This is a genomic window from Ramlibacter albus (genome assembly GCF_014297445.1).
Taxonomy (GTDB): Bacteria; Pseudomonadota; Gammaproteobacteria; order Burkholderiales; family Burkholderiaceae_C; genus Ramlibacter; species Ramlibacter albus.
Genome location: NZ_JACORU010000008.1, coordinates 1 through 223690 on the forward strand (window position 1 = coordinate 1; position 223690 = coordinate 223690).

Annotated in this window: 219 protein-coding genes, 1 other RNA gene and 1 pseudogene (1 of these 221 cut by a window edge); 116 read left to right on the forward strand and 105 right to left on the reverse strand. The window is 67.8% G+C overall.

The genetic code is table 11. The features are described 5' to 3' along the window. Nucleotides 1-594: 594 nt before the first annotated feature. Nucleotides 595-1230, reverse strand: coding sequence for a GntR family transcriptional regulator (locus H8R02_RS20085; protein WP_187083273.1), 636 nt, complete (start codon nt 1228-1230; stop codon nt 595-597). 78 nt (nt 1231-1308) lie between these two features. Between H8R02_RS20085 and scpA the strand changes: the two genes are divergently transcribed. From scpA to H8R02_RS20145, 12 genes are all read left to right on the forward strand, one after another. Further along, the gene (gene scpA / locus H8R02_RS20090) at nt 1309-3441 is read left to right on the forward strand and encodes a methylmalonyl-CoA mutase (RefSeq protein WP_255429454.1); all 2133 of its coding nucleotides are present in this window, start codon (nt 1309-1311) and stop codon (nt 3439-3441) included. Then, a complete protein-coding gene (gene meaB / locus H8R02_RS20095) occupies nt 3438-4421 on the forward strand; it encodes a methylmalonyl Co-A mutase-associated GTPase MeaB (RefSeq protein ID WP_187083274.1) in 984 nt (327 codons plus the stop codon). Before scpA ends, meaB begins: the two co-directional genes overlap by 4 nt. A 21-nt stretch (nt 4422-4442) precedes the next feature. Then, a complete protein-coding gene (locus tag H8R02_RS20100) occupies nt 4443-5975 on the forward strand; it encodes an acyl-CoA carboxylase subunit beta (protein ID WP_187083275.1) in 1533 nt (510 codons plus the stop codon). Between the two features lie 12 nt (nt 5976-5987). After that, complete coding sequence (gene accC / locus H8R02_RS20105) at nt 5988-8039, forward strand: acetyl-CoA carboxylase biotin carboxylase subunit (RefSeq protein ID WP_187083276.1); 2052 nt, start codon at nt 5988-5990, stop codon at nt 8037-8039. Further along, nucleotides 8036-8515 (forward strand): VOC family protein, encoded by a 480-nt coding sequence (locus H8R02_RS20110; RefSeq protein WP_187083277.1) that lies wholly within the window; start codon nt 8036-8038, stop codon nt 8513-8515. The genes accC and H8R02_RS20110 overlap by 4 nt, the downstream gene beginning before the upstream one ends. Nucleotides 8516-8584: 69 nt before the next feature. Then, nucleotides 8585-10036, forward strand: coding sequence for a hypothetical protein (locus tag H8R02_RS20115; protein WP_187083278.1), 1452 nt, complete (start codon nt 8585-8587; stop codon nt 10034-10036). 47 nt (nt 10037-10083) lie between these two features. Beyond that, nucleotides 10084-11760 (forward strand): hypothetical protein, encoded by a 1677-nt coding sequence (locus H8R02_RS20120; protein WP_187083279.1) that lies wholly within the window; start codon nt 10084-10086, stop codon nt 11758-11760. 199 nt (nt 11761-11959) lie between these two features. Continuing rightward, nucleotides 11960-14398 (forward strand): hypothetical protein, encoded by a 2439-nt coding sequence (locus H8R02_RS20125; RefSeq protein WP_187083280.1) that lies wholly within the window; start codon nt 11960-11962, stop codon nt 14396-14398. Nucleotides 14399-14504: 106 nt separating this feature from the next. Beyond that, on the forward strand, nt 14505-16334 hold the full coding sequence (locus H8R02_RS20130; protein WP_187083281.1) for an FAD-dependent oxidoreductase: 1830 nt from the start codon (nt 14505-14507) through the stop codon (nt 16332-16334). After that, on the forward strand, nt 16331-18151 hold the full coding sequence (locus H8R02_RS20135; RefSeq protein WP_187083282.1) for a 2-oxoacid:acceptor oxidoreductase subunit alpha: 1821 nt from the start codon (nt 16331-16333) through the stop codon (nt 18149-18151). The genes H8R02_RS20130 and H8R02_RS20135 overlap by 4 nt, the downstream gene beginning before the upstream one ends. Beyond that, complete coding sequence (locus tag H8R02_RS20140) at nt 18148-19203, forward strand: 2-oxoacid:ferredoxin oxidoreductase subunit beta (protein WP_187083283.1); 1056 nt, start codon at nt 18148-18150, stop codon at nt 19201-19203. Before H8R02_RS20135 ends, H8R02_RS20140 begins: the two co-directional genes overlap by 4 nt. Nucleotides 19204-19231: 28 nt before the next feature. Continuing rightward, a complete protein-coding gene (locus tag H8R02_RS20145) occupies nt 19232-19672 on the forward strand; it encodes a CBS domain-containing protein (protein WP_187083284.1) in 441 nt (146 codons plus the stop codon). 3 nt (nt 19673-19675) lie between these two features. On the opposite strand, the gene H8R02_RS30845 is transcribed toward H8R02_RS20145, so the two are convergent. The 4 genes from H8R02_RS30845 to H8R02_RS20165 all read right to left on the reverse strand — a co-directional run bounded on the left by H8R02_RS30845 (nt 19676) and on the right by H8R02_RS20165 (nt 23958). Further along, a complete protein-coding gene (locus tag H8R02_RS30845; RefSeq protein WP_187083285.1) occupies nt 19676-20248 on the reverse strand; it encodes a hypothetical protein in 573 nt (190 codons plus the stop codon). Between the two features lie 40 nt (nt 20249-20288). After that, nucleotides 20289-21953, reverse strand: a complete 1665-nt coding sequence (locus H8R02_RS20155) for a protein kinase domain-containing protein (RefSeq protein ID WP_187083286.1) — start codon at nt 21951-21953, stop codon at nt 20289-20291. A gap of 62 nt (nt 21954-22015) precedes the next feature. Continuing rightward, nucleotides 22016-22660 (reverse strand): electron transport complex subunit RsxB, encoded by a 645-nt coding sequence (rsxB, locus tag H8R02_RS20160; RefSeq protein ID WP_187083287.1) that lies wholly within the window; start codon nt 22658-22660, stop codon nt 22016-22018. Then, nucleotides 22657-23958, reverse strand: coding sequence for a polyhydroxyalkanoate depolymerase (locus H8R02_RS20165; protein ID WP_187083288.1), 1302 nt, complete (start codon nt 23956-23958; stop codon nt 22657-22659). Before H8R02_RS20165 ends, rsxB begins: the two co-directional genes overlap by 4 nt. Before the next feature lie 111 nt (nt 23959-24069). On the opposite strand from H8R02_RS20165, the gene ygiD reads away from it, so the two are divergent. After that, nucleotides 24070-24888, forward strand: coding sequence for a 4,5-DOPA-extradiol-dioxygenase (ygiD, locus tag H8R02_RS20170; RefSeq protein ID WP_187083289.1), 819 nt, complete (start codon nt 24070-24072; stop codon nt 24886-24888). Continuing rightward, nucleotides 24885-25619 carry a dienelactone hydrolase family protein gene (locus tag H8R02_RS20175; protein ID WP_187083290.1) on the forward strand — a complete coding sequence of 245 codons (735 nt, stop codon included), beginning with the start codon at nt 24885-24887 and terminating at the stop codon, nt 25617-25619. The genes ygiD and H8R02_RS20175 overlap by 4 nt, the downstream gene beginning before the upstream one ends. A gap of 12 nt (nt 25620-25631) precedes the next feature. Here H8R02_RS20175 and H8R02_RS20180 read toward each other — a convergent pair whose 3' ends face one another. Beyond that, nucleotides 25632-29366, reverse strand: a complete 3735-nt coding sequence (locus H8R02_RS20180; RefSeq protein ID WP_354004958.1) for a response regulator — start codon at nt 29364-29366, stop codon at nt 25632-25634. Beyond that, entirely contained in the window at nt 29287-30483 is a 1197-nt protein-coding gene (locus H8R02_RS20185; protein WP_187083292.1) for an amino acid aminotransferase, read from the reverse strand. The genes H8R02_RS20180 and H8R02_RS20185 overlap by 80 nt, the downstream gene beginning before the upstream one ends. Before the next feature lie 94 nt (nt 30484-30577). Here H8R02_RS20185 and uvrB point away from each other — a divergent pair, with 94 nt between their 5' ends. The 9 genes from uvrB to fdx all read left to right on the forward strand — a co-directional run bounded on the left by uvrB (nt 30578) and on the right by fdx (nt 38466). Further along, nucleotides 30578-32647: an excinuclease ABC subunit UvrB gene (uvrB, locus tag H8R02_RS20190; protein WP_187083293.1), complete on the forward strand. Its 2070-nt coding sequence runs from the start codon at nt 30578-30580 to the stop codon at nt 32645-32647. Then, on the forward strand, nt 32644-33126 hold the full coding sequence (locus H8R02_RS20195; protein WP_187083294.1) for a low molecular weight protein-tyrosine-phosphatase: 483 nt from the start codon (nt 32644-32646) through the stop codon (nt 33124-33126). The genes uvrB and H8R02_RS20195 overlap by 4 nt, the downstream gene beginning before the upstream one ends. A gap of 107 nt (nt 33127-33233) precedes the next feature. Continuing rightward, the gene (iscR, locus tag H8R02_RS20200; RefSeq protein ID WP_187083295.1) at nt 33234-33770 is read left to right on the forward strand and encodes a Fe-S cluster assembly transcriptional regulator IscR; all 537 of its coding nucleotides are present in this window, start codon (nt 33234-33236) and stop codon (nt 33768-33770) included. 21 nt (nt 33771-33791) lie between these two features. Then, nucleotides 33792-35012 (forward strand): IscS subfamily cysteine desulfurase, encoded by a 1221-nt coding sequence (locus H8R02_RS20205; protein WP_187083296.1) that lies wholly within the window; start codon nt 33792-33794, stop codon nt 35010-35012. Nucleotides 35013-35036: 24 nt separating this feature from the next. Beyond that, nucleotides 35037-35423, forward strand: a complete 387-nt coding sequence (iscU, locus tag H8R02_RS20210; protein ID WP_187083297.1) for a Fe-S cluster assembly scaffold IscU — start codon at nt 35037-35039, stop codon at nt 35421-35423. 2 nt (nt 35424-35425) lie between these two features. Next, the gene (gene iscA, locus H8R02_RS20215; protein ID WP_187083298.1) at nt 35426-35749 is read left to right on the forward strand and encodes an iron-sulfur cluster assembly protein IscA; all 324 of its coding nucleotides are present in this window, start codon (nt 35426-35428) and stop codon (nt 35747-35749) included. Continuing rightward, the gene (hscB, locus tag H8R02_RS20220) at nt 35746-36264 is read left to right on the forward strand and encodes a Fe-S protein assembly co-chaperone HscB (protein WP_187083299.1); all 519 of its coding nucleotides are present in this window, start codon (nt 35746-35748) and stop codon (nt 36262-36264) included. The genes iscA and hscB overlap by 4 nt, the downstream gene beginning before the upstream one ends. Nucleotides 36265-36268: 4 nt before the next feature. Further along, complete coding sequence (gene hscA, locus H8R02_RS20225; protein ID WP_187083300.1) at nt 36269-38125, forward strand: Fe-S protein assembly chaperone HscA; 1857 nt, start codon at nt 36269-36271, stop codon at nt 38123-38125. 2 nt (nt 38126-38127) lie between these two features. Further along, entirely contained in the window at nt 38128-38466 is a 339-nt protein-coding gene (gene fdx, locus H8R02_RS20230) for an ISC system 2Fe-2S type ferredoxin (protein WP_187083301.1), read from the forward strand. 3 nt (nt 38467-38469) lie between these two features. On the opposite strand, the gene H8R02_RS20235 is transcribed toward fdx, so the two are convergent. Then, nucleotides 38470-39447, reverse strand: coding sequence for a GMP reductase (locus H8R02_RS20235; protein WP_187083302.1), 978 nt, complete (start codon nt 39445-39447; stop codon nt 38470-38472). A gap of 183 nt (nt 39448-39630) precedes the next feature. Between H8R02_RS20235 and H8R02_RS20240 the strand changes: the two genes are divergently transcribed. Then, the gene (locus H8R02_RS20240) at nt 39631-40083 is read left to right on the forward strand and encodes a type II toxin-antitoxin system Phd/YefM family antitoxin (protein WP_187083303.1); all 453 of its coding nucleotides are present in this window, start codon (nt 39631-39633) and stop codon (nt 40081-40083) included. Next, entirely contained in the window at nt 40080-40619 is a 540-nt protein-coding gene (locus tag H8R02_RS20245; protein WP_187083304.1) for a DUF6036 family nucleotidyltransferase, read from the forward strand. The genes H8R02_RS20240 and H8R02_RS20245 overlap by 4 nt, the downstream gene beginning before the upstream one ends. A gap of 5 nt (nt 40620-40624) precedes the next feature. On the opposite strand, the gene H8R02_RS20250 is transcribed toward H8R02_RS20245, so the two are convergent. Both H8R02_RS20250 and H8R02_RS20255 read right to left on the reverse strand, forming a co-directional pair. Then, a complete protein-coding gene (locus H8R02_RS20250) occupies nt 40625-43630 on the reverse strand; it encodes a DUF2135 domain-containing protein (protein ID WP_187083305.1) in 3006 nt (1001 codons plus the stop codon). 82 nt (nt 43631-43712) lie between these two features. Continuing rightward, nucleotides 43713-44345 carry a hypothetical protein gene (locus H8R02_RS20255; RefSeq protein ID WP_187083306.1) on the reverse strand — a complete coding sequence of 211 codons (633 nt, stop codon included), beginning with the start codon at nt 44343-44345 and terminating at the stop codon, nt 43713-43715. Nucleotides 44346-44375: 30 nt separating this feature from the next. Between H8R02_RS20255 and H8R02_RS20260 the strand changes: the two genes are divergently transcribed. Beyond that, nucleotides 44376-46739 (forward strand): UvrD-helicase domain-containing protein, encoded by a 2364-nt coding sequence (locus tag H8R02_RS20260; RefSeq protein ID WP_187083307.1) that lies wholly within the window; start codon nt 44376-44378, stop codon nt 46737-46739. Here H8R02_RS20260 and H8R02_RS20265 read toward each other — a convergent pair. After that, nucleotides 46736-47296, reverse strand: a complete 561-nt coding sequence (locus H8R02_RS20265) for a hypothetical protein (RefSeq protein WP_187083308.1) — start codon at nt 47294-47296, stop codon at nt 46736-46738. The genes H8R02_RS20260 and H8R02_RS20265 overlap by 4 nt on opposite strands. A 173-nt stretch (nt 47297-47469) precedes the next feature. Between H8R02_RS20265 and H8R02_RS20270 the strand changes: the two genes are divergently transcribed. After that, nucleotides 47470-47955, forward strand: a complete 486-nt coding sequence (locus H8R02_RS20270) for a tetratricopeptide repeat protein (RefSeq protein ID WP_187083309.1) — start codon at nt 47470-47472, stop codon at nt 47953-47955. A gap of 10 nt (nt 47956-47965) precedes the next feature. Here H8R02_RS20270 and H8R02_RS20275 read toward each other — a convergent pair whose 3' ends face one another. The 3 genes and pseudogenes from H8R02_RS20275 to H8R02_RS20285 form a co-directional block, all read right to left on the reverse strand. Next, the gene (locus tag H8R02_RS20275; protein WP_187083310.1) at nt 47966-49102 is read right to left on the reverse strand and encodes an ABC transporter permease; all 1137 of its coding nucleotides are present in this window, start codon (nt 49100-49102) and stop codon (nt 47966-47968) included. Between the two features lie 86 nt (nt 49103-49188). Continuing rightward, nucleotides 49189-49869 (reverse strand): annotated as a pseudogene (locus tag H8R02_RS20280) (ABC transporter ATP-binding protein); the annotation flags it as partial. Further along, complete coding sequence (locus tag H8R02_RS20285) at nt 49866-50843, reverse strand: HlyD family secretion protein (protein WP_187083312.1); 978 nt, start codon at nt 50841-50843, stop codon at nt 49866-49868. The pseudogene H8R02_RS20280 and the gene H8R02_RS20285, both read right to left, overlap by 4 nt. Before the next feature lie 140 nt (nt 50844-50983). On the opposite strand from H8R02_RS20285, the gene H8R02_RS20290 reads away from it, so the two are divergent. Continuing rightward, a complete protein-coding gene (locus tag H8R02_RS20290) occupies nt 50984-51712 on the forward strand; it encodes a hypothetical protein (RefSeq protein WP_187083313.1) in 729 nt (242 codons plus the stop codon). Between the two features lie 8 nt (nt 51713-51720). Here the strand turns inward: H8R02_RS20290 and H8R02_RS20295 are convergent, their stop codons facing one another. From H8R02_RS20295 to H8R02_RS20310, 4 genes are all read right to left on the reverse strand, one after another. Next, entirely contained in the window at nt 51721-52518 is a 798-nt protein-coding gene (locus H8R02_RS20295; protein WP_187083314.1) for a twin-arginine translocation signal domain-containing protein, read from the reverse strand. Next, the gene (locus H8R02_RS20300) at nt 52511-53287 is read right to left on the reverse strand and encodes a BPSS1780 family membrane protein (protein WP_187083315.1); all 777 of its coding nucleotides are present in this window, start codon (nt 53285-53287) and stop codon (nt 52511-52513) included. The genes H8R02_RS20295 and H8R02_RS20300 overlap by 8 nt, the downstream gene beginning before the upstream one ends. A 70-nt stretch (nt 53288-53357) precedes the next feature. After that, nucleotides 53358-54311 (reverse strand): homoserine kinase, encoded by a 954-nt coding sequence (locus tag H8R02_RS20305; protein WP_187083316.1) that lies wholly within the window; start codon nt 54309-54311, stop codon nt 53358-53360. A 4-nt stretch (nt 54312-54315) separates the two neighbouring features. Next, nucleotides 54316-54588 carry a hypothetical protein gene (locus H8R02_RS20310; protein WP_187083317.1) on the reverse strand — a complete coding sequence of 91 codons (273 nt, stop codon included), beginning with the start codon at nt 54586-54588 and terminating at the stop codon, nt 54316-54318. A 94-nt stretch (nt 54589-54682) separates the two neighbouring features. Between H8R02_RS20310 and H8R02_RS20315 the strand changes: the two genes are divergently transcribed. Together H8R02_RS20315 and polA are read left to right on the forward strand one after the other, a co-directional pair. Further along, on the forward strand, nt 54683-56785 hold the full coding sequence (locus H8R02_RS20315) for a hypothetical protein (protein ID WP_187083318.1): 2103 nt from the start codon (nt 54683-54685) through the stop codon (nt 56783-56785). 38 nt (nt 56786-56823) lie between these two features. Continuing rightward, complete coding sequence (polA, locus tag H8R02_RS20320) at nt 56824-59640, forward strand: DNA polymerase I (RefSeq protein ID WP_187083319.1); 2817 nt, start codon at nt 56824-56826, stop codon at nt 59638-59640. Here polA and H8R02_RS30850 read toward each other — a convergent pair. Next, a complete protein-coding gene (locus H8R02_RS30850) occupies nt 59637-59864 on the reverse strand; it encodes a 4-oxalocrotonate tautomerase (RefSeq protein ID WP_354004951.1) in 228 nt (75 codons plus the stop codon). The genes polA and H8R02_RS30850 overlap by 4 nt on opposite strands. 30 nt (nt 59865-59894) lie before the next feature. Here H8R02_RS30850 and H8R02_RS30090 point away from each other — a divergent pair, with 30 nt between their 5' ends. The 5 genes from H8R02_RS30090 (at nt 59895) to H8R02_RS20350 (ending at nt 64896) form a co-directional block, all read left to right on the forward strand. Then, nucleotides 59895-60788: a dienelactone hydrolase family protein gene (locus tag H8R02_RS30090; protein WP_222622577.1), complete on the forward strand. Its 894-nt coding sequence runs from the start codon at nt 59895-59897 to the stop codon at nt 60786-60788. A gap of 65 nt (nt 60789-60853) precedes the next feature. Next, nucleotides 60854-61606, forward strand: a complete 753-nt coding sequence (locus tag H8R02_RS20335; protein ID WP_187083499.1) for a ZIP family metal transporter — start codon at nt 60854-60856, stop codon at nt 61604-61606. A 111-nt stretch (nt 61607-61717) separates the two neighbouring features. After that, nucleotides 61718-63487 carry a hypothetical protein gene (locus H8R02_RS20340; protein WP_187083322.1) on the forward strand — a complete coding sequence of 590 codons (1770 nt, stop codon included), beginning with the start codon at nt 61718-61720 and terminating at the stop codon, nt 63485-63487. Nucleotides 63488-63557: 70 nt separating this feature from the next. Then, the gene (locus H8R02_RS20345; RefSeq protein WP_187083323.1) at nt 63558-64262 is read left to right on the forward strand and encodes a DUF4142 domain-containing protein; all 705 of its coding nucleotides are present in this window, start codon (nt 63558-63560) and stop codon (nt 64260-64262) included. A 10-nt stretch (nt 64263-64272) separates the two neighbouring features. After that, nucleotides 64273-64896, forward strand: a complete 624-nt coding sequence (locus H8R02_RS20350) for a DUF4142 domain-containing protein (RefSeq protein ID WP_187083324.1) — start codon at nt 64273-64275, stop codon at nt 64894-64896. Between the two features lie 8 nt (nt 64897-64904). On the opposite strand, the gene H8R02_RS20355 is transcribed toward H8R02_RS20350, so the two are convergent. Further along, a complete protein-coding gene (locus H8R02_RS20355) occupies nt 64905-65378 on the reverse strand; it encodes a DUF4019 domain-containing protein (protein WP_187083325.1) in 474 nt (157 codons plus the stop codon). A gap of 13 nt (nt 65379-65391) precedes the next feature. Then, on the reverse strand, nt 65392-66309 hold the full coding sequence (locus tag H8R02_RS20360) for a DUF72 domain-containing protein (RefSeq protein ID WP_187083326.1): 918 nt from the start codon (nt 66307-66309) through the stop codon (nt 65392-65394). Between the two features lie 20 nt (nt 66310-66329). On the opposite strand from H8R02_RS20360, the gene H8R02_RS20365 reads away from it, so the two are divergent. After that, on the forward strand, nt 66330-68378 hold the full coding sequence (locus tag H8R02_RS20365) for an ATP-dependent helicase (RefSeq protein WP_187083327.1): 2049 nt from the start codon (nt 66330-66332) through the stop codon (nt 68376-68378). Nucleotides 68379-68409: 31 nt separating this feature from the next. Here the strand turns inward: H8R02_RS20365 and H8R02_RS20370 are convergent, their stop codons facing one another. Further along, nucleotides 68410-68823, reverse strand: a complete 414-nt coding sequence (locus H8R02_RS20370; protein WP_187083328.1) for a hypothetical protein — start codon at nt 68821-68823, stop codon at nt 68410-68412. Between the two features lie 47 nt (nt 68824-68870). Between H8R02_RS20370 and H8R02_RS20375 the strand changes: the two genes are divergently transcribed. Then, entirely contained in the window at nt 68871-69248 is a 378-nt protein-coding gene (locus H8R02_RS20375; protein WP_187083329.1) for a hypothetical protein, read from the forward strand. Here H8R02_RS20375 and H8R02_RS20380 read toward each other — a convergent pair. Further along, a complete protein-coding gene (locus tag H8R02_RS20380) occupies nt 69245-69520 on the reverse strand; it encodes a type II toxin-antitoxin system RelE/ParE family toxin (RefSeq protein ID WP_187083330.1) in 276 nt (91 codons plus the stop codon). The two genes, H8R02_RS20375 and H8R02_RS20380, sit on opposite strands and share 4 nt — an antisense overlap. Further along, nucleotides 69517-69813, reverse strand: a complete 297-nt coding sequence (locus tag H8R02_RS20385; protein WP_187083331.1) for a type II toxin-antitoxin system Phd/YefM family antitoxin — start codon at nt 69811-69813, stop codon at nt 69517-69519. The genes H8R02_RS20380 and H8R02_RS20385 overlap by 4 nt, the downstream gene beginning before the upstream one ends. A gap of 82 nt (nt 69814-69895) precedes the next feature. Here H8R02_RS20385 and H8R02_RS20390 point away from each other — a divergent pair, with 82 nt between their 5' ends. From H8R02_RS20390 to H8R02_RS20415, 6 genes are all read left to right on the forward strand, one after another. Then, nucleotides 69896-70621, forward strand: a complete 726-nt coding sequence (locus H8R02_RS20390) for a tyrosine-protein phosphatase (protein ID WP_187083332.1) — start codon at nt 69896-69898, stop codon at nt 70619-70621. 130 nt (nt 70622-70751) lie between these two features. Then, on the forward strand, nt 70752-71123 hold the full coding sequence (locus H8R02_RS20395; RefSeq protein WP_187083333.1) for a hypothetical protein: 372 nt from the start codon (nt 70752-70754) through the stop codon (nt 71121-71123). A gap of 25 nt (nt 71124-71148) precedes the next feature. Continuing rightward, nucleotides 71149-71970 carry an alpha/beta hydrolase gene (locus tag H8R02_RS20400; RefSeq protein WP_187083334.1) on the forward strand — a complete coding sequence of 274 codons (822 nt, stop codon included), beginning with the start codon at nt 71149-71151 and terminating at the stop codon, nt 71968-71970. A gap of 39 nt (nt 71971-72009) precedes the next feature. After that, nucleotides 72010-72834 carry an alpha/beta hydrolase gene (locus H8R02_RS20405; RefSeq protein ID WP_187083335.1) on the forward strand — a complete coding sequence of 275 codons (825 nt, stop codon included), beginning with the start codon at nt 72010-72012 and terminating at the stop codon, nt 72832-72834. Nucleotides 72835-72903: 69 nt separating this feature from the next. After that, nucleotides 72904-74256: a cation:proton antiporter gene (locus H8R02_RS20410; protein WP_187083336.1), complete on the forward strand. Its 1353-nt coding sequence runs from the start codon at nt 72904-72906 to the stop codon at nt 74254-74256. Between the two features lie 25 nt (nt 74257-74281). Beyond that, the gene (locus tag H8R02_RS20415) at nt 74282-74497 is read left to right on the forward strand and encodes a hypothetical protein (RefSeq protein ID WP_187083337.1); all 216 of its coding nucleotides are present in this window, start codon (nt 74282-74284) and stop codon (nt 74495-74497) included. A gap of 73 nt (nt 74498-74570) precedes the next feature. On the opposite strand, the gene H8R02_RS20420 is transcribed toward H8R02_RS20415, so the two are convergent. Further along, nucleotides 74571-74972, reverse strand: a complete 402-nt coding sequence (locus H8R02_RS20420) for a hypothetical protein (protein ID WP_187083338.1) — start codon at nt 74970-74972, stop codon at nt 74571-74573. Between H8R02_RS20420 and H8R02_RS20425 the strand changes: the two genes are divergently transcribed. Then, the gene (locus H8R02_RS20425; RefSeq protein WP_187083339.1) at nt 74958-75395 is read left to right on the forward strand and encodes a hypothetical protein; all 438 of its coding nucleotides are present in this window, start codon (nt 74958-74960) and stop codon (nt 75393-75395) included. The two genes, H8R02_RS20420 and H8R02_RS20425, sit on opposite strands and share 15 nt — an antisense overlap. Here the strand turns inward: H8R02_RS20425 and H8R02_RS20430 are convergent. Then, the gene (locus tag H8R02_RS20430) at nt 75392-76282 is read right to left on the reverse strand and encodes a sulfurtransferase (RefSeq protein ID WP_187083340.1); all 891 of its coding nucleotides are present in this window, start codon (nt 76280-76282) and stop codon (nt 75392-75394) included. The two genes, H8R02_RS20425 and H8R02_RS20430, sit on opposite strands and share 4 nt — an antisense overlap. Beyond that, a complete protein-coding gene (locus H8R02_RS20435; RefSeq protein ID WP_187083341.1) occupies nt 76282-77424 on the reverse strand; it encodes an aromatic ring-hydroxylating oxygenase subunit alpha in 1143 nt (380 codons plus the stop codon). The genes H8R02_RS20430 and H8R02_RS20435 overlap by 1 nt, the downstream gene beginning before the upstream one ends. A 132-nt stretch (nt 77425-77556) precedes the next feature. Here H8R02_RS20435 and H8R02_RS20440 point away from each other — a divergent pair, with 132 nt between their 5' ends. From H8R02_RS20440 to H8R02_RS20455, 4 genes are all read left to right on the forward strand, one after another. Next, nucleotides 77557-77784, forward strand: coding sequence for an exodeoxyribonuclease VII small subunit (locus H8R02_RS20440; protein WP_187083342.1), 228 nt, complete (start codon nt 77557-77559; stop codon nt 77782-77784). Beyond that, nucleotides 77781-78665: a polyprenyl synthetase family protein gene (locus H8R02_RS20445; RefSeq protein ID WP_354004952.1), complete on the forward strand. Its 885-nt coding sequence runs from the start codon at nt 77781-77783 to the stop codon at nt 78663-78665. The genes H8R02_RS20440 and H8R02_RS20445 overlap by 4 nt, the downstream gene beginning before the upstream one ends. Before the next feature lie 9 nt (nt 78666-78674). After that, a complete protein-coding gene (dxs, locus tag H8R02_RS20450; protein ID WP_187083343.1) occupies nt 78675-80564 on the forward strand; it encodes a 1-deoxy-D-xylulose-5-phosphate synthase in 1890 nt (629 codons plus the stop codon). 170 nt (nt 80565-80734) lie between these two features. Further along, on the forward strand, nt 80735-81814 hold the full coding sequence (locus H8R02_RS20455; protein ID WP_187083344.1) for a TRAP transporter substrate-binding protein: 1080 nt from the start codon (nt 80735-80737) through the stop codon (nt 81812-81814). Nucleotides 81815-81860: 46 nt separating this feature from the next. Here the strand turns inward: H8R02_RS20455 and trxC are convergent, their stop codons facing one another. Genes trxC through argH form a run of 4 tightly spaced genes read right to left on the reverse strand, consistent with a single transcriptional unit; the run spans nt 81861 to nt 85193 of the window. Next, nucleotides 81861-82319, reverse strand: a complete 459-nt coding sequence (gene trxC, locus H8R02_RS20460; RefSeq protein WP_187083345.1) for a thioredoxin TrxC — start codon at nt 82317-82319, stop codon at nt 81861-81863. Nucleotide 82320: 1 nt separating this feature from the next. Beyond that, a complete protein-coding gene (locus H8R02_RS20465) occupies nt 82321-82641 on the reverse strand; it encodes a hypothetical protein (RefSeq protein ID WP_187083346.1) in 321 nt (106 codons plus the stop codon). A 45-nt stretch (nt 82642-82686) separates the two neighbouring features. Beyond that, nucleotides 82687-83655, reverse strand: a complete 969-nt coding sequence (locus H8R02_RS20470; RefSeq protein WP_354004953.1) for a Bug family tripartite tricarboxylate transporter substrate binding protein — start codon at nt 83653-83655, stop codon at nt 82687-82689. Between the two features lie 29 nt (nt 83656-83684). Further along, nucleotides 83685-85193, reverse strand: a complete 1509-nt coding sequence (gene argH, locus H8R02_RS20475) for an argininosuccinate lyase (RefSeq protein ID WP_187083347.1) — start codon at nt 85191-85193, stop codon at nt 83685-83687. Nucleotides 85194-85264: 71 nt separating this feature from the next. Here argH and H8R02_RS20480 point away from each other — a divergent pair, with 71 nt between their 5' ends. Then, a complete protein-coding gene (locus tag H8R02_RS20480) occupies nt 85265-86146 on the forward strand; it encodes a LysR substrate-binding domain-containing protein (protein WP_187083348.1) in 882 nt (293 codons plus the stop codon). A gap of 12 nt (nt 86147-86158) precedes the next feature. Here H8R02_RS20480 and H8R02_RS20485 read toward each other — a convergent pair whose 3' ends face one another. Next, nucleotides 86159-86560 carry a bactofilin family protein gene (locus H8R02_RS20485; protein ID WP_187083349.1) on the reverse strand — a complete coding sequence of 134 codons (402 nt, stop codon included), beginning with the start codon at nt 86558-86560 and terminating at the stop codon, nt 86159-86161. A 228-nt stretch (nt 86561-86788) separates the two neighbouring features. Between H8R02_RS20485 and H8R02_RS20490 the strand changes: the two genes are divergently transcribed. From H8R02_RS20490 to H8R02_RS20505, 4 genes are all read left to right on the forward strand, one after another. After that, a complete protein-coding gene (locus tag H8R02_RS20490) occupies nt 86789-87868 on the forward strand; it encodes a TRAP transporter substrate-binding protein (RefSeq protein ID WP_187083350.1) in 1080 nt (359 codons plus the stop codon). 121 nt (nt 87869-87989) lie between these two features. Beyond that, entirely contained in the window at nt 87990-89072 is a 1083-nt protein-coding gene (locus tag H8R02_RS20495; protein ID WP_187083351.1) for a TRAP transporter substrate-binding protein, read from the forward strand. A gap of 58 nt (nt 89073-89130) precedes the next feature. Further along, nucleotides 89131-90819 carry a cation:proton antiporter domain-containing protein gene (locus tag H8R02_RS20500; protein ID WP_187083352.1) on the forward strand — a complete coding sequence of 563 codons (1689 nt, stop codon included), beginning with the start codon at nt 89131-89133 and terminating at the stop codon, nt 90817-90819. 47 nt (nt 90820-90866) lie between these two features. Continuing rightward, entirely contained in the window at nt 90867-91121 is a 255-nt protein-coding gene (locus H8R02_RS20505) for an ABC transporter substrate binding protein (RefSeq protein ID WP_187083353.1), read from the forward strand. 4 nt (nt 91122-91125) lie between these two features. Here the strand turns inward: H8R02_RS20505 and H8R02_RS20510 are convergent, their stop codons facing one another. From H8R02_RS20510 to H8R02_RS20520, 3 genes are read right to left on the reverse strand one after another with little or no spacing between them, the layout of a single operon-like run. Next, the gene (locus tag H8R02_RS20510) at nt 91126-91614 is read right to left on the reverse strand and encodes a hypothetical protein (RefSeq protein WP_187083354.1); all 489 of its coding nucleotides are present in this window, start codon (nt 91612-91614) and stop codon (nt 91126-91128) included. Further along, entirely contained in the window at nt 91614-93152 is a 1539-nt protein-coding gene (locus H8R02_RS20515) for a TRAP transporter large permease (RefSeq protein ID WP_187083355.1), read from the reverse strand. The genes H8R02_RS20510 and H8R02_RS20515 overlap by 1 nt, the downstream gene beginning before the upstream one ends. A gap of 39 nt (nt 93153-93191) precedes the next feature. Then, nucleotides 93192-93731, reverse strand: a complete 540-nt coding sequence (locus tag H8R02_RS20520; protein WP_187083356.1) for a TRAP transporter small permease subunit — start codon at nt 93729-93731, stop codon at nt 93192-93194. A 156-nt stretch (nt 93732-93887) separates the two neighbouring features. Between H8R02_RS20520 and H8R02_RS20525 the strand changes: the two genes are divergently transcribed. From H8R02_RS20525 to H8R02_RS20540, 4 genes are read left to right on the forward strand one after another with little or no spacing between them, the layout of a single operon-like run. After that, nucleotides 93888-95147, forward strand: a complete 1260-nt coding sequence (locus H8R02_RS20525; protein WP_187083357.1) for an SUMF1/EgtB/PvdO family nonheme iron enzyme — start codon at nt 93888-93890, stop codon at nt 95145-95147. 56 nt (nt 95148-95203) lie between these two features. Next, complete coding sequence (locus H8R02_RS20530; RefSeq protein ID WP_187083358.1) at nt 95204-95926, forward strand: ABC transporter permease; 723 nt, start codon at nt 95204-95206, stop codon at nt 95924-95926. Between the two features lie 12 nt (nt 95927-95938). Continuing rightward, nucleotides 95939-96637: an ABC transporter ATP-binding protein gene (locus tag H8R02_RS20535; protein ID WP_187083359.1), complete on the forward strand. Its 699-nt coding sequence runs from the start codon at nt 95939-95941 to the stop codon at nt 96635-96637. Between the two features lie 29 nt (nt 96638-96666). Beyond that, nucleotides 96667-97428, forward strand: coding sequence for an ABC transporter substrate-binding protein (locus tag H8R02_RS20540; RefSeq protein WP_187083502.1), 762 nt, complete (start codon nt 96667-96669; stop codon nt 97426-97428). 7 nt (nt 97429-97435) lie between these two features. Here H8R02_RS20540 and modC read toward each other — a convergent pair whose 3' ends face one another. The 4 genes from modC to H8R02_RS20560 form a co-directional block, all read right to left on the reverse strand. Continuing rightward, nucleotides 97436-98509, reverse strand: a complete 1074-nt coding sequence (modC, locus tag H8R02_RS20545) for a molybdenum ABC transporter ATP-binding protein (protein ID WP_187083360.1) — start codon at nt 98507-98509, stop codon at nt 97436-97438. Continuing rightward, on the reverse strand, nt 98506-99198 hold the full coding sequence (gene modB, locus H8R02_RS20550; protein WP_435531292.1) for a molybdate ABC transporter permease subunit: 693 nt from the start codon (nt 99196-99198) through the stop codon (nt 98506-98508). The genes modC and modB overlap by 4 nt, the downstream gene beginning before the upstream one ends. Nucleotides 99199-99226: 28 nt before the next feature. Beyond that, entirely contained in the window at nt 99227-99790 is a 564-nt protein-coding gene (locus tag H8R02_RS20555) for a hypothetical protein (RefSeq protein WP_187083362.1), read from the reverse strand. Between the two features lie 131 nt (nt 99791-99921). Continuing rightward, a complete protein-coding gene (locus H8R02_RS20560) occupies nt 99922-101034 on the reverse strand; it encodes a sigma-54-dependent Fis family transcriptional regulator (protein WP_187083363.1) in 1113 nt (370 codons plus the stop codon). 167 nt (nt 101035-101201) lie between these two features. Between H8R02_RS20560 and H8R02_RS20565 the strand changes: the two genes are divergently transcribed. From H8R02_RS20565 to H8R02_RS20600, 8 genes are all read left to right on the forward strand, one after another. Then, nucleotides 101202-101672 (forward strand): (2Fe-2S)-binding protein, encoded by a 471-nt coding sequence (locus H8R02_RS20565; RefSeq protein WP_187083364.1) that lies wholly within the window; start codon nt 101202-101204, stop codon nt 101670-101672. A 19-nt stretch (nt 101673-101691) separates the two neighbouring features. Next, nucleotides 101692-104064 (forward strand): xanthine dehydrogenase family protein molybdopterin-binding subunit, encoded by a 2373-nt coding sequence (locus H8R02_RS20570; RefSeq protein ID WP_187083365.1) that lies wholly within the window; start codon nt 101692-101694, stop codon nt 104062-104064. Between the two features lie 19 nt (nt 104065-104083). Further along, nucleotides 104084-104878, forward strand: a complete 795-nt coding sequence (locus tag H8R02_RS20575) for an FAD binding domain-containing protein (RefSeq protein ID WP_187083366.1) — start codon at nt 104084-104086, stop codon at nt 104876-104878. 103 nt (nt 104879-104981) lie between these two features. After that, on the forward strand, nt 104982-105875 hold the full coding sequence (locus H8R02_RS20580; protein WP_187083367.1) for an AAA family ATPase: 894 nt from the start codon (nt 104982-104984) through the stop codon (nt 105873-105875). Between the two features lie 5 nt (nt 105876-105880). Then, nucleotides 105881-107062, forward strand: coding sequence for a vWA domain-containing protein (locus H8R02_RS20585; protein WP_187083368.1), 1182 nt, complete (start codon nt 105881-105883; stop codon nt 107060-107062). Between the two features lie 13 nt (nt 107063-107075). Next, the gene (locus H8R02_RS20590) at nt 107076-107666 is read left to right on the forward strand and encodes an SRPBCC family protein (protein ID WP_187083369.1); all 591 of its coding nucleotides are present in this window, start codon (nt 107076-107078) and stop codon (nt 107664-107666) included. Nucleotides 107667-107676: 10 nt separating this feature from the next. Further along, on the forward strand, nt 107677-108726 hold the full coding sequence (locus tag H8R02_RS20595; protein WP_187083370.1) for an XdhC family protein: 1050 nt from the start codon (nt 107677-107679) through the stop codon (nt 108724-108726). Nucleotides 108727-108819: 93 nt separating this feature from the next. Then, nucleotides 108820-109170, forward strand: a complete 351-nt coding sequence (locus H8R02_RS20600; RefSeq protein WP_187083371.1) for a hypothetical protein — start codon at nt 108820-108822, stop codon at nt 109168-109170. Here H8R02_RS20600 and H8R02_RS20605 read toward each other — a convergent pair. Next, entirely contained in the window at nt 109154-109798 is a 645-nt protein-coding gene (locus H8R02_RS20605) for a glutathione S-transferase family protein (protein ID WP_187083372.1), read from the reverse strand. The genes H8R02_RS20600 and H8R02_RS20605 overlap by 17 nt on opposite strands. A 102-nt stretch (nt 109799-109900) precedes the next feature. Here H8R02_RS20605 and H8R02_RS20610 point away from each other — a divergent pair, with 102 nt between their 5' ends. After that, nucleotides 109901-110341, forward strand: coding sequence for a universal stress protein (locus H8R02_RS20610; protein ID WP_187083373.1), 441 nt, complete (start codon nt 109901-109903; stop codon nt 110339-110341). 1 nt (nt 110342) lies between these two features. Here the strand turns inward: H8R02_RS20610 and H8R02_RS20615 are convergent, their stop codons facing one another. The 3 genes from H8R02_RS20615 to H8R02_RS20625 are packed head-to-tail and all read right to left on the reverse strand — an operon-like array spanning nt 110343 to nt 113162. Then, nucleotides 110343-111653 (reverse strand): TRAP transporter large permease, encoded by a 1311-nt coding sequence (locus H8R02_RS20615; protein ID WP_187083374.1) that lies wholly within the window; start codon nt 111651-111653, stop codon nt 110343-110345. Then, entirely contained in the window at nt 111653-112186 is a 534-nt protein-coding gene (locus tag H8R02_RS20620; RefSeq protein ID WP_354004954.1) for a TRAP transporter small permease subunit, read from the reverse strand. Before H8R02_RS20620 ends, H8R02_RS20615 begins: the two co-directional genes overlap by 1 nt. 7 nt (nt 112187-112193) lie before the next feature. Then, complete coding sequence (locus H8R02_RS20625) at nt 112194-113162, reverse strand: TRAP transporter substrate-binding protein (RefSeq protein WP_187083375.1); 969 nt, start codon at nt 113160-113162, stop codon at nt 112194-112196. Nucleotides 113163-113261: 99 nt separating this feature from the next. On the opposite strand from H8R02_RS20625, the gene H8R02_RS20630 reads away from it, so the two are divergent. From H8R02_RS20630 to H8R02_RS20685, 12 genes are all read left to right on the forward strand, one after another. Beyond that, entirely contained in the window at nt 113262-113906 is a 645-nt protein-coding gene (locus H8R02_RS20630) for an aspartate/glutamate racemase family protein (RefSeq protein WP_187083376.1), read from the forward strand. After that, the gene (locus H8R02_RS20635; protein WP_187083377.1) at nt 113903-114781 is read left to right on the forward strand and encodes a LysR family transcriptional regulator; all 879 of its coding nucleotides are present in this window, start codon (nt 113903-113905) and stop codon (nt 114779-114781) included. The genes H8R02_RS20630 and H8R02_RS20635 overlap by 4 nt, the downstream gene beginning before the upstream one ends. Nucleotides 114782-114900: 119 nt before the next feature. Further along, on the forward strand, nt 114901-116148 hold the full coding sequence (locus H8R02_RS20640) for an ABC transporter substrate-binding protein (RefSeq protein WP_187083378.1): 1248 nt from the start codon (nt 114901-114903) through the stop codon (nt 116146-116148). Beyond that, entirely contained in the window at nt 116145-117011 is an 867-nt protein-coding gene (locus tag H8R02_RS20645) for a branched-chain amino acid ABC transporter permease (RefSeq protein WP_187083379.1), read from the forward strand. Before H8R02_RS20640 ends, H8R02_RS20645 begins: the two co-directional genes overlap by 4 nt. Beyond that, nucleotides 117008-118012, forward strand: coding sequence for a branched-chain amino acid ABC transporter permease (locus H8R02_RS20650; RefSeq protein ID WP_187083380.1), 1005 nt, complete (start codon nt 117008-117010; stop codon nt 118010-118012). Before H8R02_RS20645 ends, H8R02_RS20650 begins: the two co-directional genes overlap by 4 nt. Beyond that, nucleotides 118009-118722, forward strand: coding sequence for an ABC transporter ATP-binding protein (locus tag H8R02_RS20655; RefSeq protein WP_187083381.1), 714 nt, complete (start codon nt 118009-118011; stop codon nt 118720-118722). Before H8R02_RS20650 ends, H8R02_RS20655 begins: the two co-directional genes overlap by 4 nt. After that, on the forward strand, nt 118722-119426 hold the full coding sequence (locus H8R02_RS20660) for an ABC transporter ATP-binding protein (RefSeq protein WP_187083382.1): 705 nt from the start codon (nt 118722-118724) through the stop codon (nt 119424-119426). The genes H8R02_RS20655 and H8R02_RS20660 overlap by 1 nt, the downstream gene beginning before the upstream one ends. A gap of 16 nt (nt 119427-119442) precedes the next feature. Then, nucleotides 119443-120204, forward strand: coding sequence for a putative hydro-lyase (locus H8R02_RS20665; RefSeq protein WP_187083383.1), 762 nt, complete (start codon nt 119443-119445; stop codon nt 120202-120204). A gap of 34 nt (nt 120205-120238) precedes the next feature. Next, complete coding sequence (locus tag H8R02_RS20670) at nt 120239-123844, forward strand: hydantoinase B/oxoprolinase family protein (RefSeq protein ID WP_187083384.1); 3606 nt, start codon at nt 120239-120241, stop codon at nt 123842-123844. A gap of 176 nt (nt 123845-124020) precedes the next feature. After that, nucleotides 124021-124881, forward strand: a complete 861-nt coding sequence (locus tag H8R02_RS20675; RefSeq protein WP_187083385.1) for a LysR family transcriptional regulator — start codon at nt 124021-124023, stop codon at nt 124879-124881. A 115-nt stretch (nt 124882-124996) separates the two neighbouring features. After that, nucleotides 124997-126979 carry a S8 family serine peptidase gene (locus tag H8R02_RS20680; protein WP_187083386.1) on the forward strand — a complete coding sequence of 661 codons (1983 nt, stop codon included), beginning with the start codon at nt 124997-124999 and terminating at the stop codon, nt 126977-126979. 36 nt (nt 126980-127015) lie between these two features. Then, nucleotides 127016-127786, forward strand: coding sequence for a hypothetical protein (locus H8R02_RS20685; RefSeq protein ID WP_187083387.1), 771 nt, complete (start codon nt 127016-127018; stop codon nt 127784-127786). A 9-nt stretch (nt 127787-127795) separates the two neighbouring features. Here the strand turns inward: H8R02_RS20685 and H8R02_RS20690 are convergent, their stop codons facing one another. From H8R02_RS20690 to gyrA, 11 genes are all read right to left on the reverse strand, one after another. Next, nucleotides 127796-128263, reverse strand: coding sequence for a ComEA family DNA-binding protein (locus H8R02_RS20690; protein WP_187083388.1), 468 nt, complete (start codon nt 128261-128263; stop codon nt 127796-127798). A 60-nt stretch (nt 128264-128323) separates the two neighbouring features. After that, on the reverse strand, nt 128324-129322 hold the full coding sequence (gene rfaD / locus H8R02_RS20695) for an ADP-glyceromanno-heptose 6-epimerase (protein WP_187083389.1): 999 nt from the start codon (nt 129320-129322) through the stop codon (nt 128324-128326). Continuing rightward, nucleotides 129319-130248, reverse strand: a complete 930-nt coding sequence (gene rfaE1, locus H8R02_RS20700) for a D-glycero-beta-D-manno-heptose-7-phosphate kinase (protein ID WP_187083390.1) — start codon at nt 130246-130248, stop codon at nt 129319-129321. Before rfaE1 ends, rfaD begins: the two co-directional genes overlap by 4 nt. Further along, entirely contained in the window at nt 130245-131378 is a 1134-nt protein-coding gene (gene lapB, locus H8R02_RS20705) for a lipopolysaccharide assembly protein LapB (protein WP_187083391.1), read from the reverse strand. Before lapB ends, rfaE1 begins: the two co-directional genes overlap by 4 nt. Then, the gene (locus H8R02_RS20710) at nt 131368-131634 is read right to left on the reverse strand and encodes a LapA family protein (RefSeq protein ID WP_187083392.1); all 267 of its coding nucleotides are present in this window, start codon (nt 131632-131634) and stop codon (nt 131368-131370) included. Before H8R02_RS20710 ends, lapB begins: the two co-directional genes overlap by 11 nt. Before the next feature lie 34 nt (nt 131635-131668). Then, complete coding sequence (locus tag H8R02_RS20715) at nt 131669-131977, reverse strand: integration host factor subunit beta (protein WP_187083393.1); 309 nt, start codon at nt 131975-131977, stop codon at nt 131669-131671. A 57-nt stretch (nt 131978-132034) separates the two neighbouring features. Then, nucleotides 132035-133720, reverse strand: coding sequence for a 30S ribosomal protein S1 (gene rpsA / locus H8R02_RS20720; RefSeq protein WP_187083394.1), 1686 nt, complete (start codon nt 133718-133720; stop codon nt 132035-132037). A 93-nt stretch (nt 133721-133813) separates the two neighbouring features. After that, nucleotides 133814-135805, reverse strand: coding sequence for a bifunctional 3-phosphoshikimate 1-carboxyvinyltransferase/cytidylate kinase (locus tag H8R02_RS20725; RefSeq protein ID WP_187083395.1), 1992 nt, complete (start codon nt 135803-135805; stop codon nt 133814-133816). A gap of 7 nt (nt 135806-135812) precedes the next feature. Beyond that, a complete protein-coding gene (locus H8R02_RS20730) occupies nt 135813-136682 on the reverse strand; it encodes a prephenate dehydrogenase (protein ID WP_187083396.1) in 870 nt (289 codons plus the stop codon). Then, nucleotides 136683-137765 (reverse strand): prephenate dehydratase, encoded by a 1083-nt coding sequence (gene pheA, locus H8R02_RS20735; RefSeq protein WP_187083397.1) that lies wholly within the window; start codon nt 137763-137765, stop codon nt 136683-136685. It lies immediately after the preceding gene. Next, complete coding sequence (gyrA, locus tag H8R02_RS20740; protein ID WP_187083398.1) at nt 137762-140401, reverse strand: DNA gyrase subunit A; 2640 nt, start codon at nt 140399-140401, stop codon at nt 137762-137764. Before gyrA ends, pheA begins: the two co-directional genes overlap by 4 nt. Before the next feature lie 234 nt (nt 140402-140635). Here gyrA and ompA point away from each other — a divergent pair, with 234 nt between their 5' ends. The 4 genes from ompA (at nt 140636) to ssrA (ending at nt 143190) form a co-directional block, all read left to right on the forward strand. Beyond that, a complete protein-coding gene (gene ompA / locus H8R02_RS20745) occupies nt 140636-141343 on the forward strand; it encodes an outer membrane protein OmpA (protein ID WP_187083399.1) in 708 nt (235 codons plus the stop codon). 81 nt (nt 141344-141424) lie between these two features. Continuing rightward, a complete protein-coding gene (gene ubiG, locus H8R02_RS20750; RefSeq protein WP_187083504.1) occupies nt 141425-142126 on the forward strand; it encodes a bifunctional 2-polyprenyl-6-hydroxyphenol methylase/3-demethylubiquinol 3-O-methyltransferase UbiG in 702 nt (233 codons plus the stop codon). Next, nucleotides 142123-142800 (forward strand): HAD family hydrolase, encoded by a 678-nt coding sequence (locus H8R02_RS20755; protein ID WP_435531293.1) that lies wholly within the window; start codon nt 142123-142125, stop codon nt 142798-142800. The genes ubiG and H8R02_RS20755 overlap by 4 nt, the downstream gene beginning before the upstream one ends. Nucleotides 142801-142815: 15 nt before the next feature. Next, nucleotides 142816-143190: a transfer-messenger RNA gene (gene ssrA / locus H8R02_RS20760) on the forward strand. Between the two features lie 5 nt (nt 143191-143195). Here the strand turns inward: ssrA and H8R02_RS20765 are convergent. Beyond that, complete coding sequence (locus H8R02_RS20765; RefSeq protein WP_187083401.1) at nt 143196-143618, reverse strand: surface-adhesin E family protein; 423 nt, start codon at nt 143616-143618, stop codon at nt 143196-143198. Nucleotides 143619-143668: 50 nt separating this feature from the next. Between H8R02_RS20765 and H8R02_RS20770 the strand changes: the two genes are divergently transcribed. Then, on the forward strand, nt 143669-144400 hold the full coding sequence (locus H8R02_RS20770) for a pseudouridine synthase (RefSeq protein ID WP_187083402.1): 732 nt from the start codon (nt 143669-143671) through the stop codon (nt 144398-144400). Here H8R02_RS20770 and H8R02_RS20775 read toward each other — a convergent pair. Then, the gene (locus H8R02_RS20775) at nt 144375-145145 is read right to left on the reverse strand and encodes an alpha/beta fold hydrolase (RefSeq protein ID WP_187083403.1); all 771 of its coding nucleotides are present in this window, start codon (nt 145143-145145) and stop codon (nt 144375-144377) included. The genes H8R02_RS20770 and H8R02_RS20775 overlap by 26 nt on opposite strands. A 117-nt stretch (nt 145146-145262) precedes the next feature. On the opposite strand from H8R02_RS20775, the gene H8R02_RS20780 reads away from it, so the two are divergent. Genes H8R02_RS20780 through H8R02_RS20790 form a run of 3 tightly spaced genes read left to right on the forward strand, consistent with a single transcriptional unit; the run spans nt 145263 to nt 147953 of the window. After that, nucleotides 145263-146207 carry a YncE family protein gene (locus tag H8R02_RS20780; RefSeq protein ID WP_187083404.1) on the forward strand — a complete coding sequence of 315 codons (945 nt, stop codon included), beginning with the start codon at nt 145263-145265 and terminating at the stop codon, nt 146205-146207. Continuing rightward, nucleotides 146173-146967, forward strand: coding sequence for a polysaccharide deacetylase family protein (locus tag H8R02_RS20785; protein WP_187083405.1), 795 nt, complete (start codon nt 146173-146175; stop codon nt 146965-146967). The genes H8R02_RS20780 and H8R02_RS20785 overlap by 35 nt, the downstream gene beginning before the upstream one ends. After that, complete coding sequence (locus tag H8R02_RS20790; RefSeq protein ID WP_187083406.1) at nt 146967-147953, forward strand: sterol desaturase family protein; 987 nt, start codon at nt 146967-146969, stop codon at nt 147951-147953. Before H8R02_RS20785 ends, H8R02_RS20790 begins: the two co-directional genes overlap by 1 nt. Here the strand turns inward: H8R02_RS20790 and H8R02_RS20795 are convergent. From H8R02_RS20795 to H8R02_RS20880, 18 genes are all read right to left on the reverse strand, one after another. Then, nucleotides 147942-148874 (reverse strand): glycosyltransferase, encoded by a 933-nt coding sequence (locus tag H8R02_RS20795; protein WP_187083407.1) that lies wholly within the window; start codon nt 148872-148874, stop codon nt 147942-147944. The genes H8R02_RS20790 and H8R02_RS20795 overlap by 12 nt on opposite strands. Further along, nucleotides 148871-150082 carry a hypothetical protein gene (locus H8R02_RS20800; RefSeq protein ID WP_187083408.1) on the reverse strand — a complete coding sequence of 404 codons (1212 nt, stop codon included), beginning with the start codon at nt 150080-150082 and terminating at the stop codon, nt 148871-148873. Before H8R02_RS20800 ends, H8R02_RS20795 begins: the two co-directional genes overlap by 4 nt. Before the next feature lie 4 nt (nt 150083-150086). After that, entirely contained in the window at nt 150087-151610 is a 1524-nt protein-coding gene (locus H8R02_RS20805) for a lipopolysaccharide biosynthesis protein (protein WP_222622578.1), read from the reverse strand. A 171-nt stretch (nt 151611-151781) separates the two neighbouring features. Continuing rightward, nucleotides 151782-152750, reverse strand: coding sequence for a methyltransferase domain-containing protein (locus tag H8R02_RS20810; protein WP_187083409.1), 969 nt, complete (start codon nt 152748-152750; stop codon nt 151782-151784). Nucleotides 152751-152814: 64 nt separating this feature from the next. Then, nucleotides 152815-153390: an acyltransferase gene (locus H8R02_RS20815; protein WP_187083410.1), complete on the reverse strand. Its 576-nt coding sequence runs from the start codon at nt 153388-153390 to the stop codon at nt 152815-152817. Nucleotide 153391: 1 nt separating this feature from the next. Continuing rightward, on the reverse strand, nt 153392-154510 hold the full coding sequence (locus H8R02_RS20820; protein WP_187083411.1) for a DegT/DnrJ/EryC1/StrS family aminotransferase: 1119 nt from the start codon (nt 154508-154510) through the stop codon (nt 153392-153394). An 86-nt stretch (nt 154511-154596) separates the two neighbouring features. Beyond that, complete coding sequence (gene wecC / locus H8R02_RS20825) at nt 154597-155844, reverse strand: UDP-N-acetyl-D-mannosamine dehydrogenase (RefSeq protein WP_187083412.1); 1248 nt, start codon at nt 155842-155844, stop codon at nt 154597-154599. A gap of 3 nt (nt 155845-155847) precedes the next feature. Continuing rightward, on the reverse strand, nt 155848-156990 hold the full coding sequence (gene wecB, locus H8R02_RS20830; protein WP_187083413.1) for a non-hydrolyzing UDP-N-acetylglucosamine 2-epimerase: 1143 nt from the start codon (nt 156988-156990) through the stop codon (nt 155848-155850). Further along, nucleotides 156987-158243 carry a glycosyltransferase family 4 protein gene (locus H8R02_RS20835; protein WP_187083414.1) on the reverse strand — a complete coding sequence of 419 codons (1257 nt, stop codon included), beginning with the start codon at nt 158241-158243 and terminating at the stop codon, nt 156987-156989. The genes wecB and H8R02_RS20835 overlap by 4 nt, the downstream gene beginning before the upstream one ends. Next, complete coding sequence (locus tag H8R02_RS20840) at nt 158240-160084, reverse strand: heparinase II/III family protein (protein WP_187083415.1); 1845 nt, start codon at nt 160082-160084, stop codon at nt 158240-158242. The genes H8R02_RS20835 and H8R02_RS20840 overlap by 4 nt, the downstream gene beginning before the upstream one ends. Continuing rightward, the gene (locus H8R02_RS20845) at nt 160081-162210 is read right to left on the reverse strand and encodes a bi-domain-containing oxidoreductase (RefSeq protein WP_255429457.1); all 2130 of its coding nucleotides are present in this window, start codon (nt 162208-162210) and stop codon (nt 160081-160083) included. Before H8R02_RS20845 ends, H8R02_RS20840 begins: the two co-directional genes overlap by 4 nt. 18 nt (nt 162211-162228) lie before the next feature. Then, a complete protein-coding gene (locus tag H8R02_RS20850) occupies nt 162229-162981 on the reverse strand; it encodes an AglZ/HisF2 family acetamidino modification protein (RefSeq protein ID WP_187083417.1) in 753 nt (250 codons plus the stop codon). A gap of 1 nt (nt 162982) precedes the next feature. After that, on the reverse strand, nt 162983-163597 hold the full coding sequence (gene hisH, locus H8R02_RS20855; protein ID WP_187083418.1) for an imidazole glycerol phosphate synthase subunit HisH: 615 nt from the start codon (nt 163595-163597) through the stop codon (nt 162983-162985). Beyond that, nucleotides 163594-164730 carry an N-acetyl sugar amidotransferase gene (locus tag H8R02_RS20860; RefSeq protein WP_187083419.1) on the reverse strand — a complete coding sequence of 379 codons (1137 nt, stop codon included), beginning with the start codon at nt 164728-164730 and terminating at the stop codon, nt 163594-163596. Before H8R02_RS20860 ends, hisH begins: the two co-directional genes overlap by 4 nt. Beyond that, nucleotides 164727-165551, reverse strand: a complete 825-nt coding sequence (locus H8R02_RS20865; RefSeq protein WP_187083420.1) for a glycosyltransferase family 2 protein — start codon at nt 165549-165551, stop codon at nt 164727-164729. Before H8R02_RS20865 ends, H8R02_RS20860 begins: the two co-directional genes overlap by 4 nt. A gap of 177 nt (nt 165552-165728) precedes the next feature. Continuing rightward, nucleotides 165729-166694, reverse strand: a complete 966-nt coding sequence (locus tag H8R02_RS20870) for an NAD-dependent epimerase/dehydratase family protein (protein ID WP_354004960.1) — start codon at nt 166692-166694, stop codon at nt 165729-165731. Nucleotides 166695-166761: 67 nt separating this feature from the next. Further along, nucleotides 166762-167466 carry a sugar transferase gene (locus tag H8R02_RS20875; RefSeq protein ID WP_255429458.1) on the reverse strand — a complete coding sequence of 235 codons (705 nt, stop codon included), beginning with the start codon at nt 167464-167466 and terminating at the stop codon, nt 166762-166764. A gap of 1 nt (nt 167467) precedes the next feature. Further along, on the reverse strand, nt 167468-168628 hold the full coding sequence (locus tag H8R02_RS20880; protein ID WP_187083422.1) for a LegC family aminotransferase: 1161 nt from the start codon (nt 168626-168628) through the stop codon (nt 167468-167470). Between the two features lie 302 nt (nt 168629-168930). Between H8R02_RS20880 and glnA the strand changes: the two genes are divergently transcribed. The 4 genes from glnA to ntrC all read left to right on the forward strand — a co-directional run bounded on the left by glnA (nt 168931) and on the right by ntrC (nt 173589). After that, on the forward strand, nt 168931-170349 hold the full coding sequence (gene glnA / locus H8R02_RS20885) for a type I glutamate--ammonia ligase (protein WP_187083423.1): 1419 nt from the start codon (nt 168931-168933) through the stop codon (nt 170347-170349). 121 nt (nt 170350-170470) lie between these two features. After that, complete coding sequence (locus H8R02_RS20890; RefSeq protein ID WP_187083424.1) at nt 170471-170980, forward strand: hypothetical protein; 510 nt, start codon at nt 170471-170473, stop codon at nt 170978-170980. Nucleotides 170981-170984: 4 nt separating this feature from the next. Beyond that, nucleotides 170985-172055 carry a nitrogen regulation protein NR(II) gene (gene glnL, locus H8R02_RS20895; protein WP_187083425.1) on the forward strand — a complete coding sequence of 357 codons (1071 nt, stop codon included), beginning with the start codon at nt 170985-170987 and terminating at the stop codon, nt 172053-172055. 28 nt (nt 172056-172083) lie between these two features. Then, on the forward strand, nt 172084-173589 hold the full coding sequence (ntrC, locus tag H8R02_RS20900) for a nitrogen regulation protein NR(I) (protein ID WP_187083426.1): 1506 nt from the start codon (nt 172084-172086) through the stop codon (nt 173587-173589). A gap of 10 nt (nt 173590-173599) precedes the next feature. Here ntrC and H8R02_RS20905 read toward each other — a convergent pair whose 3' ends face one another. Next, nucleotides 173600-174466 (reverse strand): phytanoyl-CoA dioxygenase family protein, encoded by an 867-nt coding sequence (locus H8R02_RS20905; protein WP_187083427.1) that lies wholly within the window; start codon nt 174464-174466, stop codon nt 173600-173602. A 48-nt stretch (nt 174467-174514) separates the two neighbouring features. Here H8R02_RS20905 and H8R02_RS20910 point away from each other — a divergent pair, with 48 nt between their 5' ends. Beyond that, nucleotides 174515-175951, forward strand: coding sequence for a mannose-1-phosphate guanylyltransferase/mannose-6-phosphate isomerase (locus H8R02_RS20910; protein ID WP_187083428.1), 1437 nt, complete (start codon nt 174515-174517; stop codon nt 175949-175951). A gap of 12 nt (nt 175952-175963) precedes the next feature. Here H8R02_RS20910 and xth read toward each other — a convergent pair whose 3' ends face one another. Genes xth through H8R02_RS20950 form a run of 8 tightly spaced genes read right to left on the reverse strand, consistent with a single transcriptional unit; the run spans nt 175964 to nt 181083 of the window. Next, complete coding sequence (xth, locus tag H8R02_RS20915) at nt 175964-176740, reverse strand: exodeoxyribonuclease III (RefSeq protein WP_187083429.1); 777 nt, start codon at nt 176738-176740, stop codon at nt 175964-175966. After that, nucleotides 176737-177354: a DUF4337 domain-containing protein gene (locus H8R02_RS20920; RefSeq protein WP_187083430.1), complete on the reverse strand. Its 618-nt coding sequence runs from the start codon at nt 177352-177354 to the stop codon at nt 176737-176739. Before H8R02_RS20920 ends, xth begins: the two co-directional genes overlap by 4 nt. A gap of 20 nt (nt 177355-177374) precedes the next feature. Then, the gene (locus H8R02_RS20925) at nt 177375-177860 is read right to left on the reverse strand and encodes a dihydrofolate reductase (RefSeq protein ID WP_187083431.1); all 486 of its coding nucleotides are present in this window, start codon (nt 177858-177860) and stop codon (nt 177375-177377) included. Nucleotides 177861-177862: 2 nt separating this feature from the next. Continuing rightward, on the reverse strand, nt 177863-178678 hold the full coding sequence (locus H8R02_RS20930) for a thymidylate synthase (protein WP_187083507.1): 816 nt from the start codon (nt 178676-178678) through the stop codon (nt 177863-177865). Between the two features lies 1 nt (nt 178679). Next, the gene (locus H8R02_RS20935; protein WP_187083432.1) at nt 178680-178994 is read right to left on the reverse strand and encodes a CcdB family protein; all 315 of its coding nucleotides are present in this window, start codon (nt 178992-178994) and stop codon (nt 178680-178682) included. 2 nt (nt 178995-178996) lie between these two features. Continuing rightward, nucleotides 178997-179269, reverse strand: coding sequence for a type II toxin-antitoxin system CcdA family antitoxin (locus H8R02_RS20940; protein WP_187083433.1), 273 nt, complete (start codon nt 179267-179269; stop codon nt 178997-178999). Nucleotides 179270-179296: 27 nt separating this feature from the next. Continuing rightward, nucleotides 179297-180709 carry an FAD-binding oxidoreductase gene (locus H8R02_RS20945; protein WP_187083434.1) on the reverse strand — a complete coding sequence of 471 codons (1413 nt, stop codon included), beginning with the start codon at nt 180707-180709 and terminating at the stop codon, nt 179297-179299. After that, nucleotides 180706-181083, reverse strand: a complete 378-nt coding sequence (locus H8R02_RS20950; RefSeq protein WP_255429459.1) for a DUF2069 domain-containing protein — start codon at nt 181081-181083, stop codon at nt 180706-180708. Before H8R02_RS20950 ends, H8R02_RS20945 begins: the two co-directional genes overlap by 4 nt. Before the next feature lie 23 nt (nt 181084-181106). Between H8R02_RS20950 and H8R02_RS20955 the strand changes: the two genes are divergently transcribed. The 4 genes from H8R02_RS20955 to H8R02_RS20970 all read left to right on the forward strand — a co-directional run bounded on the left by H8R02_RS20955 (nt 181107) and on the right by H8R02_RS20970 (nt 183418). Continuing rightward, nucleotides 181107-182309 (forward strand): YihY family inner membrane protein, encoded by a 1203-nt coding sequence (locus H8R02_RS20955; protein WP_187083435.1) that lies wholly within the window; start codon nt 181107-181109, stop codon nt 182307-182309. Nucleotides 182310-182388: 79 nt separating this feature from the next. After that, entirely contained in the window at nt 182389-182682 is a 294-nt protein-coding gene (locus H8R02_RS20960) for a hypothetical protein (protein WP_222622580.1), read from the forward strand. A gap of 54 nt (nt 182683-182736) precedes the next feature. After that, complete coding sequence (locus H8R02_RS20965) at nt 182737-182988, forward strand: type II toxin-antitoxin system Phd/YefM family antitoxin (RefSeq protein WP_187083436.1); 252 nt, start codon at nt 182737-182739, stop codon at nt 182986-182988. Continuing rightward, nucleotides 182978-183418, forward strand: a complete 441-nt coding sequence (locus tag H8R02_RS20970; protein ID WP_187083437.1) for a putative toxin-antitoxin system toxin component, PIN family — start codon at nt 182978-182980, stop codon at nt 183416-183418. The genes H8R02_RS20965 and H8R02_RS20970 overlap by 11 nt, the downstream gene beginning before the upstream one ends. 2 nt (nt 183419-183420) lie before the next feature. Here the strand turns inward: H8R02_RS20970 and H8R02_RS20975 are convergent, their stop codons facing one another. Genes H8R02_RS20975 through H8R02_RS21000 form a run of 6 tightly spaced genes read right to left on the reverse strand, consistent with a single transcriptional unit; the run spans nt 183421 to nt 189801 of the window. Next, nucleotides 183421-183741 carry an Mpo1-like protein gene (locus H8R02_RS20975; protein ID WP_187083438.1) on the reverse strand — a complete coding sequence of 107 codons (321 nt, stop codon included), beginning with the start codon at nt 183739-183741 and terminating at the stop codon, nt 183421-183423. 21 nt (nt 183742-183762) lie between these two features. After that, complete coding sequence (locus tag H8R02_RS20980) at nt 183763-185019, reverse strand: cytochrome P450 (protein WP_187083439.1); 1257 nt, start codon at nt 185017-185019, stop codon at nt 183763-183765. Next, on the reverse strand, nt 185016-186671 hold the full coding sequence (locus H8R02_RS20985) for a GDYXXLXY domain-containing protein (RefSeq protein WP_354004955.1): 1656 nt from the start codon (nt 186669-186671) through the stop codon (nt 185016-185018). The genes H8R02_RS20980 and H8R02_RS20985 overlap by 4 nt, the downstream gene beginning before the upstream one ends. 10 nt (nt 186672-186681) lie before the next feature. Further along, nucleotides 186682-187641 carry a DUF2157 domain-containing protein gene (locus H8R02_RS20990; protein ID WP_187083441.1) on the reverse strand — a complete coding sequence of 320 codons (960 nt, stop codon included), beginning with the start codon at nt 187639-187641 and terminating at the stop codon, nt 186682-186684. 37 nt (nt 187642-187678) lie between these two features. Continuing rightward, the gene (locus tag H8R02_RS20995; protein WP_187083442.1) at nt 187679-188497 is read right to left on the reverse strand and encodes an alpha/beta fold hydrolase; all 819 of its coding nucleotides are present in this window, start codon (nt 188495-188497) and stop codon (nt 187679-187681) included. Nucleotides 188498-188499: 2 nt separating this feature from the next. Then, nucleotides 188500-189801: an O-acetylhomoserine aminocarboxypropyltransferase gene (locus H8R02_RS21000; protein WP_187083443.1), complete on the reverse strand. Its 1302-nt coding sequence runs from the start codon at nt 189799-189801 to the stop codon at nt 188500-188502. 75 nt (nt 189802-189876) lie between these two features. Here H8R02_RS21000 and H8R02_RS21005 point away from each other — a divergent pair, with 75 nt between their 5' ends. The 5 genes from H8R02_RS21005 (at nt 189877) to H8R02_RS21025 (ending at nt 194363) form a co-directional block, all read left to right on the forward strand. Beyond that, on the forward strand, nt 189877-190341 hold the full coding sequence (locus H8R02_RS21005) for a CBS domain-containing protein (protein WP_187083444.1): 465 nt from the start codon (nt 189877-189879) through the stop codon (nt 190339-190341). Between the two features lie 63 nt (nt 190342-190404). Next, a complete protein-coding gene (aroC, locus tag H8R02_RS21010) occupies nt 190405-191502 on the forward strand; it encodes a chorismate synthase (protein ID WP_187083445.1) in 1098 nt (365 codons plus the stop codon). Beyond that, nucleotides 191502-192641: an MFS transporter gene (locus H8R02_RS21015; protein ID WP_187083446.1), complete on the forward strand. Its 1140-nt coding sequence runs from the start codon at nt 191502-191504 to the stop codon at nt 192639-192641. Before aroC ends, H8R02_RS21015 begins: the two co-directional genes overlap by 1 nt. 68 nt (nt 192642-192709) lie before the next feature. Beyond that, nucleotides 192710-193690, forward strand: coding sequence for an SDR family oxidoreductase (locus H8R02_RS21020; protein WP_187083447.1), 981 nt, complete (start codon nt 192710-192712; stop codon nt 193688-193690). Nucleotides 193691-193706: 16 nt separating this feature from the next. Next, a complete protein-coding gene (locus H8R02_RS21025) occupies nt 193707-194363 on the forward strand; it encodes a DsbA family oxidoreductase (RefSeq protein ID WP_187083448.1) in 657 nt (218 codons plus the stop codon). Here H8R02_RS21025 and H8R02_RS21030 read toward each other — a convergent pair. From H8R02_RS21030 to H8R02_RS21045, 4 genes are read right to left on the reverse strand one after another with little or no spacing between them, the layout of a single operon-like run. Further along, the gene (locus H8R02_RS21030) at nt 194360-194806 is read right to left on the reverse strand and encodes a response regulator (RefSeq protein ID WP_187083449.1); all 447 of its coding nucleotides are present in this window, start codon (nt 194804-194806) and stop codon (nt 194360-194362) included. The two genes, H8R02_RS21025 and H8R02_RS21030, sit on opposite strands and share 4 nt — an antisense overlap. Before the next feature lie 40 nt (nt 194807-194846). Beyond that, nucleotides 194847-195203, reverse strand: coding sequence for an Hsp20/alpha crystallin family protein (locus tag H8R02_RS21035; protein WP_187083450.1), 357 nt, complete (start codon nt 195201-195203; stop codon nt 194847-194849). Nucleotides 195204-195216: 13 nt separating this feature from the next. Next, complete coding sequence (locus H8R02_RS21040; RefSeq protein ID WP_187083451.1) at nt 195217-195666, reverse strand: Hsp20/alpha crystallin family protein; 450 nt, start codon at nt 195664-195666, stop codon at nt 195217-195219. A 60-nt stretch (nt 195667-195726) separates the two neighbouring features. After that, nucleotides 195727-196479 (reverse strand): sulfite exporter TauE/SafE family protein, encoded by a 753-nt coding sequence (locus tag H8R02_RS21045; RefSeq protein WP_187083452.1) that lies wholly within the window; start codon nt 196477-196479, stop codon nt 195727-195729. Between the two features lie 124 nt (nt 196480-196603). Here H8R02_RS21045 and H8R02_RS21050 point away from each other — a divergent pair, with 124 nt between their 5' ends. Then, nucleotides 196604-197881: an acyl-CoA dehydrogenase family protein gene (locus H8R02_RS21050; protein ID WP_187083453.1), complete on the forward strand. Its 1278-nt coding sequence runs from the start codon at nt 196604-196606 to the stop codon at nt 197879-197881. On the opposite strand, the gene H8R02_RS21055 is transcribed toward H8R02_RS21050, so the two are convergent. The 6 genes from H8R02_RS21055 to H8R02_RS21080 all read right to left on the reverse strand — a co-directional run bounded on the left by H8R02_RS21055 (nt 197878) and on the right by H8R02_RS21080 (nt 205484). Next, entirely contained in the window at nt 197878-198387 is a 510-nt protein-coding gene (locus H8R02_RS21055; RefSeq protein WP_187083454.1) for a hemerythrin domain-containing protein, read from the reverse strand. The genes H8R02_RS21050 and H8R02_RS21055 overlap by 4 nt on opposite strands. A gap of 7 nt (nt 198388-198394) precedes the next feature. Then, complete coding sequence (locus tag H8R02_RS21060) at nt 198395-199669, reverse strand: NnrS family protein (RefSeq protein ID WP_354004956.1); 1275 nt, start codon at nt 199667-199669, stop codon at nt 198395-198397. Nucleotides 199670-199682: 13 nt separating this feature from the next. Further along, on the reverse strand, nt 199683-203243 hold the full coding sequence (locus tag H8R02_RS21065; protein ID WP_187083455.1) for a ribonucleotide reductase barrel domain-containing protein: 3561 nt from the start codon (nt 203241-203243) through the stop codon (nt 199683-199685). 25 nt (nt 203244-203268) lie between these two features. Continuing rightward, nucleotides 203269-204522: an NAD(P)H-dependent flavin oxidoreductase gene (locus H8R02_RS21070; RefSeq protein ID WP_255429460.1), complete on the reverse strand. Its 1254-nt coding sequence runs from the start codon at nt 204520-204522 to the stop codon at nt 203269-203271. Between the two features lie 87 nt (nt 204523-204609). Further along, on the reverse strand, nt 204610-205053 hold the full coding sequence (locus H8R02_RS21075) for a universal stress protein (protein ID WP_187083456.1): 444 nt from the start codon (nt 205051-205053) through the stop codon (nt 204610-204612). Nucleotides 205054-205067: 14 nt separating this feature from the next. Next, nucleotides 205068-205484 (reverse strand): universal stress protein, encoded by a 417-nt coding sequence (locus H8R02_RS21080; RefSeq protein ID WP_187083457.1) that lies wholly within the window; start codon nt 205482-205484, stop codon nt 205068-205070. Nucleotides 205485-205590: 106 nt separating this feature from the next. Between H8R02_RS21080 and H8R02_RS21085 the strand changes: the two genes are divergently transcribed. The 7 genes from H8R02_RS21085 to ccoP all read left to right on the forward strand — a co-directional run bounded on the left by H8R02_RS21085 (nt 205591) and on the right by ccoP (nt 212110). After that, on the forward strand, nt 205591-206454 hold the full coding sequence (locus H8R02_RS21085; protein WP_255429461.1) for a hypothetical protein: 864 nt from the start codon (nt 205591-205593) through the stop codon (nt 206452-206454). A 59-nt stretch (nt 206455-206513) separates the two neighbouring features. Next, a complete protein-coding gene (locus H8R02_RS21090; RefSeq protein WP_187083458.1) occupies nt 206514-208748 on the forward strand; it encodes a heavy metal translocating P-type ATPase in 2235 nt (744 codons plus the stop codon). Between the two features lie 5 nt (nt 208749-208753). Further along, nucleotides 208754-208891 carry a cbb3-type cytochrome oxidase assembly protein CcoS gene (gene ccoS, locus H8R02_RS21095; protein ID WP_187083459.1) on the forward strand — a complete coding sequence of 46 codons (138 nt, stop codon included), beginning with the start codon at nt 208754-208756 and terminating at the stop codon, nt 208889-208891. 67 nt (nt 208892-208958) lie between these two features. Then, on the forward strand, nt 208959-210398 hold the full coding sequence (gene ccoN / locus H8R02_RS21100; RefSeq protein WP_187083460.1) for a cytochrome-c oxidase, cbb3-type subunit I: 1440 nt from the start codon (nt 208959-208961) through the stop codon (nt 210396-210398). A 13-nt stretch (nt 210399-210411) separates the two neighbouring features. After that, nucleotides 210412-211041: a cytochrome-c oxidase, cbb3-type subunit II gene (ccoO, locus tag H8R02_RS21105; protein ID WP_187083461.1), complete on the forward strand. Its 630-nt coding sequence runs from the start codon at nt 210412-210414 to the stop codon at nt 211039-211041. Continuing rightward, complete coding sequence (locus tag H8R02_RS21110; protein WP_187083462.1) at nt 211038-211181, forward strand: cbb3-type cytochrome oxidase subunit 3; 144 nt, start codon at nt 211038-211040, stop codon at nt 211179-211181. The genes ccoO and H8R02_RS21110 overlap by 4 nt, the downstream gene beginning before the upstream one ends. Nucleotides 211182-211192: 11 nt before the next feature. Then, entirely contained in the window at nt 211193-212110 is a 918-nt protein-coding gene (gene ccoP / locus H8R02_RS21115; RefSeq protein WP_187083463.1) for a cytochrome-c oxidase, cbb3-type subunit III, read from the forward strand. 6 nt (nt 212111-212116) lie between these two features. Here the strand turns inward: ccoP and H8R02_RS21120 are convergent, their stop codons facing one another. Together H8R02_RS21120 and otnK are read right to left on the reverse strand one after the other, a co-directional pair. Then, entirely contained in the window at nt 212117-212788 is a 672-nt protein-coding gene (locus tag H8R02_RS21120; protein WP_187083464.1) for a class II aldolase/adducin family protein, read from the reverse strand. After that, on the reverse strand, nt 212785-214026 hold the full coding sequence (otnK, locus tag H8R02_RS21125; protein WP_187083465.1) for a 3-oxo-tetronate kinase: 1242 nt from the start codon (nt 214024-214026) through the stop codon (nt 212785-212787). The genes H8R02_RS21120 and otnK overlap by 4 nt, the downstream gene beginning before the upstream one ends. 95 nt (nt 214027-214121) lie before the next feature. On the opposite strand from otnK, the gene H8R02_RS21130 reads away from it, so the two are divergent. Further along, on the forward strand, nt 214122-214418 hold the full coding sequence (locus H8R02_RS21130) for an AbrB/MazE/SpoVT family DNA-binding domain-containing protein (RefSeq protein WP_187083466.1): 297 nt from the start codon (nt 214122-214124) through the stop codon (nt 214416-214418). After that, the gene (locus H8R02_RS21135) at nt 214405-214860 is read left to right on the forward strand and encodes a type II toxin-antitoxin system VapC family toxin (RefSeq protein ID WP_222622581.1); all 456 of its coding nucleotides are present in this window, start codon (nt 214405-214407) and stop codon (nt 214858-214860) included. The genes H8R02_RS21130 and H8R02_RS21135 overlap by 14 nt, the downstream gene beginning before the upstream one ends. 10 nt (nt 214861-214870) lie before the next feature. Here H8R02_RS21135 and H8R02_RS21140 read toward each other — a convergent pair whose 3' ends face one another. Both H8R02_RS21140 and H8R02_RS21145 read right to left on the reverse strand, forming a co-directional pair. Next, nucleotides 214871-215116 carry a hypothetical protein gene (locus H8R02_RS21140; protein ID WP_187083467.1) on the reverse strand — a complete coding sequence of 82 codons (246 nt, stop codon included), beginning with the start codon at nt 215114-215116 and terminating at the stop codon, nt 214871-214873. Between the two features lie 74 nt (nt 215117-215190). Then, entirely contained in the window at nt 215191-215682 is a 492-nt protein-coding gene (locus tag H8R02_RS21145; RefSeq protein ID WP_187083468.1) for a helix-turn-helix domain-containing protein, read from the reverse strand. 82 nt (nt 215683-215764) lie between these two features. On the opposite strand from H8R02_RS21145, the gene H8R02_RS21150 reads away from it, so the two are divergent. Beyond that, entirely contained in the window at nt 215765-216493 is a 729-nt protein-coding gene (locus tag H8R02_RS21150) for an ABC transporter substrate-binding protein (protein ID WP_187083469.1), read from the forward strand. Here H8R02_RS21150 and H8R02_RS21155 read toward each other — a convergent pair. Next, a complete protein-coding gene (locus tag H8R02_RS21155) occupies nt 216490-217074 on the reverse strand; it encodes a peptidylprolyl isomerase (protein WP_187083470.1) in 585 nt (194 codons plus the stop codon). The two genes, H8R02_RS21150 and H8R02_RS21155, sit on opposite strands and share 4 nt — an antisense overlap. Nucleotides 217075-217107: 33 nt before the next feature. On the opposite strand from H8R02_RS21155, the gene H8R02_RS21160 reads away from it, so the two are divergent. Further along, nucleotides 217108-218013, forward strand: coding sequence for a LysR family transcriptional regulator (locus H8R02_RS21160; protein ID WP_187083471.1), 906 nt, complete (start codon nt 217108-217110; stop codon nt 218011-218013). Between the two features lie 94 nt (nt 218014-218107). Continuing rightward, complete coding sequence (locus tag H8R02_RS21165; protein ID WP_187083472.1) at nt 218108-218950, forward strand: alpha/beta fold hydrolase; 843 nt, start codon at nt 218108-218110, stop codon at nt 218948-218950. Here the strand turns inward: H8R02_RS21165 and ftsH are convergent, their stop codons facing one another. Next, nucleotides 218951-220951: an ATP-dependent zinc metalloprotease FtsH gene (ftsH, locus tag H8R02_RS21170; RefSeq protein WP_187083473.1), complete on the reverse strand. Its 2001-nt coding sequence runs from the start codon at nt 220949-220951 to the stop codon at nt 218951-218953. Nucleotides 220952-221058: 107 nt separating this feature from the next. Here ftsH and H8R02_RS21175 point away from each other — a divergent pair, with 107 nt between their 5' ends. The 3 genes in view from H8R02_RS21175 to H8R02_RS21185 are tightly spaced (at most 22 nt apart) and all read left to right on the forward strand, a layout consistent with a single transcriptional unit that may run on beyond the window. Then, nucleotides 221059-223026, forward strand: coding sequence for an alkyl/aryl-sulfatase (locus H8R02_RS21175; RefSeq protein WP_187083474.1), 1968 nt, complete (start codon nt 221059-221061; stop codon nt 223024-223026). Between the two features lie 22 nt (nt 223027-223048). Beyond that, on the forward strand, nt 223049-223345 hold the full coding sequence (locus H8R02_RS21180) for a hypothetical protein (RefSeq protein ID WP_187083475.1): 297 nt from the start codon (nt 223049-223051) through the stop codon (nt 223343-223345). A 16-nt stretch (nt 223346-223361) separates the two neighbouring features. Beyond that, nucleotides 223362-223690 carry the 5' portion of a M16 family metallopeptidase gene (locus tag H8R02_RS21185; RefSeq protein WP_187083476.1) on the forward strand. Its footprint extends 2407 nt past the window's final position, so 329 of the gene's 2736 nt are visible here — the first part of the coding sequence; the start codon lies at nt 223362-223364; its stop codon lies beyond the right edge, outside the window.

The following is a 223690-nucleotide window of genomic DNA, read 5'->3' on the forward strand; positions in this document are numbered from 1 at the left end:
GCTCGAAGGCCTGCAGACCCTCTGCGATACTGTGCCGACTCGGCTGCCCGCAGTGGCTCGCTGAGTGACGTGCATCTCAGCCTCTCCGGGCTGCGGACTTACACCACGTCAAGGGACACGACCCTGAGGTGCGTTGCTCTCCCCATCCCTCCCCCCGCCCTCCCTTCCCCTCCGGGAAAGAGAGGGAGCTAAATCGGACAGCCGATTTGGGCTCGTCTGAACGGACAGGGCCGAATCGGGAAACGTCGGGGGGTACGCGAACGCCGTTAGCGCTATCGGCGAGAGACGGGTCCACTGGTTGCTGGGTGCTACCCAGCCTAAGAAGATGATGCGGTGACGTGATGACGATGTCTTAGGCTGCGTAGCACGCAGCAAACCGTCCGCTCGGGTCTTGCCGATAGCGCTAGCAGTGTTCGCCCGCCACCCGACGTCTCCCGATTCGGCCCTCACAGTCCGGACGAGCCCAAATCGGCTGTCCGATTTAGCTCCCTCTTCTCCCCGGAGGGGAGAGGAGGGCGGGGGGAGGAATGGGGAGAACAACGGCCCGACGCCAGTCGAAATAGAGACTACGCTTACGGACGCCGAAGATTCGATTCAGGCCGCAGCCTCCAACCCGTTGCGGAAGTGCTCCTGCATCTTCTTGGTAGCCGCGCTCGCGCTACGCTTCTCCAGCGCCTCCATGATCGCCCGATGCTCGGCGAGCGACTCCACGATACGACCGGACTTCAGCAGCGAGTTGTGCCGATTGAGCTTCATCACCTTGCGCAGGTCCGCCACCATCTGGTTGCGCCAGCGGTTCCCCGCGATCTCCAGCAAACGCATGTGGAAGCGTTCGTTGATCGCGAAGAACTTGTCGCGGTTCTTCGTCGCCGCTTCCAGCTCGCTGTGCAGAGCCTTGAGCTCGCGCAACTCCGCGTCGGTCGCCTTCAGGGCAACGACACCCGCGGCATCGCTCTCGAGCAGTGCAAGCAGGTGATAGACCTCGGAGAGGTCCCGCTCGGACACCTCGGTGACGTAAGCCCCGCGCCGCACCTTCATCGTCACCAGCCCCTCGGCGGCCAGCACCTTCAGCGCCTCGCGCAGCGGCGTGCGGCTGATGCCGTACTCCTGCGCGAGCTTGACCTCGTCGATCCAGCTGCCCGGCTCCAGTTCGCGCCGGAAGATGCGCTGGCGCAAGAGCTCGGCGACTTCCTCGTACAGGGCGCGGGGGGCCAGGGAAACGGCGGACATGAGCGAATCCTAACTGATTCAGAATGCTTTATCAATAATTATGAATGCGGTATGATGTGGGGAGACCGAGGACAAACCATGAGCACCCCTGACGACTGGAAGAAGGCAGCCGCCAAGTCGGCGCCCGGCGGCAATGTCGACGCCCTGAACTGGACCACGCCCGACGGCATCGTCGTGAAGCCGCTGTACACGGCCGAGGACCTGCAGGGCCTGCAACACACCAACACGCTGCCGGGCTTCGCGCCCTACATCCGCGGCCCGCAAGCCACGATGTACGCAGCGCGGCCATGGACCATCCGCCAGTACGCAGGCTTCTCCACCGCCGAGGAGTCGAACGCGTTCTACCGCAAGGGCCTCGCGGCCGGCGGGCAGGGCGTGAGCGTCGCCTTCGACCTTGCAACGCACCGCGGCTACGACAGCGACCACCCGCGCGTGGTGGGCGACGTCGGCAAGGCGGGCGTGGCCATCGACTCCGTCGAGGACATGAAGATCCTCTTCGACGGCATCCCGCTCGACAAGGTGTCGGTGTCCATGACCATGAACGGCGCGGTGCTGCCGGTGCTGGCCGGCTACGTCGTGGCTGCAGAAGAACAAGGTGTGAAACAGGACCAGCTGTCCGGGACCATCCAGAACGACATCCTCAAGGAGTTCATGGTCCGCAACACGTACATCTACCCGCCGGAGCCGTCGATGCGCATCGTCGGCGACATCATCGCGTACACGGCGAAGAACATGCCGAAGTTCAACTCGATCTCGATCTCCGGCTACCACATGCAGGAGGCGGGGGCCAACCAGGCGCTCGAGCTGGCCTTCACTCTGGCCGACGGCAAGGAGTACGTGAAGACGGCCATCGCGAAGGGGCTGGACGTCGACGAGTTCGCGGGCCGCCTGTCGTTCTTCTGGGCGATCGGCATGAACTTCTACCTCGAGATCGCGAAGATGCGCGCGGCCCGCCTGCTGTGGCACCGCATCATGAGCGGCTTCAACGCGAAGAACCCCAAGAGCCTGATGCTGCGCACGCACTGCCAGACCTCGGGCTGGTCACTCACCGAGCAGGACCCGTACAACAACGTCGTGCGCACCACCATCGAGGCGATGGCGGCGGTGTTCGGCGGCACGCAGAGCCTGCACACGAACAGCTTCGACGAAGCCATCGCGCTGCCCAGCGAGTTCAGCGCGCGCATCGCGCGCAACACGCAGCTGATCATCCAGGAAGAGACGCACATCACGAACGTGATCGACCCCTGGGCCGGCAGCTACATGATGGAGAAGCTCACGCAGGAGATGGCCGACGCCGCGTGGAAGATCATCGAGGAAGTCGAGGCCATGGGCGGCATGACCCGCGCGGTCGACTCCGGCTGGGCGAAGCTGAAGATCGAGGCCGCCGCCGCCGAGAAGCAGGCCCGCATCGACTCGGGCAAGGACGTGATCGTCGGGGTCAACAAGTACCGCCTGGCGAAGGAAGACCCGGTCGAGATCCTCGAAGTGGACAACGTGAAGGTGCGCGAGCAGCAGATCGCGCGCCTGAAGCAGATCCGGGACAAGCGCGACGGCCAGAAGGTGCAGGCCGCGCTCGAAGCGCTGACGACGGCGGCGCGCACGGGCAAGGGCAACCTGCTCGACCTGGCCATCCAGGCCATCCGTCTTCGCGCAACCGTCGGTGAAGTGAGCGACGCGCTGGAAAAAGTGTTCGGGCGCCATCGCGCCGATACGCAAAAGGTGACCGGTGTGTATGCAGCCGCTTATGACTCCGCCGAAGGCTGGGAAAAACTCAAGTCCGAGATCGCGCAATTCGCCGAAGAGCAGGGCCGCCGCCCGCGGGTGATGGTGGCCAAGCTCGGCCAGGACGGGCACGACCGTGGCGCGAAGGTCGTCGCGACGGCGTACGCGGACCTGGGCTTCGACGTGGACATGGGGCCGCTCTTCCAGACGCCGGAAGAGTGCGCGCGGCAAGCCATCGAGAACGACGTGCACGCGGTGGGCATCAGCACGCTCGCGGCGGGCCACAAGACGCTGGTGCCCGCGATCATCGCGGAGCTGAAGAAGCAGGGCGCCGACGACATCGTCGTGTTCGTGGGCGGCGTGGTGCCGCAGCAGGACTACGAGTACCTCTACAACGCCGGCGTGAAGGGCATCTACGGCCCGGGCACGCCGATCCCGGCCAGTGCGAAGGACGTGCTGGAGCAGATCCGCAAGGCGGTCGCTGCGTGAGTCTGGCGGACCGCGTGCGGCAGGGCGAGAGGCGCGCGATCGCCAAGGCGATCACGCTGCTGGAGTCCACGCGCGCGGACCATCGGGCCCAGGCCGACGAGTTGCTCACCGCGCTGTTGCCTGGCACCGGCAACGCGTTCCGCCTCGGCATCAGCGGCGTGCCGGGTGTGGGCAAGAGCACGTTCATCGAAGCGCTGGGGCTGTACCTCATCGCGCAAGGTCATCGCGTGGCCGTGCTCGCCGTGGACCCTTCGTCGTCCGTTTCCGGCGGCTCGATCCTCGGCGACAAGACGCGCATGGAGCACCTCTCGGTCAACGACAAGGCCTACATCCGCCCGAGCCCGTCGAGCGGCACGCTTGGCGGCGTGGCGGCCAAGACGCGAGAAGCAATGCTGGTGTGCGAAGCCGCGGGCTACGACATCGTGATCGTCGAGACCGTGGGCGTGGGCCAGAGCGAGATCGCGGTGGCCGGCATGACCGACATGTTCGTGCTGCTGCAGCTGCCCAATGCGGGCGACGACCTGCAGGCGATCAAGAAGGGCGTGATGGAAGTGGCCGACCTCGTGGTGATCAACAAGGCGGACATCGACCCGGACGCTGCCACGCGCGCGCAGGCTCAGATCACGAGCTCGCTGCGCATCCTCACGCAACAGGGGCGGCACAGCGGGCCCTGGCATCCGCAAGTGCTGCAACTGAGCGCGCTGAAGGCGCAGGGCATCGACCGCTTCTGGGCCGCGGTGGCGAAGTACCGCGAGGTGCAAGGGGCTGCGGGGCGCATCGAGGCGCGCCGCAAGCACCAGGCGCTCGACTGGATGTGGGAGCGCATCGAGAGCGGGCTGAAGCAGAGGTTCCGGCAGAGCAGCGGCGTCAGGCAGCTGCTGCCGCAGATGACGAGGGACGTGGAGCTGGGCAGGCTGGCCGCGTCGACGGCGGCGAGGCAGTTGCTCGCCGCGATGGACCCCGGGTCGAGCCCGGGGTGACAACGTTTCGGAGAACGAAAAATGCATGACATCCTGGAGCAACTGGAAAAGAAACGCGACGCGGCCCGGCAAGGCGGCGGCATCAAGCGCATCGACGCGCAGCACAAGAAGGGCAAGCTGACGGCGCGCGAGCGCATCGAGCTGCTGCTCGACGAAGGCACCTTCGAAGAGTGGGACATGTTCGTGGAGCACCGCTGCACGGACTTCGGCATGGAGTCGAACAAGATCCCCGGCGACGGCGTGGTCACCGGCTACGGGATGATCAACGGGCGCCTCGTGTTCGTCTTCAGCCAGGACTTCACCGTCTTCGGCGGTGCGCTCAGCGAGGCGCACGCCGAGAAGATCTGCAAGGTGATGGACCAGGCCATGAAAGTTGGCGCGCCCGTGATCGGCCTGAACGACTCCGGCGGCGCGCGCATCCAGGAAGGCGTGGCATCGCTCGGTGGCTACGCCGACGTATTCCAGCGCAACGTGATGGCCTCGGGCGTGGTGCCGCAGATCAGCATGATCATGGGCCCCTGCGCCGGCGGCGCGGTGTACTCGCCGGCGATGACGGACTTCATCTTCATGGTGAAGGACTCCAGCTACATGTTCGTGACCGGCCCCGAGGTGGTGAAGACGGTGACGCACGAGGAAGTGACGGCCGAGGAGCTGGGCGGTGCGTCCACCCACAGCACGAAGAGCGGCGTGGCCGACCTGGCGTTCGAGAACGACGTCGAGGCCATGATCATGCTGCGGCGCCTGTACAACTACCTGCCGCTGAACAACAAGGAGAAGCCGCCGATCCGCCCGAGCAACGACCCGGCGGACCGCATGGACTTCTCGCTCGACACGCTCGTTCCGGACAACCCGAACAAGCCCTACGACATGAAGGAGCTGATCGCCAAGACGGTGGACGACGGCGACTTCTTCGAGCTGCAGCCCGAGTACGCGAAGAACATCGTCATCGGCTTCGCGCGCATGGAAGGCCAGACGGTGGGGATCGTCGCCAACCAGCCGTTGGTGCTGGCCGGTTGCCTGGACATCAAGAGCTCGATCAAGGCGGCGCGCTTCGTGCGCTTCTGCGACGCGTTCAACATTCCCGTCATCACCTTCGTGGACGTGCCCGGCTTCATGCCCGGCACCAGCCAGGAATACGGCGGCATCATCAAGCACGGGGCCAAGCTGCTCTACGCGTACGCGGAGTGCACCGTGCCGAAGGTCACGGTCATCACGCGCAAGGCCTACGGCGGCGCGTACGACGTGATGAGCTCCAAGCACTTGCGCGGCGACGTCAACTTCGCCTGGCCCAACGCCGAGATCGCGGTGATGGGCGCCAAGGGCGCGGTGGAGATCATCTTCCGCGAGGACAAGGGCGACCCGGCCAAGCTGGCCGCGCGCGAGGCCGAGTACAAGGCGCGCTTCGCCAACCCGTTCGTGGCGGGCGCGCGCGGCTTCATCGACGACGTGATCCTGCCGCACGAGACGCGCAAGCGCATCTGCCGCTCGCTCGTGATGCTGCGCGACAAGAAGCTCGAGAACCCGTGGCGCAAGCACGGGAACATTCCCCTGTAAGAGGACAGCCCCATGTTCACCAAGATCCTCATTGCCAACCGCGGCGAGATCGCCTGCCGCGTCATCAAGACGGCCCGCAAGATGGGCATCAAGACCGTTGCGGTGTTTTCGGAAGCGGACCGCGATGCGCGTCACGTCGCGCTCGCCGACGAAGCGGTCTACATCGGCCCGGCGCCTTCGCGCGAGAGCTACCTCGTCGCCGACAAGATCATCGCCGCGTGCAAGCAGACCGGCGCACAGGCCGTGCACCCCGGCTACGGCTTCCTGTCGGAGAACGAGGAGTTCGCCAAGCGTGTTGAAGACGAGGGCATCACCTTCATCGGCCCCAAGCACTATTCCATCGCGGCCATGGGCGACAAGATCGCTTCCAAGAAGCTGGCGAAGGAAGCGAAGGTCAACACCATCCCCGGCTGGAACGACGCCATCGAATCGGCCGAGCGTGCCGTGTCGATTGCCAAGGACATCGGCTACCCGGTCATGATCAAGGCCAGCGCGGGCGGTGGCGGCAAGGGCCTGCGCGTGGCCTTCAACGACAAGGAAGCGTTCGAAGGCTTCACCTCGTGCCGCAACGAGGCGCGCAACAGCTTCGGCGACGACCGCGTGTTCATCGAGAAATTCGTCGAGGAGCCGCGCCACATCGAGATCCAGGTGCTCGGCGATTCGCACGGCAACGTCATCTACCTGAACGAGCGCGAGTGCTCGATCCAGCGCCGCCACCAGAAGGTGATCGAGGAGGCACCGTCGCCCTTCATCAGCGACGCCACGCGCAAGGCGATGGGCGAGCAGGCGGTGGCTCTGGCAAAAGCCGTGAAGTACCAGAGCGCCGGCACCGTGGAGTTCGTGGTCGGGAAGGACCAGAGCTTCTACTTCCTCGAGATGAACACGCGGCTGCAGGTGGAGCACCCGGTCACCGAGTGCATCACCGGGCTGGACCTCGTGGAGCTGATGATCCGCGTGGCGGCGGGCGAGAAGCTGCCTTTGACGCAGGCCGACGTGAAGCGCAACGGCTGGGCCATCGAGTGCCGCATCAACGCGGAAGATCCCTTCCGCAACTTCCTGCCCTCGACCGGCCGCCTCGTGCGCTTCCAGCCGCCGCGCGAGTCGATGTGGGCCTCCGACACCGAGCACCTGTTCGGCGTACGCGTGGACACCGGCGTGCAGGAGGGCGGCGAGATCCCGATGTTCTACGACTCGATGATCGCCAAGCTCATCGTGCACGGCACCGACCGCAACGACGCCATCGCGAAGATGCGCGAGGCGCTCAACGGCTTCGTCATCCGCGGCATCTCCAGCAACATCCCGTTCCAGGCCGCGCTGCTGGCGCACCCGAAGTTCGTGGCGGGCGATTTCAACACCGGCTTCATCGCCGAACACTACGGCAAGGGCTTCCGCGCCGAGGACGTGCAGCATGCGGACCCGGACTTCCTGGTTGCGCTCGCGGCGTTCGTGAACCGGCGCGCGCTCGAGCGCTCGGCCGGCATCACGGGCCAGCTGCGCGGGCACGAGTTCAAGGTGGGCGACGAGTACGTCGTCGTCAGGCTGGATGCGGCCGGCAACCACCACCGCCAGCCGGTGAAGGTGCGCGACTACCGCATCGACGACGGCCACGCCGTGATCGAGACCAACGGCAAGACGTACGAAGTGCAGAGCCGCTGGCACCTCGGCGGCGCGCGCATCCGCGGCACCGTGAACGGCAAGGCGTTCACGGCGCAGGTCGAGCGCGGCGTCGGGAAGAACCCCATCGCCATCGGCATCTCGCACAACGGCACGCGCATCGACGCGCTCGTGCTCACGCCGCGCACGGCGGAGTTGCACGCGCTGATGCCCTACAAGGCGCCGCCGGACATGAGCAAGTACCTGTTGTCGCCGATGCCCGGCCTGCTGGTCGACGTGGCCGTGCAGCCGGGGCAGAAGGTGCAGGCGGGCGAGCGTCTTGCCGTCATCGAGGCGATGAAGATGGAGAACGTGCTGTTCGCCGCGGCCGACGGCATCGTCGGCAAGGTGCTGGCGACGAAGGGCGAGTCGCTCGTGGTGGACCAGCCGATCGTGGAGTTCGAGAAATGAGCGCAAGGCCTTTCAGGGTGCTGGGCATCCAGCAGATCGCGATCGGCGGGCCGGACAAGAAGCGGCTGTCGAAGCTGTGGGTGGAGATGCTCGGGCTCGAAGTCACCGGCAACTTCGTCAGCGAACGCGAGAACGTGGACGAGGACATCTGTGCGATGGGGACGGGCCCGTTCAAGGTGGAAGTCGACCTGATGCAGCCCCTCGATCCCGAGAAGAAGCCCGCGGTGCACACCACGCCGCTGAACCACGTCGGCCTGTGGATCGACGACCTGCCGAAGGCTGTCGAATGGCTCACCGCGCAAGGCGTGCGGTTTGCGCCCGGCGGCATACGCAAGGGCGCGGCGGGGTTTGATATCTGCTTCCTGCATCCGAAAGGAAACGAGGAGTTCCCGATCGGTGGCGAGGGGGTGCTCGTGGAGCTGGTGCAAGCGCCCCCCGAAGTCGTGGCTGCGTTTTCGGGATTGAACATGGCCTGAGGTTGCCGGGAACTCATTTCCCCTGGTCGTCACCGAGTTTCCGGCTGAGCACAGAGAGCCGAGGAACCCATGGATGTGAAAGTCGCCGCCGGCCCGTGGCTGCCCGCGCGGCCAGGCACCCCCCAACTGCCACCGCCGGCCTGCACCGGGCAAGCCGATGCGGCGCTGTGTTTTGTGCATGACGAGAAGGCGCAATCCAGCGTGCGGCCGGCCCCGCTCCGTGCCTTGCCTGCCATGCGGAAGGTCGACGCACAAGCGCTGTCCGACAAGCTCGCTTCCGCGGTGGCTTGCCCTGGCACGTGGAGCGAGATTCACTGCCGTGCCGAGGCGACCGGCCGCAGCACGATGACCTTGCGCGAGCCTGTGCTCCGGGAGGCCGTCGCGGCGGCGCTGGTGGACGGCGATACGGGCTTCGTTGCCCCTGCGCACTTCCGCATGTCGCCGCGCGAGCACGCCTTTGCCGCGGAGTTCGGTGCAAGGATGCGCGAATACCTCTGTTCGCCGAAGTTCGAACAAGATGCAGCGAGCCTGGCACAGGACCGTCCGGACGTCGGAAATCCGCACGAGGTCTGCGCGTTGCACCACGCACAGCACCTGCTGCTCGCCATAGACGACTGGCGGCTGGACGTCGACTGGACCCTGGTCCGGCCGCGCTGCGGGTCGCCCAAGGTGCCCACCCGCGCAGACCCCGACGAACCGCTCGATCCTTTCGACTCGCCCGCGGACGAGAGACTTCTCGACCAACTTCACCGGCACGTCGAGGGGCAAGTGCAGACGGATGCGTTCTCGCTCGTCGCCGCCGAGATGCGCGCCGCGAACCCCTCGGCGACCGAAGACGAGGTCGACGCGTATTGCCGTGCCCAGTGTGCTGTCGCAGTACTGCCTCAGCTGGACCTATGGATCAACGACAGTTATGAAGGCCAGCACAATCGCGGGTCGCGCCGCTTGAGGTCGCTCGAAGCCACGGCTGTCCTGGTCCAGCTGCGTATCAACCGCGCCATGATCGTGCGAGCGCAGGGCCACGCCGTGGAGGGGTCAGACGCTTGCCCGCCCTTCAGCATGCGGCCCCTGGCGCCGCGTGCCCACGCGCTCGCCCGCGAGCTGGACTTCGATTTCGGCCGAGGCCTCGCAGTCAAGCTGCCTGCCGAAATCCGCTCTGGCGCACTCACCACGGCGGTCACGAATTTGCTTGGCACACGGATTCCGCAGAGCAGGGCAGCGGTGCGCCGTAACGTCATCCTCGCCACCGTCGCGAAACTCGTCGGGTTCGATGCGCAAGGCGCCCAGGAACACGGTATCGATCCGGGCCGGGGGCCGCTCAGTGCCGTCGCCCTGGCGGAGGAAGACTTCACCGACGCAGCCTTCTTCTGCAGCAGGATGCACACCGACCTGACCTCCGCCCGCTTTTCGTTGTTGGTGGAGAAGTACCTCGACGAGTACCCCGGCCAATCACGCGCGGACGCGCACCGGGATTGCGCGATGCATCTCGCGCGGCAGGTGCTGGCGAGCCTGTGGAACTAGAGGTGCACCTGGGCAACTCACGTGGCTGATCCACCTGAGACACCACCATGAGATTCACCGGCGCAGCGGCCCTCTCGAACACCTCCAACATCCACTCACCCACCTCGCCCTCCACCCCGCCGGCCGCCGACAGCGACGGGAAACAGCCGCTGGAGATGGGCGCACCGGTGGAACGGGAAAACGTGCCCACGGCGGTCTTGCACGCGGATGCGCGTGCAGACCCCGCGGACCTTGAGTACGGCCGCTTGCTCGCGGCGAAAATCGCCGGCCCCGAAGGGGTCATCTCGCCCGCGGTCTGGCAGGAGATCGGGCGTCGGTTCACGAGCCCGGAATACGCCGACTCGTGCCGCATGGAGGACCGGAAGAACGTCATCTGGGCCAAGGTCGCCCAGCTCGTCGACGGCGTGGAGGACGAGCTCCCGCCGGACCGGGGGTACGCCATGACCCGGCGGGATCACGCCTATGCGAAGGAGTTCTGCCGCGCGATGACCGAATGGCTCACGTCCGCTGGCTTTTCTCACGAAGTCGATCAGATCTCTTCGAATCACAAGGAGCGCTTCGGTAGCTTCGATCGGGCCGGCGCCCGCCAGGCGAGTGCCTTGCTGCATGCCCTGCACCTCCTGAAGACCATCAACGACCAGACCTTGGAGCTTGGGTTCGACCCACTGCCCCGGGTTCGCCCTGTCGACGCCGGTGTCGAAACGAAGTCGGAAGCGCCATTGCCTCGCCTGACCGATGCACCGGCCGGGGCGAGCAAGACCCTGCCCCGCGTCCTCGCACTGCTGAACGAATTCGTGGGGAAGGACGCCAGGGGCGAAATCGATTGGGCGGAGGAGGCTTTCGCCGACCGCAGGGCAGCGCTGCGGGCGACCAATCCCCTGGCGACCGAGCGCGAAATCGACACTTATTGCCGGGCGCAAGCCGCCGAGGTCTGGCTTTCGGCGTTCGAATCGCAGTTTCTCGAAGGCGGCGATAACCCCGAACTCGCGCGACATGACAGGTACATGATCCTGCGCACGCTCGAAGCATCGGTGCTGGAGGTCATGAAGACGATCGACGCGCAGATGCGGTGGCGCAAGGCAGTCGGTGCCGCCCGGCCGCCGGAACCGCTCGATCCGCCACCGGCCGAACTCCTGTCCGGCAAGCTCGCCTCGAAGGCGAGCACGGTGGCGCGCGAACAGGACGCCAACTTCGCGAGAAGCTTCGCGAGGAAGCTGGCTGCCGAGCTCTCCGGCGGCGCTTACGGTGCGCGGGTCGCTTACTGCGCCGGCCTGCCGGGCGCGCCGTCCAGGCAACGTGTTCGCGAGCTGGTCCTCGAAGCCACGGCCGTCAAGCTTGCGAATGGGACGGTCCAGCCCGAGTACCTCCGTGCGACCACGGCCGGCGAAAAAGCCTACATCGCCAATTCCTTCTGCAGGGCGATGAACCGGGCGGCGCCGCCGGTGCATGACGCGTCCGAGACTGCTGATGACGTCGCAGACGAGGCCGTCGAGGCGGGCGAGGCGGGCGCGGGCGCGGGCGTCGCGGACCTGCGGGAGCGCGACGCTGAATTGGCATCGGTGTTTTGCAGCGAAATGCGTGCTCGCCTGCGAAAGCTCCAATTCACCGACAGGGTCGCCTACACGGTCCAGGTGAGTCCGCGGCCCCGTCAGGGCGCGCAGGAGAATGCCGCCATCGCGTTGGCGTTTGAGGTCGTCGACATGATGCGGAACACGCATCCGTGACTCTCCCTGCAGCCGGCCGCGACAGAACACCGCGGTGCGCACCGGATTCGAGGTCCAAGCTCCTGATGCCGGTTGCGTGCCTGTTGCTACACCCGCATTGACCCTGCCGCGCGACACCAAAGGCAAACCCGCCCCCGGCACCGCTGCGCTCACCCCGCTTCCACCCGGGGACGAATGCGTCCAGGGGTGGAGAACCGCGATGGCCGACGCCAACGCCAACGGGAAACTGCGCGATTACGCCGAACACTTCCTCGCCAACTACCCCTGCGCGACATGGAAGGACGCCGACGGGTTTGCCCAGGCGTGGGCGGGCCTCATCTGGACCAACGCGGCGCGCGCCGACGAACTCGAGAACGCCAGGGACGCCGACAAGCTCGACGAGCTGGACCGCCTCCATGCGACGTTCGAGGGGATCGTCGACAAGTGCAAGTACGAAGCGTCGGGGTGCCCGTTGCCGCAGCGGCGCGAGCGATTCGTGCCGCCGACGGCGGCGAAACGCACGGAAGCCGACTTTGAACTGCCGCACCTGGACCCACCCGTCCCGGACGGGGTCGCCCAGGACCGGCGCTACGCCCTGAAGCTCGCGAAGGACTTGCGAAGCACCCTCCTGTCCGCGAAGCTCTGGGAGAAGATCGGCAACGCCGGCGACGAGCGCCGCCGGCACCTCGGCCGGGCCATCGAGGCCGCCGCGCGCGGCGCCGCGGTCGAGACGGACGCCGAAACGGCGGACGCGAAAGCCCGCGTCTTCGGCAGTCACCTCGGCCAGGCGATGGGCCACTTCCTGGAGTCGGACGAATTCACCCGCGCGGTGGACCAGCGCTTCGAGGCGCAGAAAGGCCGTATCGGGCGCGACGAAGCGCGCATGCAATGCGCGGGCGCCCACGCGCAGGAGCTGTTCGATCGCCTCGTGCCGGCGCCATGGGACGGCAAGGCTGCTGTGGGCCAGCCCGAGCGCGCCGACCGCGACCACACCCTCCTGGAATTGGCGCGCGAAGTCCAGGCCCACGTCGCGTCGAACGCGAAGCAACCCGGGTTCGAAGAAGCGGTGCAAGCGTTCCTTGCCGCGCATCCGCTGGCGACAGTTGACGAAGCCCGGTGTTCGGTCCAGGCGACATGCGCCCTGGACTACCTTGGCCGCCTGAGCCGCGACTATGGCAACGAAATGCAGGCGCAGGACGTGTACCTCGAGCCGATCTTCAGGCAGCTCGAGGCCACGGCGCTGGCGTTCCTCGTGGACATCGACAAGTCGCTCTCGATTCGCGTCCACGCCACACCCAGGGAGCGCGCGGACCCCAAGGACCCCTCGAACAAGCCCTGCCCGGCTTTCGCCATGGTCCCGCCGGCTTCACTCGGGAAGGGCGTCCAGCGCCAGGAGGATTTCGACCATGCGCGCAAGCTGGTGCTGGACAGGCCGTGGTCGTTCGCCGAGGACCCGGCGCTGTGGAAGGAAGTGGACAGGCGTATCAAGGCGTCCGAGCGCAGCTACGCCGATGTCCGCCGCGAGGTGGTGCTGGAGTTCTTCGACGCCGCCAGGGGCACGGCGAAGCCGCACGATCCCATCGCGTTCCTGCTCCTGCCGGACGAGACGCGGGCGTGGGTCGACGGCTTGCAGCACGCCTTGCGCAAGCGCCTGCTGAACTACGGGTTTTCATTCGAGGTCGAGCGCCACATCGGGCACGCCACGGGCTCGCCCCGCAGTGCCGCGCGGGCCGCCGCATGGAGGTCCATCGTCACCGAGTACGTGGGCCACGCGCGGGAAGGCGGCGCCCTGGAAACCAAGGCCGCCGCGGCGCGCAGGCCTGCCCCGACGCCCATTCACGACCGCTATGCGGCGTTCAGGGCATCGCCCGCGTTCAGGCCCGAAGACGCGCAGGCCCTCGAGATGGCGCTGCAGGTCGACTGCTACGTGGCCTCGCTGGCCGGCAAAGCGGACTTCGAAAAGCAGTGCGAGGAAATACGGCGCAAGGAGCCCCGCGCGCCTGAAGCCGTGATCCGCAAGATCGCCGCGGGCACTCTTGCCATCGCCTACGTGGCCAACCCGGACAACCGCACGGCCCGCCGGCACGCGGTTTACGACAGGCTCGAAGCCACGCTCGTGCAGCGCCGGCTGGAGTGCGACAGGGCGCTCAAAGAGCCCGGCGCAGCGGGCAGCGATGCGGAATTCAGCCTGTTACCCCTGGCCACGGCCGAGGCCGGCGAGGGCCGCCGGCGGGACGTCCAATTCGGCAGGCACTTCCAGGAACTGCTCGGCGCGCGCCTGCGCGCCGCCGACACGTGGGGCGAGGTCGAGCGGCGCTGCAAGAACGGCGTTGGGCGCATGCAAGCCTGCCGCGATGTCTTCGAGGCGATCGTCCGCATCGAGATCACCCGGTTGGCTTCGGGCGACCTGGCCGCGCGAAACCTGGCGAAAGAGCTCGGCACCGGCGGCTGGCAAGGCGACAAGGGGTTCGTGATGAAGCGTCAGGACGAGCACCTCGCGGCCCAGTTCGCGAAGGCCCTGGACGAACCCTTCAGGCTGGGTGCGGCCACGTTGCGCATCGAGGCGCACCTGCAGCAGGTGCCCGGGCCCAGGGAGTCCCTGCAGGCGAAAGTTGTCCTGGATCAATTGCACGCCAACGTGCTCCCCGGCATGAAGTGAAAAGTCTGGGTCGGGGAATCCCCCGAGAGCTTTCCGGTTCGGCGGCAGCGTAGACTGGCCCGATGCCCGCTGCACAAGCGGGCGACGGCTAAAGGAGACAAACGCTTTGCAGCCGACGAACATCGCCAACCCGGCGTACTTCCACAAGGTCGTGGATTGCCAGTGGGCCTGCCCCGCGCACACGCCCGTCCCCGAATACATCCGTTTGATCGCGCAGGGCCGCTACACGGACGCGTACATGATCAACTGGGTGTCCAACGTTTTCCCGGGCGTGCTCGGGCGAACGTGCGACAGGCCCTGCGAACCCGCATGCAGGCGGGGGCGCGTCGAAGAGAACAACGGGGAGACGCCCGAGCCGGTGGCCATCTGCCGGCTCAAGCGCGTCACCGCCGACCACAAGGACGCCGACGTCGCCAAGCGCATGCCGCGCAAGACCTCGTCGAACGGCAAGCGCATCGCATGCGTCGGTGCCGGCCCCGCGTCGATGACGGTCGCGCGCGACCTCGCGCCACTGGGCTACGACATCACCGTGTTCGACGGCGAGGCCAAGACCGGCGGCTTCATGCGCACCCAGGTGCCGCGCTTCCGGCTGCCTGAGGAAGTGATCGACGAGGAATGCGGCTACATCCTCGAGATGGGCGTGCGGTTCGTGGGCAACAAGCGCATCGACTCGATGAAGGCGCTGCTGGCCGAAGCCTACGACGCCGTCTTCGTGGGCTGCGGCGCGCCGCGCGGGCGCGACCTCGACATCCCCGGCCGCCAGGAAGCGGCGAAGCACATCCACATCGGCATCGACTGGCTCGCGTCCGTGTCGTTCGGGCACATCACCAAGATCGGCAAGCGCGTCATCGTGCTGGGCGGCGGCAACACGGCCATGGACTGCTGCCGCAGCTCGCGCCGGCTCGGCGGCGACGACGTGAAGGTCATCGTGCGCAGCGGCTTCGAGGAAATGAAGGCGTCCCCCTGGGAGAAGGAGGACGCGATGCACGAGGGCATCCCGATCATCAACTTCCACGTGCCCAAGGCTTTCGTGCACGAGGGCGGGCAGCTCAAGGGCATGACCTTCGAGATCGTCAAGGCCGAGTACGACGCCAAGGGCAACCGCAAGCTCGTCCCCACGGGCGAGCCGGATGCCTTCTTCGAATGCGACGACGTGCTGATCGCGGTGGGGCAGGAGAACGCCTTTCCCTGGATCGAAAGGGACAGCGGCATCGCTTTCGACAAGTGGGGGCTGCCGGTGCTGGATGCGAACACGTTCCAGTCGAGCGTGCCCAACGTCTTCTTCGGCGGCGACGCGGCGTTCGGCCCCAAGAACATCATCACCGCGGTGGCGCATGGCCACGAGGCGGCGGTGTCGATCGACAAGCTGCTCAGCGGCGAGGACATCCGCCAGCGCCCGGCGCCCACCGTGAACCTGATGTCCCAGAAGATGGGCATCCACGAGTGGAGCTACGACAACGAGACGTCCAACGACATCCGCTTCAAGGTGCCGTGGGCCAAGGCCGAGAAGGCGCTCGCGTCGATCAAGGTCGAGGTCGAACTCGGCTTCGACGCCGCGACGGCGTTCAAAGAGGCGCATCGCTGCCTCAACTGCGACGTGCAGACCGTCTTCGCGCAGAACCTGTGCATCGAGTGCGATGCCTGCATGGACATCTGCCCGACCGACTGCATCACCTTCACCGACAACGGCGAGGAGCCCGACGTTCGCAAGCGCCTGAAGGCGCCGGCGCTCAACCTCGCGCAGGAGCTGTACGTGTCCGGCACGCTCAAGACGGGCCGGGTGATGGTGAAGGACGAGGACGTCTGCCTGCACTGCGGTCTGTGCGCCGAGCGGTGCCCGACGGGAGCCTGGGACATGCAGAAATTCCTGCTCAAGACCACGCAGGCGGGGCCCGCCTGCCGCGATGCGAAGAAGCCAGCGGAGGTGGCGGCATGAATGCACGCGTGAACATCCCGCGCATCGAGGCGGTCAACGACTTCGTCGTCAAGTTCGCCAACGTCAACGGCTCGGGCTCGGCGTCCGCCAATGAGCTGTTCGCGAAAGCGATCCTGCGCATGGGCGTGCCGGTGAGCCCGCGCAACATCTTCCCCAGCAACATCCAGGGCCTGCCCACGTGGTACGAAGTGCGCGTGAGCGGCGACGGCTACCTCGGCCGGCGCGGCGGCGTGGACATGATGGTGGCGATGAACCCGCAGACCTGGGACGCCGACGTGCAGGAGATCTCGCCGGGCGGCTACCTCTTCTACGACAGCACGCGGCCGCTGCCGCCGTCGAAGTTCCGCGACGACATCCACGTGATCGGCATGCCGCTGACCGAGATCTGCAATGCGGTGTACAGCGACCCGCGCCAGCGCCAGCTGTTCAAGAACATCGTGTACGTGGGCGCGCTGTCGGTGCTGCTGGAGATCGAGCCGCAGGTCATCGAGAAGCTGTTCGGCGAGCAGTACAAGGGCAAGGAGAAGCTGCTCGCGTCCAACGTGCAGGCGCTGCACCTGGGCCGCGACTTCGCCAAGGAACACCTGCAGCACCCGCTGGGCATCCGCGTGCAGAAGGCCGACCGCGTGGGCGACCGCATCTTCGTCGACGGCAACGCCGCCGCTGCGCTCGGCGCGGTGTACGGCGGCGCGACGGTGTGCGCGTGGTACCCGATCACGCCGTCCTCGTCCTGCGCGGAGGCTTTCCAGAACTATTGCGCGAAGCTGCGCGTGGACCCGGTGGCCAAGCAGAACAAGTTCGCCATCGTGCAGGCCGAGGACGAGATCGCGTCGATCGGCATGGTGGTGGGCGCGGGCTGGAACGGCGCCCGGGCCTTCACCGCCACGTCGGGCCCCGGCATCTCGCTGATGACCGAGTTCATCGGCCTCGCGTATTTCGCGGAGATCCCGGTGACCATCATCGACGTGCAGCGCGGCGGCCCGTCCACCGGCATGCCCACGCGCACGCAGCAGGCGGACATCCTCGCCGCCGCCTACGCTTCGCACGGCGACACCAAGCACGTGCTGCTGCTGCCGGAGGACCCGCACGAGTGCTTCGAGCATGCCGCGCACGCCTTCGACCTCGCGGAGCGCTTGCAGACGCCGGTGTTCGTGATGACCGACCTCGACATCGGCATGAACCAGCGCCTGTGCAAGCCTTTCGAATGGGACGACGCGCAGTCGTTCGACCGCGGCAAGGTGATGACGGCCGAGGAGCTGGAGGCCGGCAAGGACTTCGGCCGCTACAAGGACGTGGACGGCGACGGCATCCCGTGGCGCACGCTGCCGGGCACGCACCCCACCAAGGGCAGCTACTTCACGCGCGGCACCACGCGCGACCCGTACGCGCGCTATTCGGAGCGCGGCCCGGACTACATCTACAACATGGAAAGGCTGCTGCGCAAGTTCAAGACCGCCGCAACGCTGGTGCCGCAGCCGTTGATCCGCATCGCGCAGCAGCCCACGAAGCTGGGCGTCATCTACTACGGCTCCACCAGCCCCGCGATGCAGGAGGCGCTGGACGTGCTGACGAAGCAGGGCGTGCACGTCGACGCCATGCGCCTGCGCGCCTTCCCGTTCCCCGACAGTGTCAACGAGTTCATTCGCGTGCACGACCGCGTGTTCGTCGTCGAGCAGAACCGCGACGCGCAGATGCGCAGCCTGCTCGTCAACGAACTCGAAATCGATCCGGCGAAACTGGTCAAGGTGCTGCATTACGACGGCACGCCGATCACGGCCAGGTTCATCGCCGAAGCCATCAGGGAGAAGCTGGCATGACGTATATCGCGAAGCCCCGCATCCACCACCCGACGCTGGAGAAGAACAACGTCGGCTACACGCGCCGCGACTACGAGGGCAAGATCTCCACGCTGTGCGCCGGCTGCGGGCACGACTCGATCTCCGCCGCGCTGGTGCAGGCGTTCTGGGAGCTGGACATCCAGCCGCACCGGGTGGCCAAGCTCTCGGGCATCGGCTGCAGCTCCAAGACGCCCGACTATTTCCTCGGCGCGTCGCATGGCTTCAATACGGTGCATGGCCGCATGCCTTCGGTGCTGACCGGCGCGAACCTTGCCAACCGCGAGCTGCTCTACCTCGGCATCTCCGGCGACGGCGACTCGGCGTCCATCGGGCTCGGCCAGTTCGCGCACGCGATGCGCCGGGGCGTGCGCATGGCGTACATCGTCGAGAACAATGGGGTGTACGGGCTCACGAAGGGCCAGTTCTCCGCGACGGCGGATGCGGGCTCCAAGAGCAAGAAGGGCGCGATCAACAGCGACTCGCCGGTGGACCTGGCGGCCATGGCGCTGCAGCTGGGCGCCACGTATGTCGGCCGCGGCTTCTCCGGCAACAAGGCGCAGCTCGTGCCGCTGATCAAGGGCGCCATCAGCCACGGCGGCGCGGCCTTCATCGACGTCATCAGCCCCTGCGTGGCGTTCAACAACCACCCCGGCAGCACCAAGAGCTACGACTACATCCGCGAGCACAACGAGGCCGTCAGCCGCATCGACTTCATTTCCTCGCGCGAGGAGATCACCGTGGACGCCAACCCCGGCGAGGTGGTCGACGTGCGCCAGCACGACGGCTCGCTGCTGCGCCTGCGCAGCCTGCACCCGGACTTCGTCGCCACGGACCGCTATGCGGCCATGGCGTACATGCAGGAGCACCAGCAGCGCGGCGAGGTGCTCACGGGCCTGCTGTACGTCGACCCGCTCGCCACGGACCTGCACACCGCGCTGAACACCACCGACAAGCCGTTGAACATGCTGGGCGCACCGGAATTGTGCCCCGGCGCCGCCACGCTGGAGAAGTTGAACGCCGGCCTTCGCTGACACATACTCGTCCCACAGAGGAGGTCCCATGAACGACCGCACCGTCTTCCAGTCCGTCGCGAAGAAGCACGTGCTGAGCCTGCCGCCGCAGGCGAGCGTGCGCGAGGCCGCGCAGGTGATGACGCGCGCCAATGTCGGCAGCGTTCTGGTCATCGAGCCGCCGGACAAGCTGGTCGGCATCCTGACCGAGCGTGACCTCATGAATCGCGTGCTCGCGCGGTCGGTGGACCCCGACAAGACGGCGGTGCGCGAGGTGATGACACCCAACCCCATCTGCGCGCCGCCGGAAACATCGGTGGCCGATGCGGTGCAGACGATGCTGGAGCGGGGCTTCCGCCACCTGCCGATCGTGGCGGCCGGCAACAGGATCCTCGGCGTGTTCTCCATCCGGGACGCGCTGCCGCGCGAGATCGGCGCGGCCATCAGCCAGAGCGAGTTCAACGAGCAGGTGAACGACGCGCTGGGCTGAAGCTCAGGGGAACCCCAGCATCCTCGCGGCCGCACCCGCGCGCTGCAGCATACCCGCGAGCAGCTTGCGCGTGCGCTCGCTGCCCGGCGACGAGTCGGTGGTCCAGAAGGTGAACGCGGCGAGGTAGATCGTCGTCAGCGCCGCTTCCTCGGCCTCGCGCCGCCAGCCGGTGGACTTCAGCCGCGCCGCTTCGCGCAGCGTCTGCACCGTGCGGCTCACGCGCTCGGCGCCCCGGGAGGCGAGGTGCACGTGCTCCGGATGCAGCTTGTACGCCAGCATGCCCGGTACCAGCTTGCGGTGCGGCGCCAGCGCGTCCAGCCAGGCCATCACCAGCTTCTGGATGCGGTCGTTCGGGGCGAGGTGCTCCCAGTCGGCGCGCTGGCTCGCCAGCAGCATCGCGGCGTCGGCCCGGTCGAACAAGCCGCCCGAGATGTCGTCCTTGGTGGGGAACAGCGTCGTGAGCTCCGCCAGCGGCATGCCGGCCGCGCGCGCCACGTCGTGCAGGTGCACGGCGTTCCAGCTGCCGGCCTCGGCGGCCAGGCGCAGGGCGGCGTCGACGATGTGCGGCTTGTCCACGCGGCCATGCTAGCGCCGCGGCCGCGGGAAGGCCAGCGTCTCAGGCCGGCGCCACGGCGGTCAACGGCAGCAGGGGCACCTCGAGCGTGAACGTGGCGCCGCAACCGGGGCCGTCGCTGTGCGCGGAAAGCCGCCCGCCCATCTCCACGGCGGCGTTCGCGCTGCTGTGCAGGCCGAAACCATGGCCGTCGTCGCGCGTGGTGAAACCGTGCGCGAAGATGAGCGTGAGGTTGCCGGGCGGGATCCCCACGCCGTTGTCCGCCACGGTGATGCTCAGTTGCTGGCCCTCCTCGCCGGGCAGCAGCTGGGCGCCCAGCACCAGGCGCCGCGGCTGCGGCACGCCCTCCATGGCCTGCGCGGCATTGGCCACGAGGTTGACGAGCACGTCCAGCAGCCGCTGCCGGTCGATACGGCCGGGGGGCAACTGCCCATACTCGCGCACGACCGTCACGGCGCAGGCCTCGAGGGTCCCGGCGCACATGCGCACCGACTCGTCGAGCACTTCATGGACGAGGGTGGTCTCCAGCACCGTGGACGGCCCGGCGTTCGACTGCTGCGCGGCGACGATCTGCTTGATGTGGTCCACGCTGCGCCGGAGGCGGTCGATGTCGCCGAGCGTGGTCACCCGCTCCGTGCACAGCATCGCGTGAAGCTCGGTCAGGTAGGCGCGCAGGGAAACGCCGCGCGGGTCGCTGCCCATGAAGCGGGGGATGTCGTGTGAATTCGCGTCCAGCAGCGCCACGACGCGCCCGAGCCCTCGCGCGCGCGTGCCGTACACGGCGTGCCGGACCGCGCTGGCACAGACATTGACGCTGTTGAGCACGTTGCCCACGTTGTGCAGCACGTTGTTGGCGATCTCCGCCTTGCCGGCGCGGCGGGCGGTGGCGACGAGTTGCGCCTGCGCCTGCTCCAGCTCGCGCGTGCGCGCCAGCACCCGCTGCTCGAGGCTCTCGTAGCGGTGTTCCGGCGCCTTGGCGAGCAGGCGCAGCACGATGTTCGACAGGCCCGCCGGCGCGCGCGCGTCGACCTGCGACGGCGGCTCGGGCTCGCGCACGAGGTGGCCGTGCACGAGCGCGAGCGCGTCGTCCGCGTCGAAGGGCAGCCGGCCGGTGGCCATCTCGTACAGCGTGGCGCCCAGCGCGTAGAGGTCGGAGCGCTGGTCCACGGCGCGCCCCGTGCGGCCGCTCTGTTCGGGCGCGAGGTAGCCGAGCGTGCCCACCAGGGCGCCCCCGTGCAGGCCGGGCAGCTGCCGGTCGGACGGCACGGCGAGGTCGAAGTCGATCAGCACCACGTCGCCCGTGGCGGCAATGAGGATGTTGTCGGGGTTGATGTCGCGGTGGATGATGCCCGCCCGGTGCACCTCCGCGAGCGTGCGGGCCAGCTGGTGCGCGATGCGCAGGCACTCGGCGACCGGCAGGGGCTGGCCGCGCAGCCTCTGCGCGAGCGGCACGCCGGCGCAGTCCTGCAGGGCGAGGAGGCCCGCGCGCCACGTGCCCGCCGCCGGCTTGACGATGCCCGGCACCCCGGCCAGGCGCCGCAGCATGTCCGTCTCGCGCTCGAGGCGGGGGCCGGCCTCGGTACCCAGCGGCTCCTTGCACACGATGCCGCCCGCTGCCGCGAGGGTGCGGTACACCAGCGTCGTGGGGCTCTCGTAGAGCACTTCGACCGGCTGCTCGCTGCGCGAGCCCGGCAGGGCAACTGTCATCGGCCGCTCCGGCAACGGGGTCCCTGGATGTGTACCAGCTTCCGGGCCGACGTTCCAGCCCTTCAGGCCCCGCGGCGCTCCCGCGCCCGGGCGAGGGCGGCCTCGATGACGGACTTCTTGCGTTCGAGGTCCTCCCCCTTCGTGAGGGCCGGCAGGTCGGCGAGCTTCGCCTTGGCCTTTGCTTCGAGGCGCGCCTCGCGCGCCACGGCTTCGCGCGCCAGGCGTGCCTTGCGCGACTCGTAGCGCTCCAGTGCCTCGGCGGCCTGCGCTTCGGACCACGCCTGCCAGCCCGTGCGCTCGCCGGTGACGTTCTCCAGCGCGATGCAATCCACGGGGCACACCGGCACGCACAGCTCGCAGCCGGTGCAATACGGCTCGATGACGGTGTGCATGCGCTTGTTGCCGCCCAGGATGGCGTCGGTGGGGCACGCGTCGAGGCACAGCGTGCAGCCGATGCACCACGCCTCGTCGATCACGGCGACGGTGCGCGGGCCTTCGGTGCCGTTGGCCGGATTCAGCGCAAGGATGGGTCGCGCGGTGATGGCCGCCAGCCGCCGCACGCCTTCGGCGCCGCCGGGCGGGCACTGGTTGATGTCGCCTTCACCGGACACGATGGCCTCGGCATAGCCCCGGCAATCGGGGTAGCCGCACCGTGTGCACTGGGTCTGCGGCAGCGCGGCGTGGAGGCGCGCTGCAAGCTCGCTCACTTCGCGCGCGCGGCCTTCTTCTTCGCGGCCGGCCCGTCGTTGTGCTGCGCGATGAAGTCGCGCACCTGCGGGTAGACGATCTCGCGCCAGCGGCGGCCGCTGAAGATGCCGTAGTGGCCCGCGCCCTTGACCTCGATGTGCTTCTGGCGCGACTTGGGCACGCCGGTGCACAGGCCGTGCGCGGCCTCGGTCTGGCCGGCGCCGGAGATGTCGTCCAGCTCGCCCTCGATGGTGAGGTGGGCGGTGGTCTTGATGTCCTCGGGGCGCACGCGTTCGAGCTCGCCGCTGTCGGAGATCACGTCCCACGTGCCGTTGACGAGCGCGAACTCCTGGAACACCGTGCGGATCGTCTCGAGGTAGTAGTCGGCGTCCATGTCGAGCACGGCGTTGTACTCGTCGTAGAACTGGCGGTGCGCCTCGGCCGACGTGTCGTCACCGGCGATGAGGTGCTTGAAGTAGTCGTAGTGGCTGGAGAGGTGGCGGTCCGGGTTCATCGCCACGAAGCCCGAGTGCTGCAGGAAGCCGGGGTACACGCGGCGGCCGGCGCCCGGGAAGTTGGTGGGCACGCGGTAGATCACGTTGGCCTCGAACCACTCGTAGCTCTTGTTCATCGCCAGGTTGTTCACGGCCGTGGGCGACTTTCGCGCATCGATGGGACCGCCCATCATGGTCATCGTCAGCGGCGTGGTCTCGCCGCGCGAGGCCATCAGCGACACGGCGGCCAGCACCGGCACGGTGGGCTGGCACACGCTCATGACATGGCAGTTGCCGTACTCCTTCTGCAGGTGGCGGATGAACTCCTCGACGTAGTGCACGTAGTCGTCGAGGTGGAACTCGCCTTTTTCCAGCGGCACGGAGCGCGCGTTCTTCCAGTCGGTGATGTACACCTTGTGGTCGTGCAGCATGGTGCGCACGGTGTCGCGCAGCAGCGTGGCGTAATGGCCCGACAGCGGCGCGACGATCAGGACGGCGGGTTGCGCCTTGAGTTTTTCCAGCGTCTTCGTGTCGTCCGAGAAGCGCTTGAAGCGGCGCAGCTCGCAGAACGGCTTGTCGATCTCCACGCGCTCGTGGATGGCGACCTCGACGCCGTCGACGTCCACCGTCTTGATGCCGAACTCGGGCTTCTCGTAGTCCTTCCACAGCCGGTACATCAGGTCGTAGCCGGCGGAGATGCGCTGCGACAGCGCGTTCTGCGCGAAGGGCGAGAGCGGGTTGCTGTACAACTTGGACGCCGCCTGGGCGAAGTCGGCGAAGGGCTCCATCAGGGAGCGCTGCGTTTCGAAGATCTGGTAAAGCATTCCGTCGGCCCCATTGTCCTGATTGGTTGTGCAGTGCAATATACCAGCCGCACCTTGCAAGTGCAGGACGTGGAACTACTCACCGATACTTAGGCAGAACGGCTTAAACCCATGCTGAATGACTTGAAGACCCTGCCGGCCACGCCGCGCATGCCGGTGCTGTTCCTGGGCCACGGCAGCCCGATGAACGCCATCGAGGACAACGCGTTCAGGCGCTCGTGGCAGGCCCTCGGCCGCGAACTGCCGACGCCGAAGCTGATCCTTTGCATCTCCGCGCATTGGCTGACGCACGGCTGGTGGCTCACGGGCATGGCGCAGCCCAAGACCATCCACGACTTCGGCGGCTTCCCGGCCGAGCTGTTCGCGCAGCAGTACCCGGCGCCGGGCGCGCCCGAAGCCGTCGCCGAAATGAGCGCGGGCTTGCGCGAGCCCGAGGTGGGCATCGACACGGGCGAGTGGGGCCTGGACCACGGCGCATGGTCGGTGCTCAAGCCGATGTTCCCCGACGCGAAGACTCCCGTGGTGCAGCTGAGCATGGACTACGGCCGCCCACCCGCCGAGCATTTCGCCCTCGGCCAGCAGCTGCGTGCCTTGCGCGAGCGCGGCGTGCTCATCGTCGGCAGCGGCAACATCGTGCACAACCTGCGTTCGATGCGTTGGGGTGCACCCGATGGACAAGCGTACGACTGGGCGGTTGAATTCGACTCGGTGACGAAAGGGAAGGTGGAGCAGGGCGACCTGCGCGGGCTCGCGGATTTCCAGCAGCTCGGGCAGGTGGCGCAGCTGGCCCACCCCACCCACGACCACTACCTGCCCCTGCTGCACGCGGCCGGGGCGGCCGAGCCGGGCGAGCCGGTGCGGTTTTTCAACGACACCTTCCAGGGCGCGTCGATCTCGATGCGCTCCATCGTTTGGGGACAGACGCAGTGATCGAAAAACACCTGGACATCAAGACCGCCGAAGGCGCGATGAACACCTTCGTGGTCCATCCGGAGGAGGGCGGCCCGCATCCCGTGGTGCTGTTCTACATGGACGCGCCCGGCAAGCGCGAGGAGCTGCACGACATGGCGCGGCGGCTCGCGTCCGTGGGCTACTACGTGGTGCTGCCCAACCTCTACTACCGCCGCAGCCGCGACTACTGGCTGAAGGAGCGCACCGAGGCCGCCATGGCGGTGATGTTCGAGCACATGAAGAGCCTGACCAACGCGATGGTGGTCGAGGACACGCGCGCGATGCTGGACTTCGTCGACGCGCAGCCCGAGGCGCGCAAGGACCGCATCGGCGCGGTCGGCTACTGCATGAGCGGCCCGTTCGTGATGGCCGTGGCCGCGCAGCTGCCCACGCGCATCCATGCCATCGCCTCGATCCATGGCGCGAACATGGTCACCGACCGGCCCGACTCGCCGCACCTGTACGCGCCGTACATCAAGTGCGAGTCGTACTTCGCCTGCGCCGAGACCGACAAGTGGGCACCGCCCGCGCACATCGCCGCGCTGGAGAAGGCGATGAAGGACGCGGGCATGAACTACCGCATCGAGTGGTACCCCGGCGCGGAGCACGGCTTCGTGTTTCCCTTGCGCGCCGGCATCTACCACCAGCCTTCGGCCGAGCGGCACTGGGAGCGGCTCTTCACGCTGTTCGACCGCAACCTCAGGGCCTAGAGCCCTAGGGCGCTAGAGCGCCGGCTCCGCTTCTTCCAGGTGCGCGCGCAGCGCACCGACCAGCTCGTCCAGCGGCCCCTGCAGCTCCTGCAGGCGGCGCTGCACCTCCGCCGGCGGCTCCATCTGCCGCAGCGCGCTCTCCACGGCGCCCGCGAGGCCCTGCACCACGGTCGCGCCGATGTTGCCCGCGACGCCGCGCATCGTGTGCGCCAGGCGCTCCGCCGTCGGCACGTCGCCGTTGGCGAGGGCTTGCTGGATGTGCGCGGGCACGTCCTTCTGGCTGTCGGCGAAGCGGCGCAGCATCGCGAGGTAGAGCGACTTGCGGCCCATCACGCGGCCGAGGCCCGCGTCGCTGTCGAGGCCCGCGATGCCGGGCACCGGTGCGTCGTCCCGCGGCGCGGCAACCGCGGGGGCGGGCGCGGCGTGCGGCACGTCGGCCCTGACGGCCCAGCGCAGCAGGGCGGTCCAGAGCGCGTCGGGCTCCACCGGCTTGATCACCACGTCGTTCATGCCGGCGTCGATGCACAGCTGGCGATCGCGCTCCATCGCGTTGGCGGTCATCGCGATGATGGGCAGCGACGCAAGCGAGGGGATGCGGCGGATCGCACGCGTGGCCTCCACGCCGTCCATGACGGGCATCTGCATGTCCATCAGGACCACGTCGTACGCGCCCTCCTGCACCTTGCGCAGCGCGATGCTGCCGTCCCCGGCCACGTCGACCGACAGGCCCGCGTCCTGCAGCAGCTCGGTGGCCACCATCTGGTTGATGTCGTTGTCCTCGACCAGCAGCACGCGCAGCCCACGCAGGCACGAGAGGTCTCTTGCCGCCGCATCCGGCTCGCCGGCGGGTGCGGCGTCCACGGTCCGCACGGAGCCGAGCAGGTGCGCAGTGGTCTCCACCAGCACCGCGGGATTCACCGGCTTGACCAGCACGCTGTCGATGCCCACGCCGGCCGCTTCGCGCAGCAGCTCGTCGCGGCCGTAAGCGGACACCATCAGCAGCGCGGGCGGCAACTCGAGGCCGAGCGCGCGGATGCGCCGCGCCGTGTCCACGCCGTTCATGCCCGGCATGCGCCAGTCGAGGTAGACCACGTCGTAGGGCCGGCCGTCGATGGCGGCCTTGCGGATTTCGTCGACGGCCGCGTAGCCCGATGCCGCCTCGCTCGTCTCGCAGCCGATCGCATGCAGCATGCCCGCGATGGCCGTGCGCGCGTCGGCGCTGTCGTCCACCACGAGCGCGCGGCGGCCCGCCAGCTGCGCGGCGGATTGCGGCGCGAGCAGCGGCTGTTCGACCACTTCCAGCGGCACGCTGAACCAGAACGTGCTGCCGGCGCCGAACACGGACTGAACGCCGATCTCGCCGCCCATCAGCTCGACGATGCGCCGGCTGATCGACAGGCCCAGGCCGGTGCCGCCGTACTTGCGGGTGGTGGAGCTGTCGGCCTGCGAGAAGCTGCGGAAGAGCTTGCCCGACTGCTCCTGCGTGAGGCCGATGCCGGTGTCCTGCACGCGCAAGACGAGGCGCGTGCGGCCTTCGCCGGTTTCGATCGCGTTCACCGCGATGACGATGCTGCCGCGCTCGGTGAACTTCACCGCATTGCCCGCGAGGTTGAGCAGCACCTGGCCCAGGCGGAACGAGTCGCCGCGCAGGCGCGCCGGCACGCCGGCGTCCAGCCGCACGACGAGCTCGAGGTTCTTGCGGTGGCACTCCGCGTTGAGCATGTTGCACGTGGTGTCCAGCAGCGACTGCACCTCGAACTCGGACTCCACCAGCTCCAGTATGCCGGCCTCGATCTTGGAGAAGTCGAGGATGTCGTTGATCACGCCCAGCAGGTGCTGGCCCGCCGCGTGCACCTTGCCGATGTAGTCGCGCTGCAGCGGCGGCAGCTCGCCCTTGAGGGCCAGGTGCGACAGGCCGATGATCGCGTTCATCGGCGTGCGGATTTCGTGGCTCATGTTGGCCAGGAAGTCGGACTTCGCCCGGCTCGCCGTCTCGGCCGCGTGGCGGGCCTGCTCCAGCTGGCCGCGGCTGTCGCGCAGCTGCGCGATCATGCGGTTGAAGGCCACCGAGAGCTCGCCGATGTCGTCCTTGCTCGCGACGTTCAGGGTGTAGCTGAAGTCGCCGGCCGCGACGGCCTGCGTGCCCGATGCGAGCGCCGAGAGGGGCCGCGTGAGGCTGCGCACCAGCCACACGATGCCCACCAGGCCGAGCAGCAGCACGAGCAGCGTGGCGGCGCCCAGCTGCCACTTGGCGGCATGCAGCACCGCCTCGCCTTCGAGCGTGGCGAGCCTGGCCTCCTCGAAATGAAGCTGGCGCAACGAGCCGACGTGTTCGTCCGACTGGGCAAACAGGTTGCGCAGGTCCACGTCGTAGATGTGCTGCACCTCGGCCATGCGGCCGGCGGCGCCGAGCGACGACGCACGGGCGACCAGCGCCTGGATTTCCGCGGCGTTGGCGGCGATGGCGTTCGCCGACGTGTGCTGCATCACGGTGAGTTCGTCCAGCTTGCCGTGGCGCTCCAGCAGCATCTTCACGCGCGGAAGCCCCGCGATGTCGCGGTGCGTCCTGTACTCGGCCGCGGCCCGGCCGATGCGGCGCGCGTATTCGGTTGCGGACGCGAACTCGCGCTCGCGCTGGGCGGGCTCCGCGGTCAGGCCCCGCAGCGCGGCCATCTTGACCTCGTGCCGCAGCGCCCGGATCTTCTGCATGTCCTGCAGCGAAGCGAGCGCGTGGGTTTGCAGCGAGTCGAACTGCGCGTCGAGGTATTCGATGTGGTACACCGCCAGCGAACTGAGCGCCGTGACGGAGAGGGCGAGCGTGGCGCCGACCACGAAAGAGATCTTGCCCGCGAGGTTGAGCTTGCCGCGCCGGTAGAGCGAGCTGAAGAGCGCCATCGTGAGCACGAGGGTGGCCAGCAGCGCGATGCCCCAGCCCAGCCAGGACTGGTCCAGGTCTTGCGGCGGCGCGGTGCAGACCGTGCCGATGTCGAACTGCGCCGCCGCCATGCCGGTGTAGTGCATGCCGACGATCGCGCATCCCATCACGACGGCGCTCACGCTGCGCAGGCCGGTGGTGCGGCGCGGCGCGGTGCCGCGCAGCTGCAGGAACAGCCAGAGCGCCGCCCACGAGGCGGCGATGGCCACGCCGACCGAGGCGGCGAACAGGCCCGGGTCGTAGCTCACGCCCGGCGCGATGGCCATGGCGCCCATGCCCACGTAGTGCATCGCGCTGATACCCACGCCCATGGCGGCGCCGCCGGCCAGGATCGTCCTGCGCCCGGGCTGCCCGGTGCTGACCACCAGCAGGGCGAAGCCGGACACCGCTACCGCGATCAGCAGCGACAGCAGGGTCAGGCCGATCTCGAAAGCGATGGGGAACGCGAGCCGGGTGGCCAGCATCCCCACGAAGTGCATCGACCAGATCCCCGCGCCCATGCACAGCCCGCCGCAGGCGACCCACACCGCCCGCGCGCCGCGCGTGGCGGCGGCGTGCACGTTCGCCACGATGTGCAGCGCCACGTACGACGCGAGGATCGCGACGGCGAGGGACGCGAGGACGAGGCGGGGATCGTAGGTCGGTGACATGGATGGACGATAGCCATGCCCCGTGCCCGGGCCGTAGGGAAGCGGTGGGCCCCCCTTACGGAAAATGCTTAAGCCGGCCGGTTCACAGCACCTTGGCGATCGACTGGCAGACGTAGTCGATGTTGCGGCTGTTGAGCGCGGCCACGCAGATGCGGCCGGAATCCACGCCGTACACGCCGAACTCGTTGCGCAGGCGGACCATCTGGTCCTTGGACATGCCCGAGTAGCTGAACATGCCGATCTGGTCCGTGATGAAGCTCATGTCCTCCTTCACGCCCGCGCCCTTGAGCTTCTCCACCAGCGCCACGCGCATCTGCTTGATGCGGGTGCGCATGTCGGCCAGCTCCTTTTCCCACAGCGCCCGCAGCTCGGGCGTGTTCAGCACCGTGGCCACCACCTGCGCGCCGTGGGTGGGCGGGTTGGAGTAGTTGGTGCGGATCGTGATCTTCAGCTGCGACAGCACGCGGTCGGCCTCTTCCTTGCTGCCGCACAGCACGGACAGGGCGCCGACGCGCTCGCCGTAGAGGCTGAAGCTCTTGGAGAAGGAGGTGGCGACGAAGAAGTCCAGGCCGGACTTGACGAACTTGCCGATGACCGCGCCGTCCTCGGCAATGCCGTGGCCGAAGCCCTGGTAGGCCATGTCGAGGAAGGGCACGAGCTTCTTCGACTTCACCGTCTCGATGACCTTGTCCCACTGCTCGGCCGTGATGTCGTAGCCCGTGGGGTTGTGGCAGCAGGCGTGCAGCACGACGATGGAGCCCTCGGCGGCCGTGGCCAGGCCGGTGAGCATGCCGTCGAAGTCGATGCCGCGCTTGGCCGAGTTGTAGTACGGATAGGTTTCAACCGTGAAGCCCGCGCGCGTGAAAAGTGCACGGTGGTTCTCCCAGCTGGGGTCGCTGATCAGCACCTTGGCGTTGGGGTTGCACTGCTTGAGGAAGTCCGCGCCGACCTTCAGGCCCCCGGTGCCGCCCAGGCCCTGTACCGTGGCCACGCGGCCGGCCTTGACCACGTCCGAATCGGCCCCAAATACGAGGGCCTTGACCGCGCTGTCATAGGCGGCGATGCCGTCGATGGGCAGGTAGCCGCGCGGCTTGGGCGCATCCATCATCTGCTTTTCGGCCTTCTGCACGCACTCCAGCAGCGGCAGCTTGCCCGCGTCGTCGTAGTACACGCCCACGCCGAGGTTGACCTTGTTGGGGTTGGTGTCGGCGTTGAACTGTTCGTTGAGGCCCAGGATCGGATCACGAGGGGCCATTTCGACGGCGGTGAACAGAGACATGGCGAGAGTCCTTTGGAAGTGTCAGTAGCAAAGCGCGCCGGTCCTGTTGTACGCTGGCCGGCTTTCCCCGCGATTTTAGTTAGTTAAGTCATCCATGCCCGAAGGAAAGTTCATCACCTACCCCGGCTCGCCGTTCGAGCTGTACCAGCCGTACCCGCCCGCGGGCGACCAGCCGCAGGCCATCGACAAGCTGGTGGAGGGCGTGCAGGACGGCGAAGTGTTCCAGACCCTGCTGGGCGTCACCGGTTCCGGCAAGACCTTCACGATGGCCAACGTGATCGCGCGGCTGGGCCGCCCCGCCATCGTGTTCGCACCCAACAAGACGCTGGCCGCGCAGCTGTACTCGGAGTTCCGGGAGTTCTTCCCGAAGAACGCCATCGAGTACTTCGTGAGCTATTACGACTACTACCAGCCCGAGGCGTACGTCCCGCAGCGCGATTTGTTCATCGAGAAGGACAGCTCGATCAACGAGCACATCGAGCAGATGCGCCTGTCGGCCACCAAGAGCGTGCTGGAGCGCCGGGACACGGTGATCGTGGCCACGGTGTCGGCCATCTACGGCATCGGCGCGCCGGAGGACTACACCCAGATGCGCTTCATCGTGCGGGTGGGCGACAAGATCGGCCAGCGCGACGTGATCGGCCAGCTCATTCGCATGCAGTACCAGCGCAACGAGCAGGATTTTTCGCGCGGCACGTTCCGCGTGCGCGGCGACACCATCGACATCTTCCCGGCCGAACACAGCGAGCTGGCGATCCGGCTGGAGCTGTTCGACGACGAGATCGAGTCGCTGCAGCTGTTCGACCCGCTCACCGGCCGCATCCGCCAGAAGGTGCCGCGCTTCACGGTCTACCCCTCCAGCCACTACGTCACGCCGCGCGAGAAGGTGCTGGGCGCCGTGGAGTCCATCAAGCTGGAGCTGGACGAGCGCCTGAAGTTCTTCGTGGGCGAGGGCAAGCTGGTGGAGGCGCAGCGGCTGGAGCAGCGCACCCGCTTCGACCTGGAAATGCTCAGCGAACTGGGCCACTGCAAGGGCATCGAGAACTACACGCGGCACCTGTCCGGCGCGCCGCCCGGGGCGCCGCCGTCCACGCTGACCGACTACCTGCCCAAGGACGCGCTGATGTTCCTGGACGAGAGCCACCAGATGATGGGGCAGCTCGCGGCCATGTACAACGGCGACAAGGCGCGCAAGACGGTGCTGGTGGAGTACGGCTTCCGCCTGCCTTCGGCGCTGGACAACCGGCCGCTGAAGTTCGAGGAGTTCGAGGCGCGCATGCGGCAGGTGATCTTCGTGTCGGCCACGCCCGCGGACTACGAGAAGACGCACGCCGGCAACGTCGTGGAGCAGCTGGTGCGCCCCACCGGCCTGATCGACCCCGAGGTGGAAGTGCGCCCCGCCACGCACCAGGTGGACGACGTGCTGCAGGAGATCCGCGACCGCGTGGAGAAGAACGAGCGCGTGCTGATCACCACGCTGACCAAGCGCATGGCGGAGCAGCTCACCGACTACCTCGCCGACAACGGCGTGAAGGTGCGCTACCTGCACTCCGACGTGGACACGGTGGAGCGGGTGGAGATCATCCGCGACCTGCGCCTGGGCCAGTTCGACGTGCTGGTGGGCATCAACCTGCTGCGCGAGGGCCTGGACATCCCCGAGGTGTCGCTGGTCGCCATCCTGGACGCCGACAAGGAAGGCTTCCTGCGCGCCGAGCGCTCGCTGATCCAGACCATCGGCCGCGCCGCGCGCAACCTCAACGGCAAGGCCATCCTCTACGCGGACGTGATGACCGAGTCGATGAAGAAGGCCATCGGCGAGACCGAGCGGCGCCGCGCCAAGCAGGTCGCGTACAACGAGGAGCACGGCATCACGCCGCGCTCCATCGTGAAGCAGGTGCGCGACATGATCGACGGCGTGTACAGCGAGAAGGCCAGCAAGGAGCAGGAGAAGCAGGAGCTGCAGCGCGCGATGGTGGAGGAGATGTCGGAGAAGGACATCGCCAAGCGCATCAAGGAGCTGGAAAAGCAGATGCTGGAGCATGCGCGCAACCTCGAGTTCGAGAAGGCGGCGCGCGTGCGCGACCAGCTGGCGTTGCTCAAGGAGCAGGCTTTCGGGGCTGTCGTGCACGACAACGTCGTTCCCATCGCGGCGGGGAAGAAATGAGCGGCAAGTACCGGGTCCTGATGGTTTGCATGGGCAACATCTGCCGCAGCCCGACGGCCGAGGGCGTGTTCCGCCACCTCGTGCGCGAAGCCGGCCTCGAGGACCGCATCGAGATCGACTCGGCCGGCACGCACGACTACCACGTCGGCATGCCGCCCGACCGCCGCAGCACGCACCACGCATCGCTGCGCGGCTACGACCTGTCGGCACTGCGCGCGCGGCAGGTCCACCGCACCGACTTCGAGAAGTTCGACCTCGTCATCGCGATGGACTGGCAGAACTTCGAGCTGCTGGACGAGCAGTGCCCGCCGGCGCTCAAGCCCAGGCTCAGGCGGCTCATGGAGTTCGCGCCCGAGCTCGGCCTCGAAGAGGTGAGCGACCCTTACTACGGCGGCAAGGACGGTTTCGAGGCCGTGCTCGACCACGTGGAGGCCGCCTGCGCAGGCCTGCTGGAACACGTCAAGACCCGAATGGGCTGAGTGCCCGAGCGACGTGAAGGGTTTTCTGGTAAACTTGACGGAATCAGTCAGGAAAGGCCAAGGGTAATCCCCTAGGCTCCTGGCTCGTCAGGCAGAAGGAGCCTCACATGCGTCTCACCACCAAAGGCCGCTTCGCGGTCACCGCCATGATCGACCTCGCGCTGAGGCAGAACAATGGCCCCGTCACGCTGGCGGCGATCAGCCAGCGCCAGCAGATCAGCCTCTCCTACCTCGAGCAGCTCTTCGGCAAACTGCGCCGCCACGAGCTGGTCGAATCCACCCGCGGCCCCGGCGGCGGCTACACGCTCGGCCGCAAGGCCGACGCCATCACCGTCGCCGACATCATCGTGTCGGTGGACGAGCCCATCGATGCCACGCAGTGCGGCGGCAAGGAAAACTGCCAGGGCGACGGCGGCCGCTGCATGACCCACGAGCTGTGGGCCCAGCTGAACCAGCGGATGGTCGAGTTCCTCGACAGCATCACGCTGCAGAAGCTGGTGGACGACCAGCTGGCCAAGGGCATCCAGATCGAGGACAAGCCGTCCCCGAAGCGGGCGATCTCCAGCCAGCCGGTGGTCAAGCCCATCCGCGTGAACGCGCCGAACTCCGTGTTCGCGCTCGGCAACTCTTTCGCCAAGAGCTAAGCAGGCAGGACAAGAACAACGATGGACATGACGCCCCACTTCCCGATCTACATGGACTACGGCGCGACGACGCCTGTGGACCCGCGCGTCGTCGACGCGATGATCCCCTGGCTGCGCGAGCACTTCGGCAACCCGGCATCGCGCAGCCATGCGTGGGGCTGGGAAGCGGAAGAAGCCGTGGAGAAAGCCCGCACGCAGGTGGCCGACCTCATCGGCGCCGACCCGCGCGAGATCGTGTGGACGTCGGGCGCGACCGAGTCGAACAACCTGGCGCTCAAGGGCGCCGCGCACTTCTACAAGAGCCGCGGCAAGCACCTGATCACGGTGAAGACCGAACACAAGGCCGTGCTCGACACCATGCGCGAGCTGGAGCGGCAGGGCTTCGAGGTGACCTACCTCGACGTCGAGGAAAACGGCCTCTTGGATCTCGACAAGTTCAAGGCCGCGCTGCGCCCCGACACCATCGTCGTGAGCGTGATGTTCGTGAACAACGAGATCGGCGTGGTGCAGGACATCCCGGCGATCGGCGCGATCTGCCGCGAGAAGGGCATCATCTTCCACGTGGACGCCGCGCAGGCGACCGGCAAGGTGGAGATCGACACCAAGGCGCTGCCGGTGGACCTGATGTCGCTGGCCTCGCACAAGACCTACGGCCCCAAGGGCATTGGCGCGCTGTACGTGCGCCGCAAGCCGCGCGTACGGCTGGAAGCGCAGATGCACGGCGGCGGCCACGAGCGCGGCATGCGCAGCGGCACGCTGCCCACGCACCAGATCGTCGGCATGGGCGAAGCCTTCCGCATCGCGAAGGAAGAGATGCAAAAGGACCTGGAACACGCCCGCAAGCTGCAGCAGAAGCTGCTCAAGGGCCTGTCGGACGTGGAGCAGGTCTTCATCAACGGCGACCTCGAGCGCCGCGTGCCGCACAACCTGAACATGAGCTTCAACTTCGTCGAAGGCGAGTCGCTGATCATGGGCATCAAGGGCCTGGCCGTGTCGTCGGGCTCGGCCTGCACGTCGGCGTCGCTGGAGCCCAGCTACGTGCTGCGGGCGCTGGGCCGCAGCGACGAACTGGCGCACAGCAGCCTGCGCATGACCATCGGCCGCTTCACGACCGAAGAAGAAATCGACTACGCGATCTCCACGATCAAGCAGAACGTGGAGAAGCTGCGCGAGCTGAGCCCGCTCTGGGAGATGTACCAGGACGGCGTCGACCTCAGCACCATCCAGTGGACCGCCCACTGAGAGAAGAGATCAGGAGTATTTGACATGGCCTATTCGCAAAAAGTCGTCGACCACTACGAGAACCCCCGCAACGTCGGCTCCTTCGACAAGGGCGACGAGTCCGTCGGCACCGGCATGGTGGGCGCGCCCGCCTGCGGCGACGTGATGAAGCTGCAGATCAAGGTGAACCCCGCTACTGGCGTCATCGAGGACGCGCGCTTCAAGACCTACGGCTGCGGCTCCGCCATCGCCTCGAGCTCGCTCGTCACCGAGTGGGTGAAGGGCAAGACGCTGGACGAGGCGGCGTCGATCAAGAACGCGCAGATCGCCGAGGAGCTGGCGCTGCCGCCGGTGAAGATCCACTGCTCGATCCTCGCGGAGGACGCCATCAAGGCGGCCGTGGACGACTACAAGAAGAAGCACAGTAACTGAAGATGGCAGTGACGCTGACCGAAGCCGCCGCGCGCCACGTGAACCGCTACCTCGCGAAGCGGGGCAAGGGCGTGGGCGTGCGGCTGGGCGTGAAGACCACCGGCTGCTCGGGGCTGGCGTACAAGCTCGAGTACGTGGATGAAGTGGCGCCCGAGGACGTGGTGTTCGAGAACCACGGCGTGAAGCTGCTCATCGACCCCAAGAGCCTGGCCTACATCGACGGCACCGAGCTCGACTTCGTGCGCGAGGGCCTCAACGAAGGCTTCAAGTTCAACAACCCGAACGAGCGCGACCGCTGCGGGTGCGGCGAGTCGTTCCGGGTGTGAACCTCCAGTCGAACGACTTCGAGCTCTTCGGCGTTCCTGAGCGTTTCGCGCAGGACCGCGGCGCCATCGACGCGCGCTGGAAGGATTTGCAGCGCGAAGCCCACCCCGACAGGTTCGCGGCGCAGGGCGCGGCCGCGCAGCGCATCGCGCTGCAGTGGTCGGTGCGCATCAACGAGGCGTACCAGCGCCTGAAGGACCCGCTCAAGCGCGCGGCCTACCTGTGCGAGCTGCGCGGTGCCAGCATCGACGCCGAGAAGAACACCGCCATGCCGGCGGCTTTCCTCATGGAGCAGATGCACTGGCGCGAGGAGCTGGAAGAGGCATCGGGCGAGGCCGACCTCGACAAGCTGAATGACGAATTGCAGGCGGCCCGCTCGGCGGCGCTGCGCGCCATCGAGCACCTGCTCGACGAGAAAAACGACGCGCACGCCGCGGCCCAGCAGGTGAGAGCCCTCATGTTCATCGAGCGCTTTGGTCACGACGTCGAAGCGCGCTACGAGCAACTGGGACAATAGGGCCGTGGCTCTTCTCCAAATTTCAGAACCCGGGCAATCCCCCGACCCGCACCAGCGGCGCATCGCGGTGGGCATCGACCTGGGCACCACCCATTCCCTCGTGGCCTCCGTTCGCAATGGCATCGCCGAATGCCTGCCGGACGGCGAAGGCCGCGTGATCCTTCCTTCCGTTGTTCGCTACCTGCCGAATGGCGGCCGCCAGATCGGCTTCGACGCGCAGGCCGCGCAGGCCGAGGATCCCGAGAACACGATCGCGTCCGTCAAGCGGTTCATGGGCCGCGGACTCAAGGACATCGCCAGCAGCGGCAAGCTGCCCTACAGCTTCATCGACAAGCCGGGCATGCTGGCGCTGCTCACGCGGGCAGGCGAGAAGTCGCCGGTCGAAGTGAGCGCGGAAATTCTCGCGACGCTGCGCTATCGCGCGGAGGACACGTTCAACGATGACCTGTATGGCGCCGTGATCACCGTCCCGGCGTATTTCGACGACGCGCAAAGGCAGGCGACCAAGGACGCCGCGCAACTGGCGGGCCTGAACGTGCTGCGCCTCATCAACGAGCCGACCGCCGCCGCCATCGCGTACGGCCTCGACAACGGCAGCGAAGGCGTCTACGCGGTGTACGACCTCGGCGGCGGTACGTTCGACATCTCGATCCTGCGTTTGTCGCGCGGTGTGTTCGAGGTCGTGTCCACCGGGGGCGATTCGGCGCTTGGCGGCGACGACTACGACCGCGCGCTGGCCGACTACGCGTTGCAGAAGGCGAACAAGGACGCCGTGAGCGCTTCCGACAAGGCGGCGATCAAGATGGCGGCGCGGCGCGCCAAGGAACAGCTTTCTTCCGACAACTCGGTCGTCCTTGAAGCGCAGCTTTCCACCGGCCCCGTGAAGGTCGAGGTCTCGCGCGCCGAGTTCGACGCCACGACGAAGGAGCTCACCGCCCGCACGCTCTCCGCCGTCCGCAAGGCGCTGCGCGACGCGAAGCTCGGCAAGGACGAAGTGCAGGGCGTGGTGCTGGTCGGCGGCTCCACGCGCATGCCGCAGGTCCGCACCGCCGTCGCCGAATTCTTCGGCCGCGAGCCCCTGACCAACCTCAACCCGGACGAAGTCGTGGCGCTGGGCGCCGCGATCCAGGCGAACCAGCTCGCCGGCAACAACCCGAACGGCGACCTGCTGCTGCTGGACGTGATCCCTCTGTCGCTCGGCATCGAGACCATGGGCGGCCTCGTCGAGCGCATCGTGCCGCGCAACGAGACCATTCCCACGGCGAAGGCGCAGGACTTCACCACCTTCAAGGACGGCCAGACCGCGATGGCGATCCACGTCGTGCAGGGCGAGCGCGACCTCGTGGCCGATTGCCGCAGCCTCGCGCGCTTCGAGCTGCGCGGCATCCCGCCGATGGCGGCGGGTGCGGCGCGCATCCGCGTCACGTTCACGATCGACGCCGACGGCCTGCTGCACGTGGGCGCGAAGGAGCAGGGCAGCGGCGTCGAAGCGAAGGTGGAGGTGAAGCCTTCCTACGGCCTGTCCGACGAGCAGATCGCGACGATGCTGCAGGAGAGCTTCAACACCGCGCAGCAGGACATCGCCGCCCGCGCGCTGGCCGAGGCGCGCGTCGAGGCCGAGCGGATGATCCTCGCGACGAACAGCGCAATTGCGGCCGACGGCCAGCTGCTGGATTCGAAGGAGCGCGCGCAGATCGATGCGCTCATCGAGAACCTGAAGGTGGTGGCCGCGGGCAACGACGCCGCCGCGATCGAAGCCGCGATCAAGTCGCTGGCGAACGGCACCGAAGCATTCGCAGCGCGCCGCATGAACGAAGGCATCCGCAAGGCTTTGGCCGGCAAGAACCTCGAATCCATCTGAACATGCCGGTCATCAAGATCCTTCCCCATCCCGAATACGCGCCCAACGGCGCCGAGATCCAGGCGCCCGCCGGCACGTCGATCTGCGAGGCCTTGCTGGACAACGACATCGCCATCGAGCATGCGTGCGACATGAGCTGCGCCTGCACCACGTGCCACGTCGTCGTGCGCGAGGGCTTCAACTCGCTCAACGAGATGGAAGAGGACGAGGAAGACCTGCTGGACCGGGCGTGGGGGCTGGAGCCCAACTCGCGTCTGTCATGCCAGGCGATCGTGGCGCAGAAGGACCTGGTGGTCGAGATCCCGAAGTACTCGATCAACCACGCGAAAGAGAAGCACTGAGGCTTACATCAGCAGGTGTTCGCCTGCGTTGTCGCCACCCAGGATCACGTAGTTAACCTTCCGCACGTCCGCCAGCTTCGTGCCGCCCGCGTAGCTGATCGAGCTCTGCAGGTCTTCCTCCATCTCGCGCAGCGTGTCCGCGAGCTTGCCCTTGACCGGCTCGAGGATGCGCTTGCCTTCCACGTGCTTGTACTGGCCCTTGTTGAAGTCGGACGCGCTGCCGTAGTACTCCTTGTACAGGCGGCCATCGACCTCCACCGTCGCGCCGGGCGACTCCTCGTGGCCGGCGAGCATCGAGCCGACCATCACCATGCTCGCGCCGAAGCGGATGCTCTTGGCGATGTCGCCGTGCTCGCGGATGCCGCCGTCGGCGATGATGGGCTTGGTGGCCACGCGCGCGCACCACTTCAGCGCCGACAGCTGCCAGCCGCCCGTGCCGAAGCCGGTCTTCATGCGCGTGATGCACACCTTGCCCGGGCCGATGCCCACCTTGGTGGCGTCCGCGCCCCAGTTCTCCAGGTCGATCACCGCTTCGGGCGTGCCCACGTTGCCGGCGATGATGAAGGCGCCGGGCAGCTTGGCCTTCAGGTGGAAGATCATTTCCTTGACCGTGTCGGCGTGGCCGTGCGCGATGTCGATGGTCACGTACTCGGGGACCAGGCCCTCCGCGGCCAGCTTGTCCACCGCCTCGTAGTCGGCCGGTTTGACGCCGACCGAGATGGACGCGTACGCGCCTGCTTCCTTCATGCGCCGGACGAACCTGACGTTGTCCAGGTCAAAGCGGTGCATGACGTAGAAGTAGCCGTTCTGCGCGAGCCAGAGGCAGATGTTTTCATCCACCACGGTTTTCATGTTGGCCGGCACCACCGGCAGGCGGAACTTGCGGCCGCCGAACTCGATGCCCGCGTCGCATTCCGAGCGGCTTTGCACGCGGCACTTGCGCGGCAAGAGCAGCACGTTGTCGTAATCGAAGATTTCCATACCAGGCTCCAGGTTCTGAGCGCTTGGATCCGGACCCGGCAAGAAAAAACCGGGTCCCAAAATGCTTGGGCCCGGTGATTGATTCTAGGCGTGCCGCGCAGGCGGCGCCATGCCCGGATCTTTATGACCTTCATGGCGCCATGTGGATTTTGTCTAAAAGTGAATTTTTGTCTAAAATGGGTCATGGAACACGTTGAAGCCTCCGAGGTGAAGCAGAACTTCGGCGCCGTGCTGGCGCGAGCGGCGCGCGGGCCGCTTGCCGTGCGCCGGCACCGCAAGGTCGTTGCCGCGCTCGTGCCACCGGACTGGCTGGAGCGTGGGGCGCAGCTCGATGAACGCCGGGCCGCGAGGCTCGCGCAGAAGCAGGTGGAGCAGGAGCGCCTCGTGCGCCACTACCAGGTGAGCGTTACGTTGCTGTCTGCCTCTGCAGCTGCGCAATCGAAGATGCTGCGGGATGCCCGGGCCGAGGTGGATCGGTGGGAAGCGCTTGCGCTCTGCAGCACGGACTACATCGAGCGCTGGCGCGAGTGGCTGGCGCTGCCGGTGAAAGCACTCGTGCAGCAGATGTGTTCGGACGCGGACGGGTGGGGGACGGCCATGCGGCAGAACTCGCCCTTCACGATGTTTGCCGCTTGAATCTCGACGCCATCTTCCACCTGCTGGCTGCCGCTCGCGACGAGTGTGGTCACGCCGACTATGTCGTCATCGGCAGCCTGTCCGTGCTGGGCATGGAGCAGGTCAGCGCAATCCCGACGGGCATGACCTTGTCGATCGACGCCGATTGCTACACGCCTGCGGACCCAGGGCGCATTTATGACCTGAAGCCCGCGCTGGGCGAGGGAAGTCCCTTTCACCGCAAGAACGGGTATTTTCTCGATCCCGTGTCGCCGAAGTTGCCGACGCTGCCGGAGGGCTGGGAGCAGCGCCTGGTGCGTGTGGAGCGCAGCGGTGTCATCGGCTGGTTTCTCGAGCCCAACGACGCGGCCATCTCCAAGTTGGCGCGTGGCGAACCGCGGGACCTGCGATGGGTTCGCGCAGGAGTCGAAGCTGGCCTTGTCTCCTTGCCCCTCGTTCGCCTGCGCGTGCGGGATACGTCCTTTCTCGACGACGACGAAAGAGACGCGACGATCCAGCGGCTCGACGCACTCGGGCCGAAGCGCCGCTCCCGCTAGCCGATTCAGGGCGCCGCCCCCACCAACACGTCGCCGACCCGCACCACCTCCCGCCCCTGCGTCACTCGCAAGGTCAGCCATTCGTCACGCGCCTGCGCCGTGCCGAAGCCGGTGGTCACGCGGACCATGATCGTGGTCCCGGCGGAGAGGAACTGCTGCGTGTGGCCGTAGAACTGGGCCTGCACGGTGTACCTGCCGGGCTTGGCGTGGCGCAGCGCGAACTCCTCGGGGCCATAGCCGCCGGTGGCGTCGGGGCTCATGGCGCCGCCCTGGTAGGTGAGTCGGCGGGCATAGCTCGCGACCTCGCCGTTGGGGTCCGTCACCCACAGGTCGATGTCGGTGTCGTCGGTGTCCCAGGCCATCACCACGCGCAGGTCGAGCGGCAGGTTGCGGCGCAGGCGGGTGTCGACTCGCGAGAGGTCCACCGGCTGCGCGGCTGCGATGGCGTTGAGTTCGGCGAGCGCGATCATGTTCACGCCGGCGAAGCGCGGCCACGGGCGGGCCACCACTTCCCAGAGGGCGTCGACGGCTTTCTGCGGGCGGCCGCTGTCGGCGAACGCGAGGCCGAGGTCGCGCCAGGACTGCGGCTCGTTGGGCGCGAGTTCGGCGACGCGCTCGAACACCGGCACGGCCAGGTCGCTGCGCTTGGCTTGCGTGAGGCGGTAGGCGTAGAGGCGCAGCAACTGGCGGTTCTCCAGGTTCATCTCGGCGAGGTTGGACAAAACGCGCAGCGCGACCGCCTCGTCGCCGCGCTGGAAGAACACGCCGGCGGCATCGATGAAGAACGCGCTGCTCGCTGCGTTCTGCGCGCGCTCGTCGAGGTAGACGCGGTAGGCGTCGGCCGCGGCGGCGGACTGCAGGCGGCGCAGGTAAGGCGCGTCCGGCGTCCAGGGTTGGAGCGCGATGCTGGACGGCGGCGGTTCGGCGGATGCATCGGGCGAGCCGCGGCGCGCGGACGATTGCGCGACCGCGTCGGCGGACTTGCCGGCAGCCTCGCGGCGCAACGCACTGGATTCGCGAGCCTGCGCGGCAGCTGTGCCGGCGTCTGCAGCCGTTGCGGGGGCGGGTCGCACCAGCGGCGCCGCGGCAGGAGCGGCCGGAGCGACGCTCGGCATCGGGATGCCAGCCTTCGCCGATCGCTGTTCGCCGAGCGCAGCCGGAGCGTTGCGGTCCTTCGCGAGTTCGTCGCGGCGCTTCGGCTCATCTTTCGGGAAGTCGCGCTCCCACCAGCGCTGGCGCGCCTCGAACTGCCGCACCATGGCCTCGATGTGCGCCGCGCGCTGCTGCGTGGCCTGCGCGAACTGCACGCCGCGCAAGCGCGCCACCTCATCCGCGAGGTCCGGCGGCGCGGGCAGTTCGTAGCGCGCGTAGTCCGTGGCGAGCTCCAGCACGATCAAGGAGCTGTTGGGCCCCACCACACCATGCTGCGCAGCGATCTCGCGCAGCTGCGCCTGGTGCAGCGTCGCATTCTCGGCGAGCTCGGCGCTGCGCCACTGCGCCCACTGCTGCGCGGGCCAGCGGCCGGCGAGCGCGGGCGCGGCAACTTCGAGCGGCACCACGCGGCGGCGGCCGTCGGCGTGGCGCAGCTGGATCTCGATGCGAGCGGAAGCGTCGCGCAACTCGCCGGCGACGGCGACCAACCCATCGCGGATGTGCAGCCGCGGCGCGACGAGTTGCTCGGCCGAGAAGCTGGCCAGCCGCTCGATGCGCCAGCCTGCGTACTGCATCGCCCGCACCGCATCGCCGGGCGAGAGCTGCGTTGCATCGACAAAGGCGCCACCGGTCCTCTCAGCCAGCCGCGTGAGGCGCGGCACGTCCGCCTGCGCGCTGCCACTGATCGCGAACACGGGCGCGGCGTGGCGGTAGCCGATCAGGCGCTTGCCGTCGGTGGCGAGGCCATCGCTCACGAACAGCGTCGCTTGCGTGCCTTCGGGGATCGGCAGCTCGTCGAAATTGCTGGAGCCGTCGAAGGGCTCGGCACGCAAGGCCGCGTGCAGCTCGTCCCAGTTGCCGTTGGCGACGGTGAACTGGCGCGGCGCTTCGACACGGTTGCGCACGACCAGCAGCGTGACCTGCGCGCTCGAACGAAGGCTGCGGAAGTAGGCGTCCAGCACCGGCAGCACGCGGGCCTGTCCCGCGCCGGAACCGGAGGCGTCCCACACGAGCGCGATGCGCGTGGGGTCCGGTCGGCGCACGAGCTCGTCACGCACCGGCACCTGCGCGCTGAAGTAGCGCTTGCCGGCCGATTCGCCGACGAGCACTTGCGCGCCCTGCGCACCGGCCATCGAGAGATGCAGCCAGCCCGCGGGGCCTTGCGGTGCGGTCCAGCCCTCTCGCTGGAAAGCGATGCTGGTGCCCGGCCCGACGCCGACGAGCGTCGCACCCGGTGGCAATGACAGGGGTTCCACGTCCTTCCGCGCGATGCCATTGAGCCGCACGCGCAACTGCAATTGCCCCACGGAAGACGCGAACACCAGCGGCATGCGCAGGTGAGAGCGCCCGTGCAGCCTTGGCAAGGTCTCCGTCACGGTGAGCTGCACCCGCCGCTCGCCCTGCGGCGGCAATGGAAAGACGCGCAGCTTGTACTGGTTGCCCGCGGTCGCTTCCAGCAGCCCGGGGTCCACGCGCCGGCGGCGGATGTCCTCGAAGATCTCCTGCCCCTTCGCCTTCGGCACCGGCACGGCGTCGCGCAGGCGGCCGTTCACGTCCAGGGCGAAGCCCGTCACCACCTGGCCTTCTAGCAGCGGGAACTGCAGCTCGCCTTCCAGGACGCGCGGGTTGGGGTTGAAAAGCCGCAGCTCGATGCGCGACTGCGCCTGGTTGCCGAGCACGTCGGTGTCGATGGTGACGGCGCGCAGCTGGACCGGCTGCGCGGCCTGCGGGACGACGATCACCGGCGGCCGCCATTGGGGGCGTGGCAGCGGTGGCGGGCTCAGGGCCCAGAGCGAAGTCGTCGCGGCGGCCGCGAGCAGCCCGAAAGTGCGGCGCGAAAGCGCCCCGATGCCGGCCATGAAGCTCTCCTTGTCGTGGTGGTGAGGCTTCTACGGCCGGGGGCGCGAAACGGGGTTAACGGGCTGGCATTGCGGGTGACGGTCAGGGGCAGGCCGATACAGCGGTGGCCGACAGCCGGCCACGCTCATCGAAGAGAAGGCCGACGACGCGCAGCCGCTCGGCCTTCGCGCCTTCCGGGATCTGCATGGACCGAGTCTCCGAAATCGCACCGCGCCTGCGCTCGACGTGCAGGACATTGCGCACCAGGTTGCGCGCGACGGCGCTGCCTTCCGTCCCCGCGGGCAGTTCCTCGACGAGAACCAGCCACGCGCTGCCGGGCTGCTTCGCATCCAGCGACGCGCCGACGTAGTCATTGAAAGCCAGCCCTTGGGCGACGCGCAGGCTTGCGCGCCCGGTGCGCACCGTGCGGACAGAGTCGGCCCTGGCAGGTGCCCCGCGCCGCAAGGCCTCCAGCCGCGCCAGCGCATCGCGCGTGGCCACGGCCGCCAGGGGCGCATCGTCGCCTTTGGCGCCGGGCACGACCCAATCGAGCGCGACCTCGTGATGTCCCGCATGGGGGGCTTTGGGGTCCTGCCAGCAAGACTCGCAATCCGCGCTGATGAACCGCTCCAGCACGGCCACCGGCGCGGGCACGCCGTCGCTGGAACACGAAGATTGCGCGTGGACAGCCGTGGCGGCAAAAAAGGTCAGCAGCGAGAGGGCAAGACGGGCCATTAGAGGGAGCGTGCTTTCTACAATGCCTGTATGTTCCCAGAAGTCGCGGCCGAGTCCCCGCTCTTACAACACCTCAACCCTGAGCAGCGCGCGGCCGTCACGCTGCCCGACGAGCACGCGCTCATCCTGGCCGGCGCCGGCTCGGGCAAGACGCGCGTGCTCACCACGCGCATCGCCTGGCTGCTGTCGCAGGGCCGCATCGGGCCCGGCAACGTCCTCGCGGTCACCTTCACCAACAAGGCCGCCAAGGAAATGATGACGCGCCTGGGGGCGATGCTGCCCGTCAACGTGCGCGGCATGTGGATCGGCACCTTCCACGGCCTGTGCAACCGGTTCCTCCGCGCGCACTGGAAACTCGCCAACCTGCCGTCCACCTTCCAGATCCTCGACACGCAGGACCAGCTGTCCGCCATCAAGCGCGTGATGAAGGCCAACAACGTCGACGACGAGCGCTTCCCCGCCAAGGAACTGCAGTGGTTCATCTCCGGCTGCAAGGAGGACGGCCTGCGCCCCAACATGGTGGAAGTGCGCGGCGAGGAGGACCGCCGCAAGGTCGAGATCTACCAGCTCTACGAGGACCAGTGCCAGCGCGAAGGCGTGGTGGACTTCGGCGAGCTGATGCTGCGCAGCTACGAACTCCTGCGCGACAACGACCCGATCCGCGAGCACTACCGCCGGCGCTTCCGCCACATCCTGATCGACGAGTTCCAGGACACCAACAAGCTGCAGTACGCGTGGATCAAGGTCCTCGCGGGCGAGGGCAACAGCGTCTTCGCGGTGGGCGACGACGACCAGAGCATCTACGCCTTCCGCGGCGCGCGCGTGGGCAACATGGCGGACTTCGTGCGCGAGTTCAACGTTCAGCACCAGATCAAGCTGGAGCAGAACTACCGCAGCTACAGCAACATCCTCGACTCGGCCAACGAGCTCATCAGCCACAACCGCAATCGCCTCGGCAAGAACCTGCGCACGGACCAGGGCGCGGGCGAGCCGGTGCGGGTGTACGAAGCGCCCACCGACATGGCGGAGGCGCAGTGGATGGTGGAAGAAGTGCGCCACCTTGTCCGCGATGACGTGCCCAAGAGCGAGATCGCGGTGCTCTACCGCAGCAACGCGCAAAGCCGCGTGATCGAGACGGGCCTCTTCAACGCCGGTGTGCCGTACCGCGTCTATGGCGGACTGCGCTTCTTCGAGCGGGCCGAGATCAAGCACGCGCTGGCCTACCTGCGCCTGCTGGAGAACCCCAACGACGACACCAGCTTCCTGCGCGTGGTGAACTTCCCGCCGCGTGGCATCGGCGCGCGCAGCGTCGAACAGCTGCAGGACGCCGCGAAGGCCACCGGCTCGTCGCTGCACGACGCCGTGCACAAGACCACCGGCAAGGCGGGCACCAACCTCGCGGCCTTCGTCGCGAAGATCGACCGGATGCGCGAAGAGACGCAGGGCCTCACGCTGCGCGAGATCATCGACGTGATGCTGCAGCAAAGCGGCCTCATCGACCACTACAAGGCCGAGCGCGAGGGCGCGGAGCGGATCGAGAACCTGGAGGAACTGGTCAACGCGGCCGAGAGCTTCGTCACGCAGGAGGGCTTCGGGCGCGACGCAGTGGCGCTGCCCATCGACGAGCATGGTTCGACGATGCTGCGGCAATCGCCCTCGAGCCAGGGCCTCGATCCTTCGCTGCCGGAGATCAACGAGCCCGCGCCCGACTATGTGCCGCCGGACGCCGATACGGGGGAGACCCTGTCGCCGCTGGCCGCCTTCCTCACGCACGCCGCGCTCGAGTCCGGCGACAACCAGGCGCAGGCCGGACAGGAGGCCGTGCAGCTGATGACGGTCCACTCGGCCAAGGGGCTGGAGTTCGACGTGGTGTTCGTCACCGGCCTCGAAGAGGGCCTGTTCCCCAGCGAACGTTCGCTCGCCGACTACGAGGGCCTCGAGGAAGAGCGGCGCCTCATGTACGTGGCGATCACACGCGCGCGCAAGCGCCTGTACCTGTCGCACTCGCAGACGCGCTTGCTGCACGGGCAGACGCGCTACAACGTCAAGAGCCGCTTCTTCGACGAGCTGCCGGAGCACGCGCTCAAGTGGCTCACGCCGAAGAACCAGAGCTTCGGCGGCTCGGCTTTCGGCTTCGGCATGGGCTACCCGACGACGCGCAGCACCAGCTACAAGTCGTCGGAGACCTTCGCGTCACCCGAGGTGCCGCCGCAGAAGGCCGCGCCCGCGCACGGCCTGAAGCCCGGCATGAAGGTGTTCCACACGAAATTCGGCGAGGGTAAGGTGCAGCTGCTCGAAGGCAGCGGCGACGACGCGCGCGCGAAGATCGCGTTCCCGCGCCATGGCGAGAAGTGGCTGGCGCTGTCGGTCGCGAAATTGACGCCGGTCGATTAACCGCGGAACCACGCCTCGCTGGGCATTTCCTTGAGGAATGCGTAGATGTCCGGCAGGCAACCGTGCATCGACGCCCACTCCAGGTGGGCATGGAAGCTCATGCGCTTGGCCGTGACGGGCGTTGCGTCCCACACCTTGCCGGTCAGCGGCGGCGGCGGCAGGCGCGCGCTGCCCTTGCGGTGCTGCGCGAGCAGCACGTACATCTTGGTCCAGTAGCTCTGGTGCAGGCAGACGATGTTCTCGCGGCGGAAGCTCTGGATCATCTCGTCGAGCGAGAGGCCGCTCGCCTTGGCCGGCGCGGGTGCCACGGCGGCCGCTGCGGCCGCCTTGCGCGCTTCCAGCGCGTCGAGCTCCTCGAGCGTCGCCGGCGCCGTCTGTTCGTAGCGCGTATCGCGCCCCAGCTTCATCGGCAACGACTGCGGCGCCGTCGGCGCGTACTTGTGCTCCTGGTCCTCGACGGCCTTGGACCACTCGTCCCACGCAGCGTCCTGCGGCAGCTCCTCGACGAGCGGCTGGGGAATGGTTGCCCCTGCGAACACGTTGACCTTGCGGCTCATCACCTCGCTCCTACTGCTTCGCCACAATTCTCACATCTCTTTACATCCGCGCAAGTCCTTCGGTCCTGTGAACTAGTGCCGCATCCGGCGTGCGGCGCGCCGCGTTTGTGCCTGCGTGTCGGGCGTTGACGGGCCGCGGGCCCGCTCCCACACTCCCATGCGAGGAGAACCCCATGAAACGAATCCTTTTGACTGCGGCTGTCGCGAGCGCGATCCTTTCCACGGGCCTGTCGCGCGCAGCCGACACGCCGGGCAGCAACCCGAGCGTCCGCTCCCCCAGCGTCGCCGAGCGCATCGCCGCCGCCCGCAAGGCGCTGGACGCCAAGGAGCATTCGCGCGCCATGCGCGAGCTGCAGGTTGCCGTGCGCGAGGACCCGCGCAACGCCGACATCCACAACCTGCTCGGCTACACCTACCGCACGCAGCCGCAGCCCAACCTGGTGAAGTCGATCGAGCATTACCAGACCGGCCTGAAGATCGACCCGAAGCACCGCGGCCTGCACGAGTACATCGGCCAGGCGTACCTGATGGACAAGAAGCCCGCCGAAGCCGAGAAACACCTCGTCGAGCTCGAGGCGCTGTGCGGCAACAAGACATGCGAGGAGTACCAGGAGCTGTCGAAGGCGCTGGTCGCCTACCGCGCGAAGAACGGCGGCTGAGCGCGCGTCCTCAGTCGATCGTCTGCCGGTAGCGCATGAGCGCTACCGCGCCGGCCACGCCCATGAACGCCAGCATGGGCCACACGTCGCCCCACAGGTCCGCCGCCTGCGCGCCCTTGAGCATGATGCCGCGCACGATGCGCAGGAAGTGCGTGAGGGGCAGCACCTCGCCCAGCCACTGCGCCCACTGCGGCATGCCGCGGAAGGGGAACATGAAGCCCGAGAGCAGCATGCTGGGCAAAAAGAAGAAGAACGTCATCTGCACCGCCTGCAGCTGGTTGCGCGCGATGGTGGAGAAGGTGAAGCCCACGCCGAGGTTCGCCACGATGAAGATGCCGATCATCCCGAGCAGCAGCAGCACGCTGCCCGTCATCGGCACGTCGAACAGCAGCCACGCGGCGCCGAGGATCACGCCGAGCTGGATGTAGCCGATCACCACGTAGGGCAGGATCTTGCCGGCCATCACTTCGGCCGGCAGCACGGGCGTGGCGAGCAGGTTCTCCATCGTGCCGCGCTCGCGCTCGCGGGTCATGCCCAGGCCGGTGAGCATCACCATCGTCATCGTGAGGATGGTGCCGACGAGGCCGGGGACGATGTTGTAGCGTGAGAGCCCCTCAGGGTTGTAGCGGCGGTGCACGACGACGTCGTATGCGGGCGCTTCGGCGCGCAGCGGTTGCAAGGGGCCATGCAGGTCCGGCTGCAGCGCGCGGGATGCGACGCCCGAGAGCGCGGCGAGTGCGTTGCCCGCAGCCGAAGGGTCCGTCGCATCCACGGCCACCAGCAACTGCGGCTTCTCGCCGCGCACGAGCCGGCGGCCGAACTGCGGCGGGATCACGACGACGAACTGCGCGTCGCCGGTTTCCAGCAGGTGCTCGGCCTCGCGCTCGCTCGTGCCCTGGTGCACGATGCGGAAGTAGCCGGTGTTCTGCAGGCTGGCCGAAATGCTGCGCGCCATCGGGCTGTCGTCGGCGGCGACGAGCGCGGTGGGCAGGCCCTTGGGGTCGGTGTTGATCGCGTAGCCGAAGAGGATCAGCTGCAGCACCGGGATGCCCACCGCCATGGCGAAGGTCAGGCGGTCGCGCAGCATCTGCTGGAACTCCTTGATGAAGACCGCGAGCATGCGGCCGACGGACAGCTTCAGGATCATGGCGTGGCGAAGTTGTCCTGCGCCTGCGCGACCAGGCTCACGAAGGCGGCTTCGAGGTTCGCGTCCGGCGGCAGCCCGGCCTGCTCGATCACCTGCGCTGCCGTGCCTCGTGCGAGCACGCGCCCGTAAGCGATGTAGACCAGTTCGTGGCAGCGCTCGGCTTCGTCCATGTAGTGCGTGGAGACGAGCACCGTGATGCCTTCCTGCGCGAGCCGGTGGATCTCGTCCCAGAAATCGCGCCGCGCCTTCGGGTCCACGCCCGCCGTCGGTTCGTCGAGCAGCAGCAGGCGCGGCTTGTGGATCAGGCATGCGGCGAGCGCGAGCCGCTGCTTCCAGCCGCCCGAAAGCGCGCCGGCGAGCTGCTGCTGCCGCGCGGTGAGGCCGAGGCGCTCGAGCGCTTCATCGACCGCGGCGTGGCGTTGCGGCAGCTGGAACAGGCGCGCGATGAAGTCCAGGTTCTCGCGGATCGACAGGTCCTCGTACAGCCCGAACTTCTGCGTCATGTAGCCGGCCTGCAGCTTGATCGCGCGCGACTCGCGCAGCACGTCGAGGCCGAGGCAGGTGCCTTCGCCCGCATCCGGCTTGAGCAGCCCGCACAGCATGCGGATCGTCGTGGTCTTGCCGCTGCCGTTGGGGCCGAGGAAGCCGCAGATGCGGCCTTGCGCGACCTGCAGGTCCACGTGGTCCACGACGACGCGCTCGCCGAACTTCTTGGTCAGGCCGCGCACGTCGATGGCCAGGGTCGACGTCGGCGGCGAGGCGTTCATGGCTTGCGGGCTTCGAGGGGCTGCACGTCCAAGGGCTGCCCCGGCCTCAACTTCGTGGCGGCTGCAGGTACTGGCTTCGCCTCGACGAGGAACACCAGCTTCGCCCGCTGCGAATTCGAATAGATCACTGGCGGCGTGTACTCGGGCTGCGTCGCGATGCGGCTGATGCGTGCTTCGATGGCACCGCCGCAGCCGTCGCAGCGCAGCTGCACCCTCTGCCCCAGCGCCACCGAAGGCAGCTGCGCCTGCGGCACGTAGAAGCGCGCCTTGATGTTGCCGGGCGGCAGCAGCGCCAGCACGGGCTGTCCGGCCGCGACGAACTCGCCGGGGCGGAAGAAGGTCTCGCTCACTTGCGCGTCGGCGGGCGAGAGCTGCTTTTTCTGCTGCTCGCGCCACTCGGCCTGCCGCAACACCTGCTGCGCGGCGTTCACCTGCGCGTCGGCTGCTGCACGTTCGTCGGGGCGCGCCGGCAGTTTGGCAACCTGCACGGTGGCGGTGAGTTCCGCCACGCGGTCCTGCGCCTGCCGCAGCGCGGTGCGCGCTTCGTCCACCTGCGCCTGCGCGATGAAGCCCTTGGCCGCGAGCTCCTGCTTGCGCACCAGGTCGCGCCGCGAGAGTTCGGCTTGCGCACGTGCCTGGTCCAGCTGCGCAGCGGGTACCGCGACTTCTTCGGGCCGGCGGCCCTTGTCGGTGTTCTGCGCCTGGTAGCGCGCGCTTTCGACGCGCGCTCGCGCTTCGTCGCGCGCGGCCCGTTCGGCTTCGGATTCGAGTTCGAAGAGCGGCTTGCCGCGCGGCACGTTGTCGCCCGGCTGCACATGCAATGCTGTCAAGGTGCCGGCCAACGGCGCGCCCACGTAGATGTAGTCCGCTTCGGCGTAGCCTGACCACGCGCCGTCGTGGCGGTCGCCGCAAGCGGCGGCATGCAGCAGTGTGGCCGCGGTCAGCGCGTACAACACAGGACGAATGCCGAGCATGCGCACATTATGTGTGCGCGCACGTGCTTTGGTCTTGGTCAGGTCGCGTCACGCTGCGGTGGACGGAAGCGATGAAACCAACGAACGCCGACCGTTACCCACTTGTAGGCCGCATTCGGCCGCGAATGGAGGTTCCCGCCATGCTCCCCCCGGTATCACCAGGACAGCGGTCCTGGCAGCCCCAGGCTTCGCAACACGAGTCGAAACAGGCGCTCGACGACCGCGAACACAAGATTGTGCTCGGCGGGCCGGAGCCTGCCCCGCAAGACGGCCTCGAACACAAGGTCCTGCCTCCGCAATACGGGTCAGCCGAGCCGGACGAATTCCGGCTCCCCGACGAACCGCAACCTCCTCCGCCATATGACGAACACGTGCTCGGAATGTCGCCTCGCCTCTCCGGTGGCATGGTGCAGCTTCCCGAACCAGCGCCCGGGTACCACGGGCAAGCCGAATCGAAGCGCGCTGCGGTCGTTCTGGACGCCAAGGGTGTTGTTGCGGGGTTCGTCGAGTTTCCCCCGGCGCTGGCTGGCGAGCAGGGCCTGTTCAATCTCGGTCTGGATGGCGCGCGCCTGGCACAGCTCGTCAGGGTCCCCGAAGACCGCCGCGCTCCCATCCAGCTCACCGGTGCCGGGGGCGTGAGCGTCCGCGCGTGCGTTGTCGCCAAGAACGGCAACGATGTGACCTTGAAATTCGACCTGCAAGACGACGCTGTTCGCCGTGTCTTCGGAACGGACCAAAACCACGGTGAGATCCACAGCACGGTCGATATCGCGCGGTTTCCGCTCGTGTTCGCGATGGACTTCAGCGCACCGGGAATGTTCCAGGCTTACCGTGAAGCAGGCGGCAGGTCGCAATTCCCCGCGGTCTGATCGACGTATTACTGCCGCGGCGCCGACGCAGGCGCCTGCGGCGCCGCGGGCTGGTCGCGCATCAGCGGGTGCATCTGCCCGGGCTGCGGGTCCATGTAGCCGCTGCCGTCCTTGGTGCCCTTCTTGCCCGCGATCTCCCAGGCCGTGCGCTGGCCCACCAGCTTGGCCAGGGCTTCCACTTCCTCGTCGGTGTGGTTGATCGCGCGCGCGGGCGTCAGCAGCTTGCCGTTCACCGGTGCCGGCTCGCCCCAGAAGGACTGGTGGTAGTCCGCCGTGGACACGGTGCGGTCGCCGCCCGCGGACATGTCCACCACGCCGTAGCAGTTGCAGAAGTAGCTGCGGTAGCTGCGCTCGGGGAAGATCTCCGTGTACACGCCCGTGCCGCGGATGCCGGCGGTGAGCGTGGGGGTGATGATCTGCCGCTGCGAGCCCTTGCCCCACACGCTGACGATGGCGCCCGTGAGCATGCGCAGCGCCGCCACCGCGTTGAGCGTCGGGCCACGGTCCACGGTGAAGCGCGAGTTCTGGCGCACCTGGAAGGCGGAGTTGCCCACGACGAAGATCAGGTGCGAGTCGGGCCCGGTCTGCACCTGGTCGCCCGTCTGGATGAATTGCCCCTCGCGCAGGCGCTCGCCGTTCACGGTGGCGTCGCCGCGCAGCTCCACCACGTTGCTGCGCTGCTGCGCCCACGCGGCGGCGAAGCCGCCCATCGCGGTCCATGCGGCCGCCGCCTTGAGGAAGCTGCGGCGCTGGAACCACAGCAGCTCCTCTTCTTTCCTGCCCATCAAAACGTGTCGTTCACTCATCGTTGGTCTCCGGAAGGGGCGGTTCGTCCGCGACGAAGCTGTCGCGGAAGGTGAAATAGATCGAGGCGAAGAACATCGTGCCGGTGATCAGGAACCAGGGCAGCACCAGCGCCGTCGCGAGGAACACCGAGATGGCCTGGGTCACGGACAGCAGCAGCACGCCGGCCAGCGACACGCCGAACCAGCCCAGGCCGTAGACGACGAGCGCGCCGAAGTTGCGCAGCACGGCGACCGTGCTGAAGAAGATGCTCTTCACGGGCGAGATCCCGTGCCAGTGCACGAGCGCGGGCGCGTGCCAGAACGCAAGGTACACCGGCAGCGCCAGCAGGTTCGACAGCAGGAAGCGCGTCTGGAACTCCGGCATGGCCAGCACCACGCGCGCGTCGGCCTTCTCGGGCACGGGCGGCATCGGCACCATCACGTTCACCAGCAGGTTGACCGCGAGCAGCGTCGCCGCGAACACCGAGCCGAGCACAAGCATCGCGCGAAAGCGTTGCTGGCCCGCCCGAAAAGCCGTGAGCAGCACGGTCGGCAGGGGAAAGCGCCCCTCGTTGACCTGCCGGCTCGCAGCCATGAAGCCGAGCGTTGCCGCCGGCACGACCGCCAGCGACACCACCAGGCCGATCACCGGCACGAGGTTGAGCAGCAGCAGCGCCATCAGGTACATGAAGAACAGCCCCGACAAGGCGAGGGGCTGGCGCAGGAAAGTCTGGACTCCGAGCTTGACCCATTGGATGCCGGCGCGAGCCGGGACGATATTGAGCTTCACGGCAGGTACGTGATGGAGTCGTTCGTGGACGCAGCCTGTTGCGCGCGGCGCGCGCGAAAGCGTGCGAAATTTAACGGAGCATAGCGGGATGCGCGATGCGCTCGCGCAGCACCCGCTCGAAATGGGCCGGGTCGTGCGGTTTGAGCAACGATGCCTCGCGTGGCAGGTGGAAGTCCCACAGGCGCGAGATCCAGAAGCGCAGGGCGCCCGCGCGCAGCATCGCCGGCAGCAACTGCCGCTCGGCCGAGGAGAAGGGCCGCACGGCCGTGTAGGCGTGCAGGAAGGCCTGGGCCCGCTCCTCGTCATGCACGCCGGTGGGCAGGTCGATGGCCCAGTCGTTCAGGCACACGGCCACGTCGAACAGCCACGTGTCGACGCCCGCGAAGTAGAAGTCGAAGAAGCCGGTGAGCTTGTGGTCCTCGAACATCACGTTGTCGCGGAAGAGATCGGCGTGGATCGGCCCCTTGGGCAACGCGGCGTACGCGGAGGAGGCCGCCACGTGGTTCTGGTAGGCGAGTTCGCTGGAGATCAACGCGGCCTGCGCCTCGGTGAGGTAGGGCAGCACCACCGGCACCGTCTCGTTCCACCACGGCAGCCCGCGCAGGTTGGGCTGGTGGCGGTTGTAGTCGCGGCCGGCGAGGTGCATTCGCGCGAGGGTTTCGCCGACGAGCGCGCAATGTTCGGTGTTGGGTGCGAGCTCGCTCGCGCCGCGCAGCCGGTTGACCACGGCCGCCGGCTTGCCGCATAGCATGTGCAGGTTGTCACCGGCCTTGTCCACCTGCGGGTCCGGCACCGGGATGCCGCGCGCGGCCAGGTGGTGCATCAGGTGCAGGTAGAAGGGCAGCTGCTCGGACGAGAGGCGCTCGAACAGCGTCAGCACGTACTCGCCGGCCTCGGTGGTGGCGAAGTAGTTGGTGTTCTCGATGCCGCCCTGGATGCCGCGCAGCTCCTTGAGCTCTCCCAGGTTCAGCAGGCGCATCAGGGCGCGCGCCTCCTCCTCGGAGACTTCCGTGAAGACCGCCATGGGATCAGAAGCCCCGCACGGTCCAGAGGCTCTTGCCGTCCTTCGGGCGGACCTCGTAGGCCGGCAGGCGCGACTTGGTCGTCACCGTGATCTGCTGCGTCTCGCCGCCCACGCGCAGCTCGTCGATGCGGGAGCCCGCGTCCTCGTGCCGGATGCGCTCGATCTTCTGGTTCTTGCGGGGGTCGAGCGGTTCGCGCTCCAGCGCCTGCGCGGGGGCGGGCTGCTGTGCGTACGCGGAGGATGCGAGGAGGGCGAGGAGGGCGAGGCCGGGGCGCATGGCGCGATTGTAGGGCTGCCTGCCGTCGAGACCATCAGCGCAGAACCGCAACGCCGTCGTCGTCACCCACCGGGTTGGCGATCGAGGAACCACCATGGACGGCAAGGCAGGCGGTGTACGTGAACCGCGCGGCATTCTCAAGAAACCGGCCTTCGAGCCCCGGACCGGGGACAACAAGGGCGCGACAAGCAAACAGGTCACTCTCCACCTGCCGACGTGTGACGCTCCTCTGTTCCAGCGCCCGTTGCAGGTGGACGAACCCGCGCTCCCCTTGCTGGTGCCCGTGCAGCGGCATGCGGCCATTTCCGAGGCCCTGGAGGGCCGCTGCAGCGTGCCCGACGAAAAGGCTCATGCGCTGCTCGGGCGCGTGCGGCGGTGTTCGCCCGATGACGAGGGGGGCCCGCTGGAGCTGGACCTCACGGCCCTCTCGCGCGACAACGTGCTGGCGGTCCAGGCGCTGCCGGTATGGGCGGAGGCGCAGCTCTGGGGCGAAGCCGGATTCCAGTCGGTCGTCATCGATCGGTCGCTGCGCGGCGATGGTGACGTGGCCGGTGGGTTCGGCAACTTTCCCCGGCTCGAGGAAGTCGACTGGGCCCGCGAGGGCCGCAGCGGACCTGGTGTGCTGAAGGAGTTGCGGCCCGAGTCGCAGGACCGCCAGGCTGCCGACGTGAAACGCGGCCCCGCCGCGGCGCTGGACGCAACCGCCCTTTGCAGGGAAATTCTCGATGCCGCGCAGTCCGGGCGGCCCAAGGTCATGCGCAACAGCGTGCGGGCGTTCGTGGACATGCTGGTTCGATGCCCGCACGATGCCGCGGCGGTGCGCGCCCTGGGCACGCTCAAGGTGCAGGCCGTGCTCGGTAAGCACGCACAGCTGATGACGGCTATCGTCGAGTCGCTCCTGCGTGCCGCTCCCGCGCTTGGCGAGGAGCGCACCGTGGCGCTCTTGCAGGCCAGCGAGCAGGACGGCTTGCCGTTGATGCATTGCATCGCCCTCAAGCAGAAGGGCCGGGACTGGGGTGACGGTGCGTACGACGCGCTGCTGAAGTTCCTGGCGCCGATTTTCGCGTCGCACGTACTGGGCGAGGACGCCAAGCGCGGCATCTGCGCATCCGCTTTCTGCCAGGCCGCCACGGCGCAATCGTGCCCGAGCTACAAACGTGCCCAGAGCGTCATCGAACCGGGGTTCGAGATCTGGGCCAGTGCGGCGGAGACCGCATTGGGCTGCGGCCAGGACTGGGTGGCGTGCGCGATCGCCGACGCTGTCTCGTCGTCCCACGGGCTCACAACGAGCCTGAAGCAGGAATTGCTTCTGTCGGGCCTCGGCGTGCCGTTGCCAAGGATGCTCGGGAACTTCGAGCGGTTCATGCCCGAGCGATGCAAGGCGATCGAGCGCTTCTATGCCGGGATCGCGGCCGAGGTGCGGCAAGCGGCCGAGTCGGAGGATCAATTCAAGTGGGAGTCGCCATCCGACGGGCGACAGCGGGCCGACATCCTCAAGCAGAACAACCAGCCGGCACCGTTCTTCTTCATCAGCCGGGAGATCGAGGCCATCGTCCAGCCCTGGCCCTCCAGGGACGTCGTGCGCTCCTCGTTGCGCGAGATCGTCAGGATCGCCGCGGACCTGCCTGCCGAGGTGCCGGTGGATGGCGTGATGGGCCGCATCCAGCATGACGCCGTGGCGAATGGCAAGTCCTGGGTGATGAAAGAGGTCGTGAGCGCGGTGCTCGGCCCGCCGGGCAAGCCCTGCATCGCCAGGCACTGGAAGGCCATGTTGATGGCGCGGTCGGAGGTCGGGGCGCCGATGCTGGCGGCGCTCGCCGCCAGCGAGCCGCGCTTTCGGGATTGGGAGGACAGCGCCGATGCGATTGCTGCGCACGTGCGGGCGATCCTCGAGAGCCCCGGTGTTTCCGGCAACGACAAGCTCGAAATCTGCCTGTCCGCGCATGCGGTCGACGGCAGGCCGATGTCTGCGGCGGCGATCTCGGCAGCACAGGAGGTGCCGTGGGTTGCGATCGGGGTCCTCACCGGGGTCGCCAGGTCGACGGTGGACAAGGAAACCGCACGCCAATTGCTGGATGCCATGAAAGTCGACGTGCCCGCACTGCTCGACAAAGTGTCCCGCAGCGGGCCCAGCCCCGCGGTACGGCGGCAGTGCGATGCGATCAGGAGTCTCCTCGCCACGCTTGCCGCAACCTGAGCACGCCCCGCTGCGGCGGCGGGGCACAATGCTCCCCGATGAGCGACTCCCCCGAACAACCGAAGAAGACCCTGCTGCTGGTCGACGGCTCCAGCTACCTCTACCGCGCCTTCCACGCCATGCCCGACCTGCGCGCGGTGCCCGGCGACCCCACGAGCCCGGCCACGGGCGCCATCCGCGGCATGATCAACATGATGCAGAAGCTGCGCCGGGACGTGCGCGCGGACTATGCGGCCTGCGTGTTCGACGCGCCCGGCAAGACCTTTCGCGACGAGCTGTACCCCGAGTACAAGGCCACGCGCTCGCCGATGCCGCCTGACTTGCGGGCGCAGATCGACCCGATCCACGAAGTGGTGCGCCTGCTCGGCTGGAAGGTGCTCAATGTGCCGGGCGTGGAGGCCGACGACGTGATCGGCACGCTCTCCTGCTGCGCGACCCAGGCCGGCGTGGAGACGGTGATTTCCAGCGGCGACAAGGACCTCTCGCAGCTCGTGAACGAGCACGTCACCGTGATCGACACGATGAACGACCGCAAGCGCGACATCGCGGGCGTGACGGCGGAGTTCGGCGTGCCGCCTTCGCAGATGCTCGACTACCAGGTGCTGGTGGGCGACTCCGTGGACAACGTGCCGGGCGTCGACAAGGTCGGGCCGAAGACCGCCGTGAAGCTGCTGCAGGAATACGGCTCGGTCGAGAACCTCGTCGCGAACGCCGACAAGGTGAAGGGCGCCGTCGGCGAGAACCTGCGCAAGGCACTCGACTGGCTGCCCAAGGGGCGCGAGCTGCTGAAGATCAAGACCGATTGCGACCTCGCGGAACACATCCCCGGCTTCCCGAAGCTCGAGGACATCGTCATCGGCGGGCAGGACACCGAAGCGCTCAAGGCGTTCTACGAGAAGTACGGCTTCAAGGGGCTCGTCAAGCAGCTGGAGACGCACGACGTGCCGCCGGAGCTGATCGAGGAACAGCGCAGCAAGAAGAAAGTCGGCGCCGGCCCGGGCCCGATGGGGCTGTTCGAGGAGCCGGACCTCTCGGGCCTGTCGAAGGCCACCAACCTGCAGTACGACACGATCTTCACGTGGGAGGCGTTCGACAGGTGGCTCGCGAAGATCGAGTCCGCCGAACTCGTCGCGCTCGACACCGAGACCGATTCGCTCGACGAGATGCGCGCGGGCATCGTGGGGCTGTCGTTCTCCACCGAACCGGGCATCGCGGCCTACATCCCGCTCACGCACGACTACCAGGGCGTGCCCGACCAGCTGCCGCGCGATGAAGTGCTGGCGAAGCTCAGGCCCTGGCTGGAGAACCCCGAGCGCCTGAAGCTCGGTCAGCACATCAAGTACGACCGCCACGTCTTCAAGAACCACGACATCGACGTGCGCGGCTACGTGCACGACACCATGCTGGAAAGCTACGTGCTCGAAGTGCACAAGCCGCACAGCCTGGCGTCGCTGGCCGAGCGGCACCTCGGGCGGCAGGGCATCGACTACGAAACCATTGCCGGCAAGGGCGCCAACCAGATCGGCTTCCACCAGGTGCCGATCGAGAAGGCGGCGGAGTATTCGTGCGAGGACTCGGACCAGACGCTGGATGTGCACCTCGCCCTGTGGCCCAAGCTCGAACGCGACTCGAAGCTGAAGTTCATCTACGAGCTGGAGATGGAGTCGAGCGAAGTGCTGTTCCGCGTCGAGCGCAACGGCGTGCTGGTCGATTCCGAGGAGCTCGGGCGGCAAGGGCACGAGCTGGGCCAGCGCATCATGGCGCTGGAAAAGGAAGCACACGAGCTCGCGGGCCAGCCCTTCAACCTGGGCAGCCCGAAGCAGATCGGCGAGATCCTCTTCACGAAGCAGGGCCTGCCGGTGGTGAAGAAGACGGCGAGCGGAACACCGTCCACCGACGAGGAAGTGCTGGAGAAACTGGCGGAGGACTACCCGCTGCCCGCGAAGATCCTCGAGCACCGGTCGCTCTCGAAGCTGAAGGGCACGTACATCGACAAGCTGCCGCTGATGGTGCACCCCAAGACCGGCCGCGTGCACACGCACTACGCGCAGGCCGTGGCGGTGACGGGGCGCCTGTCGTCGAACGACCCCAACCTGCAGAACATCCCGATCCGCACGCCGGAAGGCCGCCGCATCCGCGAGGCCTTCATCGCGGCGCCGGGCAACCTGATCGCCAGCGCCGATTACAGCCAGATCGAGCTGCGCATCATGGCGCACATCAGCGAGGACGAGGCGCTGCTGCGTGCGTTCCGCGAGAACATGGACGTGCACCGCGCGACCGCTGCGGAAGTGTTCGGCGTGCCGCCCGAACAGGTGTCGAGCGAGCAGCGGCGCTATGCCAAGGTGATCAACTTCGGCCTGATCTACGGCATGTCGAGTTTCGGCCTCGCGCGCAACCTCGGCATCGACAATACGGCGGCCAAGAACTACATCGACCGGTACTTCCAGCGTTACCCGGGCGTGAAGACGTACATGGACGAGACGCGGCTGTCGGCCAAGAGCAAGGGTTACGTCGAGACGGTGTTCGGCCGCAGGCTGTACCTGCCCGAGATCAACTCACCCAACGGGCCGCGCCGCGGCGGCGCCGAACGCGCGGCCATCAATGCGCCGATGCAGGGCACGGCCGCGGACCTGATCAAGATGTCGATGGTGCAGGTGCAGCAGGTGCTGGACCGCGAGAACCGGCGCACGCGCATGATCATGCAGGTGCACGACGAACTGGTCTTCGAGGTGCCGGAAGACGAAGTGGAGTGGCTGCGCACCGAGGTCCCGCGCATCATGGCGGGTGTCGCGGAGCTGCGTGTGCCGCTACTCGCCGAGATCGGCACCGGCCCCAACTGGGACAAGGCGCATTAACCCGACTTCTTCTTCTCGCTCCAGAGTTCGCCGCCGGTGGCCCAGTCGCTCGGCTTGATGTCGTACAGGATCACGTCGACCGACTCCGGCTTGCTGCCAAGCGCCGTCACGCACGCTTGCGTCAGCGCCTTGACGAACTCGCGTTTCTGCTCCGGCGTGCGGCCTTCGAACATGTCGACTCGGATGGTGGGCATGGTGTTTTCTCCTTGCGCCGAAGAATACACTCCCTGCTTCCAACAACGAGGAGTCCAGTGATGTTGCGTGACGATTTGAAGAAGGAATTCGATTCGCTGGTGCCCGGCCCGGGCACCGAGGGCGCGACGCGCCGCACCGCGCTGAAAGCGGCGCTGGGCGTGGGCTATGCAGCGACGGCGGGCGCCGTGGTGGCGCAGACGGCCATCAAGACGCCGTCCGACGGGCTCGTGACGGGCGAGATCACCTACGAGGTGAACGGCTTCAAGGTGCCCGCGTATCGCGCCGCACCGGCGGGCAAGACAGGTCTGCCCGTGGTGCTGGTCGTGCAGGAAATCTTCGGCGTGCACGAATACATCGCCGACACCGCGCGCCGCTTCGCGAAGGCGGGGTACCTCGCGATCGCGCCGGAGCTGTACGCGCGCCAGGGCGACCCCGGCAAGTACGGCGAGATCGGCAAGCTGATGGCCGAGGTGGTGGCCAAGGTGCCCGACGCGCAGGTGATGGCCGACCTCGACGGCGCGCTCAAGTGGGCCGGCGCCAACGGCGGCGACGTGAACAAGGCGGCGGTCACCGGCTTCTGCTGGGGCGGCCGCATCGTGTGGCTGTATGCCGCGCATGCGCCGGTCAAGGCGGGCGTGGCGTGGTACGGCCGGCTCGTGGGGCAGCCGAACGACTTGCAGCCGAAGCATCCAGTGGATGTCGCCGCGCAACTGAAAGCGCCGGTGCTCGGCCTCTACGGCGGCAAGGACCAGGGCATTCCCCTCGACACAGTGGACCGCATGAAGGCGGCGCTCGCGGCCGGCTCGCCCGCCGCGAAGGCGTCGCAATTCGTCGTGTACCCCGATGCGCCGCACGGCTTCCATGCGGACTACCGGCCCAGCTTCGTCCAGGCGTCCGCCGAAGACGGCTGGAAGCGCGCCCTTGACTGGTTCAAGGCGAACGGAGCGGCTTGAGCAGCATCGGCGCCATCCTCCTGTCCACTCTCGCTGCCGGCATCGGCAGCGTGTGGCTCGCGGCCATGCTGCTGCGGCTGGGCTGGCTGCCGCGCAACGACGACCGTGCACGCGCACAGTCGACGCAGCACCTGCTCAGCCTGGCCGCGGGCGCGCTGCTCGCCACGGCGTTCATGAATCTGCTGCCCGAGGCGCTGGAAAGCAAGGCGGACCCCAAGGCCCTGTTCGGCACGCTGCTCGTCGGCTTGGTGTTCTTCTTCCTGCTCGACAAGGCGGAGCTGTGGCACCACGGCCATGAACACCACCATGGCGACGAGCACGGCCACGACGGGCATCACCATCATCACCACGACGCCGGGCCGCGGTCGGGTGGCTGGGCCATCCTCACCGGCGACAGCTTCCACTGTTTCGGCGACGGCGTGCTCATCGCTTCGGCATTCGTCGCGGATTTCCGGCTGGGCCTCGTCGCGGCTTTGGCCGTGCTGGCGCACGAAGTGCCGCACCACATCGGCGACCTCGTCGTCCTACGCAGCACGACCGGCGGCAACCGCAACGCGGCGCTGTTGAAAGTGTCACTCGCGGGCGCCGTCACGCCGCTCGGCGGGCTCGCGGGCTGGTGGCTCGTCGACCGCCTGCACGACTGGCTGCCGTTCTTCCTGGCGGTGGCGAGCAGCAGCTTCATCTACGTCGCGCTGGCGGACCTGATCCCGCAATTGCAGAAGCGCCTCGGCGCGCGCGAAACCATCGCGCAGATCCTCTGGCTGCTCGCCGGCATCGGCATGGTGACCGCGGTCAGCAGCATCGCGCACGGGCATTGAGCTGCGGCCGCGCAGCAGTCCAGCTGTCCTACAAGGCATCGGAGTTTTTCCGACAGGGTGTCGGTGCTGAGCCTCCTATGGTTGTCGGCACACATCCAAAGGAGAACATCGATGGCATCTCGTGACTACGAAGATCCAGGCCGGCAGGGCCGCTACGGCGAGCAGCAGCAGGACCGCGGACAGGGCGTGGGCGGAAGCAGCGCGAGCAGCGGCAACGCGGGTAGCAGCGGCGGCGGCTCCTCCGGCGGTGGTGGCGGCAGCAGCAACTGGGGCGGCGCACAGGGCTCGTCGCAGGGCTCCAATTACGGGCAGCGGTCGGGCAGCGAGTTCGGCTCGCAGCAGTCGGGCGGCTATGGCGGCTACGGCGGCGAGAGCCATGGCTACGGACGTGGACAGTCGGGCTCGGACTATGGGCAAGGCGGCGGCGGCTGGGGCCGCAGCGAGTTCGGCGGCAGCGGCAGCGAGTTCGGCGGCCAGGGCGGCTACGCGCGCAACGCGGCCGGCATGCAGTCCTCCGGCTTCGGCGGCGCGGGCGGCAACTACGGCCAGCACGGCGGCCACGGTGGTGGCCAGGGCGACTGGGGCCGCTATGGGCAGCAAGGCCAGTGGGGCGGCTCGCAAGGGTACGGGCAGGAAGGCCATGGCCAGCAGGGCGGTGGTAGCCAGTACGGGCAAGGCGGTGGCGGCTACGGTGGCCAGGGTGGCGGCAGCTACGGCCAAGGCGGCGGCAGCTACGGCCAGGGTGGCGGCTACGGCGGCCAGGGCGGCTTCGGTGGATCGCAGGCAAGCCAGGGCGGCTCGCAAGGTGGTTACGGCGGCTCGCAGGGCTCGGGCGGCTCGCAGGGCTACGGTGGTTCCCAAGGCGGGTACGGTGGTTCCCAGGGCGGCTACGGTGGCTCGCAAGGCGGCTACGGTGGCTCGCAAGGCTCCGGCGGTTCGCAAGGCTACGGCTCTCCAGGCTACGGCGGCCAAGGCGACACCTACAACCGCGGCAGCTATGGCAGCCAGGGTGGCGGCATGGGCAGCGACATGGGGCGCGGCATGGGCGGCGGCATGGGCTACGGCAGCCAGGGCTACGGCGGCCAGCAAGGCAATAGCTGGGGCTCGCAACAGTACGGCGGCTGGCAAGGCGGCCAGGGCGGCAGCCAGGGCATGTCCGGCGGCGGCCAGGGCGGCTGGGGCTCCAGCTATGGCCAGGGCAACTACGGCGGCCAGATGGGCCAGGGCGGCGGCAGCACGTCCTATGGGCAGTCCGGCAACTACGGCCAAGGCGGCTCGTACGGGCAAGGCAGCTACGGCGGCTCGCAGGGCGGCTACGGCTCCAGCGGCGAAGGGCATGGCAGCTACACCGGCGGCGGCATGAGCGGCGGAGGGCACAGCCACCACGACCCCGACTACCACCAGTGGCGCGAAGAGCAGATCCGCAACCTGGACAACGACTATCACACCTGGCGGCAGGAACGCTACCGCAAGTTCAGCGACGAGTTCAGCAACTGGCGTTCGTCGCGCAGCGGCGGCCAGGGCCAGAACGAAATGGGCGGCACGAGCGGCTCCAGCGGTTCGGGCGGCACGACGTCGAGCGGCATGGGCGTCGGTGGCGGCACGGGCGGGCAGTCGTCGTCGGGCGGCATGGGCTCGAGCGGCATGGGTTCATCGGGCGGCATGGGCAGCTCGGGTGGCATGGGCTCGTCCGGCGGCTCCAGCGGCTCCAGCGGCTCGCACGCGATGGGCAGCAGCACGGGCAGCGCGGGTAGCACCGGCAGCAGCGGCGGCTCCGGCGCCTCCATGAGCGGGGGCACCTCGGGCTCCACCGGCAGCAGCACGAGCTCGGGCTCGGGCAGCAGCGGCTCGTCCACGAGCGGCTCGTCGAAGAGCAAGTAACGCCGGCAGGCACGAAGCGGCGTCGCGCGCGTGGCGCCGCTTTCACCATTCTTCAACAGGGAGCGACACGATGAAAACGACATGGAAGATCAGCGCAACCGCCCTCGTGGCGATGGCGCTCTGCACGGGCATGGCCACGGCGCAGACACCGCCGGGCACCGGCAGCTCCGTCACCGGTGGCGGCGCGGCGCCCGCGGCGCAGCCGGGCGCGGGCACGCAGAACCGCGAATCGAAGAAGGACGACCGGCTCGCGCGCGGCGACCGCAAGTTCGTCGAGAAGGCCGCGGGCAGCGGCATGTTCGAGGTGCAGGTGGCGCAGCTCGCCGCGAGCAAGGCCGCGGAACCGAACGTGAAGAGCTTCGCGAGCATGCTCGTGGACCACCACACGGCCGCGAACAACGAGCTGATCCAGCTGGCCAACATGAAGGGCATCGAGCTGCCCGCGGCGCCGCCGCGCGGCATGCGCAAGGAGGTCGAGCACCTGGGCAAGAAGAGCGGCTCGGACTTCGACAAGGAGTTCGTGAAGAAGGTCGGCATCGACGCGCACAAGAAGGACATCAAGCTCTTCGAGCACGCGAGCAAGGACCTGAAGGACGCGCAGCTCAAGGCCTTCGTCGACAAGACGCTGCCGAAGCTGCGCGAGCACCTCGCCGCGGCTCAGGCGCTGCCGCAGGGCGGCGGCAAGGTGAACGCCGCCGCGATGGGCAACAAGGGCGCGGCCGGCCCCGGCGGCGTGGGCGGCGGCGCGCTCAACCCGGCCGGCAAGGGCAGCTGAGGAGGCGGCCATGCGAGGGCGAAGCGCGAAGGCAGCGGCCGTCGTGGCGGCCGCCCTCATCGTTGCCGGCGCGGCGCAGGCCCAGGTGCCCGCGCCGATGTTCGTGGCGGGCCGCGCCGAGAGCGTGCGCAGCCTCACGAGCGAGCAGAAGCAGGAGCGGCAGTTCCTGCGCGACACGGCCGGCCATCTGCGCCTGATGCACGCGGCGTCGAAGCTCGCGCTGGAGAAATCGGCCAACGGCCGCGTGCGCGAGCTCGCCGCTGCCATGCTGAACCAGGCGAACGTGATGCAGCCCGAGGTGCAGTACCTGCTGCACGCGCGCGGCATGGCGATGCCGATGTGGACCAACGAGCAAAGCCGCGTGCTCAAGGCGCTGAAGCAGTCCGCCGGCACGAAGTTCGACCGGATCTACCTGGACGAGGTGGCGCTGAGGGCGGGCCAGCAGGACGCGGTGCGCTTCGAGCGCATCGCCACCGTCACGCGCGACCCGCAGTTGCAAGGCTGGATCGGCCGGCACCTGCCGACGCTGCGCTACCACGTGATGCTCGCGGGGCGGCAGCCCACGAGCGTGATGGGCGCGAGCCCGGGGATGGTCACGCGCCCGCAGCAGCAGGCGCGGCCACCGAGCATCTAGTCGATGAATTACTGCGCGGAGTAGCCGGTGACGCGCCAGCGGCCGTCCGGCTCGCGCATCGTCGTCACGCGCTCCACCACGTCGGCCTTGCGGTCGAACTTGCTTTCGAAGATGACCGTGACGTATTCGCCGTTGGGGTGGCCCGGCAGCGTGGTCTTGTAGACCGTCTGCACCGGCCGGCGCTCGACGAGCACGCCGAAGGGCTCGCGCACCTTCGGGATCGCGTCCATCCACTTGTCCAGCGGCACGTTGCGGCGGAACAGGTTGCTCGAGTTGTCCCAGGCGACGCCCCAGTCGCGGCGGTCGAGCACGACGAGCCACGCCTGTGCGGTGAGGCGGCCCACGTTTTCCTTTTCGGCGTCCTGCGCGGCGGCGGCGCTGGCGGCCGCGGCAGCCGACGGCGCGGCGGCAGGCTGGGCTTGCAGGGAACAGGTGGCCAGGAGGGCGGCGGCCAGGGCGGCCGGGCGGAGACTCAGCTTCATGAAAACCTTCGATTCAAACCTGCCGCGAGTCTAGCCTGCGCCGGTTTCCGCTCTGTAACAGCTGCCGCATGAGCCTGGCGTTCACCTGGCCCTGGTCCTCGTTGTTGGTGTTGAAGACGACGTGCACTTGCCGCGCCTGCGTGGCGAGGTGTTCGATCTCGGGGACCATCGCTTCGAGTTCGTCCGCGGAGTACCAGTAGTCGAAACGGCTGGACGATGCCTTTGCGTGCGTGATGTTCCACGTCTCGCGGTTGCGGCCGTGCAGGCGCACGAGCGCCAGTTGGGGGTTGGTGACTTCCCAGACGCAGGGCACGCAATTGGCGAAACCCTGCGGGCTGTCGACGACGGTGTGCACGAGGCCGAGATCGCGCTCCATCGCGATCGTGTCTTCGATCGCGTCGCCCTCGAACCAGCTGCGGTGGCGGAACTCCGCGGAGAGCAGGTGCCCTTCCATGCGCTGCACGCAATGCTCCACCCAGCCCTTGTCGCGCATGCGCGGCGAGAACTGGAAGTGCACCGCGCCGAGCTTGCCCGCGGCTTTCAGCGGCGCGAGGGCTTCGATGAAGCGCCGCCACAGTTCGTCCTGCATCTCGCGCGGCAAGTCTTCGAGGTCCATCGAGCGCTTCGTCGATCCCAGTGCAAGCTGCATGTCCTTCGGCAGCACCTGCGGATCGAACGCGTGCCCGGTGAACGCGCGAAACGCTTTCACGTTGAACACGAAGCCCGGCGGCGTGCGCTCCACCCACAGCTGCGAGTTGCTCGCCGAGGGCAGGGCGTAGTAGCTCGAATCCACCTCCACCATCGGAAACTGCGAGGCGTAGTAGCGCAGCCGCGCCTCGGCCGTCTTCGCCTCCTTCGGGTAGAAGCGGCCGCAGGCAATGAGCGTCTTGTCGGTCCACGATGCGCTGCCGGTGAGGATGTTGCCTTCCACTGGATTAATATACAGCCCTGATGCAGTTGCCGGACCCCCTCGCAGAACTGAATGCGCAGCAGCGCGAGGCCGTCACGCACGACGACCAGCGCCCCTTGCTCGTCATCGCCGGTGCGGGCTCGGGCAAGACCAACACGCTCGCGCATCGGGTCGCGCACCTCATCCGCAATGGCGCGGACCCGCAGCGCATGATGCTGCTCACCTTCAGCCGCCGCGCCGCGCAGGAGATGGAGCGGCGCGCGGGCACCGTGCTGCAACGCGCGATGGGGCTGCAGTCCACCACCCCGCCCAACCTGCCGTGGAGCGGCACCTTCCACAGCCTCGGCGCGCGCCTGCTGCGCGAGTACGCGCCGCGCATCGGCCTGGCCGAGAACTTCACCATCCACGACCGCGGCGACTCCGAGGACCTGATGGGCCTGGTGCGGCACGAGATCGGTTTTTCGGAGCAGAAGAAGCGGTTCCCGCTCAAGGGCACATGCCTGGGCATCTACTCACGCGTGCTCAACACTCGCGAACCGCTTGCCGAAGTGCTGCAGTCGGTGTACCCGTGGTGCACGCAGTGGGAAGACGAGCTGAAGAAGCTGTTCGGCGCTTACGTCGAGGCCAAGCAGCAGCAGAACGTGCTCGATTACGACGACCTGCTGGGCTTCTGGGCGGACATGATGAGTGAGCCGGTGCTGGCGCAGGAGGTCGGCGCGCGCTTCGACCACGCGCTGGTCGACGAGTACCAGGACACGAACCGGCTGCAGGCGGAGATCCTGCTGTCGATGAAGCCCACGGGCGAAGGCGTCACCGTCGTCGGCGACGACGCGCAGAGCATCTACTCCTTCCGCGGCGCGACGGTGCGCAACATCCTGGACTTCCCGCACCGCTTCTCGCAGCCCGCGCGCGTGGTGACACTGGAGCGCAATTACCGCAGCACGCAGCCCATCCTCGATGCGAGCAACGCGGTGATCGCGGCCGCTCGCGAGCGCTTCACCAAGAACCTGTACACGGAGAAGGGCGCGGGTGCGAAGGCGCAGATCGTGCTGGTGCCCGACGAGGCGCAGCAGGCGCGCTGGGTGGCCGACGAGGTGCTGCGCCGCCGCGAGGGCGGCGTCACGCTCAAGAGCCAGGCCGTCCTGTTCCGCGCGAGCAACCACAGCGCGCCGCTGGAGCTGGAGCTGGCGCGGCGCAACATCCCCTTCGTCAAGTTCGGCGGGCTCAAGTTTCTCGAAGCCGCGCACGTGAAGGACCTGATGGCGGTGCTGCGGTTCGCGCAGAACCCGCGGGGGCGTATGGCGGGCTTCCGCGTGGTGCAGCTCATCCCCGGCATCGGGCCGGCGAGCGCGACGCGCTTGCTCGATGCAATGGCCGATGCGCCCGAGCCGCTGGTTGCGTTGCAGCAGTTCGAGCCGCCTGCCGCGGCGCGTGAGGAATGGGCCGCCTTCACATCGCTGTACGCGAGCTTGGTGAATACGTCGCTCGCGTTTCCCGCCGACATGGAGCTTGCGCGCTCGTGGTACGTGCCGCACCTCGAGCGCATGCACGACGATGCGCAGGTGCGCAAGCTCGACCTGGAGCAGCTCGCTCGCATGGCGGCTGCGTATCCCACGCGCGAACGCTTCCTCACCGAGCTTACGCTCGACCCGCCGGAAGTCACCAGCGACCAGAGCGGCCCGCCGCTGCTCGACGAGGACTACCTGATCCTCTCCACCATCCACAGCGCCAAGGGCCAGGAGTGGAAGGCCGTGCACGTGCTCAACGTGGTGGACGGCTGCATCCCGAGCGACATGGCCACGGGCACCAGCGAGGAGATCGAGGAGGAGCGCCGGCTGCTTTACGTTGCGATGACGCGCGCGAAGGAGCACCTGCACCTCGTCGTGCCGCAGCGCTTCTACGTGACGCAGCAGTCCGGCGGCGGCGACCGGCACATGTATGCGGGCCGCTCGCGGTTCATCGCCGAGGCGATGATGGGTGCGTTCGAGCAGCTGGCGTGGCCGCAGGCGGACGCGTCATTGGCGCCTTCGCGCGAGGCGCAGGCGCCGGTGATGTCCGTGCGCGATCGCTCGCGCGCCGCGTGGCGCTGATCGCCGCGTGTTGGCACGCCAACAGTCACTCCTACAAGCAGAAGGCGAGTGCGCCGACAGCGGTCCCACGGGACGCTCCTAGATTGACACGAGGGCCCGCGCGACCTTGCGTGGCCCGGCAACCAGTACAAGGAGTACAAGCTATGGCATCTCGCAGTTCGTCGTCTTCCTCGCGGTCGCCGTCGTCGTCCGGCCGCAGCAGCAGCAGCAGCTCGAGCCGCGCGTCGGCCTCCAAGGGTGGCAGCAGCGGCAGCAGCCGGTCCAGCGGCAGCAAGTCGTCCTCGTCGGGCGGCCGCGCCAGCGCCAGCGGGTCGCGCAGCAGCAGCAGCGGTGGCAAGAGCAGCAGCAGCCGCTCGTCCAGCCGCAGCAGCAAGTAACACGCATTGCGCGTCACGAGGTGCCTGGCTCCCGCCGGGCACTTCTGTTTTGGAACGGGAGAACTCATGAACAGCAGCAGCCCCGGCAATGCCGGCAGCCGGGAGAGGTACTGACATGCCCACGCAGACGATGGACGAGGTGCGCAACCCCGCACCGCGCAAGCAGCCGTACACGCTGTACGCCGCGAACGGCCGCGTGTACGCGCGCAACGCCGCGGGGCCGGTGATCGACCTCGGCGCGCTCAGGCGCGAGCAGGGGGCGTACTGCTACCTGCTCGATGGCAACAAGCTGTCGGGGGGCGGCTTCAGCACGGAAAAAGAGGCCTTGCGCGAGATCGCCGCGCGCCTGCACTTCCTCTGGCTCGACGGGCAGTTCACCGCGTTGCCCGACGTGCGGCAGACAGCGGGTGTCGACTTCTCGAGCGCCACACATCTCGATATCGAGCTCGACGAGCTCGGCCCGAACGAGCGGATCGAGGACGCGCGCGTCTAGTACACCGTGTCGTGGTCACCGACGTTGACGGGTGTGATCTCGCCCTCGCCGATGAGCAGTTCGATCGTGATCCGATACGACAGGTTGATCGACACCGAGTGCAGGCCGTCGAGCTTGCCGCGCAGGGCATGCAGTCGCAGGCTCGGGTGGTGCGGGTTGAGCTCCAGCAACTGAAGTGCCTTGAGGTATTGCAGCTGCAGGTGCGGGTGACGCTTCAGGAAGGCTGTGGCGCGGCGGTTGTACTGCTCGGTGAAGACGAGCCGCCAGGTCATGCCTTGCGTTTTTTCGCCGCGACCTTGCGTGGCGCGGGTGCGGGCCTGCTGACGCGCTTGACGTGGTCGGCAGCGGACTCGACCACGAACCTCCCTGCCGCGATGTCCGCGTGCGTCTGCGCGAGTGCCGCCTCCAGCTCGCACTCACGCAGGTAGTGGTACTGCGCAACGTCCATCACCACGTACTTGTCCTTTCCACGCACGGAAATCACCGCCTCAGGCTGGCCGGCGAGGGTTTCCTCGATTGCGGCCACGCCGCGGGTCTTCAGGTCATTGGCGGTCAAGCTGCCCATGTGAGGGCGATCTTAAGTACTCCAAAGAGTACTGTCAACAGTACGACAGAGCATGCGATCCGAGACGTCCGACAATAGGGGGATGCCAGCGCAGTCCCCGTCGTTCCCCTCCGCCGCCAACTTCCGCGACCTGGCCGACCACGTGCCGGAGCGCTTCCGCATGCGCCGGCACACGCTGTTCCGCTCGGACCACCTTGGCGCGCTGAACGAATACGACGCCGGCCAGATCCAGGCGCTGGGCATCCGCCGCGTGCTGGACTTCCGCGGCGTCGACGAACGTACCTCGGCCGCCTGCGTGCTGCCCGACGTGACCTTGCACTCGCTCTCGATCGAACCCACCATCGTGCAGAAGCTGCAGGACGTGCTCGCGGCCGGCAAGGACCTCACCGAGGACGACGTGGTGATGCTGATGCAGGACACCTATCGCGGCTTCGTGCGCACCAGCACGCACCGCTTCGCGGAGTTCTTCGCGCTGCTGCTCGAATCGAACGAGCCCACGGTGTTCCACTGCACCGCCGGCAAGGACCGCACGGGCTTCGCCGCGGCGCTGTTCCTGTATGCCATGGGCGTGCCGCAGGACGTGGTGATGCGCGACTACATGCACACCAACGACCGCCTGCGTCCCCCGCCCGGCACCTTCTTCCCCGAAGTCGTCTCGCGCGTGCTGTATCGCGTGCAGCCCGAGTTCCTCGACGCCGCGTTCGAAGCCATCGAGCAGGACTACGGCTCGATGGACGCCTACCTGCTTGCGGGCCTGCGCCTGCGCCCGGCAGACCGCGCGCGCCTCTCCGACCTTTATCGGGCATGACGAGCGCCTTCCGTCCTACGTAAGCCGCCGGGCGCAGACGACAGGTCGGGCTTGCGCCCGCCGCAACACTTGCTTTCACCAGCCGGCACTTCAGTTTCGAAGCCGGCGGCCGACAGCAAGGGAGAAGGCCATGGCCAACCAGGAACAATCGCCCACCGGGGTGCCGCGCAAGGACAACGACCGTCCGAGCCCGGACGTCAAACCCGACTACCGAGGCGACGGCCCCGCCAAGGTCGGCCTCACCAGCGACGACCAGCCCGACCTCGTGGCGCCCTCCGGCGTGAACGAGCGCGACCACGGCGCCGCCGACGACAAGCCCATGGGCGGCGGCACCGTCAACCTCGACGACGACGACATGGCGCACCCGCGCGGCAAGGTGACCGGCGCGGGCCGCACCTGGGACGAGAAGAACCCCAGCGACGCCGGCGAGCTGAAGTCGCCCAACGTCGGCATGTCCGACCGCAACGGGCCGAGCGATCCCGATGCCAAACGCGATCGCTAGCGCGCCGCCCAAGGGAGCAGCGAACATGGTCTACGCCATCTTCTCCGCCTCGCTCCTGGTGGCCGCGGGTGCGCTCTACGCCGCCGCCATCGGCTGGCTGTGGTGGCGCCAGGAAAAGATGCTGTTCGAGCCCGAGCCGCTCGACATCGACGACCCCATCGCGGGCGACGCGGACACGCGCGAGTTCTTCGTCGAAGTGCCGGGCGCGCGCCTCTCGGTCGCGCACCTGAAGCGCGAGAACCCGCGCGGCGTGTTCTTCTTCCTGCACGGCAACTCGGGCAACCTCAAGAAGTGGTTCGTCGAGCTCGACGCTTTCCGGCAGGCGAACTTCGACGTGGTGATGTTCGACTACCGCGGCTTCGGCAAGTCCAGCGGCTGCATCGAAAGCGAAATGCAGCTGCGCGCGGACGTGCAGGCCGTGTGGGACCACTTCGCCCCCATGTACGAGGGCAAGCGCGTCGTGATTTCAGGGCAGTCGTTGGGAACGGGGCTGGCCGCGGGACTGGCTGCGCACTTGTGCGCCGCCGGCCGCGCGCCTGACCTCACGCTGCTCGTCTCCCCGTACAGCAGCATGCGACTGCTGGCGGCGGAGCTTTACCCGTGGGTGCCGGTGGAGAAGGTGCTGCGCTACCCTCTGCACACGCTGGAGCACGCGGCCAAGCTGATGGGCCCGGTGATGCTGATCCACGGCGAGAAGGACGAACTGATCCCGATCCACCACAGCGAGACGCTGGCCAAGTCGATGCACAAGGCCGAACTGCTGCGGGTGACGGGCGCGGGGCACAGCGACGTGCACCAGTTCCCGAGCGTGCGGCAGGCGCTCGTGTCCGCGCTCGGGCGCTTGTAGGGAGCACCATCTCCGGCCCCGAGCCGTTACGCTCGGGGCATGCTGCGTTCCTTTTCCATTGCCTTGCTGTCCGTGCTGGGTGTCGCGGCGCTGCTCTACGCGGCCGTGCTCGCGCTGCTGTGGTTCGGCCAGGAGCGGCTGCTGTTCTACCCGCAGCCGCTTGCCGCGGATGCCCGCATCGTGGCGGACCCGGACGTCCGCGAGCACTTCGTCGAAGTCCCCGGCGCCCGCGTGTCCGTCCTGCAGCTGAAGTTGCCCAACCCGAAGGGCGTGGTGTTCTTCCTGCACGGCAACGGCGGCAACCTCGCGGGCTGGTTCACCAACACCGAGTTCTACCGCCGCGCGAACTTCGACCTCGTGATGATGGACTACCGCGGCTACGGCAAGAGCACCGGCCGCATCGAGGGCGAAGCGCAGTTGCGCGGCGATGCCATGGCGGTGTGGAACCGCTTCGCCGGCGAGTACGAGGGGCGCAGGCTCGTGGTGTACGGCCGCTCGCTGGGCACCGCGCTGGCCGCGGATCTCTCCGCCGAACTCGCGGCCCAGGGCCGCGTGCCGGACCTCACCGTGCTCGTGTCGCCGTACACCAGCATGGCAGCGCTTGCCGACGAGCACTACCCGTGGGTGCCGCGCTTCGTGCTGCGCTACGGCCTGGACACGCGCCACTACCTGGAAGGCGTGCGTGGCCCGGTGCTGCTGGTGCATGGCGACCGCGACGAGCTGATCAACGCGCACCACAGCGAGCGGCTGGCCAAGGCGCTGCCGCGCGCGAAGCTCGTGGTCGTGAAAGGTGCGGGGCACAACGACCTGCACCAGTTCGAGCCTTATCGCGAGGAGCTGGCGCGCGCGCTGCGCGCCTTGTGAGCGCAGGCGCGGGCCAACAAGCGGCCTTCGCCCACAAGCTGAGCGGTGCCGCCGCTTCAACATCCGGGCATGGAATTCGCCGTCTGGTCGGTGGTCGTCGGGCTGTTGCTGCTGCTCATGGCGCTGAGCTACACCGTGGTGCAGCGCATCCCGGTGTCGACGGCCATGCTCTACCTCGGCGTGGGCTTCGCGATCGGGCCTGCGGGCCTGGGGCTGCTCGACGCCGACACCGACCGCCACACCTTGCTGCTGGAGCGCCTGGCCGAAGTCGTGGTGCTCATCTCGCTGTTCACCGCGGGCCTGAAGCTCAGCGCAGGCTTGCGCGACGCGCGCTGGCGGTTGCCGGTGCGTCTGGCCACCGGTTCGATGGTCGTCACCGTGGCGCTCGTGGCCGGCGCCGCGTGGCTGTTCCTCGACATGCCGGTGGGTGCATGCATCCTGCTCGGAGGCATCCTTGCGCCCACCGACCCGGTGCTCGCGTCCGACGTGCAGGTGAGCGAGCCCACCGACCGCGACAGCCTGCGCTTCGCACTCACCGGTGAAGGCGGCCTCAACGACGGCACGGCGTTCCCGTTCGTGATGCTGGGCCTGGGCTTGCTGGGCCTGCACGAACTCGGCGAGTTCGGCTGGCGCTGGCTCGCGGTGGACGTGCTGTGGGCCGGCGCCGTGGGTCTCGGCGTGGGCGCCGCACTCGGTGCCGCAGTGGGCCGTCTCGTGCTGTACCTGCGGCGCGAGCACAAGGAGGCCGTGGGCCTGGACGACTTCCTCGCGCTGGGCCTCATTGCGCTGTCGTACGGCACCGCGCTGCTGCTGCATGCATACGGCTTCCTCGCGGTGTTCGCGGCAGGCGTCGCGTTGCGGCGGCTGGAGCAGAAGCAGACCGCGGGTCCCGAGACCGTGCAGCAAGTTGCAGCCGCGATGGTGGACCCGGACAAGTCGATGGCCGAGAAGGTGGCCGTGGACCCGCGGCACGCGCCCGCCTTCATGGCGCAGGCCGTGCTCGGGTTCAACGAGCAGATCGAGCGCATCGGCGAAGTGGCCGTGGTGCTGGTGATCGGCGGGCTGCTCGCCAACGTGCACTGGGATGCGTCGGGCTGGTGGCTGGTGCCGCTGCTGCTGCTCGTGGTGCGGCCCCTCGCGGTGATGCTGGGCCTCGTGCGCGCACCGGCTGCCTCGCGCAGCCAGCGCTGGCTGATGGCGTGGTTCGGCATCCGCGGCGTGGGCTCCATCTACTACCTGATGTTCGCCATCAACCACGGCCTGCCGCGCGAGCTGGCGCAGCCGATCGTGTCGATCACGCTCGCAACCGTCGTTGCGTCGATCCTCGTGCACGGCATTTCGGTCACACCGCTCATGTCCGCTTACGAAAGGGTGCACGGCTCAGGCCGATTTCCTACACAGCGGCGGCGGCGCGGGGGTTAGCGTTGGCCGCACCAGGGAGAAACACATGAACCAGCCGAAGCCAACCAGCAACCCGAGCGCCACCGAGCGCGACCGCACGCAGAACACGCCCAGCCCCGACATGCAGGCCGAAGACGCAGGCACCGCCGCGAGCGGCAATGCGCCGCAGCGCACGGGCGCGCAGCGCGCGATGAAACAGACCAGCCAGACCGAAGCCGAACGTGGGGGCAGGGCTCCTACAGGCTCGAACAGTGGGAACTGACACAGCGGCAAACGTGCGCGCCTAAAGTTTCCCCAGGGCCGCAAGGCTCGTTTCCTTCCCTTCTACAAACCGCTCAAAGGAGTGTCCTGATGAACGCAACCCCTCTCGCGCGCTGCGCCGCGATCGCCATCGTCGCCGCCATGTCCCTCGCCGCCTGCGGCGACCGCAAGCACGACACGGCCGCCGATACCTCCACGCCGTCGTCGTCTTCTTCGTCCACGGCCAGCACGCTGCCCTCGACGCCGTCGACGAGCGACACCACGAGCTCCACCGCTTCCACGACCGGCTCGGGCTCCACGACGGGTTCGACCGACACCGCGTCGTCTTCCGGCACGACCGGCAGCGGCACGACCATGGGCGCGTCGGGTTCCACGTCCGGCTCGACCAGCGGCAGCACCGACACGACCACGACGCCCAGCTCGTCGACCAGCGGCAGCACCACGACGACGCGCTGATCGCGATGACGACTCGCCACAAGGCGCACGCGCTCCTCGCCGTGCTTTGCATGGCGGCGCTCGCGGGCGCCTGCAGCAAGGGTGTGGACAGCGGCGCCACCTCCAGTGGCGTCGCGCCGGGCAGCCCGGGCACCGGCAACCCCACGGTGGCCGTGTCGCCCGCGGTGCCCGATGGCCCGCCTGGCGGGCCGTCCGGCATCAAGGGGTCCGCGCCGCACCCGGGTTCGTCGGGCGGAGATGCGCCTCCCGGCACGTCCGGGTCTTCGACGGTGGGCGCGCAGCCTGCGCCCGGCACCGGCTTGAACGGCGGGCTCGGCACGGGTGCGAGCGCCGCCGCGAGCCTGCCTGCCAGTGCGCCGACGACCTCGGCGCCAAGCGGCACTGCGCCGGGCACCGACGGCAGCGCGAATGCGACGACGAAGAGTTCGGTGGGGAACCGCTAGGATTTTTCGACCGGCCGCTTCGGGTCGGAGCACCACTCGCTCCAGCTGCCCGCGTACAGCGCGGTAGGCCCGAAGCCGGCCACTTCCATCGCGATCAGGTTCGGCAGCGCGCTCACGCCGCTGCCGCAGTGATGCACGGCAGTCGACGGATCCCGCCCGGCGAGCACACGCTCGAACTCCTCGCGCAACTGCGCCGCCGGCTTGAACCTGCCGTCGGCACCGAAGTTCTCCACGAACGGGCGATTGAGCGCGCCGGGGATGTGCCCGGCCACCGGATCGAGCGGCTCCACCTCACCGCGATAACGCGGCGCGGCACGCGCATCCACCACCGTCTGCTTCGCGCCCTGCAACCGCGCCTCGACTTCCTTCGTGGTCACGAGCGTGCGCAGCGGCGGCTTCACCTCGAAATTCGACTGGAAGTGCGACGGCTCCACGCGCGCCGTCACTTCGCCGCCGGCCTCCTGCCAGGCCTTGAGCCCGCCGTCGAGCACGGCCACGGCGTCGTGGCCGAGCCACTTGAGCATCCACCACAGCCGCCCGCAGTACGCGCCGCTGCTGCGGTCGTAGACGACGGCCTGCATGTCGTTCGAGAAGCCGACGCGCGACAGCCAGATCGCGAATTTCTCGCGCGCGGGCAACGGGTGGCGGCCGCCTGACGCGGCATCGGGATGCGGCTGCGACTTGCCGTTCGCGTCCGGCGTGCCGTGGTCGCTGAGGTCGCGGTCCAGGTGCGCGTAGACGGCGCCCGGGATGTGCGCGTCGCGATAGCGCTCCTCGCCCGCCGTGACGTCGAACAGGTCGAAGCTGCAGTCGAACACCATCAGCGGCGTGCCGCCGTGGCGCAGCACCTTCAGCTCTTCGGGGGAAATGAGTGTCGTGTAGGGCATCAGAGAACGCGGCTGTCCATGGTGGCACGGTACCACTCGTGGAAGTGCTGCATGCCGTCTTCCATCGGGCTCTGGTAGGGGCCGATCTCGTTGTCGCCGCGCTCGTGCAGGGCCTTGCGGCCGGCGTCCATGCGCAAGGCGATCTCGTCGTCCTCCACGCAGGTCTCCATGTACGCGGCGCGCTCGGCCTCGACGAACTCGCGCTCGAAGGCGGCGATCTCCTCCGGGTAGAAGAACTCCACCACGTTCAGCGTCTTCTGCGGCCCTTTCGGGTACAGCGTGGAGACAACGAGCACGTTCGGGTACCACTCCAGCATGATGTTGGGGTAGACGGTGAGCCAGATCGCGCCGTGCTTGGGCGGCTGGCCGCCCTGGAAGCGCAGCACCTCGTCATGCCACTTGCGGTACACGTCTGAGCCCGGCTTGCCCAGCGCGTTGGCCACGCCGACGGTCTGCACCGAGTACTCCTTGCCGAACTCCCAGCGCAGATCGTCGCACGTGACGAAGTTGCCCAGGCCCGGGTGGAACGGGCCGACGTGGTAGTCCTCGAGGTAGACCTCGATGAAGGTCTTCCAGTTGTAGTCGACCTCGTGCAGCTCCACGTGGTCGAGCACGTAGCCCGAGAAGTCGAAATCCTTCATCGGGCCCAGGCGCGCGAGCTCGCGGCCGATGTCGAAGCCGTTGTCCTCGAACAGCAGGCCGTTCCAGTTGCGCAGCTTGTAGCGGTTGAGGTTCAGGCACGGGTCCGTGGCGAAGTGCGGCGCGCCCAGCAGCGTGCCCGCGGGCGTGCTCGCGTTGCCGCCGCTGTAGGTCCAGCGGTGCAAGGGGCACACGATGTTGCCCCCTCCCTTGCTCGCGGCCGCGATGGAGCCGCGGCCGCGCAGCATCACCGCCTGCCGGTGGCGGCAGACGTTGGAGATGAGGTCGATGCCGGTGGGCGTGCGCGTGAGGACGCGGCCATCGCCTTCCTGCGGCAGTGCGTAGTAGTCCCCGACCTCGGGCACGGCAAGCTCGTGCCCGAGATAGCGGGGACCTTGCTGGAAGATAGCCTCCAGCTCGCGCGAATAGAGCGCCTCGTCGAAGTAGCTTGAAACAGGAAGTTGGCTTGCGGCCTGCTTGAATTGAAGACTTAAATCAGACATTTCACCTGACCTGAGACTCCCCCTATTAAGGGGCAGGGAAGCGCTTTGGAGGCGCGAAGAGAGCGGGGATTCTAACCCCCGGGGAGAGGTGGGGCCAGCGCGCCTAAAATCCAGTGTCGTACCCGAGTATTTATGCCCAAAGACAAAGCCGATCCCCCCGCCAGCTACGAAGCCGCCCTGCAGGAGCTGGAGCAGCTCGTGAGCCGGATCGAGACGGGCCAGCTGCCGCTGGAGCAGCTGCTGGCCGGCTACGAGCGCGGCGCGGAACTGCTCAAGTTCTGCCGCGACAAGCTGCAGGCCGTGGAGGACCAGATCAAGGTGCTGGATGCCGGCACGCTCAAGCCGTGGACGCAAGAGTGACTTTTTCCCTCAAGTCATGGTCCACCGAGCGTCTGGCACGCGTGGAGGACGCGCTCTCCGAATGGGTGCCGCCCGGTGGCCCCGCGGGCCTGGGCGATGCGATGCGCTACGCCGTGCTCGATGGGGGCAAGCGCTTGCGGCCCATGCTGGTGCTGGCCGCCGCCGAAGCGGTGGATGGCCATGAAGACGCGTCGCTGCGCGCCGCATGCGCCGTCGAACTGATCCACGCATACTCGCTCGTGCACGACGACATGCCGTGCATGGACAACGACGTGCTGCGCCGCGGCAAGCCCACGGTGCACGTGAAGTTCGGCCAGGCGCAGGCGCTGCTCGCGGGCGATGCCTTGCAGGCGCTGGCGTTCGAGATCCTCGTGCCCGAAGAGGGCGTGCCCGATGCAACGCAGGCGCGGCTGTGCCGCCTGCTCGCGCACGCCGCGGGTGAACTGGGCATGGCCGGCGGGCAGGCCATCGACCTCGCCGCGGTGGGCCGCATGCTCACCGAGGACGAACTGCGCCGCATGCACCAGCTCAAGACCGGTGCGCTGCTGCATGCGAGCGTGATGATGGGCGCGTCGTGCGGCTCGCCCTCGAAGGCGGCACAGGGCGCGCTGTCGGCTTACGGCGAAGCGATGGGCCTTGCATTCCAGGTCGTGGACGACATCCTCGACGTGACCGCGGACTCCGCCACGCTCGGCAAGACGGCCGGCAAGGACGCGCTGCAGGACAAGCCCACCTACGTTTCCCTTCTTGGCCTGGAGCGCGCGCGTGCGTACGCGCGGGAGCTGCTGGCCCAGGCCCGCACGGCGCTGGAACGCAGCGGGCTGCCCGACACACGCGCGCTGCTGGCGCTGGCCGAAATGGTCGTCAACCGCGACAACTGAATGAATTCGATGACGACGCTCCTGCAGACGATCGACGACCCCGCGCAACTGCGGCAGCTGCCGCGCTCGCAACTGGAGCCGCTGGCCGCCGAACTGCGCGCCTATGTGCTGGACAGCGTGTCCAAGACCGGCGGGCACCTCAGCTCCAACCTGGGCACGGTGGAGCTCACGATCGCGCTGCACTACGTCTTCAACACGCCATACGACCGCATCGTCTGGGACGTGGGCCACCAGACCTACCCGCACAAGATCCTCACCGGCCGGCGCGAGCGCATGCACACGCTGCGGCAGCTGGGCGGGCTCGCGGGCTTCCCGGCGCGCGCCGAGAGCGAGTACGACACCTTCGGCACGGCGCACTCGTCGACCAGCATCTCCGCCGCGCTGGGCATGGCACTGGCGGCCAAGCTGAAGGGCGAGCCGCGCAAGGCCATCGCCGTGATCGGCGACGGCGCGATGACCGCGGGCATGGCCTTCGAAGCGCTGAACAACGCGGGTGTGGCGGACGCCGACCTGCTCGTGATCCTGAACGACAACGACATGTCGATCAGCCCGCCGGTGGGCGCGCTCAACCGCTACCTCGCGCAGCTCATGAGCGGGCGCTTCTACGCGGCCGGCAAGGACATCGCCAAGAAGGTGCTGCACGTCGCGCCGCCGCTCTTCGAGCTGGCCAAGCGGCTCGAGGAACATGCCAAGGGCATGGTCGTGCCCGCGACGCTGTTCGAGAAGTTCGGCTTCAACTACGTCGGGCCCATCGACGGGCACGACCTCGAGTCGCTGATCCCGACGCTCGAGAACATGAAGCAGCTCAAGGGCCCGCAGTTCCTGCACGTCGTGACGAAGAAGGGGCAGGGCTACAAGCTGGCGGAGGCCGACCCTGTCGCGTACCATGGCCCCGGCAAGTTCGATCCCGCAGTCGGCCTGACCAAGCCTGCGACGCCGCCCAAGCCGACGTTCACGCAGGTGTTCGGGCAGTGGCTGTGCGACATGGGTGCGAAGGACGCGCGGCTGGTGGGCATCACGCCCGCGATGCGCGAAGGCTCCGGGCTCGTGGAGTTCGAGAAGCGTTTCCCCGAGCGCTATTACGACGTCGGCATCGCCGAACAGCACGCGGTGACTTTCGCCGCCGGCATGGCCACCGAGGGCCTCAAGCCGGTGGTCGCGATCTACTCCACGTTCCTGCAGCGCGCCTACGACCAGTTGATCCACGACGTCGCGCTGCAGAACCTGCCCGTGGTGTTCGCGCTCGACCGCGCCGGCCTCGTGGGCGCCGACGGGCCCACGCATGCGGGCGCGTACGACATCGCGTACCTGCGTTGCATCCCCAACGTGAGCATCGCGTGCCCCGCGGACGAGAACGAGTGCCGCAAGCTGCTGACCACCGCGTTCGAGGAGAACCACCCGGTGGCCGTGCGCTACCCGCGCGGCTCGGGCGTCGGCGCTGCCATCGAGCCGGGCCTCGCGCCGCTGCCATTCGGCAAGGGCGAAGTGCGTCGTACCGGCAAGCGCGTGGCGGTGCTCGCGTTCGGCACGCTGCTGTATCCCGCGCTTGCCGCAGCCGAGAAGCTGAACTGCACCGTCGCCAACATGCGGTGGGCCAAGCCGTTGGACCTGGAGCTGCTGCTGCAGCTCGCGAAGGAGCACGACGCCATCGTCACGGTGGAAGAGGGCGCCGTGATGGGCGGCGCGGGCAGTGCGGTTGGCGAGGCGCTGCAGGCGCACGGCATCGCGAAGCCGATGCTGCAGCTGGGCCTGCGCGACGAATTCATCCCGCACGGCGACCCGGCGAAGCTGCTCGCGCTGCAGGGCCTCGACGCCGCCGGGATCGAAGCGTCGATCACGGCGCGCTTCGGCGAGCTGACCGAACGTATCGCGCCATCTCTCAAGGTCGTCGGTTCTTAAAGCTGAAGAATTGCTGACGGCGCACCTTCACTCGAAGGTTCGCAGGGTTTCCTCACGGGAAAACCCCTGCATTACACGCAGGGCGCGTTCCTAGAATGGGCGGCGGCATCGCTTGCACTTAAGTTGCAGCGACCGAAACTTTCTCTTCGCACATTCAGGAGCCCTGTCCCATGGACCGTCGATCAGTCATCAAGAACGCAGGCCTGGCCGGCATCCTCGCCGCCGGCGTCGCCCCCGCCGTGCACGCGCAGGCCGCCGTCCGCTGGCGCCTCGCCTCCAGCTTCCCGAAGTCGCTGGACACCATCTTCGGCGCGGCCGAAGTGTTCGGCGAAAAGGTCAAGAAGATGTCGGGCGGCAAGTTCGAGATCTCCATCCATGCCGCCGGCGAGCTGATGCCCGCGTTCGGCGTGGTCGACGGCGTGCAGCAGGGCTCCGTCGAAGCGGCGCACACGGCGCCCTACTACTTCTTCGGCAAGGACGAGTGCTTCGCGCTGGGCTGCGCCATCCCCTTCGGCCTGAACAGCCGCCAGATGACCGCGTGGATGTACGACGGCAACGGCCTGAAGCTGATGCGCGAGTTCTACGCCAAGTACAGCATGATCAGCTTCCCCGGCGGCAACACCGGCGCGCAGATGGGCGGCTGGTACCGCAAGGAGATCAAGTCGGTCAAGGACATCAAGGGCCTGAAGATGCGCATCGGCGGCTTCGCCGGCAAGGTGCTCGAGCGCATGGGCGGCGTGCCGCAGAACATCCCCGGCGGCGAGATCTATCCCGCGCTGGAAAAGGGCACCATCGACGCGGCCGAGTGGGTGGGCCCGTACGACGACCTGAAGCTGGGCTTCAACAAGGTCGCGCCGTACTACTACTACCCCGGCTGGTGGGAAGGCGGCCCGCAGCTGGACTTCTTCGTCAACCAGAAGGCGTTCGACGCGCTGTCGGCCGAGAACAAGGCGATCATCGAGGCCGCCGCTTCCGAGGCCCACGTGGTGATGCAGGCCCGCTACGACGCCCGCAACCCGAACGCGCTGCGCCAGCTGGTGGCCGCGAAGACGCAGCTGCGTCCGTTCCCGCAGGACGTGCTGACCGAGGCGTTCAAGCAGTCGATGGGCCTGTACGAGGAGATCGGCGCCAAGAACGAGAGCTGGAAGAAGATCTACGCGGACTACTCCAAGTTCCGCGGCGACCAGAACCTGTGGTTCCGCTTCACGGAAGCCACGTTCGACCGCTTCATGCAGGCGCAGAAGCTGTAATCGCTTCGCGGTCCTCACGAAAAAGCCGGGCGGTGCCCGGCTTTTTTCATGCTCGCGTCGCGCTGCGCAACGCCGCGTTGGTCCACCGCACGATCCCGGCGGCATCCATCGCGCCCGCCTGCCGCGCCACTTCGCGGCCGTCCACGAACAACGCCAGCGTCGGGATGCTGCGGATGTTGAGGCGGCCACCGAGCGAACGGGCTTCTTCGGTGTTCACCTTGGCCACGCGCACATTCGGCTCCAGTTGCGCGGCGGCCTGCTCGAACGCGGGCGCCATCATGCGGCAGGGGCCGCACCACGGGGCCCAGAAGTCGACGAGCACGGGGACGTCGTTGCGCGTGACGTGCCGCTCGAAGGCAGCTTCATCCAGGTTCGCGGGTTTGCCGGCGAACAGCGCGCCATGGCACTTCCCGCAATCGGGTGCACGCCCGAGGTCTTCCTGCTGCACACGGTTGGTGGTGTGGCAGTGCGGGCAGACCACGTGCAATGCGCCGGCCGTTGGCATCTCAAGCAGTCCTGCTGCGGCGCGCGCTGGCGATCGCGTTGCGCGCCTCGATCTCGCTCTTCAAGGCCGCATCGAGATTCGAGCGGCACAGGCCTGCATGCTCGTAGTTCAGGTTCTCGTAGAGCTCTGCGGTCGAGGGGAAAGAGGCCAGCACCGTTTCGAGCAATGCACCGGACGGCGTGGCGGCAAGCTCCGCCTTCAGCTGTTCGATGACGTCGCGAAACTGGCCGGGCTCGACAGTGTCCCAGCCGCGCTCCCACCGCTCGAGCTGGGTGGCGAGCGCGACCAGGTTCCTGGAACGGGTGACATCGGAGGTAGCCATGCACCGCAGGTGGGATGCGCGGCCGGGATTTCAAGCAGGCGTTCGTCAGTCCGCCTTGATCCCCAGCGTCCGCACCATCCTGCCCCAGCGGTCCATGTCGGCCTGGAACAGCTTGGCGAATTCCTCCGGCGTGGACGGCGCGGGCTCCATGCCGAGCTTCACGATGGACTCGCGCACGGCCGGCTGGTTGACCACCTGGCCGATCTCGGTGGCAAGGCGCTTCACGACCGGCGCGGGCGTGCCGCCGGTGGTGAACACGCCATACCACGTGAGCACGGAATAGTCCGGCAGGCCCGACTCGGCCACCGTCGGGATGTTCGGCAATTGCGGAACGCGCTTCGGGCTGGTCACGGCGATGATGCGCACCTTGCCGCTCGCGGTGGCGGCGATCGCGGCGGGCAGGCCCGCGAAGTTCACGTGGGCGAGACCTGCCATCACGTCCTGCAGCGCGGGCGCGTCGCCCTTGTACGGGATGTGCGTGATGCTCACGCCGGCCATGCTCTTGAAGTACTCGGTGCCCAGGTGCGCGCCGGTGCCGCTGCCACCCGTGCTGTAGTTCAGCTTGCCGGGGTTCTGCTTCGCATAGGCGATCAGCTCCGAGATGTTCTTCACCGGCAGGCCGTCGTGCACCACCACGGCGAGCGCGGAGCGCGAGATCAGCGTGACCGGCTGGATGTCCTTGGCCGGGTCGAACGGCAGCTTGCCGGCGTAGATTGCGGGCGCGATGGTCTGCCCGCCGGTGGAGCCGAGGAGCAGCACCTGCCCGTTGGGCGTGGCGCGCGCCATCTCGCCCGCGGCGACGTTGCTGCCGACGCCGGGCTTGTTCTCCACGACCACGGTGGTCTTCGTCTGGTTTTGCAGCGGCGTGCTGATCAGGCGCGCGATGGCGTCGTTGGCCCCGCCCGGCGCGAAGCCGACCAGCAGGCGGATCGGGCCCGCGGGCATGTCGTCGGCGAGGGCGGTGATGCAGGCACCGGCCAGCGTGGCGATGGCGAGCAGCTTCGAGAACTTCACGGGACTTCCTTTCGGGACAAGCATTGGTTTCAACGTGCAGCCGCGGCCAGCGCGCGCACTTCGGACTTGAGCGTTTCGCGCGCGGCTGCGAGCCCGCTGCGCTGCGTCTGCACATCGTCCTGCACGCGGGCCAGGTGCTGCTGCAATTCCTGCACGCGCGCACGCACGAGGTCCGGCGCGGGGGCGCCACCCTGGCGGCGTTCGGCCGTGGTGAGCGCGGGGTCGAGGCTGCGGCGCACCGTTTCGTCGCCGAGCCCCACGGCGCGGCCGATCTGCTGCACGCACGCTTCGTCCACCATTGCGGACGTGATCTCGTGCGCGGCCAGCTTCGCATCCATCGCGGTGCGCACCACCGCGCCCACCACGTGGTGCGCTTCGCGGAACGAGAGGCCGCTCTCGCGCACCAGCGCATCGGCGAGGTCGGTGGCGGTGCAGAAGTCGTTGCGGGCGCGCTCCAGCATCGCTGCTTCGTTCGGCGTCGCGGTGCGCAGCACGAGCGCGAGCAGCTTGAAGATGCGCAGGGTTTCGTCGGCGGCCTCGAAGAAGCCGCGCATGGTCTCGCGGTTGCCGTCGCCGGTGTGCGTGAAGTTCACGCCCTTCACGGTGGTGAGCGCGCCGGCGAGAAGGCCGGTGAGCTGGCCGGCCTTGCCCTTGAGCGACTCCAGCACGATGGGGTTCTTCTTCTGCGGCATGATGCTCGACGTGCCCGCGACGCTGTCGGGGAAGTCGACGAGCCCGAACTCGTGCGTGCACCACGTGTAGAAGTCCTGCGCCACGCGGCTCGCGCCGACGGCGGCGATCGCGAACGACGACATCAGCGCCAGCGCGTAGTCGCGCGAAGCGACGGCATCGAGCGCGTTGGGGACGCACGACTCGAAGCCGAGCAGCCGGGCGGACTCCTGCGGCAGGATGCCGAACGAAGTGCCGGCCAGCGCGCCCGCGCCCAGCGGACAACGTGCGAGCACGGCCTGCGCCTGCTGAAAGCGTTCGAGGTCGCGCGCCAGCGATTCCGCGACGCCGAGCAGCCAGTAGCCGTACGTGATGGGCTGCGCCGGTTGCAGGTGCGTGTAGCCGGGCATCACGACGTCGGCGTAGCGCTGCGCGTTCGCCAGCGCCGCGGCGCACGCCTCGCGTCCCGCATCGAGCAGGTCGAGCACCTGCAGCCGCGCGCGCATGCGGTCCATCGTGGAGAGGATGTCGTTGCGGCTGCGCGCCACGTGCAGGCAGCCGCCCACGTGCGCCCCGGCCACGCGCATGAGGTGCGCCTCGTAATTGAAGTACGCGTCTTCGATGGCCGGGTCGAGCGGCACGTTCGCGAAACCTTCCTCCTCGATGCGCAGCAACGCGGCAGCGAGCACCGCCCCGTCGGCCGCGGGCAGCAGGCCGGCGCGCCGCAGCATCAGCAGGTGCGCCTGGTTGACGTCGCACAGGTGCGCGAACACCGCCGGGAAGTCGCGGGCGAGGCGCGGCGCGTAGACGTGTTCGCAGACCTCGGGTGCCGTCCCTTCGGACAGGCGTCGGCTGACTTTGGATTCCATCGCCGCCGAGTATGGGAAGCGGCCACAATACCGTCAAATCCGTTGTTTGCCGGGTTGCATGCAGTTTTGATATGGACTTCCGTCAGGTCGAAGCTTTCCGTTCCGTGATGCTCACGAGGTCGATGACGCTGTCGGCCGCGGCGCTGCACACGTCGCAGCCGAACGTCAGCCGCCTGATCGCCCGGCTGCAGGCGGAGGCGGGGTTCCGCTTGTTCCAGCGCGTGGGGCTGCGGCTGGTGCCCACGCCCGAGGCGGAGGCGCTGTACGTCGAGGTGCAGCGTTCTTTCGCAGGGTTGGGCGCCATCGAAGCGGCGGCCGCTGCGATCCGCGAGCAGGGCTCGGGCGGGCTGCGCATCGGCGCGTCGGCCGCGCTGTCGATCGGTGTGCTGCCCGCGGCCATCCGGCTTTTCCGCAAGCGGCGACCGGACGTCGCGATCAAGGTCAACACGAGCGATTCACCGACCGTGTGCAAGTGGGTCGCGGCAGGGCAGTGCGACTTCGGCCTCGTGTCGCTGGCGCCCGACATGCCGGAGCTGTCGATCGAGTTGCTTCATCGCGAACATGGCCTGTGCATCGTGCCGGCTGGGCATCGCCTTGCGAACAAGCGGCGCGTGAAAGCGGCCGACCTGGAAGGCGAAGCGTTCATCTCGCTCGGGCCGGGCGATCTCGCCCGCGCGCAGATCGACGCGGCGTTCAACCCCGACCGCCGCCGCCTGAACCTGGAGACACCCTATGCATCCACCATCTGCACGATGGTCGGCATGGGCCTGGGCGTGAGCGTCGTCAACCCGATGGTGCTGCGCTGGCTGCAACTCCCCGACGTGGTCAGCATCCCCTTCTCGCCGAAGGTGGAGTTCCGCTGCTACCGCGTCCGCGCCGCGCACCGCCTGGAGCAGGCGCTGGCGCGCGAGTTCATGCAGGACGTCGGCGCGGTGTTCGCGCGCGGCAAGTGACTTCCAGCGCCCTCAGGGGTTCGTCGCCGCGAGCCGGATCGGGGCCTTGTCTTCGCTCGACGCGCTTTCCAGCGGGCGCAGTTGCCCGAGGATGGTGGCGCCATGGTGCATCTCCAGCGCCGCGTACTGCACGTCACCGGAGATCTTCGCCTTGGCCTGCAGCTCCAGCACTTCGCGCGCCTCCACGGGTCCGTTGACGGTGCCGTTGATGATCACGCGGTCCGCCTTGACGCCGCCTTCGACCAGCGCGCCCTCGGAGATCACGAGCAGGCTGCCGTCACCGGCATTCGCGCGGATCGCACCGTGGACTTCGCCGTCGACGCGCAGGCCGTCTTCGAACTTCATGTCGCCTTCAATGCACGTGCCATGCGCGATGAGGGTCTTGATGTTGGTGGGGTCTTTCTTTCCGAACATAGGTGGGTGCTCCTCAAGCAATGAAGACATCGTGCGGGAGCGGGATGCGGTGGGAAGTCGGCGGTGATGCAAATCGGCGTCGGACATTTGCTTCGCCAACCCTGACACGCCACTGAATCAAACTTTGTTCCGCGCGGGTTATCCCCGGCTCAGCCAGCCAGTCTCCTGAAAGCCTTGCGCGCGTGTGCAGCGCGATCATCGGCGCGCAAACACAACAGGAGATAAGCAGTGGACCGCCGTTCCCTCATCAAGACCGCCGGCATCGGCGGCATCCTCGCCGCGGGCGCCGCGCCTGCGGTGCACGCGCAGGCCGCCGTGCGCTGGCGCCTCGCGTCGAGCTTCCCGAAATCGCTCGACACCATCTACGGCGCGGCCGAGGTGTTCTCGCAGAAGGTCAGGCAGCTCTCCGGTGGCCGCTTCGAAGTCTCCGTGCACGCGGCGGGTGAGCTGATGCCCGCGTTCGGCGTGGTCGACGGCGTGCAACAGGGCTCCATCGAAGCCGCGCACACGGCGCCTTACTACTTCTTCGGCAAGGACGAGACCTTCGCCATCGGCGGCGCGATCCCGTTCGGCCTCAACAGCCGCCAGATGAGCGCATGGACCTTCGAGGGCAACGGCCTGAAGCTGATGCGCGAGTTCTACGCCAAGTACAACATCGTCAACTTCGCGTGCGGCAACACGGGCGCGCAGATGGGCGGCTGGTTCCGCAAGGAGATCAAGAGCGCGGCCGACCTCAAGGGCCTGAAGTTCCGCATCGGCGGCTTCGCGGGCAAGGTGCTCGAGCGCATGGGTGGCGTGCCGCAGAACATCCCGGGCGGCGACATCTACCCCGCGCTGGAGAAGGGCACCATCGACGCGGCCGAGTGGATCGGCCCGTATGACGACCTCAAGCTGGGCTTCCACAAGGTCGCTCCGTTCTACTACTACCCCGGCTGGTGGGAAGGCGGCCTGCAGCTGGACCTGTACATCAACCAGAAGGCCTACGACGCACTCAGCGCCGAGCAGAAGAGCATCGTCGAGATGGCCAGCGCCTACGCACACGTGGAGACGCAGGCCAAGTACGACGTGAAGAACCCCACCGCGCTCAAGCAGCTCGTGGGCAGCGGCGCCAAGCTGCGCCCCTTCCCGGGGGACGTGATGGCCGCGGCGTTCAAGGAATCGATGAAGCTCTACGACGAGCTGTCGGCGAAGAACGAGAACTGGAAGAAGGTCTACGCGGACTTCTCGAAATTTCGCTCCGACCAGAACCTGTGGTTCCGCTTCACCGAGGCCACGTTCGACCGCTTCATGCAGAGCCAGAAGCTGTAACCCGAAAGCCGCACCCCGTGCGGCTTTTTAATTCCCGTTGCGAAACCGGCGCCAGCTTGGTGCAAGCATTGCGCAAATACGGCGCACATCATCGCGCGTACACATCCCCCAGGAGAACCTCATGGATCGCCGATCCGTACTCAAGAACGCCGGCATCGCCGGCGTGCTGGCGACGGGCATCGCGCCCGCCGTCCATGCCCAGGCCGCCGTGCGCTGGCGCCTCGCCTCCAGCTTCCCGAAGTCGCTGGACACCATCTTCGGCAGCGCGCAGCTGTTCGCCAAGACCGTGTCGCAGCTCTCGGGCGGCAAGTTCGAAGTGTCCGTGCACGCCGCCGGCGAGCTGATGCCCGCCTTCGGCGTGGTGGACGCGCTGCAGCAGGGCTCGCTGGAGATGGCGCAGACCGCGCCGTACTATTTCACCGGCAAGGACCCGATCTTCGCTTTCGGCTGCGCCGTGCCCTTCGGCCTGAACGCGCGCCAGATGGACTCGTGGATGGAGCACGGCAACGGCCGCAAGCTCATGGACGAGTTCTACGCGAAGTACAACATGAAGAGCTTCAGCGCGGGCAACACCGGCACCCAGATGGGCGGCTGGTACCGCAAGGAGATCAAGAGCGTCGCGGACCTCAAGGGCCTGAAGATGCGCATGGGCGGCGGCCTGCTGGGTGAAGCCATGGCCAAGCTCGGTGTCGTCGCGCAGAACATGCCCGCCGGTGACGTGTACTCCGCGCTCGAGAAGGGCACGCTGGACGCCACCGAGTTCGTCGGCCCGTTCGACGACGAGAAACTCGGCTTCAACAAGGTCGCGCCGTACTACTACTACCCCGGCTGGTGGGAAGGCGGCGCGGAGCTGGAGTTCTTCGCGAACACCAAGGCCTACGCCGCGCTGTCCGCCGAGAACAAGGCGATCGTCGACGCCGCGACGGCCGTGGCCGCGCGCGACATGACCGCGAAGTACGACGCGGTGAACCCGCCCGCGCTCAAGCGCCTCGTGGCCGCCAAGACGCAGCTTCGCCCGTTCCCCAAGGACGTGCTGGACGCCGGCTACAAGGCATCGATGGAAGTGTTCGCCGCGCACGAAGCCAAGTCGGCCGACTTCAAGAAGATCCACCAGGACATGCGCGCCTTCCAGCGCGACCAGCTGCTGTGGAGCAAGTTCTCGGAGTACCGGTTCGACAGCTACATGTCGACCCTCAAGGTCTGAAGCTGACGCTTCGTGTCCAGGCCGCCTTCGGGCGGCCTTTTTTTGTTAGAACGGATGCATGGAGCACGACCTACCCCTCATCAGCACCATCGCCGCGGCACTCGGCGTGGCCCTCGTCTTCGGGTTCGTCGCGGCGCGGCTGAAACTCCCCGCGCTGGTGGGCTACCTCGTGGCGGGCGTGCTGATAGGGCCCTTCACACCCGGTTTCGTCGCTGATTCCAAGATCGCGAGCGAATTGGCCGAGATCGGCGTGATGCTGCTGATGTTCGGCGTCGGCCTGCACTTCTCGATCAACGACCTGCTCGCCGTGCGGCGTATCGCGGTGCCGGGTGCGGTGGTGCAGATGGTGGCCGCGACGGCGATGGGTTGGGGCGCCGCGACGTTGTGGGGCTGGTCCGCGCCGGCCGCGCTGGTGTTCGGCATCTCGCTTTCCTGCGCGAGCACCGTGGTGCTGCTGCGCGCGCTGGAAGCGCTGGGCGTCCTGGACAGCTTCAACGGCCGCGTCGCGGTGGGCTGGCTCGTGGTCGAGGACCTCGCGATGGTGCTGGTGCTCGTGCTGCTGCCGGCACTCGCCGGTGCGATGACCGGCGGGGCGGCGTCGATGGGCCCGCAGGCACTCGCGCTGTCCGTGGGCAAGACGCTGCTGCAGGTCGGCGTGTTCGTCGCGCTGATGCTGCTCGTGGGCCGGCGCCTTTTCCCGTGGCTGCTGTGGCAGGTGCAGAAGCTCGGCTCGCGCGAGCTGTTCACGCTGTGCGTCGTGGCAGCGGCGGTGAGCATCGCGTACGTCGCAACGCACGTGTTCGGCGTGTCGTTCGCGCTCGGCGCGTTCTTCGCGGGCATGGTGCTGCGCGAGTCGCAGTTCAGCCACCGCGCCGCCGAAGAGACGCTTCCGCTGCGCGATGCATTCGCGGTGCTCTTCTTCGTGTCGGTGGGCATGCTGTTCGACCCCGCGATCCTCGTGCAGCAGCCGCTGAAGGTGCTCGCGGTCGTTGCGATCATCGTGTTCGGCAAGTCGGTGGCGGCGGCCGTGCTGGTGCTCGTGTTGCGCTATCCGCTGCACACGGCGCTCACCGTGTCGGCCAGCCTCGCGCAGATCGGGGAGTTCTCCTTCATCCTCGTGGGGCTGGGCGCCACGCTGGGCGTGTTGCCGGCCGAAGCGCGCAGCCTGGTGGTCGCGGGCGCACTGATCTCGATCGCGCTCAACCCGTTGCTGTTCGGAATGATCGAACCCGTGCGCGGCTGGCTGCTGCGCCGCTCGGAACTGGCGCGGCGCCTCGCGAGCCGCGACGACCCGCTGGCGGAACTGCCGATGTCGACGGACCCGAAGTACCTGTCGCAGCAGGTCGTGCTGGTCGGCTACGGCCGCGTGGGACGCCGCGTTGCCGACGCGTTGAAGGCGCACCACGTGCCCTTCGTCGTGGCGGACCAGAACCGCGAGATCGTCGAACGCCTGCGGGAGCAGGGCAGTGCCGCCGTCTACGGTGACGCGTCACAGCCCGAGACGCTGATCCAGGCCCACATCGCGCGCGCGCGGCTGCTCGTGATCGCCACGCCCGAGTCCCTCGGCGTGCGCCAGATGAGCGAGAACGCGAAGCTGCTCAACCCGGGCATCCAGGTGGTCGTTCGCAGCCACAACGAGGAGGAGGCACGCCGCTTCGAGGCCGAGGTAATCGGCAAGGTGTTCCTCGGCGAACACGAGCTCGCCGAGGCCATGAGCCGCTACGTGCTGGCGCAGTTCGGTCACTAGCCGGTTTCGGCACGGGCGGCCTTGACGTCGCTGCCGCAACTGGCACGATGGCCCGATGCAACGCGTTCTCCCGCAACTTCGTGGACGTGGGCGGCCTCATGGCGTATGGGGCGAATCCCACGTATACCTATCGGCGCGTCGCCAACTTCGTGGCCAGGGTCCTCGCCGGCGCCAGGCCGGAAACGCTGCCGGCCGAGCAACCCACTTTCTTCGAACTCGCGATCAACCGGTCCACCGCGCAGGCGATCGGTGTCACCGTTCCGCGCGCGCTGCTTTCCCGTGCGGACCACGTCGTGGGCTGAGCACTCAGAAGCGGCGGAACTCGCGCAGTTCGTTCACGAGCCGCTCGCACTCGGCCAGCATCGCGCGGTCGGACACGTAGAACACGGCGAATTTGCCGGTCAGCGTGCGCACGTAGAGCCGCGGGGCGACGAGCCATTCGAGGCCGCGCACGCGAATGAGCTTGCCGAAGGCGAGCTCGCCGATCTCCATGCGCTTTTCCCAGATCCACGACTGGCGCAGCATGCCTTGACCGATCGAGGTGACGCCGCGCATCACGCAGAACCACGTGTAGAGCATCAGCAGCAGGCCGGCGGCGAACCATGCGGTGAGGGTGCCCTGCGACGCGACCTTGCCGGTCCACCACAGGTTCAGGCCCCAGCCGATGCAGCCGAAGACCACCACCGTGATCAGCGCCTTGAAGAACGGCGAAAAAGCAGGCCCCTGCATCGAGGGGCCCTGCGAAGGCTGGAAGCGGAACGGCTCGGGGCCGGCGCCACCGAGCGGCGCGTTCATCACTTCTTGCCGCTGTCCTGCTTGAAGAGATCGTCGATCTTCTTCTGCTCTTCATCGCCCGAAGGCGCAGCCTGCTCGAGCGCCTTCGTGGGGTCGCTCGCCGCCCCCGCGGGCGTGTCGATCGCGGCGGGCGCCTCGATCTTCACCTTGTCGAGGTCGACCTTCTCCTCCTTGTCGAGGAAGACGGTGACGGTCTGCGGCACGAAGATCACCACGGCCACCAGCAGCACCTGCATCAGCACCCAGGGGATGGCGCCGAGGTAGATGTCGTTGGACTTCACCGGCGCGTCGATGCGCTTTTCCTTGTACAGCGTGTCGGCGATGCCGCGCAGGTAGAACAGGGCGAAGCCGAAGGGCGGGTGCATGAACGAGGTCTGCATGTTCACGCACAGCAGCACGCCGAACCACACCAGGTCGATGCCCAGCTTGTCCGCCACCGGGCCCAGCATCGGCAGGATGATGAAGGCGATCTCGAAGAAGTCGAGGAAGAACGCCAGGAAGAAGATGAAGATGTTGACGACGATGAGGAAGCCGATCTGGCCGCCGGGCAGGCCGGACAGCATGTGCTCCACCCACTTGGCGCCGTCGACACCCTGGAAGACCATCGAGAACACGCGCGAGCCGATCAGGATGTAGACCACCATCGCCGTCAGGCGCATGGTGCCCACCATGGCCTGCCAGATCAGGTCCCGCGTCAGGCGCTTGTGCATGGCCGCGAGCACGAGAGCACCCACGCAGCCCATGGCGCCCGCCTCGGTGGGCGTGGCGATCGCCTTTTCCTGCAGCGGCAGCCCGCCCATGGAGCCGAGCACGGCGAAGATCAGCACCGCCGACGGGATGATGCCGCGCAGGCACTTCATCCACAGGTGGAAGCCGTCCATGGTGCGCGCTTCCTTCGGCACGCCAGGCACGTCGCTGGGCTTGATGATGCCGAGCGCGAAGGTGTAGGCCGCGAAGATCAGCACCTGCAGGATCGACGGGCCCCACGCGCCCTTGTACATGTCGCCCACCGAACGGCCCAGCTGGTCGGCCATCACCACCAGCACCAGCGACGGCGGCACCAGCTGGGTGATCGTGCCGGAGGCCGCGAGCACACCCGTGGTGTAGCGCATGTTGTAGCCGTACTTGATCATCACCGGCATGGAGATCAGCGCCATGGCGATCACCTGGCCGGCCACCGTGCCGGTGATGGCCCCGAGGATGAAGCCCACGATGATCACCGAGTAGCCCAGGCCCCCGCGCACCGGGCCGAACAGCTGGCCCATGGAGTCGAGCATGTCCTCCGCCAGGCCGCACTTCTCGAGGATGGCGCCCATGAAGGTGAAGAACGGGATCGCCAGCAGCAGGTCGTTCGAGAGGATGCCGAACACGTTCAGCGGAAGGTTCTGCATGAAGCTGGCGGGGAACCAGCCCATCTCGATGGCGAAGAAGCCGCAGCCCAGGCCCAGCGCCGCCAGCGAGAAGGCGACGGGGAAGCCGATCAGCATGATCAGCACGAGCCCGCCGAACATGATCGGCGCGAAGTTTTCCATGTGCATGATTGAGTCCCGGTGTCGTTGTTGTATGCGGCCGAGGGCTTACTGCACCGGCTTCTCGTAATGCGTGTCCATTTCGTACTTGCCCTGCAGGTAGCAGATGCGCTTGACGATCTCGGACAGCCCCTGCGCCACCATCAGCGCGAAGCCGAGCGGCAGCATCAGCATGGCGGGCCAGCGGATGAGGCCGCCTGCGTTGCTGGACATCTCGTTGGTGATGTACATCTTCACGAGCAGCGGCCACGACAGGTACGCCAGCAGGAACATGACGGGCAACAGGAAGAAGATGAGGCCCAGGAGGTCGATGTACACGGGGCCATGGCCCTTCAGGCGGCCGTAGAAGATGTCCACGCGCACGTGCTCGTTGAGCTTGAGCACGATGGGCGCGCCCAGCATCACGATGCCCGCGAACAGGTACCACTGGATCTCGAGCCAGCCGTTGGACGAGATGTCCAGCACGTAGCGCACGAAGGCGTTGCCGGCGGAGATGAGGGCCGTGAACAGCACCGCCATCGATGCGAGGCGGCCGAGGCGGTCGCTGATCCAGTCGACGCCCAATGCAAGTTTGAGAAGTGCTGACACTGCGTGGCTCCGTGCGTTATGTTGATAGGAAAGACGTGGCCCCGGAGCCGACGTAATCCCTAAATACTAGGCCCCCCGCGCTGAAAAAACCCTGACTGGGGGGTGCCGGGTTTACCCGTACACGGCGGTGGCGCGCGGCGCCGCGAATAATAAGTCATGGCCACTTCCATGAGCATGTCGCCGACGGGCAGCGTGGACGCACCGGCGGTGCGCGCCGCGGGGCGCGACGTGCTGTCGCTCGCGCTGATGGATGCGCGCAACCACACGCTGCACCTGCTCGGCGCGCTGGAAAACGCGCTCGGGCCCGAGCTGGGAGGCTTGCAGGCACCTGAAGGCCTTCCGCCCTTGTGGACGGCAGGCCACATCGCCTGGCTGGCGGAATACTGGATCGGCCGCAACCCGCAGCGTGCGCTGGGGCCGGCGTGCCCGGCGGGCGGTGTGCGCCTGGCGTCCGTGGACCCGCAGGCGGACCGCTGGTTCAACCCCGCGCTGCTGCCGCGAGACGAGCGCGGCGCGGCGGGCCTCACGCTGGAGGCGGTCAAGGCGTACCTGCTCGACACGCTGGAAACCACGCTCGAACTGCTGGACAAGACGCCCGAGGACGATGCCGCACTGCACTTCTTTCGCATGGCGCTGTGGCACGAGGACCTGCGCGGCGAACAATTCGTGGAGGCGGCGCAGGCGCTTGGGGTTGCGCTGCCGCTGGACCTGCCGGCCGGCGTGGCGTCGCGTGAGCCGCTGGGCCTGCCCGCGGTGCGATGGCAATTAGGGAACGCGGATCCCGGTTTCGCGCCGGCGATCGAGCGCGGCACGCGCACGGTGGCCGTGCCGGAATTCGAGATCGATGCGCAACCGGTCGGCTGGGCGCAGTACGTGGAGTTCATCGACGACGGCGGCTACGACCGCGCGGAGTTCTGGCAGCCCGAGGGCTGGCAGTGGCTCGAAGCGCAGGCGCGGCAGGAGGGCCGGCGCGGGCCGCGCCACGTGGAGCAGATCGGCGTGGCGAGCGGGGCGGTGCTGCAGACGGTTTTCGGCAAGGCCACGCGCATGGGCGGCACGCAGAACGTGATGCATGCGTCGTGGTGGGAGGCCGATGCGTATGCACGCTGGGCAGGGCGCCGGCTGCCGACTGAAGTCGAGTGGGAAGTGGCCGCGCATTCGGCCGCGCGGCGCGGCTTCCGCTGGGGCGAGGTGCGTGAGTGGACCGCCGGCACGCTGCAGCCCTTCGAAGGCTACTCGCCCGATGCGTGGGCCGTGGATGCGGAGCTCGACCCGGCGCCGGCCTTCGGCCGCGCGCGGGTGCAGAAGGGCGCGTCGTTCGCGGCGCGCGCGCGCATGAAGCACGTGAAGGCGCGGGCGTGGGCCCTGCCGCACGACGACAGCGCGTTCGTGGGTTTCAGGACCTGCGCGTTGTAGCTCGCGTGCGCGTTGCGGCCGGCGCGCCGCTGTTCCTGCGTTACGATGCCCGAGGAATGAACACGTTCGCCGAGAGTGCGGCCACGGCGCTGCAACTCGTGATGGGGGCCGACCCCACGCTGTACTCGATCGTCGGCCGCTCGCTCGCCGTGAGCGGCCTCGCATGCCTGATTGCGTGCACGGCAGGCCTGGGGCTCGGTGCCTGGGTCGCGACTTCACGGTTCGCGGGGCGTGGCGCGCTGCTGACCGTGCTCAACACGTTGCTCGCGCTGCCTTCCGTGGTCGTCGGGCTGGTCGTCTACCTCTTGCTGTCCCGCTCCGGGCCGCTCGGCTTCCTCGGCTGGCTGTTCTCGTTCAAGGCGATGGTGCTGGCGCAGGCGCTGCTGGTCCTGCCCGTCTGCATGGCGCTCACGCGGCAGGTGGTCGAGGAGACGGAAGCCGCGAACGGCGAACAGCTGGAGTCCCTCGGGGCCCGCTCGCTGCTGCGCAGCCTGCTGCTCGCGTGGGACGAACGCTTCGCGCTGGTGACGGTGCTCATCGCGTGCTTCGGCCGCGCGGTGTCGGAGGTGGGTGCGGTGATGATCGTCGGCGGCAACATCGACGGCTTCACGCGCGTGATGACGACCGCCATCGCGCTGGAGACGAGCAAGGGCGACCTGCCGCTCGCGCTGGCGCTGGGCCTCGTGCTGCTGGCCGTCGTGCTCGCCCTCAACGCCTTGCTGCACCTCGTGCGCAACTTCACTCCGGCTGCATTGCATGTCCGTGTCGATCCAGCCTAGGAACGTGACGGCATGCCGGCGTTGATCGAGCTCGGGAACGTGACGGTGCGCTTCGGGCGTGTCGCCGCGCTTGCGGACGTGAGCCTGCGCATCGCGCCCGGCGAGCGCGTGGCCTTCATCGGCGCCAACGGCAGCGGCAAGAGCACGCTGCTGCGCGTGCTGCACGGGCTGGTGCGGCCCGCGAGCGGCTCGCTGCTGCGCGACACGGCGGCGACGCAGGCCATGGTGTTCCAGCGGCCTTTCATGCTGCGTGCGTCGGCGCGCTTCAACGTGGCGCTGGGGCTATGGCTGCGCGGAAACCGCTGGGGGCATGCGAAGCAAGAGGCCGTGCATGCGCTGCGGCGGGTGGGCCTCGAAGCGGAGGCGGGGCGCAATGCACGCCAGCTCTCCGGCGGGCAGCAGCAGCGGCTCGCACTGGCGCGCGCATGGGCGATGCGGCCCGACGTGCTGCTGCTGGACGAGCCAACCTCCAGCCTCGACCCGCACGGCAAGCGCGAAGTGGAGCGCGTGATCGCGGACTTCGCGGAAGCGGGCACGACGCTGGTGTTCGCCAGCCACAACCTCGGGCAGGTCAAGCGCCTGGCCACGCGCGTGGTCTACCTCGAACATGGCTTCGTGCTCGCCGACCTGCCGGTCGATCATTTCTTCAACGGCCCGCTCGGCGAGGTGTCGCGCGAGGCCGAGTTGTTCGTCAAGGGGGAACTCGGGTGAAACGATGGGCGGGCGCACTCGTGTTGGCGATGGCAACCATGGCGGCGCACGCGCAGTCGATCGTGATGGCCTCGACGACGTCCACCGAGCAGTCGGGCCTGTTCGCCCACCTGCTGCCGGCATTCAAGCGCGCGACCGGCATCGACGTGAAAGTCGTCGCCGTCGGCACCGGGCAGGCCATCGACATGGCGAGGCGCGGCGACGCCGACGTGCTGTTCGTGCACGACACCGCGGCGGAGGAGAGGTTCGTCGCGGAGGGGTTCGCGCCGCAGCGGTACCCGGTCATGTACAACGACTTCGTGCTGGTCGGGCCGCGTGCGGACCCTGCGGGCGCGAGAGGCAAGGACATCGTCGAAGCGCTGAAGAAGGTGGCTGCAGGCGACGCGCCCTTCATCTCGCGCGGCGACAAGAGCGGCACGCATGCGGCGGAGCTGCGCTACTGGTCGGAGGCAGGCGTCGCGAACAAGGGCAAGGGCTACAGGGAATGCGGCTGCGGCATGGGCCCGGCGCTGAACATCGGCTCTTCGTCCAGCGCCTATGTGCTCGCGGATCGCGGCACCTGGCTCACGTTCCGCAACCGCGGCGAGCTCGCGGTGCTGGTGGAAGGCGACCGGCGCCTCTTCAACCAGTACGGCGTGATGATCGTGAGCCCGAAGAAGCATCCGCACGTGAAGGCCGCGCAGGCGCAGAAGTTCGTGGACTGGGTCGTCTCGCCCGCCGGCCAGGCCGCCATCGCGGAGTACAAGGTGAACGGGGAACAGCTGTTCTTCCCGAACGCGAACCCGCGATAACCCTGCGCTAGTCGACCAGCGCCGCCGACTTCACCTGCGCCCACACATGCGCGCCCTCGCGCAGCGCGAGCGCGTCCGCGGCCCGGGCCGTGATGCGCGCGAGCAATGCCGTTTCGCCGCACTGCAGCCGCACGATCGCCTGCGACGGATGCGGCCCCGGTGCGACCTCGCGCACGGTGCAGGGCAGCACGTTCTGGATGCTCGAGTTTTCCGGTGGCGCCAGCGCGAGGCTCACGTCGCGAGCGAGCACGTGGACGCGCACCGCCGTGCCCGGCTCGTGCCCCCGGTCTGCCAGCCACAGCGCGCCGCCCGCGAAACCGAACTTCGTGAGGTGCCAACGCGTGTCGCGCGCCTCGATGCGGCCTTCCAGCACCGCGCCGGCGTCGTCCATCTTCGCGGCCGCGAGGTCCAGCCGCGCCATCGTCGCTGCGAGCGGCCCCGCGGCTTCGACGCGGCCGCCCCGCATCAGCACCAGCGTGCTCGCCAGGCGTGCCGCTTCGTCGGCCGCGTGCGTCACGTAGAGCATCGGGATGCGCAGCTCGTCGCGCAGTGTTTCCAGCCACGGCAGGATCTCGCGCCGGTGCGACACGTCGACCGCGGCGAGAGGCTCGTCGAGCAGCAGCAGGCGCGGCCGCGCCGCCAGGGCGCGCGCGATCGCCACGCGCTGGCGCTCGCCACCGGAAAGCTCGAAGGGCCGGCGGCCGAGGAGCGTGCCGATGCCCAGCAGCTCGGTCGCCTGCGCCACGGACACGCCGGCGCCGCCGTTGCGGGCGCGCCGCTCGGCGTATTGCAGGTTCCCGCGCACGTCGAGGTGGTCGAAGAGGCTCGCTTCCTGGAACACGTAGCCCGCGCCGCGCTGCCACGGCGGCACGAACTCGCCGCGCGCGGTGTGCTGCCAGCATTCGCCGCCGACTTCGATCGCTGCTTCGGGCGCTTGCTCCAGGCCCGCGATGCAGCGCAGCAGCGTCGTCTTGCCGCAGCCCGAAGGCCCGAGGATCGCGGTGACGCCGTTGTCCGGCAACTCCAGGCTCACGTCGAGCACGAAGAGGCCGCGCGGCCAGTGGACGCGGATCGCGTTCATGCGGGCACGCGCGCCATGCGCCGGTTCAGCACGGCCAGCCCGAGCAGCACGGCGAAAGAGAAGAGCACCATGCCGCCCGCGAGCCAGTGCGCCTGCGTGTACTCCAGGGCCTCCACGTGGCCGTAGATCTGCGTCGAGACCACGCGTGTCCTGTCGGGGATGTTGCCGCCGATCATCAGCACGACGCCGAACTCCCCGACCGTGTGCGCGAAGCTCAGGACCGCCGCGCTCGCGAACCCGTTGCGCGCGAGCGGCACGGCAACCGTGAAAAAAGCATCGAGCGGCCGGGCGCCGAGCGTCGCCGCGGCTTCCATCGGCCGCCGCCCGACGGACTCGAACGCGCTTTGCAAGGGTTGTACCGCGAAGGGCAGCGAGTAGAGGATCGAGCCGACGAGCAGCCCGCCGAAGGTGAAGGGCAGCAGGCCCAGCCCGAGAGCCTGGGTGAGCTGGCCGCCCGCGCCATGGGGCCCGAACACGACGATCAGGTAGAAGCCGATCACGGTCGGCGGCAACACCAGTGGCAGCGCAACGACCGCGGCGACCGGCCCGCGCCAGCCTGACGGCGTGCGCGCGAGCCACCATGCCAGGGGTGTTGCGATGAGTAGGAGCAGGAAAGTGGTGCACGCCGCCAGCCGCAGCGTGAGCCAGATGGCGCCCAGGTCTTCGGCGGTGGGAAGGGCGCTGCTCATCATGGCAGCGCAAGTATGCCCGCCGCGCTCAGGGGAGCGCGGGCTCGCTGGGCAGGCTGGCGGCGTCGACGCCGGATTGCGCAGGAAGGGAAGTGACGGTGTACGCGGCGGACGGCTCCGCCACGCCGTGGCCGGGTGGCGCCGCAGGCGGCGGCACGAGGTTCATCAGCAGGTCGCGCAGTTCACCGGAGCCGGGCATGCTGTGCAACTGCTCGGAGGCATGCAGCCACAGGCCGCCGAAGTGGCTGAAGTCCGCCAGCCAGGTGCCGCGGACCGCCTTGCGGACCTTGCTTTCCAGCAGGGGCAGGCCGATCAGCATCCGGAATGCCGACTCGCGCTCCCACTTCGCCAGCCGCACCATGCCGACGAAGACGTCGAAGCCGTCCGGCGCGCGGCCCAGCTGCCGCACTTCCACCGTGACACAACCCGGCTTGATGCCCCAGCGGCGGAACTGGCGCGCGATGAGCGTCTGGTACTCGACCTCCAGCCCGTCGCCGGGCTTGTCGGACGGGTGGTAGTCGCTGTCGGGATCGATCGTCTTGCCGTTGCGCGCGCGGATTTCGCGCACGAACAGCTTCCTCAGGTCGAACATGGGCCTGCCGAACCCCCGCGGGGGTACCTCTTTGTGCTGGTATTACCTGCACGAAAGGGCAGGCGCTTGGAACTTTCGGGCGCGATTGTAGTGGTTTGGACCGCGTGCGCAACCCGGTTTCAGACCCCTGCCTACTTTGGTCTTTGGCCCAGCTTGCGGTAGACCGTGGCGCGGCTGATGCCCAGCGCCTGCGCCGCCCGGGCCACGTTGCCGCGCGCGTCGCTCACCGCCTTGCGGATCAAGGCGATCTCCACGTCGCGTAGCGGCAGTCGCGAGGCGGGTGCGTCCGATCCCGCAGGCTGCACCAGCACCGCGAGCCGCAACCCGGACCACAGCGCGACCTCCTGCGGCGCGGGCGCGCGGCGGCTGCGCGCCGCGTCGAAGAGCGGCTCCCAAGGCTGCGCGAACAGCTCGCTGCAGTGCACCGGCACGCGGCTTGCCGCCAGCTGCGGCAGCATCTGGCGCGCGGCCGTGTTGCTGGCCGTCACCCAGCCATCGCTGTCTACGCCCACCAGCGCATCGCCCTCGTCGCCGAGCAGCCGCCCCGGCCAGTTCAGGCGCAGCACGATGCTGTGCGGCCGCGCCAGCACCAGCGCGTTCTCGATGCTGCGTGCCGCCTGCGCGGCCAGGTGCTTGAGCTCGGGCCGCTCGGCGGCGTCGATGCCGGTGAGGTCGAGCATGCCGACGCACTCGCCCTGCGGGCCGAAGAGCGGCGCGCCCGCGCAGCTGTAGCAGCTGGTGTCCTGGAAGAAATGCTCGCCGCGGTGCAGCCACACCGGCTGCAGCTCCGCGAGGGCGGCGCCGATCGCGCTGGTGCCGACGCTGGGCTCGGACAGGTCGACGCCGACGCGGGTGATCAGCGTCGCCCGCCGGTCGCTCCGGTCGATCGGCCCCTTGGCGTCCACCACCACGCCGTGGCGGTCGGTGAGGATGGCGAAGTAGCGCGTGCTGGCGATGGCGGCGCCCAGGCGCTCCAGCACCGGCTGCGCCGCCACGACGAGTTCGTGGTTGGCCTCCTCGACGCGGCGCAGCGCCTGCGCAGGCACTACGTCGAAGCCGACGCGCTGGTCCGGCCGCCGGCCGGCGGCGAGGCAGCGGCGCCAGGAGCGCTCGATCCAGTTGCGCTCGAACCAGGCGTCCACCATCGTGTCGGTGAGCGAGCGGCCCTCACACATCACCGCCGTGCGCGCCCGCGCGATCTCGTCCAGGCGGGCGGCGGCGGTGGCGAGCGGCGTGGCGGTCATGGGGAGGTGCTGGGCAGTGTGGCTTCGCGCGGCGCTGTGCCGCCGGCGGCCATTGTTCCATTTTGAGAATTTCGTGTCATGCGTCGCGGCAATCAGGGTTTCGCCTAGCAGCCCCGCAGGACCCCGGCCGAAGAATGCTTTTCCCGGCTACCCAAGGAGAAAACGACATGCTCGTATCGATGAAGGTCAACGGCAAGACGGCGCAACTGGACGTGGCGCCGAACACGCTGCTGGTGACGGCGCTGCGGGAGCACCTGCGCCTCACGGGCACGCACGTGGGCTGCGACACCGCGCAGTGCGGCGCCTGCACCGTGCTCGTCAACGGCCGTGCAGTGAAGGCCTGCAACACGCTCGCGCTGCAGCACCCGGGCGCGGAGGTCACCACCATCGAGGGCCTCGCGGCCGCCGACGGCACGCTGCACCCGATGCAGGCGGCCTTCAAGGAGTGCCACGGCCTGCAATGCGGCTTCTGCACGCCGGGGATGGTCATGAGCGCGGTGGACCTGTGCAAGCGCCACCCGGGCGCCAGCGAGCAGCAGATCCGCGAGCAGCTGGACGGCAACATCTGCCGCTGCACCGGCTACCAGAACATCGTGAAGGCCGTCCAGCAGGGTGCTGCGGCGATGGCCAAAGCCTGAACCCGAAAGGAGCACGACCATGGGTGCATCCGATTTCGCGAAGCTGCCGCACATCGGCGAAGCCGTGCGGCGCAAGGAAGACTACCGCTTCCTCACCGGCAGCGGCCAGTACACCGACGACGTGAATCTGCCCAACCAGCGCTGTGCGGTGTTCGTGCGGTCGCCGCACGCGCACGCGATGATCAAGTCGATCGACACCTCGCGCGCCGACGGCATGCCCGGCGTGGCGAAGATCTTCACCGGCAAGGACCTCGACGGCAAGATGGGCGGGCTGCCCTGCGGCTGGCTGATCACCAGCACCGACGGCACGCCGATGAAGGAGCCGCCGCACCCGGTGCTCGCGGTGGGCAAGGTGCGCTATGTCGGTGACCACGTCGCGATGGTCATCGCCGACACGCTGGAGCAGGCGCGCAATGCGGCCGAAGCGGTGAGCGTGGACTACGACGTGCTGCCCGCGGTGGTGGACGTGCGCGACGCCGCCAAGGGCAAGGCGCTGCACGACATCGCGCCGGACAACCACTGCTACAAGTGGGCGATCGGCGACAAGGCGAAGGTGGACGAGGTGTTCGCGCGCGCCGCGCACGTGACGAAGCTGGACCTCACCAACAACCGCCTCGTGCCCAACGCGATGGAGCCGCGCTCGGCGATCGGCTCGTTCAACCGCGCGAGCGACGAGTACACGCTGTACGTTTCCAACCAGAACCCGCACGTCGAGCGGCTGCTGATGACGGCCTTCGTGCTGGGCCTGCCCGAGCACAAGGTGCGCGTGATCGCGCCGGACGTGGGCGGCGGCTTCGGCTCCAAGATCTACCTTTACGCCGAAGACGTGGCGGTGACCTGGGCCGCCAAGCAGCTCAATTGCGCGGTGAAGTGGACCGCCGACCGCAGCGAGGCGTTCCTCTGCGACGCGCACGGCCGCGACCACGTCACGCACTGCGAGCTGGCGCTGGACGCGCAGGGCAAGTTCCTCGGCCTGCGCGTGCACACCGACGCGAACCTCGGCGCCTACCTGTCGACGTTCTCGACCTGCGTGCCGACGATCCTGTACGCCACGCTGCTGGCGGGCCAGTACACGACGCCGCAGATCTACGTCGAAGTGGATGCGTGGTTCACCAACACCGCACCGGTGGATGCGTACCGCGGCGCGGGCCGCCCCGAAGCGACGTACCTGCTGGAGCGCATCGTCACGCGCGCGGCGTGGGAAACGGGGCTGTCGCAGGACGAGATCCGCAAGCGCAACTTCATCACCAGCTTCCCGTACCAGACGCCGGTGGCGCTGCAGTACGACACGGGTGACTACCACGCCGCGATGGACAAGGCGAAGCAGCTGGCCGACGTCGCGGGCTTCGACGCGCGCAGGAAGGCGAGCGAGGCGAAGGGCCTCAAGCGCGGCATCGGCTATTCGAGCTACATCGAGGCCTGCGGCATCGCGCCGTCGAACATCGCGGGTGCGCTCGGCGCGCGCGCGGGCCTGTTCGAATGCGGCGAGATTCGCGTGCACCCGACGGGCAGCGTGACGGTGTTCACCGGCTCGCACTCGCACGGGCAGGGCCACGAGACCACGTTCGCGCAGGTCGTCGCGGCGCGGCTGGGCATCCCGGTCGAGAACGTCGACGTGGTGCACGGCGACACGGGCCGCGTGCCCTTCGGCATGGGCACGTACGGCTCGCGCTCGATCAGCGTGGGCGGCGCGGCCATCATGAAGGCGCTGGACAAGATCGAGGCGAAAGCCAAGAAGATTGCCGCGCACCTGATGGAAGCGGGCGAGGGTGACGTGGAGTTCTCGGGCGGCGAGTTCAAGATCAAGGGCACCGACAAGAAGGTGACCTTCGGTCAGGTGGCGCTGACGGCCTACGTGCCGCACAACTACCCGCTCGACAAGCTGGAGCCCGGCCTGAACGAAACCGCGTTCTACGACCCGACCAACTTCACCTTCCCGGCGGGCACGTACATCACGGAAGTGGAAGTGGACCCCGCCACCGGCGTGGTGCGCCTCGACCGCTTCACCGCGGTAGACGACTTCGGCACCATCATCAACCCGATGATCGTCGAAGGCCAGGTGCACGGCGGGCTGGTGCAGGGCATCGGCCAGGCGCTGCTGGAGAACTGCGTGTACGACAAGGACAGCGGCCAGCTCGTCACCGGCTCCTTCATGGACTACGCCATGCCGCGCGCCGACGACATCCCGATGTTCAAGCTGGACACCGTGTGCACGCCGTGCACGCACAACCCGCTGGGTACCAAGGGCTGCGGCGAGGCGGGCGCGATCGGTTCGCCGCCGGCGGTTATCAACGCCGTGCTGGACGCCGTGCGCGACCTTGGCGTGAAGGAACTCGACATGCCGGCGACACCGGCGCGCGTGTGGGCCGCGATCCAGGCCGCCAAGCACTGAAACAGAAGGAGGACACACCATGTATTCATTTGCTTTCGAACGTCCTTCCAGCGTGGCCGATGCGACAAAGCTTGCCGCCAATGGCAACGCGCGCGTGCTGGCCGGCGGGCAGACGCTGCTGGCGTCGATGAAGCTGCGCCTGGCCAACCCCGAACAGCTCGTGGACCTGGGCGGCATCGCCGAGCTCGCCGGCATCAAGCGCGAGGGCAACGCGGTGGTGATCGGCGCGATGACGCGGCATGCGGATGTCGCGGCGAGCGCCGATGTGAAGGCCGCGATCCCGGCGCTGGCGGAGCTGGCCGGCGGCATCGGCGACCGGCAGGTGCGCGCGATGGGCACGATCGGCGGGTCGGTGGCCAACAACGACCCGGCGGCGTGCTACCCGGCTGCATTGCTCGCGCTGGGCGCTACGGTGACGACCACGCAGCGCAAGATCGCGGCGGACGACTTCTTCCAGGGCATGTTCGCGACGGCGCTGAAGGAAGGCGAGCTGATCACGTCGGTGAGCTTCCCGGTGGCGAAGAAGGCGGCGTACATGAAGTTCAAGCAGCCCGCGTCGCGGTTTGCGTTGATCGGCGTGTTCGTGGCGCAAACGGACAGCGGCGTGCGCGTCGCGGTCACGGGCGGCGGCAACGGCGTGTTCCGCCATGCCGGGCTGGAGCAGGCGCTGGCGAAGTCGTTCACGCCGCAGGCTGCGGCCGGCGTGAAGGTCGATGCGAGCGGATTGTCCAGCGACCTGCATGCGAGTGCCGAGTACCGGGCGAACCTCGTATCGGTGATGGCGCAGCGGGCCGTCGCGAAGGCGCTCGGGTAATCGCGTGTCATGCCGGGCCTGGCCCGGCATCCATCGTTGCGTTGCGACACGCCACCATGGACCCCGGGTCGAGCCCGGGGTGACGTTGACTGACAATGCGCTCATGTTCGCTTCGATCGACGACCTCCAACACGGGCTCGAGGCGGCCGGCTACTACGCCGACCGCCGCCTCGCCACTGCCGTCTTCCTCGCGCTCAAGCTGCAGCGCCCGCTGCTCCTCGAAGGCGAGCCCGGCGTTGGCAAGACCGAGCTGGCGAAAGCACTCGCCGTCGCCATGCAGCGCGAGCTGCTGCGCCTGCAGTGCTACGACGGCCTCGAGCTGCGCGAAGCGCTCTACGAGTGGAACTACACCGCGCAGCTGCTGCACATGCGCGCCGCCGAAGGCAAGGAAAGCACCGAGGAGATCGAGCGCGAGGTCTACGAGCCGCGTTACCTGATCCGCCGCCCGCTGCTGCAGGCGCTGCAGGCACCCGAGCCCGGCGCGGTGCTGCTGATCGACGAAGTGGACCGTGCCGACGAACCCTTCGAAGCCTTCCTGCTCGAATACCTCGGCGAGTACCAGGTGAGCATCCCCGAAATCGGCACGATCAAGGCGCAGTTCACGCCGGTGACCATCCTCACCAGCAACCGCACGCGCGAGCTCAACGATGCGGTCAAGCGCCGCTGCCTCTACCACTGGCTCGATTACCCCGAGCGCGAACGCGAGCTCGCGATCGTGCGCGCGCAGGTGCCGCAGGCAAGCGCCGCGCTGTCGCAGCAGGTGGCCGATTTCGTGGGCCGCTTGCGCAGCCAGCCTTTCGCCAATGCGTTCCAGCGCGCGCCCGGCATCGCGGAGAGCGTGGAGTGGGCGAGGGCGCTCGTCGCGCTGGACACGCTCGCGGTGGACCCCGAAGTCGTGGCCGACACCGCGGGCATCCTGTTCAAGCAGCGCGAGGACGTCGCGGCGCTGACGAAGGAGCTCGCGACCGAGCTGCTCAAGCCCGAGGAAGTGGCTTAGCGCGCATGCTGCTAGGCGACGCCCGCACCGGCAAGCTCGCGGACAACATCGCGGGCTTCGGCCGCACGCTGCGCCGCGCAGGCGTGCGCGTGGACAGCGCGCGGATCGGCCTCGCGCAGCAGGCGGCGCAACTCGTCGGCGTCGGCGACCGCGACGACCTGTGCGCCGCGATGGAAGCCGTGCTCGTCAGCCGCGAGCAGGACCGCATCGTCTTTCGCGAACTCTTCGACGCCTACTTCCGCGACCCCGACGTCGCGCACAAGCTGCTCGCGCAGATGCTGCCCTCCGCCGAAAGCAAGGGGGAGCGCACGAAGCGCCGGCCGCGTGTGAGCGAGGCGCTCTCGCCGCAACAGGCCTTCGGCCAGAGCACACCGCCGAAGAAAGAGCAGGAGATCGAACTCGACGCCGCGATGACCGCGAGCGACATGGACCGCGTGAAGCACGCCGACTTCAACGCGCTCACGGCCAGCGAATACCGCCTCGTCGAACGCCTCGCACGTGAAGTCGCGTTGCCCGTGCCGATGGTCGAAGCGCGCCGCACACGCCCCGGCACACGCGGCACGAAGCTGCATTGGGCCCGTACCTTGCGCCACGCGTCGCGCACCGGCAACGAGCTCGTCGTGCTGCGCCGGCTGCAAAGGCGCGACGAGAAACTGCCGCTGCTGGTGCTGGTCGACGTGTCCGGCTCGATGGAGCGCTACGCGCGCATGCTGCTCGCGTACCTGCACAACGCCACGCGTGGCCAGCGCCGCGACGTGTTCGCGTTCGGCACGCACCTGACGGACCTCACGCCCGCGTTCCGGCTCGCGGACACCGACGACATGCTGGCTGCCGCGAGCGCCGCCATCGACGACTACGCCGGCGGCACACGCCTCGGTGAATCGCTTTCCGCCCTGCGGAAACAACACGCGCGCCGGCTCGTGGGCAGGCGCACACTCGTACTGGTGGTGAGCGACGGCCTGGACACCGGCGAGCCGGAAGACCTCGCGCGCGAGCTCGACTGGCTGGTGCGCCGCTGCCGGAAGTTGCTCTGGCTCAACCCTTTGCTGCGTTTCGACGGCTATGCCCCGCTGGCGCGTGGGGCCGCCGTGCTGCACCGCTACGCTCACGGGATGCTCGCGGTCCACAATCTGGGCAAGCTGCAGGAGCTGGCTGCCAGCCTTGCCGCCGTCATGAAGAAGAACTGAGAGAAAGAGAACCATGGAAATGCAGGGCAGCCGCCACCTGGCGGTGACGCAACAGCAGGCGTGGGACGCGCTGAACGACCCCGAGGTGCTGAAGGCGTGCATCCCCGGTTGCGACAAGGTGGAAGCCACCGGCGACAACCAGTACGCCGTGGCCGTGGCCGTGCGCGTGGGCCCGGTGGCCGCGCGCTTCAACGGCCGCATCACGCTCGCCGACGTGCAGGCGCCCAACAGCTACCGGCTCGCGTTCGAGGGGCAGGGCGGCCCCGCGGGTTTCGGCAAGGGCACGGCGCAGGTGCGGCTGGCGCCTGCGGCCGAAGGCGCGGGCTGCGAGTTGAGCTACGACGTGACCGCGCAGGTCGGCGGCAAGATCGCGCAGGTCGGCCAGCGGCTGGTCGATGGCGTGGCCAGGTCGATGGCCGACGACTTCTTCAAGCGCTTCGACGAGGAAATGCAGCGGCGCTACCCGCAGGCCTACGCGGTCGAGGCGGCAACCGCCGCCGCGGCCGGGCCATCGGCGGCCCCTGCGTCGAAGGGCGTGCCTGTATGGGTCTGGATCGTGGCGGGTGTGCTCGTGCTGGGCGCAATCTACTGGTTGCGCCGCTGAAGGAGGCGGTATGGAAAACCTCGACGTGATGGTGCTGCGGGCGGTGCGCGACTGGCGCGCCGCGGGCAAGCGCGCGCTGCTGGCAACCGTGGTGCGCACCTGGGGCTCGTCGCCGCGGCCGGTGGGCTCGATCATGGCGCTGTGCGAGGACGGGGCGGTGGTCGGCTCGGTTTCCGGCGGCTGCATCGAGGACGACCTGATCTACCGCTACACGCAGGCCTACTCGGGCAAGGAGCCCGGCCATGTCATCCCGACCGGCGCGCCTGCCTTCGTGAAGTACGGCGTGACGGCCGACGAGGCGCACCGCTTCGGGCTGCCCTGCGGCGGCACGCTGGAGCTGCTGCTGGAGTACGACCCCGATGCTGCGGCGCTCTCCGCCCTGGTGGCTGCGCTCGAAACGGGGCGCTTGATGCGGCGGCGCGTGCGGCTCGCCGACGGCCAGGCGACGATGGAGGAAGCGAAGGCGCCGGAGGAGCTGGTGGTGAACGACCGCGAGCTCGTCAACACCTTCGGCCCCGAGTTCCGCATGCTGCTGATCGGCGCCGGCCAGCTCACCGAGTACCTCGCGACGATGGCGCTCTTCTCGGGTTTCGCGGTCACCGTGTGCGACCCGCGCGAGGAATACAGCGGCAGCTGGAACGTGCCGGCCGCGCGGCTGGTCACCGACATGCCCGACGACGTGGTGACGGCCTTCAAGCCCGACCGGCGCAGCTGCGTGATCGCGCTGACGCACGACCCGAAGCTCGACGACCTGGCCTTGCTGGAGGCGCTGAAAACCGATGCGTTCTACGTCGGCGCGATCGGCAGCCGGCGCAACAACGACGCGCGCCATGCCCGCATGAAGGAGCACTTCGGCCAGACCGACGCCGACCTGCAGCGCCTGCGCGGGCCGATCGGCATCTACATCGGCAGCAAGACGCCGCCCGAGATCGCGGTGAGCATCATGGCCGAGGTGCTGGCCGTGAAGAACGGCGTGGCCCTCCCCCGGGGCATGGAAGTCGCGGCGGCCAAGAACCTTCGTAGTATCGCGGCCGACCCGTTGGTCGCCTGCGTCCGCTGAAACTACTACTTAATAGCCAACGAACTGCCGTCCCATGCGCGGATATTCAGGCGTCCGACATCTCCGGGTCGCCTGAGCTGGGAAAATCGGGGCATGAAAGTCGTCCCCATGTCCACCTACCGGCGCGTCGGAGGCCTGCGCCCAGGTGAAGTCTGGCTGGAGCGGGCTTTCCCCGACCGCCAGTGGATCATCTCGGGCGTCCTGCTTTGCGAGGACGGCCAGCGCCGCGTCGTCATCGAGCCCCTCGATGACCGCAACTCCGAAGCCACGTATTCGGAAACCTACTTCCGCCGCCACTTCATCGACCGCCACCAGTGGCTGCGCCGCGAGAACGAGCGCGTGCTGCGCAAAGCCCGCCGCCGCGACACGGTCGAGCTGCTGCACGAGATGGCGCAGATCAACTACCCGGAATCGCCGCCGCCGCGGCTCACCACTTCGGCTTGAGCTGCTCGCCGGGGAGCGCTTCGTACGGGTCGCACCAGCCCGGGACCTGCCGCACCCGCGCGAGCCATGCGCCGATGTTCGGGTACTGGGCCGCCACGTCGTAGCCGCTTTCTTCCGGCGGGAAGAAGAGGTAGCCGCATAGCGACATGTCCGCGATCGTGGGTGAGTCGCCCGCGATGTACGGCTGCGTGGCCAGGTGCTTGTCGACCACGCCGAAGCAGTTGTTGATGCGCGTCTTGAGGAACGCCTCGACGTCCGGCTTCGGCGGCTCGGCGCCGAACGACTTCATGAAGCGCCACGTGGCGAAGTAGCTCGTGAACTTGTGGTTGTCGTAGAGCAGCCAGCGCAGCACCTCGTACTTCTCCTCGGCGTTGCGCCCGCCGAACCGGCCGTGCTTGTCGGCCAGCCACGTCAGGATGGCGCCCGACTGCGACAGGCGCTTGCCATCCGCTTCCAGCACGGGCGCTTCGCCCATCTCGTTGACCGTCTCGCGCCACGCGTTGTCGCGCGTGACGCCGGCCGCCATGTAGTCCACGAACACGGGCTCCCATGGCACGCCGAGCGCGCGCAGCATGAAGGCGACCTTGTAGCTGTTGCCGGACTGGCAGAAGCCGTGCAAGCGGTACATGGCGTACTCCTTTTCACTTGATCTGGATCACGTTAGCAGAAGCGCCGCGCCCTAGAGTGCAGGGCAGGCGGATAGCCGACGTCCGCGAAAGGAATCGACACCATGTACCAGCACATCCTCGTGCCCCTCGACGGCTCGCGCACCGCGAGCCTGGCGCTCGGCAAGGCCGCCGCGCTCGCAAAAGTGTTCAAGAGCAAGGTGACGCTTGCCACCGTGGTGGATACCCATGCCTTCGCGCATGCGGGGGCCGAGCTCACCATCGGCCACCGCGAGTACATCGCGGCCGCCAATGCGAATGCCGACAACATGCTCGCGCAGGCGGCAGCGGACCTGGCGAAGGAGGGTGTCGATGCCGCCACGAAGCGCGTGGACGTGCATGCGCCGCACGAGGGAATCATCACCGCCGCCAACGAGGCGGGGGCCGACCTGATCGTGATGGGGTCGCATGGGCGGCACGGGATGCAGAAGCTGCTGCTGGGGAGTGTGGCGCAGCGGGTGTTGACGCACACCACCTTGCCGGTGCTGGTGGTGCGCGGAGAGTAGGCTACTTCTCCTTCCCCATCACCAGGTCCGGCAGGACAGTCACGATCTGCGGAAACACGGTGATCAACACGATCGCCACCACAAGGCATGCAAAAAACGGGATCGAAGCCTTCGCAATCGTGTTGCTGTCCTTCCCCGTCATGTTCTGCAACACGAACAGGTTGAACCCCACCGGCGGCGTCACCTCCGCAATCTCCACCAGCAGCACGATGAAGATGCCGAACCACACGAGGTCGAAGCCGGCCTTCTGGATCATCGGCAGCACGACCGCGCTCGTGAGCACGATCATGCTGATGCCGTCCAGCGCGGTGCCGAGGATCAGGTAGACCACCGTCAGCACCATGATCAGCATGTAAGGCGACAGGTGCATGGACTCCACCCACAGCGCCAGCTCCCGCGGGATGCCGGTGAACGCCATCGTCTTGGTGAGGAACGAGGCGCCAGCGAGGATGAACATGATCATGCAGCTGGTGCGCGTGGTGCCCATCAGCCCGTCCCAGAACGTCTGCCACGTCAGGGACTTGCTCCACCACGCCAGCGCCAGCGAGCCGACGACGCCGTAGGCCGCGCATTCGGTCGCCGTGGCCCAGCCCGCGATCAGCACCCAGACGATGAAGATGATGAGCACCGTGCAGGGGATCAGGTTGCCCGAAAGGCGGATCTTTTCGGCGAATGTGGTCGGCGGGTCGGGCGGCGGAACCTGGTCGGGATGGCGCAGGCTCCACCAGATGATGTAGCCCGAGAACAGCGCCATCAGCAGGAAGCCGGGCAGGAAGCCCGCGAGGAAGATGCGGATGATCGACGCATCGGCGGCGACGGCGTAGACCACCATCGTGATCGAGGGCGGGATCAGGATGCCCAGCGTGCCCGCGGTCGCCAGGGAGCCGAGCGTGATCTTCTCGCTGTAGCCGCGCTTGAGCAGCTCGGGCAGCGCCACCTTGGAGATCGTCGCGCACGTCGCTGCCGACGAGCCCGACACCGAACCGAAGATGCCGCAGCCGAGGATGGTGGTGTGCATCAGCCGCCCCGGCACGCGATTGAGCCATGGCCGCAGGCCCTCGAACATCTCTTCCGACAGCTTGCTGCGGAACAGGATCTCGCCCATCCAGATGAACAGCGGCAGCGCGGCGAGCTCCCAGCTCGCGTTGCTTTCCCAGAACGACGAGAAGAGGTTGTTGCCCGGCGAGGTGTTGGTGAAGAAGGCCTGGCCGACCCAGCCGCAGATGGCGAGCGTCATCGCGATCCACACGCCGCCCGAGAGCAGCACCATCATGATCACGAGCAGCAGGCCGCCGACGAGAAGGATATCCATCAGACGTCCGAAGAGAAGTCGCCGTGGGCGTGGCGTTCCTCGACCGCGACCACGAATGTCGGCCGCCCGCCGCGCAGCACGATGATCAATTCGTCCACGATGGCGACGAAGAGCAGGATGGAGCCCAAGGCGAAGCTCGCCTGCGGAATCCAGATCGGCAGCGGCAGCAACCCTTGCGCCACTTCGTTGAAGCGCCAGCTGTCGTACGTGAACCGGTTGGCCCAGTACGCGAGGTAGCCCACAGCGACCGCGCCAATGAAGAGGCATGCGATTTCCAGAACGCGCCGCACCTTCGGCGACACCGACTCCAGCAGCAGCGTGACACGCACGAAGTCGCCGTGCTTGAACGCATGCGCCATCGCAAAGAAGGACGCGGCGGCGCAGAACCACGCCACCACGTCGTTCACCGCGCCCGTGCGCACGCCGAGTTCGCGCAGCACGCTCTGGGCGACCATCAGCACGCAGATCAGCGCAACGAAAACGGCGCCGATGGCGCCGCATGCGTAATAGAGCCGGTCGAGGAAGCGGCGCACTACGGCCTTACTTCTTGTTGAACGCGTCGATCAGCGCCTTGCCGTCCGGGCCGGCTTTCTTGAGCCAGTCGGCCTGCATGATCGCGCCCACCTGCTTCATGTCGGCCACGAGCTTGGGCGAGGGCTTCATGATCTTCATGCCCTTGTCGGCCAGCGCCTTCTTGTACCAGTCGTTCTTCTCTTCCGAGATCTTGTTGCCGCGCACCTCGGCGTCCTTGGCGGCCTTGAGCACCGCCTCCTGCGTGGCCTTGTCGAGGGCGTCGAACGCCTTCTGGTTGACGATGATCGCGTTCTTGGGCAGCCAGGCCTGCGTGTCGTACCAGTACTTGATGCTCTCGTAGGTCTTGCTGTCGTAGCCGGTGGAGCCCGAGCTCATGTAGCTGTTGACGACGCCGGTGGCCAGTGCCTGCGTGAGTTCGGCGGCCTGGATGGTGACCGGCACGGCGCCGATCAGCTCGGCGATCTTGGCGGTGGCGGGGCTGTAGGCGCGCCACTTCAGGCCGCGCATGTCGGCCACCGACTGGATCTCCTTGTTCACGTAGATGCCCTGCGGCGGCCATGCGACCGTGTACAGCAGCTTCATGCCTTGCGCAGCGAGCAGCTTGTCCACGAAGGGCTTCTGGGCGGCGGCGAGCTTCTTCGACTCGGCGTAGCTGGTGGCGAGGAACGGGATGCCGTCGGCGCCGTAGATCGGGTTCTCGTTCTCGGCGTTGACCATCAGGAACTCGCCGATGGCGGCCTGCCCGCTTTGCACCGCGCGCTTGATCTCGTTGGCCTTGAACAGCGACGCGTTGGCGTGCACCGTGATCTTGAGCTTGCCGCCGGTGGCCTTGTCCACGTCGTTGGCGAACTGCTGCAGGTTCTCGGTGTGGAAGTTGGTCGCGGGGTAGGCCGCGGGCAGGTCCCACTTGGTCTGTGCGAAAGCGCCCGTGGCAGTGACGGCGGCAAATGCGATGGCGGCTTGTTTGAGATTCATGGCCTCTCCGTGAGAATGCGGCGGATGATGGAGGATTCGAGCATACGTGCAAGTTGCGCGCCCGCGCCACCGGTATTTCCCCCCGGGGCACTCGGGCTCGTGCGGCTCGACACGCGCTTCCCGCGTCCCGCGGGTGACGCGGGCGAGCCGGCCAGCTGGGGCCGGCCGGTGGAACTGCATGTGGTGCAGGGCGCCTTTCCCTCGCGGATCGTGAGCAGTGCGCAGGCGCTGCGTGCCGCCAACGTGCTGCCCGCCTTCGTGGAGGCGGTGCGTGGCCTCGCGGCGCGTGGTGTGGCGGCCGTGACCACGAGCTGCGGCTTCCTCGTGCTGTTGCAGGAGGAATTGCAGGCGGCCGTCGACATCCCGGTGGTCACTTCGAGCCTGTTGCTCTTGCCGGGGCTCCTCGAAGGGGAGGAGTCAATCGGTGTGCTCACGATCTCGGAGGCGAACCTGGGCGACGAGCACCTGCTGGCGGCCGGTGTTGCCCGATCGCGGCTGGCCGACGTCGTCGTGCAGGGCGTGGACCCTTCCAGCGAATTCGCAACGGCCATTCTCGGCAACCGCGAGACGATGGACGTCGCACGGGCCAGGCAGGACGTGGTCCAAGCCGCCCTCGCGTTGAAGGCGCGTGCACCGGGGGTGCGCACACTGGTGCTCGAATGCACCAACATGCCTCCGTATGCCCAAGCCGTGCGCGACGCCACGGGCTGGCGCGTCCTCAGCCTCTTCGACGCGGTGCCATGAACCTGCGCTTCGTCGAAGCCTTCTACTGGGTCGCCACGCTGCAGTCCGTGTCGCGCGCCGCCGAAAAACTGTTCATCACGCAATCGGCGATGTCCGCGCGCATCGCCGCGCTGGAGGACGAACTCGGCACCGTGCTGCTGGACCGGCGCGACAAGCAGTTCCGCCTGACCATGGCCGGCCAGCGCTTCCTCAAGCACGCATCGCGCCTGCTGGAACTGCAGCGCGAGATCAAGCAGGAAATGGGGGGCGAGGCGCCGCCCGAGGTGCAGATGCGCGTGGGCGCCATCGAGTCCGTGCTGCACTCGTGGCTGATCCCGTGGGTGGAGCAGTTGCGCGGCGAATACCCGGCGCTCGAGCTGGAGCTGTCGGTGGAGACCACACCGGTGCTGATCGACCTCGTGCGCCGCGGCGCGATGGACATCGTCTTCACGGCCTCGCCGGCCAATGCCGAGGGCGTGCGCACCAAGGCGCTGCCGCCGATGGAGATGGCCTTCCTCGGCAACGCGAAGATCCACCGCAAGCGCGTGTGGCGCATGGCGGACTTCGCGGACGTGGACGTGATGACCTTCCAGCGCGGCTCGGTGCCGCACCTCGCGCTCGTGGACCAGCTCAAGGCCGCTGGCGTGCAGCCCCGCAAGATCCACGCAATCTCCTCGATCTCGGCCATGGTGCAGCTCGTGCAGGGCGGCTTCGGCGTGGCGACGCTGCCGCTTGCCGCCGCGAAGCGCCTGCCCGACACCTCCGGCCTGAAGATCCTGCGCTGCGAGCAGCCGCTGCCGCCGCTGCCCATCCACGCCAACTACCGGGTCGACCCGTCGTCGGGCAATGCCGAGCTGGTGCTCAAGTCCGCGCTGGCCTTCGTCGCGAACTCGTAGAAACCCTAGGTCTTCGCTCTCGGCAGAAGAAATTTCGATGACGTAATCGAAAAATTTCGCGTTTGAAGGAAAGCCCCGCGCTTCCCAGAATTCGCCCATCTTCGACAAGGAGCTTTTTCATGAAGTTGCTTTTGGGTCTGGTGGGTGCGGCCTTCGCCGTGGCGGCGCACGCGCAGCAGGAAATCAAGGTCGGCGTGATCTACCCGCTCACCGGGTCGGCCGCGTCGGTGGGCGGCGAGTTGCGCAACGCGCTGGAACTCGCCGCGGACATCATCAACAACGGCGCCGCGGGCGTGCCCGACCTGCCGTTCTCGCAAGGCAAGGGCCTGCCCAACCTGAAGGGCGCGAAGATCAAGCTGGTGTTCGCCGACCACCAGGCGAACCCGCAGACGGGCGCCACCGAGGCCGAACGCCTGATCACGCAGGAGAAGGTGGTGGCCATCGTCGGCGCGTACAACAGTGCCGTCACCGCCACCGCGAGCCAGGTGGCCGAGCGCGCGGGCATCCCGTTCCTCAACCCCGAGTCGTCCTCGGCCTCGCTCACGCAGCGCAACTTCAAGTGGTTCTTCCGCACCACGCCGCACGACGACCTGTTCGTGCACAACGCGTTCGAGTTCCTGAGCGAACTGCAGGCGAAGAAGGGCATCAAGCCCGGCCGCATCGTCACGCTCAACGAGAACGGCCTGTGGGGCACCGAGAGCGGCAAGCTGCAGGCCAAGCTGGCGCCGGACTACAAGTACGAACTGGTCAAGCAGGTGTCGTACCCCGCCAAGACCACGCAGCTCACGTCGGAAGTGCAGGCGCTGAAGGCGGCCAACCCGAACCTCGTGCTGCAGTCCTCGTACACGGCCGACGCCATCCTGTCGATGAAGACGTACAAGGAGCTGGGCTTCTCGCCGGACATGATCCTGGCCAACAACGCCGGCTTCACCGACACCGAGTTCATCAAGACGCTGGGCAAGGACGCCGAGTACATCATCACGCGTGAAGTCTTCGCGCTCGACCTCGCCAAGACCAAGCCGCTCATCAAGCAGGTGAACGACCTCTTCAACGCGAAGTACAAGATCAACTTCACGGGCAACAGCTCGCGCACCTTCACGGGCCTGATGGTGCTGGCCGACGCGATCAACCGCGCCGGCTCCACCGAGCCCGAGGCGATCCGCAAGGCACTGGCGGCCACCAACATCGAGGGCAAGAACCTCATCATGCCGTGGAAGGGCGTGAAGTTCGACGCCACGGGCCAGAACACGCTGGGGCAGGGCATCCTGGTGCAGGTGGTGGGCGGGCAGTACAACACCGTGTGGCCGTTCGCCATGGCGTCGCGCGACGTCGTCTGGCCGATGCCCAAGTGGGACCAGCGCAAGTGACCTTCGAGATCCTTGCCCAGACCCTGGCCTCCGGCGTGCTGATCGGGCTGATCTACGCGCTGGTGGCGATCGGGCTGACCATGATCTTCGGCGTGATGGACATCGTGAACTTCGCGCACGGCGAGTTCCTGATGCTCGGCATGTACTCGACCTTCTGGCTGTTCGCCCTCTACGCGCTGGACCCCATGCTCACGCTGCCGCTCACGGTGCTGATGCTCTTCGCGTTCGGCGTGCTGCTGTACAAGCTGCTCATCGTGCGCATCATCAACGCGCCGATGCTCACGCAGATCTTCACCACCTTCGGGCTGATGTACCTGCTGCGCGGCGTGGCACAGTTCCTGTGGAAGCCGGACTTCCGCTCGGTCGAGAACTCCGCGGTGGCGGGCACGGTGAAGGTGCTGGGCCTGCAGCTCGGGCAGCCGCAGCTGGTGGCGGGCGTGGGCGCGGTGCTGGTGACGGCGGTGATCTGGTACTTCCTGAACCACACGCGGCTCGGCGCTGCGCTCGAGGCGACCGCCGCCGACAAGGATGCGGCTCGCCTGATGGGCATCGATTCGCACCGCATGTTCTCGCTGGCGTGGGGCATCGGCGCGGCATGCGCAGGAGCGGCGGGCGTGCTGCTCGCGACCTTCTTCCCGATCTTCCCGGACGTCGGCGCGAACTTCATCCTGCTCGCGTTCGTGGTGGTCAACCTCGGCGGCTTCGGCAGCGTCACCGGCGCGTTCTGGGCCGGCATCCTGGTGGGCGTGATCGAGGTGATGGGCGGGCTGCTGCTCGGGCCGCAGTACAAGCTGGCCGTGGTGCTGGTGCTGTTCCTCGGCGTGCTGATGTTCCGCCCGCAGGGCCTGATGGGGAAAGCATGAAGACGACCGTCATTGCCGCTGCGTGCGCCGTGCTCGCCGTGGGGCTGCCGTTCGCGCTGGACACCTCGCACCTCAACATGGCGATCCTGGTGTTGATGGCCGCGCAACTGGGCGTCGCCTGGAACATCGTGGGCGGCTATGCGGGCCAGGTGTCGCTGGGGCATGCGGCCTTCTACGGGCTGGGCGCGTACACGTCCACCGTGCTGCTGGTGAAGTTCGGCGTGAATCCGTGGATCGGCATCCTCGCCGGTGGCGCGCTCGCCGCGGCTCTGAGCTTCGCGTTCGGCTGGTCGTGCTTCCGCCTGAAGGGCCACTACTTCGCCATGGCGACCATCGCGGTCGCGGAGCTGGTGCAGATCTTCTTCACCGAGTGGGACTTCGCCGGCGCCGCCGTCGGCCTGTACGTGCCGATGAACAAGACGGGCTGGGCCTGGCTGAACTTCGCGACCAAGATGCCGTACTACTGGCTGGCCCTCGGCCTGCTGCTCGTCACGCTCGCCGTCAACTTCTGGATCGAACGCAGCTGGCTCGGCTACTACTTCCGCGCCATCAAGGACGAGCCGGACGCCGCGCGCAGCATCGGCATCGACATCGCGCGCTACAAGCAGGTGGCGCTGGCCATCAGCGCCTTCTTCACGGCCCTGGGCGGCAGCCTCTACGCGCAGAAGGAGCTGTACATCGACCCGCAGTCGGTGCTGTCCACGGCGCTGTCGATCAAGATGGCGCTGGTGGCGATCCTGGGCGGCGTGGGCACGCTGTTCGGGCCGGTCGTGGGGTCGGTGGTGCTCACGAGCATCGAGGAGTTCACGCGCATCCTGTTCGGCGGCAGCGGCAAGGGCACCGACGTCATCATCTACGCGGGGCTGATCATCGTGATCGCGGTGTTCTACCCGACGGGCATCGTCGGCTGGTGGAACAACCAGGTGCGGCGATTTCGCTCGCGGCAAGCCGCCGGAGCGAAGCCCGTGAGCGGCACGCAAGCCGCGGGGGAGCTGTCATGAGCCTGCTGGAAGTCACGGGCGTGAGCAAGCGCTTCGGCGGCCTCACGGCCAACGAGGACGTCACCTTCACCGTCGGCACGGGCCAGATAGTGGGCCTGATCGGCCCCAACGGCGCGGGCAAGACGACGCTGTTCAACTGCGTCGCGGGTTTCTTCGCGCCGAGCGAAGGCACGATCACCCTGGACGGCCAGCGCATCGAGGGCCTGCCGCCCGAGCGCTGCGCCCGCATGGGCGTGGGCCGCACGTTCCAGATCGCGCGCACCTTCACGAGCATGACGGCGTGCGAGAACGTGATGACCGCGTCGATGCTGCACGAGCGCAAGGTGAGCGATGCGCGCGCCGACGCCGAGCGCTGGCTGGGCTTCGCCAACCTCACGCGCCTGGCCGACAAGCCGGCGGGCAGCATGACCATCAGCGAGCAGCGCCGGCTTGCCGTGGCGCGCGCGCTGGCCACGCGACCGCGCCTGCTGCTGATGGACGAGGTGATGGCGGGGCTCAACCCGTCCGAGGTGAAGGAAGCCGTGGACGTGGTGCTGAAGATCCGCGAGCACGGCATCTCCTGCCTCGTCGTGGAGCACGTGCTCGAAGGCATCATGCCCATCGCCGACAAGATCGTGGTGCTGGACCGCGGCCGCAAGATCGCCGAAGGCACGCCTGCCGAAGTGTCGAGCGACGAAGCCGTGATCCACGCCTACCTGGGGGATGCGTGATGCTGGAAGTTCGCAACATCAAGGTCTGCTACGACGAGGTGCTCGCCGTGTCGGACGTCACGCTCACCGTGCCGCCGGGCAAGATCATTGCGCTGGTCGGCGGCAACGGCAACGGCAAGTCCACGACGCTGCGCGCAGTGGCGGGGCTGAACCCGGTGCAGGCCGGCACGATCACCTTCAACGGCGTGCCGGTGCAGGGCGTGCCCGCGCACAAGCGCGTGCCGCTGGGCCTGTCGCTCGTGCCGGAAGGCCGGCGGCTGTTCCCGCGCCTGACCGTCAAGCGCAACCTGGAGCTGGGCGCCTACACGCGCGCCGACCGCCACGAGGTGGCGCGGGGCGTCGAAGAGATGTTCGCGCTCTTTCCCATCCTCAAGGAGCGGCACGCGCAGCTGGCCGGCACCATGAGCGGCGGCGAGCAGCAGATGCTGGCCATCGCGCGCGGCATGATGGCCCGGCCGAAGCTGCTGATGCTGGACGAGCCCTCGTGGGGCATCGCGCCGAAGTTCGTGGCCAAGGTGCTGGAGGTGATCCAGCAGGTCAACGCCACGGGTGTGTCGGTGCTGCTGGTGGAGCAGAACCTGCAGAAGGCGCTGGCCATCGCGCACGAAGGCTACGTCATCCAGACCGGGCGCATCGTCATGCAGGGCAAAGGCGCGGACCTGCTGCACGACGAGCGCATCAAGAAGGCCTACCTCGGCCTGTAAATAGCAAGTGAAACCCATGATCTACGACCAACCCCAGGCGCTGCGCCTGGCCGTGCGCGACGGGAATTTCCGGCAGCCCACTTCGGGCCACGCGGGTGGCTACCTGCAGGCCAACCTGATGATCGTGCCGGAAGCCGACGCCTTCGACTTCCTGCTGTTCTGCCAGCGCAACCCCAAGCCGTGCCCGCTGATCGAAGTGCTGGAGCCGGGCGCCACCGAGCCGCGCTGCGCGCCGGGCGCGAACATCGCCACCGACGTGCCCGGCTACCGCGTCTACCGCCACGGCGATCTCGCCGGCGAGCGCGAGAGCGTCGCCGACCTGTGGCAGAAGGACTTCGTCACCTTCCTCATCGGCTGCAGCTTCTCCTTCGAAGCCGCCGTGCAGCAGGCCGGCGTGCCGCTGCGCCACGTGCGCCAGGGCCGCAACGTCGCGATGTACCGCACGAACATCGCGTGCACGCCGGCGGGCCGGTTCAGCGGCGAGATGGTGGTGAGCATGCGGCCGGTGAAGAGCCGCGACGTGGCCAAGGTGGTGGAGATTTCCGGCCGGTTCGACGTGGCGCACGGCACGCCCGTCCACATCGGCAACCCGGGGGCGATCGGCATCGTCGACATCGCGCGGCCGGACTACGGCGACGCCGTCGACATCGAGGCCGACGAGGTGCCGGTGTTCTGGGCCTGCGGCGTCACGCCGCAATGGGTGGCCCAGAAATGCCGCTTGCCGCTGTGCATCACGCACGCGCCCGGCAAGATGTTCGTGACGGACTTGAGGGGCTGACCCAGCCATGCAAGCTACGACTACCATGGGCTCCATGCAGACCTCTCCGACCCCGAAGCGCTGGCAGTTCTGGATCGACCGCGGCGGCACCTTCACGGACATCGTCGCGCGGCGGCCGGACGGCGGCATCGCCACGCACAAGCTGCTGTCGGAGAACCCCGAGCAGTACAAGGACGCGGCGGTCGCCGGCATCCGCCACCTGCTGGGCCTGCGGCACGGCGAGCCCATCACGCCCGACGTGGTCGATTGCGTGAAGATGGGCACGACGGTGGCGACCAACGCGCTGCTCGAGCGCAAGGGCGAGCCGACGCTGCTGGTGACGACGAAGGGCTTCCGCGACGCGCTGCGCATCGCGTACCAGAACCGGCCGCGATTGTTCGACCGCAACATCGTGCTGCCCGAGCTGCTGTACCGCGAGGTGATCGAGGCGAACGAGCGTGTCGGTGCGCAGGGTGACGTGGTGCAGGCGCTCGACGAAGAGCACCTGCGCGGCGAGCTGAAGGCGGCCTTCAACCGCGGCCTGCGCAGCGTGGCCATCGTGTTCATGCACGGCTACCGCTTCACCGCGCATGAGAAGCGGGCTCAGGCGATCGCGCAGGAGACCGGCTTCGCGCAGATCAGCACGTCGCACGAGACGTCGCCGATGATGAAGTTCGTCAGCCGGGGCGACACGACGGTGGTGGACGCGTATCTCTCGCCGATCCTGCGCCGCTACGTGGAGCAGGTGGCCGGCGAAATGCCGGGCGTGAAGCTGTTCTTCATGCAGTCCTCGGGTGGCTTGACCGACGCGCACGCCTTCCAGGGCAAGGACGCGATCCTGTCCGGCCCGGCCGGCGGCATCGTCGGCATGGCACGCACCGCGGCTTTGGGCGGCCACGACAAGGTGATCGGTTTCGACATGGGCGGCACCTCCACCGACGTATCGCACTTCGCCGGCGAATTCGAGCGGGAGTTCGAGACGCAGGTGGCCGGCGTGCGCATGCGCGCGCCGATGATGAGCATCCACACCGTGGCGGCCGGTGGCGGCTCGATCCTGGAGTTCGACGGCTCGCGCTTTCGCGTGGGGCCGCAAAGCGCCGGCGCGAATCCCGGCCCGGCGAGCTACCGCCGCGGTGGGCCGCTGGCGGTGACGGACGCGAACGTGATGGTCGGCAAGATCCAGCCGCGCTACTTCCCGAAGGTGTTCGGGCCCAGGGGCAACGAGCCCTTGAGCGTGGAGGCTGTGCAGTCGAAGTTCAACGAGCTCGCGGGCAAGACGGGCCGCAGCGCGGAAGTGGTGGCCGAAGGCTTCATCAACATCGCCGTGCAGCAGATGGCCAACGCCATCAAGAAGATCTCCGTGGCGCGCGGCTACGACGTCACGCGCTACACGCTGCAGTGCTTCGGCGGTGCGGGCGGGCAGCACGCATGCCTCGTTGCCGATGCGCTGGGCATGACGCGCGTGTTCGTGCACCCGCTGGCCGGTGTGCTCTCCGCATACGGCATGGGGCTGGCCGACCAGAACGTGATCCGCGAGCAGGCCGTCGAGCTGCGGCTGTCGAAGGAAAGCCTGCCGCAGGTGGTGCAGAAGCTGGATGCACTCTCCGCCTCTGCCCAGGCCGAACTCGAAAAGCAGCAAGTCAGCGGCAACGCGGTGCAGGTGCGCCGCCGCGTGCACGTGCGCTACGAAGGCAGCGACTCGGCGCTCGTCGTGCCGTTCGGAGACCTCGGCACGATCATCGCGGGCTTCGAAGCCGCGTACCGCCAGCGCTTCTCCTTCCTGATGCAGGGCAAGGCGCTGATGGTCGAGGCGGTGTCGGTGGAAGCGGTCGTCTCCGGCGACGCCCCGGCCGAGCCTCGCCACGAGGTGCACCCGCAACGCGACGTGCCGCGGCGCGAGACGGTGCGCATGTACTCGGGCGGCCAGTGGCATGAAGCCGCGCTCGTGGTGCGCGAGGACCTGCGCCCCGGCGACGTCGTCCCCGGCCCCGCGATCATCGCGGAGAAGAACGCAACCACGGTCGTCGAGCCCGGCTGGGAAGCCGCCATCACCGCGCTCGACCACATCGTGCTGGAGCGCCGCGTCGCGCGCGCGGTCAAGTTCGCGGCCGGCACCAAGGTGGACCCGGTTCTGCTGGAGGTGTTCAACAACCTCTTCATGAACATCGCCGAGCAGATGGGCCTGCAGCTGCAGAACACGGCCTACTCGGTGAACATCAAGGAGCGCCTCGACTTCTCCTGCGCGCTGTTCGACGCCGAGGGCAACCTGATCGCGAATGCGCCGCACATGCCGGTGCACCTGGGCTCGATGGGCGAGTCCATCAAGACGGTGATCCGCGAGAACGCGGGCCGCATGTCGCCGGGTGACGTCTACGTGCTCAACGACCCGTACCACGGCGGCACCCACCTGCCGGACGTCACCGTCATCACCCCCGTCTATTTGGGGTCGGATTCCAGTTTCCGCGACAAGCCGCTCTTCTACGTCGGCTCGCGCGGCCACCACGCCGACATCGGCGGCACCAGCCCGGGTTCGATGCCTCCGTTCTCCACGCGCATCGAGGAAGAGGGTGTGGAGATCAACAACTTCAAGCTGGTGGACCGCGGCGTGCTGCGCGAGCGCGAGATGCTCGCGCTGCTGGCCAGCGGCGAGTACCCCAGCCGCAACCCGGAACAGAACCTGGCCGACCTGAAGGCGCAGATCGCCGCCAACGAGAAGGGCGTGCAGGAGCTGCGCAAGATGGTCGACCAGTTCGGGCTGGACGTCGTGCAGGCCTACATGCGCCACGTGCAGGACAACGCCGAGGAGTCGGTGCGCCGCGTCATCACGCGCCTGAAGGATGGCAAGTTCACCCTGCCGCTGGACAACGGCGCGCAGATCCAGGTGGCGATCCGCGTGGACGCGAAGAACCGCAGCGCGGAAATCGACTTCACCGGCACGTCGGCGCAGCAGGTGAACAACTTCAATGCACCGCGCGCGGTGTGCATGGCGGCCGTGCTGTACGTGTTCCGCACGCTGGTGGATGACGACATCCCGCTGAACGCCGGCTGCCTGAAGCCGCTGAAGGTGATCATCCCCGAAGGCTCGATGCTCAACCCCAACCCGCCTGCCTCGGTGGTCGCGGGCAACGTGGAGACCTCCACCTGCATCACGAACACGCTCTACGGCGCGCTCGGCGTGATGTCCGCCGGCCAGTGCACGATGAACAACTTCACCTTCGGCAACCCGCGCTACCAGTACTACGAGACGATCTCGGGCGGCAGCGGCGCGGGCGAGGGCTTCGACGGCACGAGCGTCGTGCAGACGCACATGACCAATTCGCGGCTGACGGACCCCGAGGTGCTGGAGTTCCGCTACCCGGTGAGGCTCGAGAGCTACGAGATCCGCAAAGGGTCGGGCGGCAAGGGCAAGTGGACCGGTGGCAACGGCGGCGTGCGCCGCGTGCGCTTCCTGGAGCAGATGACTGCGAGCATCCTGTCCAACGGCCGCAAGCACGGCGCATTCGGCATGGCCGGCGGGCAGCCGGGGCAGGTGGGCATCAACCGCGTCGTGCGTTCGGGCGGCAAGGTGGAGGAGCTGGGCCATATCGGCCAGGCGGAGATGGCGCCGGGTGACATCTTCGAGATCCATACGCCCGGCGGCGGAGGCTACGGCAAGGCCTGACAGCCGTTTGACAGTTTGCCCGAACATGATCGGGCCGTTTTTTCGAAGCAGTCCGTGACGCCGGTTGCCGCAGGAGGTTGATGCGGCACCCCTTCGCTCACGCGCAGTAGAAGTTCAAGAGCCCGTTGCCGCGGGCATGCCGATGGACCCTGCTGTAGCGAAGGGATGGAGCCACGATGAAGATCAACCACTGCAGGGTGCTGCAGGCGGTCGCCGACGCCGGCACGTTCGGCGGCGCGGCGCTGCTGCTCGAGTGCACCCAGTCGAACGTCAGCTACGCGATCCGCGAGCTCGAGCAGCACGTCGGCTTCCGGCTGCTCACGCGTTCGCGCGCGGGCTGCGAGCTGACCGCCGAGGGGCGCGAGGTGCTGCTGCGCTGCGCGCGCATCCTCGAGATCGCCGACGACCTGAAGTCGCTGGGGTCGGCGCCGTCCGGCATCGTGCGCCTGGTCAGCCTGCAAAGCGCCGGTGAGGCGCTGCTGGCGCGGCTGCTCGAGGAATGCTGGGCGCGTTTTCCCGGCATCCGCATCGACGTCGCCAGCGACACCGAGAGCGAGGACTTCATCGTGCAGGCGCTGCGCCGCAACGAGGCGGACCTGGCGATCACGCAGCCGTTCGAGGACGGCCAGTTCGTCTGCCAGCCGCTCGCCGACGACCCCTACGTGCTCGTGCTGCCTGCGTCCCACGGGCTGCGGCGGGTGGAGTCGTTCGCGCAGCTGGCCGGCCTGCGCTTCCTGCAGCATGAGGGGGCCGGCGCGCGGCACGTGCTGCAGCACCTGGCGAACCATGGCTTCGTGCCCGCGGTTTCGTTTCGTGCCACCAGCGTCCATGCCATCCTGTCGATGGTGAGACGGGGGCAGGGATTCTCCGTGCTCCCCCGCATGGCGCTGCCGGCGGATGACCACGCCGTGTTGCCGCTGCCGGTTCCCCTGCACCGCGCCCTGGTCGTCGCCGCGCGGCCCCATTCGCTGAGGTCGCGCGCCGCGCATGCGGTGGCGCAGGTGCTTCACGCGCTGCGTAACAGCCTCGCGGCCTGAGTTCCGCCGGCGGCTTCGATGCATGCGCTTCACGCATCGAAGCCATCGATTGCCGGCGCCGCGCGCCGCGCCGAAGAATCGGGCCCCTTCCTACTTTCACGAGGCCCGAAGAAACATGAACCTGAAGACGACCCTTGTCCTGGCGGCGACGCTGCTTGCGACTGTGCCCCACGCGCTCGCGCAGCGCGCCGGCGCCGATCCGGAAACCGTGAGCCCGTTCGGCAAGCCCCCGGCCGCACCCGCGCCCGAGGTCGACGGCCTGCCCGCCACGGCGGCCCGCAAGGTGCAGCCGCAGCACCTGCAGGAGATGCAGCGGCTGCTGAGCTTGAGGCCGGTCGACATCCTCGTCGAGTACGAAAGCGCACCGCCCGCCACGGCGTCCACGACGGCCGAACTCGCCAGCCTGCTCAGCACCCGCAAGGCCGACTTCGAGCGGGTCAAGCAACGCGTGGGGGCGGCCCTGGGCGGCAGGAGCTTCCAGGTCCTGCGGGACTACGACGCCATGCCGATGCAGTTCGTACGGGTCTCGAGCTTCTTCGGGCTGCTGCGTGTGCTGTTGCATGCCGACGTGAAGGCAGTCCACCCGAACGCGCTGCACCGGCCCGTCCTGGCCGAGAGCCTGCCGCTCTCGCGCCAGCCCCAGATGGCCGCCAGCGGCATGCATGGCGCCGGCACGACGGTGGCCGTGCTCGACACGGGGGTGAACTACACGCTGCCCGCTTTCGGCAAGTGCACGGCGCCCGGCAAGCCCGCCTCCTGCCGTGTCATTGCCGCCGTCGACATCGCGGCGAACGACAACCTGCTCGACGCGCACGGGCACGGCACGAACGTCGCGGGCATCGTCGCCGGCATGGCTCCGGGTGCCCGGATCGCGTCGGTCGATGTCTTCACGGGCGACGAGGCGAAATCATCGGACATCCTTTCCGGCATCAACTGGGCGATCAACAACAAGGCCGCGTTGAACATCGTCGCCATGAACCTCAGCCTGGGCATAGCGGGGCGCAAGTACACCGCCTCGTGCCCCGCGTCGTTCGCCACGACGGCATTCGCGAACGCGCGCGCCGCGGGCATCCTGCCGGTGGTCTCGGCCGGCAACGACGGCTTCACCGACGGCGTTTCCGAACCGGCCTGCGCGCCCGGGGCCGTGCGCGTCGGCGCCGTCTACGACGCGTACATGGGCGCGAAGTCCTGGGGCGTGTGCACCGACGCGTCCACCGCGCCGGACCGCGTGACGTGCTTCTCCAATGGCGGCAACCTGCTGACCTTGCTCGCGCCGGGGTCGTCGATCGCCGCCGCCGGCCTGGAGTTCAGCGGCACGTCGCAGGCCGCACCGCACGTCGCCGGGGCGATCGCCGTCCTGCGGTCGTCCAATGCCGCCCCGAACGACACGCTCGACCAGACCGTGGCGCGCCTCGTCGCCAGCGGCAAGCCCGTCATCGATGCGAGGAGCGGTATCCAGAAGCCGAGGGTCGACCTGACCGCGGCACTCGCCCCGTTGGTGCCGAGTTCATGGCACGGCGTGGTGGAGCAACTCTACGTCGCATACCTCGGCCGGCCGGCAGACCCCGCGGGCCTGAACTTCTGGGCGGCCGCGCTGCGCGCCGGCAATGCGCCGACGGCCGCAACGCCGCTGCACGCCGCGTACGGCACCAACGCGGTGGTCAAGAGCGTGGTCGACGGTTTCGCGAACAGCGCCGAGTCGGCCGCGCTTTACCCCGCCACGGTGACGACGGCCGATTTCGTGAACAGGGTGTACGTCAACGTGTTCGGCCGCAGCGCCGAGCCCGGCGGCCTGTCGTTCTGGGCCGGCGCCATCGACAACGGCAGCGTGACGCGCGGGCAAGCCGTGCTGGCGATCATGTCCGGCGCTCTGGTGAACAACGGGGTCGACGCCCAGGCCGTGCTGAAGAAGTCATCGGTCGCCGGCAACTTCACGGCCATCGTCGACACGTCCGCCGAGGTGGCGGCGTTCTCCGGCGCCACCGCGCTTTCGAAGGCGCGGCAGATGCTGTCCATGGTGAACGCGTCGACCGACGTCAACGGGTTCCAGGCGACAGTGAATGCCACGTTGGCGGCCATCGTTGCGAGCCAGCCTTGAAGCAGCGGCGCCGGACCGGACTAACATCGCAGCCCGATGCTGTTGTTCAAGCTCGGTCTCGTCGCCCTGTCGGTCATGCTTTCGACGCTGGCCGCGCGGCGCTTCGGGCATCGCGTGGGCGGTGCGCTGGCCGGCATGCCCATGATCGCGGCGCCCATCATGGCGATCCTGCTCATCGACCAGGGCGTGGCGCAGGTCAGGGCGATCGCGCTGGCGACGCTGGCGTGCCTGCCGGCGACGATCCTGCACATCGTGACGTTCGCCAAGGCGGCGGCGCGGTTCACGTGGCCGGTGTGCCTCGCGCTCGCGCTCGGCGGCTTCCTGGTCGCCGGGGTTGCGCTGGCCGCCGTGCAAATGCCGCCCTGGGCCGTGTGCCTGGTGGCGGTGGCCTCGCCGGCGGCAGGCCTCTGGCATGCGGCGCATCACTCGGGGCCGCCGGCGCGTGCCGGGGTGCCGCGAATCGAGTTCGGGCTGCGGATCGCCGCCGCTGTCGGCATGGCCGCCGCCATCATCCTCGGGGCCGATGCCTTCCCGCCGGCGGTGAGCGGGCTGCTGCTGGCCGTGCCGATCACGGGCACGGTGCTGCCTTGCTTCACGCTGCCGCGCTACGGGGCGGCGGCGACGGCTTCATTGATGACGGGGTTCCTGCAAGGCCTGCATGGATTCGCGGCCTTCTTCGTCGCGCTGTACTGGGGCCTTGCGGCGATGCACCCGGCGGCCGCGTTCTGCGTGGCGCTGGCCGCGGCTCTCGGCGTCGCCCTGGCGATGCAGGCCGGCGTGCGCCTTGCGCAGCGCCCGCCTGCCTGAAGCTCGGCGTTACTTCTTGGCGCTGGCTGCCGGCTTCGCGTCGGACGCCTTCTTGTCGTCCTTCTTCGCGTCCTTGGCCATCGCGGTTTCCTTCTTCTCGTCTTTCTTCTCGTCCTTCTTCGCCTCGGCCTTCTTCTCTTCCTTCTTCTCGGCCTTGGCTTCCTTCTTGTCCTTCTTGTCCTTCTTGTCGTCCTTCTTCGTGGCGGCGGCGCCCTTGTAGGCCTGGCCGTTCACGGTGAGGCCCGCTTCGGACAGGTGCGCGGCGCGCTTGTCGCCCACACCCTTGACGCGCTCGATGAAGTCCTCCCAGCTCTTGAATTCGCCCTTCTTGCGCTCGTCCACGATGGCCTTGGACGTGCCCGGGCCGATCCCCTTGACGCTGTCCAGCTCGGCCGCGGTGCCCTTGTTCACGTCCACGGCCGCCATGGCGGCAAAGGCGTACAGCATGGCCAGCACGGCCAGGATCTTCTTCAGCATCGTTCGCTCCTTGCGAGGGTTGAAATGATCCCTCAACGGCGCCGCGCGAAGCCCGGTTGACTACTTCGGGTTAGCGAGCACAGCCATGTACTTCGCCACACCCGTCGCCACGTCGGCGAACTGGTGGTCGCAGCCCACGGCGCGCAGGTTCGTCAGGTCCGCCTGCGTGTAGCACTGGTACTTGCCGCGCAAGGCATCGGGGAACGGCACGTACTCGATGAGCCCCGCCGACTCGGCCGTGGCCGTGTCCATGGGCTTGAGCCCCGACAGCGCATTCACCACGGCCGTCGCCACATCGTTGAACGGCTGGGCGCGCCCGGTGCCCAGGTTGAAGATGCCCGACTTGCCCGGCCGGTCGAAGAACCACAGGTTCACCGCGACGACGTCGTCGACGTGGATGAAGTCGCGCATCTGCTCGCCCGGCCCGTAGCCGCCGTACTCGCCGAAGAGCTTGACCTTGCCCTCCTTGCGGAACTCGTTGAACTCGTGGAAGGCGACGCTCGCCATGCGGCCCTTGTGCTGCTCGCGCGGCCCGTAGACGTTGAAGTAGCGGAAGCCTGCCACCTGGCTCTGGTTGCGCTTGAAGTCCGCGCCGCATTCGCGCCGCATGCGCTGGTCGAAGAGGAGCTTGCTGTAGCCGTACACGTTGAGCGGCCGCTCGAACTCGGGCGTCTCGCGGAACGTGGCGCTGCCGCCGTAGGTGGCGGCGGACGACGCGTAGAGCAACCGCGTGCCGCGCTCGCGGCAGGCTTCGAAGAGCGCCATGGACACACCGTAGTTGTTGTCCATCATGTACTTGCCGTCGCTCTCCATCGTGTCGCTGCACGCGCCTTCGTGGAACACGGCTTCGACCGGGCCGAACGCACCTTCGCCGAACGCGGCGTAGAACTCGTCGGCGTCGACGTAGTCGGCGATCTGCAGGTCGGCGAGGTTGCGGAACTTGTCGCCGTGCGTGAGGTCGTCGACGGCGATGATGTCGTCGATGCCGCGCTCGTTGAGGCCCTTGACGATGTTGGAACCGATGAAGCCGGCGGCGCCGGTGACCACGACGCGTGTCATTGGAAGAGTTCCTCGTAAGAGACGGTGGCGGTGCCGAACTTGCCCACCACGATGCCGCCCGCCTTGTTCGCGATCGGCATGGCTTCGCGCGCGCTCAGGCCGGCAGCCATCATGGCGGCGAGCGTCGCGATGACGGTGTCGCCCGCCCCGGTGACGTCGAACACCTCGCGCGCCTGGGCCTTCACGTGCAGCTCGCCTTGCGCGTCGAAGAGCGACATGCCTTCCTCGCTGCGGGTGACGAGCACGGCGCCCAGCTGGAGCTGCTCGCGCAGGTTCTGCGCCTTCGTGCGCAGCTCGTCCTCGGTCTGCCAGCTGCCGACCACTTGCTGCAGCTCGGCGCGGTTGGGGGTGATGACCGAGGCGCCGCGATAGCGCGAGTAGTCGGAGCCCTTGGGGTCGATCAGCACGGACTTGTTCGCCGCGCGCGAGCGCTCGATCATCTGCGCGATGTGGGTGAGGCCGCCCTTGCCGTAGTCGGAGAACAGCACGGCTTCGTGGCGCGCGAGCAGGGCGTCGAACGCCTCGTTCTGCGCCGACAGCACCTCGTGGTCCGGCTCGTTCTCGAAGTCCATGCGCAGCAGCTGCTGCTGCCGCCCGATGACACGCAGCTTGACCGTGGTGCGCAGGCCCGTGTCGCGCTTCAGGTGCGTCTGGATGCCGCTGGTGGTCAGCAGCTTCTCGAGGCGGTGGCCGGGCTCGTCGTCGCCGATCACGCCGAGGAAACTCGCGCGCGCGCCGAGCGTCACGACGTTGTAGGCCACGTTGGCCGCCGCACCGATGCGCTCCTCTTCGCGCGTGACCTTCACCACCGGCACCGGCGCCTCGGGCGAGATGCGCTCCACGGTGCCGTGCCAGTAGCGGTCGAGCATCGCATCGCCCACGACCAGCACGCGCGCCTTCGCCAGTTGCTCTTTCGTCGGATTCATAGTTCTTCGACCCTCCGCGCAGGATAGCTGTCCCACGCCTGGCAGCCCGGGCATTGCCAGAAATGCTGCTTGGCCTCGAAGCCGCAGGCGGCGCAGCGGTAGCGCGTGAGCGGCTTGACCGCATGCTCCAGCGCGCGCTGCACGTCGGGGTGGAACTGCTCGTGTTCGAGCTTCTCGTTGGCCAGCCAACGGCTGGCGGCGACGAGCGAAGGCTCGCGTGCGAGGTGCTTGACGTACCACTCGCGCGCCGCCTCGGGGTTGGGCTCGAGCGTGACGATCGCCTCGAGCACGTCGAGCGAGGGCGCGAGCTCGTAGCTGCCATGCAGGATGTCCAGCGCCTCTGCCTTCTTGCCGCAGGCCGCGGCGGCATCCGCCATCGGCCGCGCAAGCAGCGGGATCGAGGCCGGCGCCGAGTTCGCCAGCTCGGCGAGCGTGGCGAAGGCCGATTGCGCGTCGCCGGAGCGCCGCTGGAGCGCGGCGAGGTCCATGCCGGGCCGCGGCGTCGTCGGCGTGAGCGCAACCGCTTCGCGCAGCAACCGCGCCGCTTCATCGGGCGTGGCCGCCGCCGCCATCTCGCAAAGGTAGTGCGCACGCCGGTTCGCAAAGCTCCCCTGGCCCGAAGCCTCGAGCTTGGCCGCGATCTCCGCGGCCTGCGGCCAGTCGCGCGAGCGCTCGTAGATCGCTAGCAGTGCCAGCAGTGCCTGCCCCTCGTAGGCGGTGCCCTCCAGCTTGCGCAGCGCCTCCTCGGCGCGATCGAGCAGGCCCGCCTTCAGGAAATCGAGTGCCAGCGCATGCTGCGCGCGATGCCGGTCGGCACGCGACAGGTCGCCGCGCGAGAGCAGGTGCTCGTGCACGCGCACGGCGCGCTCGTACTCGCCGCGCCGGCGGAAGAGGTTGCCGAGGGCGAAGTGCAGCTCGGACGTGTCCGGGTCGCCCTGCACGGCCTCGATGAAGGCGTCGATGGCTTGGTCCTGCTGCTCGTTCAGCAGGAAATTCAGGCCGCGGAAATAGGCCTTGGGCGCTTGCCGGTTCTCGATGCGCAGCTGCCGCAGGTCCAGCCGCGACGCGACCCAACCCAGCACGAAGGCGATCGGCAGGCCCCACAGGACCCAGCTGAGGTCAAAGTCCATGCGTCGTCGTGGGGGCGACGCCGGGGTCTCGGCGCGCGCGCAGCGCTTCGGCGCGGTGCTTCCACCAGCGCGGCACCATGCCCAGCGCGCCGACCAGCAGGCCGATGGCGAATGCCGCCAGGACCACCAGCACGAGCGGCGCGCCCCAGGCGGTACCGAAGAAGAAGTGCACCGTCACCTCGTGCTGGTTGTTCAGCGCGAAGGCGAAGAGGGTAAAAAAAATGGCTGCCTTGAGCAGCCATGCGAGGTATTTCATCAGCGTGGCCCGTCGACGCGAGCCATTGTAGGCACTACTTCTGCCCCGCCTCGATTTCGGCGGTGCGCTGGTCCACCGCCTCGCGCAGGGCCTTGCCCGGCTTGAAGTGGGGGACGCGCTTTTCGGGGATGTGCACGCTTTCGCCGGAACGGGGGTTGCGCCCCATGCGCGGCGGCCGGCGGTTGATGGAGAAGCTGCCGAAGCCGCGGATCTCGATGCGGTGGCCGCGCACGAGTGCGTCGCCCATCGCGTCAAGAATGGTCTTGACCGCGTACTCGGCGTCGCGGTGCGTCAGCTGGCTGAACCGCGAGGCCAACTCCTCGACCAGGTCGCTTCTTGTCATGGTCCCCTCGAGGCGGAGTGCACCCCGGGTCAAGCCCGGGGTGACGGCTTCGCCTTTTTACTTCTCGGAATTGTCCAGCTTAGCACGCAGCAACGCGCCCAGGCTCGTCGTGCCCGCGTTCTCGCGCGCCGACTGCTGGTTCAGCTGCTGCATCGCGCCTTGCTCGTCGATCATGTCCTTCTGGCGGATCGACAGCTGGATGTTGCGCGTCTTGCGGTCGATGTTGACGACCACGGCTGTCACTTCGTCGCCTTCCTTCAGCACGTTGCGCGCGTCTTCCACGCGGTCGCGGCTGATTTCCGAAGCACGCAGGTAACCGGTGATGTCGTTGCCCAGGTCGATCTCGGCGCCCTTGGGGTCGACGGTCTTGACCTTGCCGGTCACCGAGGAGCCCTTGTCGTGCACCGAGGTGAACGTGGCGAACGGGTCGCCGTCGAGCTGCTTGATGCCCAGGCTGATGCGCTCGCGGTCCACGTCCACGCCCAGCACGATGGCTTCGACTTCCTGGCCCTTCTTGTAGTTGCGCACGGCGGCTTCGCCGGGCTCGTTCCACGAGAGGTCGGACAGGTGCACCAGGCCGTCGATGCCGGCAGCCAGGCCCACGAACACGCCGAAGTCGGTGATCGACTTGATCGGGCCCTTCACGCGGTCGCCGCGCTTGGTGTTCTGCGCGAACTCCTGCCACGGGTTGGCCTTGCACTGCTTCATGCCCAGGCTGATGCGGCGCTTGTCCTCGTCGATCTCCAGGACCATGACTTCGACTTCGTCACCCAGCGACACGACCTTGGCGGGCGCGACGTTCTTGTTGGTCCAGTCCATCTCGGACACGTGCACCAGGCCCTCGATGCCGGGCTCGAGTTCGACGAACGCGCCGTAGTCGGCGATGTTCGTGACCTTGCCGAACATGCGGGTGCCCGGGGGGTAGCGGCGCGAGACGCCCAGCCACGGGTCGTCGCCCATCTGCTTGAGGCCCAGCGAGACGCGGTTCTTCTCGGTGTCGAACTTGAGGATCTTGGCGGTGATCTCCTGGCCGGCCTGCACCACCTCGGACGGGTGGCGGACACGGCGCCAGGCCATGTCGGTGATGTGCAGCAGGCCGTCGATGCCGCCGAGGTCCACGAACGCACCGTACTCGGTGATGTTCTTGACCACGCCGCGGACGATGGAGCCTTCCTTCAGGGTTTCCATCAGCTTGGCGCGCTCTTCGCCCATGGAGGCTTCGACGACGGCGCGGCGCGACAGCACCACGTTGTTGCGCTTGCGATCGAGCTTGATGACCTTGAACTCCATCGTCTTGTTCTCGTAGGGAGACAAGTCCTTGATGGGGCGCGTGTCGATCAGCGAGCCGGGCAGGAAGGCGCGGATGCCGTTGACGAGGACGGTGAGGCCGCCCTTGACCTTGCCGGTGGTGGTGCCGGAGACGAACTCGCCGGACTCGAGGGCCTTTTCCAGGCTCATCCACGAGGCCAGGCGCTTGGCCTTGTCGCGCGACAGGATGGTGTCGCCGTAGCCGTTTTCGATGGCGTCGATGGCCACGGAGACGAAATCGCCTTCCTGGACTTCGACCTGGCCCTGGTCGTTCTTGAACTCGTCGATCGGGATGTAGGCCTCGGACTTGAGGCCGGCATTGACAACCACGTGGTTGTGCTCGACACGGACGACTTCAGCGGTGATCACCTCGCCGGCGCGCATTTCGGAGCGCTTGAGGGATTCCTCGAACAGGGCGGCAAAAGATTCAGACATTTAGGAGCTTTGCTGTGGCCCTTGCGGGACACGGGTTAGGTTGATGATCCAACCGGCCGGTGCGCTGCTGCGCAGGAGGGAGCCGGGTGGGCCTCAGTCGGGGAAGTGGTGCTTCCCCTCCCACCACTGGAGCACCTGTGCAACCGATTCTTCGATCGTCTGCGACGAGTTATCCAGCAGGAGGGCGTCTTCGGCGGGTTTGAGAGGGGCGACGGCACGGGAGGAATCCCGGTGGTCGCGCGCTTCCAAGTCTGCGCGAAGGGTATCGATTGTAGTCGAAATCCCTTTTGAAATCAATTGCTTATGCCGCCGCTGCGCGCGCTGGGCAGCGCTGGCCGTGAGGTACACCTTCATCGGCGCGTCCGGGAAGATCACCGTGCCCATGTCGCGGCCATCGGCGACGAGGCCCGGGAGCTTGCGGAAGCTCTGCTGCAAGGCGACGAGCGCGGTGCGCACCGCGGGCAGGGCCGACACCCTGGAAGCGTTCATGCCGGCTTCCTCGGTGCGGATCGCATCGGTGATGTCGTCGTCGCCGAGGAACACGCGGCCGCCCGCGAAGCGCACCGGCAGCGTCTCGGCCATCTTCGCGATGGTGTGCTCATGCGCCACGTCCAGCGCGAGGCCGGCGCGGACGGCGGCCAGGGCGGTGATGCGGTAGAGCGCGCCCGAGTCGAGGTAGTGGTAGCCGAGGCGGCGCGCCACTTCGGACGCGAGCGTGCCCTTGCCGGACGCCGTGGGCCCGTCGACGGTGATGACCGGCACGTGCTGCGTCATCGTCCTCGCCACCGAGAACAAGGCCTCGAAGTAGTCGGGGAAGGTCTTGCCCACGCACTTGGGGTCGAGGATGCGCACCGGCACGCCCTGCGGGTTGAAAGCGGCCAGCGAGAAGCACATCGCGACGCGGTGGTCGTCGTAGGTGTGGATCGCCGCCGGCTTCCACTGGCGCGGCGGGTCGATGCGGATGAAGTCCGGGCCTTCCTCGACGAGCGCGCCCAGCTTGCGCAGCTCGGTGGCCATCGCCGCGATGCGGTCGGTCTCCTTCACGCGCCAGCTCGCGATGTTGCGCAGCGTGGTCGTGCCCTCGGCGTAGAGCGCCATCACGGCCAGCGTCATCGCCGCGTCGGGGATGTGGTTGCAGTCCAGGTCCACCGGGTGCAGCGGCCAGTGGCCGCGCGACACTTCGAGCCAGTTGGGGCCGCTTTCGACGTGCGCGCCCATGGCTCGTGCGGCATCGACGAAGCGGATGTCGCCCTGGATCGACGCGGCGCCGACACCCTCGATGCGCACCGAAGTGCCCTTGGCCGCGCCGATGGCGCCGAGCGCGATGAAGTAGCTGGCCGACGAGGCATCGGCTTCGACGTGGATCTCGCCCGGCGAGCGGTAATGGCTGCCCGCGGGGATGATGAAGCGCTGCCAGCCCTCGCGCCGCACGCCGATCCCGAAGCGCTGCAGCATGTTCAGCGTGATCTCGATGTACGGCTTGGAGATGAGCTCGCCCACCACCTCGATGGTGATGTTGTGGTCCGCCACGAGCGGCAGCGCCATCAGCAGCGCGGTGAGGAACTGGCTGGAGACGTCGCCGCGCACCTGGATCGGCGCGTCGAGCTTGAGCGCCTTCGCGGGGTGGACCTTCAGCGGCGGGTAGCCTTCGACGCCGAGGTAATCGATGCGGCAGCCCAGCTGGCGCAGCGCGTCCACGAGGTCGCCGATGGGCCGCTCGTGCATGCGCGCCACGCCACTGAGCTCGAATTCGCCGCCGATGAGGGCGAGCGCCGCCGTCAGCGGCCGCATCGCCGTGCCGGCGTTGCCGAGGAAGAGGCGGGCCGCGGGAAACGAGCGCTTGCCGCCGAGGCCGGTGAGCTCCAGCGATGCACCCTTGTGCACGACGCTGCAGCCCAGCGCCCGCAGCGCGTCGAGCATCACGCGCGTGTCGTCGGAATCCAGCAAGTCGTGGACAACCGTCGTGCCTTCGCACAGGGCCGCGAGCAGCAGCACGCGGTTGGAGATGCTCTTGGAGCCCGGCAGGGTGACCGTGCCGCCTGCGCTGTCCAGCGGCGGCAGGTCCAGGAAGGCCGTATCAAACATCGAGGGCTTACTTCTTCTGGACCATCTTCCAGTTCGCGCGCGCCTGGCTGGCGCTGTCGATCAGCTTTTCCAGCGCCTCGAGGTTGCCGGTGAGCATGGCCTGCTCGAACTGGCCCATGGCCTGCTGGAACACCTTGGCCTGGTCCAGCAGCTCGTGGCGGTTGGCCAGCAGGACGTCGCGCCACATCTTGGGGTCGCTGGCGGCGATGCGCGTGAAGTCGCGAAACCCCGGCCCGGCCAGCGACAGGAAGTCCTTCCCATTGGCCTGCCCGGTGATGCCGTTCATGAGCGCGAACGCGATCAGGTGCGGCAGGTGGCTCACGGCCGCGAACGCCGCGTCGTGCGACTCCGGCGACATCTGCGTCACCTTGCAGCCCAATGCCTCCCACAGCGCGGTGGCGCTCTTGAGGTGGTTGACCTGCGTTCGCTCGATGGGCGTGAGGATGACCTGCTTGCCGGTGTACAGGTCCGGGTCCGAGTGCTCCACCCCGGACACTTCCTTGCCCGCGATCGGGTGGCAGGGCACGAACGAACCGAGGTGGTCGCGCAGCACGCGCCGCGCCGCGTCCACCACGTCGCGCTTGGTCGAGCCCACGTCCATGATCAGCATGCTGCCGGTGATCAGGTGGCGGATGGCCTTGAGCGAGGCCTCGGTGGCCGACACCGGCACGGCGAGCAGCACGATGTCGGCGCCCGAGACGGCGAGCAGCGCGGAGGGCGCCTCGACGTCGATCACGCCCATGGCGCGGGCGCGCTCCGTGGTGGAGGGCGACTTGCTGTAGCCCACGACGCGCTTGACGAGCCCGGCGCGCTTGAGCGCCAGCGCGAACGAGCCGCCCATCAGGCCGCATCCGATCAGACCGAGTTGTTCGAACATTTAATCGCCGACAGGATACGTGCCCAGGACCTTGTAGAACGCGCAGAGGGACTGCAGGTCCGCCAGCGCCGCGGCGACGTGCGGCTGGGACGGGTGGCCCTGCACGTCGATGTAGAAATAGTATTCCCATTGGCCCGATCGCGCGGGCCGACTTTCGAATCGGGTCATGGACACGCCGTGCTGTTTCAGCGGCACGAGGATGTCGTGCACGGCGCCGGGGCGATTGGGCACCGAGACGATCAGGCTCACGCAGTCCTTGCCCGAAGGGCCGGGCGCGGGCAGGGTCTGGGGCAGGCAGACCACGGCGAAGCGGGTGCGGTTGTACGCGTCGTCCTGGATGGCGCGCGCCGCGATGTGCAGGCCGAACTCGGACCCCGCGCGCTCGCCGGCGATGCCGGCCCACTTCTCGTTCTGCGCCGCCAGCCGCGCACCTTCCGCGTTGCTGGACGCCGCCCGCCGCTCGGCATGGGGCAGGTGCGTGGTGAGCCACGCCTGGCACTGCGCCAGCGCCTGCGGGTGCGCCAGCACGACCTCGATGCCTTCCAGCGAATTCACCTTGCGCAGCAGGTTGTGGCGCACCAGCAAACTGGTCTCGCCGACGATGTGCAGCGGCGTCGTGAGGAACAGGTCCAGCGAGCGTGCGACGACGCCTTCGGTGGAGTTCTCCACCGGCACCACGCCGAAATCCGCGGTACCCGCGGCCGCGCAACGGAACACCTCGTCGAAGCTCACGCAGGGCACGTGCTCGATGCTCGCACCGAAGAACTGCACCGCGGCTTCTTCGCTGAACGTGCCCTTGGGGCCGAGGTAGGCCACGCGGTGCGGCTCTTCCAGCGAGCGGCAGGCGGACATGATCTCGCGCCAGATGTGGGCGACGTTCTCCGCCTTCAGCGGGCCCGGGTTGGCGGACTGCAGGCCGTTGATGACTTGCGCCTCGCGCTCCGGGCGGAACACCGGCGAGCCTTCGGCGCGCTTGAGTTCGCCCACCTCGTTGGCCAGGGCCGCGCGGCGGTTCAGCGCCGCCAGCAGCTCCTTGTCGACCGAGTCGATCGCAACGCGCAGTTCGGCGAGCGTCCTCGTCATTCGGCGGTCTCTTCGCCGTTGCCGTTGCCGTTGGTCTCGTCGGCGTCGGTGCCCGCGTCGTTCTCCACGATGCGCTGCAGCCCGGAGAGCTTGGAGCCTTCGTCGAGGCCGATGAGCGTGACCCCCTGGGTGGCGCGGCCCATCTCGCGGATCTCGCTCACGCGGGTGCGCACGAGCACGCCGCGGTCGGTGATGAGCATGATCTCGTCGTCGGCATGCACCAGCGTGGCGGCCACGACCTTGCCGTTACGCTCGCTCTGCTGGATGGCGATCATGCCCTTGGTGCCGCGGCCGTGGCGCGTGTACTCGGTGATGGACGTGCGCTTGCCGAAGCCGTTCTCGGTGGCGGTGAGCACCGATTGCTGCTCGTCCTCGGCCACCAGCATCGCGATGACGCCTTGCCCGTCGTCGAGCATCATGCCGCGCACGCCGCGCGCGTTGCGGCCCATGGGGCGCACGTCGTTCTCGTCGAAGCGCACCGCCTTGCCGCCGTCGGAGAACAGCATCACGTCGTGCTTGCCGTCGGTGAGGGCGGCGCCGATCAGGTAATCGCCCGGGTCCAGGTCCACGGCGATGATGCCGGCCTTGCGCGGGTTGTTGAATTCGTCCAGCGCCGTCTTCTTCACCGTGCCCATGCTCGTGGCCATGAACACGTAGTGGTCCGCCGGGAAGCTGCGGAACTCGCCCGTGAGGGGCAGCACCACGTTGATCTTCTCGCCTTCCTGCAGCGGGAACATGTTGACGATGGGCTTGCCGCGCGAACCGCGCGAGCCGGCGGGCACTTCCCAGACCTTGAGCCAGTAGAGGCGGCCACGGTTGGAGAAGGCGAGCAGCCAGTCGTGCGTGTTGGCGATGAAGAGCTGGTCGATCCAGTCGTCTTCCTTGGTCTGCGTGGCCTGCTTGCCGCGGCCGCCGCGCTTCTGCGCGCGGTATTCGGAGAGCGGCTGGCTCTTGATGTAGCCGGCGTGCGAGAGCGTCACCACCATGTCGGTGGGCGTGATGAGGTCCTCGGTGGCGAGGTCCTGCGCGTTGTGCTCGATCACGCTGCGGCGCGCGCCAACCTTGGTCTGGCCGAACTCCTGCTTCAGCGCGGTGAGTTCCTCGCCGATGATCGTGGACACCCGAGCCGGCTTGGCCAGGATGTCGAGCAGGTCCTCGATCTCCGCCATCACTTCCTTGTACTCGGCGACGATCTTGTCCTGCTCCAGGCCCGTGAGGCGCTGCAGGCGCATCTGCAGGATTTCGCCGGCCTGCGTTTCGGACAGGCGGTAGAGGCCGTCGCTGCCCAGGCCGTACTGCTTTTCCAGGCCTTCGGGGCGGTAGTCGTCGGCGTTGATCACCGAGCCGTCCTCACGCGCCCGCGTGAGCATCTCGCGCACCAGTGACGAATCCCACGGCCGGTTCATCAACTCGGTCTTGGCCACCGGAGGCGTGGGCGACTCGCGGATGATGCGGATGAACTCGTCGATGTTGGCCAGCGCCACCGCCAGGCCTTCGAGCACGTGCCCGCGCTCGCGGGCCTTGCGCAGGTTGAACACCGTCCTGCGCGTGACCACCTCGCGGCGATGCTGCAGGAAGATGCAGACCAGGTCCTTCAGGTTGCACAGCTTGGGCTGCCCGTCGATCAGGGCCACCATGTTCATGCCGAAGGTGTCCTGCAGCTGCGTGAGCTTGTACAGGTTGTTGAGCACCACCTCGGGCACTTCGCCGCGCTTGAGCTCGATCACGAGCCGCATGCCGGACTTGTCGCTCTCGTCCTGGATGTGGCTGATGCCCTCGATCTTCTTCTCGTTGACCAGCTCCGCCATGCGCTCCTGGAGCGTCTTCTTGTTCACCTGGTACGGCAGCTCGTCGACGATGATGGCCTGGCGCTGGCCGCGGTCGATGTCCTCGAAGTGGCACTTCGCGCGCATCACGATGCGCCCGCGGCCCGTGCGGTAGCCTTCCTTGACGCCCGAGACGCCGTAGATGATGCCCGCCGTGGGGAAGTCCGGCGCGGGCACGATCTCCATCAGCTCGTCGATGGAGGCCTCGGGGTTCTTCAGCAGGTGCAGGCAGGCGTCGACGACCTCGTTGAGGTTGTGCGGCGGGATGTTGGTGGCCATGCCGACCGCGATGCCGCCCGAGCCGTTGACCAGCAGGTTGGGCAGCTTGCTGGGCAGCACCAGCGGCTCTTTCTCGCTGCCGTCGTAGTTGGGCCCGAAGTCGACCGTTTCCTTGTCGATGTCGGCCAGCATCTCGTGCGCGATCTTGGCCAGCCGGATTTCCGTGTACCGCATGGCCGCCGCGTTGTCGCCGTCGACCGAGCCGAAGTTTCCTTGACCGTCGACAAGCATGTGGCGCATGGAGAAGTCCTGCGCGAGCCGCACGATGGTGTCGTAGACCGACTGGTCGCCGTGCGGGTGGTATTTACCGATGACGTCGCCGACGATGCGCGCGGACTTCTTGTACGGGCGGTTCCAGTCGTTGTTGAGCTCGTGCATCGCGTAGAGCACGCGGCGATGGACGGGCTTCAAGCCGTCGCGCGCATCGGGCAGCGCCCGCCCGACGATCACGCTCATGGCGTAATCGAGGTAACTGCGCCGCATCTCCTCTTCGAGGCTGACGGGCAGGGTTTCCTTGGCGAATTGGGTCATGCAGGGGGATTTCAGAGGGGCGCGAAGCCGAAGATTTTACGTCTCACACGCCATGTCGCTGCCGCGCAACACAAAGCAGGGCTTGCGGTTTTGTCCTACGTGCCCCAGCAGTTGCGTGCGTTGCGTGTGAAAGTGTGTATGGCACAATAGTTTGGACGTATAGGGGTGAATTGGTCGCCCCGGCGTGTTTTTTACGCAGCGCGGCTGCGGCTTTTTCCCCCCAAGAGGAGAACCATGAAGAAACTGAACAAAGTGGCGCTGCTGTTTGCTTCCACGGCGCTGCTGGGCGGCTGCTCGATGATGCCGGTCTCCACGGCACCGGCGGGCACGCGCGTCGCAGCCGCTGACGGTGGCAACCGCATCGACAACTGGCAGAACGGAACGGGCGAGTACGTGTGGAAGAACGGCAGCAACGAGCTGTGCTGGCGCGATTCCAACTGGACGCCCGCCACGGCCGCGGTTGGCTGCGACGGCGCCCTGGTTCGTGCTGCTGCTCCTGCACCCGCGCCGGTTGCCGCGCCCCCGGCTGCCGCTCCGCGTCCCCCGGCGCCCGCCCCGGCACCGGCCGCACCGGCCGTCGCCGCCACCAAGGTGACGTACGCCGCCGACGCGTTCTTCGACTTCGACAAGGCTGTCCTCAAGCCCGAAGGCCGCGCCAAGCTGGATGACCTGGTCTCCAAGATCAAGGACATCAACCTCGAGGTGATCATCGCCGTCGGCCACACCGACAGCGTCGGCACCGACGCCTACAACCAGCGCCTGTCGGTGCGCCGCGCCGAAGCCGTCAAGGCCTACCTGGTGAGCAAGGGCATCGAGAAGAACCGCGTGTACACCGAAGGCAAGGGCGAGAAGCAGCCCGTCGCCGACAACAAGACCGCCGAAGGCCGCGCGAAGAACCGCCGCGTGGAGATCGAAGTGGTCGGCACCCGCGCCAACCGCTAAGCAGCCAACTGCTTACGAAAAAAGCCCCGCAGCGCGGGGCTTTTTGCTTTGCGAGGGGCCACAATCTCGGCCGTGAGCGAAATGACCGTCAACGCCGACCCGGCCGAACTGGCCAAGTTCTCCGAGCTGGCCCACCGCTGGTGGGACCCCGAGAGCGAGTTCCGCCCGCTGCACGAGATCAACCCGCTGCGGCTGGAATGGATCCAGGGCATGGCGCCGCTGGCGGGGCTGCGTGTGGCCGATGTGGGCTGCGGTGGCGGCATCCTCGCCGACTCGATGGCGCGCAAGGGCGCGCAGGTGGTCGGCATCGACCTGTCCACCAAGGCGCTGAAGGTGGCCATGCTGCACGCGCTGGAAGCTGGCACGCCCAACGTGGAGTACCGCGAGGTGAGTGCCGAAGCGCTGGCCGCGGAGCAGCCGGGCAGCTTCGACGTGGTGACGTGCATGGAGATGCTGGAGCACGTGCCGGACCCCGCGTCGGTGGTGCGCGCGTGCGCGGACATGGTCAAGCCGGGCGGCTGGGTGTTCTTTTCGACGATCAACCGCAACCCCAAGGCGTTCCTCTTCGCGATCGTGGGGGCGGAGTACGTGCTGAACATGCTGCCGCGGGGCACCCACGAATACCTCAAGTTCATCCGCCCGAGCGAGCTGGCCGCCCATTGCCGCGCCGCGGGGCTGGCCCAGCAGCAGGTGCGCGGGCTGGAATACAACCCGCTGACCCGGCGCTACAGCCTGTCGTCGGACCCGAGCGTCAACTACCTGGTGGCCACGCGCAAGACATGATGGATTTCGAAGTCCGCGCCGTCCTCTTCGACCTGGACGGCACCCTCATCGACAGCGCACCCGACCTCGGCGCGGCCGCCGACCGCATGCGCACGAACCGTGGCATGCCCTCGCTGCCGCTCGAGCTGTACCGCCCGATGGCCGGCGCCGGGGCACGCGGCATGCTCGGCATTGCATTCGGCATGGCGCCCGACCACCCGGACTACGGGCCCATGCGCGAAGAGTTCTTCACCACCTACGAGAGCTGCATGACCGAGCGCACGCATGCGTTCGACGGCGTGCCGCAGCTCATCGAGGCGCTGGTCGGGCGCGGCATGCCCTGGGGCGTGGTGACGAACAAGTCGATGCGCTTCACGGGGCCGCTGACGAAGCAGATGCCGCTGTTCCGCAGCGCAGGCGCCGTGGTGGGCGGCGACAGCACGCCTTACCCGAAGCCGCACCCGGCGCCGCTGTACGAGGCCGCGCGATTGCTGGGTTTGCCGCCCGAAGGCTGCATCTACGTCGGCGACGACGAGCGCGACATCAAGGCGGGCAAGGCCGCGGGCATGTTCACCGTGGCGGCGCATTACGGCTACCTCGGCAATGACCGCGCCGTGGCCGAGTGGGGCGCGGATGCCCACATCCACAACCCGCTTGAATTGCTCGCGCTCTTGAACGTGCGCCAATTGGCCTAAACTACGCCTTACCCTGGGGCTGTACTGGTTTCGACGTGGGTTCGGAATCGCTGTGGGGCATGCCGAGGATTCAGGTCACCTCGTAAATCCATCTGAAAAAAACCAACTGCGAACGACTCTTCGTACGCTCTCGCGGCTTAATCCCCGCGGACCTCACACCAGCTCGCCGATGGGCTGGGCCGATGGCGCAAGCCTGAAGCAGTGAGGTAATCCACATCGGCTGGCCCCGGTCCGTGCACCTTGGATCAGGGCGAGACAATAGGGTGCTGGCTTCCTGGGTAGCGTGCGGCTGCGCGATCCAGGCGGCGAGACACAAAACAGACCGCTAAGCATGTAGAACTGCTCGGTAAAGGCTTGCGGACGCGGGTTCAATTCCCGCCAGCTCCACCACTCACCTACGGCGTGCCCCCGGGGCACGCCGCTTTCAGAAGCGCGTGGCGCGCCTGCGCCGGTATGCGCTCGGCGATCACGCCCGGCATGCCCCTGCTGCGGCCGCTGCTGTCGGCCCCCACCCTCGGCCCGTTGCCGGCAGGCTGCGCGAAGTACGCCGCGCTTTCGAGCGCGATCGTGCGGTGCACGCAATCGATGGCCGCTGTGGCCACGAACGAGCGGTAGCCGAACCCCGAAGGATGCGCGTTGAGCACGTCGTGCGTGACGCGCACGACGGCGTCGGCGGCCGATTCGCGCCGGTGCACGGTCTCGAGGTCGACTTCGACCACGGTCGCGCCGGGCGCGGTGCCCGGCCCCGAGAGAGAGAACCACTGCTGGGCCTGGACCTGCGCAGCCAGCAGCAGCACGGCAAGCGCGGTGTACCTCATCCGGCCATTGTGTCACCGGCCAGGCGCCGCAAGGGGCGATACTTCGCGCGATGGAATTGCAGCAGATGCTGTTCACGCAGGGGTTCGGCACGCGGCGCTTGTGCGCCGGGTTGGTGCAGCGCGGCCTTGTTGCCGTCGAGGGGCGCGTGTGCACCGATGCCCACGAGGAGATCGACGTGCGCGAAGGCTTGCCCTTCACCGTCGATGGGCAGGCCTGGGAGTACCACGACAAGGCCTACCTGATGATGCACAAGCCCGCCGGCTACGAGTGCTCGCAAAAGCCGGGCGCCTGGCCGAGCGTGTACACCTTGCTGCCGGGGCCGCTGCGGCAACGGCCGAACCCCGGCAAGGTGCAGGGCGTGCAGGCCATCGGGCGGCTGGACCAGGACACGACGGGGCTGCTGCTTTTCAGCGACGACGGTGCTTTCATCCATCGGATGGCATCGCCGAAGCACCACGTCCCGAAGGTTTACCGCGTGCGCTGTGCCGAGCCGGTGGAGGACGCGCACGTGCAAGCGTTGCTCGAAGGCGTGGTGCTCAACGACGACCCGAGGCCGGTTCGGGCGGCGGCTTGCGACATCCATGCGCCGTACGACCTGGACTTGACGCTGACGGAGGGCAAGTACCACCAGGTGAAGCGAATGGTGGCGGCGGCAGGCAATTCGGTGGCGGCGCTGCACCGGTGGCGGATCGGGCAATTGGAGCTGCCGGCGGCGTTGAAGCCCGGCGAATGGCGCTGGCTGATCGCAGCGGAGGTCAGCGAGCTGCGAGGAAGTTCTTGATGGCCGCGATGGTGGTCTCGGGCTGGTCCCGATGCGGCGAATGGCCGCATTTGGGCAGCACCACGCGCTCGATCGGCCCGCGCGTGGGCCCGATCTCCTCGATCTGCCGCAGCGTGCCGTAGGGGTCGTCCTCGCCCTGGATGGCCAGCACGGGCGCAGCGATTTCGCGCGTTGCCGCGCGGATGTCGAACGACCGGAATGCCCGGTCCAGCCAGATGTCGTTCCATTGCCAGAACGCGTTGTCCACGTCCGCGTGATAGCGGCCCAGCCTCTCGCGCAGGCCGTTTTCGAGGTAGGCCGTGCGCGCCTGCTCGATCGATGCGATCGAAACGTCTTCGACGATGACGTGCGGCGCCATCACGATGCAAGCCTCGACCGGATGCGACGCCGAGTGGAGCAGGGCGATGGTGCCGCCGTCCGAGTGGCCCAGCAGTACGGGCCGCTCGATCCGAAGCTCGCGCAGCAGCGCGGGAAGCATTTCGTATGCTTCGATGTGCATGTAGTCCGGACGGTGCCGGCCGCTGCCACGCACGTCCGCGATGGGCTCGGAGCCGCCATACCCGCGCCGCGAATAGACCAGCCCCCCGCGGCCGGTGGCCGCGCACACCTGCGCCGGCCAGTCGCGCCACATCGCGACCGAGCCGAGGCCCTCGTGGAGGAAAACGATCGGCGCCCGCGGTCCACCCGCAGGGGCCGCGATGCGTTGAATCTCCAGCCGCACGCCGTCGACTTGCGCGAATTCCATGCGCCCGATGGTAGCTGCCGCGCTCGGCATGCGCCCTGCGGCGGCTAAACTCCCGGATTGGCTGCCGGATCCCCTGTTTTGTTGAAAACCTTGCTTCGTCGTCTTGCTTTACTTCCGGTGATCGCCTGTGCGCTCGCCGCTGCCGCGGCCCATGCCGCGCCGCCCATCTTCGTCCTGAATTCGCTCGACGCGAGCGTGAGCGTGGTCGACCCCGCCACTTGGAAGGAAACGAAGCGCATCGCCACCGGCAAGGAGCCGCACCACCTGTACATGACCCCCGACGAGAAGTCGGTGATCGTGGCCAACGCGTTCTCCGACACGCTGACCTTCATCGACCCGAAAACGGCCGAGGTGCAGCGCGTCGTGCGCGGCATCCTCGACCCGTACCACCTGCGCTTCTCGCCGGACATGAAGTGGTTCGTGACCGCCGCGAACCGCCTGAACCACGTCGACATCTACAAGTGGGACGGCAAGGACCTGCTGCTGGCAAAGCGCGTGCCCACGGGCAAGACGCCCAGCCACGTGTGGATCGACAGCAAGAGCACGACAGCGTACGTGACGATGCAGGACAGCGACGAACTCGTCGCGATCGACCTCGCGTCGCAAAGCCTGAAGTGGCGCATCAAGACCGGCCCGATGCCGGCCGACCTGACGATGACGCCCGACGAGAAGCAGATCCTCGTTGGCCTGACGGGTGGGGACAGCGTGGAGGTGTTCGACATCGCCGGCGACTACCCGAAGGCCGTGCGCCGCATCAGGACCGGCGACGGCGCGCATGCGTTCCGCTCGGCCGGCGACAAGCGCCACGTGTACCTGAGCAACCGCGTCGCCAACACGATCAGCAAGATCGACCTGGTGACGCTGCAGGTGGTGGACACGTACGCGGCGCCGGGCGGCCCGGACTGCATGGACGTGGTGGGCGGCGGCAAGCTGCTGCTGACGACGTCGCGCTGGGCCAAGAAATTGACGGTGATCGACCTGCAGACCAAGAAGGTGGTCAAGCAGGTGCAGGTAGGGAAGTCGCCCCATGGGGTCTGGACGCTGGATCACGCGCCGCGCTAGCGCGGCGGCATGGCTGCTGGCGGCCGGCGCGGCCGCCGCGCAGCCTGCCTGCGACAAGCCCGTCTACCTGACCCTTGACACGGGGCACATGGGCGTGGCGCCCTTGATCGCCGACGTGCTCAAGCGCAACGACGTGAAGGTCACCTTCTTTGCCGCGCAGGAGCGCACGAAGGAGGGCGACGGCTCGCTCGGCGACCACTGGGCGGGCTGGTGGCGCGCCCGCGCGGGCGAGGGGCATGAATTCGCGTCGCACACGTGGGACCACACGTACTGGCGCGCCGACCTTCCCGATGGCCGCATCCGCGTGCGCCCTTCCTCCGGGCCCGACGCCGGCGTCGACAAGGTGTGGACCGCCGCGCAGTACTGCGCCGAGATCGGCAAGGCGGCGCAAAGGCTCGAGCAGGTGACAGGCAGGAAGCCGCTGCCGCTGTTCCGCGCGCCCGGCGGCAAGACGTCACCGCGCTTCCTGGCGGCGATGGAGGCTTGCGGCTACAAGCACGTGGGCTGGGCGCCTGCGGGTTTCCTGGGTGACGAATTGCCCAGCGAAAGCGTGAGCAACGCGGCGCTGCTGGCGAAGGCATTGCGCGACGTCCGCGCGGGGGATATCTTGGTGGCGCACCTGGGCATCTGGAGCCGCAAGGACCCGTGGGCGCCGGCCGTACTGGAGCCGCTGGTGAAGGGATTGAAGGCGAAGGGGTTCTGCTTCGCCACGTTGCGCGAGCACCCGGCTTACCGGGACTGGATCGCGCGGAGCCGGTGATGTTCGACTGGATCGTGGAGACGTTTGGAAGCGCGCAGCAGTGGCTGTACGAGACGGTGTTCCAGCCCGTGATGTTCCACGCGGGCCTGGGGCAGTTCCTCGAGGACGGCTACAACGCGGCGGGGTGGTTGCTGGTGGGGCTGATCCAGATCGCGGTGATGCTGGCTGTGATTGGGCCGCTGGAGAAGTGGCGGCCTGTGGAGCCGGTCACCGACAGGCAGGCGGTGCGGGTGGATGTGCTGTACACGTTGATCCACCGGTTGGGGTTGTTTCGCGTCGCGCTGTTCTTCACGGTCGACCCGCTGTTTGACGAGCTGTTCGGGTGGTTGCGGGTGCACGGGGTGGGGACGTTCCACCTGGACCAGGTGTGGGCCGGTGTGTCCGACGTGGCCTGGGTGAGCTTTCTGCTGTACCTGGTGGTGTTCGATTTCGTGGACTACTGGATCCACCGGGGGCAGCATCACTTCGAGTGGTGGTGGGCGCTGCACTCGCTGCACCACTCGCAAAGGCAGATGACGATGTGGACGGATAACCGGAACCACCTGCTGGATGATTTGATTCGGGATTCGATATTGGTGGTGGTGGGGCAGGTGATTGGGGTGGGGCCGGGGCAGTTTGTGGGGATCGTGGCTGTCACTCAATTGAGCGAGAGTTTGCAGCACGCGAACCTGCGGGTGGGGTTCGGCGCCGTCGGTGAGCGGCTGTGGGTTTCACCGAGGTTTCACCGCCTGCACCACAGCATCGGGCTTGGGCACGAGAGCGCGGGCAAGGGGACGCTCGGTGGGCATAACTTCGGCGTGTTGCTGCCGTGGTGGGACCTCGTATTCCGGACAGCGAGTTACGAGCTGCGCTACGACGCAACAGGCGTGCGCGACCAAGTCGAACACGGCCGTGAATATGGGCGCGGCTTCTGGGCGCAGCAGGCGCTTGGGTTGCGCCGGGTGTTCAGCAGGCTCCAGGTGATGGGCCGCAGATCATCGGTGTGACAGTTTTCGGCTACACATCCGAATGAAGTGCGTGCCATACAAACCGAGATTGCGCGGAAAGGTCGCAAACGACAGGAGGAACGAAACGGCCATGTAATACACCCGTTGGACCCATGTCGCCCGTTGACAAAGTCCGATCGTGGCGAAAACGTAGGATCGATACTGCTGAGCCGGGAACGTGGGCTCGATCGACTTCAGGTAGTCGATGCTGCTGAGATCCAGCCGCAGTTGTTCCACAGTCACGTTGGAGGACATCCCTCCACCATGAAGTCGATAGACACACATCGTTTCTTCGCTGTAGTGGATCTTGCCGGCGAACGTGATGCAAAGATTCAACAGGCGGTCGCACGACAAGACAAGAGGCGCACCGCAGAAGAGTTCGACAGCCTCACGCCGGAACAGCACTGACGCAGTATGGAACAGCCGACCTGCAATCAAGTCCTTGGTCAGGATCGTTTCAGGGACGCCCAACTTGAACTTGCGCGCGACCCGATCCCCGATCAGGACGTCGGACTGGTGAGTAGCACCGGCGTAGTCAGGATGCGATTCGAGGAAGGAAACTTGAATGGCAAGTTTCGAGGGGGCAACCCAGTAATCGTCGCCTTCGCACACGGCAATGTATTTTCCCGTGCATGCTTGCAAGGTCCGACTGAAGTTCGGCATCACCCCGAGGTTTCTTTCACGTGAAAGCAACTTGACCCGAGGATCCTTGCGGGCGTAGGCCTCACAGATGTCGAAGGTGTTGTCCGTGCTGCAGTCGTCACCGATGACGAGTTCGATGGGAAAGTCGACTTCCTGGGACAGGATGCTTTCGATTGCCTGGGCAATGAACTTTCCATGGTTATAGGAAATCATGCAGACGCTGACGGTCGGTTGCACAGCTTCGGACTCGATTGGGAACGGATGGATTGCCTGGTTCACAACCGGATCCCCCGATTCACGACCTGAAGAAGACCGAGTGCAACGACGACGAACCAGAAATAGGCAGCTTCCAATGGACTCACCATCATTCCCATCATCCACGCCGAGGCCAGCATGAAAAACAGCGCCCCGTGCTTCCACGACATGTGGCTACGGTAACGTGCGTAGGTTGCGGCGGCGCCGTAGAGGAAACCCCCGAGGGCGATGCCGACAAGGTTGAAGTCCCGATAGAGCGTGAAGACGATCGTGCCGAAGGCATTTCGGAACATGTAGTCGCTGTCACCGATGTCGATCGGCGTATCGAGGTACTGCGCATTCTCGGAGCTGGCCGCCTGGAATCCAAGCGAGAAAGGCTTCAGGAGGTTTTCCAGCACCAGTTCCAGGAAACCCAGTGAGGATCGGCCAAAACTGTGCAGGTGCAAGATACTGTTGTGATCCTGAAATTGCTGGTCATAAAGCGAAAAGCCGATCAGGTGATAGTCGATCAAGTAATGCTGGATGGCGCCAATGATGTCGCCCCCGAACCGATTGGCAGACGATGCGATCAGGCCGACCGTGATGATGCCCCCCGTGGCCAGGATCCTTCCATCGACTCGGCCCCGGCTGTGCGCGGTGACCAAGGTGTAGAACACCATGATCCAGAACAGGTGGAGTATTGGATAGTTGACCTGCCAAAGGTAGGAAAAGCACACGAAGCTGGCGATGCAGGCAACGAGTACCATGCGCATGCCGGCCACCTCCACGGCAAGGACTGACACGAGAATCGTGTAAGCGACCGGAAACGCGAGAATCTTCGTGAGGATGTCCAGCACGTGAATGCCGGTCGCACTCCCTTCTTCGAGACCGCCTTGAAGTCGCAGCCTCGTGTAGTACTCGAAGAACCCCGTATCAAGGGCGCCTGCCAACTTCAGGCTCAGCAGCAACATCACCAGGGTGCCAAACGCCGCGATTGCCAGAATCCAGCGAACTCGTACTGCCGCTAGCCGCAAGCCTCTCACTCCAGCGAAAGCACGCCCAGCGTCATGCGGCCGCAAGCGCTTCATGGTCATGTGGCCAGCCGCAAAAGCGGCGATGAGCAGCAGGTAGTGAGCGAGCGACTCCGCGGATGGCAATTTGAACGCGTTGAAGGAGCAGGAGACGGCGATCCAGAACAACCACCAGTAACCCATCAGGTGGATGGGAAAATCGAGTGATTTCAGATAAGCCAAGCGATCATCCCCTCAGGAACCGAGTCCCGGGCAAGTGGCGCCGGATTTCGGTGGAGGCAACACAAGCGGTAGCGATACAGGCAGTCGAGACCAGGGCGAAGTCTACCAAGGCAGTCCAGCGGCTCAGAAATTCACCATGGTGCAGGACCGCAACCACGAGGCCGACCAGGGAAGTCGGGACCATGATCGTGAGTACGTTGCGCTGAATCCATTCGACATGCAGTCCCGGCTCCAGTCGGCCATGCACGAAGGCAACCCATCCGAAAAGGTAAACCACGTTCATGCCCATCCAGACCCAGCCCACACCGACGCCGCCGAAGCGCAGGGCGGCGAACACGATGCCGGGAATCAGCAGCGCGATGAGGCCCACATTGCCGATCAGGTGGTAACGCAGATTGCCGCGCGCGTACTGCATGTAGAACGGGAAGGCGCTCATCGCCAGCAGGCCATTGCCGATCGCATAAAGGCGAAGGACGGGCGCGGCGACGCGTGAGAGCTCACGGTCGCCAGTCCACGCGAACAGCAGCGACTCGGGACAGCTCGCGAGCGTTACCATCAGTGAGCCGGCAACGACACTGACCAGTTGCGCAAAGCGATGATAAATCCGCAGGATTTCGCCGTGATTGCCTTCTGCGTGCAGCCGCGCCAGCCGCGGCAGCAAGGCTGAGCCGATGGGGCCGGTCGCGGTCGTGATGCCACCGGCAACCAGCACGGCCACCATGAAGAATCCGTACTCCGCCAAGGGCAGCAAGCCGGAAAGGATGAGTTTGTCGATCTGGGTGACAAAGATCCAGACCGCGGACGTGAACGCAATCGTCAGTGAGAATCGCAGCCGCATTGCGACCGGTGCGAATGACCAACCGATCGGAGGGTCGCTCGCTGCCGGCCGGGGCACAAGGCGCCTGGCCATTGCGTACAAGATACCGAGCTCCAGTGCGGCAACGGCCATCTGGTGCAGGAAGAAGACCTTGGGCGTATAGCCCCAAAGTGCCATCGACGCAAACACGGCTGCAAAGCGCAGCGTGGCGACCAGGGCATTGAAGCCACCGAGCCACACGAACCGCTCCGCGCCGGTGGCAACGCCCCGATACAGGCCTCCCATCCAGCGCATGGCCACGCAAGCGCCCATGATCTGCAACGCTACAACGATGTCTTGGATCGGCAATTGCTGCAGATTCAGCCAGCGTTGCGCAATGATCGGCGCCAAGGCGACAAGTGCACCGCCACCAATGAGTGCAACCATCACGAAAAACAGGCTGAGCACGCGGTACAGGTGCCTGTAGTCCCGTGGCGCCAACGCCCCGCCGAAGTATCGAGCGGACTCGCGAGCGATCGTCAGGGTCAGTCCCAGATCCAGGACGATGAACCAGGATTGCAGCATCGAAAAGAAGGCAATCAGGCCGTATGCCTCCGCTCCCATCCATTTCAGGTACAGAGGAATGAGCAGTATGCCGATCAGCGTCGCGTAAAGCTGGCTGGCATAGTTGGCGGCGACGTTCAGTCTGAGCGAGATGGGCTTGTGCGACATCGATTTTCATTCTCGGGGAGGGCTGCACGGGCTCGAGCAAGTGGGTGTCGACACTTGCAAACCCGGGCGTGCTAACCGGCCCTTGTGCACCGCCGCGGGAAGTACTGCCGGTCTTTCAGCGTGTCGAGCAGCGTGTCGCCGCCCGCCGATGCAGCACACCGTGCAAAGTGATCAATTGACGCTGGCTGCCGCTACTTGCATCACCGGGACGCCATTTCGTATCGGGTAGGTTCGATTGCACTTCGTGCAATGGATGTGCGCACGCTCGGGCACCAACTCGTCGCTCCCGCAAGCCGGGCAGCGTAACAACGCGTGCAGGTCGATCTGCCGCCGCCGTCCGCGACCCATTGCCTGCAACAGGTTGAGAACAGCTTTTTGCAGGCGATGACGCAAACTTGTCCCCAGGAGACTGGTCGCGAACGCGGGGGCCTCTGTTTCCTGCGCGAACCAGGCGGCATCGACCTGCGGGTTCAGCACCACGAAGTCGATTTTTCCGCGCCAGTAGTAGCGAACATGAAAAGCAAACGGATGCTCCACGAACAGCTCGCCTGTCATATGGCGCTTGGCCCGATCCTCGTACAAGTCGACGAGGTCGCGATCCACGACAGGCGACGGCTTCTTGCGGATCAGGAGCCGGCCTTCGCGTTGCGTGATCTCGAGATGATGATCGAGTAGCGGGTTGATGCGCTCGAAAAAAGCATCCGGCACCTCGATGTATCCAGCCTTGGCCACCCGCTGCAGCTCTGCAAGGAATTGCTCGGGATCCCCTGAATGCTCAAGAACATGCGAGGCGATGACGAAATCGAACGCCTTGTCGCGGAAGGGCAATTGCTCCACAAAGCCAAGCACGGTCGGCCGATCCGACTTCAGAGGTGCCCAATTTCGTTCCCGGGTGTTTTCATAGGCATCCAGCAAGACATTGGCGCGCGGATACGGGTTACCGCCGGAACCGACTTCCAATACGAGTGCGTCCTTTGGAACCGGGCAATGAAGTCGCCGCAACGACCAGGCCACGCGCTCAAACCCAAGTACCCGACACACGCGCATTGCGAGAGACTCCGGGCGCAAGAAAGTGCTGCGGTTTCCAGTCCGCTCGATCCCGCCGGTAGCGCTCGCCCCGGTTGGCTGTTCAGTACTCATCGGGTTCTCTTCTCGAAAAAAAGCTCACGTAGTCGATGTGACCAATAGATTGCGCGACCTGCAGTCACGCGCCTGCGACGTGCTCGAGCCGGAAACGCTGTTCAACATCGAGAAGGTCGCGGCTGCGCTCGCGGATGCGGCGCGCGGGGACCCCGGCGTAGATACCGAACGCCGGACAGCGACCCCGCATCATGCTCAGTGCCCCGACTGCCACGCCGTCTTCCAGGATGGCACCCGGCAATACGACGGACCCGCTGCCGATGACGACGTGCCGGCCGATGTACACGTCTCTGTGATCGACGTTCTTGTAGTTCTCGGGCACGGTCGGATTGGTCATCGTTGCGCCGGAGTAGTCGTCGCTGCTCGAGTAGATCGAGACGCGCGAGGAGATGTTGGAGAAGTCGCCGAGCGTGATGCTGCCTGCCCCGAGCATGCACGAATAAACCGCGACGTGGATATGACTGCCCAGGCGAATACCGCCCTTGCCGGCGGAAAGGACACAGAAGTCGTCGATGCGAACGTTGTCGCCCAGGTGAATACGTGAGGGGCCGTGGAACGAGGCCCGGTCGGACACCCTGACGCCACGCCCGACCGATGCGAAGCCCATGGCGGCGAGCTCTTGTTCGTTCAGTATGGCCACGTCAGTCTCCTCTGACGAGATCGATGACGCGCTGCTGGTCGGCAGCGGCCAGCGCCGGGTAGATCGGCAGGCACAGCACGCGATCCGCCGCGTGCGCCGCAACCGGCAAGTTGGCGCGGCTGGCCGACGGCAGGCCGCGGTACATCGGGAAATCCGAAATGAGCGGATAGAAATAGCGCCGCGAAAAGACGTTGTTATCCCTGAGTTTCTGGTACAGCGCGTCGCGGCTGGCCCCATACTCGGCGCTCACCAGCACCGGGAAGTAGGAACAATTGGAGTTGTAGCCCTCGGGTTTGGACGATGCAGGCTCGAGGCAGTGAATGCCCGGAACGCCGGCCAGTTGATCCCGGTAGACTCGGTCGATCTCGCTGCGACGGGCCAGGGCGCGGTCCACGTATTTGAGCTGCAAGAGCCCGAACGCGGAATTGATTTCGCTCATCTTTCCATTGATCCCGGGGGCCACCACGGTGACTTCGTCGGTGAAGCCGAAGTTCTTCAAGCGGTCGATGTGAGTCTTCGTCTTGGCGTCCGGGCATATGATCGCGCCGCCTTCGAATGTGTTGAAGACCTTGGTGGCGTGGAAGCTCAGCACCGACAGATCGCCGTGGCGCAGGACACTGCCTTGCGCGTTACTCACCCCGAAGGCATGCGCAGCGTCGTAGATGACACGCAGGTTGAAGCGGTCGGCGATGTCATGGATGGCCTTCACGTCGCACGGGTGACCGTAGCAATGAACCGCAAGGATTGCCGTGGTACGTGGCGTGATGGCGGCCTCGATCTTCGCGGGATCGAGGTTGAGCGTTTTCGGGTCGATGTCGACGAAGACCGGTGTGATGCCGTTCCACAGCAGTGAATGAGCCGTGGCGACGAACGAGTAGGGCGTGGTGATGACTTCACCGGAAATGCGAAGCGCCTGAAGCGCCGTGACCAGGCCGATGGTGGCGTTGGTGACGAGGGCCAGGTGGTCGACGGCCAGATACTCGCACAGAGCCTGTTCCAGCTGCTGGTGGAACGGCCCCCCGTTGGTCAGTATCTTGTTTTCCCATATCTGCTTGAGGTACGGCGTGAACTCGTCCAGCGGGGGCAAAGCCGGTTGGGTCACGTAGATGTTATTGCTCATGGGGGCACTCTTGATCAACGCGATCTTCCGCGGCCTGCAATTTGCGGGCTCGGGCGAAAGGCTGGATCGTCAGGGACGTCATGTCGCTACGTTCCTGACCGCGGGTTTGTCGATGAGCCGGATCCCAGCGCGCCGCAGAAGTCGAGGACGCCGGAGCGCTGGAAGACACCGGTGGCGCGAGCGTCGACAAACTGCCGGTGCTTCACGAGTACCGCCACGACGTCGGCCATCGCCAATGCCTCCTCGAGCTTGTACAGCGGGAGCTCGTGCGCCTCGACATTCGGCTCGACCGCGAGAACATCATAACCCCCGGCGTGTAGCTGCTGCGCCACGGACAGCGCGGGCGACTCTCGCAGGTCGTCGATGTCGGGCTTGAACGCCAGCCCGAGGCACGCGACGCGCGCCTTGCGCCGCGGGCCGCCGCGTGCGTCTGCGGCGGCCTTGATCCGCTCGACGACCCACGCGGTCTTGTCGTTGTTCACCTCGCGCGCGGTGCGGATCAGGCGAGCATTCTCCGGGTCGCGCGCGACGATGAACCACGGGTCGACCGCGATGCAATGCCCGCCGACGCCCGCGCCCGGCTGCAGGATATTGACCCGCGGATGACGGTTCGCCAGCCGGATCAGCTCCCACACGTCGATGCCTTCCTTCTCGCAGATCACGGACAGCTCGTTGGCGAAGGCGATGTTGACGTCGCGAAAGCTGTTCTCTGTCAGCTTGCACATCTCCGCCGTTCGCGCCTCGGTCTGCAGCACGTTGCCGCGCACGAATGTGCGGTAGAAATTGCCGACGACCTCGGTCGCGGCTGGCGTGAGGCCGCCCACCACCCGGTCGTTGTCGAGCAGCTCCGTCATGATCTTGCCGGGCAGTACTCGCTCGGGGCAGTACGCCACGTGCACGCGCGAGACGTCCGCGCCGCCGTCGGCGAGCGCCCGGGCCACTTCCTCCGTCGTGCCGACCGGGGAGGTCGATTCGAGAATGACAAGGTCGCCTGCCTTGACCAGGCCGGCGATCGATCGCGTGGCCGCGAGCACGTAGTCGATGTTCGGCTTCGGGACCGCGCCGCCTTCAGTGAAGGGGGTCGGCACGCAGATGATGTACACATCGCCCGCCTGGGGCGTCGTGTAGGCCTTGAGCCGGCCGGCGGACACCGCGGAGCGCACGAAGGCGTCGAGGTCAGGCTCGACGATGTGGATGCGTCCCGCGTTGATTGTTTCCACGGCATGCGCATTGAGGTCGACGCCGACCACGTCGTAGCCGTGGCTCGCGAGCAGGGCGGCGGTCGGCAGGCCGATGTAGCCGAGGCCGATGACGCAGATCTTCTTGTCTTGCATGGTTCAGAGCGACTCGAGTTTGCGCACGATGCGGGACGCGGCGAGCCCGTCCCCGTACGGGTTGTGGGCGCGCGACATGCGGCGGTAGGCGTCGGCGTCGTCGACCAGCGCGGAAACACTCGCGCTGATGCGCTCGGCGGATGAGCCGACCAGCTGCACCGTGCCGGCCGCCACGGCCTCTGGCCTTTCCGTCACGTTGCGCATCACCAGGACCGGCTTGCCCAGGCTGGGCGCCTCCTCCTGGATGCCGCCGCTGTCGGTCAGCACGAGGTGGCAGTGCTTGAGCAGGAGCACGAACGGGGCGTACGCCAGCGGCGGGATGAGGTGCACGTTGGGCAGGCCGCTGAGCACCTCGCGCACGGGTTGCTGCACATTCGGGTTGAGGTGAACCGGGTACACGAAGTGAACGTCCGGGTGGCGGCGCGAAAGCGACTCGATCGCCGAGACGATGGCGCGGAAGCCGGCCCCGAAGTTCTCGCGGCGATGGCCCGTGATCAGCACGTAACGCCGGCTGCGCCAGTCGAAAGGCAGCAATGCGCCGAGTTCCGCGCCGAGTTGCCCGGCCAGCTCCGGCGTGGCTTCGATGCGCTGCAGCGTGAGCAGCAGCGCATCGATGACCGTGTTGCCGGTGACCTCGATGGCGGCCGGCGCGACGCCCTCGGCGAGCAGGTTGTCGCGCGCCTCGCTCGTCGGCGCGAAGTGCCAGGAGCTGATGCGCGAGGTGGCCTGCCGGTTGAACTCCTCGGGGAACGGCGCGCGCACGTCGTGCGTGCGCAGGCCCGCCTCGACGTGGCCGATGGGGATGCCGGCGTAGAACGCGGCCATCGAGGCCGCCAGCGTGGTGGTCGTGTCGCCGTGCACCAGCACGATGTCGGGACGCCGTGCACGCAGCACATCGCGCATGCCCAGCAGCACGGCCGACGTGACGTCGTAGAGGTCCTGGCCCTCCCGCATCACGTTCAGGTCGACGTCGGGGCTCATGGCGAAGAGGTCCAGCACCTGGTCGAGCATCTGGCGGTGCTGCGACGTGGTGCACAGCACGGTTTCGATGGTGTCCGTGCGTTCACGCAGCGCGAGGTAGACCGGCGCCATCTTGATGGCCTCCGGGCGCGTCCCGAAGGCAAGGAGGATCTTCCTGCGGCTCATCGGCTCTCGGGGCTCTCCGTGGTGGCTTGCGCGTGCGGTGCCGCGACGCCGAGCACCGCCGCGGTCCAGCGCGCCGCAAGCACCCGGCGGCTGAACTGCGTGCGCGCGAGCGTGCGGGCATTCGCGCCCATCACCGGCAGGCGCTCGCGGTGGCGGGCGGCCTCCTCCAGCGCGTCGGCGAATGCCTCGGGGTTGCGCGCAGGCACGCCCCAGCCGCAATCATGCTGCTGCACGAGGTCGGCGACCCAGCCGGGGTAGTTCGTCAGCACCGGCAGGCCGGCCGCGAGGTAGTCGAAGAACTTGTTGGGCGAAGTGCCGTAATAGAAGGCCGGCACGTCCGCAAGGACCTGCAGGCCGATATCGGTGCCCGCCAGCAGGCCGGCGAGCCGAGCCTTGTTGACCGGGGCGAGGAAAACCACGTTGTCCAGGCGCTCCTGCGCGGCGCGGCGCACCAGCGCCGGCTTGAGCTTGCCGTCGCCGACCAGCACGAGCTTGATGTCGGCGCGGCCGCGGCCCTGCAGCACCGCCGCGGCGTCCAGCACGCTGTCCAGCCCGTTCGCGATGCCGTGCGTGCCGGCGAAGACGCACATCAGGTCGCCGGACGCCACCCCCTCGGGGCGCCACGGCTCGGTCTCGGCTGCGAAGATGTCGAGGTCGCAGCCGTTCGGCACCATGTGGATGCGCCCCGGGGGTGTGCCGCGCCTGGCGATCCCTTCGACGATGCCGGGCGACAGGCCCACCAGCGCCGACGCCGACCGGTAGCCGGCGTATTCGAGGACGCCCATCGCGCCGAGCACGACGGGGTTGCGGATGACGCCCATCGCCCGCGGCAATTCCGGCCACAGGTCGCGCACCTCGAAGACGAAGGGCTTGCCGCGCAGCCAGCGGGCGGCAATGCCGGGGAGGGCGGCAGTCAGCGGGGTGCTCGTGGCGAACACCAGGTCGCACGGCTCGCGCAGGGCGAGCAGGATGCTGCGCAGCGCGAAGCGGATGAAGGTCCACGAGCGCTTCGCGAACCCGTCGCTGTTGGAATAGGCCAGGTCGAGTTCGATGACGCGGATGCCGTCGACCATGCCCTGGCGCATGCCGCGCGTGAACGGGCCGTCCAGGCCGGTCGTCGCACCCTTGGCGCTGCCGCACACCATCGTCACCGAATGCCCGTGTTCGACCAGGTGGCGCGCCATCATGTACGAGCGCACCGCGCCGGGCCCCTTGGGCGTGACGAAGTGCTGGTGGAAATAGAGGACCTTCACGCGCGATCCCAGATCAGGCAGCTGTTCACCGTGCCGGGGCGCCCCAGCTCGATCTCCAGCACGGGCAGCGGTGTGTGCTGCAGGTACAGGCGGGACTCGCGGCCTTCGACGATGCGGCAGCCGGCCAGGGCCTCGCCGCAGTCGAACGTGGCGCGAAGGCCCGGCGCCTCGAGGGCGATATGCCCGTCGCGGCGGTCGAGTCGCCACGCGGACGGCTCCAGCCTCCAGCGCAGCACCGCCTTGCGTTCGAATCCTCCGAAATCGTCCTCCACTTGCAGCTTGTCCTCCTGGAGATGCACGCGACGCCGGTGCCATGCACCCTTCGCATCATGGTACCCGGCAATCAGCGACACCCCGTCGCCGTCATCGCTGAATTCGCACTTGCCGTCGCAGCGCAGCCAGTCCCCGAACAGGAAGCGGCCCAGGCGCGGCATCTGGTCGCGGCCGTCGAACTGCACCGTATTATGGCTTTCGGTGCCGGGGAAGTAGCGGTCCCATGGGGCGGGCGCGCTGTAGCTGCAGGTGCCCGCGTCGCGCAGGATGTTGCGGGCGCCGACCCACAGGTCCACGTGCAGGACGTCGGCCTGGCTCGGTCGGAACCGGAACCGCGGATACCGCACGAGCGCCAGGGCAGCGCCGCTGCGAAGCATCGCGAAGCCGCCATCGCGCGCGTCGAGGCTGCCCGGCCCGGCCGGCGTGCCCTGCGCGGGCGGCACCCTCAGCCACAGCAGGACGGCGTCATGTCGCGATCCGTCGTAGGCGCGCGTGCCGCTGAAGAGCGCCGTCGCAGCCTGCACCGAGGGCCGGAAGTCGCGGTCGCAGCCATCGAACAGGGGCCACAGGCATGCGCCGTCGTTCGCGCCCACGTTGGGCGCATCGCCGCTGCCCGGCTCCACGGCACTCGCCGCCCAGCGCGCAGCGCTGGCGGCGCGTTGCGCGAAGGCCGGCGAGAACGCGGCGCAGCCCAGCGCGCGGCGCCAGGCTTCGGCGAGGCAGAGCGTGTCGAGCAGCACGCGATGGTAGGTGACGGAGTACTGGCTGAAGGTCCCCTGCTCACCCACGAGCCGTGCGACGCGCTCTTCGAGCAGCCGGCGGCCGGTGCGTGCGAAGTCGCCGGCGCGCGCGTCGCCGGCCGCTTCGAGCCAGGTGCCGCCGACGAAGAGCGCGCAGGCTTCGGACGTGCCGTGGTTGTTGTCCTGCGCGCGCGCGTAGGCCACCGTCGGCAGGATGCGCCGCAGGTGCATGACGACGAAGTCCGCCGCGCCGGGGGAAAGCTCGTTCGGGGTGCCCAGGACCAGGGCGGCGCCCGCGAGCCGCATGACACGGATGGAGGCTTCCTGCCCGCACTTCCAGTTCGGGCCCGTGTAGGGCGGGTTGTCGCGGCACCAGTCGGCCAGCCATGCGTTCAGGCGATCCAGCATGCCCGCCTCGCCGAGAGCGGCGCGCTGCGCGAATGCCAGCACCCAGTCCATGCGCGAGCATTCCCACACCAGTTTCACGTCACCCGCGGCGGGGTCGAAGTCCGGGATCTCCCACCACGGCCGGTCGGCGCGCGGCCAGCGCACGCCCGTGACGGGATGGGAGCGCCATTGCGGAAGGCGGTGGGCGATCTCGAGGTGCCCGAACAGGACAGTGTGCTCGACCCAGTTGCGTCCCGGCGGCGGGCAACCCGGCAAGGCAGGGTGCGCCCGGGTGAAGAAGGGACCCTGCGGCACCGGGGCGCGGACTCGCTGCACGGGGTGCAGGCCGCTGCGCAGGCCGGCGCGGTACAGCGCGACGCGCAGCACGTTCGCCGGCCCGAGCGCGAAAAGGGTCCGCGCGCGCGTTGCGAACCGCGTCATTGCTGCCGCAGGATCCGCGCGGCTTCGAGCGTGACCCGCGCAACCTCCAGGATCTCGCCGGCGGGGATGGCCGGCCCGCCCTCGCGCAGCCCCGCGATGAACGCGGCAACGCACGCGGCCTGGCCCTTGTCCTGCCGCCAGAGGTTCATCTTGCCGAACCCGGGCCAGCCATAGCCGCGCAGCGACCTGAAGTTGTCAAGCTGCAGCACGCGCTGGGCGGCGAACACCTCGATGCGCTCCTTCGGGAACCGGTTCGAGCCGTTGGCCAGGTAATGGATGGTTCCGAACGAGCCGTCCTCGAAACCGAGGGTGATGGCGGCCTTGTCCTCCGTCACCGGCACAGCCGGCGTGTCCCCCATGCGCCGTGCCTGGACCGAGACGATCGGCGAGCCGGCGAGGTAGCGCATGAGGTCGATGTGGTGGCAGGCCTCGCCCACGATGCGGCCGCCGCCGGCGTCGGCATCCTGGGTCCAGTGGCTCTGCGCGATCGCGCCGGCGTTCATCAGCATCATGAAGCACTTGGGCTCGGCCAGCGGCTCCAGCAGCTCCTTCATCCTGCGCACGTGCGGCGAGAAGCGCCGATTGAAGCCCACCATCAACTGGGGCGCGCCGCCGGCGGCCGCCGCGCACTCGCGCAGCGCCCCCTCGACGAGCGCCAGGCCTTCCTCGTCGACGGCCAATGGCTTCTCCACGAAGACGTGCTTGCCGGCCCGCAACGCACGGGCGACCAGCTGCGCATGGCTGTCGTGGCGGGTGGCGACCACGACGGTCTCGCAGGCGGCGCCCTCAAAGACGCTCGCGAGGTCGGTCGTGGCTTGCTCGAAGCCCGACTTGCCGGCTTCGACCGCTGCGCTTACGCCGGTGTTGCTGGCGATCGTGTGCAGCCGCGCGCCGGCCGCACGGAAGGCCGGGATGAGGACGCGGGTGCCATAGTTGCCCGCGCCGACGAAAGCGAACGAAGGCGCCCCCGAAGGCGGCGTCGCCGTCCTGGCCGGCAGCGCGACCGTCGTCTCCAGCCGGCCTTCGTCCGGGTGGGCATAGCGCATGACGATGCCCAGCACGCCGGGGTCGTCGGTCAGCGCGGCGTACGCCTCGGTCGCGGCCTCGAAGTCGAACCGGTGCGTCACGAGCGAGCTCGGGTCGAGCTGGCCCGCGGCCATCAGGTCGAGCACGGCTTCGAAGTTGCGCTGCTCGGTCCAGCGCACGAAGCCCACGGGGTAGTCCCGCCCCTGTTCCTCGTAAGCCGGGTCATAGCGGCCGGGCCCATAAGAGCAGGACACCTGGAACGTGAGTTCCTTCTCGTAGAAATCCGCGCGGTTCAGCTCGAGGCCCGTGACGCCGACCAGCACGATGCGCCCGCGCTTGCGGCACATGCGCGCGGCCTGGGTGACAGGGTCGGACGACCTGGTGCTGGCGGCGACGATCACGCCGTCGACGCCGCGGCCGCGGCTGAAGGCGAGCGCGGCGGCCATGGGGTCTTCGCCGCCTCGCAGGCTGCGCGTCTCGGCGCCGAACGCGGCGGCCCGCGCCAGCTTCGCTTCGTCGTAATCGAGCGCCAGCACGCGGCAGCCGTGGGCCCGCAGCAATTGGACGGTCAGCAGGCCGATCAGTCCCACCCCGCTGACGACGAAGGCCTCGCCGGCGGTGGGCTGGGCCAGCCGCAGGCTCTGCAGCCCGATGCTCGCGACGACGGTGAATGCCGCCGACTCGTCCGGCACGCCGTCGGGGATGCGCGCGCACAGGTTCGCCGCGACCGTCACGACGTCTGCGTGCGAGCCGTTGGAGACGACACGGTCACCCGGGCGAAAGCCGGTGACGCCGGCGCCGACGGCGGCGACGATGCCCACGTTGCTGTAGCCCAGCGGAATCGGCTGCGCCAGCTTGGAGCGAACCGACTCGAGGGTGGACACCAGCCCGTCGGTGCGCACTTTGTCGAGGACCTGGCGGACCTTCTCGGGCTGCTGCCGCGCCTTCTCGAGCAGGTTGGAGCGGCCGAACTCGACCAGCATGCGCTCGGTGCCGGCGGAGATCAGGCTCGCTCGCGTGAGCACCTGCACCTGGCCGGGCTTGGGCCGCGGCGCGGGCGCGTGCACGAGCTGCGTCTCGCCGTTGCCCAGGTTCTGCATCAGTTGTCTCATCGGGATTCAGGCGAGCCGCGCGGGCCGGTCGTAGCTGATCAGTACGGCCCGGAAGGGCCCCTTGAACACGAACATGCTGCCGGCGGCGGCACCCACGACGCCGACGGCGTCGATCAGCTCCTGCATGTGCTGCACGTTGCCCGCGCCGCCGACGAAGGTCAGCGGGATCGAGACGGCGGCACGGACCTGCCGCGCGAGATCGAGGTCGTAGCCGGCCATCTCGCCGTCGCGGTCGATCGAATTGATCACCAGCTCGCCGGCGCCGAGGTCCTCGGCCTGGCGGCAGAACTCGAGCAGCGGCGTGCGGTGCTTCTCGCGGCCGTTGAGCGAATGGATCGTGTAACCCGCAAGCAGCCGGTTGCGCCTCACGTCGATCGTGACCACCACGCTCTGCGTGCCCACGGCCTGCGCCATTTCGCGCACGAGGGCCGGCCGCGCCAGCGCCGCGGCGCTGACCGACACCTTCTCGAAGCCCGAGGAGATGATCTTCACGGCCTCGTCCGCATGGGTCACCCCGCCGCCGTAGCAAAGCGGCATGCGCGACTCGATGGCCAGGCTGCGCAGGCGCTTGAAGTCGGGCGGGCGCCGCTTCGCCGAGGCGTCGATGTCGAGGAACATCAGCTCGTCGACCTGTTTCTCGTTGAAGATCTTGACCGCGTTGAGCGGGTCGCCCACGTACTTCGGCGCGCCGAACCCGCGGGTCTTCACCAGGCCGCCGTCCTGCATCAGCAGGCAAGGGACGATGCGCGATCGCAGCATGCTAGAGCTTCGCGAAATTGAGGAAGACCCGCACGCCGTTCGCGTGGCTCTTCTCGGGATGGAACTGGATGCCGTACACGTTGCCCTGCGCGACCACGCAATGCAGCGGCTCGCCGTACTGCGCCGTCGCGAGGCTGCGGCCGGGCGCGTCGACGTGAAAGCAGAAACTGTGCAGGAAATAGAAGCCGCGTTGCGTGTCGACGCCTTCCAGCAACGGGGAAGCCTCGCGCACGTCGAGCGAATTCCAGCCCATGTGCGGCAGCAGGGGCGGGCGCGTGAGCCGGGACGTGTCGATGCGCTTGACCATGCCCTGGACCCAGCCGAGGCCGGCACGCTCGCCTTCCTCGCTGCCGGCGGCAAGCACCTGCATGCCCACGCAGATGCCCAGCAGGGGCTTGCCGCGGCCTTGCACCTGCTCGCGCAGCGTGTCGAGGAAGCCGGATTCCTCGATCAGGCGCATGGTGGTGTCGAACGCGCCGACGCCGGGCAGAATGTAGCGGTCGGACTGCGCGAGTTCCGCGGGGTCGCGCGTGATCCGGTGCGGGACGTTCAGCGCCTTGTAGATGTCGGCGATCGCATGGATGTTCCCGGAGCCGTAATCGATGATGCCGATCACCGCTTCACCGCCTTCTCCACGCCGAGCAGCTTGAGGACCTTCGCGCCGAGCTCGAAGATGTACCGCTGGTTGCGGTAGTCGCGGAACGTCTTCTTCGGCATCTCGTGGTAGTGGCGCAGCTCCTCGGGGGTGATGCCCAGCTTGGTCGCGATGTACTCGAAGTCGGCAGCGATGGTTTCGGGGTCGTAGGCGGGCGACTCCAGCCTTGCGAGGGCGTCCTCGCGCTTCATCTGCCCGGTGAGGATCAGGCTGGAGAACTGCACGCGGCGCGTGTCGTAGCCGAAGCGGGTGGGCAGCCAGTAGCCCTCGTAGAAGCGCGTGAAGCGCGACTCGAAGTGCTTCTGGGGGTAGGCCTTCCAGCCGTACACCGCGGAAAGCGTCTCGACGGCCTTCTCCTTGGTGTAGGGCAGGTAGTTCAGCGGCTTGATGACCTGGATGCCGCGCACGTAGCGCAGGTAGATCTTGTGGAAGAAGATGCTGCTGAACGGGTAGGTGGTCAGCGGCCGCGTGCCGAAGCGGCCGTGGATGTCGCGCAGCTGCGCCATGTCCGTGCCGTAATAGAGCCACTCCAGCGGGTTGCGCACGCACTCGGTCGCGAAGTTGCCGCCGTTGAGGATGTACTTGATCCTGTGCTTGTGCGCGAAGTGGTACAGCGTGGCCACGAAGGCGTGGTCCTGCGGGATGTCCAGGTGCGGCACGCCGGCCTTGAAGAAGGCGAGCTGGAAGTCCCGCATCTCCTCCCAGTTGATCACCTCCGTGTACAGGTCCAGCCCGAGCTTGTCCACCAGCACGTGGATGTTGTTGACGGCGATCTCGGAGTTCCAGCCGCCGTCGACATGGAACACGAGCGGGCGCATCCCGAATTCGGTGACCGCCAGGTGCAGCAGGTACGAGCTGTCGAGCCCGCCGCTCAGGCCGATGATCGAATCGAACTGGGCGCCCTTGCCGGCCTTGCGGATCTGCTGGATCTGCTCCTGGAACATCCGCTGGCCCGTCTCGTCCGGGTGCCAATGAGGCGCGACGTCGTTGCGAAAGGTCAGGCAATGGTCGCATACGCCCTGGGCGTCGAACACGATCGAGCTGTCGCTCGTGTCCATCACGCAGTTCGTGCAGATCTGGTACGGGCGGCTCATCCCAACACCCGTACGTACTTGCGATATTCCTTGTGCGAGGCTTTCGCCAAGGCCCACCATGTTCGGCTTGGCAGCTGGCTCAGTGTGGAATGCCATCGGTGCGTGACTCTCAGTGCCGGAGTGTACAAGAGCTTTTCGCCCGCCTCGGACAGCTGCAGGCTGAGGAAGTACTCCTCGTAGACGAGGAACGTGCGGGCGGGCAGCTCCGTGAAAAGGCGGAAATAGCGCGGCGTGAGCAGGTAGCAGGAGCCGTGGCCCTGGTAGATCGTCTGCTCCACGCGCCACTGCAGTTCATCGGGACGGTCCACGAGGCTGCGCAGCAGGCGCGCGGCCAGCAGGACGAGCCGGCCGACGTAGTAGTTGGAGTAATACACGTCGTACATGAACTCGCGGAACCGCCCGATGCCCGAGATGACGTGCGGGTTCTGGTGCTCGCCGTCCTCCGTCACGATGTCCGGGGAGATCACCGGGTAGGCGCCGAGCGCGGCCGAGTGCTGCTCCACGCGGTCGCAGAAGTCGGCGTCGAAGAGCAGGTCGTTGTTGCCGACGACCATCCACTCGATCCCGGGGTCGAGGGCCCGCAGCGCGCGCAACCCGGTGTTCAGCCCCGCGAAGTAGCCGAGGTTCTCCTCGTTGAAGATCAACGTCACTTCCGGCACGCCGCAAAGCGCGTCGCGCAGCAGGTCGCGCGCAGGCTGCTGCGACGCGTTGTCGACGACCGCGATGCGAATCTCGTGGCCGCGGTTGGCTAGCAGCGTCTTCACGGCGTCCACCGTCACCGCCGAGTTGTTGTAGTTGGTGCAGACGTAGCCGAGCTTCATGGAGGGTCTCTGGATACCAACAGTCCGGGGTTGATGTCGATATCTTCTTGTGGCTTGAAATCGGCAGGCCCGCCAGCCCGGCGCGTTCCCGGCAATCTCGGCGAACCTGCGCCGGAGCTGGCAGGCAGCGGGGATCGCCGCCGGCCGCGCAGGCGGCCGGCTGACGGCGGCGCCCGTTCAAACGTTCCTGAACCGCTCCGAGTAAGGGTCGGCGATGATGCCGCTGCGCATCAGCCGCGTGATTTCCCGCACACCGTCCGGCACGCGGCGCGTGATCGAGAAGCCGAGCACGCTGCGGATCTTGTCGCAGTTCACGCGGTAGTCGCGGGGGTCTTCGGTGCGTTCGACGTAGATCGCCTCGGCGCCGGGGACTTCCTTCTGGATGACTTCCATGAGCATTCTCTTGGTGTAGTTCTCCGACGTGTCGCCGACGTTGAACACCTCCGAGCGCACCTTCTCCTGTGGCGCCTCGAGCGTCGCGATCACGGAGCGCGCGAGGTCGTTCACGTGGCAGTAGGGCCGGTTGAACTGCGGGCCCCAGATTTCCTGCTTGCCCGTCATGCACACGTTGCGCGCGAACTCGTTGACGGTCAGGTCGAAGCGGATGCGCGGGGAGAAGCCGTACACCGTCGAGAAGCGCAGCGGCGTGGCGCAGACTGCGCTGCCCTTGCGGTCCTCCAGCAGGAACTTCTCGAACTTCACCTTCAGTTCGGCGTAGAGCGAGACGGGCCGCAGCTCGGACTGCTCGTCCACGTAGGCGTCAGGATCCGCCATCTTGCCGTAGTTGCTGCAGGTCGAGGCGAAGACGAAGCGGCCCACGCGCGCCTTCTCGGCCTCATCGAACAGCTGCACGGCCGCGCCCCAGTTCACCTCGCGCGCTTCGTCCGGGAACTTCGAGCAGGCCGGGTCGCCGACGATCGCCGCGAGGTGCGCGACGGCGTCCACGCCGTCCAGCGCCTTGCGCACGTCGGCGGCCTCGCGCACGTCACCTTTCATGAACTGGAAGGACGGGTCCTGCGCCACCTCGTACAAGGCCTCGCCGCCGAACTTGAGCGAGTCGAGCACTCGCACGCGATAGCCGCCGGCGAGCAGCAGCCGCACGAGCACGGAACCGATATAGCCGGCACCGCCGGTCACAAGCACAGTTTTCAAGGTTTCTCCTGTATCGAACCGGAAATGTAGACGAGTTTGAACCCCGCGAGCGGCCGCGTCACGTGCCAAGCAGCACATCCCGCAGTTCGGGCGGCGGCTCGGGCAGGTCCTTGAAGACGCGGAACACCAGCCCGGTATCGGGCCGCACGACGAGGATGGCGGTGACCACGATCACCTTGATGTAGACGGCCAGGGAGGCGTTCTCGTAGTACCAGCGCTCCAGCTGTCCCTTGTAGGGGCCGACCACGCGGTAGTAGAACGCGAGCGGGTCCTGTGAGCCGTGGAGGATTTCCTCCTCGTTGCGGAACACCATGGAGCCCAGGCCGCTCAGGCCCGGGCGCAGCCGCTTGATGATTTCCTGCGTCTGCGGGTCGTACGTCTCGAACGCCTTGCGCACGAGCGGCCGCGGGCCGACGACGCTCATGTCGCCGAAAAGGATGTTGAGCAGCTGCGGCAGCTCGTTGATCTTCGTCTTGCGCAGGAAACCGCCCACCGGGAGGATGCGCGGGTCGTCGCGCACCGTGACCGTGCCGGCGCCGATGTTCGGGCTGTCCTTGAGCATCGTGGCGAACTTCAGGACGCCGAATTCGCGTCCACCCATTCCCACCCGGGGCTGCACGTAGAAGACCTCGCCTTCGCCGGTGAGCCGCAGCAGCAGCGCCACCGGCAGCAGCAGCGGCGAGAGGACGAGCAGTGCGGCGGCGGAGAGCACGATGTCCGCCAACCGCTGCAGTGCACGCGCGGCACGACGCATCGAAGCCATGTCAGCGCGGGTCGGGAACGCTCGAGGAGATGTTCACGACCCTCTGTTCGAGCTCGAGCGAGTTCACGAGGTCGTCACGCTGGCACGCACTGAACATCGGCAGGTGGTTCATCAGCGTCCAGATCGGGCGCGTCATCACGCCTTGGTCGTTGGTGTAGCGCAGGAACTCGTCACGCTCCGCTTTCGACTCCAGGAGGATCGCATTGAGCCAGTGGTTCGAGCGGGTGCCCGCACGCGCCTGGAGGAACGGGATGCCGAGGCCCGAGAAGAAGGCTGCATAGCGCCTGGCGATGCCCTGCTTGGTTTCAAGGAAGCCAGGCAGCTGTTCCATCTGTGCGCAGCCCAACGCCGCATTGAGGTTCGGCATGCGGTAGTTGTAGCCCACCTCGTCGTGGAAGAACTCATAAGGGTGCGGCCTCTTGGCCGTCGTGGTGAGGTGCTTCGCGCGCTTGGCGATCTCCTCGTCGTTCGTGATGATCGCGCCCCCGCCGCCGGTGGTGATGACCTTGTTGCCGTTGAAGCTGAGGGTCCCGATCGCGCCGATCGTGCCCGTGTGACGCTCGCCCACGTAGCTGCCGAGCGACTCGGCCGCGTCTTCGATCACCGGGATGCCGAACTCCGAACACACCTTCACGATCTCGTCGATGCGGCAAGGTAGCCCGAAAGTGTGCATCGGCACGCAGGCTGCAACGCGGCGTCCGGTCGTGCGGTTCACGGCCTTGCCGTCGCGCACGACCACATTCGCCTCGAGGAAGCGCGCGACGGCGGTCGGGCTCATCCCGAGCGTGTCTTTGTCGACGTCCACAAAGACCGGGTGGGCATGGCAATAACTCAGCGCGTTGCAGGTGGCGACGAACGTCAGCGGCTGGGTCATTACCTCGTCGTCCGGGCGCACGCCGGCGAGTACCAGCGCGATGTGGAGCGCGGCGGTGCCGTTCACCGCCGCGATCGCGAAACGCGCACCGGTGAAGGATGCAAGTTGCTGTTCCAGGTCATTCACCCGCTGGCCGACCGACGAGACGAAGTTCGAGTCGATGCATTCCGCCAGGTACTTCTTCTCGTTGCCGGCGAAGACGGGGCGGTGCAGGGGGATGAAGTCGGGCCCATAGATGCCGCGGACGAACTCGACGATTCGTTCTTTGTGGTGGAGCGCGCTGTTCATGATTCGTTGCTCATCATACATTGCCGACATCGGCGTCAACTTGCCGCACCAATTCAGGGCCTATCTACGGATCTGCGCATCCAGTCAGTGAACTAATATGGTGCGCACTCTGCATAAGCACCAAAACCGGGAGTCGCAAGGTTCGCCCCTGCAAGTGAGCCACATGGCAACGGTGAAACGGTCGCTAAATCAACGACAATCCCCCCGCTCAGCCGCAGCCGCCATGCACCAGCTTTGGCACAGAACCTGCATCCACAGCCGCGCACAATCCAATCAACAACCCCCATCCCTGGAGAAACCTGATGGCAGCCAAGACCGTCGCAGACGTGATGAAGATGGTGAAGGAGAACGAGGTCAAGTTCGTTGACTTCCGCTTCACCGACACTCGCGGCAAGGAGCAGCACGTGACCGTGCCGATCTCCGCTTTCGACGAAGACAAGTTCCAGTCCGGCCACGCTTTCGACGGCTCGTCGATCGCGGGCTGGAAGGGCATCGAGGCATCCGACATGCTGCTCATGCCCGACCCCAACACGGCCAACATCGACCCGTTCTACGAAGAGACCACGCTGTTCCTCTCGTGCGACGTGCTGGAGCCGGGCGACGGCAAGGCCTACGAGCGCGACCCGCGCTCGCTCGCGCGCCGCGCCGAGGCGTACCTCAAGGCCTCCGGTCTGGGCGACACGGCCTTCTTCGGCCCGGAGCCCGAGTTCTTCATCTTCGACGACGTGCGCTGGGGCGCGGGCCCCGAGGGCTCCTTCGTGGAGATCGACGAGTACGAAGCCCCCTGGAACACCGGCAAGAAGATCGAAGGCGGCAACCGTGGCCACCGTCCCACCGTCAAGGGCGGCTACTTCCCCGTGCCCCCGGTCGACAGCACGCAGGACATGCGCGCCGAGATGTCCCTGATCCTCGAGTCGCTGGGCATCCCGGTCGAGGTGTTCCACCACGAAGTGGCGGGCGCCGGCCAGAACGAGATCGGCACCAAGTTCAGCACGCTGGTGCAGCGCGCCGACTGGACGATGCTGCTCAAGTACGTCGTGCACAACGTCGCCAACGCCTACGGCAAGACGGCCACGTTCATGCCGAAGCCCGTCGTGGGCGACAACGGCTCGGGCATGCACGTGCACCAGTCCGTGTGGAAGGACGGCAAGAACCTGTTCGCCGGCGAAGGCTATGCCGGCCTGTCGGAGTTCGCGCTGTACTACATCGGCGGCATCATCAAGCACGCCCGCGCGCTCAACGCCATCACCAACCCCGGCACCAACAGCTACAAGCGCCTGGTGCCCGGCTTCGAAGCCCCGGTGAAGCTGGCGTACTCCGCCCGCAACCGCTCTGCGTCCATCCGCATCCCGTACGTGGCGAACCCGAAGGGCCGCCGTATCGAAGTGCGCTTCCCGGACCCCACCTGCAACCCGTACTTCGCGTTCTCCGCGATGCTGATGGCGGGCCTGGACGGCGTGGAGAACAAGATTCACCCGGGCGAGGCCGCAACCAAGGACCTGTACCACCTGCCGCCGGAAGAGGACGCGAAGATCCCGACCGTGTGCCACAGCCTGGACCAGGCCCTCGAGTGCCTCGACAACGACCGCGCCTTCCTCACCAAGGGCGGCGTGTTCACCGACGGCCTGATCGATGCGTACATCGAGCTGAAGATGCAGGAAGTCACGCGTTTCCGCATGACGACCCATCCCATCGAGTTCGACATGTACTACTCGCTGTAAAGCGCAGGCACCGTTGCAAAAAGCCCGCTTCGGCGGGCTTTTTCCTTTACAGGTCAAGAACTTATGGAACTTTTTTGATTTTGGTTCATACTCATAGACCGTCCTCTGCAAGGGGTAGGTCATGAAATCGATAGTTGTCCCCGTCGCCACGTTCGTCCTCGCCGCCGCAGCCCACGCCCAGTCCGCGCCCAAGCCCGACAGCACCATCTGGCGCTGCGGCAACAGCTACACCAACGACGCCGCCGAGGCGAAGACCAAGGGCTGCAAGCCTGTCGAAGGCGGCAACGTCACCATCGTGCAGGGCACGCGTGTCAACACCAACGGCGTGAAGGTCGCCACCGCCCCGCAGGCCCGCTCGGGGGCCAGCGAGGACCAGAAGGCGCGCGACGCCGATTCGCGGGCCATCCTCGAAGCCGAACTGAAGAAGGCCGAAGCCAAGCGCGAAGAGCTGGTCAAGGAATACAACAACGGCGAACCCGAGAAGCTGGGCCCCGAGCATCGCAACCACGCCAAGTACATCGAGCGCGTCGCCAACCTCAAGGACAGCATCGCGCGCACCGAGAACGACATCGCGGGCATCCGCCGCGAGCTCGCCCGCGTGGGCGGCGGCACGGTTCCTGCAAAGCAATGAGGCCTTGACGCCTCCCTACGCCAGCACTCCCCGTTTCCAGGCCTTCGACCTGCTGGCCACACTGGTGGCCGTGGTCCGCGGCGACGGCCGCATCGTCTTCGCCAACTCCGCTCTGGAGGACGCCCTCGGCTCCTCGCGGCGCACGATCGAAGGCTCCTCGTTCCCCAACTTCTTCACGCGCCCCGACGTCCTGCGCGTCGCGCTCGACGGCGCCAGCCGCAACGAGTACGCCGCCCTTCGCTACGACGCGCAGTTGGCCCGCGCCAGCGGCGAGCCGTTGCCCGTGCATGTGGTGCTGGCGCAGACCGAAGTGGGCGACGACGAGTTCGTCGTCGAGCTGCTGCCGCTCGAGGCGCAGTCCAAGCAGGAGCGCGAGGAGCGCATGATCGACCAGGCCGAGGCGAACAAGGAGCTCATTCGCAACCTTGCGCACGAGATCAAGAACCCGCTGGGCGGCATCCGCGGCGCGGCGCAGCTGCTGGAGATGGAGGTCGACGGCGGCCTGAAGGACTACACCAAGGTCATCATCCACGAGGCGGACCGGCTGCAGACACTGGTCGATCGCCTGCTCGCGCCGCATCGCAAGCCGCACGTCGTGGGCGACGTCAACATCCACGAGGTGTGCGAGCGCGTCCGCTCGCTCGTGCTGGCCGAGTTCCCCAAGGGCCTCGCGGTCGTTCGCGACTACGACGCGTCGATCCCCGAGTTCCGCGGCGACCGCGAGCAGTTGATCCAGGCCGTGCTGAACATCGCGCACAACGCCTGCCAGGCGCTGGCCGAGCGCATCGCCGCCGGCGACGCGGAGCTCGTGTTCCGCACGCGCATCGCGCGGCAGGTCACTTTCGGCAAGCAGCGCTATCGCTTGGCACTGGAATTGCATGTCATCGACAACGGGCCCGGCGTGCCCGAATCGATCAAGGACCGCATCTTCTACCCGCTGGTTTCGGGGCGCGACGGCGGTTCGGGGCTCGGGTTGACGCTTGCACAGACGTTCGTGCAGCAGCACCATGGCCTCATCGAATGCGACAGCGTGCCGGGGAGGACGGATTTCACGGTGTTGATACCGTTGCCGTAAACAAGGACTCGAGGAAACAAAGGCCAGCATGAAGCCGATCTGGATCGTTGACGATGACCAATCCATCCGCTTCGTGCTGGAAAAAGCGCTGATGCGCGAGGACCTTCCCACGCGCAGCTTCACCAATGCGCGCGAGGTGCTCGCGGCCCTGGACACCGCCAACGACGACGACGGCCCCCAGATCCTGGTGAGCGACATCCGCATGCCGGGCGGCAACGGGCTGGACCTGCTCACGAAGGTGAAGGAGCGGCACCCGGGGCTGCCCGTCATCATCATGACCGCGTTCTCGGACCTCGACAGCGCGGTGTCCGCCTTCCAGGGCGGCGCGTTCGAGTACCTGCCCAAGCCCTTCGACCTGCCCAAGGCCATCGAGCTGATCCGCCGCGCGGTGGAGGAAAGCCAGCGCGAAGAGGTCGCCGAGGAGCGCATGGCCGGCACACCCGAGATGCTGGGCCAGGCACCGGCGATGCAGGACGTGTTCCGTGCGATCGGGCGGCTGTCGCAAAGCAACGTCACGGTGATGATCACCGGCGAGTCGGGCTCGGGCAAGGAGCTGGTCGCTCGCGCGCTGCACAAGCATTCGCCGCGTGCCGGCGGGCCCTTCGTGGCCATCAACACCGCGGCCATTCCCAAGGATCTCCTGGAGTCCGAGCTCTTCGGACACGAGCGCGGCGCCTTCACCGGCGCGCAGACCATGCGCCGCGGCCGCTTCGAGCAGGCCGAAGGCGGCACGCTCTTCCTGGACGAGATCGGCGACATGCCATTCGACCTGCAGACGCGCCTCTTGCGTGTGCTGAGCGACGGGCACTTCTACCGCGTGGGCGGGCACAACGCCATCAAGGCCAACGTGCGCGTGATTGCCGCGACGCACCAGGACCTGGAGCAGCGCGTCAAGGAGGGCAACTTCCGCGAGGACCTGTTCCACCGCCTCAACGTCATCCGCCTGCGCCTGCCTGCGCTGCGCGAGCGGCGCGAGGACATCCCGATGCTGGCGCGGCATTTCCTGCAGCAAAGCGCCAAGCAACTCGGGGTGGAGCCCAAGCGCATTTCCGATGCGGCCATCGCCAAGCTCACCTCGTTCGCTTTCCCCGGCAACGTGCGGCAGCTGGAGAACATCTGCCACTGGCTCACGGTGATGGCGCCGGCGCAGCTGATCGAGGCGAAGGACTTGCCGCCGGAGGTGGGGGGTGTCCCCGAAAGTGCGCCTCAGGTCGTGGCGAAGCCCGCGCAGGCCGAGGCTGCCGTGCACGCGGACGAGGGTGCCGCGCCGGCTCCAGCTGTCGCTGCTGCTGCGCCGGTGGCAGCCGCGTCCGGCTCGCACGACTGGGAGTCGGCCCTCGAAGCCGAAGCCATGGAAATGCTGCTCGCCGGGCGCCACGACGTCTGGGACGCGCTCACGCGCCGGTTCGAGTCGCGCCTGATCCACACCGCGCTCGCCAACACCCGCGGCCGGCGCATCGAGGCCGCGCAGAAACTCGGCATTGGCCGCAACACCATCACGCGCAAGATCCAGGAGCTCGGGCTGGAGGAGTGAACGGCCCGGATCAACGCGTCAGGATCCTCGCAAGCATCTGCATCTGCGGCGAGAGGGGGTACATGTGCGTGTACTGCAGCAGCTGCTTGCCGATGAGCCGCACCCGCAAGTCGAAGCCCGGTATCTCGTAGGGGTTCGTCAGCGGCTCGTTGAAGGGCGGCACACCGCCCGCCTGGAACTCGAAGGCAACGGACACGCGCGCGCCGCTCGCGCGCCCGCAGGAGCGCGACCCCCAGTGCAGCAAGGCCTGGTTCCAGCACAGGATGCTGCCGGCACTTGCCGGCAGTGCCCGGATGTCCTGGTAACGGAAGGTGCGTTCGCCATCGCGCGGCGTGCCGTATACCGGGTCGCGGTCGGCGGGCACGACGTACATGCAACCATTGAGGGGGGTGGCGTCGGTGAGCGGCAGCCAGATCGTGATCGACTGCGGCGAGCCGTCGGGGAACAGCGACCTGGAGCCCTTGTCACGGTGTGGGGCCCAGCCGCTCTCCTCTGTCTCGGGATTGACCAGCCAGGCCCAGAAGTCGGGGAGGCGCTGGAAACCGGGCCCGAGTACAGCCTCGATCAACTTGTTCAAGCGGAAGTACAGGCACCAGAACTCGTCGTACACGAAGCTGAAGGGCAGCGGCACGTCGGTGGTCGAAAGGCGCTGCACCGCTTCAGCCAGTCCGGCGATCGGCAGTTGCCAACGCTCCGGCGGCAGCTGGAAATAGCCCTCCTTGAGGATCGCCGCGCGAAGTGACTCGGCCGTGGCCGGGTCGACCTCGGCGACGGCTTGGCCAGCGAGAAAGTCCGCGTCCTCGACGTGCAATGAGGGTGCGAATTCCCGCCACCACCCGGGCGAGGAGAATCGCTGGAGATCGTTCAGGATCGGCATGGTCACCTCCGCACTATCTTACGCACAACCCTCGGGTACCATCCCGCCATGATCCAGCCGGTGATCCTCTGCGGCGGCTCCGGCACCCGCCTGTGGCCGCTCTCGCGCAAGGCGTTTCCAAAACAATTCGTGCCCCTGATCGGCGGGCGCAGCCTGATCGAGCTGACGCTCGAGCGCGTGCGTCCGCTGGCTTCGCCCGCTGAAGGCGTCATCTGCGTCGGCTCCGAAACGCACCGGTTCATGGTGGTGGAAGCCATGTCGTCCGCGGGCGTCACCGGCAGCATCCTGCTCGAGCCGGTGGCGCGCAACACGGCAGCGGCAATGGCACTCGCCGCATTGCAAGCTGCCGGCGCGGACCAGTTGCTGCTTTTCTGCCCGTCGGATCACCACATCCCCGATGTGGAGGGCTTTGCCGCGATGGTCCGCGCGGCCGCACCCTGCGCGAACGAAGGGCAGGTCGTGACCTTCGGCGTCGTGCCCACCTTCCCGAGCACCGCCTACGGCTACATCGAGCGCGGCGCCGCGCGCGCGGACGGCGGCCATGCCGTCGCCCGCTTCATCGAGAAGCCGGATGCGCAAAGAGCGCAGCAACTCCTCTTCTCGGGCGGCGTGCTTTGGAACGCCGGCATTTTCCTTTGCAAGGCCGGTACGCTGCTCGCAGCCCTGGAGCAGCACGCCCCAGACATCCTCGCGCAGTGCCGCCTCGCGATGGCGGGCGCAAAGGCGGACGGCATCTTCATCCGTCCCGCGCAAGCGCCGCTGCAGGCGTGCCGCTCCGAGAGCATCGACTATGCGGTGATGGAGCGCCATGGGGCGGTGTCGGTTTTTCCGTTCGGCGGCCAGTGGAGCGACGTCGGCAGCTGGAACGCGGTGGCCGACATGTGGCCGGCCGATGCCGACGGCAACCGGATCGACGGCAAGGGCATCGCCATCGACGCCCGCAACAACTTCGTCCACGCACCCACGCGGACGGTCGTGGTGCTGGGCACCGAGAACCTGCTGGTCATCGACACCGCCGACGCCGTGCTCGTCGCCGACCGCTCGAAGGCGGAGCAGGTGAAGAACGTCGTCGCCGAGCTCGAAAAGCGCGGCAGCCCCGAAGCCGTCAACCACCGGCGCGTCGCGCGCCCCTGGGGCACCTATGACGCGATCGAGCAGGGCGACCGCTTCCAGGTCAAGCGCATCGTGGTGAACCCGGGCGCCTCGCTCAGCCTGCAGAAGCACTACCACCGCTCCGAGCACTGGGTCGTCGTGCGCGGCACCGCGGAAGTCACGCGTGGCAAGGAAACCTTCCTGCTCTCGGAGAACCAGTCGACGTACATCCCGCTCGGCGAGGTGCACCGCCTGCACAACCCGGGCAAGACGCCGCTGGAGATGATCGAGGTGCAGTCCGGCAGCTACCTCGGCGAGGACGACATCGTGCGCCTCGACGACAACTACGGGCGCGTGGTGCCCATCGCGGACGCGACGAAGAAGCAGGCCTGAGCGCCCGCGCCCCTAGAGATCCACCGTCACCGGCGCATGGTCGCTCGGCTGCTTCCACTTGCGCGGCGTGCGGTCGATCGCGCAACCCTTCACGGAGGGCTTCAACGCCTCGCTCACCAGCACGTGGTCGATGCGCAGCCCGCGGTTCTTCTGGTAGCCGAGCATCCGGTAGTCCCACCAGCTGTAGCTTTTTTCCGGCTGCTCGAAGAGGCGGAAGCTGTCCACCAGCCCCAGTTCCAGCAGCTTGCGGAAGTGGTCGCGCTCCTCGGTGGTGTGGTGGATCGTCTCGCGCAGCCCCTCTGGGTCGAACGAGTCGCGGTCCTCCGGCGCGATGTTGAAATCACCCAGCAGCACGAGGCGAGGGTGGTGCTCCAGCTCGCTGCGGATGTAGTCGCGCAGGCCGCGCAGCCACGACATCTTGTAGTCGAACTTCTCGGTGCCGGGCGCCTGCCCATTCACGAAATACCCGTTGACCACGCGGATCGCGCCTTCGGGCGTGTCGAGAGTCGCCGAGATCACGCGCGAGTTGTCGTCCTCGAAGCCGACGATGTTCTTCACGACGTCGCGCACCGGGTGGCGGCTCATGATCGCCACGCCGTTGTACGTCTTCTGCCCGAACACCGCGCAGTGCGGGTAGCCGTGCTCGCGGATCGCGTCGAGGGGGAACTTGTCGTCGGTGAGCTTCAGTTCCTGGAGGCACAGCACGTCCACCGGGTTGGCGGCCGTCCAGTCCAGGACGTGCTGCAGCCGCGCGGTGAGCGAGTTGACGTTCCAGGTCGTGATCTTCATACGTGGGCAACCGCCAGGCCGCCGATGACGAGGCCGATGGCCCCGACACCGAACATGCCCCACTCCAGCCATTTCTTCTTCGTCAGCAGCGCGATGGCGGCCAGCGCGATCGACACCTGCAGCGCCGTCGTCGCCTGGGCCCAGCGGTGGTGCAGGTGCATCTGGTCGTCGCTCTTCTTGTCCCAGTCGGTGGCTTCGGCCTCCAGCTTGTCGGCGGCGAGCTTGATCTCGGCCTTTTCGGCCTTGTAGCGCTCGATCTCCTTCTTGTACTGCTCCTGCTTCTCAGCCGGCAGCAGCTGCATCGTGACCTCGTACAGGTTCTGCTTGCTGCTCTTGGCCTGGTAGTAGTTCCACTGGTTGGACGCCTCGGTCTTCTTGATCGCGGCGTTGTTCTTGTACAGGCCCGCGTTGGCCTGCGTGGCGCCGCCCATGTACGCGAAGATCGCGCCGACCGTGGCGATGACCGCGGTGAACAGCGCGATCTGGTTGGTCATGCTCTGGCCGCCGATGCCGTGGTGGGCATGCTCGCCGCCATGGTCGCCGGCAGCATGCTGCTGCGCGTGCTCCAGCTCGTGGTCGTGCGGGCCGTGGACGTGGAAACCGCCTCCGGACATGGTGTTCTCCTCTCGAGGTATCAGCGCTTGCTGTAGGTGACGAAACTGTAGGGCAGGCCCGTGGCCGAAACGTGACGCTCGCGCGCGGTCTCCTGCCACTCGTCGCCCAAGGTGGGGGCGAAGGCGTCGCCTTCAAAGTCCTGGTCGATCTCGGTGACGACCGCAAAGTCGGCCAAGGGCACCGAGAGGTTGTAGATCTCGCTGCCACCGATGATCCAGGCGAGCGGTGCGTCCGCGCAAAGCTCGATCGCCTCTTCCACCGAACCGACCCGCTCGGCGCCTTCGGCCTGCCAGCCTGCCTGCCGCGTGACGACGATATTGCGCCGCCCGCTCAGCGGCCGGAACTTCGGCGGGATCGAGTCCCAGGTCTTGCGCCCCATGATGACCGGGCAGCCCATCGTCTTGCCCTTCAGGTGCGCCATGTCTTCCGGCAGGCGCCACGGCATCGTGCCGTCCTTGCCGATCACGCCGCCGCGCGAGCGCGCATAGATCAAACCAAGCTTCATGTTCAGACCGCGACGGGTGCCTTGATCGGCGGATGCGGGTCGTAGCCCTCGAACGCGAAGTCCTCGAATTCGTAGTCGAAGATCGAGGCCGGCTTGCGCTTGATGGCGAGCGTGGGGTAGGGCCGCGGCTCGCGCGAGAGCTGCAGCTCCACCTGCTCGTGGTGGTTGCTGTAGATGTGGCAGTCGCCGCCGGTCCACACGAAGTCGCCCACTTGCAGGTCGCACTGCTGCGCCATCATGTGCGTGAGCAGCGCGTAGCTCGCGATGTTGAACGGCACGCCGAGGAAGATGTCGGCGCTGCGCTGGTACAGCTGGCACGAGAGCTTGCCGTCGGCCACGTAGAACTGGAAGAAGGCGTGGCACGGCGCCAGCGCCATCTTCGGGATGTCGGCCACGTTCCAGGCGCTCACGATGATGCGGCGCGAATCCGGGTTCTTGCGGATGGTGTCGATGGCCTGCTGGATCTGGTCGATGTGCCTGCCGTCCGGTGTCGGCCAGCTGCGCCACTGCACGCCGTAGATCGGGCCGAGGTCGCCGTCCTCGCGCGCCCATTCGTCCCAGATCGTCACGCCGCGCTCGCGCAGCCAGTTGTTGTCGCTGGACCCTTTGAGGAACCACAGCAGCTCCACGATGATGGACTTCAGGTGGACCTTCTTGGTCGTCACCAGCGGGAAGCCTTCGTTCAGGTCGAAGCGCATCTGGTAGCCGAACACGCTGCGCGTGCCGGTGCCCGTGCGGTCGGTCTTGGGCGTGCCATGCGTGTACACATGGCGCATGAAGTCTTCGTACTGGTGGCGGACGGGGCGCGGGTCGTTCATTTCAGTAGCCACCGAGGAGAGTGTCGAGCGCGTCCTGGATCTCGAGCTGCTGCGAAGCGAGGTTGTCGACGGGCCGGCGCAGGTCGGCCATCGGGACCGCGCCGATGGCGGCCGGGTCCATCACGACCTTCTTGCCGTCCACGGACAATTCCGGGTTCAGGCCGCGCAACCTGCGGTGCAGCGCCGCGGGGCTCCACAGCGGCACGACCACGCGCGTGTCCATCCCTTCGAGGAAGTCGTTCTGGACGTCGAGGTAGAACGGGACGAACTTGCGTTCCGCTGTGTCCGGGTTTGCATACACGTCGTAGCGAGCCAAGTTCAGTCCTTCTTCCTGCCGTCGCCGAGGCTGCGGCCGAACGTACGGTACTTCGCGAGCGGCAGCCCGAACTTGGCGATACGCTCGTTGTACGCCTGGATCGCTTCCTTGTTCTCCTCCTGCCACTTCTCCCAGTACCGGCGCTTCACTTCCTCGGCCAGGAGCGTGTCCACAGTCTGCGAAATGTTCATTCCAAGTTCCTTCGCCATCTCCAGCACCTTGCTGTTGAGTGACAGGTTGGTGGGCTTCTTGGGTGCACCGTCGAACTTCAACATGACTGGGCTCCATGAACTATGCGCATATTATAGGCGCACGACCCTTCCGGGATTCAATGTTCCCCTGGGGTCCAGCGCGCGCTTGACCGCACGCATCATCTCCACCGCCACCGGCGACTTGTAGTTCGGCACCTTGTCGACCTTGATCGAGCCCACACCGTGCTCGGCGGAGATCGAGCCGCCGTGCTTGTGCACCTGGTCGTAGACGATCGTGTTGACGCGCTCCTCGTAGTCGCGAAGGAACTGGGCCGCATCGCCACCCACCGGCGCCTGCACGTTGTAGTGCAGGTTGCCGTCGCCGAGGTGGCCGAAGTTGACCATGCGGACGCCGGGGATCTCCTGCGCCAGCAGCGCATCGGTTTCGCGGCAGTACTGCGGGATGCGCGACACGGCCACCGAGATGTCGTGCTTGATGTTCAGGCCTTCCTCGGCCTGCGCGAGCGGGATCGACTCGCGGATGTGCCACAACTGGTGGGCCTGCGCCAGGTTCTCGGCGACCACGGCATCCGTTACGCAGCCTTCCTCCAGCGCCGTCTCCAGCAGGCGCTCGAACTGCGTGCGCGCGTGCAGCTCGCTCTCGGAGTCGGCGTTCTCCAGCAGCACGCAATACGGCACATCCTTGTACAGCGGGATGCGCATCTGCGTGAAATGCTTTGCGACGAGGCTGAGCGCGAATTGCCCCATCACCTCGAAGCCCGTGAGCGAGGAGGCGAGGTGCTTCTGCGCCAGCCCGAGCAGTTTCACGGCGTCTTCCAGCGAAGGCACCGCAGCCCATGCGGTAAGCGTCGCCGCCGGCAGCGGGTAGAGCTTCATGGTGGCCGCTGTGATGATGCCCAGCGTGCCTTCGCTGCCGATGAAGAGGTCGCGCAGGTCGTAGCCGGTGTTGTCCTTGCGCAGGCCGGACAGGCCTTCCCAGATTTCGCCTTGCGCCGTCACCACTTCGAGGCCAAGGCAAAGGTCACGTGTATTGCCGTAGCGCAGCACCTGCGTGCCACCGGCGTTCGTGGACAAATTGCCGCCGATGGTGCAGCTGCCCTCGGCTGCAAGGCTCAGGGGGAACAGGAAGCCCGCTTCCTGCGCCGTGTCCTGCAGCGACTGCAGCACGCAGCCGGCTTCGACGGTGATGGTGAGGTTGGCCGGGTCGATGTTGCGCACGGTGTTCATGCGCGTGAGGCTGAGCAGCACCTGCGTGCCGCTCTCGTCGGGGACGGACCCGCCCACGAGGCCGGTGTTGCCGCCCTGCGGGACGATGCTGGTTCCGGCCGCAGCACAGGCACGGACCACATCGGCGACTTCCTGCGTCGTGCGCGGCCGCACCACCGCCAGCGCCTTGCCGCGCGAGCGCTTGCGCCAGTCCTGCTCCCAGGCGGTGAGGTCACCCTCGGCCAGTACGTGGGCGTCGCCCACGATGTCTTTCAAGGTTTTCAGCAAATCGGTCATGGGGACTTCTTCAGCCGCAGGCGCACGTGCAGCGCGCAGGCGGCAAACAACACGAGGGTCAGCACGATCTCGAGTACGGCCAGTTGCGCGCTCGCGCCGCGGTCGCTGGTGGCGCGCACCACGCCCTCGAAGAAATAGAGCCACACCAGCAGGCTGGTCCAGCGGTAGGTGTACATGCGACGGCGCAGCAGGCCGGCGAGCGGCAGGCACAGCGGCAGGGCCTTCAGCGCGAGCCATGAGCCGCCGGGACGCAACGGCGCCCACCAGAGCTCCCATGCGAGGCACAGCGTGATGAGCGCGAGCAATGCACCCACGGCGGCCCAGCGCGTGGCTTCGACGGCAAGGGGTGCGGCAACTGCGGGGGCGGTATCCATCTGCGATGGCATCATAGCGGCCGATGCGCATTCCCCTCCTGCTGGCCGACCTCTCGCGCTTCCCGTGGAAGTCCACCGCGCTCACCTTGCGCGAGCGCTTCCGCGAGGACCAGCTGGGCCTCACAGCCAGCAGCCTCACGTTCACGACGTCGATCGCGCTGGTGCCATTCTTCACGGTGGCGCTGGCCATCTTCACGGCCTTCCCGATGTTCAACCAGCTGCAGGCGAGCCTCGAGGCGTGGCTGGTGCAAAGCCTCGTGCCGCCGGCCATCTCCAAGCAGGTGCTCGGGTATCTCACGCAGTTTTCGGGGCGCGCGAGCCGGCTGGGCACGGTAGGTCTTGCGATCCTGCTGGCCGCGGCGCTCGCGCTCGTGCTCACGATCGACCGCACGCTCAACAAGATCTGGCGCGTGCGCAGGCCGCGCCCGCTGGGGCAGCGCGTGATGATCTACTGGGCGGCCGTCACCCTCGGCCCGCTGGTGCTGGCGACGAGCATCAGCATCACTTCCTACGCGATCACGGCTTCGCGGGGGTTCGTCGGCACGTCGCTCGGCATGCTGCCGACGCTGCTGGCGATGGTGGAATTCGTCCTGCTCGCCGCGGGGCTGAGCGCGCTTTACCGCTTCGTGCCGAACACCCCGGTGCGCCCGACGCATGCCATCACGGGCGGCGTCATCGCTGCGATCGGCGTCGAACTCGCCAAGCGCGGCCTCACGCTTTACTTCGCCAAGGTGCCGACGTATTCGGCGGTTTACGGCGCATTCGCGACGCTGCCGATCCTGCTCGTGTGGATCTACATCGCGTGGGTCATCGTGCTGCTCGGCGCGGTCATCGCCGCGTACATGCCCAGCCTGCTCGTGGGCGCACGGCGACGCCCCGGCGGGGCAGGGTGGCAGTTCGAGCTCGCGCTGGAGGCACTGCGGCACCTGAACCTCGCACGCTCCACGGTGCAGCACGGCCTCACCATGCAGCAGCTCTCGGCTGCGACCGAAGCCGACGAACTGCAGCTCGAGCCCGTCCTGGACGCGCTCGTCCAGCTGGACTGGGTGGCGCGCATCAACGAGCAGACGGACGGTGCCGAGACACGCTACGTGCTGCTCGCCGAACCCGCGGTCACCTCCATCGAGCCTCTCGCGAAGCAGATGCTGCTGCCGCGCAACGCCGCGACCGAGCGTTTCTGGCGCAACGGCGGCCTGGCGAAGATCTGCCTGAAGGACGTCGTCTAGCGCATCCGCCTCGGTGCGTCGGCCGTATAGCGGGCAGGGAGCCGCCCGGCTCCCCCAACCCGACCGTTTGGAGGCTGCCATGCCCGTGATGATGCTGATGCAGTGGGACAACGTGACCCCGGCGCAATACGACGCCGTGCGCAAGATCGTCAACTTCGAGGCCGACCCGCCGCGCGGCGGGCTGTACCACGTCGCCGGGTTCGACGACAAGGGCATGCGCGTCGCGGACGTGTGGGAGCGCGCGGAGGACTTCCAGGCCTTCGTCGAGCAGCGGCTGATGCCGGGCGTGCAGAAGGCCGGGATCACCGGCGAGCCGAAGGTGAACATCCTTCCAGCGCACAACGTGTACGCGCCGGGGTATGTGCGGCGCTGAGCCAGGCGCCCGGCTCGATTTGGTCAAATCGAACGATTTGGCTAAAATGCGCGAATGCAGACCTTCAGCGCCAATGAAGCCAAGACCCGCTTCGGCGAGTTCATCGACCGTGTCCAGCGCGAGCCCGTGCGGGTGATGCGCCACGACCGCGTCGTGGGTGTGATGGTCAGCGCCGAAGACTACGAAGCCATGCGTGTCTTCTACGCGAACCGCTTGCAGCAGACGCTGGACCAATCCGCCGCCAACGCCAAGCGTGCCGGCTTGACGCCGAAGCAGCTGAAGGCCCTGCTGGCCGATGAGAGCTGACCGCCGCCTTGCGGTGGTCGTCGACACCAACGTCTGGATCAGCGCCGCGCTGTCGCGTGACGGGGCTCCGGCGCTGGTCGTCCGGCGCGTGCTTTCCCACGGCGTGCCCGTGTTCTCCGAACGCACGTTCCACGAGCTCGAATCGCGCCTGTGGAAGCCCAAGTTCGATCGATACCTGACCATGGAGCTGCGCAAGTCCCTGCTGCACGACCTGAATGCAGCTGCGCTGTGGGTCGACGTACCCGAGGCGATCGCTGCGGTCGCGCACAGCCGCGACGCAGACGACGATCACTTCGTCCATGCCGCACTTGCGGCCGGCGCCCCGTGGCTGGTGACAGGCGACCAGGACCTCCTTGCCCTGAAACCGATGCCGGGACTTCAGGTCGTCACGCCCGCGAAGGCACTGACGCTGGAAGGCTTAAAGGGCTGAAGTCAGAACGGGATCTTGCCCGTCCAGATGTCCTTGTACATCACGTAATCACCCATGAAGCTGTAGAACGGGCGCTTGAAAGTGGCCGGCCGGTTCTTCTCGAAGAAGAAGTGGCCGGTCCATGCGAAGGCGTAGCCGACGAGCAGGCCGATGGGGAACCACCACCAGTCCCTCGTGACCAGGAGGGTGACGAGGCATGCCGTGCCCAGTGAGGTCCCCACGAAGTGGAGCCGCCGGCACGTGCGGTTGGCGTGCTCGCTCAGGTAGTAGGGGTAGAAGTCGGCGAAGCTCTGGAAAGCCTTCGCCTCGGTGGTCGTGGTCATGCTGTGTCTCCTCGCGCGGTTTTACCGCAGGGCGAACGGCGCGTGCAAGAACCCCCTGAAACGTGCGCGACCGCCTCGGGTGGGGGATTCGGTCAGGCGATAGCCGGGGAAACGCGCGAGGAACCGCCCGACGGCGATGCGCCCCTCCAGCCGCGCGAGGCTCAGGCCCGCGCACTGGTGGATGCCGAAGCCGAAGGCAAGGTGCCGGTTCGGCTCGCGGCGCAGGTCCAGCTTGTCCGGGTCGGCAAACTGCGCCGGGTCGCGGTTCGCCGCGCCGATGCACAGCGTGACGAGCGCACCTGCGGGCAGTTGCACACCGCCGACCTCGCACGCGACAAGCGCGCGACGGTTGCCCAGCTGGTTGGACGATTCGAACCGCAGGAATTCGTCGACGGCGAGCGTGAGGGACGCCTCGTCAGTCGTGCGCAGCAACTGCTGCAACGCCTCCGGCCACTCCTGCAATGCGCAAAGCGCGTTGCCGATGAGGTTGGTGGTGGTCTCGTGCCCCGCGTTCAGGATGAACACGCAGTTCTGCACCAGCTCGCTTTCGCTCAACTGCTCGCCCGCTTCTTCACCCTGGATCAGGCGCGTGAGCACGTCGTGCTCCGGGTCGCCGGGGTGCCTGCGCCGGTCCGCCACCAGCGTCTTCAGGTACGCGGTGAACTCACCCACGCTGCGGTTGCCGCGCTCTTCCTGCTCGGGCGTGAGCTTCGGCTCCAGCGCGCCCAGGATCGCGAGCGACCAGTCGCGCAGCGGCCCGCGGTCGGCGTGCGGCACGCCCAGCAGGTTGCCGATGATCTCGACGGGGATCGCGGACGCGAAATCCTCGACCAGGTCACCGCCGCCCTTGGCCTCGATCGCATCCAGCAGCCGGTCCACCAGCGCCACCAGCCCCGGCTCCATCTCCGCGATGGCGCGCCGCGTGAGCGCCCCCATGATCAGCTTGCGCACGCGCGTGTGCAGCGGGGGGTCGTTGAACACGAGGCTGGTCGTGTGGTGCTCCAGCAGCGGCGAGCCGGCACCGTACTTCGGCGTGAACTCCACCTTCTTGTCGGAGCTGAAGGTGTGCGCGTCGCGGTACACGGCCACGAGGTCGGCGTAGCGCGTGAGGAAGTACGAGCCGTCCGGCATCCGGCGCACGGGCGCCGTCTCGCGCAGGCGGGCGTAGACGGGGTAGGGGTTGGCGTAGAAGTCGGGTGGCAGCGCGCGCAGGTCGAAGCCGTCCGCGATCTCGCGGGCGCGCGCGTCGCTCATCGGGGGTGTGATCGTGACCGTCATGGTTTCTCGGGGATCGTGCGCAGGTCGTCGCCGGCCAGCCCCACCAGCAGCGCGCGGCCGTCGGGCATCACGCGGAACTCGCCGTACTTCGCGGCGTTCCAGCGCTCGCCGTCGCCCTCGGTGAAGAACCACGCGTCGCTCACCAGAACCCAACGGCCGCCCTTGGGCGTGAGCTGCATCAGCAGCTCGCCGGCGCCCACGGGCTCGCGCGTGCGCACGACGCGCACCGGCTGCGCGACGCCGCGCGCATCGAGCTTCATCACCGCGTAGGGGCGCACGCTGATCGTCTCCTCGCCGAACTCCTCGACGCCGCCGGGCAGGCTGTAGTTCAGGCGCATGTAGTCGCCTTGCATCAGGGAGCGCGGGTCGACCGGTGCGAGGCGGACGAATACGCGCGCGCCTTCGGCGATGAGCGTCTCCTTTTCGCGGATGGCGTAGTTCGCAACCGCCAGTGTCAGTACAGCGCCCACGCCCAGGAACACCGCACCGCGTCCCAGTGCAGGCGTGCCCCTCGTCGCGACGGCCGCGGCGCGGCCAGAGGCCACCCATGCAACTGCTCCCAACACAGCGGCGGCCGCAACCAGCACGCCGGCCTTGATGCCCAGCGGCCACTGCAGCTGGTAGTAGAACGCGCCGACGATCCACACCGCGGCCAGCGCGCACGCGGCCGCGAGGCGCCAGCGCTGCGTCGCGGCCGTCCAGGCCGTCGCGAGCAGCACGCCGCCCAGGGCGGGCATGAAGAAGGCCAGTGCCGCGACCACCGCGCCCACGAGCGCCGCTGCCGGCGTGCGCAGCGTCGGCCACGCCCGGCCCAGCACGACCCCCGCACCGACCGCGCACACCACCGACACGACCCGCAGCAGCCAGGCTTGCGAGTTGCGCCCCGGCGAAAGCTCGCGTGCGATTTCCGCCGCGAAGCCGCTGCCGAATGTGCCGCCCACCAGGAACGTCATGCCCGACCACCATGCGAGGCACGCCACCACGAACAGCAGCCAGCCCGCCGCGACGCTCTCCACGTAGGCGCCGATCCGTGCGCCGCGCGCATCGCGCATGCGCCGCTCGAATGCCATCGCGACGAGCCACCCGGCCAGCGCGTAATGCAGCGCGAACCAGATCGACAGCATCGCCCCGCCGTTCAGCGAAAAGATCTTCTCCGGGATCAGCATGCCCATGAAGAGCAGGCAGGCCGCCGCGCCCAGCAGCGTGCGCAGCCAGGCGCGCGGCAGCAGCCAGGCCACGCCCAGCGCGATGACGCACAGGAGGGCGGCCGCGGCCTGGCTCGCCAGGTCGCGGAACAGGCCCGCCGCGAGCGAGCCGCCGCCCACCAGCAGCGCCGGCAGCGCCAGTTGCTCCACGAAGATCGGCAGGTCGCGCGAGCGCAGGATCACCATCGCCGCCGCCAGCAGCAGCACACCTGCGATGTAGAGTCCCGCGTCGTTCTTCAGGACATCGGCGAACAGCAGCCCCATCACGCCCATGAGCGGCAGCACCGCGAGCCAGGCGCCGATGGCGGTCAGCAGCACCACGGGCCACGGCCGCGCGTCCTGAACGCCCGTGACCGCGTCCGATGGCAGCACGCCTTCGCGCTTCGCGGCGTGCAGGACGGTGTCCAGCCGCGAAGCAGCCTCGCTGGCGTCCAGGCCGGCGTCCACTGGGCTCGCCTCAGCCATACCGCCTCGCCAGCCGCGTGATCGCGCTCACGGACACCGCCAGGAGCCCGGCGGCAAAGAGGCCGATGAAAGTGAGCAGCCCGATCGGCTCGCCCACGCGGCTGTCGACGATCCACCGCACCAGCCCCGCCACGAGCAGCGTATCGATCGCAAGCGCCACCCCGCTGAGCAGGAACACGTCGAACCACTGCCGCATCGCCAGCACGCCCGCGGCCACGCCGAGCAGCCCCAGCGCCAGCACGAACTGCGGCGCCACGCGCGAAGCGAACAGCCCGCCGATCGCGGTCATCGTCACCATCGCGATCGTGAGCGTGCCGGCCGTGCGCAGCGACCAGATCCCGGCCCCGGTGAACCTGCGCAGCCCGCGCCCGAGCGCGGCGACGAGCACCCCCGCCATCACCCAGCCGATGGAATACACGTCGAAGTCCTGCGGCTCCACGCGCCAGCGATGGCCGATGTGCGCGTGCACCCAGGCCGAAATGCCTGCCACCACCACCATGGACCACGGTGCCCACAGCACGTCGCTGCGCGCGCCGAGGCAAAGCGGCAGCGCCAGCAGCGCCCACACGGCAAACAGCTGCCACGTGTCTGCACCCGTCTGGTAGGTCTGGCCGAAATAGGCGAAGAGGGCGCCGATGCACAGCATCGCCGCGAGCGCGAGCGGCGCGCGCAACCGCGGCCGCCATGCCGCGCCGATGCAGAACGCGACAAGCGCGCCCTGCAGCAGCGCGAAGCGGCCCATGCGGCCGAAGTCGTTCCAGTTGGCCGCGATCCAGAGGATCACGCCGAAGCCCGCGAGCGCGCCCGCGAGCACTGCGACCACCGGCCAGAAGCGGCGAGCCACCGCGGCCGGCTCGCTGTCGTAACCCGCGATGCGGAACAGCGCGTCGCCGCGCGCGCGGTCGAGCCCGTAGCGCCCGACCCAGTCGTAGAGCGCGAGCCGCAGGTTCATGCGGCCACCCGCCTTGTGTGCGCAATGCAGGCCGCGTTCATGCGCGGATGAAGTCCTTCAGCGCCTGCAGGGTCTGGTCCGGCGCCTCGGTCATCTGGTGGTGGCCGACGGGCATGCGCACGACCTGCAGGCGCTTGCCCGCGGCGCGCGCGCGCTCGATGAGCGGTTCGGCCGCTTTGGGCGTCGTCATCTGGTCCACGCCGCCCAGCACGAAGAGGATGGGGCAGGTCACCTGCTCGATCGCCTTCTCCGCGTTGGCGTAGCTGTCGCAGGCCTTGAAGCCGCGGTGGAACACGTTGACCTTCGCGTTGCTGCGCAGCACGCGCCGGTTCAGCGCCTTGCCCGCGCCCCACACCCACGTGCCCGGGCCCAGCGAAGAGGGCGGCGGCGCCAGCGTCGAGCGCGAGAACACGTTGATCATGTGGATCGCCTTCTCCGGGTTGGAGAGCGACGCATCCAGCAGCGCCTGCGACACCTTCATCGGCGCGGCGGTGCCGATCAGCGCGAGGTGCGTCACGCGCTCCTCCAGGCGGCTGGCGGCTTCCAACGAGATCAGGGAGCCCCAGCTGTGGCCCACGAGCGCGGCGCGCTTGACGCCGGCCGCATCGAGCAGCGCGCCGACGAACTCCGCGCCTTCTTCCACGGTGGACGGCGCCTCGCCGCCGCTCTTGCAGTGGCCCGGCAGGTCCACCGCCAGCACGTTGAAGCCGTGGTTGGCGAAGTAGCGCGATTGCAGCCCCCATACGCTGTGATCGTTGAGCACGCCGTGCACGAACACGATCGTCGGCTTGGCCGCGTCGAAGGCTTTGCCGCCGGTGTAGCAGAAGGTGGGTGCGCCATTGACGGTGAGTTGCATGGTCAGCCCCCCGCCTTCTCGGCCGCCTTCAACGCCCGCTTGAGGTCGTCGATCAGGTCGTCCGGGTCCTCCAGGCCGATCGACAGCCGGATCGTCCCGGCGCCGATGCCCGCGCCCGCCAGCGCCTCGTCGCTCATGCGGAAGTGCGTGGTGCTCGCCGGGTGGATCACCAGCGAGCGGCAATCGCCCACGTTCGCGAGGTGGCTGAACAGCTTCAGCGCCTCGATGAAGGTGCGCCCCTGCTCGCGGCTGCCCTTGATGTCGAAGCTGAACACCGAGCCCGCGCCCTTGGGGAGCAGCTTCTGCGCCAGTTCGTAGCTCGGGTGCGAGGGGAGCATCGGGTGCGCCACCTTGGCCACGAAATCGTGCGCGTCGAGGAACTCCACCACCTTGCGCGTGTTGGCCATGTGCCGGTCCATGCGCAGCGGCAGCGTCTCGATGCCCTGCAGGATGAGCCACGCCGTGTGCGGGCTCATCGACGCGCCGAAATCGCGCAGCCCTTCGCGGCGTGCGCGCAACAGGAAAGCGCCCACGGTGGATTCCTCGCTGAACACCATGTTGTGAAAACCGTCGTAGGGCTGCGTCAGCTCCGCGAAGCGGCCGGACTTTTCCCAGTCGAAGCTGCCGCCGTCCACCACCACGCCGCCGATCACCGTGCCGTGGCCGGAGAGGAACTTGGTCGCCGAGTGGTAGACGAGGTCCGCGCCCAGCGCGAAAGGCTTCTGCAGGTAAGGCGTGGTGAAGGTGGAATCCACGAGTAACGGCAAACCGTTCTCATGCGCGATCGCGCTGACCGTGGGGATGTCCAGGACGTCCAGCCCCGGGTTGCCGACGGTTTCGCCGAAAAGCAGCCTGGTGTTCGGCCGGATCGCCTTGCGCCAGCCGTCGATGTCGCCCGGCTTGACGAACGTGGTGTCGATGCCGAAACGCCGCAACGTGTAGTGCAGCAGGTTCTGCGAGCCGCCGTAGAGGGCGGTGCTCGCCACGATGTGCGAGCCGGCACCCATCAGCGTGGCCACGGCCAGGTGCAGCGCCGCCTGTCCGCTGGCGGTGGCGATGGCGCCGATGCCGTCCTCCAGGGCCGCGACGCGCTGCTCGAGCACGGCGTTGGTGGGGTTGCTGATGCGGGAATAGACGTGGCCGGCGCGCTCCAGGTTGAACAGGGCGGCGGCGTGGTCGCTCGACTCGAAGACGAACGACGTACTCAGGTGGATCGGCACGGCGCGGGCGCCGGTCGTCGGGTCCGGCGCGGCGCCGGCGTGCAGCGCCAGCGTGTCGAAGCCGGGGTCGGAGTAGCCGGGCATTCGGGGTTTCTCCTCTGTATGGTGTCGTCCCGGATTGTGGGCTATATTCAATTCAAGGTTCCAAGGAGAGATTCCATGAAGGTCAGCGACATCCTGCGTGTGAAAGGCAACACCCTGTTCACCGTCGCGCCCGACGAGCCGCTGTCGAAGGCCATCGACGCCATGGCCGAAAAGGACATCGGTTCGCTGGTGGTCATGGACCATGGCGACCTGGTCGGCATGCTGACCTTCCGCGAGGTCATCCAGTGCATCGTGCGCAATGGCCACACGGTGGGCAACACCACGGTGCGCACCGCGATGGACGACCACCCCACCACCTGCACGCTCGAAACCGAGCTGGACGAAGTGCGCCGCATGATGCTGGAGCGCCACGCCCGCTACATGCCGGTGATGGACAAGCGCATGCTCATGGGCGTGATCAGCTTCTACGACGTCGCCAAGGCGGTGGTGGACAGCCAGAACTTCGAGAACCGGATGCTGAAGGCCTACATCCGCGACTGGCCGTCGTCGGAGGACGAGCAGCCATCGGCCCAGCTCTGAACCGCGCCACGATGGATGCCGGGTCAAGCCCGGCATGACAGCCCTGCGGCGATAATCCTGCCCATGAGCGGCAGCACCTTCGGCAAGAGTTTTGCAGTCACCAACTTCGGCGAGTCCCACGGGCCCGCCATCGGCTGCGTCATCGACGGCTGCCCGCCCGGCATGGCGCTGTCGGAGGCCGACATCCAGCCCGACCTGGACCGCCGCAAGCCCGGCACCAGCCGCCACGTCACGCAGCGGCAGGAGGACGACAAGGTCGAGATCCTCTCCGGCGTCTACGAGGGCAAGACCACCGGCACCCCCATCTGCCTGCTGATCCGCAACACCGACCAGCGCAGCAAGGACTACTCCGAGGTCGCGCAGAAATTCCGCCCCGGCCACGCCGACTACACCTACCTGCAGAAATACGGCCTGCGCGACCCGCGCGGCGGCGGCCGCGCCTCGGCACGGCTCACGGCGCCCATGGTTGCGGCCGGCGCAGTGGCCAAGAAGTGGCTGCAGCAGAAATACGGCACCCAGTTCCGCGGCTGCATGCAGCAGCTGGGCGACATCGCGATCCCGTTCGAAAGCTGGGACCACGTGCCGAACAACGCGTTCTTCGCACCGGTGGCCGACGTGCAGCAGCTCGAGGACTACATGGACAGCCTGCGCAAGTCCGGCGACTCGTGCGGCGCGCGCATCCGCGTGACGGCGAGCAAGGTCCCCGTCGGCTTGGGCGAGCCGCTCTTCGACAAGCTCGACGCCGACATCGCGTACGCCATGATGGGCATCAACGCCGTGAAGGGCGTGGAGATCGGCGCGGGCTTCGGCAGCGTCACCCAGCGCGGCACCACGCATGGCGACTCGCTCACGCCCAACGGCTTCGCCACCAACAACGCGGGCGGCGTGCTGGGTGGCATCAGCACCGGTCAGGACCTCGAGGTGTCCATCGCGATCAAGCCCACCAGCTCGATCATCTCGCCGCGCGACACCATCGACCTGCAGGGCAACGCCACCCAGGTCATCACCAAGGGCCGCCACGACCCGTGCGTGGGCATCCGCGCCACGCCGATCGCCGAAGCGATGCTGGCGCTGGTGGTGATGGACCACGCGCTGCGGCACCGCGCGCAATGCGGTGACGTGAGTTCGCCGCTGACGGCCATCGAGTCCTCGCTCCTGTAGTGCCGCGCAGTCCGCTCATCCCCTTCGCGGGGCTGTCGGCCACGTATTTCGCGCACATCGGGTTCTTCAACCCGTACCTGCCGCTGTGGCTGAAGTCGCTGGGCCTGCCCATCGTCGTGATCAGCCTGCTGACCTCCGTCCAGGCGTTCACGCGCACCTTCGCGCCCTACGCGTGGGGCCATGTGTCCGACCACACGGGCGAACGCATCAAGCTGCTGCGCTACAGCGCGGCGGTGGCGCTGCTGGCGTCCGCGGGCCTGTGGGTGGAGGGCGGCGCGTGGTGGATCGGCTTCATCCTGCTCGTGCTGTTCACGCACACGAGCTCGATGATGTCGCTCACGGAAGCCGCGATGGCGCATCTCGTGGCCGGCGACTGGGGCCGGTACGGCCGCGTGCGCGTGTGGGGTTCCATCGGTTTCATGGCGACGGTGTTCGCGGCCGGTGCTTCGTTCGAGAAGTTCGGCATCGACAGCTTTCCCGCATGGACGGCCGCGACACTCATCCTCGTGCTGGCGTGCACGCTGTGGTTGCCCAACGTGAAGGAGGCCGCGCACGAACGCGAAAAGGGCCAGCCGATCCTGCCCGTCCTGCGTGTGCCCGCCGTGCGCTGGTTCTTCGCGTCGCTGTTCTTCCACGTGATGGCGCACTACGCCATCTATGCCTTCCTGTCGCTGTACCTCGACTCGCTCGGGTACGGCAAAGGCATGATCGGTGCGTTGTGGGCGGTGTCGGTGCTCGTGGAGATCGGCTGGTTCTACATGCAGGGGCGGTTCATCGGGCGCTTGCCCATGCATGGCTGGCTCGTGCTGACGGGTGTCGTCACCGTCATCCGGATGGCCATGACGGCGGGGCTGGGCAACTGGCTCGTCGCGCTCTTCATCGCCCAAGCCCTGCATGCACTGACGTTCGCGACGCACCACACCGCCTGCATCGCGCTCGTCTCGCAGCACTTTCCCGGGCGCCTGCGCGCGCGGGGGCAGGCGCTCTTCACCGTGATCGGCTACGGCTTCGGCGGCGTGCTCGGCGTGCTGGCGGGCGGCGCGATGGTGTCGCGCTGGGGGTACGAGTGGATGTTTGCCGCTGCGGCTGTGCTGGGCGTGTTGGCCACGGTGTGCGCGATGCAGGTGCGGCGCGCGTAGCATCGGCCCCGTCCTACGCCCGGGTGTCGGCAACGCTCCCACCATGAAGGTTTCCCAAGGAGGCCCACATGGACAAGAAACCCCAGGCCAAGGCCGAAGCCACGAAAGAAAAGCAGCGCGAGCTGCAGCGCGAGCAGGACCGCAAGGAGCCGCACGGCAAGCAGGGCGGCGACAAGTCTCCCCCGCAGACCGCCGCGCGCGAACAGCCGAGCGAGCTGCCGGACCAGCACCTGCGCAAGCCCGGCCTCGAAGCCGAGATGGAACTCAAACCCAAGTTCTACGCGCCCGATTACCGGGGCAGCGGCAAGCTCAAGGGCATGGTTGCACTGATCACCGGCGGCGACTCCGGCATCGGCCGCGCCGTCGCCGTCCTGTACGCGCGTGAAGGCGCCGACGTCGCCATCGTCTACCTCGCCTCGCACCAGGACGCCGAGGAGACGAAGCGCCACGTCGAGAAGGAAGGCCGCCAGTGCCTGCTGATCCCGGGCGACGTGAAGGACCCGCAGTTCTGCAGGGACGCCGTCGAGAAGACCGTGGCCGAGTTCGACCGCATCGACATCCTCGTCAACAACGCCGCCTTCCAGGAGCACGCGCATTCGCTGGAGGACATCACCGACGAACGGCTCGACGAGACCTTCAAGACCAACATCTACGGCTACTTCTACATGGCCCGCGCGGCGCTGCCGCACCTGAAGCAGGGCGCCTGCATCATCAACACCGGCTCGGTGGTGGGCCTGCGCGGCAGCGAGAAGCTGCTGGACTATTCCGCGACCAAGGGCGCGATCCACGCCTTCACGATGTCGCTGGCGTCCAGCCTGATCGACAAGGGTATCCGCGTGAACGCGATCGCGCCCGGGCCGGTGTGGACGCCGCTGAACCCGGCCGACCAGAGCAGCGAAGAGATCGTCGAGTTCGGCAAGGACACGGTGTTCAAGCGCCCGGCGCAGCCGGAAGAGCTGTCGCCCGCGTACGTGTTCCTGGCCTCGCCGGTCTGCTCCAGCTACATCACGGGCGTGGTTTTCCCCATCACGGGCACGGTCGGGAGCTGAGGGATAAAGTGAGGGCATGAAGACCCTCAAGATCGACTTCGTCTCCGACGTGGCCTGCCCCTGGTGCGCCATCGGCCTGGCCTCGCTGGAACAGGCGCTGCAGCGCGTCGAGGGCGACGTGAAGCCCGAGATCCACTTCCAGCCCTTCGAGCTGAACCCGCAGATGGGCCCCGAGGGGCAGGACGTCACCGAGCACCTGACGCAGAAGTACGGCAGCACGCCGCAGCAGCAGGCGCTGGCGCGCGAGAACATCCGGCAGCGCGGCGCCGCGCTCGGCTTCGAGTTCCGCGCCGAGGGCCGGGGGCGCATCTGGAACACCTTCGACGCGCACCGCCTGCTTCACTGGGCCGGCCTGCAGTCGCCCGAGAAGCAGCACGCCCTGAAGAAGGTGCTGCTGAAGGCGTACCACGGCGAGGCGCGCAACCCGTCGGACCACGAGGTGCTGCTGGCCGCCGCGAAGGAGGCCGGCCTCGACGAAGCCGAAGCGAAGCTCGTGCTCGAATCCGGCCGCTACGCGAACCAGGTTCGCGAGGCCGAACAGGTCTGGACGCAGAACGGCATCCACGCCGTGCCGTCGATCATCCTGGACGACAAGTGGCTGATCCAGGGCGGCCAGCCGCCGGAGATCCTGGAGCAGGCCATCCGGCAGGCGGTGGCGGAGCAGGGCGCCTAGGCAGGCTGCTCGCGCGACCGTTCGTTGACGGTCATCCAGAAATCGTGCACCTGCCGCATCTTGCGGCGCAGCTCATCGAAATCGGTCGCCTTGCGCACGTAGCTGTTGGCGCCGTTCGCGTAGCAGGCGGCGATGTCGTTCTTCTCGGTGGACGACGAGTGCATCACCACCGGGATCGTGGCCGTGCGCGGGTCCTGCCGGATCGCCTTGAGCACGTCCAGGCCGTGCATGCGCACGAGCTTCATGTCGAGGATGACCACGCGTGGCTGGCGCGCGACGTCGCGGCCGGCGTAGGTGCCGCGGCCCAGCAGGTAGTCGAGCGCTTCCACGCCGTCGCTGGCGGTGTGCACCAGCGACGGGTCGCAGCACTCGCCCAGCGCGAGCACGGTCAGTTCGAGGTGGTCGGGGTTGTCGTCCACCACCAGGATCGAGGCGTCTTTCATGGACGCCGCATTTTCGGCGCGCGCGCGGCGCGCCGCAAGTTCAAGTGCGTACCTCGATCCGGCGCGGGCGGGCCGCCTCGGTCTTCGGGATGGTCAGCCGCAGCACGCCGTCCTTCAGCTGCGCGTCGATGGCGGACGTGTCGAGCTCGCGGCTGAGGGTGAACTGCCGCCGGTAGGCGGCGTACTGCGCCTCGCCATAGACGAGCTCCATGTCCTGCGGCCCGTTGCCGGGCACGTTGCCTTCGATGAGCAGGTCGTCGCCGTCCACGCGGACGGTCAGGCCCTCGCGGGCGACGCCGGGCAGGTCGGCGAGCAGGGTGATGCCGGACTCGTCCTCGAACACGTCCACGGGCGGGACCACGTAGGGCTGCTGGGGGGTGGTGACTTCGTTGGCCATGGCGGTGCCTCCTTCAGTTCACTTCGATGCGGCGCGGCTTCGATGCCTCGCGCTTGTGCACGGTGATGCGCAGGATGCCGTCCCGGTACGTGGCGTCCACGCGCTGCGGGTCGGCCTCGTCGGGCAGCGTGACCACGCGGCGGAAGCGCCCGGCGAACCGCTCGCGCGCGTACACGCTTGCGCGGCCGCGCTCGTCCGGCGGCAGGGCGCTCTTGCGCTCGCCGGCGACCGTGAGCAGCCCCCGGTCGAGCGTGATCTCGAGCGAGTTCGCGTCCAGCCCCGGCGCGAGCGCCTGGATCTCGATGGTCTCGGCGGTGCTGCCGACGTTGAGCACCGGGAAGGCCGCGCCCGGCAGGGCACGGATGCTGGCCCTCTCGTGGGGCCGGAAAGCCTGCTCGAGGATTCCCTGCAGGCGGTTGAGCTCCGCGAACATGTCCGCGGAGGAACGGAAGGTGCCGGTCATGGCGGTTCCTTTCTTCGCGTGGATAAGGCGAACCTGAATTAGGGGCTGCCCCCAGCGCCTTCAAGACCCGCGCGAAAGCAGCACCGGCAGCGCCGAGCCCAGCATGGCCAGCCCGGCGGCCGTCAGCAGGCCCAGCACGACCTTGCGGAAGCCCAGCTCGCTGATCCCGAGGTAGATCTTCCGGCCGGCCAGCGAGGGCAGGATGATCGCCGGCACCACGATGGCGAACACCGGCAGCATGTCCCGGGTGACGATGCCGGTGCCGACGTAGCTGGCGAAGGTCACCGCCAGCGCGGCCAGGTTGAAGTTCTGGATGATCGAGCGCTGCTCGTCCTTGTCGAAGCCGCGCAGCGTGCACCACAGCGTCGGCACCACGCCGGTGGAGCCGCCCAGGCCGCCCATCACCCCGCCGAGGGCCCCGGCGATGCCGTCGGCCACCCGGCCGCCGTGCGTCACCTTCGGCAGCTTCGGTGCGAAGAACATCAGCGGGCAGGTCACGACGAGGATCGTGCCCAGCACGGCCTTGTACATCGGGATGTCCAGGTGCGGCAGCAGCCACAGGCCCACCGGCAACCCCGCGATGGCGCCGAGCAGGAAGGGCATGACGGCGCGCCAGCCGAAGCCCCGGCGCGTGCTGATCATGGTGAATACCTGGCCCGCGAGGGCGCCGAACACGCCGAGCGTCGCGGTCAGCCGCGGGTCCAGCACCCAGGCCCAGATCGCGATGGAGGTCATCGCGAACCCGAAGCCGGACAGGCCCTGGACGAAGGCGGCGACGACGGCGCCGAGCAGGATGACAGCGAGGTGGTCCATGCGACGGCCGAGCTTAACCTGCGGGCAGCGCCGCGGTCGCGCGGGTGACTGCGCCGGCTGCTTCGCCCCGTGCACTTGACGCAGGTCACGGCCGCGCCGGCGGCAAGCTCCTAAGGTCGCAGGCATGGACTTCACGCCCTCGGCAACATCGCGCGAATGGCTGGCGCGGCTGCAGGATTTCCTCGCGCGCTACGTGCTGCCGCACAACGCGGCGTGGCAAGGCGATGCCGCGAAGGGCGTGTACCCGGCGTTCATGCAGGACCTGAAGGACCTCGCGCGCGAAGAAGGGCTTTGGAACCTGTGCCTGCCGATGCTTGCTGAGGGCGAGCCGGGCACGCGCCTTTCGAATCTCGATTACGCGCCGCTCGCCGAGGCGATGGGTCGCATCCCGTGGTCCGCGGAGGTCTTCAACTGCAGCGCGCCGGACAGCGGCAACATGGAGCTGCTGCAGCGGCATGCGACGCCCGTGCAGCGCGCGATGTGGCTGGTGCCATTGCTGGAAGGCGAGATCCGCTCCGCGTTCGCGATGTCGGAGCCGGACGTGGCGTCGTCGGACCCGCGCAACCTGCAGACGGAAGTGCGGCGCGAGGACGGCGACCTCGTCGTGCACGGGCGCAAGTGGTTCATCACCGGCGCTGCGCATCCGAATTGCCGCTTGATCATCGCGATGTGCCGCAATGCGGGGGCCGATGCCGGCGCGTCGCACGGGGCGCACAGCCTCGTCCTCGTGCCCCTCGACACGCCCGGCGTGGAGGTGGTGCGCAACATCCCGATCATGCAGCACGCGTCGCTGGACGGGCACTGCGAGATCGTCTTCCGTGCCGCGCGCGTGCCCGAGGCCAACCTGCTCGGCGGATGGGGCGAGGGCTTCGCGCTCGCGCAGTCTCGGCTGGGGCCGGGGCGCATCCACCACTGCATGCGCACCATCGGGCAGTGCGAGCTGGCGCTGGAGCTGGCGTGCGACCGCGCGCTCGAGCGGCGTGCCTTCGGCACTGCGCTGGCGCAGCAGGCGAACGTGCAGGAGTGGATCGCGCTGTCGCGGCTGGAGGTCGACCAGGCGCGGCTGCTCGTGCTGCGCACGGCCTGGGCGCTGGACAACGGCATCCCCGCGCAGCAACTGCGTTCGGACATCGCGGCGATCAAGGTTGTGGCGGCGCGCTTGCAGGTGCGTGTGGTGGACCGTGCGATGCAGGTGTTCGGCGCGATGGGCCTCTCGCCCGACACGCCACTCGCGTGGCTGTGGACCTGGGGCCGCGCGCTGCGCTTCATGGACGGGCCGGACGAGGTGCACCTGCGCACCATCGCGCGCTGCGAGTTCGACAAGGCGAGGGAGCGGGGCGGCAGCAGCGCGGACTACTTCACCACGCCGGAGCAGATGGCGCAGGAGCCGCGGGTTCGCTAGAGCTTCACGCCGCGGCGGCCGGCCATCTCTTCTCCCATGGCCTTGACCGTGGTTGCATCGAGCATGGCGCGAGCGGCCGGGTAGGCGATCTTCTCCTCGGCCGCGATGTGGCCGTCGTAGATCGACGCGAACCCGTCGAGCGCCGCCTCCTGCACGGGTGCGAGTGACGTGATCTCCCCGCGGGCGATGCCGTCCAGCACCACGCGCACGTCGGCCCACCGCGTCTCCATCTGCACGTGGTCGAGCTGCAGGCGGCTGACGGTCGCGACGACCTCGTCGCTGGCGCTCGCGAGCAGCGGCGGGAACACGTGCAGCTCCTCGTCGCGGTGATGCTGCGGCGCGGCCTGGTCGAAGTACTTCATCACGTCGCGCGCGGCCTGCCGCGCCTGCTCGTCGGCGCCGTGGCCGGGCAGGTGCTCGCGCAGGCGGCGCAGCAGGTCGAGCATGCGGTGAACGCGCTCGTGGCACGCCTCCATCATCTCGAAGGGTTCGGCGAATGTCGGCATCTCTCGTTCAACCTTCCCGGCCGTCGGCCCGCGGGCGGCCCCACCAGCTGGCGTAACGCAGCCCCCATGCGATCATGACACCGCACCACACGACGGCGGCGAGCAGCAGCAATGCCTGCACGGGCGCCGCGGACATCGCGGCGGCGATGCGCAGCAGCACGGCGGCCTGCAGCACCCAGAACAGCGTCCACACGAGGTTGTCCGCGACGAGGCTGCGGCCGCTGTGGCCGCAGGAAACGCGCGTGACCATCGCGAGCATCAGCGACCCGAGGCAGCCCATCGTCACTGCATGCAGCCACGCGAGCGGCAGCACCGGCGACGCCGCGAAGACGCCGGCCACTCGCGTGATGCCGCCCAGCACCAGGCCGATGCCCAGCCAAACGAAACCCAGGTGCAGCATCGCGAGCAGCCGGATCTTCAGGCTTTGCACCAGGCCCCAGCGGAATGCCAGCCAGGCGAGCAGCGAACCCGCCGAAATCTCGACGATCGCGCGCTTGCCCATCCAGGCGCCGCTGGACGTGACGAAGAGCTCGATCCACACCGTGGCGGCTTCGAAAGCCGCCGTGCCCAGCAGCAGCGCCAGCACCCAATTGGGCCGCCATGTGTCGGCCATCGGCACGGCGTTCGACGTGAAGAAGGGGATCATGCGGTGCGCGACCGTCACGTACACGGCGACCACGAAGCCCCAGAGCGCGGTCTCGACGAACGCGATGCCGAGCGCCGGTTGGCTCAGGGCGACACTCACGCCCAACCCGGCCACGCAGGCGCAGCCGACGACCAGGGCGGTAGCGATCGCCTTGGCATGCAGGCGCTCGTGGCTCGGGCTGGTTGCGAGCAGCCGGACAAACCGCACCGTGACGGATGCGAGCCCCCACGCCACGCCCATGAGCCCGCCGCACGCCACGACCCAGTGCGTGTGCGCACCCGCGAGCCACAGCAGCCAGCCGGCGGCTTGCGCGCCGAGCGCGGGCAGCACCTCCTCGGCGGAGGGCGGATCCACGTTCAGCCAGCGCGGCCCGGCAGTGAAAAGGAAGCCCGCGAAGAAGAGCGGGATGAACCCGAGCGTCATCACCGCCGCATGCGTGAGCGTGGGCATCACGGCGTAGGGCAAACCCAGGCCGGCGAGCCTGTCGAATTGCACCAGCGCCCACCATGCGGCCGACGCCATCAGCACGACGGTCGCGAGGAAGAACGCCAGGCGATGCGGCGCACGCAGCAGGTGGCGCAGGCGCCAGCCGTCTTGCTGCGAGACGCCTTCCGCCTGGAAGAAGACCGCGCTCACACCCGGCCTCCGTTCACCCGCAGGTCCCCACGTGCCCGCACTGCGTGCAGAAGTCGCACCCGTCCTTGCGGATCATCGCGTGCGCGCCGCACTCGGGGCACTTGCGCCCCGCCATCTGCTGCGTCGCCACCACCACCGGCGCGGGCTCCGGCGTGTCCAATTGCGCCACCGGCTCGCCCTTGCGGCGCGAGATGATGTTCTGGATGGCGTAGGCCAGCGCCGCCACTTCCGAGTCGTGCCACAGCGGCACCTGCGTGCCGTCCGCGCGGGCGTAGGTGCCCAGCCGCACCGGGCCGCGGTCCCACGCCACCTTGCGCATGTCCGTGAGCGCGCGCTCGAGGAAGCCGCCACGCGCGGCCAGCGACAGCAAGCGCATGCTCGACGTGATCCACTGCTGCGACTCGCCGCTCTGGCCCACCGGCATGAAGAACTCGATCGCGCGCTCGCGGCCGTCGTCCAGCGGCAGGAAGGACACGACGATGTACGTGCGCTGCACGCCCTGGTTGGTCCAGTACTCGATCTTCTCCACCACCGCCGGCAGCGAGCCGTGCGGGCGGCTTTCGATCACCGAGCGCATCGGGTCGGCTGTCGCGCGCGCGGCCTGCGCGCCTTCGGGTTCGCTCGCGCCCTTGGGCGTGGCTTCGAGCACCGCGCCGAGGATGTCGTTGGGTCGGTAGGTCGCCAGGCCTTTCAGCCCCGATTGCCATGCTTCGCCGTACAGGCCCTTGAAGTCCTCGTACGGGTAGTCCGCCGGCACGTTCACCGTCTTGGAGATGGCCGTGTCGATGAAGGGCTGCACCGCCTCCATCATCGCGAGGTGGCCCGCGGCGCTCATCTGCAGCGCCGACACGAAGTAGGGCGGCAGGTGCGCCACGTCGCCGCCGAGGTGGCGGTACAGGCGCCAGGCGTGGTCTTCCACGTCGTATTCGCTCGTGGTGCCGTCGTGCTCGCGCTTCTTGCGGCGGTAGGTCCACGAGAACGCGGGCTCGATGCCGTTGGAGGCGTTGTCGGCGAAGGCAAGGCTCACGGTGCCGGTGGGCGCGATCGACAGCAGGTGGCTGTTGCGGATGCCGTGCTCGCGGATCTGCTGCTTCAGCGGCTCGTCGAGGCGGCTCGCGAAGGTGCCGTTCTCCAGGTATGGCGCCGCATCGAACAGCGGGAACGCGCCTTTCTCCTTCGCGAGTTCCACCGACGCTGCGTACGCCGTGTCGCGCATGCTGCGCGCAATGCGTGCCGCCATTTCGCGGCCTTCCGGCGCGTCGTAGCGCAGGCCCAGCATCACGAGCGTGTCGCCAAGCCCTGTGAAGCCCACGCCGATGCGCCGCTTGGCCTGCGCTTCCGCGCGCTGCTGCGCGAGCGGCCAGTGCGTGAGGTCGAGCACGTTGTCGAGTGCGCGCACCTGCGTCGCGACCGCGAGCGAGAACCGCTCGAAGTCGAATTGCGGGATGCCGCCGAAGCCGAAGGGGAAGCGCACGAAGCGCGGCAACACCACCGGGCCGAGGTCGCAGCAGCCATAAGGCGGCAACGGCTGCTCCCCACAATTGTGTACGTAAAGGCCATTGGCATCGAAAGCATGTACGTCAGCGACAGTCACGTCGTACACGGCTTCTTCGCCGTCCGGTTCGACGGATGCCACTGTCGCCGTGAAGCGTTCACGATTCAGCACGCGCGTGTAGCTGGCCAGCGTTTCTGCCAGGCGGTGCGCCTTGGACGTGTCGGCGAATCCGACGCGCTCGGCGAATGCGCGGATGTTCTCGCCGGAGACGCAAAGCTCATGGAGTTCGAGGCAGTCGTACAAGCGCATGCCCCCACGCCCGTCAGGCATCGCCTTCGCCATGGCAGGTTTGCGAGCCCGATAGATTGTGCTTGCGATGCCTAACCGGAGCAGCATGCGCTGTACCGCATGCAGCAGTTCAAGGTTCGCCTGCGTAAGGCGCACACTGACGCCTTTCTGCTGCGAGCCTTGCACGGATCCATCAGCATCGAAGAGGCCGCGCAGAAAGCCTGAAGTGAATTCACTTGACCGGCTCTCGACAGCGGGCGTGACGGACTTGTCCCCCGGGTGCATGCCGAGGGAGAACGCAAGGTCACGCAATGCAGCGGACGCCATCCGTGCTTCGCCTTTGCCGCCCGCCACCGGGCGCTGGAAGCCTCGAAAGTCCGCGCGGTGCGGTAGCGTCGCAGCCGCAGCCTCCGCTTCGGCAATGATCCCGGCGGCGCCGGTGAGTTCGTAGGCCGGCGCGCCATGCGCCACTTGCTTCAGCTCGGGAGCCCATACGGCAATGATCGCCTTGTCCGCCTTCAACGAGCCGTCGCCGACCAGAAGACCCATGAGGTACCCTTCTTCACGGGTGCCAAGGCCATCCCAGCCTGCGAGGCCGCGATGATCGTGCAGCATGACTTCATCGCCAGGCTGCAGCGCACCAGCTGCGACCCATTCGACTTGCATCGTGTAGCGCGTCTGCTTGGAGACCCTGCGCACTCGATGATCAGCCGTCAGGCGCAGCTGGAAGCCGCGCTCTGTCTTCAGGCGGACGATAGGCTTGTTCCCGGTGCAAAAGAATCCGTCGCTCGAAACGGGGAAAGCCTTGCCATCGACAACCGCGGCGAACGGCTTCCCGACAAGGTCTGCGACGCGTGACGGCCCATCAGTCGTCATCACCCACGTATCCGCCGTCACGCAGGGGTTCGTCGCGTTGATCCGCTCCGCATACCGCAGGTTGTTCTCGCGGTTGATCGTGTCGGTGAACAGGATGCCGGGCTCGGCGAAGTCGTAAGCCGACTTCATCACCGTATCCCACAACTCGCGCGCATTCACCGAGCGATACACCCACAGGCCGTCGGGCCGGACATGGGCACCCTGCGCGATGAGCGCCGCGCCCGGCTTCGCACGATGCACCAGCGGCCACTCGCCACCGGCCTGCAGCGTGCGCATGAATTCGTCGGTGACGGCGACCGACACGTTGAAGTTGTTCCACCGCCCCGGCTTGCGCTTGGCGGTGATGAACTCCAGCACGTCCGGGTGGTCGATGCGCAGCACGCCCATCTGCGCGCCACGGCGCGCGCCGGCGCTTTCCACGGTGGCGCAGGAGTGATCGAAAACATCGATGTAGCTGCAAGGCCCCGACGCAAGCGAAGCCGTTGCGCTCACCTCCGCGCCACGAGGACGGATGCGCGAGAAGTCGTAGCCCACGCCGCCACCACGCCGCATCGTCTCCGCGGCTTCACGAAGCGCTTCGTAGATGCCCGGATAGCCCTCATCGTCAGTGCCCTGGATGCAATCACCCACCGGCTGCACGAAGCAGTTGATCAGCGTGGCCTGCAGGTTCGTACCTGCGGCGCTCATGATGCGGCCCGCCCCGATGCCGCCATTGTTCAGGTTGTCGAAGAAGCGCTGCTCCCACTCCGCGCGCAGCGGCTCGGCCTCCACGCTCGCGAGCGCCTTGGCGACGCGATGGAACAGGTCCTGCTCGGTGGCTTCGCCGGGCTTGAGGTACTTCTCGCGCAGCACATCCAGGCCGATGGGCTGCGCGGCAAGCACGGGCAGTGCGCCCGGATCGGGTTCACGCTTCATCTTCTTCTCTCCTTTGTCGTGTTGTTCAGGCCGAAGCAGCAGTTGCCACGGAGGTGCCCATGAGCCAGTCGATCAGGTCGCGCACGGGGCGGATCTCCGAGCCGAACGGCAAGCGGCCCGCACCCCGGAAGAATAGGCCTTTGCGCGTATCCCCGCTGGCGGCATAGCCAAGCACCTTGTCGATGCAGAACTGCCCCCAGTCGGCCTTGCCGTCGCGCAGGCCGCACTGCGCCAGGCAGTCGAAGAACATGTTGCAGCGGTCCTTCACGTGCGCCACGGCCTGCAGCTTGGGCAGCACCCGGATGTACTTGTCCAGCCACGGCGTGCGCACCGCGCGCGCGGGCAGGCCGGCCACGCTGGTGAACTCGACGATGTCCTCGGGCTGCGCGTTCGCCAGCACCTTCTTGAACTCGATGTCGGCGTCCGACTCCTCGGTCACCGCGAAGGCCGTGCCCAGCTGCGCCGCCGCGGCGCCCAGCTTCTGCAGCTCGCGGATGTCCTGCTGCGTGGAGATGCCGCCCGCCGCCACCAGCGGGATGCGGTTGCCGATCCCCGCCTTGTGCATGAACTCCAGCACCTCGGGGATCACCACGTCGAAGTCGAAGCGCCGGTCGCCCAGGTCCGCCACCTTGGACGCGCCGAGGTGCCCGCCCGCAAGCCGCGGGTGTTCGATGACGATGGCGTCCGGCAGGCGGCCCTTCTTTTCCCATTTGCGGATGATGAGCTGCACGCCGCGCGAATCCGACAGGATGGGGATGAGCGCGACGTCGGGGTGCTCCTTCGCGAGGTCCGGCAGGTCCAGCGGCAGGCCCGCGCCCACCACCACGGCGTCCACGCCGCTTTCCAGCGACTGGCGCACGTACGCTTCGTACTCGCTCACGGCGCGCATCACGTTCACGGCGATGCGCCCACGCCCTTGCGAGAGGTGGCGCGCCCGCGCGATCTCGCGGTCCAGCGCTTCGAGGTTGGCCTCGTTGATCCGCTCGCGGGCCTCGTCGCCCTTGAGGTGCTCGGTCTTCGCCATCAGGTCGGGGTGCAACCGCCGCAGGTCGACGGACGAGATGGTGCCGATACCGTTGAACGAAGCCACCGTGCCTGCCAGCCCGCCGGCGGAGATCGCGACGCCCATGCCGCCTTGCACGATGGGGATGAGCTCGTGGCCGCGCAGCTTCCACGCGGCAAGGGGGGCGGGCTGGGGGCTGGGTTCGGTGTCGGGGAGGGCTGCCGGGGCGGCGTGGCCCCAGCCGAGGTCGTCGCCCGAAGAGATTCTGTCCATCATGCTCCACTTCGTGCCGTGATGACCGGCACCAGCAGTGGAGGCTAGGGCAGGCGGCGCGATGCCGCCTTGCGCCCCATCAAGTTTGCGTCAGCGCAGCACCAGCACCGGCACGTCGCCGTGCGTCAGCACGTGCTGCGTCTCGCTGCCCAGCAGCAGGCGCTTGATGCCGCGGCGGCCGTGCGAGGCCATCACGACGAGGTCGCACTTGTGCTTCTTGGCGGCCGCGAGGATCGCCTCCGCGACGAGGTCGCTCTTCGCGATGATCGCCTTGGACTTCACGCCGGCGGCTTCGGCGGAGGCCTGCGCGGACTGCGCCAGGGCATGGCCCTTGTCGGACCACTGCTTCTCGACACGGGCCACCTGGTCCGGCGAGGTGGAGATGGCGCCTTCGAGGTAGCTCACGGGGTAGCGCGGCACCACGTTCAGGGCGACGAGCTCGGCGCCCGTCGTCTTCGCGAGCTCGATCGCGCTTTTCACGGCCTTCTTCGACAGGGGGGTGCCGTCGGTGGGGACCAGGATGCGTTGGTACATGATTTCCTCCTGCCTTACTTGGCCAGCAGCACGGGCACCTGGGCGGCGGTGACCACTTTCTGCGCCACGCTTCCCATCAGGGCGCGGCCCACGGGCCCGTGGCCGTGGGTGCCCATCACGATCATCTGCGCGCCTTCGCGCTTCGCGACGTTCACGATCTCGTCGGCGGGCGAACCCACCACCCAGCGCGCCTTGTGCGCGATCTTGTGGCGGTTGAGGAACTTCTCGATCGGGTCGAGCACCTTGGCCGCTTCGTCGCGGTGCCAGTCGGTCACCGCGGCGCTGCCCACGAGCGTCTTCACGCGCGGCGGCACGGCCGCCTGCACGTTGATGACGACCACTTCGTCGTCGCCCGCGAGCTCGTTCGCGGTGAGGAAGGCCAGCGCCTTCTTCGTGTACTTGCTGCCGTCTGCTGCGAGCAGGACTTTCATCGTTTCTCCTTGGTTGCCTGAGGTGAGTCTCGCGCCGCGCGGGGCCGCGCCGGTTGACATGTGTCAAGCGATGGAACTTCGCGCGGCATTTGCCTATCCTTGGAACATGCGCAAGACATTTCTCGCACTCGTCGCATGCCTCGCGTGCGCCCTGGGGCACGCGGGCGGCGCCATGGGCCCCGCCGCATTGCAGGCGAGGCACCAGGCACTGGCCCCGCAACTCGCCGACAACCCCTTCGGCGCGCAGCTCGCCCTGCAATCGCAGGAGGCGCGCAACCGGCTGGAGGGCGACGTGTACGCCGTGCTGGACCACCCGCTCGATGCCGTTGCGGCCGCCCTGTCGGAGCCGGCGCGCTGGTGCGACGTGCTCATCCTGCACCTGAACACCAAGTACTGCCGCCACGAGCATGAAGCGGGCGACGCGGTGCGGCTGGACGTGCGCGTGGGCAAGAAGACCGAGCAGGCGCTGGGCTCGGCCACGCGCGTGCAGTTCGAATGGCAGCCGCCGCAGTCGCGCGCCGGCTACTTCGTCGCTTCGATGGCTGCGCCGGACGGCCCCTACGACACGAACAACTACACGCTGCTCGTCGAAGCGGTGCCGCTCGATGGCGGCCGCACCTTCCTGCACATGGGCTACGGCTTCGGCTTCGCGGGCGCGAGCAGCTTCGCGATGAAGATGTACCTGGCCACCATCGGCGCCGGCAAGGTGGGCTTCAGCACCGCGGGCACGCCGCCGCAGCTCGTGGGCGGCATGCGCGGCGTCGTCGAGCGCAACACCATGCGCTACTACCTCGCCATCCGCTGCTACCTCGACAGCCTGAAGGTGCCGGCCGCGCAGCGCGTGGACCAGCGCTTCGCCGCGTGGTTCGATGCCACCGAGAAGTACGCCCGCCAGCTGCACGAGGTGGACCGCGAGGAGTACCTTCGCATGAAGCGCAACGAGTACGCGCGGCAGGTCGCCGCCCGCTGACCGGGCGCGCTTGACGCAGCTCAAGCCAGGGCGCCCGGCGCGCCCTTAGGCTTGGCCGCATGTCTATAGCCGTCCTCGCCCTGGACGACCGCACCGAATGGGAGTCCTTCAGCCGCGAGCTGCCCTCGCGCGCCGGCTGCTGGGAGTCGTACCTCGCCATCGAAGGCATCCACTGCCCCGCCTGCTCGCTCACCATCGAGCAGGCGCTGCTGCCCCTGCCCGGCGTGGCGCAGGTGCAGGTGAATGGGTCCACGGCCACGGCACGCGTCGTCTGGTCGCCCGAGCAGGGCAAGCCCTCGCAATGGGTCGAAGCGCTGAAGCTCGCCGGTTACGGCGCGCTGCCCGCGGGCGACGTGCTCACCGCGGCACCGCGCATCGCGGCGCAGCGCAAGATGCTGTGGCGCTGGCTCGTGGCCGGCTTCTGCATGATGCAGGTGATGATGTACGCGGTGCCCGCGTACACGGCCGCACCGGGCGAGATCACGCCGGACCAGCAGGCGCTGCTGCGGTGGGCCTCGTGGATCCTCACGCTGCCGGTGCTGCTGTTCTCGTGCCAGCCCTTCTTCGCCTCGGCGCTGCGCGACCTGCGCGCGCGGCGCATCGGCATGGACGTGCCGGTGGCGCTGGGCATCGTCATCGCGTTCGCCGCGAGTTCCGTCGCCACGTTCGACCCGCAGGGCGCGCTGGGGCGCGAAGTGTGGTTCGACTCGGTGACCATGTTCGTGTTCTTCCTGCTGTCCGGGCGGCTGCTCGAGCAGCGGCTGCGCAGCCGCACCGCGGGTTCGCTGGAGGCGCTGATGCGGCGCCTGCCGGACGTGGTCGAGCGACGCCGTGACGATGGCGAGTTCGAGTCCCTGCCGGTGCGCCGCATCGCCGTCGGTGATGTGATTCGCGTGAAACCCGGTGAGGCGTTCCCCGCCGACGGCACCGTCGCCGAGGGCCAGAGCCAGGTCGACGAAGCGCTGCTTACCGGTGAATCGAAACCGGTGGCGCGCCGCCCGGGCCAGCCTGTCGTGGCCGGCAGCCACAACCTCGGCGGCACGCTGCTGGTGAAGGTGGACCGCATCGGCGCGCAGACGCGCTATGCCGAGATCGTGGCGCTGATGGAGCGTGCTTCCGTCGAGAAGCCGCGCCTCGCGCAGCTCGCGGATCGCATCGCGAGCCCCTTCCTGCTCGCCGTGCTCGTCGCTGCCGGCATCGCGGCTGCGATGTGGTGGCCGCAAGGCCCCGCGCACGCTTTGGGCATCGCCGTGGCCGTGCTGATCGTCACTTGCCCCTGCGCGCTGTCGCTCGCAACGCCCGCGGCCACGCTGGCAGCAGCAGGCGCGCTCGCGCGGCGCGGCGTGCTCGTGCGCCGGCTCGAGGCGCTCGAGGGCGCCGCGTCAACGGACACCGTGGTGTTCGACAAGACCGGCACGCTCACCGAGGACCGCATGGCCGTCGGCGACGTCCACACGCGCAGCGGCACCACGCGCGAGGAAGCGCTGCGGCTCGCCGCCGCACTCGCGAAGCATTCGCTGCATCCCGCCTCGCGCGCCATCGCGGCGGAAGTGACGGCCGGTGGCTGGGCCTCGAACGCGGTGCACGAAGTGCCCGGCGAGGGCGTGCAGGGCATCGTCTTCGGCGACGGCGGCTGGCAGCCGCGCAAGCTGCGCCTGGGTTCGGCCGGCTTCTGCAACGCGCCGCTCGCCGCAGACGAACAAAGCGCGCAAGTGCACCTCGCCGACGAAGACGGCTGGCTCGCCACCTTCACCCTCGCGGAAACCATGCGCGAAGGCGCGGCCGAAGCCGTCGGCGCGCTCAAGCGGCAGGCGATCGGCGTGCAGCTGCTCTCCGGCGACCGCACGGCGGCCGTGCGCCGCCTCGCCTGGCGCTCGGGCATCGAATCGAGCTGGGGCGAGCAGTCCCCGGCCGACAAGCTGGAACACGTGCGCGCCCTGCAGCGCGATGGCCATCGGGTGGCGATGGTGGGCGACGGCATGAACGACGGCCCCGTGCTCGCGCGCGCCGACGTTTCCGTGGCGATGGGGCATGCCGTGCCGGTCGCGCAATCGAAGTCCGACTTCGTCGTGCTCGGCTCGCAGATGCTTGCGATCCCGCAGCTGCTGTCGCATGCGCGACAAACCCGGCGCATCGTGCGCCAGAACCTGGCCTGGGCCGCGGCCTACAACGCGGTCTGCGTGCCGCTCGCCTTGCTTGGCTACATGCCGCCCTGGCTCGCGGGGCTGGGCATGGCCGCCAGCTCGCTTTTCGTCGTGGCCAACTCGGCCCGGCTTGCAAGGATCAAGGACTGAAAACCATGGACATCCTCTTCATGCTCATCCCCCTGTCCGTGGTGCTCGCGCTGCTGATCCTGGGCGCGCTCGGCTGGGCCGTCTGGCGCGGCCAGTTCGACTCGCTCGAAGCCGAAGGCGAGCGCATCCTCCACACCGATTGACTTCCATCAAAGGCAGGTCCTGTCACTCGCAGGACACTCGACGGCATCCGGATTCACAGGGTGCTCCATGACTGACTACAACTCCAAAGCCGCTGCCGCCTACGACGACACCGTCGTGCGGCAGTTCTCGCTGGCGGCCGTGCTCTGGGGCGTGGTGGGCATGCTCGTCGGCGTGTTCATCGCGGCCCAGCTCGCCTGGCCCGAGCTCAATTTCGGCGTCCCGTGGCTGAGCTACGGGCGCTTGAGGCCACTGCACACCAACGCGGTCATCTTCGCGTTCGGCGGCTGCGCGCTCTTCGCCACCAGCTACTACTGCGTGATGCGCACCTCGCAGGTGCCGCTGTTCCTGCCCAAGCTCGCTGCCTTCACCTTCTGGGGCTGGCAGCTCGTGATCGTCGCCGCGGCCATCTCGCTGCCGCTCGGCTACACGCAAGGCAAGGAATACGCCGAACTCGAATGGCCGATCGACATCCTCATCACGCTGGTGTGGGTGGCCTACGCGGTCGTGTTCTTCGGCACGGTGGGCACGCGCAAGGTGCGCCACATCTACGTGGCCAACTGGTTCTACGGCGCGTTCATCCTCGCCGTGGCGCTGCTGCACCTGGTGAACAGCGCCGCCGTCCCCGCCGGCTTCATGAAGTCCTACTCGGCGTACGCCGGCGTGCAGGACGCGATGGTGCAGTGGTGGTACGGCCATAACGCGGTGGGCTTCTTCCTCACCGCGGGCTTCCTGGGGATGATGTATTACTTCGTGCCGAAGCAGGCCGAGCGCCCGGTGTACTCGTACCGGCTGTCCATCGTGCACTTCTGGGCGCTGATCTTCACGTACATGTGGGCGGGCCCGCACCACCTGCACTACACCGCGCTGCCGGACTGGACGCAATCGCTCGGCATGCTGTTCTCGCTGATCCTGCTGGCCCCCAGCTGGGGCGGGATGATCAACGGCATGATGACCCTGTCGGGTGCGTGGCACAAGCTGCGCGACGACCCCGTGCTGCGCTTCATGATCGTGTCGCTGTCGTTCTACGGCATGAGCACGTTCGAGGGCCCGATGATGTCCATCAAGACCGTCAACGCGCTCTCGCACTACACCGACTGGACGGTCGGCCACGTGCACAGCGGCGCGCTGGGCTGGGTGGGCCTGATCTCCATGGGCTGCCTCTACTTCCTGATCCCGCGCCTGTTCGGCCAGAAGAAGATGTACTCGGTCAGGGCCATCGAGGCCCACTTCTGGATCGCCACGCTCGGCATCGTGCTGTACATCGCCGCGATGTGGATCGCCGGCGTGATGCAGGGCCTGATGTGGCGCGCCATCAACGGCGACGGCACGCTGACCTACACCTTCGTGGAATCGGTGAAGGCGACCTATCCCTTCTACGTGATCCGCGTCATCGGCGGCCTGATGTACCTGGCCGGCATGCTGATCATGGCCTGGAACACCTGGATGACCGTGGCCAACGGCCGCGCGGTGCGCGTGTCGATCCCGGCCGCCGCGCAAGCCGCCTGAAGGACCTGACGAAATGAGCAACGACAACACCCCCGTGGCGACCTTCTCGCACGAGAAGATCGAGACCACCAACTTCCTGATGATCGTGCTGATCCTGCTCGTGGTCGCCGTCGGCGGCCTCGTGGAGATCGTGCCGCTGTTCTTCCAGAAGAGCACCACCGAGGCCGTGCAGGGCGTCAAGCCCTACACCGCATTGCAGGTCGCCGGCCGCGACATCTACCTGCGCGAGGGCTGCTACAACTGCCACAGCCAGATGATCCGGCCCTTCCGCGCCGAGACGCTGCGCTACGGCCACTACTCGGTGGCGGGCGAGTTCGTGTTCGACCACCCGTTCCAGTGGGGCAGCAAGCGCACGGGCCCGGACCTGCACCGCGTGGGCGGCAAGTACAGCGACGAGTGGCACCGCCTGCACCTCGTGAACCCGCGCGACGTGGTGCCCGAGTCCAACATGCCGGCCTACCCGTGGCTCGAGAAGAACGCGGCCGATGCCGCCACGATCAGCGCGCACATGAAGGCGCTGCGCACCGTGGGCGTGCCCTACACCGACGAGGAGATCGCCAAGGCGCCCGCGGAGCTGAAGGGCAAGACCGAGATGGATGCGCTCGTCGCGTACCTGCAATCGCTGGGGAGGGCCCTGAAGTGAGCTTCGACGTCAACACATTGCGCGAGATCGCGACCGTCGTGAGCTTCGCCACCTTCATCGGCATCCTGGGCTGGACGTGGTCGCGCCGCAACAAGGCCGGCTTCGACGAGGCCGAGCGCCTGCCGTTCGAACAAGACTGAGGGAAAACAAGATGAGCGATTTCACCAGCGGTTTCTGGTCCCCCTACGTGGCGGGCCTCACCATCGTGGGCATCCTCGGCTGCCTGCTGTTGCTGTGGGTCACCTCCCGCAAGAAGGTGCCCGCCAGCGCCGACAACACCACCGGCCACGTGTGGGACGAGGACCTCACCGAGATGAACAACCCGCTGCCGCTGTGGTGGGTGTGGATGTTCATCTTCACCGTCGTCTTCTCCTTGCTGTACCTCGTGGCGTTCCCGGGCCTCGGGTCCTACGAGGGCAAGCTGAACTGGAGCACGCGCGCCGAGTACGAGCAGGAGATGGCCACGGCGAAGAAGGAGCTGGAGCCCCTCTATTCGCAGTTCACCGCGAAGAAGGTCGAGGAGCTGTCCGGCGACCTCACCGCGATGGCCATCGGCGAGCGCCTGTTCATGAACAACTGCGCGCAATGCCACGGCTCGGACGCGCGCGGCGGCAAGGGCTTCCCGAACCTCACGGACGGCGACTGGCTGCATGGCGGCTCGCCCGAGAAGATCGCCGAGAGCATCACCAAGGGCCGCAAGGGCAACATGCCCCCGATGGGCGCCGCGGTGGGCGGCGCGGACGACGTGAAGAACGTCGCGAACTACGTCCTGTCGCTGTCGAATGCGCCGCACGACTCGGTGCGCGCGCAGCTGGGCAAGTCCAAGTTCACGGCGTGTGCCGCGTGCCACGGCGCCGACGGCAAGGGCAATACGATGATGGGCGCGCCCAACCTCACCGACGACACCTGGCTGCACGGCTACGGCGAGCAGGCGATCATCGCGATGATCAACAACGGCAAGGTCAACGAGATGCCGGCGCAGGAGGGCAAGCTGACCGCGGCGCAGATCCATGTGCTGGCTGCGTATGTGTGGGGGCTGTCGCACAAGGGGCCTGCGGCGAAACCCTGAAGGCTGTCATGCCGGCCCCGGCGTGACAGGCCGCCAGCGAACGCCGAATGCGGCCTCGATGCCGGCCACCGCGGCGTCATCCAGTGCGCGCGGCTTCGGGTCGCAAAGCTGCCAGAGCCTGGCCGTCTCTTCGAGCTCTTCCAGCACGGCCATCGCTTGCGCAGGTGTCTCGTGCCAGACGTTCGGGCCGAGGCGGCTGAGCATCACCGCGCGCAGCGCGATGCCGCGCTCGCGCCAGCGCGCGATCTCCTTCGCCACCAGGTCCGCAACGACAGGGTCTCCGGGACGGTGATAAGGGATGACCGGCACGTGGCCCACCTTCATCACGAAATAGGGCGTGATCGGCGGCAGCAGTTCCGCCGGCTGGCCCTGCAGCGTGAGCGCGACGCAATGCGTGCTGTGGCTGTGGATCACGCAGCGCGCACCGGTCTCCGCATAGATGCGGCGATGAAGCGCCAGCGTCTTGCTTGCACGTTCACCGGACACTTGCGTGCCGTCGGGCGACACCTTGGCGAGTTGCGCGGCATCCAGGAAGCCGAGGCAAGCATCCGTCGGTGTGATCAGGAAACCGTCATCGAGCCGCACGCTGATGTTGCCGGCCGTCGCGTGCACATAGCCGCGTTCGAAGAGACTGCGGCCGACACGGCAGATTTCGTCGCGCGCTTGCGTTTCTGTCATTGCAGTTGCGTGAAGGCTTTGGTGAAGAAGTCGGGCGTGCCGAAGTTGCCCGATTTGAGCGCCAAGTGAAGGCCGGCGTGGCACCACGGCACGCCCGGATCGATCTGCGGGCCGATTCGCATCTGCCGCACGCCGAGTGCCTGTACCACGGCGCCCGAGGTCTCGCCGCCTGCCACGATGAGTTGCCCGACTCCTGCGTCGACCAGACCACGCGCGATCTTCGCGAGCGTTTTTTCAACCATCTCACCGGCCTCGCCGGCACCGATCGACTGCTGGATGCCGCGCACGACTTCCGGCGGCGCACTGGAGTAGACGAGCACGGGTTTGTCGCCGAGCCGTGAACGTGCCCACACGAGCGCCTCGCCGGCGACATCCTGCCCCGCCGCGATGCGCAGCGGATCCACCGCGAAGGCGTCGAGCCCTTGCTGCAGGAAGTGCTGCACCTGCCCGTTCGTGGCTGCCGAGCAGCTGCCGGACACAACCGCTTTCGCGCCGGAGGCCGCGGGCAGCCGCGCCGCTTCGGTCGAGGGCGCGAGGCCGTGGTTCTGCGGCAGCCCGATGGCGACACCGGAGCCCGCAACCACCAGCGGCGCATCGGCAATCGCGCGGCCCAACGCGAGCAAGTCCTGGTTGTCGATCGCATCGACGATGGCGAAGCGCCCGCCTTCGCCGCCCAGCTTCGCGATGCGTCCGCGGATCGCTTCCGGTCCGCGGCGTACCACGTCGTGGTCGATGAGCCCTACCTTGCCGCGCGACTGCGCCTGCATCACGCGCACGAGGTTCGCGTCCGTCATCGGCGTGAGCGGGTGGTTGCGCATGCCCGAGTCGCTGAGCAGCACGTCGCCCACGAACAGGTGCCCCTTGAACACCGTGCGGCCGTTCTCGGGGAAGGCAGGCGTCACGCAGCAGAAGTCCGCCTTCAGTGCATCCATCAACGCTTCGGCCACGGGACCGATGTTGCCCTGCGGCGTCGAATCGAAGGTGGAGCACACCTTGAAGTAGAACTGTCCGCAGCCTTGTGCCTGCAGCCAGCGCAGCGCGCCGATGGATTGCGAAACGGCCTGGGCCGCCGGTATGGTGCGCGACTTCAGCGCAACGACCACCGCGTCCACGCCGGCTACGGGAGCGTCGGGTATGCCAATGGTCTGCACCACGCGCATCCCCGCTCGAACGAGGTTGTTGGCGAGGTCGGTAGCGCCTGTGAAATCATCCGCGATACATCCAAGGAGGAGTTTCATGGCACCGATGCTACGCCTTACCGTCATGTCGTTGCGCGAGCGCCCGTACGCAGGCAAAATTCCTACTCAGGATTCTTACTTCCAGGACGCAACAGATGCAGGTCACCGGAAAAGGGCAGGTCACCATCCCCAAGCACATCCGCAACGCGGCTGGCGTGGCGCCGGGCAGCGAGGTCGAGTTCAGCCTCGAAGGCAGCCGGATCGTCATCACGCCCGTCGCTACGGCTGTGCGCAACGACCGTCGTGCCGCCCTGCGAAAGGCAGCCGCCAGGGTGCGGGCGAGCCTCGCACCCGAGTTTCGTCAGCTCGGTGCGCAGGAGATCATGGAGTTCCTGCGCGGCGACGAACCGTTGAACAAGCCTCGCAGGCCCGCGGCGCGTGGCAGCCGCTAGGAGCGTTGGAACCGGCGTCCTTGCTGCCTACGACGGCAGCGCGGGCGTGATGGTCGACACGAACATCTGGGTGGATTGCGTCGACGACGGCAGCGCGTGGCAGGACTGGGCGGTCGAACAGCTGCAGCAGTGCAGCGAGCGTTCGCCACTGCACATCAACATCGTCATCTACGCCGAATTGCTCGTGCCACGGCCGGACGTCCGGGCGCTGGACGCATTGCTCGATGTGTATGACACATTGCGCAGCGCACTGCCGTGGTCATGCGCGGCACTCGCGGCGGGGGCGTTTTCGCTGTACCGACAGCGTGGAGGGGCCCGGTTGCGGCCGATGCCGGACTTCTACATCGGGGCGCACGCAGCAGTGGCAAACCTGAGTGTCCTCACGCGCGATCCGGCAGGCTACGCCAGCTACTTTCCCCGGTTGAAGCTGCTTGCGCCTTGACGGCACAAAATCACTTCTCGCCTGCGCCCCGCCGCTGCGCCCCCATCTCCCGCATCACCCTTTCCATCGCATCGCGATGCCCCTCGATCACCTCCAGCGTGCGCTGCATCGAGTGCAGCAGCGAGTACGCGGCCTGCAGCTCCGCGCCCCTCAATACCCCGCGTGCGATCAGCGCCTCCTGCGCGGCGACACGGCGCCGCGCCTCCGCGACCCTCGCATCCGCCCGCCCGAGGGCTTCGGGATCGTCTGGCGTCATTCCCTGGCTCCATGTTTTCCGGAGCGTGCACGTTAACCAAACGTTCTGTGCGTTTGCGCACATAGCGAAAAGGGTCAGCCGCGCGAGCGAAGCATCGAATCGTATTCCGCGCGCACGAGGCCGTAGCAAGGGCATGAGATGTCTTCGAGCTTCGCGCGGTCGACGACGGTGATCCGCCCGCGGCTGTACGCGATGGCGTGCCGCTGCTGCAGCAGGGAAGCCGCGCGGCTCACGGTCGGCCGCCGCTCGCCCAGCATCTGCGCGAAGCAGTCGCCGGGCGCGCGCGGCGCGCCCAGGAAGAGCGGCAAGCCGACCACGCCTTCGTTGCCGATCGTGCCGACCTCTATGGTGGCCTGCGTTCCCTGCACGGATGCCAGCATGGACATGACGCCGCCGGTGGGGAACCACGCGTACCGGATGGGTTTGCCTTCCACCATCAGTTGCGCGCGGATCTCGAGCGGCACGCGCGTGAGGTCCTTCGCGACGACGGCCAGCGTCTTCGCGTCCAGCAGGTCCAGCAGGCGGTTGGCGTGCAACGCCGCTTCGTCGTCGGCACCGAGGGGCATGTAGGACCTCCTTTGCCGCGAAGGTAGACCCCGCGCGCTCGGCCGTGGCGTAGGCCGACTTCGGGTCAGCTATGCTTTCCCGATGGACGCATCGATCACCCAGACTTTCACGCCCACCGGCAAGCTGCGCGCCGCCATCAACACCGGCAATGCCGTGCTGGCCCGCAAGGACGGCGACAGCGCCAAGGGCGTGTCCGTCGACCTCGCCAACGAATTCGCCAAGCGCATCGGGGCGCAGCTGGAGCTCGTCGCGGTCGACACCGCCGCGAAATCCGTCGATGCCGTGTCGAGCGAGCAGGCCGACATCGGCTTCTTCGCCATCGACCCCAAGCGCGGCGAGCACATCGCGTTCACGGCGCCCTATGTGCTGATCGAAGGCGCGTACCTCGTGAAGCAGGACTCGCCCTTGCAGGCCAACGAGGAAGTGGACCGCGCAGGCCATCGCGTGGTGGTCGGGCAGGGCAGTGCGTACGACCTGTACCTCACCCGCGAGATCGAGCACGCGACGATCCTGCGTGCGCCGTCCACGCCCGCCGTGGTCGAGCACTTCCTGCAGGAAGGTGCCGACGTCGCGGCCGGCGTGAAGCAGCAGCACGAGCTGGAGATGAAGAATCGCGCGGGCTTGCGCCTGCTGCCCGGCCGCTTCATGGTGATCCGCCAGGCGATGGGTTGCCCGCGCTTGCGCGGGGAGGCCGCTGCGAAGGAACTGGCGCGCTTCGTCGAGGAGATGAAGGCCAGCGGCTTCGTGGCCGAGGCGCTGAAGCGCCATGGGGTCGAGGGCGCGGGCGTGGCGCCTCCTGAAGCAGCCTAGAGCCGCTTCACCGACTTCGCCTGGTACGGCTCCTCCAGGAACTGCTGCGGCTTGGCCTGCGCATGGATCTTGCGCACCACGTCCATGCCTTCCACCACTTGCCCGAACGCCGCGAAACCCTGCCCGTCGGGGTGGCGGCGGCCGCCGAAGTCCAGCTCCGGCTGGTCGCCGATGCAGATGAAGAACTCGCCCGCGGCGGTGCCCGGCGCGGCGCGCGCCATCGACACGGTGCCGTCCTTGTGCTTCAACCCGGTGTCTCGCGTGGTCTCGTGCTTGATCGCAGGGAAAGGTGGCGGCACGCCGTCGGGCAACCGCATGCCCCACTGCACCACCTGGATCTTGTGCGGCGTGTTCGCGGGCTGGTTCGCAAGGGACACGAGCCGGTAGAAGAGGGCGTCCTCGAGGTAGCCCTCGTCGACGTACCGGAGGAAGTTCGCCACCGTCACCGGCGCCACGTCGGGGTCCACCTGGATGACGAAGTTGCCGAATTCGGTCTCGACGCGCACGCGCACGGGCGTGGCGGCGAAGGCACGGCCGATTGCACCTGCGCAGGCGAGGGTGAGGACGGTACGACGCTTCATGCCCTGACTTTAATGGCTAATATCGCGCCGACCATGGACCCCATCCAGGCAATGCGCGTCTTCGTCCGCGTCGTGGAGGCCGGCACCTTCACGCAGGCGGCAGTGTCGCTCGGGCTGCCCAAGGGCACGGTGACCAAGCAGGTGCAGGCGCTCGAGGCGCGGCTGCAGGTGCGGCTGCTCAACCGCACCACGCGGCAGGTGAAGGTGACGCCCGAAGGCTCCGAGTACTACCAGCGCGTGCTGCGGCTGCTGCGCGAGTTCGACGAGATCGAGGCGGACCTCGGCGATGCGCGTGCGAAGCCGCGCGGGCTGGTGCGCGTCGATGCGCCATCGTCGATCTCGCGCGCGTTGCTGTGCCCCGCGCTGCCGGCCTTCCACGACCGCTACCCCGTCCTGCGCATCGACCTCGGCGTGAGCGACAACACGGTGGATTTGCTGAAGGAGAACGTCGACTGCGTGATCCGCGGCGGCCGGCTCGCGGACGAATCGCTCGTCGCGCGCAAAGTGGGCGACCTGCGCTTCGCCACCGTCGCTTCGCCTGCTTACCTGCGCAAGCACGGCGTGCCCGCGCAGCCCGAAGACCTCGTGGCCGGCCACCGCAGCGTGATCTTCTTCTCCGCGCAGACCGGGCGCCGCTACCCGATGGTGTTCGGCCGCGGCGATGCGCGCCGCGAAGCCACGCCGCCGCATGCGCTCGCGGTGAACGACAGCAACGCGCATCTCGCGGCCGTGCTCGCGGGCGGCGGCGTGGGGCAGTTCGTGCGCGTGCTCGTCGCGCCTTACCTGCGAAGCGGCGAGCTCGTCGAGGTGCTGGCGGACTGGGAGCGCGCGCCGCTGGCCGCGTATGTCGGCTACCGCTCCCGCACGCACGTGCCGGCGCGGGTGCGTACCTTCATCGATTGGACGGTGGAGCTCTTCGCTACGCACCCGGACGTGTAGTTGTTTCCTTCCCGGAAACAATGCTTTCGCGGCGCACCGGCTTTATCTGGGGCCAGCGGGTTCCTACATTCGCAGCACACGAAAGGAACCCACCATGTCCACCGCCGTCGCAACCCCCAACCGCTTCGCCGAACTCAAGGACCGCCGCATCGCGTACCGCGTGATCGGCGAAGGCCGCACGCTGCTGCTGCTCAACCGCTTTCGCGGCAACCTCGACACCTGGGACCCCGCGTTCCTCGACGGGCTCGCGGCCGGTGGCCTGCGAGTCATCACCTTCGACTACAGCGGGCTCGGCTTGTCCACCGGCGCGCCTTCGTACGACCCATCCTCGCTCGCCCGCGACGCGGTCGAACTGATGGCCGCGCTGGACCTCACCGACGTCGCCGTCGGCGGCTGGTCCATCGGCGGCATCGCCGCGCAGCTCGTGATGGCGATGGCGTCCGAGCGCGTGGCGCAGCTCGTGCTGGTGGGCACCACGCCGCCCGGTCCGCTGGTGAAAACGGGCGAGCAGCTGTTCTACGACCTCGCGCGCAAGCCGGTGAACACGCACGAGGACGAAGTCGCGCTGTTCTTCGAGCCGAAGTCCGAGGCCAGCCGCGAAGCGGCGAAGCAGTCCGCGCGCCGCATCGCCCAGCGCACCGAGGGCCGCAGCCCCCCGGTGGACGGCGGATGGGCGGCGCGCAACATCGGCGATGCGCCGAAGAACCCGCTCTTCCCCGCGCCGCCGATCCTGCAACTGCTCAAGGCGACGCGCAAACCCATCCTTCACGTGGGCGGCGACCACGACATCATCTGCCCGGTGGAGAACTGGTACGCGCTCAACGGCGCGCTGACGACGCTGCAGGTGGTGACCTTCCCGCAGGCGGGGCACGGGCCGCAGCACCAGTACCCGCAGGCGTCGGCCGCTGCCATCGCCACGTTCGTGCGCAACACCTGATCACGAAGCGACCGGCCGCCCTTCGAGCTGCGGCGCCGGCGGAAGCCCCGTCGCCTCGAGGATTTCGTCCTCGGCCAGCGTCTCCTTCTTCAGCAGCGCCGCCACGAGCGCATCGAGCGCCGCGCGGTGCTCGCGCAGCAGGCGCTTCGCCTCCTCGTGGCAGCCGTGGATGATGCGGTTCACCTCCGCATCGATCAGCGCCGCGGTCTGCTCGCTGAACGGCTTCTCGCCGCCGAAGCCCATCGACGTGCCGAGGTACGCGTTCTCGCGCGGCGCGAGCTGCACCATGCCGATCGCATCGCTCATGCCCCAGCGCGTGACCATGCCGCGCGCGATGTGGGTGGCCTGCTCGATGTCGTTCTCGGCGCCGGTCGTCTTGGTGCCGTACACCACTTCCTCGGCCGCGCGGCCGCCCAGCATGCCGATGATGCGCGCGCGCAGGTAGGCCTCGGGGTAGTTGTAGCGGTCGGTCTGCGGCCGCTGGTAGGTCACGCCGAGGGCCTGCCCGCGCGGCACGATGCTCACGCGGTGCACGGGGTCGGCGCCCGGCACCAGCAGGCCGAGGACGGCGTGGCCGCTCTCGTGGTACGCGATGCGCTCGCGGTCTTCGGCCGTCAGCAGCAGCGGCCGCTCGGGGCCGAGCACGATCTTCTCCAGCGCGTCGAGGAAGTCCTTGTGCGTCACCGCGTCCTCGGCGCGCCGCGCCGCGAGCAGCGCCGCTTCGTTCACCAGGTTCTTCAGGTCCGCACCGGAGAAGCCGGGGGTGGCCTGCGCCAGTTCCTCGAGGTTCACGTCGGCCGCGAGCGGCACCTTGCGCACGTGCACGCGCAGGATCGCCTCGCGGCCGGCCTTGTCCGGCAGGTTCACCACCACGCGCCGGTCGAAGCGGCCGGGGCGCAGCAGCGCGCGGTCCAGCACGTCCGGCGTGTTCGTTGCGGCCAGCACGATGATGCCTTCGCGGCCGCTGAAGCCGTCCATCTCGGTCAGGATCTGCTGCAGCGTCTGCTCCTGCTCGCTGTGGCCGCCGCCCATCATCATGCCGCCACGTGCGCGGCCGATCGCGTCGATCTCGTCGATGAAGATGATGGCCGGCGCGCTTTCCCGCGCCTGCTTGAAGAGGTCGCGCACGCGCGCGGCGCCCACGCCCACGATCATCTCCACGAACTCGGCGGCGCTCATCGAGAAGAACGGCACGCCGGCCTCACCGGCCACTGCCTTGGCCAGCAGCGTCTTGCCCGTCCCGGGTGAGCCGATGAGGAGCACGCCCTTGGGCGCGGTGCCGCCCAGCCGCGTGTACTTCTCCGGTGCCTTGAGGAAGTCGACGATCTCCACCAGCTCGTTCTCGGCTTCATCGATGCCGGCGACGTCGTTGAAGGTCACGCGGTTCGCCGGGTCGGCGGCGTCGTACCGCTTGGCCTTGCTCTTGCCGATGCCGAACATCCCGCCGCCTAGCCCGCCACCGCCGCCTTGCGCGGCGCGGCGGTACAGCCACACGTAGAACCCGATCAGCAGCAGCGCCGGCCCGAAGCCGTAGAGCAGGGTGGCCCAGCCGCTGCCCTGCTGGATGGGCACCGCGCTGATCTCCACGCCATGCTCGATCAGGTAGCCCTCGAGGTTGCGGTCGAAGAAGGCGGGCAGCTCGGTGGTGAAGTGGATGGAGGTGCGTGGCGGCGGCAGCAGTCGCCGGTCGATGGCCGTGCGCGGCGCGCTGGCCGCGCGCGCCTGCTTCACGTCCTCCGGCGTCGGCCAGGTCACCGGCGCGCGAAAGCGCCCTTCGATGGCGGTGCCGCGGCTGTAGATGGCGGTGATGTTGTTCTTGCCCACCTCCTCGCGGAACACGGTGTAGGGCACGGTCACCGGCGCGTCGGCCTGCGGGAACAGTTGCGTGACGATGAAGTAGTTGATGGCCAGCACCACGACGAACCACCACCACGACTTGCGGGGCGGCATGGCCGGCGTGGCGGGCGGCGGGGTCGGCCGCGGGGGAGGGGTTCCGTTCATGCCCCCATCATGCCCAGCCGCGGGGGTTTCGTGGGGCGTGTGTCGCATCCCGGCTGGACTTTGGGGACCTGCTGTGGCCATCATTGCGGCGGACGGAGGAGACGTCGATGGAATCGAGGACACTGCGCCTGGGCGCGGCCGGCGCCATGCTGGCTGCGCTTGCATCCTGCACCAACACCGTTTCGCATGACGGGGTGCCCCCCGCCGGTGCGGCGCCGGCAACGGCTGCCGCCAACCGCGCATTCACCGCGCTGCCGCTGGGCGACGCGCAGGATTTCGAGGACGCGAAACGCGGCCTCATCGCCCGGCCCGAAGGCCAGATCAAGGCCGCCAACGGCACCGTGCTCGCCGAGTTCGCCGAGTGGGACTTCATCAAGGGCGAAGCGCCATCCACCGTCAACCCGAGCCTGTGGCGGCACGCGAAGCTCAACGCGAGCGCGGGCCTCTACAAGGTCACCGACGGCATCTGGCAGGTGCGCGGCTTCGACATCAGCAACGTCACGCTGGTCGAAGGCAAGACGGGCTGGATCGTGGTGGACCCGCTCACGGCGAAGGAGAGCGCCGCCGCCGCGATGGCTTTCGCGCGCAAGCACCTCGGTGACAAGCCCGTGAGCGCGGTCGTCTTCACGCACGCGCATGCGGACCACTTCGGCGGCGTGCTCGGCGTGGTCACGCCGGAGGAGGTGGCGCAGCGCAAGCTGCCCATCATCGCCTCCGAAGGCTTCATGGAGGAGGCGACCAGCGAGAACATGATGGTGGGCACGGCCATGGCGCGCCGCTCGATGTACCAGTTCGGCAAGAACCTGCCGCGCTCGGCCACCGGCAACGTCGACACGGGCCTCGGCAAGGGCGTGGTGTACGGCTCGGTCGGCATCCTTCAGCCGACGCTGGTGATCACCAAGCCGACCGAGGAACACGTGGTCGACGGCGTGCGCTTCGTGTTCCACAACGTGCCCGGCGCCGAGTGCCCGGCGGAGCTGACCTTCTCCATCCCCGAGCGCAAGGCCTACGGCGGCGCGGAGGTGCTGGCGCAGACGATGCACAACCTGCTGCCGGTGCGGGGTGCCAAGGTGCGCGACGCGCTGCGCTGGTCCGCCTACATGCAGTCGGCGCTGGAGCAGCTGGGCGACGCCGAGGTGTACTTCGGCCAGCACAACTGGCCGATCTGGGGCAACCAGCGCATCGCGGAATTCATCCGCGCGCACCGCGACGTCTACAAGTACACGCACGACCAGACGGTGCGCATGATCAACGCCGGCTACACGCCGCGCGAGATCGCGGAGAAGGTCAAGCTGCCGAAGTCGCTGCAGGCGCACTTCGGCGCGCGCGGCTACTACGGCGACGTGCGGCACAACGTGAAGGCGGTGTACCAGTTCTACCTGGGCGCGTACGACGGCAACCCGGCCAACCTGGACCCGCTGCCGCCGGCCGAATCCGGCAAGCGCTACGTCGAGCTCTCGGGTGGCGCGGACAAGGTGCTCGCCGCCGCGCGCGCCGCCTACGACAAGGGCGAGTTCCGCTGGGCCGCCGAGCTGCTCAACCACCTTGTGCTGTCGTCCCCCTCGAAGGAGGCGCGCGAGCTGCTGGCGCGCAGCTACGAGCAGATGGCGTACATGGCCGAAGCCACGACCTGGCGCAACAGCTACCTCACCGCCGCGATGGAGCTGCGCGAAGGCCCGCCGAAGAAGGGCGTGGACCGCTCGTACTTCATCGATGCGCTCTCGCAGACGCCTGTGGAACGTTTCCTCGAAGCCTTGGCGGCTGCGCTCGATGCGGGCGCCGCGGAGGGCAAGGACCTGAAGGTGAATCTCGTGTTCACCGACACGAAGGAGTCGTTCGTGCTCTGGCTGGAAAACTCCGTCATGCACCACCGCAAGGGCCCGGTGGACTCGTCGGCCAACGCCACGCTCACGCTCACGCGCCCGGTTTTCGTCAAGATGATGGCCGGGACCGCGGGCGTGAAGGACACGCTGCTGTCCTCCGATCTCAAGGTGGCGGGCTCCTCGATCGACCTGGTGCGCTTCTTCACGCTTTTCGACAAGCCCACCGGGACGTTTCCGATCGTCACGCGCTGAAGGCGCCTATGCTTGCGGTGTGGTGAAAGGCATCCGCGCCGAACTCAAGGGCTGCCGGCATCTGGCGGCCGACGAGCGCGCGCGCCTCGAAGCCGACGTGGTGGAGCGCATCGCGCGCGAGCTGGGCAGCCGCAGCCCGGACGCGGGTGCCGCGTACGCCCAGTGGCTGCAGCTGCAGTCCAAGCCGGGCATGAGCATCGAGGAGCTCACGGCCTGCATGCGCTGGGAGTCGGCGCGCGACCGCGCCGTCTGCCAGGCGCTGGTCGGCGTGGAAGGTGACGCGGGCAGCGAGCCCTTCTTCGTGTTCCACCTCGGTTAGCGGCAGAATCACCCGCATGATTCGCCTCGTCCTTGCCGCCCTGCTGGCGGTGCTTTCCCTCGCCGCGCACGCGCTGCCCGCCAACGTCGAACACGTCGAAACCTTCGGCGGCATCTCGCAGTACCGCCTGAAGTCCAACGGCATGCCGATCCTGCTGCATGCGGACCGCAGCGCACCGGTGGCGACGTTCATGGTGGTCTACCACATGGGCTCGCGCAACGAGGCGCCGGGTTACACCGGCGCCGCGCACCTGCTGGAGCACATGATCTTCAACAAGTCGACCGAGAACTTCGGCCGGGCCAAGGGGCACAAGACCTTCCAGGAGGTGCTGTACGAGCTGGGGGC

Bases quoted from the DNA above. Each gene is read 5' to 3' on its own strand.
- H8R02_RS20350 (WP_187083324.1), top strand. From the start codon at position 64,273: ATGCGAGGGCGAAGCGCGAAGGCAGCGGCCGTCGTGGCGGCCGCCCTC.
- H8R02_RS20890 (WP_187083424.1), top strand. From the start codon at position 170,471: ATGAAATCGATAGTTGTCCCCGTCGCCACGTTCGTCCTCGCCGCCGCA.
- H8R02_RS20290 (WP_187083313.1), top strand. From the start codon at position 50,984: ATGCTCCCCCCGGTATCACCAGGACAGCGGTCCTGGCAGCCCCAGGCT.
- rfaD (WP_187083389.1), bottom strand. From the start codon at position 129,322: ATGACACGCGTCGTGGTCACCGGCGCCGCCGGCTTCATCGGTTCCAAC.
- H8R02_RS20195 (WP_187083294.1), top strand. From the start codon at position 32,644: ATGAGCGGCAAGTACCGGGTCCTGATGGTTTGCATGGGCAACATCTGC.
- H8R02_RS20600 (WP_187083371.1), top strand. From the start codon at position 108,820: ATGAAAGTCGTCCCCATGTCCACCTACCGGCGCGTCGGAGGCCTGCGC.
- rfaE1 (WP_187083390.1), bottom strand. From the start codon at position 130,248: ATGAATCCGACGAAAGAGCAACTGGCGAAGGCGCGCGTGCTGGTCGTG.
- H8R02_RS20785 (WP_187083405.1), top strand. From the start codon at position 146,173: ATGGGGTCTGGACGCTGGATCACGCGCCGCGCTAGCGCGGCGGCATGG.
- H8R02_RS20940 (WP_187083433.1), bottom strand. From the start codon at position 179,269: ATGTTGAAGTTCGACGGTGCACCCAAGAAGCCCACCAACCTGTCACTC.
- H8R02_RS20235 (WP_187083302.1), bottom strand. From the start codon at position 39,447: ATGGAAATCTTCGATTACGACAACGTGCTGCTCTTGCCGCGCAAGTGC.
- H8R02_RS20565 (WP_187083364.1), top strand. From the start codon at position 101,202: ATGCTCGTATCGATGAAGGTCAACGGCAAGACGGCGCAACTGGACGTG.
- H8R02_RS21070 (WP_255429460.1), bottom strand. From the start codon at position 204,522: ATGATGGACAGAATCTCTTCGGGCGACGACCTCGGCTGGGGCCACGCC.
- rpsA (WP_187083394.1), bottom strand. From the start codon at position 133,720: ATGTCTGAATCTTTTGCCGCCCTGTTCGAGGAATCCCTCAAGCGCTCC.
- H8R02_RS20950 (WP_255429459.1), bottom strand. From the start codon at position 181,083: ATGGATACCGCCCCCGCAGTTGCCGCACCCCTTGCCGTCGAAGCCACG.
- scpA (WP_255429454.1), top strand. From the start codon at position 1,309: ATGAGCACCCCTGACGACTGGAAGAAGGCAGCCGCCAAGTCGGCGCCC.
- H8R02_RS20110 (WP_187083277.1), top strand. From the start codon at position 8,036: ATGAGCGCAAGGCCTTTCAGGGTGCTGGGCATCCAGCAGATCGCGATC.
- H8R02_RS20115 (WP_187083278.1), top strand. From the start codon at position 8,585: ATGGATGTGAAAGTCGCCGCCGGCCCGTGGCTGCCCGCGCGGCCAGGC.
- trxC (WP_187083345.1), bottom strand. From the start codon at position 82,319: ATGCCAACGGCCGGCGCATTGCACGTGGTCTGCCCGCACTGCCACACC.
- H8R02_RS20945 (WP_187083434.1), bottom strand. From the start codon at position 180,709: ATGACCGATTTGCTGAAAACCTTGAAAGACATCGTGGGCGACGCCCAC.
- H8R02_RS20355 (WP_187083325.1), bottom strand. From the start codon at position 65,378: ATGAAGCTGAGTCTCCGCCCGGCCGCCCTGGCCGCCGCCCTCCTGGCC.
- H8R02_RS20505 (WP_187083353.1), top strand. From the start codon at position 90,867: ATGGCCCGATGCAACGCGTTCTCCCGCAACTTCGTGGACGTGGGCGGC.
- H8R02_RS20765 (WP_187083401.1), bottom strand. From the start codon at position 143,618: ATGAGGTACACCGCGCTTGCCGTGCTGCTGCTGGCTGCGCAGGTCCAG.
- H8R02_RS20135 (WP_187083282.1), top strand. From the start codon at position 16,331: ATGAATGCACGCGTGAACATCCCGCGCATCGAGGCGGTCAACGACTTC.
- H8R02_RS20485 (WP_187083349.1), bottom strand. From the start codon at position 86,560: ATGTTCGGAAAGAAAGACCCCACCAACATCAAGACCCTCATCGCGCAT.
- H8R02_RS20690 (WP_187083388.1), bottom strand. From the start codon at position 128,263: ATGCTGAAGAAGATCCTGGCCGTGCTGGCCATGCTGTACGCCTTTGCC.
- H8R02_RS20410 (WP_187083336.1), top strand. From the start codon at position 72,904: ATGGAATTCGCCGTCTGGTCGGTGGTCGTCGGGCTGTTGCTGCTGCTC.
- H8R02_RS20880 (WP_187083422.1), bottom strand. From the start codon at position 168,628: ATGAACAGCGCGCTCCACCACAAAGAACGAATCGTCGAGTTCGTCCGC.
- H8R02_RS20975 (WP_187083438.1), bottom strand. From the start codon at position 183,741: ATGACCACGACCACCGAGGCGAAGGCTTTCCAGAGCTTCGCCGACTTC.
- H8R02_RS20635 (WP_187083377.1), top strand. From the start codon at position 113,903: ATGAACCTGCGCTTCGTCGAAGCCTTCTACTGGGTCGCCACGCTGCAG.
- H8R02_RS21000 (WP_187083443.1), bottom strand. From the start codon at position 189,801: ATGCCCGGCTACTCCGACCCCGGCTTCGACACGCTGGCGCTGCACGCC.
- H8R02_RS20585 (WP_187083368.1), top strand. From the start codon at position 105,881: ATGCTGCTAGGCGACGCCCGCACCGGCAAGCTCGCGGACAACATCGCG.
- H8R02_RS20250 (WP_187083305.1), bottom strand. From the start codon at position 43,630: ATGGCCGGCATCGGGGCGCTTTCGCGCCGCACTTTCGGGCTGCTCGCG.
- H8R02_RS20515 (WP_187083355.1), bottom strand. From the start codon at position 93,152: ATGCACATGGAAAACTTCGCGCCGATCATGTTCGGCGGGCTCGTGCTG.
- H8R02_RS20405 (WP_187083335.1), top strand. From the start codon at position 72,010: ATGCTGCGTTCCTTTTCCATTGCCTTGCTGTCCGTGCTGGGTGTCGCG.
- fdx (WP_187083301.1), top strand. From the start codon at position 38,128: ATGCCGGTCATCAAGATCCTTCCCCATCCCGAATACGCGCCCAACGGC.
- H8R02_RS21020 (WP_187083447.1), top strand. From the start codon at position 192,710: ATGGACAAGAAACCCCAGGCCAAGGCCGAAGCCACGAAAGAAAAGCAG.
- H8R02_RS20125 (WP_187083280.1), top strand. From the start codon at position 11,960: ATGGCCGACGCCAACGCCAACGGGAAACTGCGCGATTACGCCGAACAC.
- H8R02_RS20955 (WP_187083435.1), top strand. From the start codon at position 181,107: ATGCGCATTCCCCTCCTGCTGGCCGACCTCTCGCGCTTCCCGTGGAAG.
- H8R02_RS21005 (WP_187083444.1), top strand. From the start codon at position 189,877: ATGAAGGTCAGCGACATCCTGCGTGTGAAAGGCAACACCCTGTTCACC.
- H8R02_RS20155 (WP_187083286.1), bottom strand. From the start codon at position 21,953: ATGACAGTTGCCCTGCCGGGCTCGCGCAGCGAGCAGCCGGTCGAAGTG.
- H8R02_RS20285 (WP_187083312.1), bottom strand. From the start codon at position 50,843: ATGCTCGGCATTCGTCCTGTGTTGTACGCGCTGACCGCGGCCACACTG.
- H8R02_RS21025 (WP_187083448.1), top strand. From the start codon at position 193,707: ATGAAGACCCTCAAGATCGACTTCGTCTCCGACGTGGCCTGCCCCTGG.
- H8R02_RS20370 (WP_187083328.1), bottom strand. From the start codon at position 68,823: ATGAGTTCTCCCGTTCCAAAACAGAAGTGCCCGGCGGGAGCCAGGCAC.
- H8R02_RS20615 (WP_187083374.1), bottom strand. From the start codon at position 111,653: ATGGATATCCTTCTCGTCGGCGGCCTGCTGCTCGTGATCATGATGGTG.
- H8R02_RS20535 (WP_187083359.1), top strand. From the start codon at position 95,939: ATGCCGGCGTTGATCGAGCTCGGGAACGTGACGGTGCGCTTCGGGCGT.
- H8R02_RS20500 (WP_187083352.1), top strand. From the start codon at position 89,131: ATGGAGCACGACCTACCCCTCATCAGCACCATCGCCGCGGCACTCGGC.
- H8R02_RS20395 (WP_187083333.1), top strand. From the start codon at position 70,752: ATGGCCAACCAGGAACAATCGCCCACCGGGGTGCCGCGCAAGGACAAC.
- H8R02_RS20315 (WP_187083318.1), top strand. From the start codon at position 54,683: ATGGACGGCAAGGCAGGCGGTGTACGTGAACCGCGCGGCATTCTCAAG.
- H8R02_RS20875 (WP_255429458.1), bottom strand. From the start codon at position 167,466: ATGGCTTCGATGCGTCGTGCCGCGCGTGCACTGCAGCGGTTGGCGGAC.
- H8R02_RS20850 (WP_187083417.1), bottom strand. From the start codon at position 162,981: ATGCTGCGATCGCGCATCGTCCCTTGCCTGCTGATGCAGGACGGCGGC.
- H8R02_RS20255 (WP_187083306.1), bottom strand. From the start codon at position 44,345: ATGGCCCGTCTTGCCCTCTCGCTGCTGACCTTTTTTGCCGCCACGGCT.
- uvrB (WP_187083293.1), top strand. From the start codon at position 30,578: ATGCCCGAAGGAAAGTTCATCACCTACCCCGGCTCGCCGTTCGAGCTG.
- H8R02_RS20365 (WP_187083327.1), top strand. From the start codon at position 66,330: ATGCAGTTGCCGGACCCCCTCGCAGAACTGAATGCGCAGCAGCGCGAG.
- iscR (WP_187083295.1), top strand. From the start codon at position 33,234: ATGCGTCTCACCACCAAAGGCCGCTTCGCGGTCACCGCCATGATCGAC.
- H8R02_RS21150 (WP_187083469.1), top strand. From the start codon at position 215,765: ATGGACGCATCGATCACCCAGACTTTCACGCCCACCGGCAAGCTGCGC.
- wecB (WP_187083413.1), bottom strand. From the start codon at position 156,990: ATGAGCCGCAGGAAGATCCTCCTTGCCTTCGGGACGCGCCCGGAGGCC.
- H8R02_RS20775 (WP_187083403.1), bottom strand. From the start codon at position 145,145: ATGGAATTCGCGCAAGTCGACGGCGTGCGGCTGGAGATTCAACGCATC.
- H8R02_RS21030 (WP_187083449.1), bottom strand. From the start codon at position 194,806: ATGAAAGACGCCTCGATCCTGGTGGTGGACGACAACCCCGACCACCTC.
- H8R02_RS20570 (WP_187083365.1), top strand. From the start codon at position 101,692: ATGGGTGCATCCGATTTCGCGAAGCTGCCGCACATCGGCGAAGCCGTG.
- H8R02_RS30090 (WP_222622577.1), top strand. From the start codon at position 59,895: ATGTTGCGTGACGATTTGAAGAAGGAATTCGATTCGCTGGTGCCCGGC.
- modB (WP_435531292.1), bottom strand. From the start codon at position 99,198: ATGAGCAGCGCCCTTCCCACCGCCGAAGACCTGGGCGCCATCTGGCTC.
- H8R02_RS20145 (WP_187083284.1), top strand. From the start codon at position 19,232: ATGAACGACCGCACCGTCTTCCAGTCCGTCGCGAAGAAGCACGTGCTG.
- H8R02_RS20625 (WP_187083375.1), bottom strand. From the start codon at position 113,162: ATGAATCTCAAACAAGCCGCCATCGCATTTGCCGCCGTCACTGCCACG.
- xth (WP_187083429.1), bottom strand. From the start codon at position 176,740: ATGAAGATCACGACCTGGAACGTCAACTCGCTCACCGCGCGGCTGCAG.
- H8R02_RS21035 (WP_187083450.1), bottom strand. From the start codon at position 195,203: ATGGCCAACGAAGTCACCACCCCCCAGCAGCCCTACGTGGTCCCGCCC.
- H8R02_RS20530 (WP_187083358.1), top strand. From the start codon at position 95,204: ATGAACACGTTCGCCGAGAGTGCGGCCACGGCGCTGCAACTCGTGATG.
- H8R02_RS20770 (WP_187083402.1), top strand. From the start codon at position 143,669: ATGGAATTGCAGCAGATGCTGTTCACGCAGGGGTTCGGCACGCGGCGC.
- H8R02_RS20960 (WP_222622580.1), top strand. From the start codon at position 182,389: ATGCCCGTGATGATGCTGATGCAGTGGGACAACGTGACCCCGGCGCAA.
- H8R02_RS20185 (WP_187083292.1), bottom strand. From the start codon at position 30,483: ATGTCTCTGTTCACCGCCGTCGAAATGGCCCCTCGTGATCCGATCCTG.
- H8R02_RS20205 (WP_187083296.1), top strand. From the start codon at position 33,792: ATGGACATGACGCCCCACTTCCCGATCTACATGGACTACGGCGCGACG.
- gyrA (WP_187083398.1), bottom strand. From the start codon at position 140,401: ATGACCCAATTCGCCAAGGAAACCCTGCCCGTCAGCCTCGAAGAGGAG.
- H8R02_RS20440 (WP_187083342.1), top strand. From the start codon at position 77,557: ATGCCCAAAGACAAAGCCGATCCCCCCGCCAGCTACGAAGCCGCCCTG.
- H8R02_RS20650 (WP_187083380.1), top strand. From the start codon at position 117,008: ATGAAGACGACCGTCATTGCCGCTGCGTGCGCCGTGCTCGCCGTGGGG.
- H8R02_RS20305 (WP_187083316.1), bottom strand. From the start codon at position 54,311: ATGGCGGTCTTCACGGAAGTCTCCGAGGAGGAGGCGCGCGCCCTGATG.
- H8R02_RS20435 (WP_187083341.1), bottom strand. From the start codon at position 77,424: ATGTCTGATTTAAGTCTTCAATTCAAGCAGGCCGCAAGCCAACTTCCT.
- H8R02_RS20465 (WP_187083346.1), bottom strand. From the start codon at position 82,641: ATGGCTACCTCCGATGTCACCCGTTCCAGGAACCTGGTCGCGCTCGCC.
- H8R02_RS20240 (WP_187083303.1), top strand. From the start codon at position 39,631: ATGGAACACGTTGAAGCCTCCGAGGTGAAGCAGAACTTCGGCGCCGTG.
- H8R02_RS21120 (WP_187083464.1), bottom strand. From the start codon at position 212,788: ATGACAGAAACGCAAGCGCGCGACGAAATCTGCCGTGTCGGCCGCAGT.
- ubiG (WP_187083504.1), top strand. From the start codon at position 141,425: ATGACCGTCAACGCCGACCCGGCCGAACTGGCCAAGTTCTCCGAGCTG.
- H8R02_RS20085 (WP_187083273.1), bottom strand. From the start codon at position 1,230: ATGTCCGCCGTTTCCCTGGCCCCCCGCGCCCTGTACGAGGAAGTCGCC.
- lapB (WP_187083391.1), bottom strand. From the start codon at position 131,378: ATGGACTTTGACCTCAGCTGGGTCCTGTGGGGCCTGCCGATCGCCTTC.
- H8R02_RS20845 (WP_255429457.1), bottom strand. From the start codon at position 162,210: ATGCAGAACCTGGGCAACGGCGAGACGCAGCTCGTGCACGCGCCCGCG.
- H8R02_RS20380 (WP_187083330.1), bottom strand. From the start codon at position 69,520: ATGACCTGGCGGCTCGTCTTCACCGAGCAGTACAACCGCCGCGCCACA.
- ccoP (WP_187083463.1), top strand. From the start codon at position 211,193: ATGAGCGATTTCACCAGCGGTTTCTGGTCCCCCTACGTGGCGGGCCTC.
- H8R02_RS20725 (WP_187083395.1), bottom strand. From the start codon at position 135,805: ATGTTTGATACGGCCTTCCTGGACCTGCCGCCGCTGGACAGCGCAGGC.
- H8R02_RS20335 (WP_187083499.1), top strand. From the start codon at position 60,854: ATGCTGCTGCGGCTGGGCTGGCTGCCGCGCAACGACGACCGTGCACGC.
- H8R02_RS20920 (WP_187083430.1), bottom strand. From the start codon at position 177,354: ATGTCCGGAGGCGGTTTCCACGTCCACGGCCCGCACGACCACGAGCTG.
- H8R02_RS20555 (WP_187083362.1), bottom strand. From the start codon at position 99,790: ATGTTCGACCTGAGGAAGCTGTTCGTGCGCGAAATCCGCGCGCGCAAC.
- H8R02_RS20685 (WP_187083387.1), top strand. From the start codon at position 127,016: ATGCTGTTGTTCAAGCTCGGTCTCGTCGCCCTGTCGGTCATGCTTTCG.
- H8R02_RS20540 (WP_187083502.1), top strand. From the start codon at position 96,667: ATGGCAACCATGGCGGCGCACGCGCAGTCGATCGTGATGGCCTCGACG.
- modC (WP_187083360.1), bottom strand. From the start codon at position 98,509: ATGAACGCGATCCGCGTCCACTGGCCGCGCGGCCTCTTCGTGCTCGAC.
- ccoO (WP_187083461.1), top strand. From the start codon at position 210,412: ATGAGCAACGACAACACCCCCGTGGCGACCTTCTCGCACGAGAAGATC.
- H8R02_RS20790 (WP_187083406.1), top strand. From the start codon at position 146,967: ATGTTCGACTGGATCGTGGAGACGTTTGGAAGCGCGCAGCAGTGGCTG.
- H8R02_RS20840 (WP_187083415.1), bottom strand. From the start codon at position 160,084: ATGACGCGGTTCGCAACGCGCGCGCGGACCCTTTTCGCGCTCGGGCCG.
- H8R02_RS20375 (WP_187083329.1), top strand. From the start codon at position 68,871: ATGCCCACGCAGACGATGGACGAGGTGCGCAACCCCGCACCGCGCAAG.
- H8R02_RS20665 (WP_187083383.1), top strand. From the start codon at position 119,443: ATGATCTACGACCAACCCCAGGCGCTGCGCCTGGCCGTGCGCGACGGG.
- wecC (WP_187083412.1), bottom strand. From the start codon at position 155,844: ATGCAAGACAAGAAGATCTGCGTCATCGGCCTCGGCTACATCGGCCTG.
- pheA (WP_187083397.1), bottom strand. From the start codon at position 137,765: ATGACGAGGACGCTCGCCGAACTGCGCGTTGCGATCGACTCGGTCGAC.
- H8R02_RS20805 (WP_222622578.1), bottom strand. From the start codon at position 151,610: ATGTCGCACAAGCCCATCTCGCTCAGACTGAACGTCGCCGCCAACTAT.
- H8R02_RS20310 (WP_187083317.1), bottom strand. From the start codon at position 54,588: ATGCGCCCCGGCCTCGCCCTCCTCGCCCTCCTCGCATCCTCCGCGTAC.
- H8R02_RS20675 (WP_187083385.1), top strand. From the start codon at position 124,021: ATGAAGATCAACCACTGCAGGGTGCTGCAGGCGGTCGCCGACGCCGGC.
- ygiD (WP_187083289.1), top strand. From the start codon at position 24,070: ATGCTGAATGACTTGAAGACCCTGCCGGCCACGCCGCGCATGCCGGTG.
- H8R02_RS21055 (WP_187083454.1), bottom strand. From the start codon at position 198,387: ATGCCGACATTCGCCGAACCCTTCGAGATGATGGAGGCGTGCCACGAG.
- H8R02_RS20640 (WP_187083378.1), top strand. From the start codon at position 114,901: ATGAAGTTGCTTTTGGGTCTGGTGGGTGCGGCCTTCGCCGTGGCGGCG.
- H8R02_RS21165 (WP_187083472.1), top strand. From the start codon at position 218,108: ATGTCCACCGCCGTCGCAACCCCCAACCGCTTCGCCGAACTCAAGGAC.
- argH (WP_187083347.1), bottom strand. From the start codon at position 85,193: ATGGAATCCAAAGTCAGCCGACGCCTGTCCGAAGGGACGGCACCCGAG.
- H8R02_RS20925 (WP_187083431.1), bottom strand. From the start codon at position 177,860: ATGAAGCTTGGTTTGATCTATGCGCGCTCGCGCGGCGGCGTGATCGGC.
- H8R02_RS20100 (WP_187083275.1), top strand. From the start codon at position 4,443: ATGCATGACATCCTGGAGCAACTGGAAAAGAAACGCGACGCGGCCCGG.
- ntrC (WP_187083426.1), top strand. From the start codon at position 172,084: ATGAAGCCGATCTGGATCGTTGACGATGACCAATCCATCCGCTTCGTG.
- iscA (WP_187083298.1), top strand. From the start codon at position 35,426: ATGGCAGTGACGCTGACCGAAGCCGCCGCGCGCCACGTGAACCGCTAC.
- ccoN (WP_187083460.1), top strand. From the start codon at position 208,959: ATGACTGACTACAACTCCAAAGCCGCTGCCGCCTACGACGACACCGTC.
- H8R02_RS20860 (WP_187083419.1), bottom strand. From the start codon at position 164,730: ATGAGCCGCCCGTACCAGATCTGCACGAACTGCGTGATGGACACGAGC.
- H8R02_RS20265 (WP_187083308.1), bottom strand. From the start codon at position 47,296: ATGAGCCGCAAGGTCAACGTGTTCGCAGGGGCAACCATTCCCCAGCCG.
- H8R02_RS20385 (WP_187083331.1), bottom strand. From the start codon at position 69,813: ATGGGCAGCTTGACCGCCAATGACCTGAAGACCCGCGGCGTGGCCGCA.
- H8R02_RS20730 (WP_187083396.1), bottom strand. From the start codon at position 136,682: ATGTTCGAACAACTCGGTCTGATCGGATGCGGCCTGATGGGCGGCTCG.
- H8R02_RS20430 (WP_187083340.1), bottom strand. From the start codon at position 76,282: ATGCCCTACACGACACTCATTTCCCCCGAAGAGCTGAAGGTGCTGCGC.
- H8R02_RS21050 (WP_187083453.1), top strand. From the start codon at position 196,604: ATGGACTTCACGCCCTCGGCAACATCGCGCGAATGGCTGGCGCGGCTG.
- H8R02_RS21065 (WP_187083455.1), bottom strand. From the start codon at position 203,243: ATGAAGCGTGAACCCGATCCGGGCGCACTGCCCGTGCTTGCCGCGCAG.
- H8R02_RS20755 (WP_435531293.1), top strand. From the start codon at position 142,123: ATGATGGATTTCGAAGTCCGCGCCGTCCTCTTCGACCTGGACGGCACC.
- H8R02_RS20910 (WP_187083428.1), top strand. From the start codon at position 174,515: ATGATCCAGCCGGTGATCCTCTGCGGCGGCTCCGGCACCCGCCTGTGG.
- H8R02_RS21075 (WP_187083456.1), bottom strand. From the start codon at position 205,053: ATGTACCAACGCATCCTGGTCCCCACCGACGGCACCCCCCTGTCGAAG.
- H8R02_RS21160 (WP_187083471.1), top strand. From the start codon at position 217,108: ATGGACCCCATCCAGGCAATGCGCGTCTTCGTCCGCGTCGTGGAGGCC.
- ftsH (WP_187083473.1), bottom strand. From the start codon at position 220,951: ATGAACGGAACCCCTCCCCCGCGGCCGACCCCGCCGCCCGCCACGCCG.
- H8R02_RS21090 (WP_187083458.1), top strand. From the start codon at position 206,514: ATGTCTATAGCCGTCCTCGCCCTGGACGACCGCACCGAATGGGAGTCC.
- H8R02_RS21085 (WP_255429461.1), top strand. From the start codon at position 205,591: ATGCGCAAGACATTTCTCGCACTCGTCGCATGCCTCGCGTGCGCCCTG.
- H8R02_RS21130 (WP_187083466.1), top strand. From the start codon at position 214,122: ATGCAGGTCACCGGAAAAGGGCAGGTCACCATCCCCAAGCACATCCGC.
- H8R02_RS20480 (WP_187083348.1), top strand. From the start codon at position 85,265: ATGGACTTCCGTCAGGTCGAAGCTTTCCGTTCCGTGATGCTCACGAGG.
- H8R02_RS21045 (WP_187083452.1), bottom strand. From the start codon at position 196,479: ATGGACCACCTCGCTGTCATCCTGCTCGGCGCCGTCGTCGCCGCCTTC.
- H8R02_RS21175 (WP_187083474.1), top strand. From the start codon at position 221,059: ATGGAATCGAGGACACTGCGCCTGGGCGCGGCCGGCGCCATGCTGGCT.
- iscU (WP_187083297.1), top strand. From the start codon at position 35,037: ATGGCCTATTCGCAAAAAGTCGTCGACCACTACGAGAACCCCCGCAAC.
- otnK (WP_187083465.1), bottom strand. From the start codon at position 214,026: ATGAAACTCCTCCTTGGATGTATCGCGGATGATTTCACAGGCGCTACC.
- glnA (WP_187083423.1), top strand. From the start codon at position 168,931: ATGGCAGCCAAGACCGTCGCAGACGTGATGAAGATGGTGAAGGAGAAC.
- dxs (WP_187083343.1), top strand. From the start codon at position 78,675: ATGACGACGCTCCTGCAGACGATCGACGACCCCGCGCAACTGCGGCAG.
- H8R02_RS20295 (WP_187083314.1), bottom strand. From the start codon at position 52,518: ATGAGTGAACGACACGTTTTGATGGGCAGGAAAGAAGAGGAGCTGCTG.
- H8R02_RS20165 (WP_187083288.1), bottom strand. From the start codon at position 23,958: ATGCTTTACCAGATCTTCGAAACGCAGCGCTCCCTGATGGAGCCCTTC.
- polA (WP_187083319.1), top strand. From the start codon at position 56,824: ATGAGCGACTCCCCCGAACAACCGAAGAAGACCCTGCTGCTGGTCGAC.
- H8R02_RS20345 (WP_187083323.1), top strand. From the start codon at position 63,558: ATGAAAACGACATGGAAGATCAGCGCAACCGCCCTCGTGGCGATGGCG.
- H8R02_RS20820 (WP_187083411.1), bottom strand. From the start codon at position 154,510: ATGAGCAATAACATCTACGTGACCCAACCGGCTTTGCCCCCGCTGGAC.
- H8R02_RS21140 (WP_187083467.1), bottom strand. From the start codon at position 215,116: ATGACGCCAGACGATCCCGAAGCCCTCGGGCGGGCGGATGCGAGGGTC.
- H8R02_RS20995 (WP_187083442.1), bottom strand. From the start codon at position 188,497: ATGCAACTCACCGTCAATGGCGCACCCACCTTCTGCTACACCGGCGGC.
- H8R02_RS20590 (WP_187083369.1), top strand. From the start codon at position 107,076: ATGGAAATGCAGGGCAGCCGCCACCTGGCGGTGACGCAACAGCAGGCG.
- H8R02_RS20120 (WP_187083279.1), top strand. From the start codon at position 10,084: ATGAGATTCACCGGCGCAGCGGCCCTCTCGAACACCTCCAACATCCAC.
- H8R02_RS20275 (WP_187083310.1), bottom strand. From the start codon at position 49,102: ATGATCCTGAAGCTGTCCGTCGGCCGCATGCTCGCGGTCTTCATCAAG.
- H8R02_RS20865 (WP_187083420.1), bottom strand. From the start codon at position 165,551: ATGAAGCTCGGCTACGTCTGCACCAACTACAACAACTCGGCGGTGACG.
- ccoS (WP_187083459.1), top strand. From the start codon at position 208,754: ATGGACATCCTCTTCATGCTCATCCCCCTGTCCGTGGTGCTCGCGCTG.
- H8R02_RS20455 (WP_187083344.1), top strand. From the start codon at position 80,735: ATGGACCGTCGATCAGTCATCAAGAACGCAGGCCTGGCCGGCATCCTC.
- H8R02_RS20965 (WP_187083436.1), top strand. From the start codon at position 182,737: ATGCAGACCTTCAGCGCCAATGAAGCCAAGACCCGCTTCGGCGAGTTC.
- H8R02_RS20575 (WP_187083366.1), top strand. From the start codon at position 104,084: ATGTATTCATTTGCTTTCGAACGTCCTTCCAGCGTGGCCGATGCGACA.
- H8R02_RS20655 (WP_187083381.1), top strand. From the start codon at position 118,009: ATGAGCCTGCTGGAAGTCACGGGCGTGAGCAAGCGCTTCGGCGGCCTC.
- H8R02_RS21080 (WP_187083457.1), bottom strand. From the start codon at position 205,484: ATGAAAGTCCTGCTCGCAGCAGACGGCAGCAAGTACACGAAGAAGGCG.
- H8R02_RS20810 (WP_187083409.1), bottom strand. From the start codon at position 152,750: ATGAGTACTGAACAGCCAACCGGGGCGAGCGCTACCGGCGGGATCGAG.
- H8R02_RS20525 (WP_187083357.1), top strand. From the start codon at position 93,888: ATGGCCACTTCCATGAGCATGTCGCCGACGGGCAGCGTGGACGCACCG.
- H8R02_RS20580 (WP_187083367.1), top strand. From the start codon at position 104,982: ATGTTCGCTTCGATCGACGACCTCCAACACGGGCTCGAGGCGGCCGGC.
- H8R02_RS20710 (WP_187083392.1), bottom strand. From the start codon at position 131,634: ATGAAATACCTCGCATGGCTGCTCAAGGCAGCCATTTTTTTTACCCTC.
- H8R02_RS21040 (WP_187083451.1), bottom strand. From the start codon at position 195,666: ATGACCGGCACCTTCCGTTCCTCCGCGGACATGTTCGCGGAGCTCAAC.
- ompA (WP_187083399.1), top strand. From the start codon at position 140,636: ATGAAGAAACTGAACAAAGTGGCGCTGCTGTTTGCTTCCACGGCGCTG.
- H8R02_RS20425 (WP_187083339.1), top strand. From the start codon at position 74,958: ATGACGACTCGCCACAAGGCGCACGCGCTCCTCGCCGTGCTTTGCATG.
- H8R02_RS20595 (WP_187083370.1), top strand. From the start codon at position 107,677: ATGGAAAACCTCGACGTGATGGTGCTGCGGGCGGTGCGCGACTGGCGC.
- H8R02_RS20905 (WP_187083427.1), bottom strand. From the start codon at position 174,466: ATGCCGATCCTGAACGATCTCCAGCGATTCTCCTCGCCCGGGTGGTGG.
- H8R02_RS20660 (WP_187083382.1), top strand. From the start codon at position 118,722: ATGCTGGAAGTTCGCAACATCAAGGTCTGCTACGACGAGGTGCTCGCC.
- H8R02_RS20970 (WP_187083437.1), top strand. From the start codon at position 182,978: ATGAGAGCTGACCGCCGCCTTGCGGTGGTCGTCGACACCAACGTCTGG.
- H8R02_RS20495 (WP_187083351.1), top strand. From the start codon at position 87,990: ATGGATCGCCGATCCGTACTCAAGAACGCCGGCATCGCCGGCGTGCTG.
- H8R02_RS20140 (WP_187083283.1), top strand. From the start codon at position 18,148: ATGACGTATATCGCGAAGCCCCGCATCCACCACCCGACGCTGGAGAAG.
- H8R02_RS20715 (WP_187083393.1), bottom strand. From the start codon at position 131,977: ATGACAAGAAGCGACCTGGTCGAGGAGTTGGCCTCGCGGTTCAGCCAG.
- H8R02_RS20510 (WP_187083354.1), bottom strand. From the start codon at position 91,614: ATGAACGCGCCGCTCGGTGGCGCCGGCCCCGAGCCGTTCCGCTTCCAG.
- H8R02_RS20680 (WP_187083386.1), top strand. From the start codon at position 124,997: ATGAACCTGAAGACGACCCTTGTCCTGGCGGCGACGCTGCTTGCGACT.
- H8R02_RS20260 (WP_187083307.1), top strand. From the start codon at position 44,376: ATGTTCCCAGAAGTCGCGGCCGAGTCCCCGCTCTTACAACACCTCAAC.
- H8R02_RS20605 (WP_187083372.1), bottom strand. From the start codon at position 109,798: ATGTACCGCTTGCACGGCTTCTGCCAGTCCGGCAACAGCTACAAGGTC.
- H8R02_RS20400 (WP_187083334.1), top strand. From the start codon at position 71,149: ATGGTCTACGCCATCTTCTCCGCCTCGCTCCTGGTGGCCGCGGGTGCG.
- accC (WP_187083276.1), top strand. From the start codon at position 5,988: ATGTTCACCAAGATCCTCATTGCCAACCGCGGCGAGATCGCCTGCCGC.
- H8R02_RS20560 (WP_187083363.1), bottom strand. From the start codon at position 101,034: ATGACCGCCACGCCGCTCGCCACCGCCGCCGCCCGCCTGGACGAGATC.
- H8R02_RS20670 (WP_187083384.1), top strand. From the start codon at position 120,239: ATGCAGACCTCTCCGACCCCGAAGCGCTGGCAGTTCTGGATCGACCGC.
- H8R02_RS20415 (WP_187083337.1), top strand. From the start codon at position 74,282: ATGAACCAGCCGAAGCCAACCAGCAACCCGAGCGCCACCGAGCGCGAC.
- H8R02_RS21145 (WP_187083468.1), bottom strand. From the start codon at position 215,682: ATGCCCCTCGGTGCCGACGACGAAGCGGCGTTGCACGCCAACCGCCTG.
- H8R02_RS21155 (WP_187083470.1), bottom strand. From the start codon at position 217,074: ATGAAGCGTCGTACCGTCCTCACCCTCGCCTGCGCAGGTGCAATCGGC.
- H8R02_RS20270 (WP_187083309.1), top strand. From the start codon at position 47,470: ATGAAACGAATCCTTTTGACTGCGGCTGTCGCGAGCGCGATCCTTTCC.
- H8R02_RS20390 (WP_187083332.1), top strand. From the start codon at position 69,896: ATGCCAGCGCAGTCCCCGTCGTTCCCCTCCGCCGCCAACTTCCGCGAC.
- aroC (WP_187083445.1), top strand. From the start codon at position 190,405: ATGAGCGGCAGCACCTTCGGCAAGAGTTTTGCAGTCACCAACTTCGGC.
- H8R02_RS20340 (WP_187083322.1), top strand. From the start codon at position 61,718: ATGGCATCTCGTGACTACGAAGATCCAGGCCGGCAGGGCCGCTACGGC.
- H8R02_RS20610 (WP_187083373.1), top strand. From the start codon at position 109,901: ATGTACCAGCACATCCTCGTGCCCCTCGACGGCTCGCGCACCGCGAGC.
- H8R02_RS20930 (WP_187083507.1), bottom strand. From the start codon at position 178,678: ATGAACGACCCGCGCCCCGTCCGCCACCAGTACGAAGACTTCATGCGC.
- H8R02_RS20980 (WP_187083439.1), bottom strand. From the start codon at position 185,019: ATGACGGTCACGATCACACCCCCGATGAGCGACGCGCGCGCCCGCGAG.
- H8R02_RS20990 (WP_187083441.1), bottom strand. From the start codon at position 187,641: ATGAACCTGCGGCTCGCGCTCTACGACTGGGTCGGGCGCTACGGGCTC.